Consider the following 230,686-nt stretch of genomic DNA (forward strand, 5'->3'; position numbering starts at 1 on the left):
GCGTTTTAACACAGGAAGAGCATGACAAGCTTACTCGTACCTTTGAGGTGTCGGCTTTCGATTGGACCCAGATTGCTCGTTATTCATTTACTATCGCTGTGACATGCGTAGTTTTGGCGACCTTGTCCTTTGTGTTTGATGAGTGGTTGATAGAACTGTTCAAGAGCATTTTCACCGCACCGGAACTTGCAAAGAGCCTGTTCTTTTTAGCGGGAGCTGTGGGCTTTTATATTTTCGGTATCCGTAGAAAGAAACTGTATCCAAGCAAAGTCTTAGCCAATGAAGCGCTGTTTGTTCTTGGGATGATCAGTACTGCGTTGTCGATTTTTTTCCTGGGTAAGGTGATAGAAACAGAGAACCTTGCGCCACTCATTTTACTTGCCGCTGTGATCTATGGCTTGATAGGACTTTGGTTGCCTTCGCAAACAGTCTGGATATTTGCCTTGATAACGCTGGGGGCTTGGTTTGGTTTTCACTCCTATCAGATTCAGAGCGACGGTTACTACTTCGGCATGAACTATCCACTGCGTTTTGCGTTATTTGGAGGCTTGTTGCTGGTGGCTAGTCTCTACGTCTTGCCAAAAATTCGCGCTGCGATGGAATTTGAGAGCGTGACTAAGTTTGTCGGTTTGCTCTATTTCTTCTTTTCGCTTTGGCTGCTGTCCATTTTTGGAAATCATGCCGATTTTAGTGTTTGGTTAGACATAGAGCAGATCTCGGTACTGTATTGGTCAGTTTTGTTGCTGGTGGTTTCGCTGATGGCACTTTACTTTGGCCTCAAATATCATGACGACATGACCAAGGGCGTTGCTTTGGTGTTCATCTTCCTCAATCTTTATAGTCGCTTTTTCGAGTACCTATGGGAAGGTATGCACAAGGCCTTGTTCTTCGCGATTCTAGCGGTGAGCTTTTGGTTATTGGGGACGAAAGCTGAGAAGATCTATCAGTTAAAGCTACCTAAGTCTTGATAAGCACAGAGTAGATGTCAGACAATATTAGTAATTGATATTGGTTATCATTAACTTTATCATCTGGGTGCTTTCTTGATTTAGGTAAATACTGCTTTTCCTTGGCTGTGTTACCTTCCATCACTATAAGTTTCTACCAGAGAAAGTAAGAGCCTCGAATTACGTAGGCTCTTTTTTTTACTTCAACTCACTACTGTTCCGAGTTAAACCCTAATGAATCTGACTCATAAAGATTACTTTAAGATTGCTTTTCCCTTTATTGTCTCGACTGTTACGCAACCTTTGCTTGGAGCGGTAGATACTGCTGTCATTGGCCAACTTGGTGTTGCGGAATTGATTGGTGGCGTGGCAATTGGCACCGTTATCATGAATACCTTGTATTGGTTGTTTGGCTTTTTCCGTGTCAGTACGACGGGGCAGAGTGCCATTGCTCTTGGCAAAAATAGTCACTCAGAACAGGCGAGTAGTCTATTTCGTCCGTTTATATTGGCCTTGTGTGTTGGACTCATTTTCATTGCGTTGCAGTCATTGATTTGGGTAGGAGCCGAGTGGATCATCTCTCCTGATGCCGCTGTCGGTGAAAACGCCAAGGCTTACTTCGATATTATGATTTACGGTGCGCCGTTTGTGCTGTTGAACTACACCATTATTGGTTGGTTGATGGGACAAGCCAAAGCCAAAGAAACCTTGTTTACCCAAGTGTTTGGTAACGTGTTAAACATCGTACTAGATATTGTGTTCGTCTTATATTTCGATATGGGCATTGCAGGTGTTGCGGCTGCTACACTGATTGCACAAATTACAACATTTGCTATCGGTGTTGGTTTTGTCTTGAGGTCATGTCAATTTTCACTGTTCGATCACCTAACCACAGCGAAAATGTCTAAGAAAGACTTAAAAGTGATCATGTCTTCGAATATGGACTTGCTGTTGCGTACTATCTGTATTTTGGTGTTCTTCAACATGATGGCACGGGTTGGGTCTCAACTTGGGCCTGATGTATTGGCGACGAATGCAATACTGATGCAAGTGACCTTCATCGTTAGCTATATGTTCGATGGTGTGGCCAATGCCTCTAGTGTTTTTGCGGGTAAAGCGGTAGGGCAGAAGAACCCTAAGTTGCTTGATAGTGTGATTAAGTTAAACACTCAATGGACCACAGCATTTATTGTCGTACTGTCTCTTTTAACTTTTGTGTTTAAAGAGCAAATCGTCATGTTATTTACCACGCTACCGGAGCTGAACACTCTGTATTTCGCAATGAGCCCTTGGCTACTGGTATTCCCACTAGTGGCGGGCTATGGGTTAACGTTCTATGGCATTTTCACTGGTACAGGCACGACCAAACCGGTGAGGAACTCTAGCTTTATCACTTTGCTTGTGTTTTTAGTGGTGCAGTTTTTAGCCGTACCATACTGGGGAAATCATGGTTTATGGTTTGCTTTTACGCTGTTTTATATTGGACGTTTTGTTTTCCTATACCCATCCATTCATCAAGTACGAGAAAAGTGTTTGTAGTCAATCATTTATAAATTGAGTGTATTTGTCTCGTATTATTGAAATTCCATAACAAATAAAGGGCAGGTGAACTTGTCCTTTTTTCTCAACCCTAGAAAAAGAGCCTGATTTACCCCTTACGAGATGTTTTCTTAACCAAACCTCCATGATAGTATTGTTATGTTATACCATTACAAGTCAAGCTGTCGTGAATACACAATCAATACTCGCCGTAAACGAACTTCAAATCTCAGATTCTAGCCACTCTTTTTTTCGCAATATCTCTTTTACTCTTGCCGAGGGTGAAGTGCTTGCGGTTATGGGGCCGTCTGGGATTGGTAAGTCAATGCTGTCTAAAGCGGTAGCGGGTTTTTTGCCAAAGGATGTCTCCGCTCATGGAGAGGTTTTCATTAATGGTAAAGAGGTTGGTTCTCAAGCAATGCTGCAAAGAGAAGCGGCACAAAGGCCTGCGATTATTTTTCAGGATGCCCTACAAGCGCTCAACCCATTGGCTTCGGTCGAGCAACAGTTGAGCTTGTCATTGACTGGCAACAAGGCTCGGCTCAATTCAACTAACAAAGAAACCGTGACTGCATTGCTTGAACAACTTGGCTTCAATGATGCTGAGACAGCGTTAAAGCAATACCCAAGCCAGCTTTCTGGTGGTCAAAGACAGCGTATCTGCATTGCTATAGCTTTGCTTGGACGAGCCAATCTACTGATTGCAGACGAGCCAACCAGTGCTCTTGATCCAATCACCGAATCAGAGATTCTCACCTTGTTTAGAAACAGTATCCAACAGAGAAACATTGGCGGGATGTTAATTACTCACGATTTATCGGCAGCTCTTGCTTGCGACAAGCTGTTGGTGATTGCGGAAGGCACCATGGTGACATACGGATCACCGAGAGAGGCGATTACCTCAAGCAATCACGAGTTCTGCCAGCAACTGGCTCAACTGCTTCCGTAGTTCTGAGTCGGAGTCTTCATATGCACAATCATACTCAACCCTTGTCGGCACAAGTTCGCTTTGAAAATGTGAATGTACACTATTACTCAAAGCCTGCTTGGCTTGGAGGGAAGCCGTTTAAGGCCCTTGATCAACTTAACCTCAGCATCGAGACACAAAACTTAGCGATTGTTGGGCCATCTGGGGCAGGTAAATCTACATTGATTGAGCTGCTTTTTAGTTTGCGTCGACCTACGTCGGGAGAGGTGTATATCTGTGGTCAACCACTCTCATCAAGTTCGGATAAACAGCGCAGAGCATTGTATCGGCACATCCAGCTCATCCCACAAGAGCCGCAATCGAGTTTGAATCCTTATTACACGGTAGAACAGATCTTATCAGAACCGCTTGTCAGCATGGGTCTCACCGATAATAAACAGCAGAAAATTGAAAATGCGTTGCGAGATGTTGGGTTAACCCCATCATTGTTAACTCGCCCCTCAAGGCAGCTTTCTGTTGGACAAGCCCAAAGGGTGGCGATTGCTCGCGCTTTGATTGTTGAACCTCGTGTACTCGTCGCCGATGAGCCAACCAGTAGCTTAGATCCAGTGAGTCGACAGCAGATCCTAGATTTATTTGTATCCATCCAGCAGCGCCGCCAAATGCGACTGATCTTGGTGACTCATGACTTGAATGCAGCCGAAGCGCTGTGTGACGAGATCTTAGTGCTCGATAAAGGCCAAGTCGCAGAATATGGCGATGCTAAACAAGTGATGAATCAACCCAAACATATGACAACTCAAGCTTTATTGAGAGCTCAGAAAACAAATTATGAATTCACAAAAACCATTGGAGAGGTTTCGTATGCACCTAAATACGCCTAAGTTAGCCGTTGCGTTAGCGTTAAGTACACTGCTAACAGGCTGTTTCGATTCTGAAGAAAAGAAACAAGACGCTCAAGTTTCAGCAGCTCCAGAATCATCAGAAATTCGTGTTGCAATGATGCAACCACCAAGAACGGGGCTTTCGCCTTTGTCTGACGATGCATTCAAGCTTTCTCGTTGGAGCACCGCTGAAACATTGGTTAACTTGAGCGACCAATCAGTGGCCGAGCCCATGCTGGCGACAGAGTGGGAGCAAGTCGATCCAATGACTTGGACTTTCACCGTACGTGAAGGCGTTAAGTTCCATGACGGTTCCGATCTCAACGCTGAGGTTGTCGTTAACTCACTTCAAAAAGCATTAGGTGCAGCACCGAAGCCACGCATCCTTGATGGTATTGAATGGCAAGTTGAAGCGATTGGTGACTTTAAAGTACAAATTAAAACAACGTTTAACGATCCTCTTTTACCAAGTCGCCTATCAAGCCCACAGCTTTCTATTCTATCGACTGCTGCGTACCAAGAAGATGGTCGAGTGAATTCGATCAAAGCGGGTACAGGCCCATTTATTCTGACTGAAATTAATGGGACGACGAGTGCAAAACTAACCCGCTTTGATGGCTACTGGGGTGAGAAAGCAAAAGTTGAAAACGTCTTAGCGGAATATGTTCCAAACGGTTTTGCTCGCGCTGCTGCTTTGCGTACGGGTGAAGCGGATGTTGTGGAAGCGGTGCCTGTTTCACAAATCGCTATGATGGATCAATCGCAACTGCATGAAGTTGCGATGCCACGTACTAACACTCTTTACTTGAACAACCAGTCTGAAGTGTTCAGCCAATTTGCTCTACGTAAAGCGGTTGGTCAAGCGGTGAATCGTGAGCAGATCATTGAAACGGTTTATGAAAACCATGCTGACCTTGCTAAAGGTTTATTAGGTCCAGCGCTGGCATGGGCTGCTCCTGTTCGTGATAAAAATCCTCGTATGGAAACAATGGAGATTCGTGAGGCTAACGGTGAGAAAATTACCATTGGTACCTTTACTGATCGTGCTGAATTACCAGAAGTGGCAGTACTCCTAAAGCAACAGTTAGAAGCGGCGGGCTTTGTGGTCGAACTGGACGTTCGTGAGTATGCTCAAATTGAAAATGATGCACTTGCCGGTAAGTTTGATGCCTTCATCTTATCTCGCGCAACCGTCTTAGATTCGGGTGACCCAGTTGCTTACATGCAGAGTGACTTCAGTTGTGATGGTTCATTCAATCTAGGTCAATTCTGTTCTGAAGAAGTGGATGCAGCACTAGATCATGCAGACCGCCAACCTCTTGGTGAACTGCGTCAACAAGCGATCATTGAAGCTGAAAACCTAATTCTTGGCCAATATGCGGCTATTCCTCTATTGCATGAACGCGTTATTCAAGGTGAAAGTGACAGAGTGAAAAACGCACAGCGCGACCCGCGTGAACGTCGATTGATCGACCAGTTTACTGAGGTTAACTAACTCAATGTCATTGGTTGCTAACATACGCCTCAATTGGGGCGTTTGTATGCCATGGCTATCGCGCTTGGCCTCGCTAAGCGTGGTAGTTGTTCTTGTTGGCTTGATGCCTGATATCGCTGGGATTGACCCCAGTCAGGCGATCCTGCGTGCGCGGGCGGGTGCTCAGCAGTTGATGACCCCAGAGGCACTTCAAGCCATTCGTGCAGATTTGCAACTCGATCGCTCAGCAATGGAGCGTTTATGGGACTGGTTAGCGTTGGCGGTTCAAGGCGACCTTGGTGTCTCTTGGGTAGATGGCTCTCCGGTGATGCAGAGCGTTCAATCGACGGCAAAAACGTCACTGTTTTTGATGGTTTGCGCACTGTCTATGACACTTGTGTTCTGCCTTATCAATGTTCTGTTTACCATCCATCGCTGGCAGCAAAATAAGCTTGATACTCAGCACAACAGCTTAAGTTCTATGTTGGTGTCACTTCCCGAGTATGTAATTGCGTCATTACTTATTTTGGTGTTCGCAATTTGGTTAGGGTGGTTTCCTCCTTATGGCTGGACAAGTACTCAAAATCTTTGGCTCCCAACACTGGCTCTAGCATTGCCCGCAAGCGGATTGTTTAGTCGTTTGTTGAACGACAGTCTGATCCGAGTTCTTGATGAACCTTGGGTGATCACTTGGCTTTCCGCCAACATCAGCAAATTTCAGATTTTGAGGTTTGCGTTGTGGCGAGCTCTGAGCAACCTTATCCCACAGTTAGCCATGATTGTGATTGGTTTGACAGGTGGAGCAGTAGCAGTAGAGCAAATTTTCTCAATACCTGGTATTGGTCGCTTGATTCTTGGCGCGGCAAAGTCGCAAGACCTTCCACTGCTTCAAGGTGGCTTATTGGTGTTGCTCGCGTTCTCGATTCTGGTGAGTAGCATCAGTATCATGATCCAGCGAGCTTTGCTCGGGCACAGTGCGACTAGCGGAAAACTGATCAGCAGCCATAGTACATTTCGCTTCACTCAGAGCCGAACTAAGAGAATTGCTAGCGTTATCATCTTCGCCTTGCTCATCGGCTGTGCTGGTTGGGCGTTACTCCGTGATCCCTACTTAATTCAATTCTCTCGTTTAGCTGCACCGAGTCTTGACGCTCCTTTTGGTGCAGATGCTGTCGGCCGTGATCTGTTGGCGAGAGTGGGAGGAGGGATGTTCTCTACCATGAAGATGGGAATATTGGCGACCTTGCTAAGTTTAGTGATTGGTTTGCTGCTTGGGTTTGTGACTCGATATAGCCAAGGGCTTATAGAGATCACTAAAGCTGTCCCTTATATCGTAGCGGGTCTGTTGGTCGCAGGCTTAACGGGAATGAACCCAAATAGTGCCTTGATTGCCATTGTGTTAGTGTCTTGGGCACCATTGGCTGCACATTGTTCAAGCTTAGTGTTAGAAGCAAAGGCTCAGCCCTATACGCATTTAGCCCCGGTTTGGGGAACCAGTCGTCTACGAGTATTGCGTTATTATTTGCTCCCTTATGTTTTGCCGCCATTGATTAGACATGCGCTGTTAAGACTTCCGGTGATTACGTTGAGCTTAACCTCTTTAAGCTTTATTGGTTTGGGAGCGAAGCCTCCAGAGCCAGAGTGGGGATTGTTGATTGCAGAGAACCTCCCATACATAGAGCGCTCTGCGGTTGGTGTTATTGCTCCGATTACTGGATTGGTGATGCTCTCAATAGCGATTAATTTACTGTTTGATGACTGATTACTCACCCTAAAGACAGAGTAATACTCAGAGAAAAAGCCTCTTTGTTCGATGTGACAAGAGGCTTTTTTATTTGTAAGAAGGGTGTGGTTACTTACTCTGCGTTGATCAATATTAGACCTTGGTACCCCCCGATTTGAACTTCGGTTACTGGCTCTCCCAGCTTCCCGTCCGCATCTACGGGTCTCATCTGTTGACCGAGTTGAATCGTAATTAAAGGTTCTGAGAAGTAACTCGGATTTCGACCGTGAAAATCGGTTCGGTAAAGTACTAACCCTTTTTCAAATTGACGTGCGAGCACCATCTCTTCTGGGCCGCCACTCACGACTTGATTCTCTGATTGGTAAGCGAAGTAAGTATGAGTAGGCATGAGATGAGCCATACCATTTGGTAAATCTTGATGTACTAACTTGCTCATCGAACTATCGCCGACAATGGTGTAATCGACTGCATAAGGTGTCGATGTCGATAGCATGAGAGGAATCGCATTGTGATTGCTTGGTATTTCTCCTGAAGGCGCACCTATATCCACCTTCAATAACGAAGTAGGTTGGTAAGCGATGTTTTTAGCAATGCCACTGGTGTAATAATTATTACTGGTGGTGTTATGACTTCCATACAGATAACTGCTATTCCACTGGTTAAAGTAGCTGCGGTCCGTGTGATGGTTGAGGTAGTAGATGGCCAGTGCTGAATATTGGTCCTGTAGCCAGTTTTCCTGAGTATTGCCAAAGTACTGGACTCGTCCGTATCGTGTAGTGGCTTGGAAAATAACGCTTTTACCAGAGTATGCTAATGCTGAGTTATCCCAAAATTTTGATATCCCTGCATAGCCACTAAAGCCCGTAGTAGGGAAGAGGTAGTGCTCACGGAGATACAAAGAGCCTGCATCGATGAGGTGAGACTGCCCATTTCGACCATACAGATTTGCAGTACCAATATTTAAACCAACAAGTGTTCCTGGTTGGTCGGTTGCTAATCGACTTAAGAATGAAGAAAAGTGCGTCTTATAAAGAGAGTCAGCTCGTTCTGAGCCGGCGATCGCTTGCAGCTCATCAATATATCCGCCGGAATGAACATAGAACTGATTACTGCCGAGTAACTTATTCGTGTCATCGTTGTAAGCGCCATTTAAGCCTTGTTCCGCCCAATTTTCTGCGTAGTAAGCTGACATAGCTTCTTGATAATCGTTGTTAGCTAAATTTGTTAAAGCCCAAGATGAAGATTGATTCCACATACGGCCAAAAGGAATTACACGGGATTCCCAACGAAAGCGTGCGGTGGCATTTTTGTTCGTACGGGCTCTGTATTCATCATTGGACAAATAGTTGTCGTTGTTGATATCGGCGGCGTGATCGAAGCCTCTGATTTTGCGCCACCTTTCGATGTTTCGTCCGTCTAGCGTGGTCTCAGGTGCTCCTGTTAGCTTAACGCTAGGAAATGAGTTTTTGAGTTTGACTTCGGCCAAACGTGGTCTGTGTTCAGGTTCATTCCATCGAATTCGCACTACATACAGTCGACCCCCATCTCTTAAATACTCAGAGCCAAAGTACTGTCCTCCGCCATAACTGGCACCACTACCGTCATGGGTAGTAGCCCGCTTCCAATCGTCCGGCATGTTCCAAATCACCGCTTGGTTCTTGGTCATGTTCAGAGTTTTATCTTTCTTGATCGACATGGTTTGCCACTGGCTAGCTTGGCCGCGTTGGTCGACACCGTTAGGGTACTCAACAGAGAAGCTACCGCCGGTCGCAAATTTAGAGAACTTCAGCGTTAAGCGATCAAAGGGTTCGGAGTGATAAATGTAGAGAGCACCGTTGTTTGCAGAGTGTTCAAAGATATCGGCATCCCACGGTGGTTGTTGGTATAGCCAAAATCCTGCATGTGATTGATCGACTGTGTATCCCACGATCATTGGCTTTCTATTGAGAATGGTGTTTTCACCGTGCGTTGATTCTACCTCAGCAATCACCGTGTCTTCAGAAAAATGGAGGAAGAAGTCTTCATAATTAAGGCCATTCGTCTCTGCATAGTTTCTAAGATCGTTTTCAACCCAACTCGAATTAACCTCAAGTTTTTGGTTGTACATGTAACCCAATGTATTGCTGCGCGCGTTGTCGGAGGGCGCACGATAAGAGCCGAAAACAAGATCACTATTGCTCAGCTCCCAATCAATCACGTCTTGGGCTGCTAATACAACACCGTCGTGATTGGTTGAAGACTCATGTTGCCCGGGGAGAATAACCGCGGTACCTGCAGAAGGAAATTCAGTCGAGATTGCATTTAAAGAAGTCGCCAACAGAGTCGCTATCAAAATAGTTTTAGTCATTCCCACAATCCAAAATCAGAAAATACAGCAAAAAGTGATATCTCAAATTGACACTCAAATTAAGAAAAAGTATTAGCGATGAGAAAATTATGATCAAGTAGAAAAGGGTTATATATAAAAGTGGTTTACTTAAACTTCTGAATTCATGGGCTATTAATTTCTAATTATGTGGGGAAATTCGATGAGAGAGGGTATTTAGAACTGAGTAATTAATTCTCATTTTGAGAAAATCAAAATTAATTTGGAATACTGCGCCCTATATATGACCTTGGTTTTATATTTAGTACAATGCTCACTTAGTTGCTTAATTTAGGTTGTAATAAAAACTTAACTTTTAAATGAGGATTATATTTCGTTCGTTTATTTTGAGTTTATAAATCGATTCTATACTGCCCGCCATTAACTAAGTGCGAGGACGTGTTTGACACGCAAAGTACTGGGGTAACGTTACCCGCCATTGACTACTAATAAATTTGTAATCAATGAGTACGCTTGCACTGGTGATCATTTAAACATCAAACATTCGAAGAGATAATTATGAAAACTTGGGTTTTAGCAGCGGCAGCAACACTACTATCAGGTACAACAATTGCGGCAGAGACATATATTCGTAACGGCAACGTTTATTCACACGAGGGTAAATGGAGTGCCGAGGCTGGTGTCGCAACAACGAGCGACCTATTTAAAGGGCAGAAACACAGCGTAGTTCCACTTTTGAACTTTGGTTACCACGGTGATGATTTCAATGTAGACCTTAATGAGATTAACTATCGATTTATTGGCAGCAATAGTGATTTTATCAATATGAATGCTTTTGTAGAAACCAGCGGTATGCACTACGAATCTGATGACGCTAAGATTCTTAAAGGTATGAATGACCGCGATGTCGGTTTAGATTTTGGTTTAAACATTGATTTGGATTTCGGTGACGATGTTGTTTCAGCGTTCTTCCAACATGACGTGACGGGTAAATCAAAAGGCTTCAAAACAGGCTTAAAATATACCGCTATCGTGGAGCTTGACCAGTGGGTGTTCGTGCCTTTCGCAAGCGTTGATTACAAAAGCGAAGACTTCGTAGACTACTATTTCGGTGTTACTCAAAGCGAGGTGGCAGCAAACCGTAAAGCTTATAAAGCGGATGGCGCCTTCTCTTACAATTTAGGTTACAAACTCGTCATGCCATTGACTGATAACTTAGAGTTAACTCAAACCTCAGCATTTACTCGTTTAGGCTCTGATATTGCAGACTCTCCACTTGTTGATAGTGCAAACCAATGGGTAGTGGGCGCATCAGTAGCGTATTACTTCTAAAACAGCGTTAGGAACGTAAAAGTTGGCTCCTATTCAGGGACGAATAGACTTTTCTACCTTTAAGAAAAATACTGACTGAGGGCAATATGATTCGGTTTAATTACAACAACAGAATCTTTGAGATCTGCTTTGAAAATTATGTGATCAGTAGTGCTTACCAAGAGTTACGCAATGAATTGGGGCATGTCTATGGCCACGAAGCGTTATGCCGCGTCAAAAAGAATGGTATTGAAGTCGCACCAAACACGTTTTTTGAGCATTTGGAGTCTCGATCATTTGTTGAAATGGTAGAGTTGAATATGCTGATAGTGAACATGCACCTAAAAGGGTTCAGGTATTCAAGTATTTATAACTCAAAGTCTAAGCTCTTTATTAATATGCTTCCTAATTTTTTTAAAATAATTTATCAAAGTGAAGAGCTTTTATATAGCTTAGTTATAGCGGTTCTTATTGAAGATATTCAATTGAATCAACTTGTTCTAGAAATAACGGAAAGCCCTTGTCCTATTGATAATTTAGTTGAATTTTATCTTGGTGTAGAAAAGTTGAGGAATAAAGGTGTACTTATCGCCATTGATGACTTTGGAACGGGTTACTCGGACTTTTCAAGGGTAGCTGCCATTAAACCGCATTATGTTAAAGTCAGTCGTGAGTTATTGCTTTACTCTCAGATATTTAGGAACAATGAACTCAAAAAGTTGGCCGCTTTATCTTTGACCGACAACATTACCTTGGTTTACGAAGGTATCGAGTATTTGGAGCAGTATGAGTTCGCCAAGAACAATGGAGCGAGCCTGTATCAAGGTTACTTGTTATCCAAACCTGTTCGTCACGCTATCTCTCATATACCGTGTTATGCCTGAATAGTGGGTTCACGTGCAGGTGTAGTGTGACTCTTGTCACGTATTTGCTTCTCTAAGTCCAAATTTGACTATATTCACAGTCAATGAGGTTTTTCGTGGTATTTGCCCTACTGATACCTTGTAAGTTGTTATAGAAGCGATGAAAAATGCGACTCATTTTCTATGAATAGGCTAAATATCAAACAAAGGTTTGATTATTTATTCTAGTTTAAAGAATGTCTATACGGTTAATGATGGAGCGTATATTAACTGAGCTAATTATTTTTATCAGATTCATTGTAATTTAATAAATTTATGCTAATTTCTCGCCCCAAATTATAATAATAGCCACCAACTTATATTGACCTAATGGTTAATATAACCTCCTACGTGGCATCTCTATTAGATAGTGAAACTGTCTATCAATTACTCTCGTCGAATTGGTTTTTCTGTACCTGTATTTGATTAACTAGAGGAAGAACTATGAACATATTGATTGTCGAAGATAATATCCAGCTTCTCAACGAGTTGGCGATGCAATTGATCCATAAAGACATGCGTGTTCATAGAGCAGAGACTGGGGGAGAGGGCGATTATTGCCTTAACAACTTCCAGGTCGATCTTGTGATTTTGGATCTTGGTTTACCTGACGGTGATGGTATTGAGTGGCTCGAAAAGTGGCGATCCAATGGGTTCACTGTACCTATATTGGTATTGACCGCACGTGATAACTGGGCTGATAAAGTGGCAGGACTTACGGCCGGTGCTGATGATTACCTAGCTAAACCTTTTGTATTTGAAGAACTGCTTGCTCGTGTTCAAGCATTATATCGCCGTTCATATGGCGTTGCTCAATCGACTGTGGATGTTGGTCTATTTTCCCTTGATATGGATGCTAAGCAGATATCTATTGGCCAATCGATCTTGGATTTAAGTGCTTACGAATATCGTTTGCTCAAGTGCCTTTTGCTTAACGAGGACAAGGTTGTCTCAAAAGAACGTCTGCGTGCTGAGGTCTATGGTGACGAGTTAATGGAAGATGGTAATGTCATTACGGTTTTATTAAGCCGCATTAGAAAAAAGATAGTTTCGATTACCGATGAAGACCCAATCACTACCTTACGAAACCAAGGTTATAAATTGTGCAACATAAGGTAAGTTCTATGTTGAAGAGTTTAAAGCTTAGATACATAGTTGCCAGTGGTTGGGCTCTGCTCACACTTTCTTATCTATATGGGCAAGCTAATTTAACGGTGTTCTATTCGAACTCAGATAAATTTGTGAACATGTGGCTCTCGTCCGGCGGTGAATATTTGTTGGATGATTTTGTTACTGATCAGCAAGGTCAACTTCAATTGACTCGCGAGGTTCCCAAACGTTTTCAAGGGCGAATTGAACAGCTGCTTGTATTTGATGAAAATCATAAGCTCGTTTTTGAAACGACCCCACAAGACTCACTTAGGGTTTATGTGCAAAAGAAGTGGCTAGTAAAAGACTGCTTTCAAGAGTTTTCAATTGAATCTGAAGACCTTAATTATTTTGTAGGCGTTAAGCATTACCAGGAAACAGATAAGCGACCGAAATTGATCTTCGTGACGATTAAAGAACATCATGCGATCGACCCTGATTTCTTTAATGAAGTGGATCAAAATTTTGCTTACATAAAGGTAATTTTTGCACTGCATATTATGTTGATTATTCCTTTGATGTGGTGGTTTTCCAACTGGAGCTTGAAGCCAATAGATCGGATTAACAAACAGCTTTTAGCACTTAAGCAAGACGAAATAGATAGACTAGACAACAGCACTGTAAAAGAGCTAAAGCCCTTAGTTGAAAGTCTGAACGGTTTGATTCATTACGAGCGTCAACAGAAAGAGAAACAAAGACAGCTTCTCTCAGATCTATCACATGGGTTGAAAACACCGTTGTCTGTATTGCAGGGTGTGGCGCGAAGTCACTCTCTAGGGATTCCGCTGCACGACAACAAGAAAATTGATTACGTGATTAACCAAGAAGTCAAAAACATGGTCGATCAAATCCAACATCGATTGAAGGTTGCGTCTAACGACCACAGCTCAGTGCTATCAGCACAAAGTCATCAGGTTTCAGGAATTGTTGATCAATTAGTGTTTGGCATGAAAAAAATTCATGCAACCAAGAACGTGACATTTAAGCTGTGTATCCCTGCAGATGTTGTTTTTGTTGGGCAGCGTAACGACTTGATGGAAGTCGTGGGTAACCTGCTTGATAACGCGTGCAAGTATGGAAATGGAGAAATTCACGTATCAGCGTACATCAAGAATTCTAAGTGTCTTTATGTGGTGGTTGAGGACAATGGAGAGGGTGTACCAGACGCGTTGAAAGAGAAGCTAGGCGATCGTGGAATGCGACTAGACAGCCGGGTCCAAGGCTACGGACTCGGAATCAATATCGCACAGGAACTTCTATCTAGTTATCACGGCCTATTGAAAATCGAAGACTCGTCCTTGGGCGGCGCCAAATTTACCGCTGTATTTGAAGTCCAAGAAGACTTGCAACTTAGATAGGTGTTTAGTGTTCCTTACACTATGACAAAGATAGGCAGTAGAGCGTTTAACCGTAAGGTTAAACGCTCTTTTGTTATTGATTCTTGTATTTATGTAGCAGATCCCAAGGGATGTGACACAGGTGGTGATTCTCTGGGTGGAGTGATAGGTGGTGTTGGTGGACGTCGTCGCTCGGGACAAAGTTTGTCAGAGGCAAGATCTCTAAAGCGATTCGGTTAGCATCCTCTCGAATCGAAATAAAATGCTTAGCTTGTTCAAGGTGTGTCGGATTTTCACTATAGATACCAGTTCGGTATTTCTCGCCGACATCATTTCCCTGCTTGTTGACGCTGTACGGATCGATAATCTCGAACAGATGTTGAATAAGAGCTTCAACGCTTAATTTGGTAGAATCAAACTCGACTTCTACACATTCTGCATAACCATCGTAATCGCCTTGAGTGGTCGGGCTGGAGCCATTAGCGCGACCTGCTTTGGTCTCTATAACTCCGGGTACGTACTTAATAAACTCTTGCACTCCCCACAAGCACCCACCCGCCAAATAGATTTTTTCCATCACTGATTACTCTTAATTACAACAGGGCAATAGTAAATGATTTGAGGTTGGAGACAAGCAGCTTGGTTTCCAACCATGTTAGTCAATTACTGCCACATTACCAAAATAGCCGCGATCGCGATAAAGAAGAGGGCGAGCATATCTTTATTTTTCACAGGTTCTTTAAGCCAAAATACCGAGATAAGCATGGTAAAGAACACTTCGATTTGCCCCAGTGTTTTAACGTATGGAACAGCTTGTAGCGACATTGCACTAAACCACCCCAGAGAGCCGATAAAGCTAGCAATACTGGTCATGATTACAAGCTTGGGTTTAGTGAACATCAGTTTCAACGTTTCGCGATCTTTAATGATCAGATAGGTCAGCAAGAGTATGGTCTGAGTCAGAATAACAATAAACAGTACCCAAGCTGCGCTGTGTGGGAAAGGTAGGTTTAGGCTCAAACTGGCTTCACGAATCCATAAGGAAGTAAGAGCAAAAGCAGTACTACAAGCCAAACCGATTGAGGCCGTCTTTAGAGATACACTGCGAACACCGTTGGCACAGCTAAGCAGAAATACAGCGACCATACCAAAAGCGACGCCAACCCAGCCGAGCAGTGTTAACGAAGTACCAAAAAATAGCATCCCCAACAGTGCAGAAACAGGGGCTTCACTTTTTGCTAGCCCAGCACCAATCGCAAAGTTACGCTGTTTAAACAGCACTACCATCAAGCCAGTGGCAACGATTTGCATCACTGAAGCACCCGCGAGAAAGAAGTAAGAATACCCAGTGAATGTTGGCATTGGAGCATCTTGGTATTGATACAAGCAGAACAAGTAAACTAGCGCGAGTGGACTTGCCCATAAAAAACGCGCGAGGGTTACTCCCGAGACATTTAAGGTTTTGCTTAAGCGGCTTTGAAAAGCGTTTCTCCATGCTTGGCTAGAAGCGGCAAGTACAGTGAAGAGTATCCATTCCATGGCTGGTTTCCTTGGGAAGGGAAAGAGAGCAGCGCATTACTTGTGCTGCTCGACATTGTTTCAGTTACAGATTTATAGGTAACGAGCTTTCAAGTGATCTTGGAAGAACTTCGCATTCAGTGTTTCACCCGTCGCGCCTTTAACCAACTCATCGGTGGTCAGCAGGCTGCCTTTGCTCCAAATACTATTTTCAAGCCAGTTGAAGATAGGCGAGAGGTCGCCAGACTGAATCGCTTGATCTACATCGACGGTTTGCTTCATCGCAGCCATGAATTGCGCTGCGTACATTGCGCCTAGTGTGTAGCTTGGGAAGTAACCAAATGCGCCGTCCGTCCAGTGAATATCCTGCATACAGCCATTGGTAAAGTTACCTTGAGTGCTTAGTCCAAGGTAAGCTTGCATCTTTTGGTTCCACAGCTCCGGCACATCAGTGTGCTTGATGTCGCCATTGATCAAGTCACGCTCAATCTCATAACGCAAGATAACGTGCGCAGGGTAGGTGAGCTCATCGGCATCAACACGAATGAAGTCTTTTTTCACTCGTGTGTAGATTTTCTTAAAGTTCTCTTGTTCGAACTCTGGGCCGTTGAATTGGCTGCCAGCCATACGAGCCAAATGAGCGATGAAAGCATCGCTTCGGCCAACTTGCATTTCGAAGAACAGAGATTGCGATTCATGGATACCCATAGAGCGCGCTTCACCAGCTGGCGTGCCTGCTAGTGCTTTTGGTAATCCTTGTTCGTAGCGTGCGTGACCAGTTTCATGAACGATCCCCATTAGCGATTGAACAAACTCAGACTCATCGTAACGCGTGGTAATGCGCACATCAGAAGGGACACCACCACAGAAAGGGTGGACACTTTCATCTAGGCGACCATGTTCAAAATCGAACTTAAGCAGCTTCATAACTTCAAGACCAAGGGCTTTTTGCCTATCTGTAGGGTAGTTACCTGCAGGAACGATCAATTGTTCATTAGATTGCTTGTCGATAACCTGATCGATTAAGCCTGGAAGCCAAGTTTTTACGTCACTGAATAGAGTGTCAAGAGAGGCAGAACTCGTCCCCGGTTCATAGATGTCTAGCATCGCATCGTATGGTGTTAGGCCTGCAGCGTCAGCTCGGATTTGAGCTTCTTCTCGTGAAAGCTCAACCACTTCACGCCAGTTTTTCTCGAAACCGACCCAGTCATTTTCGCCACGTTGCGTGCGCCAAGCATGCTCACATTTAGAACCCGCCAAAGATTTAGCCTGAACCAATTTCTCAGGGAGTAGGTTAGCCTGCTGCCACTGTCTTTTGATTTCACGTAGTGATGATTGTTGTTCTGTATTTAAATTTTCATTCTCAGCATCTGCAATCCAATCAGCGAGCTGTGGTTGAGTCATAAGCCCGTGAATGTGAACCGACAATTCGGCCATCGCTTCACTACGTGCTTGATTACCACCAGAAGGCATCATTGATGCGGCGTCCCAGCCACAGATTGCAGATAAATGTTGGAAGCGTGAACATTTTTGAGAATGTTCAACCAGTTTTTTGAATGCGCTCATCATAATTCCCTGAGAATAAAAGAAATAGTTTAGCAACCAACGAGATAGTGACCAATAGGTTTGTTCTATATAGCGACCTGGGTTGTAAATAATTTGTAAACCTGAAAGCTTGGCGTTTTATAAAATGGGTTGGTAGGAGTAATACAAAGCTTAACAAGCGGGGATAAATTGAGTTAATCTGCATCATATTGATAATGTTATGCCTCTGATTTATTCACTTTAGATATCAGCAGGAAAGCAAAGCGTTTATTTTGCAAGGATGCGTTTATGATACTGAACTTTGAAGCTTTTATAGTGGCGATTACCATTTTGACGCTCACGCCCGGATTAGATACAGCAGTGGTGATTCGCAACACCACCCGTTCAGGAATGAGAGATGGGGCGGTAACCAGTTTTGGTGTTTGCTTAGGTTTGTTTGTGCATGCGACGTTCTCGGCGATCGGTATCTCGGCGATTCTTCTTCAATCTGCAGAGCTGTTCCAAACTGTTAAGCTTATTGGTGCGGCATATCTGATTTGGTTAGGTGCTTCTAGTCTTTACGGCGTCTTTAAAGGTAATGCTGGTTTTGAAGTATCAGATGCCAAACATGAGAAATTGAGCGTCTCTCGCTCTCTTAGAGAAGGGTTTCTCTCTAATGTGTTGAACCCGAAAACGGCGGTTTTTTATTTAGCATTCTTACCTCAGTTTATTGACCCTCAAGGCTCTCCATTTATGCAGTCGATGTTGATGGCCGGAATTCACTTTATGATTGCAATGGTGTGGCAGTGTGGCATCGCGGGTGCTGTCGGTTCTGCAAAGCAGTTATTCAAGAGTCCTAAAGTGATTGGTTGGATGGAAGGCGTGACGGGCGCTGTATTGATTTCATTAGGTATCAAATTGATGCTGGAAGAACCGCCAACGCCGACAGCCTAATTACTGAATGTTCGAGATAAAAGAAAGCCGAAGTGTTTAACTTCGGCTTTTTTGTACGTTCGATATTACCAACCTGTTCGCTTACACCATTGACGGTTTACGCGTGCTCTTTGGTTCACCTTTCATTGTCATTTGGCTAAAGAACTGCTTTGTCTCTTCTATTACAACATGACGCAGAAGGATCAAACCAATCAGGTTTGGAATCGCCATTAAGCCATTCACGATGTCTGCTAGAAGCCAAATCACGTCTAGCTTTAGGAATGCTCCTGATGCCACCAATGCAATGAAGATAACCTTGTATGGAAGAACCGCTTGAGTACCAAACAAGAACACAACACAGCGCTCACCGTAGTAGTTCCAACCTAAAATCGTAGTAAAGGCAAAGAAGATAAGACCTATAGATACCAGCATTGGACCGAGCGTATCTGCATTTAAGCCAACAGCAAACGCATGGGTTGTCATTGCAGCACCTGAAAGGTCCGTTTGCCATGCACCCGTTAAGATAAGTGCCAAACCAGTCATCGTACAGATGATGATGGTGTCAAAGAAGGTGCCCGTCATCGAGATGAGCCCTTGTTTCACACATGAATTAGTCTTTGCAGCAGCAGCAGCCATTGGTGCACTACCTAGGCCAGATTCGTTAGAGAATACACCGCGCGCAATACCGGATTGAATAGCCAGCATGATGCTTGCGCCTAAGAAACCACCGGTTGCAGCCGTGTTAGTGAAGGCCGACGTGATCACTAGGCTAATTGCATCAAGCAGTTGGTCTGCATTTGTGACTAAAACACTCATACATGCGACGATGTACATAACCGCCATCGTAGGAACCACTTTACCCGCTACTTTCGCGATAGATTGGATACCACCAAGGGTTACTACAGCAACAAGCAGCGTTAACACAACAGCTGATAGCTCACGTGACGCACCAAAAGAGATTTCAGTTGCGTCTAGAATAGCGTTCACTTGAGGGAAGGTACCGATACCAAAGCAGGCTACACCAAGAGCGAAAACTGCGAATAGTACCGCTAGGATTCGAGAGCCAACCCCGTATTGCAGGTAGTACATTGGTCCGCCGACCATCTCGCCTTTACTATCGACTTTACGATATTTAACGGCAAGAAGGCACTCTGCATACTTTGTCGCCATGCCGAATAGGGCTGCTAGCCACATCCAGAAAAGGGCACCCGGTCCACCAAGTTTAATAGCAGTAGCAACACCAACGATGTTACCCGTACCAATAGTTGCGGAAAGGGCTGTACATAAAGCAGCAAAGCTAGAAACATCACCATGACCAGATTTATCTTTGGTGAACACCATCTTCAGAGCGGTTGGTAGGTGTCTAAACTGGAGTAAGCCTAAGCGAAAAGTAAAGTAGATACCTGTACCAACGAGCAAAGCAAGCAGCGGTGGACCCCAAACAAGTTGGTTGATGGTTTGTAATGTTTCTTGTAGATAGTTCATAGGTTCCCCTTAATAAATAAAAATTTAAGGAGAAGAGTGAAAGGGCAGTACAGATCAATGAGATCGCACCACTTAATACATTATTACTGTAGTTAGTGTTCTGAATTAAGGTTGTTGCTTTCCACTCCTCTGTCCTTTTGCCTGAGAGTTTCACTTAGCGAAAAACTTACTGAGAAGTTTTGGTCTCTAAGCTTGCTCCTTCGGCGACCGATCTAACGGTTCTCTCCAGAGGTTCCTCCAACGACAGTCCTCGCTTTTCTGATTTTCATCAGTATAAAGCACCTGAAAGATTTACTTCTTCGGCGGGTCAATCTAACTAAATGTTAATATTTAGTTAATAACCACTCTCCTGCAGTCTTCATCGGAACAATTACCTAATTAATTAGATAATCTGTAGGCGTATCCTAGATCAGAAAAAGTGTGATGTCAGCAGCAAAATATCTGTTTGCACAAATCTTGCTCAACTAAATGATCAAACAACGCTACCCTGACGTAACTTGCTTATTTAAATGGTATAAAATAGAGAAACAAGGAGGAGTTATGATTCGACTGATTGCGATTGTTTTTTTATTAGCGTTGGCATTTGTACTGTTTCGTTATAGAACCAACGAAAAAGTGCAGAAAAGCGTAGTGATTGTCATCGTAAGTAGCTTTTTGTTGTATACCGCGAGCTTGATGTTTTCGGAGTTGACGCGCTAACAAACAGGGATAGGGCTTGTAATAAAGCCAATGATTGAAATAAAACTATCACCTGTTGTTGCTAGACTTGCGGTGACGGCGTAACGTAAACGAATTGGGAGTACCTTTGTGAGCCAACATTCTGGGCAAAATGAACAAGATGAAGTGGTTGTCATTGAAGAACGCGATAAGCGAAGCCAGCTATACATAGGTATTGCGGCCGTGATGGGCTTGGCGCTAGGTGGCTTAATTGGCTCTTCAGTCACAGCTTCTAAGTGGGAATCTACCTATCAAGTTCTAGAAGCTCGTTACCAAGAATTGAACAGCAGCAAACAACAACTTGTCACGCAAGTGGAAGCCAAGGTCGCGAAAGTCGATTCTGAGATCGGCAATCAGGTTGAAGCTGCACTTCAAGAGCAAGCATTAGTTCACCAAAAAGAGTTGGATGAACTCTCAAAGCAGACGGCGGTATTAGAAAAGGCCAACTACTCGTTAGAACAACAACTTAACGAGCAAAGAGTCGCACTTGATCAATCTGAAAAGGATAATCAAAAGCTAAATCGCCAAGCGGATATGCAATCGACCATGTTTGAGCGTTCACGTGAGCTGTTTCGTAAGGAGCTGCAAATTACCCAATCATTGGAAAAGCTTGAAGCAGAGCGTGATAACCTTGAGCCTAATTTAAAGCCACTCAAGAAGCAGTGTGACACCTTCCTTGAAGGTACATCTTGGGATGCAAAATCAGATTCTTGTGACAAACTTGATGCAGCGAATTCTCGCTTAAGTGACATCAGACAGATGATAGAAGTTCATAGAATGGATCTTCAACAAATCAAAGATCTGACCGAAGAGATTGGGCTGTAAGCTTTTACGTTCTTTTTTAACTTCGCCCAAACGAAAAAAGTCCATATCATTGTTTGATATGGACTTTTTTATTATTGGTATCTTTCAATAAGAAGGCGTTTTAAAGCACTATCTTATTTACCGTATGTTTTGATCTCACCTGACTTAACTCGCGCCACAAATGAATGCAGTTCTTTTTTCACGACAGGCATTAGGAAGTAAAGACCAAGAATGTTGAAGATAGACATCGCGAAGATAGCAGCATCTGAGAAGTCGATTACCGCACCAAATTGAATTGTCGCACCAATGACAACGAACACACAGAACATTACTTTGAACACAAGCTCAGTTGCTTTGCCTTCACCGAATAGGTAAGTCCATGCTTTCAGACCGTAGTATGACCAAGAGATCATAGTAGAGAAAGCAAACATGATAACAGCAAGAGCAAGCGTGTATTTGAAGAAGCCAGCTGTTTCAGTAAATGAAGCTGCTGTCAGTGTTACACCTGTTAGACCTGAACCATCGAATGGACCTGTGTTTAGACCTGCAATAGTGATAACAAGAGCTGTCATTGTACAGATTACAACGGTATCAACGAACGGTTCTAGTAGTGATACAAGACCTTCTGTAATTGGTTCTTTCGTTTTAACTGCAGAGTGAGCAATCGCAGCAGAACCTACACCCGCTTCGTTCGAGAATGTCGCACGTTTCAAACCTTGGATTAGGGCACCGATGAAGCCACCTACAACACCTTCACCAGTAAATGCACCAGTAAAGATAGCACTGAAAGCAGGACCTACTTGATCAAGGTTAGAACCGATAACAATCAGAGCCATACCGATGTATAGCGCTGCCATCCAAGGTACAACACGCTCAGTTACAGAAGCAATTGAAGGCATACCACCAACGATTACAGAGAAAACCAAACCTGCTAGTACAAAACCAGTAATAATGCCGTATTCACTTGGGACATCGAATGCGTAAGTTAGCATTGCGTGAGCTTGGTTGGCTTGGAACATGTTACCGCCACCCAGAGAACCCAGAATACACATTAGAGCAAAGCCGATAGCCAGTGCTTTACCTAGTCCGCCCATGCCACGCTCGCTTAGACCTTGGCTTAGGTAGTACATTGGACCACCAGATACGACACCTGAAGGTAAGATGGTGCGGTATTTAACACCTAACGTACACTCACAGAATTTTGATGCCATACCAAGAAGGCCACATAAGATCATCCAGAATGTTGCACCTGGACCACCAATGGCAAGGGCAGCACCTACACCTGCAATGTTACCAAGGCCGACGGTTCCGGAAAGGGCAGTAGCTAACGCTTGAAAGTGAGAAACCTCGCCGTCTTCTTTGGAGTTAGGATCTGTGTATTTGCCTCGAATAATGTCGATGGCCATACCCACGCGCTTAAATTGAACGAAGCCAAAATAAACAGTAAAAATGAGTGCAGCGAGTAATAACCAACCAACAATGATTGGGAAGTTAGCTTCGCCAACTGGCACACTTTTGAATATTAATCCAACGAACCAACCAGTATAATCGTTGAAAAAACCATCAATACTTTGACTTAAATTACTGATTGTTTGATTAAATGACCCTTCTTCTGCAAATGCGGTGGAACTGAATAATAATATAAACCCTAAAAATAATGCTTTTATGTTTTTCATGGTTTTCCCTGTATTTTACTAAATTTTATTTTACTGCTGTTGAGCTTGCTTTATATTAACTTTTATTTTCAATAAGTTATCTACTCATTGGGTTAGCAACAAACGGCTTGTAACCAACTCAATACTCCGAACAAATATAATTACTGAACAAGTTTTATATGGATATAGCTTCTCTATGTGTGATTAAGGCTGTTCTATTTTTATAACTAACCTTGTTGATAATCCTATACATAAAAATAATAGCATTAAAGATATTTTTACAATTAATTTACATTTGTTTGGAGTTTGTCATCGTTTTGAGTAAGTCATTGTTTTGAAATTGCGATTATTAGCTCTTTAGAGTAGACATCAGTTTGCGTGTGGGCTCAAACGTATGGAATTGTGTTGATCTTGTTGCGTAGAGGAGTGTTTTGAGCTTCTTAAGGCTGTTACCAGCGCTGTAAAAGACTGACCGGATAGGGGAGCATGTGCTGACGACTTGATTCTATATTTCAGCTATAGAAAAGTTAAAACCATATAGGCCGCTACTTTATATTAAGTGAATAAAAAAGCCCTTTATTAAAAAGGGCCTTTTGGAAAGTACTTGACCCGTCCTAAATAAGGTTGACACTCCCCAAGTAGAAAATTGGAGAGTGTTATGAAATCAGTAACTAGACGAACTCAATGTGATTACTCCCTCGCTTTTAAATTGGATGTTGTTGACCAAGTCGAGCGAGGTGAACTGACTTATAAACAGGCACAAGACAAATACGGAATACAAGGTTGTTCTACAGTATTAGTGTGGCTCCGAAAGCACGGCCGACTCGATTGGTCTGGAGGCACACCTCGATTCCTGAAGAAAGGTTTACCTATGTCTGAATTCAATTCACCACCCACGCCAGAGCAACGTATCAAAGAGCTAGAAAAGCAACTTGAAGATACCAAACTGAGAGCCGACTTCTTTGAAGAAGTAGTAAAAGTTATGGAGCGAGACCATGGTGTCCGTGTTGTAAAAAAGCACAGAGGTGCGTCGTCCAAGAGCAAAACATAGCTCAGCTCACGGTGACTAGATTTTGCCAAATCATCAACATCTCTAGGCAAGCGTACTACAAACAATGCCTTATTGACGATCGTGGTAAACAGCGTGACAAAGCTCTTCTGAGCTTTGTCCGTGAAACTCGCATCAAACAAGCTCGAATAGGAACGAGAAAGCTTAAATACATGATGGAAAAAACTGGAATGAAAGTAGGTCGGGACTATCTATTTTCTCTGCTTAAACATCATCGGCTGCTTGTGAAGGTTAAACGTGCTTACCATCGAACAACGGATAGCCATCATAGGTTTTACTGTCACCCAAATAAAATAAAGGATGGCTTTAAGCCCGAAAGACCGGAGCAGTTGTGGGTTGCTGATATTACTTACCTTCCGACCTATGAAGGAAACAGTTACGTCAGTCTTATCACTGATGCCTATTCCAGAAAGATCGTCGGATACAGTGTGGATGACAACATGCAGACGAAGGCTGTAAAACAAGCTTTTATAAGAGCTTTGAGAGAACGTCGAAATCAGGACACCCTAATCCATCACTCAGATAGAGGCTCACAGTACTGTTCAAAGGAGTACCAAGACCTACACTCTAGGCACAAGGTCGTGTGTTCCATGACGGATGGATATGACTGCTATCAAAATGCGTTGGCAGAAAGAGTAAATGGTATTTTGAAAATGGAATACTTGTTGAAGAAACCTAAAGATGTTGCTCAGGCGAGAAAAATGGTCGCCGAGTCAGTAGAAATCTATAATCAAATGAGGCCACATACGGCCTTAAAATACAAAACGCCCGATGAAGTACATCGAGCGTTTTGACTAAAAAGTGTCAACCCATATCAGGACGGGTCAACTGTTAGTGTACGTTATTTTTATAACCAACTACTCATATTGCTAATGGTTATTATCTATAACCTGCAGTTAGTTTTTTAGATTTGTAATACAACCTAATCGTTAGCAGGGAAGCCCAAAGAGCGACTTGTGCCCACAATAAAGTCCATTGCGGGGCTATTTGTTGCCAAGTTGCCCCCATCTGATTTATCCCCAAAAAACCTTGAATCGCAGGTGTGCTTGGAAAGAGCTGTGAGAGGGAAACCAACCAAGGTGGCATCATCTCTATAGGCCATATAAAACCGGATGAGAAAATCAAAGGCATAGAACTGATCAAAACCACGACCGTGACCCATTCTCTTCTTGGTACAAATTCACCAATCAAAATACCCACTAAGCAGCTACCCACAAGGAATGGAAGCAATAGCGTGAGCAATTGACCATGAGTTGCCAGAGAATTGATACCGTAGAAATCAAAGCTCGCGCCAAAGTAGTACATAGCGAGCAAGTAATAGATACCTACGAGGACACAGCAGCGAGCAACAATCAACTTTAAGCTCGATACCCGTGACCAATATCCTGGCGTCGCTTGGCTGTTTTGGGTAGCACCAATTAAACCAGATGCCATCGCGAGTGTTTGCTGAAGTATCAACACGAATACCGCAGGTACAACATAGTCGATATAGCCCATACGGCTATTAAACGTTGGTTTCAGGTTTAGGCTAAAAGCGTTGTAGCCATTTACTGCGCTCTCTAAAGGCATCCCTTCCACAAGGAGATGACTTACTTTGACTTGTGCGGCAAGCGTGCCACCAGCTTTAGCCAAACCTTCAACAATAGTGCCGTATACAAGAAAGAATGAAGCGTCTCCTGCATAAGAGAGTGTCGGGCTCTTACCAAGCAACAGATCTTTATAAAAGTTCTCAGGAATCACCAAAAAGCCACCTATCTCTTGATTGAGCAGGGCTTGCTTTGCATCTGCAAGGCTAAAATCGCGGCGAGTAATGTCGATTTGAGGTGTAGCATCGACCATGCGTTCCAACTGATAACTGCTTTGGCTACGATCCAAATTCACAACCGATGCTTTCAATTGTTGAGGTGTCTGCTGCGCGTAAGGCAACGGATAAAGAAAAGAGTAGAAAATTACCCCGCCGAAGACGGTTAACAACACCACAGGGTTACGAACGACCGCTAACAATTCGTGCTTAATAAGTTTTATGAAGCTGATTGGTTTCATTGTACCGCTCCATTAACAGGTTGTGCGTTTAGGTGTTTGCGAATTAGCAACAGTGTGATGATCGCCGGAACCACATACCCAAGCGTCGGTAATAACTGCATTAGGGTTTGAGCGGTACTGATACCATAACTTGATAGGGCAGTTTGAGCTTCAATGTAATGGCTAATCGGCAATAGACTACGCCAAGCTTGTGCTGCCGCATTCATGTCTGTTACTGGAAAGGTAATGCCCATGAACGCAAAACTAGGGGCGGTAAAGGCCCCAGCGAAGCTCATGGCTCTTGCAGGATCTAAGGTAAGAAAGAAAAAAGCACTTCCCATGACCATACAACAAACAACAGTAACCGCCTGCGCAAATATAAGTGGGATAAAACTTCCGTGGTAAGGCCAATCTAACAACACGTAGAACCAACCCATAAAACCAAGACCAAACGCCAAAAAGAGCGCGACGTATGGCAGCAGCGTTGAGCACAGCTCTTTTGCAGGCGAGCACCCAAGCCATGCTTTAAGGCCACGCTCGCGGCAGTTGGCCGCCAAAACTAAGATAGTGCCAACGACAATCATGATCTGCCACAGGGCAGGGATGATAGCGGAAACTAAGAACTGTGAATAACTCGTGTTCTTATTGAACAGCGGGGTAATTTGACTCTGGACTGTCACTGCTTGGCCAAGCGCCGATTTCACGGTCGTATCCCCATGAGATAGTTGTTTGACTACCTCTACTTGAGCGTTAAACGTGCCTTGAGCTTGTAACAAAGCCGAGTTGACCAGTTTACCAATCAGAATAAATTGGCTGTTATAGAACACTGAAACTTGAGGGTTTAGTCCAAGGTAGATATCGCGCTCAAAGTGCTTTGGGATGACCACATAACCATATATATCACGAGTGATCATGGCCTGTTTCGCTTGATTGATATCACTGTATTTCTGCGTGACCGCTAAAGTTGGTGATGCATCAACTAGGCGCACAAACTGTTGCGATAATTGACTATGGTTTAAGTTCACTACTGCTACAGGCAGATCACGAGCAATGCCTTGAGAGAAAATCAACCAGATACTCGCAGCCAGCAATAATGGTATCCAAGTTAGACTCGACCATAGCCATTTGTCTTTGCGCACGATTTGCCACTGACGCGTTATTTCACTATCAGTGGTCTGCAGATCGTGAGGTTGAGGTGAATAGGACATAAGTGACCTTACAGCTCAACGACCAAGCTCATACCCATGCGTAACGTGTCTTTGTTATCGACAGGGCGGGCTTCGATTTCAAACGTTCTTAGGTCAAAACCTTGTGCAGCATCCGTTGAGCGCCATGTGGCAAAATCACCCATTACGGCAATATGGCTAACTTCGAAAGTGATTTTCTTATCAAGTGCTGGAAGGTAAGCGTCGAACTGAGAGCCTTTATCGAAGTACTTAAGGTGATCTTCTCGAACATTGAGTACAGCCCAGGCGTCTTGAGTGTCTATGACGGTAACGACTGGAAAGCCTTGAGGTGCGAGTTCACCACTACTCAATAGAACTTGAGCAACTTCACCATTAAACCAACTGTGGATTTTTGTATCCTTAGCGTAAGCCTCAACTTCGGCGACCGCACCCGCTGCCATTAGTGCTTTTTGAGCAGCTGCGATTTTGGTTTCGTCACGAGCACCTTCTTGCGCCAACTTATACATTTGCAGCGCTGCACTTTCTGTATATTTCGCAGCTTGCCACTGTGTCTTCGCCTCATCACGCTTCTGTTCTGCGACTACACCATCTTTATAGAGATTGTTGACTCGTTGATAAGTCTTCTCCATTAAATCAGCGGCTGCTTTGGCTTTTAACCATTGATCTTTCGCAGCTTGGATTTGTTGCTCACGTGCGCCTTTCTCGGCTTCTTGTGCAAGAGCGCCTGCTGCTTTTTCTCCCGCTTTTGCTTGCTCTAACTTGGCATCAATCTCTGGGCTAAGTAACGAGAAGACCAATTGACCTTTTTCAACGGTGTCGCCTTTACGAACGAATACTTGGTCTACGCGACCTGGTACTTTAGAAGAGATGCTGTATTGCTGAGCATCGATCTGACCTTGAATCTTAATCGGTTGTGGTAGATATGCTTGATAAAAGCTGTATCCAACCCATCCAATAATGCCAACACCGATGATTGAAGCGAGAAGTGGTTTAACAGATTTCATGAATCATCCTTTTGTATTGGCGTTGTTAGAATTTGGGTAAACGGCAGAGGTTGAATAGCTTGGGAATGCATTCATCTCACTGCTAAGTGCTAGTAGCTTGTTCAGAGAAACGAGATATTGGAAACGAGCGACCGACCGTTGAGTCTTGATGCTCGCAAGGTAGAGCTCAGCATCAACCACTTCTAGTGACGTAGAAAGTCCTTGATTGAAGGCTTTCTTTCGCAGAGATAAGTTTTCTTGCGCAAGAGATAAGCTCGAATTTAGGCCTTGTACCTCTTCAACGGACTGCTGTGCTTCAAGATAAGTCTTCTGAACTAACACTGTTAGGTCTTGCTTAGCTTGAGATTTTAAATATTGAACTTGAGAAACCGCACTGTGGGCAGCGGCTACTTTGTCAGAGCGACCTGACGTATCGACCAGTGGCACATTGACGCCAATGCCGACCAACCAGTCAGGTTTCATTTCACTGGCAAGAGAGTCATCTTCATAAAGGCTGTAGTCACCGTATAGGTAAACCTCAGGGTAGTACTTGCCTTTCTCTGCTTTAATCAGGCTGCTGGCTTGTTTCTCTTTGGCATCTAAAATGCTCAAACCTGGGTATGTCGTCAGTGTCTGGTCAACAAAGGTGTCCATGTTTGGAAGGTTATTATTGATAAACAGGGCTTCTGATGGCTCGACAGTCTCTGAAAGACCAAGGATCTGTGTTAAAGCGAGTTGAGCGATTTTAAGGTCGTTTTGAGCTTTGGTTCTTTCGACAGTGGCTTTGTCGAGAGAAGCGTCTGCTTGTAATCGTTCCACACGTGCAATCTGACCTTGCTCTTCAAGCTTAATCGCGAAATCTCGGTGTTGAGTTAAGCCAGCTTCTACAGCTAAACGGGTTTGAACGACATCTTGTGCGAGAATGACCGAGAAGTAGTATTTGGTCAGATCTTCGTAACGAGCTTGTTTCTCCATCAAGAACTGGCTTTGCGCTTCTTCACTTTGGCCTTCAGCCGCCGTCTGAGCAGCCGTAATTCGGCCACCTGTGAAGATAGGCCACACGGCACGAATAGAAGAACTAAAGATGTCTTGTTCTGTAATAGTAGATGTAACTCCACCAATCAGAGGTCGTAATATTGCAGATACCGTAGGGTTCACACCACTCAAACTATCCGCGAATTGTTCGCCATTGATCGTTACATCGCTATCAAGGTGGGTGTAATTGGCGCCTAAGGTGACGGACGGTAAGTTAAGGCTGCTTGTTGCGTTGTGAAGGTGCTGATAACGCTCTACATTTGCTTGTTGTGCCGCTAAAGAGTTGTTGTTTTGTTGCAGCAGGTCCCATGCATCAGGGAAGGAGAGAGGCGCTGCAAAACTGGCTGAACTTGCGCAGCTTATTAGCAAGGCAACCAGTGAAAACTTTGGTCTGAATTTTGGTGATGTCATCTTTATACTTACCAAATTAGAGTAATGACTCTAATGCTAACAGGCCGATCCACATTTGTCTTGAACTGATTGAGTTATTACATGTGGTTCAGGTCCGATGATGGATTAGAAATAGAAAGAGCACGTTAGGACGTGCTCTTTAATTTAGTATAGAAGTGATTGTTTTAAAATGAAGAATGTTCTAATCAAAGCCTGGGCAGTGATGGTCTGCACGCCAAACTAGATGACGCGAACCCTGCATTGTTTGAAGCAAATCTCTTCCGGACATTTGTGGGAACGCCAACAACACTTTTAGATCAAGTGGCTGAGTAGCATCTTTTTCATAAGCTCTGACGTGCGTAAATGTCGATTGTAAGTTTTTGAACAGCATGGCCTTAGTAAGGCAAATTCCAAAAGAATCGCGTTTCATTGCCTGGTTTCCTTTTCAACAATGTTATTACGTTATGTTTTTAATCCGTTTTGAAATCGACAGCGTCACTTTTGCCAATCATCATTTATTATTGGAGTGTCTGAAAACTAAAGACTACCTCTTTTGTTGTTGTGATTTTGGTGGAGAGTTGACCCTGACCAACTGGGTTTGTTCAACCACCTTGACGTAGGTGGGCTCATTTCCTACGTGCTCTTGTGACACATACGATAATCTTTAATTGTTACCAATGTGTTACTGGTTTCGTTGTGTCTGCTTTCAAGAGAAACGGCTTCTCTTTATTGATAGCTTTATGCTTAATTCCTTATGTGCAACTAGTATAATTGTATTTTTTATAACCAACCTAAAAAACAGCTAAAATCGGAGTGATCCAGGTCAATAATTAATCAGGTAATCGGGTGCAAGAACTAAGAATTTCTAAAAAACGATTTTGAGGTCTTACCTAAATCTGAAGTCAGTCGGTTTTAGACTAAAAACTCTGTTAATAACATGCGCTTTAGTCACAAATCTGAACCTTTGAAATCTCTCTTAATTAACTTGGTGTTAACATTACTAGATCGCATAGGGAGTAGGTGTCGATGAAGTGGAGCAGTATCAGCTTTAGAAAAAGATTGCTGATTATTATGACGGTGACAGGGTTAGTCGAGTTGTTGATTCTTAGCGCGGCTGGCTTTGCTTATATCAAACACTCCCAAGAAGAAGAGATGGGGCTAAAAGCGTTAGGTGTCGCAGAGTTTCTCTCGGAATCCCCACGTGTTATTGAACTACTTCAACATCATTCAACCAATCCCGAGCTTGAGCCTCAGTTAAATTCTGAGCATCAGCAACGCTTCCGAAACTTGACCCACTTGATTGGCGCAGCATTCATTGTGATCGGCAATGACAAGGGAATTCGTCTTGTTCACCCTGTCGATGAGCGGCTTGGTCTGCCGATGCGAGGTGGTGACAACCAGAAAGCGCTGGTTTTAGGTGAGTCTTATGTGTCGACAGCCAAAGGTTCGTTGGGGCTGTCTGTCCGTGGTAAGTCTGCGGTAAAAGATGCTAGTGGCGAGATCATCGGGGTGGTTTCAGTCGGGTATCTGCTCGATTCACTTCAAGATAGAATCGAACCTTATTTAGCTTTCTTGATCATTATGGCACTGCTGGTTGTTGCGGTTAATGCTCTGATTTCAAGCTATGTATCGAGACGCTTTCAAAGAGCGATATTAGGCTTTGAGCCTGAAGAAATTGGTCGTCTTTATGTCGAGCTTGATGTCACCATGAGTACGGTGAAAGAGGGCATTCTGAGCATCGATAACCATGGTGTTCTGCGTTCAATCAACAAAAGTGCCTGCGATATTTTGTCTATCGACAGAGAAGCGTCACTCAACAAACCGTTTTCTCAAGTAGTGCCAAACAGTGACCTTGAACAGTTATTGTCGAGTGGTCAGTCTGATCACGACATCGAGTTATACCTAAACAACAAGCGCATTATTGCCAACCGCAGTCCGATTGTTGTGGCGGGTGAAGTGGTTGGGGCAGTATCGAGTTTTAGATTGAGAGATGAGATTAATGATCTCACCGAGCAGCTCTCGCAAACCAAAGAGTATGCAGACTTACTGCGCTCACAAACTCACGAACATCGTAATAAGCTCAACACTATCAGCGGTATGTTGCAGATGGGAGAGTTAGAAGCGGTTCAACATTTAATTGGTCAGGAAACTGCGCACTATCAAAGCCTTATTGAGTTCTTGAGAGAAACCGTCAAAGAGCCTCTTGTGGCGGGGATGCTACTGGGTAAAACAGAACGTGCTCGCGAAATTGGCTTAGAGCTGGTGGTTGAAGAGGGCTCTCGATTAGAAGCGCTGCCAACTTGGCTAAACGCCGATGATGTGGTGACCATTTTGGGGAATTTAATTGATAATGCGTTTGATGCTACCAGAATGGCGATCACCCAAACGGAAACCTTTCCTCCAGCGAGGCGCGTCATTGAGGTCTCCGTCAGTGATTATGGTAATGAAGTCATCCTTGAAGTTGATGACAAAGGGTGCGGACTACCAGAGGGGTTAGCGATTGAAGATCTCACACAAAAAGGGGTCTCGAGCAAAGCCAAACAAAACCGGGGCGTGGGCTTGTATTTGGTCAAGCAGATCGCGGACCGTTATCAAGGCCAGCTTGATATGATTGAAAACAGAGATTTTGGTACACGAATGACCGTTTACCTACCAAAAGAAGAACAAATATCGTTTAAGGAAGAGCGTTAAATGAATGCAGTCACTAAAGTCATGGTAATAGAAGATGATATTGCGATTGCGGAGTTGCACCATCGTTACTTAGAGCAGATGGGCGGGTTCGATGTAGTAGGGATTGCGACGTCCCAATCCGAAGCCATAATGCAACTTGATATCTTAAAACCAGATCTGGTACTGCTTGATGTCTACTTACCAGATGGCTGTGGTTTGGATATTCTGAATCATGTTAGAGGCAATAACCAAGGCTGTGATGTCATCTTAATCACGGCGGCACGCGATGTTGATACGCTTCAACAGGCTATGCGCGGTGGTGTTGTCGACTACTTACTTAAGCCAGTGATGTTTCCACGTTTAGAGGCGTCACTTAAAAAGTACCGTTCACAACAACAAGAGCTAGAGAGCGTGTCGGATTTGAACCAAGGTCTGGTTGATAAAATGCTGCAAGCTTCTAACCAATCAGATGCTAAGCCGGTTGCGACCCTTCCTAAAGGGATCGACGGTGTAACTTTAGATAAAATCAGAGCCTTGTTTGAAAGTGCGGACACAAAAGACCTGACCGCAGATGAGGCAGGGGAACGCATTGGCGCAAGCCGCACAACCGCCCGTCGATATCTTGAATACTTGATCACCACCGGAGAATTAAACGCTGATCTAAACTACGGCTCAGTGGGGCGCCCGGAGCGTTGCTATAACAAAGCGACGCGATAATCTTAACTAAAGCGGCTCTCGTTTTCTTCCTCACTTCTAAAAACTCGGCAACGGTACACGCGCCGAGTATCATTTAAAATCGTTCAATTTATAAAACCAGTTTAATAATCGACTGCTAAAAGGTTATCAAACTGGTTTTTCGTGCTACTCCACAGACCAGATCCCATTTATTTTTCACTACAATGTTTTGGAATGCAGTTCCGTCGTCATTTAATCAATTTTGTTCTAACTAATGGCAAATTATTTGGATTAAATGAGTCATTATTTAATCGATTGCCCTCACAGTGGTTGATGTAAATCAAATAGTCATAGACAATACTGACCCGAATTGAGGTGATCTATATCACCCTCGTTTACCAAACGCATTCTCTAGTGTGATAGGCGCTCGCTATTGAACTAATAGCCAAGACCTATTATCTATTTTTGTATGTCGCTGATACCGTTGGCGAATACTGAAAACCTTGTTTTTATAGGAAAGATGATGGTAATACCTGAAAACAGCAGCATCGTTATTTTTGGTGCGTCGGGCGATCTCACGTATCGTAAGCTGATCCCCGCTTTATACCACTTGTATGCTAGCAATCAACTGCCGGAATCCTTTGCGATTCTTGGAGTGAGCCGTACTGAGTACAGCGATGAGTCTTACCGTGAAAAGCTGAAGAAATCTCTTCAGGAAATGGAAGAAACTGAGCCAGAGACGCTAAATGCGTTCATTAATCACTTACACTACCAAGCGATTAATACCTCTGACACAGAAGATTATGCTCGTTTAGCACAGCGTCTAGACAAGCTAGAACAAGATTATCAATTCGAAAATCACAACACTCTATTCTACTTGGCAACACCGCCAAGCTTGTATGGTGTGATTCCAGCAAACTTAGCGGCACATGGCCTGAACGATGAATCGAACGGCTGGCGTCGTCTTATCATCGAAAAGCCATTTGGCTATGATCTAGCGTCTGCTCAAGCGCTAGATGAAGAGATCCATCATCACTTCCAAGAACATCAGATCTACCGTATCGACCACTACTTAGGTAAAGAGACGGTACAAAACCTTCTAGTACTTCGTTTCTCTAACGCAATGTTCGAACCATTGTGGAACCGTAACTTTATTGATTACGTTGAAATCACAGGTGCTGAGTTCCTTGGCGTAGAAGAACGTGGTGGATACTACGATGGTTCAGGCGCTGTTCGAGACATGTTCCAAAACCACCTGCTACAAGTATTAGCAATGGTAGGTATGGAGCCGCCTGCACAAATCAACGCAGATTCAATTCGTGACGAAGTCGTTAAAGTCCTACAGTGTCTGAAGCCGCTTGAAGAAGAAGACCTACGTAAAGACTTGGTTCTTGGTCAATACACAGCGTCTGACGTTCGCGGTCAGCATTTGCTTGGTTACCGTGAAGAGCCGGGTGTAGCGGATGACTCTCGTACTGAGACTTACATTGGCCTAAAAGCGCACATCAATAACTGGCGCTGGAATGGGGTTCCTTTTTATGTACGTACTGGTAAACGACTACCGACGCGCGTAACGGAAATTGTGATTCACTTTAAGAACACGCCTCACCCAGTCTTTGGTCAAGATGCGCCAGAGAACAAGCTGATCATCCGTATTCAACCGGATGAAGGTATTCAGATGAGCTTTGGTTTGAAAGAGCCGGGCGCTGGCTTCAAGGCAAAAGAAGTGAAAATGAACTTCTCTTACTCAGACTTGCCTGAAACTCAGATGTTAACCGCTTACGAGCGTCTACTTCTTGATGCGCTAAACGGCGATGCGACGTTGTTTGCTCGTACCGATGCAGTAGAAGCATGTTGGAAGTACGTTCAACCTATCTTAGATTTCAAACAAGATCCTCAAGCTCTATTTGGTTATGCTTGTGGTACTTGGGGTCCGCAAGAAGCAGACGAGCTTCTTGAGAGAGACGGCCGCGCGTGGCGCTTCCCATGTAAAAACCTAACAGATACGGATTACTGCGAATTATGATCAACCATAAGATCTTTGAAACGCCAGAGCTAGTTGTTGAAAACCTAGCAAACGAAATGAAAGCGTACAGCGAGCAGGGTAAACCTGTTCATATTTCACTTTCAGGTGGTAGCACGCCGAAAATGCTTTTCAAACTATTGGCACAAGCGCCATACGCAGAAGGCATCCAATGGAATAACCTTCACTTCTGGTGGGGTGACGAACGTTGCGTGGCACCAGATGACGCTGAAAGCAACTATGGCGAAGCAAACGCACTTCTATTTTCTCAAGTGAACCTTCCTGCTGAGAACATCCACCGCATTCGTGGTGAAGATGAGCCTAAAGCCGAAGCAGAGCGCTTCGCAAAAGAGATGGCAGATGTGATTCCTTGTGAAAACGGCACGCCTGTTTTCGATTGGATTCTGCTAGGTGTTGGCGCAGATGGCCACACAGCCTCTCTTTTCCCGGGTGTCACTAATTACCAAGATGAGAACCTATCTGTTCTAGCTTCTCATCCTGAGTCGGGTCAAATCCGTGTTTCTAAAACTGCGAAAGTTTTGGAAGCTTCAAAACGAATCAGCTACCTAGTACTGGGTGCTGGCAAGGTTGATATCGTTAAAGAAATTCATACAACTCCTGCTTCAGAACTGCCTTACCCGGCAGCGAAAATCCAGTCTAAAACTGGCGAAACAGAGTGGTTCCTAGATTCAAATGCAGCAAGTGCTATCGCATAACCGCGAATAGCCGCAAGGAGATATAAATAATGAAAGGTGATATCGGTGTAATTGGCCTAGCAGTAATGGGTCAAAACCTTATCCTAAACATGAATGACAACGGCTTTAAAGTTGTTGCTCACAACCGTACTGCTGCGAAAGTAGACGAGTTCCTAGAAGGCCCAGCTAAAGGTACTAACATTGTTGGCGCTTACTCTCTAGAAGAGCTTGTTGAGAAGCTAGAAGCACCACGTAAAGTGATGCTAATGGTTCGTGCTGGTGCAGTTGTTGATACTTTCATCGACAACCTAATTCCACTTCTAGACGAAGGTGACATCATCATCGATGGTGGTAACACTAACTACCCAGATACTAACCGTCGCGTAGCTCACTGTCGTGAGAAGGGTATTCACTTCATCGGTACTGGTGTATCTGGTGGTGAAGAAGGCGCTCGTTTCGGTCCTTCAATCATGCCAGGCGGCGCGGCTGAAGCTTGGGAAGCGGTTAAGCCAATCTTCCAAGGCATCTCTGCAAAAACTGACGCTGGCGAGCCTTGTTGTGACTGGGTTGGTAACGACGGTGCTGGTCACTTCGTTAAGATGGTTCACAACGGCATCGAATACGGTGACATGCAGCTTATCACTGAAGCTTACCAGTTCATGAAAGATGGCCTAGGTATGTCTGCTGACGAGATGCAAGCAGTATTCGCTGACTGGAACAAGACTGAGCTAGACAGCTACCTAGTAGAGATCACTGCTGACATCCTTGGCTACAAAGATGAAGACGGTGAGCCACTAGTTGAGAAGATCCTAGACACTGCTGGTCAAAAAGGTACGGGTAAATGGACAGGTATCAACGCACTAGACCTAGGTATTCCTCTAACGCTTATCTCTGAGTCTGTATTCTCTCGTTGTCTATCTGCTCTTAAAGATCAACGTGTTGAAGCGGAGTCTCTATTCGGCAAGACAATCACTCCAGTTGAAGGTGATAAGCAAGAGTGGGTTGATGCACTACGTCAAGCGCTACTAGCTTCTAAGATCATCTCTTACGCTCAAGGCTTTATGCTAATGCGTGAAGCATCTAACGAGAACGGCTGGGATCTTAACTACGGTAACGTAGCACTAATGTGGCGTGGTGGTTGTATCATCCGTTCTGCATTCCTAGGCAACATCCGTGATGCGTACGAAGCAAACCCAGACATCGCGTTCCTAGGTTCTGATGAGTACTTCAAAAATATCCTACAAGGCAGCCTAGCGGCATGGCGTAAAGTAGCAGCGAAATCTCTAGAATCTGGTATCCCAATGCCATGTACGATTTCTGCGCTATCTTTCCTAGACGGTTACACAACTGCACGTCTTCCAGCGAACCTGCTTCAAGCTCAACGTGACTACTTTGGTGCTCACACTTACGAGCGTACTGACCGTCCACGTGGTGAGTTCTTCCACACTAACTGGACTGGTACAGGCGGCGATACTGCTTCAACAACTTACGACGTATAATCGTAATTCGTTGTTTTAGTTATAAAAAAAGGATGCTAATTAGCATCCTTTTTCTTTTCACTCATCTTCTCGATCATATAGGTTTGTCATTTAAGGCAGACACAAATACAGCACTAAGCTTGAAAGCTGGTGACCTCTTCTTTATCGGAAAATTGTTCCCTTACTGCCATACACGTATCCAAGTTTTGCTTAAGTGCATCAACACAGTTTGGGTCAAACATAATGCCAACGTTTTCTTCGATGTATTCCAAAACATCATCGAGCTCCCATTCCGACTTGTAAGCTCTCTTACTCAGCAAGGCATCGAACACATCTGCCAACGTGACGATGCGTGCTTCCAATGGAATCTGAGTTCCGCATAGTTTGTCGGGCAATCCAGTTCCATCGTAGCGCTCATGGTGATGTCGAATAATATTTTTCAGAAACTGTATTTCATCGGGCGAGATGGAGTGGTTATCTGAAATCGAGACTACATCGTCAATCATTGCCTCACCAAAAATTGTGTGTTGGTTCATTATCGCGCGGTCTTCATCGCTAAATCGTTTGGTACTAAAAAGCACGTGGTCGGGGATGCGATACTTGCCGATGTCGTGAAAAGGCGCATAAACACGAATTCGATGAATGAACTGATAGGTGATCTCTGGTTTTTGATCTGACATAGCGCGAGCCAAAATTTCACTGTAGCGTCCCATGCGAATCAAATGCTCTTTGGTTTCAGGATCTCTTGCATGGCCCATATTCAGAGCAATAGCGAGAGAAGTTTGAAAGTGTTTTTGATTCTCATGCAAGCGAGTAAACAGGCTCGCGATAAGCTGCGATAGGTAAGCAACGTCTGCTTGTATGCTTTTCTGATTAAAGAAGCCAATTGCGGTGGCATTGATAAAGATAAAGCCGAGGTTTTGGTCGCGATAATAGATAGGGGAGGTATAGCTACTCTGATGCCCAATATCGATTAAGCGACAAATCTGGCGTGTTGGATTCATCGTTGATAAGTCATTGATAACACGAACGGAAGGTAGCTCAGACATCTTTCTTAATGAAGATTCAGGTCTGATATTGTACTCAACGTAGTTGTGGCTTGCCTCTTGGCATAAAGCATCAGATACAAAGTAATTCGTGGCTTTGTTTTCACTGGTTAGAGCAATGGAGAGGCGCGATAGCGTGGGATAACAAGAACGCACAAGCTGGAATAGGTCATCCAATGTCGCGGTTATATCTTGATCTTTAGCTGCGATTTTACTGAGTTGGGAGTAGTCAAACATGAGCGGGGCTGACCTTTATTTATAGTTATATAATTGTTTTTCTTTGACTTATTGATTTCTCATATTTAAGAACACGAACATAGCAGTCCTGTTAACGAATTGTAATCATGTCATCCTATAAATTCTAATTGCATCACTAAAAATGTGGTTATTACATTTAAGAGTCATCCATTTTGTTAACTCGGTTGGCTTTTTTGTTATCTCGATCTAGATTTCTCATCCATTTGAGGTATTTACAGAGATATTGATTCCAGAATGGTGGGATTGTAACTATGGGACTTATCAACAGCTTAGAACCTCAATTTTCTAACGAGTAAGCGAATAAAGCTGCGGACTAAGATGAGACTTGTTAAATATTGGGTAGCGAAAATGACGCCATTTAATGTAGAGGTCGAGTAGTTGATGTTGAGAGTGGCTAGAACTCGTGCGATCAAGCTCAATTTATCAATATAGACAGATGATAACTAGGAGAGTGGCAGGCTTTGTGCCATCATTACTCTCATTAACAGGTGTGCAGGAAGCAGACCTAAGTAAACAACCGTTATTGATGATGGTGAACTAACGCAGAGTGCTTGCTCTGTTTAAGGTATGACGATGACAGATGAAGAAAGAATTGAGCTGCAGAAAAACAACCCGCTGCATGGCTTAAAGTTAGAAACCATGATCACTGAGTTGGTGGATCATTACGGTTGGGAAATCCTTGATGCAGCGATGCGTATGAACTGCTTCAATACTAAGCCGTCTGTAGCGAGCGCCGTGAAGTACTTAAAGAAAACACAGTGGGCACGTGAGAAGGTTGAAAACTTTTACTTGTATCGCTTTAAGCGTATGCCGAAAGCATCTGATCTCGAATATCAAATGCCACCACGTTCACGTACGTTCCGTCATGGGCTTGAGCCTAAAGAGCCGATGGAGCTGACGGTAGAATCTATTCTTGCTTCTCAAGCTAAGGCCGCGTCTTCTTTTAAAGCGCGTCGCTCGGGTGGTAAAGGACGTAACTTCCGCCGCTAAGCGCAGATGTAGATTTAACTAGATACAAAAAGGAGCATCACGCTCCTTTTTCTTTTGCTATCTACTTTTGAAGTAGGGCAAATCCATCGACAGCGGTGTTGACCTTCAAGTGTTTAGGCCTCGCGGTTTTTCTTTTGACTCTTAATGAAATCGCCTACGTAGATTGCAGCGCTGAAAACGAGAAACAGAGCAGAAACGGAAAACAGAGCGGGCATTTTTAGTATCCACGCAAAGGTTGCTGCTAAGAACGCAATGAAGCAGATCAGTCTGCTTGATGACATAACATGACCGAGTTTGATGTTCATAATGCCCCCTAATATGCTTGCTTCTTTTACGCAGTAAGTATCTCACCCTTGGGTAAAAATTAATCTAAATTAATATCAAACAAGATGATTATCAGGCTGCCTTCACAAATTTAGTGTGTGCTATTTGAGTGAGTGAAATTAGCGCTTCATTGCCCAAAGAGTTGTTATCGCTAATGGCTATATAGGGCGAGTTTTAATAACGATCAGTTGGCGTAGAAAAAGTAAGCGGTGATTAAAAAGCTTGCAACGATAACGCTATTTCGGACGTAGTTTTGTGGGATATTACGTGAAATCTGAGCCGAGTAGTAACCGCCAACCAATGTCCCTAACAAAACCGCTAGCCCTGAACTCCAATCAATTGAACCATCTACAATAAACAGCACGATTGCAGCCATTGAGGCGCTAGCAGAGACCAACAACTTAATACCATTCATAACATTGATGTTGGTATAGCCTGCCAACGCAAGGTAGCTCAGTGTCACGATACCGAGGCCTGCATTGAAATACCCACCGTAGATACATACCAAGAGGAGTAATAAGGCTGAGAAAAAAGCGCCAGCTTTGCCTGCGTGTTTGTGCTTCGATGCGGCTTTCTTAATGAAACTGTTGATTTGACCGCCAAAGGTAAAAAGCAATGCCGCGAACAGCAGCAGCCAAGGAACGGATTGAGTAAATAGTGCTTCAGGTGTGTGTAGAAGCAGGAAGGCGCCGATTGCACCCCCCAAGACACTCAAAACCAACGTTAGTTTGAGCTGCTTTGTGCCTGAAATAATTTCTTGTTTTAGGGCATAAGCACCGCTGATGTAACCTGCACAAGAGGCAAAGGTATTGGTTGCATTAGCGGCGACTGGTGGTACACCGACAAAAAGCAGGGCAGGGAATGTAACAAAGCTGCCTCCTCCGGCAATGGAGTTTAATATGCCGCCAAGTACACCTGCTAGAAAGAGTATCAGCCATTCCATGGCACAGTTCCTAATTGAGAGACGAATAACTAACTTACTTCATTTTGAATCTAAAACCAGCCCTATCAGAATGTTATGAACAAGTTTGTGATTTGTTGCAGCGGATGCTTTTCCAACAATAAGAAAGGGAGCCGATGGCTCCCTTGGTAATGTGTGGTTGGATTATGCCTCTACAGGCTTTCCTTTAAGGCTCTTGAACAGCTTCATGAATAGAGGGCTGAATAGAACTAACACCGCAAGGATGGTAAAGGTCATGGTAATCGGACGTTCCCAAAGGAAACTCAATTCGCCATCACTGATCATGAGTGCACGTCTTAAGTTCTCTTCCATCAAACCGCCTAGGATGAAGCCCAACAATAGCGGTGCTAATGGGAAGTCGGCCAATCTCAATCCTATTGCTGCCATTGCTACAAGCAACATGATAAAGACATCCATAGTGTTAAACGATACCAAGTAAACGCCAGTAATTGAGAAGAACAGAATCATAGGTAGCAATACGGTTCTTGGCACAGCAAGTAGCTTAGAGATATAAGGGATCAGCGGTAGGTTTAAAATCACTAGAACGATGTTACCGAAGTACATAGAGATAATAACTGACCAAAATACATCTGGGTGCTCAACGAACAAGCGAGGGCCTGGTTGAATACCGTAAGCAATCAGAGCACCAAGCATAATCGCCGTAGTACCTGAGCCTGGAATACCAAGTGTTAATAGAGGAACAAACGAACCACTAGAAGCTGCGTTGTTTGCAGACTCTGGCGCAACAAGACCACGGATACTGCCTTTACCGAACTCTTTCTGTTTCTCTTTTGGTGCCAGACTACGCTCCATGCCATAGCTTAGGAAGGCTGCGATAGTTGCACCAGCGCCCGGTAGTACGCCAGTAAAGAAACCAAGAATAGAAGAACGAATCGACACAGGAGCGACATCTTTGACCTCTTCTTTGGTCACTTTCATGCTGCCGATGTCTGACATCTTGCGGCTCTCTTCTTCGCTGGTGTCTTTTTGAGGTTTAAGTACACCCATCAGCGTTTCACCAAGCGCGAATGTCGCCATCGCGAGTAGCAGGAAGCTAAAGCCGTCCATTAAATCCGTTAAACCGAAAGTGAATCGTTCAACACCGACACCTTTATCGATACCTACCGTCGAAAGCATTAATCCTAGAATGGTCATCATCCATGCTTTGATTACTTGTCCTGGACCAGCAAAAGCGGCTACAGCAGAAAGGCCTAAGAGCATCAACGCAAAGTAGTCTGACGATTGGAAACTCAAAGATACACTTGCCAGCGCTGGTGCTGCGATAAGAAGCATGATTGCTGATAGCGTACCACCAGTAAATGAAGAGTACGCCGCCAGTGCAAGTGCTTTACCTGCTTGGCCTTTTTGTGCCATTGGGTAGCCATCAAACGCCGTTACCACGGTTGATGAACAACCCGGAGCATTGATGAGAATCGACGAAGTGGAGCCGCCAAATACCGCACCATAGTAAACACCAGCCATTAGGATTAGGCCTGAAGACGGCTCTAAACCGTAAGTGATTGGGATCATTAGCGCGATTGCGGAGATAGGACCTAAGCCCGGTAGCATGCCGATAAAGGTACCAACGAAACAGCCCACGATCACCATCATGATGTTCATCGGCATCACTGCGGTGGAGAGCCCTTGTAAAATTCCATCTAACATAATGCGGTTCCTACCAAAGTGTGTAGATAAGCCCAGGCTCTAGATAGATATCTAACCCCTGAGTTAATAGAAGATAAAAAACGATGACGAACGGAAATGATGCGCCAATTAAGATCGGCTTCCTGCGCTCGCCCAGTAGATAGAAGCCCGCTAATAAGAAGAAACCTGTCGCTAAAACAAAGCCTAAATAGGTCAGTCCAACACCATACAGTGCCATTAGAACCAAGAAACCGATTAGCAGCTTCCAGTTAAGCGGTGTTGTATCGCATGATTTTTTCGGTTGTTGTTTTCCGGCTACCAATAAGATCAATGCCAACCCGATACCTGCAAAGGTCAGTAGGGTGGGTAAGGTTCGCGCTGTGAAAGGTTCGTACTCGTCACCGGGAAACAGAGGAATAAGGGTGGTTTGATAGCCATAGCAAAGGCAAACCAATAGAAATACTAAGGCGCCGATGCGGTCGCGAGTCAGTAGGTTCTCTTTGGATAAGAACGTGTTCGAATGTTCCGACATATCCAACTCCATAAAAATAAAAAAGCCATGCATGAGCGGGTTAATGAAGAATGTCTAGGATCACTAACGGAATGTAGGAAGAGAGTAGTGCTCAACTGCCCACAAATTACAAAGGAGATTGAGTGAACTCATGCATGGCAAAACAGAGAATAAGGAAGGGGGAGCTGTCGATTCCCCCTGAATAGTTTGATTACTTAAGGAAGCCAAGCTCGCGCATTAGGTCGCCCATCTGCTTCTCTTGATCTTCTAGGAAGGAGTAGAAGTCTTTGTCTGCTTTGTAGTTGTCAATCCAACCGTTGCGGTCGCGAACCACTTGCCACTCATCTGTGGTGTACATTTTAGTAAGCGCTTGGTTCCACTCATCAATTTTCGCTTGGCTTGTACCTGGAGCCGCAAAGAAGCCACGCCAGTTAGCAAAGACAGTCTCATTACCGTACTCAGTTAGAGTTGGGATGTTTGGCGCTGCGTCTAGGCGTTTAGGCGCGGTCACAGCCAGTACTTTTACTTGACCAGATTTGGACATCTCCAGCACTTCACCAAGGCCAGTTGAAAGCAGTTGAGTCTCACCTGATAGCAGTGCAGCCATTGCTTTACCACCCGCATCGTAGGCAATATAACGAACCTTCTTAGCGTCAAAACCTTCGCCTTTGAACGCGGCTGCAACAACAAGGTGATCCATACTGCCACGTGCTGAACCACCAGCAATTTTCACTTTACGAGGGTTCGATTCGAACTCTTTAACCACATCTTCCCATGTGTCGTACTTAGAGTCTGCAGAAGTCACGATGGCACCGTAGTCCGCAATTGTTGCGGCTACTGGCGTCAGATCGCGGAAAGATTGAGGGAAAATCCCTGTCAGTGAACGTACAACAATTGGCGTTGAGTTGACCATCAACGTATCTTCTTGACGCTTAGCGGTTTCGATAAGGTGTGCAATAGCTTTACCGCCGCCACCGCCAGACAAGTTTTGGAAAGAGACATTTTCTACAATGTCAGATTTTACCAGTACGTCACCAGTACCACGTGCCGTCATATCCCAGCCGCCGCCTGCACCGCCAGGGATTAAGAAGTGGATTTTCTCTACGTCAGCCGCAAAAGTGTTAAATGAGAAGGTAGCGGCGATCACAGTCGCTGCGATAGAGGGTTTCATTGCCTTGAACATGTTTCACGTTCCTTATGTCGTGTTCTCTTAGTTAAGCGAGAAACTTATTGGTGTATTAGCTACTGGCTATTGAGTGAAGTTCAAATAGTCAGTCGATGTTCAAAGGTTAATGTTGTGTTAATGAATTGTCTTTAATGTGGTGATATTGAGGATAAAGAGCATTGAATTAATAAAGTTCATAAAGTTCACGGCTCGCAAATTGAATGATTAAGCCCCTTTTTTTCTTGAACATATGTATAAAATAAGCTGGTTGTGGCTATGGCTTTATAAGATAACCCTAAGATAAAAAAGAGAAATTACTTATCAAGTGAAAGGAGTGCTGTTTAAGTAAGCTTTCATGGAAAAAAGATGAGAGTTATCACGTACAAAATCCAAATATATAGAATATTGTATTGATATTGAGCGTAGTCATTAACATAATGTGATAACAAGGCTTAGATAAATTGGTGGAATTCTTCGATGATTCCCCGAGAACTCTTAAGGATATAAGAGAAATTGTTCAAGGACAGAAGAAAATGAAAGATGCAAAAATTTCGTTGCGGGTAACCGTGGGTGGAATGTTTTTACTTGCAACTATTTTAACGGCGACCGTCGCAGTCTCACTTCAATATTATTTTAGTAAGACAATGGCAACGGAACATACCTTGTCGAAATTGACGATGGTATCGCAAGAGTTAAGCGATTATGTTGAAGCAATCGACTCTGATGCGATTAATACAGCACAACTCTTATCTTCTGTTAATCGTTCTATCAGTAGTCAGATATCGAAGCAGGAAGCTCGAAATATTCTGTCTGAAGCGATCAAAGACAATCCTCTTTTTTACAGCATCTATATTGGTTCCTCTAACGACAACTTCTTCCAAATTATCAACCTCGACTCTTCACCTATTGTCCGCGACAAGATCGACGCTTCTGATACTGACCGATGGGTAGTGATTGAGATTGAAAATACCTCTGATGGGCGACTTCGCTACACAAGCTATTATGACGAGTTGTTCAACCTTCGCGATGTGGTGACCGAGTCGAGCAACTATTTTCCGACGACTCGTCCTTGGTATATCTCCGCTTCTAGCGATGTAGTAGGGAAGACGCAACCCTACTTGTTCCAGCACCTGCAAATCACCGGGCAGACTTATTCACTGGCATTTCAATCCAAGGACGATAAGAGCAGCCAGCATGTAATTGGCATCGACATCGTACTGTCTTCATTAGCGAATAAACTCTCTGCGACCGCACTTGGGTTAGAAGAAGACAGCCAAGTTGAATCTTTCTTGTATTCAACCTCAGGCAATATTATTGCGACTAACCGCCAGCGAGATCCAAGCTCATCGGCTTTTGAGATTAAGCCACTTGCTCTCACTGCTGGCCAGCAAGCTTTAATCAACGAAATCGGACCAATCAAAATATCTAACCAGAATGATTGGGGACCAATGGACTTCTCGGTGTCTGGGCAACCCAATGGTTATGCTATTGATATGCTCAAGTTAATTAGCCATCAAACGGGTATCGAATTCAAATACGTTAATGGGTTTTCTTGGCAAGAGTTGACTGACAAGTTTCGTGTTGGCGAGTTAGATGCAATACATTCGATATTAAAGAATGAATCAAATCGTGTTGATGGGCATTACAGCCAACCCTTGTATCAATTACCGTTTTCAGTGGTAACACGCGAACAACACGCAAGCGTTACTACTTATCAAGCTCTTACAGGTAAGAAAGTCGCGATTCTGGCTGGTTGGTCAATTACCGAGAAGCTCAAGCAGCAGTATCCCGATATCGAGCTGACCACTTTCCCGAGTCTTAAATCGGCATTTGATTGTCTAGAGAGCAAGACGTGTGATGCGGTTCTAGATGTTAAGCCAGTCTTGGATTTCGCTCTTGAACGCTTTTTTCATTCTGGGTTGCGTAACAGTGCGGAGCTGACGGATCTTCAAAGGGACTACGCCACTGATTTCTATCTGGTACTAAGGGATGAACACCAAGCTCTGATGCCAATCATCAATTTGGCATTACGTAGTATTACACCACAACAGAAAGCGGCGTTGGAAGCGAAGTGGTTTCATCATGAATCTATTAGTAGTGATACAACAGTGCCTTACACGGAGCTTTATGAATTGATACCTTCGGCAACATTAGAAGGTGAAATGAAGCCGATTCGGTTAAATGGAGAGCGTCGTCACCTTTACTTACGTAAGATCGAAACAGGGGAGCATTATTCTGAATATTTCGCAGTGGTGATACCGGAACAAGAAATCTATCAAACTGTACATAAACGTGTCGCGACCTCGATAGGCATCACGGTATTGCTCATGATGTTAACCTTGCCAGTAGCATGGATTTTTGGTGCGCCGATTGTTCGTCCAATACGCAAATTGCAAGAAGAGACGCTTAAGATAAAACAACGCAATTACGATGGCGTAGAGATGGTCGAAACTCGTATTAAAGAAATTTGGGATCTCTCTATCGCTGTAAAAGATATGTCCAAAGAGCTTAAGAATCATGAGCAAACCCAAGAGGAATTTGTTGAGGCGTTCATTAAGCTAATCGCACAAGCCATCGATGACAAATCACCATACACCGCTGGCCACTGTAATCGTGTGCCGGAGCTTGGAATGATGCTAGCTGAAGCCGTCGAAGCCTCGAATGAGCCGCTATATAAAGATTTCAAGTTTGCCAATAACGATGAAAGACGTGAGTTTAGAATCGCTGCTTGGTTACATGATTGCGGCAAGATCACCACGCCGGAGCATGTCGTAGATAAAGGCACGAAGTTAGAAGCCAACTATAATCGTATTCACGAAATTAGAATGCGCTTTGAAGTGTTGTGGAGAGATGCGGAGATTCAAGCATTAGAGAAGCAGTTGTCACAGCAGCAAACTAAGCAAGAGAGCGACAAAGAGCTAGCAGAACTTCACCAAACACTGATTGAGGACTATGAGTTCATTGCTACATCCAATGTGGGTGGGGAATTTATGAGTGACGATAAAATCGCTCGCATTCGCCAGATCGCGAATAAAGTCTGGTATCGCCATTTTGATGATCGCTTGGGGCTTTCTCCAGTCGAGGAATTGGCTCGAAAAGGAGAGACGAGTACGCTTCCTGCTAAGGAAAAACTGTTGTCCGACAAACCGGAACATATCATTCCGAGGGAGCGAACTACGGAATATGATCCTAAACTAGGTATTCGAATGGCGATTCCGGAACACCAATATAATCTTGGAGAAGTCTACAACTTGTCGATTGCTAGAGGCACATTGACGACAGAAGATCGCTTTAAGATTAATGAGCATATGATCAGCACCATCAAAATGCTGGAAAACTTACCTTTCCCGAAAGAGTTAAGTCGCGTTCCGCGTTATGCATCGACTCACCATGAAACGTTAAAAGGGACGGGGTATCCAAGACAGTTATCGGCAGAGGATCTCTCGATTCCAGAGCGTGTGCTTGTGATTTCGGACATCTTCGAGGCACTTACCGCTTCTGATCGCCCTTATCGTAAGGCCAAGCCTATCAGTGTTGCGGTCAATATCATGCACAAAATGGCGTTGGACGAGCATATTGACTTGGAGTTATTCCGACTGTTTTTGACGAGCGGTACACATCTTAAGTATGCGAAGGCGTATTTAAAGCCTGAACAAATAGACAGTGTAGATATCGAACAATATATGAATTGACGAGTAGAGGGGTTATGCGGCGCTAATTAAGACGTGACTGTTATTGTGAAAGAGCTCAATTAAAGGATTGTAATTGAGCTTATAGAAATATATCGTATGAAATTCTGCTGGTGCGGAGTTTTTTATAATAATCATTAACACGGATGTCAGACTATATGGATAAGGTCTACGGAACGGAGAAGAAGTTCTCTATTCGGTTTACGGTGAGTGGCATGTTTATCGTGGCCACAATCATCACTGCAATATTGGCGATCTCTTTGCAGTACTATTTCAACAATAAACTGGCAACTGAGAATACACTCACCAAGTATTCGATTATTGCCAATAACATCAGCGACTACGTAAAAAGTTCGGATGGCGAGAGTAGCTACACCACAGGGCTGTTGGCTTCAATTCTAAGAGCAACTGATGATCAGCTTGATCAAGAGACACTAAAGAAGATATTCGCTGATGTCCTGTCAAATAATGCACAGATCTACAGTGTTTACTTGGGGCAACCGGACGACAATTTTTTTCAACTGATTAACCTTGAGTCTTCTCCTATTGTTCGCGAGAAAATCAACGCAGCACCTCAGGACCGTTGGGTGTTGATTCGTATTTTTGACCAAGGTGAGCAGCGACTTAAACAGACTCATTTCCTCGACGAGAACTTCAATGTTCGTCATCAAATCTCAGAAAACAGTAACTACTTCCCAACTCAACGCCCTTGGTATGAAAGTGCCACTGAGCGAGTGAGTAAAACCGAGCCATATCTTTTTCAACACCTTAAGATCACAGGGCAAACCTTTTCTGTTGAGCTACCAAAGCATCAATTAGTATTAGGTGTCGATGTCCTTCTTTCATCTTTGTCGGATAAAATGAAAGGCATTTTGGCTAATTCAGGTGCCAGTACGGGTGTAGAAGCATTTGTATTTCGTCGTAATGGCGAGGTTACTGCGACGAATCTTGCGCCTGACTTTTCAGATGATATGCCTAAAGCAATGCCTCTAGAGCTTACTCAATCTCAACAAGAGCTTATCGAACAGACAAGGTCACTTAAAGTATCTAACCAAACGGCTTGGGGGCCGATGGATTATGCTATCTCGGGAGAGCCAAGAGGTTATGCGATCGATCTATTAAAAGAGTTATCACGGTCAACTGGGTTGAAGTTTGAGTTTATCAATGGCTTTACTTGGAACGAGTTGTTGCAGCAATACACAGATGGCTCACTCGATGTGCTTCACTCGTTGCAAAACAATAACCAAGGTTATGCGACTGGAGCCTTCAGCGACCCAATCTATCAACTGCCTTTTGCGATCGTGACGAGTAAACAGTTTGGCAAAATTGAATCGCTCAAGGAGCTTGATGGCAAGCGATTGGCGATTCTATCGGGTTGGTCAATTATTCCTGAATTTCGCTCTAAGTACCCACAAATAGAGTTGGTTGAGTTCTCAAACATCAATGACAGTGTGAATGCACTGAAAGCCGGAACGGTTGATGGATTCTTAGATAGCTCTGCGATTCTTAAATCCGCGATTCAGCAATACTTCTTGGTTGGTATGCAGCTCAATGAAAATATTGAGGAGCTGGTGGAGCATTTCCCCTCTAACTATCATATCTTGATGCAGAAAGGCGATCAGGATGTGGTTGAAATCATTAATCTTGCTATTGCGAATATCAGTGCAGAGCAGCGCGCTTACCTAGAAGATAAATGGCTTAATCCGAATAAGAAAACCGCCAAACAAGACATGCGCAGAGTTCCGTATTTGGAGTTGTATGAGTTTGCTCATACTGAAGCACTGCATGGGCAATTGGTAAAGCGCAATGTGTCGGGTATTGATAAGTACATTTACATCACGCCAACTCGAGAGCAGGGGGACGAATACTTTGCGGTGCTTGTTCCAGAAAGCGTGGTACTTGCGCAGGTAATGGATAAGGTTACAAAATCAGTTTTAATAACAGGTGTGTTTTTGTTGGGCTTGCTGCCATTAGCATGGCGTTTTGGTTCACCAATCGTAAACCCGATAACGACATTGATCGCGCAAACCGACTTAATCAAAGATCGTCAGTACGACGAAGTTAAGCCCTTAAATACTCGTATCGCAGAGATCTATGAGTTGTCGACAGCGATTGTGGACATGTCGAAAGAGATAAAACGTCATGAAGAGGCTCAAGAGGCGTTTGTCGAAGCCTTCATTAAGCTCATTGCACAGGCCATCGATGATAAATCTGCCTATACAGCAGGGCATTGTAACCGCGTACCCGAGTTGGGTTTGATGTTAGCTGAAGCCGCTGAAAAGTGTGAAACTGGCCAGTTTAAGTCGTTCAAGTTTAACAATGCTGATGAGAGACGAGAATTCAGAATTGCGGCTTGGCTGCATGATTGCGGCAAGATCACGACGCCGGAGCATATTGTCGACAAAGGCTCTAAGCTAGAAGCTAACTACAACCGTATTCATGAGATTCGAACCCGTTTTGAAGTGTTGTGGCGTGATGCGCAGATTGTTGCTTTGACTCAGCAGCTAGAAGGGGAACTTAGCCAAGAGCAGATTGAAGCACAACATAGAGCAACGCGTGCGCGATTGCAGGACGACTTTGCATTTATCGCAACCTCCAATGTTGGTGGTGAATTTATGAGTCAAGATAAGGTTGATCGTATCAAGCAGATTGCCGAGATCACATGGACTCGTCACTTTGATGACAATTTGGGCCTATCGCCAATTGAAGAGTTAAATAAGCAAAGCAATGTTCAACTTCCGGCTACCGAAAAACTGCTATCGGATAAACCAGAACATATCGTGAGGCGCGATCGCCCAATTGAATTTGATCCGAAACACGGTATTAAAATGGATGTTCCAGAGCATCTATATAACCAAGGCGAGGTTTATAATCTGAGTATTGCGCGTGGGACACTGACTGCCGAAGACCGTTTTAAGATTAATGAGCACATGATCAGCACTATCAAGATGCTTGAAAACCTTCCTTTCCCTAAAGAGCTGAGCCGTGTACCTCGCTATGCGTCTACGCACCATGAGACCTTAAAAGGAACAGGGTATCCACGCAAGCTCACTGCAGAGGACTTGTCGATTCCAGAACGTATCCTAGTGATCTCGGATATTTTTGAAGCACTAACGGCAGCAGACCGACCATATAAGAAAGCCAAACCGATTAGTGTGGCTGTCGACATCATGTATAAAATGGCACTCGACGACCACTTAGATATCGATTTATTCAGACTGTTCTTAACCAGTGGTACGCATATCCGTTATGCTCAAGAGTATCTAAAACCAGAGCAGATAGATGATGTTGATATTTCAAAATACATCGAGCCACAAGAGTTCTTGAAAGCGGTTTAGCTCGCTCTGTTTATATGACCATAGGCGTACCAAGTGTGCGCCTTTTTTATATCTCCGCCTTTTTATAACTCTTAGTCTTCTCTTTTGAATTCCTCTCGTTGTTGACAGATTGCTGACCAAATCTTAGGCAGTCCCACTATTGTCGACAGTGTGTGTTTTCTATTTTTCACTCCAAACTCCTTCATTCTTGCCTTTATTTTATTATTAATCAGTTGCTTACGTTTTGTTTTCTTGATTTTTGTTATTGAGTTAACTGATTTTGTAGAACTATACCTTAGTCTAAATTGTCGACAATGTGCTTGATTGTTGACAGGTTAGCAGGCTATCTTGTGATTAATGTTGAATGATTGTTAACAATGAGCGTGATTCTTATGACAATCATTAGAGATGAATATGCAGGATTAGGGTGACAATAAGATGGCGACGACAGCAGTAAATACCTTGCTTAACGATGACCCTAAGTTGAAAGGGGGCGACAAAGAGCATACCAAGTCGGCGAGTCTGACAGAGTATCTGATTGAAGCGATTGTTAGCGGTGAGTTAGAGCCGGGCGCAAAAATCTCTGAGCCAGAGCTGGCTAAGCGATTTGAGGTGAGCCGAGGTCCACTTCGTGAAGCAATGATGAGAGTTGAAGGGCTTGGGTTGATTGAGCGTATTCCTCATGTTGGTGCTCGCGTGATTACTCTTTGCGAAGAGAAGCTGATTGAGCTTTATTCTGTACGAGAAGCCCTTGAGGGAATGGCGGCACGATTGGCAGCTCGATACATCACAGCCGAAGAGTTGATGGGGTTAGAGGGGCTACTGCTTACTCACTCAAAACATATTGATCAGGTAGAGGGCGCTTCGTATTTCCACCAACATGGTGACTTTGACTTCCATTATCGAATCATTAAAGCGAGCCGCAACAGTAAGCTAGAGGCTCTTCTTTGTGACGAACTTTACCACTTGCTTCGCATGTACCGCTACCAATCACCTCGCGCTCAATCACGCCCTATTGAAGCACTCAATGAACACAAATTTATTTTGCAGGCAATTAGCCAGCGAGATGAAGAGTTAGCAGAAATGTTGATGAGACGACACATATCAGGCAGTCGCCGCCTTATCGAGCAGCGATTGCAAGTTAAACAGGACGCTCAATAAATTGAGTGGATCTGAAGTTCTTACTTAAAGCACATAAAGCGTGGTGACTGCTCCAGTTCGCAGTAACACCAACAGAAATCGAACACATCAGGGAGAGAAATCATGAACCTATCACCAGGAGCCAAGTTTCGTGAAGCGGTTGCAAATAACCATCCGCTGCAGATAGTCGGAACCATTAATCCTTATTGCGCCATGATGGCGAAAAATTTGGGGCATCAGGCTATCTATTTATCGGGTGGTGGTATTGCTAACGCGTCATACGGACTACCAGATTTAGGCATTACTACACTAAACGATGTGTTGGTGGATGTAGAGCGAATTACTAATGCCTGTGATTTGCCTCTATTGGTTGATATTGATACCGGTTTTGGTGGTGCATTTAATATCGCTCGAACTATCAAAGCGATGGAAAAAGCCGGAGCTGCAGCAGTTCACATGGAAGATCAAGTAGCGCAAAAACGATGCGGTCACCGTCCAAACAAAGCCATTGTCAGTCAAGCAGAGATGGTCGACCGAGTAAAAGCGGCGGCAGATGCAAGGGTAGACAATGATTTTGTGATTATGGCAAGAACAGACGCATTGGCCGTTGAAGGTATTGATAGTGCCATTGAACGTGCTATTGCATGTGTCGAAGCAGGCGCGGATATGATCTTCCCAGAGGCGATGAATCAGCTTGATCAATACGTGAAGTTCTCAACAGCGCTGCAATCTGCCACAGGCCGTCATATTCCTATCTTGGCCAATATTACCGAGTTTGGTCAGACGCCACTGTATAACTGCAATGAGTTAGCCGAGTCTCATGTTGACATGGTTCTTTACCCACTTAGTGCTTTCAGAGCGATGAATAAAGCTGCAGAAAATGTCTACAAGCACTTATTGGTCGAAGGTAACCAAGAGGCGCTGCTTGATTCAATGCAGACACGTAAAGAGCTCTACCAACACCTGAATTACCACGATTACGAGAATAAGCTCGACCAGCTTTTTGCCAGTGACGAGAGTTAATTTAGTAATTCGACGTACTCATAAATAAAGAATTTAAACAAACAGTAAGAATACTTAATCCAATAACGTGAAACGGTTAGCTCGACCTATAACAGCCAAGTGATTCTATATTTTGGACGAAGTATGCACTTAGGACTGAATCAAAAACGCACCAAAGAGTGCAGGCAGCTAACACAGAGAAGGAGTTCATCATGACCACTACATTGAGCAACAAAACAAGTGTCGAAGAGAAAGCGCCTGCTAAAGCACCGATCGGCGGTGCGGGTCTTCGAGGCCAAAGCGCAGGCGAGACTGCTTTGTGTACCGTGGGTAAATCCGGTACGGGACTGACCTATCGAGGTTACGACATCACAGACCTTGCCAACAATGCCCAGTTTGAAGAAGTTGCGTATCTGCTGCTTAGAGGTCACCTACCGAATGCAAAAGAACTGGATGATTACAAAACGAAACTCGTTGGCTTACGCGGTTTACCTGAGTCATTAAAAGCGGCACTTGAGCTAATTCCTGCGGATGCGCATCCAATGGATGTGATGCGTACCGGTTGTTCTATGCTTGGCAACATTGAGCAAGAGACAGACTTTACTCAGCAGCTTAGTGCGACAGAGCGAATGCTTGCACTATTTCCAGCCATTATCTGTTACTGGTACCGCTTTAGCCACGATGGCGTGAGAGTGGATACTGAAGATCACAGTGAAGCCTGTATCGGTGGTTACTTCCTAAAAATGCTGACCGACGAAGCACCGAGTGAGTTACATAAGCAGGTGATGCACTGTTCACTCATCCTATACGCTGAGCACGAGTTCAATGCTTCGACGTTTGCGGCGCGTGTTTGTGCTTCAACACTATCGGACATTCACTCTTGTATCACTGCTGCAATTGGTACGTTGCGTGGCCCTCTTCATGGTGGTGCGAACGAAGCCGCAATGGAGATGATCCAAGATTGGCAAACTGCAGACGAAGCCGAATCCAACATCATGCAGATGCTTGCTAACAAAGACAAAATTATGGGCTTTGGTCATGCTATCTACCGTGAAAGCGATCCTCGTAATGCACTCATTAAGCAGTGGTCTAAGGCGCTTTCAGAAGAAGTTGGTGACACTAAACTGTATGCCGTTTCAGAGCGCGTTGAGTCGGTAATGAAGCGTGAGAAAGGTTTGTTCTGTAACGCTGATTTCTTCCATGCATCGGCATATCACTTCATGGATATCCCAACCAAGCTGTTCACGCCTATCTTTGTGATGAGCCGTTTAACTGGCTGGGCTGCACACGTGTTCGAGCAGAGAGCTAACAACCGAATTATTCGTCCAAGTGCAGACTACACGGGCCCTGAGCACCAAGAGTGGTTGCCTATCCATTTGCGTTAACTGTGATGATATCCAGAGTGTCATGCTCTGGCTGTCATGGGTTGCGTCGCGATTCCAATAGACGCCACCCACTTCGAGTGAGCAGTGAAGTTACGCCCAATATGGAGGGGCGATTATGACCGAATATACCCAAGACCGTGAGCAGTATCGAAACCAGTTTCGAAAAGTGTTGCCGGGAACTAACTTAGAATTTTATGACGTACGTGAAGCGGTTGAGCAACTTGCTCCCGGTAGCTACGACACTTTACCTTACACCTCTAAAGTATTGGCTGAGCAGATTTTGAGACGTTGTGATATCGACTCACTGCAAGCTAGCTTAGAGCAGATCATTGAAAGAAAACGCGAGCGTGATTTCCCTTGGTATCCAGCCCGTGTTGTTTGTCACGACATCCTTGGCCAAACCGCACTGGTTGATTTGGCGGGTTTGAGAGATGCAATTGCTGATCAGGGTGGCGATCCGGCCAAAGTAAACCCTGTGGTTGAGACTCAATTGATTGTTGATCACTCATTGGCTGTTGAACATGCTGGTTTTGAAGATGATGCCTTCGATAAAAACCGGGCAATTGAAGAGCGCCGTAATGAAGACCGCTTCCACTTTATTGAGTGGTGTAAAACGGCCTTTAAGAATGTCAGTGTTATCCCTGCGGGCAACGGGATCATGCATCAAATCAACCTTGAGAAAATGTCTCCGGTTATCCAAAACAAACATGGCCTAGCATATCCAGATACTTGTGTCGGTACCGATAGCCATACACCACACGTTGATGCACTCGGTGTTATCGCGATTGGTGTGGGTGGGTTAGAAGCTGAAACCGTGATGCTTGGTCGACCATCGATGATGCGTCTGCCTGATATTGTTGGCGTTAACCTAACAGGCCAACGCCAAGAGGGCATTACCGCGACAGATATCGTGCTCGCAATTACAGAGTTCTTACGTAAAGAGCGTGTAGTATCGAGCTACTTGGAGTTCTTTGGCGCAGGAGCGAGAGCTTTATCGATTGGTGACCGCGCAACGATCTCTAATATGACGCCAGAATATGGCGCGACTGCAGGTATGTTTTATATCGATGAACAGACCATTCAGTACCTTAAGCTAACGGGGCGTGAACCAGAACAGGTCGATTTGGTTGAGCGCTATGCTAAGCAAGTTGGGCTTTGGGCTGATGATATGACTTCAGCCAAATATGAACGTGTTCTTGAGTTTGATTTGTCGCAGGTAGTACGAAACCTTGCTGGCCCGTCTAACCCTCACCGCCGACTGCCAACTTCTGAGTTACAGCAGCAAGGAATCAGCCATGAAGAGCTGACTGCGAGCGAAGATGACCAAATGCCAGATGGTGCGGTGATCATTGCCGCTATCACATCTTGTACTAATACCAGTAACCCAAGAAATGTAGTTGCCGCGGGCTTGGTGGCCAAAAAAGCCAATCAACTGGGGCTTGTTCGCAAACCGTGGGTAAAAACCTCGTTTGCTCCAGGTTCAAAAGTGGCCAAGCTTTATCTTGAGTCGGCAGGCTTATTGGATGAACTGGAAATGCTTGGATTCGGTATTGTCGGCTACGCCTGTACCACCTGTAATGGGATGAGTGGTGCACTGGATCCTAAGATTCAGCAAGAGATCGTAGACAGAGATCTATACACCACCGCAGTGCTATCGGGGAATCGAAATTTCGATGGCCGTATCCACCCTTATGCTAAGCAAGCATTCCTTGCGTCACCTCCGCTTGTCGTCGCTTATGCACTGGCTGGTACGATGCGTTTTGACATTGAAAAGCACAGTCTCGGCGATGATGCCTCAGGCAATCCAATTTACTTGAGCGACCTATGGCCAAGTGACGAAGAGATCGATGCAGTTGTGGCTCAGCACGTGAAGCCCCAGCAGTTCAATCAAATCTATATTCAAATGTTTAAGCCGGATGAAGAACAGTCTTCTAGCGAGCCACTCTATGATTGGCGTCCTAAGAGTACTTACATCCGTCGTCCTCCTTATTGGGAAGGGGCTCTGGCTGGAGAGCGTTCATTGAAAGGGATGAGACCTCTGGCGATTCTGGGTGACAACATCACCACGGATCACCTTTCCCCGTCTAATGCGATTCTTGCCAGCAGCGCAGCCGGTGAATACTTAGCCAAAATGGATGTGCCGGAAGAAGACTTTAACTCTTACGCAACTCACCGAGGCGATCACTTAACAGCGCAGCGTGCCACCTTTGCTAACCCTAAGCTCTTTAATGAGATGGTCCAAGAAAATGGTGAAGTGGTACAGGGCTCCCTCGCTCGCGTTGAACCTGAAGGTAAAGTGACGCGAATGTGGGAAGCGATTGAAACCTACATGGAGAGAAAGCAACCTCTGGTTGTGATTGCTGGTGCGGACTATGGTCAAGGTTCATCCCGTGATTGGGCGGCTAAAGGTGTTCGCTTAGCGGGGGTAGAAGCGATTGTTGCTGAGGGGTTTGAACGAATCCACCGAACCAACCTTGTCGGAATGGGCGTACTGCCATTGCAATTCAAAGCGGGAGAGAATCGAAATACTCTTAAGTTAGATGGCACTGAGCTGTTTGATGTGCATGGTGACATCACACCGGGGGCCGATCTTGCGTTGGTCATTACCCGCCAAGATGGTAGCCGAATGGATGTTGCCGTGACTTGTCGTCTGGATACCGAAGATGAAGTTCATGTCTATCAAGCTGGTGGCGTACTGCAACGCTTTGCCAAAGACTTTTTGGCGCAGTAGGGAGGCATTATGAGTATTCATCAATTAAAAATTGCGGCCACCTACATGCGAGGTGGTACCAGTAAAGGTGTCTTCTTTAATCTTGTTGACCTGCCAGAGCGCGCTCAAACTCCGGGTGAGTATCGAGACAAACTACTGATGCGTGTGATTGGTAGCCCAGATCCTTACGGCAAACAGACTGATGGTATGGGGGGCGCAACCTCCAGTACTAGTAAGGTTGTAATTGCCTCCAAGAGTGAGCAGCCTGGCCACGATGTAGATTATCTATTCGGTCAGGTCGCGATTGACAAACCGTTTGTTGATTGGAGTGGTAACTGTGGCAATTTGTCCGCGGCGATTGGTCCTTACGCCATCCATGCCGGTTTGATTGACCCTGAGCGAGTACCCATGAATGGTGTGGTTGAAGTTCGAGTATGGCAAGCCAACATCGAGAAGACGATCATTGTCCATGTGCCGATGATTAACGGCCAAGTTCAAGAGGTCGGTGATTTTGAGCTCGATGGCGTGACCTTTCCAGCGGCTGAAATTCAGGTTGATTTTATGGAACCAGCAGGTGAGGTGGGGAGCGTTCTTCCAACCGGGCAAGCTGTCGATCTGCTCGATGTGCCTGAATTAGGTTGTATTGAAGTGAGTTTGGTTAATGCAGGCATACCAACCATCTTTGTTGATGCATCCGTTCTTGGATATCAGGGAACAGAGCTGCAAGAAGACATTAACTCTGATGAGAAAGCTTTGGCACTGTTTGAATCTATTCGCGCACATGGCGCTGTTGCTATGGGCTTGATTGAAGACATCAGTGAGGCACAACTTCGTCAACATACTCCGAAGGTCGCGTTTGTAGCGCCACCTAAAACATATCAAGCATCCAGTGGCAAAACAGTCAAAGAGGATGAAATTGACGTCTTAGTTCGTGCGCTGTCGATGGGCAAACTGCATCACGCGATGATGGGAACGGCTGCGGTAGCTATTGCCTCGGCTGCGGCGATATCAGGAACATTGGTCAATCGCGCAGCAGGTGGTGGTGAACGAGACTTTACGACCTTTGGACATCCGTCTGGAACTTTAAAAGTCGGAGCCGGAGCTTCGCTAACACGGAAAGGTTGGGCGGTAGATAAAGCCATGATGAGTAGAAGTGCTCGGATCCTTATGGAAGGGCTGGTACGCGTGCCTTGTCCATTGTAAATGCTGTGCGAAGACCCGAATAAGCTACCCAATATAGGGAAATAGCACGTAAAGACAAAAGGTCAACAAGCCGAATATACGGCTGGCCGTTTTCTGACGAATTCAAGGAGGAGGCGTTATGTCTTCTACACTAGAGCGAAAAGAACAATCTATTGAAACTCCAAACCAAGGTGGGGTGCAAACAGGGGCGTACCAAGCCGCTTACGACTTTGCGAACCGCAACCCAGAGCAGTACTGGCAAAGCCAAGCTCAGTGCATTGACTGGTTTGAAACACCGACACGAATCTTAGAAAAAGATGACAATGGTATTGAGCGTTGGTTTGCTGATGGCGTGATGAATACCTGCTGGCTTGCACTTGATTATCATTGTGAGCAAGGAAGAGGTGATACTACCGCAATGGTTTATGACTCTCCTGTAACTGGTGTTAAGAAGCGCTATAGCTACGTTGAACTGCGTGACCAAGTGGCAAAAGTCGCTGGCTTGCTCGCAGCGCAAGGTGTCCAAAAAGGTGACCGCGTGGTCATCTACATGCCGATGATCCCTGAGGCAGCTATGGCGATGTTGGCTTGTGCGAGATTAGGGGCAATTCACTCGGTGGTATTTGGCGGCTTTGCACCACATGAACTTGCCGTGCGCATTGAGGACGCAGAACCTAAGATGTTGATCACGGCATCGTGTGGTATTGAGATCAACAAAGTCATCCCATACAAGCCGTTAGTTGACAGAGCCATCATGGATAGTCGCTGGAAACCACAAAATGTATTGGTACTTCAACGACCGGAATGTGAAGCTGAACTTCAAAATGAGCGTGATTTGGATTGGCAGCAAGAGATGGAGAAGTCACTGCCTCATGGTTGTGTACCTGTGCTTGCGACCGATCCTCTTTATATCTTGTATACCTCAGGCACAACGGGCAAACCGAAAGGGGTGGTTCGTGACAATGGCGGTCATGCCGTTGCTATGAAGTACTCAATGAGCACTATCTACAATATGCCGCAAGATGGGGTTTTCTGGGCGGCGTCGGATGTCGGTTGGGTAGTTGGTCACTCTTACATTGTCTATGCGCCTTTGATTCACGGCTGTACGACGATTCTGTTTGAAGGCAAGCCTGTTCGCACCCCAGATCCGGGCGCTTTTTGGCGAGTCTGCGAAGAGTACTCTGTTAATGTGTTGTTTTCGGCTCCTACCGCGTTTCGTGCGATCAAGAAAGAAGACCCAAAGGGCGAGTGTCTCAAGCAGTTTGATTTGTCAAAGCTCGATACGATCTTCATGGCGGGTGAGCGTTTGGACCCACCAACCCTTGAATGGGTAGAAAGCAAGACCGATAAACCTGTCGTCGATCACTGGTGGCAAACCGAAACGGGCTGGGCAATTGCCGGTAATCCAACCGGACTAGAGCAGATGCCAGTTAAGGCGGGTTCAGCCACTAAACCGGTTCCAGGCTATCAAGTTGAGATCCTCGATGAGTTAGGAGAAGCTGCTCAACCAAATCAGCAAGGGTTTGTTGCGATTAAGCGTCCTCTGCCACCGGGCTGTCTGCCTACAGTTTGGCGAAATCACGATCGCTTTGAGTCTGGCTATTTAAGTCAGTTCCCAGGCTATTACGTGTCGGGTGATGGCGGATATTTAGATGAGGACGGTTACCTGTTTATCATGGGACGCATTGATGATGTGATTAACGTCGCTGGGCATAGATTATCGACCGGTGAAATGGAAGAGATTGTTGGTGGTCACCCTGCCATTGCTGAGTGTGCAGTGGTCGGCATTCACGATGACTTGAAGGGGCAGCTGCCACTTGGGCTTGTGGTGCTCAAGGATGGCGTGAAAGTTGACGATATTGAATTGCAAGGTGAATTGGTCGGAAAGGTTCGTAATGAAATCGGTGCTGTAGCTTGTTTTAAACAAGCGCTGGTGGTTGAGCGCCTGCCTAAAACTCGTTCGGGCAAGATATTACGTAAAACGATACGACAAATCGCGGATGGAGAGCAGTATGTCGTGCCTTCGACCATTGATGATCCTACAAGTCTCAAAGAGATCGAAAGTCGTCTGTCTAAAGAAGTCTAATTAATACAATTAATCAAGAAGCCCAATAAGCCGCTTAGTCTGTACTAGGCGGCTTTCTTAGTTGTTAAATAAATATAATGATAAAAAAGCATATCGTTCAATAAGTGTAATTTAAGGCGATATACATACCGATATAAGTATCTGCGCTTGTATCGTCGCTGTGTGTCAGTAAACTAGGCTATAGTGTTATTTTGTGTAATAAAAGAAGACCCTAGCCATGAGCTTAACATTGAGAGCTGCGCAAAATTCAGACCTTGAGCAGCTGAACGAGATGATGTTTGAACTTCATCACTATCATCATCTTGCTAGCCCTGAGCACTTTAAAACGGCTGAGGAAATTGAGCAGGAGAAAAGCATCGCTCGATATCTCGATGACCCTCAATGCTTAGTCTATGTCGCGTTGAAAGGGCAGCTGATAGTCGGCTTTGTGACAGGGCACTTTTGTGAATTGGTGTCTACGGTCAGTAAACCGGTTCAGATGGGAAGCATTGATGAGTTGTTCGTTTTACCCGATTACCGTAATCAATCAATCGCTGAGAAGCTTTTCGGTAAATTAGAGAAGACATTTGATGATTATGGGGTGAAGCAGGTGTTTGTTGAAGTATGGGATTTCAATAGTAATGCCAAGCACTTCTATCAAAAAATGGGGTTCATACCGCACATTCAATGGTGGAGAAAGTCTTTAGTTAAAAGCTAGGCTGCGCTTAGTGAGTTACTCAATTACACTGCGGTGTTTTCGTTCGTATATTCTCTTTTGTAGGTAATTTCGTTGTTAAATCGTTTCTTCTTCATTTTATTGGTTTCTATATTTGGCGTTATCAATGTGTCGGCTCAAGAACAAATGCCCGATAACTTAGCCGGGGCGCTTTGTTTGGTTCGAGCTGATGATCAAATTGTTTTGGTCGACGAGATCATTACGGGTCAGCTGTCACTACCAGGTGGAACGATCGTATCTGGAGAACCTGCTTACATAGCTGCCCAACGAGAGACCTGGGAAGAAGCCGGCTTAGCGGTAACTGTTGGGGAGATACTTGGTTATACCGATGGTGCTGTGGTGTTTGATTGTATCTCTGATTCAGACATCATTAGCTACGATGTAAAAAACGAAGTAGGTGGATTTGAGCTGCCCATTTGGTTTGCCCCGCATTATGGTGTCGAAGTCAGTCGCGCTATGATTCTTGCTCCTGAAACGCTAGATGCTAAAGAATATCGCTACCCAGAGCAGTGGGGTGAGATTGTTGAGATGTTTAGTCGCGCTTCAGACCAACCGGTTACTTACGTTTCTGAGTTAGTAGCTGCTGCACCTCAAGTTCATCAAGGAGAGCTTGGTGTCATCGCGATGCTTCAAAATGCGATTAACTCACTGCCAAGTACCATAGGTCATACCATTTTAGTGACCGATCTTATTGCCCAGCCTTGGATATTCATCGTTCTTTTACCGTTGATCGCGTGGCATTTTGGGCGCAATTTCGCGTTGAAGTTTGGCTTCACAATTATCTCAGTTACTCTGCTTACTTTAATTGCTCATCAAGGGTTCGGTTTACCTCGTCCGCACGCTTACCTTCCAACACTTAAGCTGGTGGAAAGCAGCGGTTATAGCTTCCCAAGTATGTTGGCTGCGATTTGGGTGAGTCTAACGAGTTTGGTCGTTTGGAAATTGAAAAAGCTTGATGATCAAAAAGCTTGGTCGTGGATTGGATTTGGTTTGCTATGGATTACGCTATTTAAGGCTTACTCTGGAAGTGCGTTTTTCAGTGATGTATTAATGGGAGCGGTTTTAGGTGGTTTAACGACTTGGCATATTGTCAGATTAGATGCCAAACCGGATGTCAATATCAGTGAGCTGCTGAGCTCAAAATCGGTTTGGTGGGGGCTAGCGTTGATCTCCATCGTTTTAACTGTGATATGGCCACTCCCTACATTCACATTTTGGGTCGCGATTCTAATGACTATTGCTTGCATCGTAACCTTAACTCACGCTAGGCCGTTGGTGGGACAGTTCTCATTCAACATTGTGGTGGGTGTGATTGCATTGCTCTTGGCAACTAACGGATTGATTAGCTGGGCCGGAAGCTTTGTTTCGTTCAGCGGTATTGGATCCTTGATTGTCGAAACACTTCGTTTTCCGCTGTTGATTTTGTTGGGCGTGGTTGCTTTCCGTCTACCTTGGAAAAGAGTTTAGACTAGATAGTGCGTAATAAAAAAGGCTGTGAAGACAGCCTTTTGTGTTTTTGCTTTGAAGGACGAGAGCCTGTTGCCGTAAAGCGATTATTTATCAAAGATAAACTTATCGATAGCCTTAGCAACACCGTGGTCGTTATTACTGGCGGTGATGTAGTTGGCAATTTCCTTCGTCTCTGCCATCGCATTTTCCATCGCGATACCTAGACCGGCATACTCCAGCATATGATGGTCATTTTCAGCATCACCCATACAGATCACTTCGTCAGAACGAATACCTAAATGATTTGCAATGGCTTCAATACCGACGCCTTTGTTTGATTTAGGGTTTAAGAACTCTAGGAAGAAAGGCGCACTTTGAACAATCGTGAATTGGGTTTTTAAATGTTCTGGTAGCTTGCTGATGATCTCTGTGAGTTTGCTTGGCTCGGCAACAATCATAGTTTTGATGATCTGATGGTCGTCTTCAAGCTGCGCAAAATCAAACTCAGTAATATCGAGGCCGTTAATTCGAGCTTCAATACCTGTGTATTCGTTGTTTTCTGGTGTAATTAGACCATGTACTTTACTGAAGGCGTGAACATAGCCACCCAGTTCGTTAGCAATGTTGGCAATTTCTTTGGCAGCTTTACCATGGCTGATTTCGCTATGAATGACTTCTTTTGTTGATACGTTTTGCACCATTGAGCCGTTATAGAAAAGAACGAAATCGTCTTCGCCATTGATATCTAACTCATCGAGTTTGCTTTGCATCCCTTCTAGTGGGCGCCCTGACGCTAATACTACTTTTACGCCTGCAGCTCGAGCGCGCGCAATCGCATCTTTGTTCTCTGCAGAGATGACTTTATCACTGTTTAATAGTGTGCCATCCATATCCAGAGCAATCAGTTTGTACATGTGGATCCTTACTTACAAAAAATAAAAAACTAACAAAAATGAATGTTGGCAAGGATAAGGCAAGTCGAAACTCCAAGCTAGGGCTTTGATCAACGGATTTTGTAATACTCATTTGTTTGACCCAAGCCTTTAAGTGCTTTATCGTCTCCGCCTAATTTGTTTTACGAAATGATGTGAGCTGAGGGAAAGTTGTACAAGATTAATGAAATGTTTGAAACCATCCAAGGTGAAGGTGTCTTTACTGGTGTTCCAGCCGTATTCGTGCGCCTGCAAATTTGTCCAGTAGGCTGCTCTTGGTGCGACACTAAACAGACGTGGGAAGCACTTGCTGAAGACGAAACTTCTCTTGGCGATATTATGGTGAAAACAGAAGACTCACCGACTTGGTCTGCAGTTGATGCTCAAGGCATAGTCGACCAATATGTAAAGCAAGGCTTCAATGCGAAACATATTGTGATTACCGGTGGTGAGCCTTGTATTTACGATCTTGTGCCTTTAACAGAAGCGTTTGAAAAGATGGGTTGTCGCTGTCAAATTGAGACTAGCGGAACGTCAGAAGTTAAAGCAACGGCAAATACCTGGGTGACGGTGTCACCTAAAGTAGCAATGAAGGCGAAGCTAGAGATTTTAGATAGTGCTCTGCAGCGCGCTGATGAGATTAAGCATCCAGTCGGTACATCAAAAGATATCGACCAACTTGATCATTTACTAGAGCGTGCTGAGGTATCTTCAGAAACCGTAATTGCACTACAGCCAATCAGCCAAAAAGATCGCGCGACCCAATTATGTATTGATACTTGTATTGAAAGAAACTGGCGCCTATCTATTCAAACACACAAATATCTGAGTATTGCTTAACTCAGCCGCACTGTCGAAAAGGATTAAAAATGAAAAAAGCAGTTGTTGTATTCAGTGGTGGGCAAGATTCAACCACGTGTTTGGTTCAAGCTCTGAAAGAGTATGATGAAGTTCATGCGATTACTTTTGACTATGGTCAGCGTCACAGACTGGAAATTGAAGTTGCGCAAAATCTAGCAAAAGAGCTTGGGGTAAAAGCCCATAAGGTTATGGATGTAACCTTGCTGAATGAACTTGCGATTAGCTCACTGACGCGTGATGACATCCCTGTATCTCATGAGCTGCAAGAGAACGGCTTACCGAATTCTTTCGTTCCGGGTCGTAACATCCTGTTTCTGACACTGGCAGGAATTTATGCCTACCAAATCGGTGCTCAAGCGGTGATTACTGGTGTTTGCGAAACCGACTTTTCTGGCTACCCTGATTGTCGCAATGACTTTGTAAAGGCGATGAACTCTGCGCTTGTGCAAGGTATGGACAGAGAACTGGATATCAAGACTCCGCTTATGTGGTTGAACAAAGCAGAGACTTGGGCGCTTGCTGACCAATACTCTGCGCTTGAACTTGTTCGCAACAAAACGTTGACTTGTTATAACGGCGTGATTGGCGATGGTTGTGGCGATTGCCCAGCATGTGAACTTCGTAAAGTTGGTTTGAACGACTACCTAGGTAATCGTGAAGAAATCATGGCTGAGTTGGTTCGTAAACAATCGGCGAATTGCTAAAGCTGTTTGCTTCGATCGGGTCGTTATACGCATCAATGATGCAGTTTCTACCATTTGCTTTTGCTTGGTAGAGGGCTTGGTCAAGCACTGAGTAGAGAATGTCAAAGTCACTTAATGATTTCTGGGTCGCCAAATAGGCGAGGCTCGCAGTAATCGTAAGTGGCTTTTTTGATTCTGATAAAAATTCATTGGTAGAGATCGCGTAGTGAATTTCTTCAACACGTTCGCGTACGTCCTCGATATTTGTATCCCTTAATAGGATAAGAAACTCTTCACCACCTAGACGGCCTAATAACTCACCTTTGCTCAGATGCTTGACGATTTGGTGGCTGACATGAATCAAGGCTTTGTCCCCAGTAGGGTGACCATACTGGTCATTGATTGCCTTGAATTTATCCAAATCCAACAGAATCAACACGTGTTGTTTGTCTGCTTTTGTGGGAGCTTTTGTGTCTTTTACTCGTTTAATGGTTTCCGCTCGGCTGTAAGCCTTAGTCATTGAATCAATAGAGGCTTTTCGGCGTATTTTCTTATTAGAATAGAAAGTGAAGCTAGCGACGATAATCAGTAGTAGAACGATTATGTTATACATGAGCTTTTGCTGCTGCATCTTCTCAATTTCCAGCTTGTTAAGGTCATGTTGGTTGCGAAGTTGAGAGCTTTCTAGTTCTTGTTCATATTGATTGTGCGCGAGGCTCAGCGCTTCTAATGCTAAACGGTTATCTGTATTACGAGTGGCGATTTGAGACTGTGCATATTGCTCATAGTAGAAGAGTGCCTGTTGGTAATCTCCTTGAGCTCTGAAAAGTTGTGACAATTGTTGATACACGTCTGCCATATAGCTTTCTCGCTCCACTTGCTTTGCAATCACTAGGGCACGGTCCGCATAATCGAATGCTTCATTTAGTAGCTGTTGTTCTTCAAACATGTCACTGATAGCAAGGTAGGCTTGAATTCGCATCACGTTGTTATTTAGGTCGGTAGCATAGCCTAACGACTCAGTGAGATAAGCTCGTGCTAATGGGTATTGTTTGGTCGCGGTGTACGCTTTTCCTAAACCCAATGTTGTCATGGCGGTACCGAAGTTGTGGCCAGACGAGTGGAGCAATGTCTTTGCTTGTAGAAATTGTGAGATAGCCGAGTCGTAGCGAGACTGGGCCATATACAGTTTGGCAAGACTATGACGAACTTGTGCCTTCATCAGATCAGAGGCATCAATGCGCAATTGAAGTGCGAGTTTTAAATACTGCTCAGATTTATCAAACTGTTTCATCTCTTTGAAAAGATTGCCTAAATCATTGTAGACCCCAGAGATATCTTGTCCTTTCGGAAAAGACTCCACTAAAGTCATGTAGGTATTGAGTGCCGCTTGATAGTCACTTCTGAAATACTGGTTATTGGCGATGACACGGTAAGCAATAGATTTAGGTAAGACTGGGTCTGCAATATCGTTGATGTCAGCCTCAAGTATTGAGCAGTAGTAATTGGCCTTGTGATAACGCGACTGCTCGTTAAGTGAGCGGCACAGCTGATACTTTATTAACAGCTTTCCCGTTTCATCATTTTGGGCTTTCATTTGCTTAAGAAGTCGAGCGAAGCGCTGTTGAGATTCTTGATAGTGTCCCTGACCATCTAAGGATAATGCTTCTATGAATTGGCTTTCTAATTGTTGGTAATTCTCGTCACCTGAGCTCCCGCCATAAAAAGGCTGGTCGTGTTGAGTCATATAGGTGTATAGCAGGGCAGAGGTATAGAGTTTCTCTCCGTTAGGTATAGCGCTGGCGTAGCGTGCCTTAAGCAGGTTTAAAGCGCGAGAAGGGTCTGTACTGAGTGTAGAGAGATAAAGAGTGTTCCATTCTGAATTTGGAGTAGCGCCTAGATGAGGTTGAACATCAGAGCTTTCCGTATGCCCGTTTGACTTAACGGGTAAGCTTATGAATATGAAAAAGATGAAAGAAAGTAGGCGAATCACAAATACGTGTCTGAATCAGATAAAGAACGTCATTCTAAAATTAGTTTGATCTTGGTTCAAATTATCTGTGATAAGTGGCTAAAAATGTGTGAGTGAAATCTCGGCCACTATTTGGAAGAAGGAGGCAGGATAAAAAAATGGCCGCTATTGAGCGACCACTTCTTATGACTTAGATGTACATCATTGATTAGATGTATAGTTTCGCTAGGTCAGAAGGCTCTAGTTCTTTGCCTTCCAGAGAAGCATTCCAGTTAACGCCTACTAGTACACCATCTTCAGCTAGTGTTAGTAGCCAATCTTCAACGAAGATATCAAGTGGGATCTCTAGTACTTCGAAGTCTGCCCACTCTTCTACATTGTGCGTTTGAGCATCTTCTTTTGAAGACCAGAACGGCATTACTTCACTATTTTCAAATTCAGTAGAGTCACATGCTAGCCAACCTTCTTCGTTGCGAAGGCCCCATACAAGTTTAGTTTCTTTTGATTCAGAAACGAATAGATCAAGGTTTGCTTGAGTATCAGCTGTTAGTTTGCTCATGAAATAGTTCTCTATATTGATAACGTGGCAAGGTTACCATTAACGCCGCCTTAGGTACATGGCTTAAATGGGATAACCTATGCCTTTGATGGTTTATTTCAGAGTATTGGACCACTAAGTTACTTGGGTATGACGGTTACTTTTCTATCTTAGTAAAGATATGCCATTCTTCTTTAATATGGCCCTTAAATCCGGCAACAGACGCAACCACTTTACGGTTGAGAGCATGACTAATCGTATCTTGATTGATTCCGCCAGACGCTGAATCGCCGTAACCCACAATATTAATTCTTGATGGAGCAATGCCATTGCTGATCAAGGCTCGACGCACGTTAGCGGCGCGTTCTTTTGAAAGCATCAAGTTATGCTCTGCGTTGCCTGTTTTACTCGCATAACCTTGCAGCTGAATCGTAGTCGTCTCATAGCGCTTCAAAAATGCTGCCATTTGACGGATCTGGTTCAAGAATGCTGGGTTTATCTCTGTCGAATTATTCGCAAATAAGATGTGGAGTTGTTTTTGTTCTGAGGATTCGAAGTATGAACCACAGCCATCATTATCAATTTCAGCTCCAGTAGGCGTTCCAGGACAAAGGTCACGAGCATTAATAACGCCGTCGTTGTCATCATCCTGTAAGTCATAGATTTGGTCTGACTTTGGTGTTGGTATGTAGGTATATTCGTCATCGAACTGCTGAGCGATGGCTGACGAAGACATCACCATCAATAAAGCAGAGAAAATGCTAGATTTCTTCATTGCTTAGTATTCCACTTCTTCATGCCACTCTTCAGGCGTTTGTACTCGGAGTGCTGCTAGCAGGTTACCGGCGGCGTTCATGACTCTGTATTTTGCGTACTGCTCATCATATTTCGCATCGAGGTAGTCTTTTCGTGCTTCGAACAGTTCATTTTCGGTATTGAGCAAATCAAGGAGTGTACGCTTGCCTATACGGTATTGTTTTTCATAAGAGATGACAGTGTCGGATGCTGAATCTACATGGTCAGATAAGAACTCTTTTTGCTGAACCGTTAAGTCAAGTGCGCTCCAAGAAAGTCTTAAGCTCTCTTCAACGTTTCGGTAACTTCTTTCTCTAAGATCTTTCGCTTTATTAAGCTGGTAAGCCGCACTTTCTGCTCTGTCTTGATCTGCACCACCATTGTATAGGTTGTATTTCAGGCGGAGCATTGCTGAAAATTCGTCGCTACTGCCTTCTGTACCACCTGCATCATCGCGCCAAGTTTGAGCAGCTTCTACCGATAGTGTTGGGTAATTAGTACTCTTTGATTGTTGATACTGAAATTTAGCGGAGTCAACATCCGCACGAGCAATTTTAATGACTGGGTGAGTTTGGAATGCCAGTTCAAGTGCACTGTCAATAGTGTATGGAATCGCAGCAGAATCAGCTCTTGGGAAAGTTAATCCAAGAGGCTTTTGCCCAGTGAGTCGTTTGAATTGCGTATGCGTGTCAAACAGATTGTTTTGAGCAGCGAGTAAATTACCGTGCGCTTTTGCGATACGAGCTTCCACTTGAGACATATCCGCAGTCGAACCAATGCCAGACTCTACACGCTTTCTGATATCTCGATAGATCTCTTTGTGGGTCGCTAGATTGCTTTCTGAAAGAGAAAGAACTTCATACGCCTTTACTGCATCGAGATAAATCTTCGTGACTTCCAACGCTGTATCTTGCGCTGTTGCAAGTAGTTGATAGCGCACTGATTCTGCATCTGCTGCAGTACGATCAATATCATTAAGTGTATTGGAGCCATCCCAAATCAACTGTGTCAGCGTAAGGGTTGCCTCTTTGCGGGTAAAGTCAGTGGTGTTGGAGTTTGATGCAAGATCGGTATGCTCATATCCAATACCAGCGTCTAGGTCGATACTTGGTCGGTAAGCGCCTCCAGAAGCATCGTTGAGATAACGCTTACTGATGTACTCATTGTAAGCACTTTTGATCTCAGGATTGTTCTCAAGAGTAAATGCAACCGCCTGCTCTAGAGTTTGACCATATGAAGGTAAACTTAAGAGGACAGCAAGCCCACATGTTGCAGTTTTAATCTTATTCACTGACATCTCCGTATTGTTCATACCATAAACAAATAATGCTGAATTTTGTGGCTCAATAGAGCGCCAAAAAAATAACGATCTAGTGGTGTGTTTTGGCAAAAACCAGAAGGTTTGGATTTAGTTTTAGCATCAATATGGATGCTTCAAAGTTAAACAAATCTTACCAGTTGCCATCTTCTTTAATATCATAAAACACAATAACTTATATCGATGTTTAGAGCATTCAGACTACCATTTGATGTGATCTTTGTCATTAGTCTGTATCTGTTTTTGTTAAATGGATGAGTAGTAGCTATGAATTGATGGGGTATAGGTGTTATATTTTATCTAATTAGCATTTTTTATGTGTCGCATTTTTGACACACCACTTCAAAAGTGGCTTTAGGGGTAAATATGGATATGACAATTTTAAGCCTAGTAGGCGCACTAGGTGCTGGACAACGTATTGTTATAGGCCTAGACGGCAAAGTTCGTGTGTTGGAAGCTGGTGAAGCTTTGCAACCAGGTGATTTGATTTTAGAAAGTCAAAATCAATCATCCCAACCCAACTTATCTGTTAAACGTTTTGAGGACGACGTTGAAGTCGAACTTGATTCTGATATCGAAAATATTTTTGCTGCGTTAGAAGAAGGCGCGGACCCAACGCAGCTCGGTGATGAATTCGCAACTGCAGCCGGCGTAACTGGTTCGAGCTTAACAAACAGCGGCACCATTGAACGTGATGGCGAAGAAACTATCCCTGAAACGGAATTTGTCACTTCTGGATTTGAGTCTCTAGGCCTGTCAGAAACTCAAAGTCTTACCTTGCTAGACTCATTCCGTGCTTTTGCTTCTGAAAACAGTGCGCCAGATATCGTTAGTTTTAACGGATCTTCAGTTAGCGATACGCTTACCGTTTCTACGAACGAAGACACCGCACTTAGCGGTCAGTTTGAAGCAACAGATGCTGACGGTGACGCGGTCACTTTCTCTATGGGGCAGGCTCCACAAAATGGACAGCTTGTTATCGATGAAGATGGAAGTTGGACATACACGCCTAATGCTGATTATAACGGAAGCGATAGTTTCACCGTTATTGTCTCTGATGGACAAGGTGGCACAGACACCACCACGATCAACGTTGACGTTACCCCTGTCAACGATACCCCAACTCTTGTCGATGAGAACGGCGACCCTTTAGGCGAAAGTGTATCTGTAACAACGGATGAAGATACTGCGGTTAGCGGCTCACTTTCTGCATCAGATGACGACAATGATTCTTTAAGCTTCTCAAAAGGCAGCGATCCGTCTAACGGTTCTGTGACCGTGGATGAGAACGGTAACTGGACCTACACACCAAACGACAACTACAACGGTAGTGACAGCTTCACGGTGATCGTTTCTGACGGCCAAGGTGGTACAGATACGCTGACGGTGAATGTTGGTGTGACTCCAGTTAACGATACGCCAACTCTTGTCGATAGCAACGGCGACCCATTAGGTGACAGTGTTGCAGTAACAACAGACGAAGATACGCCAGTCAGCGGCTCACTTTCTGCATCAGACGGTGACAATGATTCTCTAAGCTTTTCAAAAGGTAGCGATCCATCTAACGGTTCTGTAACTGTCGATGAACAAGGCAACTGGACTTACACACCGAACGATAACTACAACGGTAGCGACAGCTTCACGGTAATCGTGTCTGACGGCCAAGGTGGCACAGATACACTGACGGTGAATGTAGGTGTGACTCCAATGGTAGATACGGTGACGGCGCACCTAACGGCATCAGAGACGGTAGCGGAAGGTGGTGAAATCACCTACACGGTGACGTTGCGAGATGCAGACAACAATCCGGTAGACGCGAAAGAAGCGGTGACAGTGACGGTGACGTTGCCAGATGGCACGACGACCGATGTGGTTATCGGTGCGGACTCAAGCAGCAACAGCGTGGAGTTCACGGTCGAGAATGACATCTACGACATCGACAGCGTGAGCGGCAGCATTACGGACATCAGTGGTGGTGCGAGCTTCGAGAAACTGGAGTACAACGGCGATGCACAAAGCACGGGCGTGACGGACACCGACAGCATCGATACGGTGACGGTTGACCTGTCAGCGGATGTGTCGAGCATCGCGGAAGGTGTGGATGGCGATAACCAGCCGAATCAAATCACGTACACGGCGACGTTAAGTGGTGGTGAGGCGAAGAACGACATCAAGGTAACGCTGGCGAACGGTGAAGAGATCACCATCAAAGCGGGCGAGACCAGCGGCAGCGTGAGCGTTGCTGTTCAGGGCGACGATGTGTACCGAGATGGTGAGACCATCGAAAACAGCATCAAAGAGGTGAGTGAAGAAGCCGGCAACCCACAACTGGAGTCGCTGGTGAAGGCGGACAACACCGACGTGAGCGTGACGGTAGAAGACACGATCGATACGGTGACGGCGCACCTAACGGCATCAGAGACGGTAGCGGAAGGTGGTGAAATCACCTACACGGTGACGTTGCGAGATGCAGACAACAATCCGGTAGACGCGAAAGAAGCGGTGACAGTGACGGTGACGTTGCCAGATGGCACGACGACCGATGTGGTTATCGGTGCGGACTCAAGCAGCAACAGCGTGGAGTTCACGGTCGAGAATGACATCTACGACATCGACAGCGTGAGCGGCAGCATTACGGACATCAGTGGTGGTGCGAGCTTCGAGAAACTGGAGTACAACGGCGATGCACAAAGCACGGGCGTGACGGACACCGACAGCATCGATACGGTGACGGTTGACCTGTCAGCGGATGTGTCGAGCATCGCGGAAGGTGTGGATGGCGATAACCAGCCGAATCAAATCACGTACACGGCGACGTTAAGTGGTGGTGAGGCGAAGAACGACATCAAGGTAACGCTGGCGAACGGTGAAGAGATCACCATCAAAGCGGGCGAGACCAGCGGCAGCGTGAGCGTTGCTGTTCAGGGCGACGATGTGTACCGAGATGGTGAGACCATCGAAAACAGCATCAAAGAGGTGAGTGAAGAAGCCGGCAACCCACAACTGGAGTCGCTGGTGAAGGCGGACAACACCGACGTGAGCGTGACGGTAGAAGACACGATCGATACGGTGACGGCGCACCTAACGGCATCAGAGACGGTAGCGGAAGGTGGTGAAATCACCTACACGGTGACGTTGCGAGATGCAGACAACAATCCGGTAGACGCGAAAGAAGCGGTGACAGTGACGGTGACGTTGCCAGATGGCACGACGACCGATGTGGTTATCGGTGCGGACTCAAGCAGCAACAGCGTGGAGTTCACGGTCGAGAATGACATCTACGACATCGACAGCGTGAGCGGCAGCATTACGGACATCAGTGGTGGTGCGAGCTTCGAGAAACTGGAGTACAACGGCGATGCACAAAGCACGGGCGTGACGGACACCGACAGCATCGATACGGTGACGGTTGACCTGTCAGCGGATGTGTCGAGCATCGCGGAAGGTGTGGATGGCGATAACCAGCCGAATCAAATCACGTACACGGCGACGTTAAGTGGTGGTGAGGCGAAGAACGACATCAAGGTAACGCTGGCGAACGGTGAAGAGATCACCATCAAAGCGGGCGAGACCAGCGGCAGCGTGAGCGTTGCTGTTCAGGGCGACGATGTGTACCGAGATGGTGAGACCATCGAAAACAGCATCAAAGAGGTGAGTGAAGAAGCCGGCAACCCACAACTGGAGTCGCTGGTGAAGGCGGACAACACCGACGTGAGCGTGACGGTAGAAGACACGATCGATACGGTGACGGCGCACCTAACGGCATCAGAGACGGTAGCGGAAGGTGGTGAAATCACCTACACGGTGACGTTGCGAGATGCAGACAACAATCCGGTAGACGCGAAAGAAGCGGTGACAGTGACGGTGACGTTGCCAGATGGCACGACGACCGATGTGGTTATCGGTGCGGACTCAAGCAGCAACAGCGTGGAGTTCACGGTCGAGAATGACATCTACGACATCGACAGCGTGAGCGGCAGCATTACGGACATCAGTGGTGGTGCGAGCTTCGAGAAACTGGAGTACAACGGCGATGCACAAAGCACGGGCGTGACGGACACCGACAGCATCGATACGGTGACGGTTGACCTGTCAGCGGATGTGTCGAGCATCGCGGAAGGTGTGGATGGCGATAACCAGCCGAATCAAATCACGTACACGGCGACGTTAAGTGGTGGTGAGGCGAAGAACGACATCAAGGTAACGCTGGCGAACGGTGAAGAGATCACCATCAAAGCGGGCGAGACCAGCGGCAGCGTGAGCGTTGCTGTTCAGGGCGACGATGTGTACCGAGATGGTGAGACCATCGAAAACAGCATCAAAGAGGTGAGTGAAGAAGCCGGCAACCCACAACTGGAGTCGCTGGTGAAGGCGGACAACACCGACGTGAGCGTGACGGTAGAAGACACGATCGATACGGTGACGGCGCACCTAACGGCATCAGAGACGGTAGCGGAAGGTGGTGAAATCACCTACACGGTGACGTTGCGAGATGCAGACAACAATCCGGTAGACGCGAAAGAAGCGGTGACAGTGACGGTGACGTTGCCAGATGGCACGACGACCGATGTGGTTATCGGTGCGGACTCAAGCAGCAACAGCGTGGAGTTCACGGTCGAGAATGACATCTACGACATCGACAGCGTGAGCGGCAGCATTACGGACATCAGTGGTGGTGCGAGCTTCGAGAAACTGGAGTACAACGGCGATGCACAAAGCACGGGCGTGACGGACACCGACAGCATCGATACGGTGACGGTTGACCTGTCAGCGGATGTGTCGAGCATCGCGGAAGGTGTGGATGGCGATAACCAGCCGAATCAAATCACGTACACGGCGACGTTAAGTGGTGGTGAGGCGAAGAACGACATCAAGGTAACGCTGGCGAACGGTGAAGAGATCACCATCAAAGCGGGCGAGACCAGCGGCAGCGTGAGCGTTGCTGTTCAGGGCGACGATGTGTACCGAGATGGTGAGACCATCGAAAACAGCATCAAAGAGGTGAGTGAAGAAGCCGGCAACCCACAACTGGAGTCGCTGGTGAAGGCGGACAACACCGACGTGAGCGTGACGGTAGAAGACACGATCGATACGGTGACGGCGCACCTAACGGCATCAGAGACGGTAGCGGAAGGTGGTGAAATCACCTACACGGTGACGTTGCGAGATGCAGACAACAATCCGGTAGACGCGAAAGAAGCGGTGACAGTGACGGTGACGTTGCCAGATGGCACGACGACCGATGTGGTTATCGGTGCGGACTCAAGCAGCAACAGCGTGGAGTTCACGGTCGAGAATGACATCTACGACATCGACAGCGTGAGCGGCAGCATTACGGACATCAGTGGTGGTGCGAGCTTCGAGAAACTGGAGTACAACGGCGATGCACAAAGCACGGGCGTGACGGACACCGACAGCATCGATACGGTGACGGTTGACCTGTCAGCGGATGTGTCGAGCATCGCGGAAGGTGTGGATGGCGATAACCAGCCGAATCAAATCACGTACACGGCGACGTTAAGTGGTGGTGAGGCGAAGAACGACATCAAGGTAACGCTGGCGAACGGTGAAGAGATCACCATCAAAGCGGGCGAGACCAGCGGCAGCGTGAGCGTTGCTGTTCAGGGCGACGATGTGTACCGAGATGGTGAGACCATCGAAAACAGCATCAAAGAGGTGAGTGAAGAAGCCGGCAACCCACAACTGGAGTCGCTGGTGAAGGCGGACAACACCGACGTGAGCGTGACGGTAGAAGACACGATCGATACGGTGACGGCGCACCTAACGGCATCAGAGACGGTAGCGGAAGGTGGTGAAATCACCTACACGGTGACGTTGCGAGATGCAGACAACAATCCGGTAGACGCGAAAGAAGCGGTGACAGTGACGGTGACGTTGCCAGATGGCACGACGACCGATGTGGTTATCGGTGCGGACTCAAGCAGCAACAGCGTGGAGTTCACGGTCGAGAATGACATCTACGACATCGACAGCGTGAGCGGCAGCATTACGGACATCAGTGGTGGTGCGAGCTTCGAGAAACTGGAGTACAACGGCGATGCACAAAGCACGGGCGTGACGGACACCGACAGCATCGATACGGTGACGGTTGACCTGTCAGCGGATGTGTCGAGCATCGCGGAAGGTGTGGATGGCGATAACCAGCCGAATCAAATCACGTACACGGCGACGTTAAGTGGTGGTGAGGCGAAGAACGACATCAAGGTAACGCTGGCGAACGGTGAAGAGATCACCATCAAAGCGGGCGAGACCAGCGGCAGCGTGAGCGTTGCTGTTCAGGGCGACGATGTGTACCGAGATGGTGAGACCATCGAAAACAGCATCAAAGAGGTGAGTGAAGAAGCCGGCAACCCACAACTGGAGTCGCTGGTGAAGGCGGACAACACCGACGTGAGCGTGACGGTAGAAGACACGATCGATACGGTGACGGCGCACCTAACGGCATCAGAGACGGTAGCGGAAGGTGGTGAAATCACCTACACGGTGACGTTGCGAGATGCAGACAACAATCCGGTAGACGCGAAAGAAGCGGTGACAGTGACGGTGACGTTGCCAGATGGCACGACGACCGATGTGGTTATCGGTGCGGACTCAAGCAGCAACAGCGTGGAGTTCACGGTCGAGAATGACATCTACGACATCGACAGCGTGAGCGGCAGCATTACGGACATCAGTGGTGGTGCGAGCTTCGAGAAACTGGAGTACAACGGCGATGCACAAAGCACGGGCGTGACGGACACCGACAGCATCGATACGGTGACGGTTGACCTGTCAGCGGATGTGTCGAGCATCGCGGAAGGTGTGGATGGCGATAACCAGCCGAATCAAATCACGTACACGGCGACGTTAAGTGGTGGTGAGGCGAAGAACGACATCAAGGTAACGCTGGCGAACGGTGAAGAGATCACCATCAAAGCGGGCGAGACCAGCGGCAGCGTGAGCGTTGCTGTTCAGGGCGACGATGTGTACCGAGATGGTGAGACCATCGAAAACAGCATCAAAGAGGTGAGTGAAGAAGCCGGCAACCCACAACTGGAGTCGCTGGTGAAGGCGGACAACACCGACGTGAGCGTGACGGTAGAAGACACGATCGATACGGTGACGGCGCACCTAACGGCATCAGAGACGGTAGCGGAAGGTGGTGAAATCACCTACACGGTGACGTTGCGAGATGCAGACAACAATCCGGTAGACGCGAAAGAAGCGGTGACAGTGACGGTGACGTTGCCAGATGGCACGACGACCGATGTGGTTATCGGTGCGGACTCAAGCAGCAACAGCGTGGAGTTCACGGTCGAGAATGACATCTACGACATCGACAGCGTGAGCGGCAGCATTACGGACATCAGTGGTGGTGCGAGCTTCGAGAAACTGGAGTACAACGGCGATGCACAAAGCACGGGCGTGACGGACACCGACAGCATCGATACGGTGACGGTTGACCTGTCAGCGGATGTGTCGAGCATCGCGGAAGGTGTGGATGGCGATAACCAGCCGAATCAAATCACGTACACGGCGACGTTAAGTGGTGGTGAGGCGAAGAACGACATCAAGGTAACGCTGGCGAACGGTGAAGAGATCACCATCAAAGCGGGCGAGACCAGCGGCAGCGTGAGCGTTGCTGTTCAGGGCGACGATGTGTACCGAGATGGTGAGACCATCGAAAACAGCATCAAAGAGGTGAGTGAAGAAGCCGGCAACCCACAACTGGAGTCGCTGGTGAAGGCGGACAACACCGACGTGAGCGTGACGGTAGAAGACACGATCGATACGGTGACGGCGCACCTAACGGCATCAGAGACGGTAGCGGAAGGTGGTGAAATCACCTACACGGTGACGTTGCGAGATGCAGACAACAATCCGGTAGACGCGAAAGAAGCGGTGACAGTGACGGTGACGTTGCCAGATGGCACGACGACCGATGTGGTTATCGGTGCGGACTCAAGCAGCAACAGCGTGGAGTTCACGGTCGAGAATGACATCTACGACATCGACAGCGTGAGCGGCAGCATTACGGACATCAGTGGTGGTGCGAGCTTCGAGAAACTGGAGTACAACGGCGATGCACAAAGCACGGGCGTGACGGACACCGACAGCATCGATACGGTGACGGTTGACCTGTCAGCGGATGTGTCGAGCATCGCGGAAGGTGTGGATGGCGATAACCAGCCGAATCAAATCACGTACACGGCGACGTTAAGTGGTGGTGAGGCGAAGAACGACATCAAGGTAACGCTGGCGAACGGTGAAGAGATCACCATCAAAGCGGGCGAGACCAGCGGCAGCGTGAGCGTTGCTGTTCAGGGCGACGATGTGTACCGAGATGGTGAGACCATCGAAAACAGCATCAAAGAGGTGAGTGAAGAAGCCGGCAACCCACAACTGGAGTCGCTGGTGAAGGCGGACAACACCGACGTGAGCGTGACGGTAGAAGACACGATCGATACGGTGACGGCGCACCTAACGGCATCAGAGACGGTAGCGGAAGGTGGTGAAATCACCTACACGGTGACGTTGCGAGATGCAGACAACAATCCGGTAGACGCGAAAGAAGCGGTGACAGTGACGGTGACGTTGCCAGATGGCACGACGACCGATGTGGTTATCGGTGCGGACTCAAGCAGCAACAGCGTGGAGTTCACGGTCGAGAATGACATCTACGACATCGACAGCGTGAGCGGCAGCATTACGGACATCAGTGGTGGTGCGAGCTTCGAGAAACTGGAGTACAACGGCGATGCACAAAGCACGGGCGTGACGGACACCGACAGCATCGATACGGTGACGGTTGACCTGTCAGCGGATGTGTCGAGCATCGCGGAAGGTGTGGATGGCGATAACCAGCCGAATCAAATCACGTACACGGCGACGTTAAGTGGTGGTGAGGCGAAGAACGACATCAAGGTAACGCTGGCGAACGGTGAAGAGATCACCATCAAAGCGGGCGAGACCAGCGGCAGCGTGAGCGTTGCTGTTCAGGGCGACGATGTGTACCGAGATGGTGAGACCATCGAAAACAGCATCAAAGAGGTGAGTGAAGAAGCCGGCAACCCACAACTGGAGTCGCTGGTGAAGGCGGACAACACCGACGTGAGCGTGACGGTAGAAGACACGATCGATACGGTGACGGCGCACCTAACGGCATCAGAGACGGTAGCGGAAGGTGGTGAAATCACCTACACGGTGACGTTGCGAGATGCAGACAACAATCCGGTAGACGCGAAAGAAGCGGTGACAGTGACGGTGACGTTGCCAGATGGCACGACGACCGATGTGGTTATCGGTGCGGACTCAAGCAGCAACAGCGTGGAGTTCACGGTCGAGAATGACATCTACGACATCGACAGCGTGAGCGGCAGCATTACGGACATCAGTGGTGGTGCGAGCTTCGAGAAACTGGAGTACAACGGCGATGCACAAAGCACGGGCGTGACGGACACCGACAGCATCGATACGGTGACGGTTGACCTGTCAGCGGATGTGTCGAGCATCGCGGAAGGTGTGGATGGCGATAACCAGCCGAATCAAATCACGTACACGGCGACGTTAAGTGGTGGTGAGGCGAAGAACGACATCAAGGTAACGCTGGCGAACGGTGAAGAGATCACCATCAAAGCGGGCGAGACCAGCGGCAGCGTGAGCGTTGCTGTTCAGGGCGACGATGTGTACCGAGATGGTGAGACCATCGAAAACAGCATCAAAGAGGTGAGTGAAGAAGCCGGCAACCCACAACTGGAGTCGCTGGTGAAGGCGGACAACACCGACGTGAGCGTGACGGTAGAAGACACGATCGATACGGTGACGGCGCACCTAACGGCATCAGAGACGGTAGCGGAAGGTGGTGAAATCACCTACACGGTGACGTTGCGAGATGCAGACAACAATCCGGTAGACGCGAAAGAAGCGGTGACAGTGACGGTGACGTTGCCAGATGGCACGACGACCGATGTGGTTATCGGTGCGGACTCAAGCAGCAACAGCGTGGAGTTCACGGTCGAGAATGACATCTACGACATCGACAGCGTGAGCGGCAGCATTACGGACATCAGTGGTGGTGCGAGCTTCGAGAAACTGGAGTACAACGGCGATGCACAAAGCACGGGCGTGACGGACACCGACAGCATCGATACGGTGACGGTTGACCTGTCAGCGGATGTGTCGAGCATCGCGGAAGGTGTGGATGGCGATAACCAGCCGAATCAAATCACGTACACGGCGACGTTAAGTGGTGGTGAGGCGAAGAACGACATCAAGGTAACGCTGGCGAACGGTGAAGAGATCACCATCAAAGCGGGCGAGACCAGCGGCAGCGTGAGCGTTGCTGTTCAGGGCGACGATGTGTACCGAGATGGTGAGACCATCGAAAACAGCATCAAAGAGGTGAGTGAAGAAGCCGGCAACCCACAACTGGAGTCGCTGGTGAAGGCGGACAACACCGACGTGAGCGTGACGGTAGAAGACACGATCGATACGGTGACGGCGCACCTAACGGCATCAGAGACGGTAGCGGAAGGTGGTGAAATCACCTACACGGTGACGTTGCGAGATGCAGACAACAATCCGGTAGACGCGAAAGAAGCGGTGACAGTGACGGTGACGTTGCCAGATGGCACGACGACCGATGTGGTTATCGGTGCGGACTCAAGCAGCAACAGCGTGGAGTTCACGGTCGAGAATGACATCTACGACATCGACAGCGTGAGCGGCAGCATTACGGACATCAGTGGTGGTGCGAGCTTCGAGAAACTGGAGTACAACGGCGATGCACAAAGCACGGGCGTGACGGACACCGACAGCATCGATACGGTGACGGTTGACCTGTCAGCGGATGTGTCGAGCATCGCGGAAGGTGTGGATGGCGATAACCAGCCGAATCAAATCACGTACACGGCGACGTTAAGTGGTGGTGAGGCGAAGAACGACATCAAGGTAACGCTGGCGAACGGTGAAGAGATCACCATCAAAGCGGGCGAGACCAGCGGCAGCGTGAGCGTTGCTGTTCAGGGCGACGATGTGTACCGAGATGGTGAGACCATCGAAAACAGCATCAAAGAGGTGAGTGAAGAAGCCGGCAACCCACAACTGGAGTCGCTGGTGAAGGCGGACAACACCGACGTGAGCGTGACGGTAGAAGACACGATCGATACGGTGACGGCGCACCTAACGGCATCAGAGACGGTAGCGGAAGGTGGTGAAATCACCTACACGGTGACGTTGCGAGATGCAGACAACAATCCGGTAGACGCGAAAGAAGCGGTGACAGTGACGGTGACGTTGCCAGATGGCACGACGACCGATGTGGTTATCGGTGCGGACTCAAGCAGCAACAGCGTGGAGTTCACGGTCGAGAATGACATCTACGACATCGACAGCGTGAGCGGCAGCATTACGGACATCAGTGGTGGTGCGAGCTTCGAGAAACTGGAGTACAACGGCGATGCACAAAGCACGGGCGTGACGGACACCGACAGCATCGATACGGTGACGGTTGACCTGTCAGCGGATGTGTCGAGCATCGCGGAAGGTGTGGATGGCGATAACCAGCCGAATCAAATCACGTACACGGCGACGTTAAGTGGTGGTGAGGCGAAGAACGACATCAAGGTAACGCTGGCGAACGGTGAAGAGATCACCATCAAAGCGGGCGAGACCAGCGGCAGCGTGAGCGTTGCTGTTCAGGGCGACGATGTGTACCGAGATGGTGAGACCATCGAAAACAGCATCAAAGAGGTGAGTGAAGAAGCCGGCAACCCACAACTGGAGTCGCTGGTGAAGGCGGACAACACCGACGTGAGCGTGACGGTAGAAGACACGATCGATACGGTGACGGCGCACCTAACGGCATCAGAGACGGTAGCGGAAGGTGGTGAAATCACCTACACGGTGACGTTGCGAGATGCAGACAACAATCCGGTAGACGCGAAAGAAGCGGTGACAGTGACGGTGACGTTGCCAGATGGCACGACGACCGATGTGGTTATCGGTGCGGACTCAAGCAGCAACAGCGTGGAGTTCACGGTCGAGAATGACATCTACGACATCGACAGCGTGAGCGGCAGCATTACGGACATCAGTGGTGGTGCGAGCTTCGAGAAACTGGAGTACAACGGCGATGCACAAAGCACGGGCGTGACGGACACCGACAGCATCGATACGGTGACGGTTGACCTGTCAGCGGATGTGTCGAGCATCGCGGAAGGTGTGGATGGCGATAACCAGCCGAATCAAATCACGTACACGGCGACGTTAAGTGGTGGTGAGGCGAAGAACGACATCAAGGTAACGCTGGCGAACGGTGAAGAGATCACCATCAAAGCGGGCGAGACCAGCGGCAGCGTGAGCGTTGCTGTTCAGGGCGACGATGTGTACCGAGATGGTGAGACCATCGAAAACAGCATCAAAGAGGTGAGTGAAGAAGCCGGCAACCCACAACTGGAGTCGCTGGTGAAGGCGGACAACACCGACGTGAGCGTGACGGTAGAAGACACGATCGATACGGTGACGGCGCACCTAACGGCATCAGAGACGGTAGCGGAAGGTGGTGAAATCACCTACACGGTGACGTTGCGAGATGCAGACAACAATCCGGTAGACGCGAAAGAAGCGGTGACAGTGACGGTGACGTTGCCAGATGGCACGACGACCGATGTGGTTATCGGTGCGGACTCAAGCAGCAACAGCGTGGAGTTCACGGTCGAGAATGACATCTACGACATCGACAGCGTGAGCGGCAGCATTACGGACATCAGTGGTGGTGCGAGCTTCGAGAAACTGGAGTACAACGGCGATGCACAAAGCACGGGCGTGACGGACACCGACAGCATCGATACGGTGACGGTTGACCTGTCAGCGGATGTGTCGAGCATCGCGGAAGGTGTGGATGGCGATAACCAGCCGAATCAAATCACGTACACGGCGACGTTAAGTGGTGGTGAGGCGAAGAACGACATCAAGGTAACGCTGGCGAACGGTGAAGAGATCACCATCAAAGCGGGCGAGACCAGCGGCAGCGTGAGCGTTGCTGTTCAGGGCGACGATGTGTACCGAGATGGTGAGACCATCGAAAACAGCATCAAAGAGGTGAGTGAAGAAGCCGGCAACCCACAACTGGAGTCGCTGGTGAAGGCGGACAACACCGACGTGAGCGTGACGGTAGAAGACACGATCGATACGGTGACGGCGCACCTAACGGCATCAGAGACGGTAGCGGAAGGTGGTGAAATCACCTACACGGTGACGTTGCGAGATGCAGACAACAATCCGGTAGACGCGAAAGAAGCGGTGACAGTGACGGTGACGTTGCCAGATGGCACGACGACCGATGTGGTTATCGGTGCGGACTCAAGCAGCAACAGCGTGGAGTTCACGGTCGAGAATGACATCTACGACATCGACAGCGTGAGCGGCAGCATTACGGACATCAGTGGTGGTGCGAGCTTCGAGAAACTGGAGTACAACGGCGATGCACAAAGCACGGGCGTGACGGACACCGACAGCATCGATACGGTGACGGTTGACCTGTCAGCGGATGTGTCGAGCATCGCGGAAGGTGTGGATGGCGATAACCAGCCGAATCAAATCACGTACACGGCGACGTTAAGTGGTGGTGAGGCGAAGAACGACATCAAGGTAACGCTGGCGAACGGTGAAGAGATCACCATCAAAGCGGGCGAGACCAGCGGCAGCGTGAGCGTTGCTGTTCAGGGCGACGATGTGTACCGAGATGGTGAGACCATCGAAAACAGCATCAAAGAGGTGAGTGAAGAAGCCGGCAACCCACAACTGGAGTCGCTGGTGAAGGCGGACAACACCGACGTGAGCGTGACGGTAGAAGACACGATCGATACGGTGACGGCGCACCTAACGGCATCAGAGACGGTAGCGGAAGGTGGTGAAATCACCTACACGGTGACGTTGCGAGATGCAGACAACAATCCGGTAGACGCGAAAGAAGCGGTGACAGTGACGGTGACGTTGCCAGATGGCACGACGACCGATGTGGTTATCGGTGCGGACTCAAGCAGCAACAGCGTGGAGTTCACGGTCGAGAATGACATCTACGACATCGACAGCGTGAGCGGCAGCATTACGGACATCAGTGGTGGTGCGAGCTTCGAGAAACTGGAGTACAACGGCGATGCACAAAGCACGGGCGTGACGGACACCGACAGCATCGATACGGTGACGGTTGACCTGTCAGCGGATGTGTCGAGCATCGCGGAAGGTGTGGATGGCGATAACCAGCCGAATCAAATCACGTACACGGCGACGTTAAGTGGTGGTGAGGCGAAGAACGACATCAAGGTAACGCTGGCGAACGGTGAAGAGATCACCATCAAAGCGGGCGAGACCAGCGGCAGCGTGAGCGTTGCTGTTCAGGGCGACGATGTGTACCGAGATGGTGAGACCATCGAAAACAGCATCAAAGAGGTGAGTGAAGAAGCCGGCAACCCACAACTGGAGTCGCTGGTGAAGGCGGACAACACCGACGTGAGCGTGACGGTAGAAGACACGATCGATACGGTGACGGCGCACCTAACGGCATCAGAGACGGTAGCGGAAGGTGGTGAAATCACCTACACGGTGACGTTGCGAGATGCAGACAACAATCCGGTAGACGCGAAAGAAGCGGTGACAGTGACGGTGACGTTGCCAGATGGCACGACGACCGATGTGGTTATCGGTGCGGACTCAAGCAGCAACAGCGTGGAGTTCACGGTCGAGAATGACATCTACGACATCGACAGCGTGAGCGGCAGCATTACGGACATCAGTGGTGGTGCGAGCTTCGAGAAACTGGAGTACAACGGCGATGCACAAAGCACGGGCGTGACGGACACCGACAGCATCGATACGGTGACGGTTGACCTGTCAGCGGATGTGTCGAGCATCGCGGAAGGTGTGGATGGCGATAACCAGCCGAATCAAATCACGTACACGGCGACGTTAAGTGGTGGTGAGGCGAAGAACGACATCAAGGTAACGCTGGCGAACGGTGAAGAGATCACCATCAAAGCGGGCGAGACCAGCGGCAGCGTGAGCGTTGCTGTTCAGGGCGACGATGTGTACCGAGATGGTGAGACCATCGAAAACAGCATCAAAGAGGTGAGTGAAGAAGCCGGCAACCCACAACTGGAGTCGCTGGTGAAGGCGGACAACACCGACGTGAGCGTGACGGTAGAAGACACGATCGATACGGTGACGGCGCACCTAACGGCATCAGAGACGGTAGCGGAAGGTGGTGAAATCACCTACACGGTGACGTTGCGAGATGCAGACAACAATCCGGTAGACGCGAAAGAAGCGGTGACAGTGACGGTGACGTTGCCAGATGGCACGACGACCGATGTGGTTATCGGTGCGGACTCAAGCAGCAACAGCGTGGAGTTCACGGTCGAGAATGACATCTACGACATCGACAGCGTGAGCGGCAGCATTACGGACATCAGTGGTGGTGCGAGCTTCGAGAAACTGGAGTACAACGGCGATGCACAAAGCACGGGCGTGACGGACACCGACAGCATCGATACGGTGACGGTTGACCTGTCAGCGGATGTGTCGAGCATCGCGGAAGGTGTGGATGGCGATAACCAGCCGAATCAAATCACGTACACGGCGACGTTAAGTGGTGGTGAGGCGAAGAACGACATCAAGGTAACGCTGGCGAACGGTGAAGAGATCACCATCAAAGCGGGCGAGACCAGCGGCAGCGTGAGCGTTGCTGTTCAGGGCGACGATGTGTACCGAGATGGTGAGACCATCGAAAACAGCATCAAAGAGGTGAGTGAAGAAGCCGGCAACCCACAACTGGAGTCGCTGGTGAAGGCGGACAACACCGACGTGAGCGTGACGGTAGAAGACACGATCGATACGGTGACGGCGCACCTAACGGCATCAGAGACGGTAGCGGAAGGTGGTGAAATCACCTACACGGTGACGTTGCGAGATGCAGACAACAATCCGGTAGACGCGAAAGAAGCGGTGACAGTGACGGTGACGTTGCCAGATGGCACGACGACCGATGTGGTTATCGGTGCGGACTCAAGCAGCAACAGCGTGGAGTTCACGGTCGAGAATGACATCTACGACATCGACAGCGTGAGCGGCAGCATTACGGACATCAGTGGTGGTGCGAGCTTCGAGAAACTGGAGTACAACGGCGATGCACAAAGCACGGGCGTGACGGACACCGACAGCATCGATACGGTGACGGTTGACCTGTCAGCGGATGTGTCGAGCATCGCGGAAGGTGTGGATGGCGATAACCAGCCGAATCAAATCACGTACACGGCGACGTTAAGTGGTGGTGAGGCGAAGAACGACATCAAGGTAACGCTGGCGAACGGTGAAGAGATCACCATCAAAGCGGGCGAGACCAGCGGCAGCGTGAGCGTTGCTGTTCAGGGCGACGATGTGTACCGAGATGGTGAGACCATCGAAAACAGCATCAAAGAGGTGAGTGAAGAAGCCGGCAACCCACAACTGGAGTCGCTGGTGAAGGCGGACAACACCGACGTGAGCGTGACGGTAGAAGACACGATCGATACGGTGACGGCGCACCTAACGGCATCAGAGACGGTAGCGGAAGGTGGTGAAATCACCTACACGGTGACGTTGCGAGATGCAGACAACAATCCGGTAGACGCGAAAGAAGCGGTGACAGTGACGGTGACGTTGCCAGATGGCACGACGACCGATGTGGTTATCGGTGCGGACTCAAGCAGCAACAGCGTGGAGTTCACGGTCGAGAATGACATCTACGACATCGACAGCGTGAGCGGCAGCATTACGGACATCAGTGGTGGTGCGAGCTTCGAGAAACTGGAGTACAACGGCGATGCACAAAGCACGGGCGTGACGGACACCGACAGCATCGATACGGTGACGGTTGACCTGTCAGCGGATGTGTCGAGCATCGCGGAAGGTGTGGATGGCGATAACCAGCCGAATCAAATCACGTACACGGCGACGTTAAGTGGTGGTGAGGCGAAGAACGACATCAAGGTAACGCTGGCGAACGGTGAAGAGATCACCATCAAAGCGGGCGAGACCAGCGGCAGCGTGAGCGTTGCTGTTCAGGGCGACGATGTGTACCGAGATGGTGAGACCATCGAAAACAGCATCAAAGAGGTGAGTGAAGAAGCCGGCAACCCACAACTGGAGTCGCTGGTGAAGGCGGACAACACCGACGTGAGCGTGACGGTAGAAGACACGATCGATACGGTGACGGCGCACCTAACGGCATCAGAGACGGTAGCGGAAGGTGGTGAAATCACCTACACGGTGACGTTGCGAGATGCAGACAACAATCCGGTAGACGCGAAAGAAGCGGTGACAGTGACGGTGACGTTGCCAGATGGCACGACGACCGATGTGGTTATCGGTGCGGACTCAAGCAGCAACAGCGTGGAGTTCACGGTCGAGAATGACATCTACGACATCGACAGCGTGAGCGGCAGCATTACGGACATCAGTGGTGGTGCGAGCTTCGAGAAACTGGAGTACAACGGCGATGCACAAAGCACGGGCGTGACGGACACCGACAGCATCGATACGGTGACGGTTGACCTGTCAGCGGATGTGTCGAGCATCGCGGAAGGTGTGGATGGCGATAACCAGCCGAATCAAATCACGTACACGGCGACGTTAAGTGGTGGTGAGGCGAAGAACGACATCAAGGTAACGCTGGCGAACGGTGAAGAGATCACCATCAAAGCGGGCGAGACCAGCGGCAGCGTGAGCGTTGCTGTTCAGGGCGACGATGTGTACCGAGATGGTGAGACCATCGAAAACAGCATCAAAGAGGTGAGTGAAGAAGCCGGCAACCCACAACTGGAGTCGCTGGTGAAGGCGGACAACACCGACGTGAGCGTGACGGTAGAAGACACGATCGATACGGTGACGGCGCACCTAACGGCATCAGAGACGGTAGCGGAAGGTGGTGAAATCACCTACACGGTGACGTTGCGAGATGCAGACAACAATCCGGTAGACGCGAAAGAAGCGGTGACAGTGACGGTGACGTTGCCAGATGGCACGACGACCGATGTGGTTATCGGTGCGGACTCAAGCAGCAACAGCGTGGAGTTCACGGTCGAGAATGACATCTACGACATCGACAGCGTGAGCGGCAGCATTACGGACATCAGTGGTGGTGCGAGCTTCGAGAAACTGGAGTACAACGGCGATGCACAAAGCACGGGCGTGACGGACACCGACAGCATCGATACGGTGACGGTTGACCTGTCAGCGGATGTGTCGAGCATCGCGGAAGGTGTGGATGGCGATAACCAGCCGAATCAAATCACGTACACGGCGACGTTAAGTGGTGGTGAGGCGAAGAACGACATCAAGGTAACGCTGGCGAACGGTGAAGAGATCACCATCAAAGCGGGCGAGACCAGCGGCAGCGTGAGCGTTGCTGTTCAGGGCGACGATGTGTACCGAGATGGTGAGACCATCGAAAACAGCATCAAAGAGGTGAGTGAAGAAGCCGGCAACCCACAACTGGAGTCGCTGGTGAAGGCGGACAACACCGACGTGAGCGTGACGGTAGAAGACACGATCGATACGGTGACGGCGCACCTAACGGCATCAGAGACGGTAGCGGAAGGTGGTGAAATCACCTACACGGTGACGTTGCGAGATGCAGACAACAATCCGGTAGACGCGAAAGAAGCGGTGACAGTGACGGTGACGTTGCCAGATGGCACGACGACCGATGTGGTTATCGGTGCGGACTCAAGCAGCAACAGCGTGGAGTTCACGGTCGAGAATGACATCTACGACATCGACAGCGTGAGCGGCAGCATTACGGACATCAGTGGTGGTGCGAGCTTCGAGAAACTGGAGTACAACGGCGATGCACAAAGCACGGGCGTGACGGACACCGACAGCATCGATACGGTGACGGTTGACCTGTCAGCGGATGTGTCGAGCATCGCGGAAGGTGTGGATGGCGATAACCAGCCGAATCAAATCACGTACACGGCGACGTTAAGTGGTGGTGAGGCGAAGAACGACATCAAGGTAACGCTGGCGAACGGTGAAGAGATCACCATCAAAGCGGGCGAGACCAGCGGCAGCGTGAGCGTTGCTGTTCAGGGCGACGATGTGTACCGAGATGGTGAGACCATCGAAAACAGCATCAAAGAGGTGAGTGAAGAAGCCGGCAACCCACAACTGGAGTCGCTGGTGAAGGCGGACAACACCGACGTGAGCGTGACGGTAGAAGACACGATCGATACGGTGACGGCGCACCTAACGGCATCAGAGACGGTAGCGGAAGGTGGTGAAATCACCTACACGGTGACGTTGCGAGATGCAGACAACAATCCGGTAGACGCGAAAGAAGCGGTGACAGTGACGGTGACGTTGCCAGATGGCACGACGACCGATGTGGTTATCGGTGCGGACTCAAGCAGCAACAGCGTGGAGTTCACGGTCGAGAATGACATCTACGACATCGACAGCGTGAGCGGCAGCATTACGGACATCAGTGGTGGTGCGAGCTTCGAGAAACTGGAGTACAACGGCGATGCACAAAGCACGGGCGTGACGGACACCGACAGCATCGATACGGTGACGGTTGACCTGTCAGCGGATGTGTCGAGCATCGCGGAAGGTGTGGATGGCGATAACCAGCCGAATCAAATCACGTACACGGCGACGTTAAGTGGTGGTGAGGCGAAGAACGACATCAAGGTAACGCTGGCGAACGGTGAAGAGATCACCATCAAAGCGGGCGAGACCAGCGGCAGCGTGAGCGTTGCTGTTCAGGGCGACGATGTGTACCGAGATGGTGAGACCATCGAAAACAGCATCAAAGAGGTGAGTGAAGAAGCCGGCAACCCACAACTGGAGTCGCTGGTGAAGGCGGACAACACCGACGTGAGCGTGACGGTAGAAGACACGATCGATACGGTGACGGCGCACCTAACGGCATCAGAGACGGTAGCGGAAGGTGGTGAAATCACCTACACGGTGACGTTGCGAGATGCAGACAACAATCCGGTAGACGCGAAAGAAGCGGTGACAGTGACGGTGACGTTGCCAGATGGCACGACGACCGATGTGGTTATCGGTGCGGACTCAAGCAGCAACAGCGTGGAGTTCACGGTCGAGAATGACATCTACGACATCGACAGCGTGAGCGGCAGCATTACGGACATCAGTGGTGGTGCGAGCTTCGAGAAACTGGAGTACAACGGCGATGCACAAAGCACGGGCGTGACGGACACCGACAGCATCGATACGGTGACGGTTGACCTGTCAGCGGATGTGTCGAGCATCGCGGAAGGTGTGGATGGCGATAACCAGCCGAATCAAATCACGTACACGGCGACGTTAAGTGGTGGTGAGGCGAAGAACGACATCAAGGTAACGCTGGCGAACGGTGAAGAGATCACCATCAAAGCGGGCGAGACCAGCGGCAGCGTGAGCGTTGCTGTTCAGGGCGACGATGTGTACCGAGATGGTGAGACCATCGAAAACAGCATCAAAGAGGTGAGTGAAGAAGCCGGCAACCCACAACTGGAGTCGCTGGTGAAGGCGGACAACACCGACGTGAGCGTGACGGTAGAAGACACGATCGATACGGTGACGGCGCACCTAACGGCATCAGAGACGGTAGCGGAAGGTGGTGAAATCACCTACACGGTGACGTTGCGAGATGCAGACAACAATCCGGTAGACGCGAAAGAAGCGGTGACAGTGACGGTGACGTTGCCAGATGGCACGACGACCGATGTGGTTATCGGTGCGGACTCAAGCAGCAACAGCGTGGAGTTCACGGTCGAGAATGACATCTACGACATCGACAGCGTGAGCGGCAGCATTACGGACATCAGTGGTGGTGCGAGCTTCGAGAAACTGGAGTACAACGGCGATGCACAAAGCACGGGCGTGACGGACACCGACAGCATCGATACGGTGACGGTTGACCTGTCAGCGGATGTGTCGAGCATCGCGGAAGGTGTGGATGGCGATAACCAGCCGAATCAAATCACGTACACGGCGACGTTAAGTGGTGGTGAGGCGAAGAACGACATCAAGGTAACGCTGGCGAACGGTGAAGAGATCACCATCAAAGCGGGCGAGACCAGCGGCAGCGTGAGCGTTGCTGTTCAGGGCGACGATGTGTACCGAGATGGTGAGACCATCGAAAACAGCATCAAAGAGGTGAGTGAAGAAGCCGGCAACCCACAACTGGAGTCGCTGGTGAAGGCGGACAACACCGACGTGAGCGTGACGGTAGAAGACACGATCGATACGGTGACGGCGCACCTAACGGCATCAGAGACGGTAGCGGAAGGTGGTGAAATCACCTACACGGTGACGTTGCGAGATGCAGACAACAATCCGGTAGACGCGAAAGAAGCGGTGACAGTGACGGTGACGTTGCCAGATGGCACGACGACCGATGTGGTTATCGGTGCGGACTCAAGCAGCAACAGCGTGGAGTTCACGGTCGAGAATGACATCTACGACATCGACAGCGTGAGCGGCAGCATTACGGACATCAGTGGTGGTGCGAGCTTCGAGAAACTGGAGTACAACGGCGATGCACAAAGCACGGGCGTGACGGACACCGACAGCATCGATACGGTGACGGTTGACCTGTCAGCGGATGTGTCGAGCATCGCGGAAGGTGTGGATGGCGATAACCAGCCGAATCAAATCACGTACACGGCGACGTTAAGTGGTGGTGAGGCGAAGAACGACATCAAGGTAACGCTGGCGAACGGTGAAGAGATCACCATCAAAGCGGGCGAGACCAGCGGCAGCGTGAGCGTTGCTGTTCAGGGCGACGATGTGTACCGAGATGGTGAGACCATCGAAAACAGCATCAAAGAGGTGAGTGAAGAAGCCGGCAACCCACAACTGGAGTCGCTGGTGAAGGCGGACAACACCGACGTGAGCGTGACGGTAGAAGACACGATCGATACGGTGACGGCGCACCTAACGGCATCAGAGACGGTAGCGGAAGGTGGTGAAATCACCTACACGGTGACGTTGCGAGATGCAGACAACAATCCGGTAGACGCGAAAGAAGCGGTGACAGTGACGGTGACGTTGCCAGATGGCACGACGACCGATGTGGTTATCGGTGCGGACTCAAGCAGCAACAGCGTGGAGTTCACGGTCGAGAATGACATCTACGACATCGACAGCGTGAGCGGCAGCATTACGGACATCAGTGGTGGTGCGAGCTTCGAGAAACTGGAGTACAACGGCGATGCACAAAGCACGGGCGTGACGGACACCGACAGCATCGATACGGTGACGGTTGACCTGTCAGCGGATGTGTCGAGCATCGCGGAAGGTGTGGATGGCGATAACCAGCCGAATCAAATCACGTACACGGCGACGTTAAGTGGTGGTGAGGCGAAGAACGACATCAAGGTAACGCTGGCGAACGGTGAAGAGATCACCATCAAAGCGGGCGAGACCAGCGGCAGCGTGAGCGTTGCTGTTCAGGGCGACGATGTGTACCGAGATGGTGAGACCATCGAAAACAGCATCAAAGAGGTGAGTGAAGAAGCCGGCAACCCACAACTGGAGTCGCTGGTGAAGGCGGACAACACCGACGTGAGCGTGACGGTAGAAGACACGATCGATACGGTGACGGCGCACCTAACGGCATCAGAGACGGTAGCGGAAGGTGGTGAAATCACCTACACGGTGACGTTGCGAGATGCAGACAACAATCCGGTAGACGCGAAAGAAGCGGTGACAGTGACGGTGACGTTGCCAGATGGCACGACGACCGATGTGGTTATCGGTGCGGACTCAAGCAGCAACAGCGTGGAGTTCACGGTCGAGAATGACATCTACGACATCGACAGCGTGAGCGGCAGCATTACGGACATCAGTGGTGGTGCGAGCTTCGAGAAACTGGAGTACAACGGCGATGCACAAAGCACGGGCGTGACGGACACCGACAGCATCGATACGGTGACGGTTGACCTGTCAGCGGATGTGTCGAGCATCGCGGAAGGTGTGGATGGCGATAACCAGCCGAATCAAATCACGTACACGGCGACGTTAAGTGGTGGTGAGGCGAAGAACGACATCAAGGTAACGCTGGCGAACGGTGAAGAGATCACCATCAAAGCGGGCGAGACCAGCGGCAGCGTGAGCGTTGCTGTTCAGGGCGACGATGTGTACCGAGATGGTGAGACCATCGAAAACAGCATCAAAGAGGTGAGTGAAGAAGCCGGCAACCCACAACTGGAGTCGCTGGTGAAGGCGGACAACACCGACGTGAGCGTGACGGTAGAAGACACGATCGATACGGTGACGGCGCACCTAACGGCATCAGAGACGGTAGCGGAAGGTGGTGAAATCACCTACACGGTGACGTTGCGAGATGCAGACAACAATCCGGTAGACGCGAAAGAAGCGGTGACAGTGACGGTGACGTTGCCAGATGGCACGACGACCGATGTGGTTATCGGTGCGGACTCAAGCAGCAACAGCGTGGAGTTCACGGTCGAGAATGACATCTACGACATCGACAGCGTGAGCGGCAGCATTACGGACATCAGTGGTGGTGCGAGCTTCGAGAAACTGGAGTACAACGGCGATGCACAAAGCACGGGCGTGACGGACACCGACAGCATCGATACGGTGACGGTTGACCTGTCAGCGGATGTGTCGAGCATCGCGGAAGGTGTGGATGGCGATAACCAGCCGAATCAAATCACGTACACGGCGACGTTAAGTGGTGGTGAGGCGAAGAACGACATCAAGGTAACGCTGGCGAACGGTGAAGAGATCACCATCAAAGCGGGCGAGACCAGCGGCAGCGTGAGCGTTGCTGTTCAGGGCGACGATGTGTACCGAGATGGTGAGACCATCGAAAACAGCATCAAAGAGGTGAGTGAAGAAGCCGGCAACCCACAACTGGAGTCGCTGGTGAAGGCGGACAACACCGACGTGAGCGTGACGGTAGAAGACACGATCGATACGGTGACGGCGCACCTAACGGCATCAGAGACGGTAGCGGAAGGTGGTGAAATCACCTACACGGTGACGTTGCGAGATGCAGACAACAATCCGGTAGACGCGAAAGAAGCGGTGACAGTGACGGTGACGTTGCCAGATGGCACGACGACCGATGTGGTTATCGGTGCGGACTCAAGCAGCAACAGCGTGGAGTTCACGGTCGAGAATGACATCTACGACATCGACAGCGTGAGCGGCAGCATTACGGACATCAGTGGTGGTGCGAGCTTCGAGAAACTGGAGTACAACGGCGATGCACAAAGCACGGGCGTGACGGACACCGACAGCATCGATACGGTGACGGTTGACCTGTCAGCGGATGTGTCGAGCATCGCGGAAGGTGTGGATGGCGATAACCAGCCGAATCAAATCACGTACACGGCGACGTTAAGTGGTGGTGAGGCGAAGAACGACATCAAGGTAACGCTGGCGAACGGTGAAGAGATCACCATCAAAGCGGGCGAGACCAGCGGCAGCGTGAGCGTTGCTGTTCAGGGCGACGATGTGTACCGAGATGGTGAGACCATCGAAAACAGCATCAAAGAGGTGAGTGAAGAAGCCGGCAACCCACAACTGGAGTCGCTGGTGAAGGCGGACAACACCGACGTGAGCGTGACGGTAGAAGACACGATCGATACGGTGACGGCGCACCTAACGGCATCAGAGACGGTAGCGGAAGGTGGTGAAATCACCTACACGGTGACGTTGCGAGATGCAGACAACAATCCGGTAGACGCGAAAGAAGCGGTGACAGTGACGGTGACGTTGCCAGATGGCACGACGACCGATGTGGTTATCGGTGCGGACTCAAGCAGCAACAGCGTGGAGTTCACGGTCGAGAATGACATCTACGACATCGACAGCGTGAGCGGCAGCATTACGGACATCAGTGGTGGTGCGAGCTTCGAGAAACTGGAGTACAACGGCGATGCACAAAGCACGGGCGTGACGGACACCGACAGCATCGATACGGTGACGGTTGACCTGTCAGCGGATGTGTCGAGCATCGCGGAAGGTGTGGATGGCGATAACCAGCCGAATCAAATCACGTACACGGCGACGTTAAGTGGTGGTGAGGCGAAGAACGACATCAAGGTAACGCTGGCGAACGGTGAAGAGATCACCATCAAAGCGGGCGAGACCAGCGGCAGCGTGAGCGTTGCTGTTCAGGGCGACGATGTGTACCGAGATGGTGAGACCATCGAAAACAGCATCAAAGAGGTGAGTGAAGAAGCCGGCAACCCACAACTGGAGTCGCTGGTGAAGGCGGACAACACCGACGTGAGCGTGACGGTAGAAGACACGATCGATACGGTGACGGCGCACCTAACGGCATCAGAGACGGTAGCGGAAGGTGGTGAAATCACCTACACGGTGACGTTGCGAGATGCAGACAACAATCCGGTAGACGCGAAAGAAGCGGTGACAGTGACGGTGACGTTGCCAGATGGCACGACGACCGATGTGGTTATCGGTGCGGACTCAAGCAGCAACAGCGTGGAGTTCACGGTCGAGAATGACATCTACGACATCGACAGCGTGAGCGGCAGCATTACGGACATCAGTGGTGGTGCGAGCTTCGAGAAACTGGAGTACAACGGCGATGCACAAAGCACGGGCGTGACGGACACCGACAGCATCGATACGGTGACGGTTGACCTGTCAGCGGATGTGTCGAGCATCGCGGAAGGTGTGGATGGCGATAACCAGCCGAATCAAATCACGTACACGGCGACGTTAAGTGGTGGTGAGGCGAAGAACGACATCAAGGTAACGCTGGCGAACGGTGAAGAGATCACCATCAAAGCGGGCGAGACCAGCGGCAGCGTGAGCGTTGCTGTTCAGGGCGACGATGTGTACCGAGATGGTGAGACCATCGAAAACAGCATCAAAGAGGTGAGTGAAGAAGCCGGCAACCCACAACTGGAGTCGCTGGTGAAGGCGGACAACACCGACGTGAGCGTGACGGTAGAAGACACGATCGATACGGTGACGGCGCACCTAACGGCATCAGAGACGGTAGCGGAAGGTGGTGAAATCACCTACACGGTGACGTTGCGAGATGCAGACAACAATCCGGTAGACGCGAAAGAAGCGGTGACAGTGACGGTGACGTTGCCAGATGGCACGACGACCGATGTGGTTATCGGTGCGGACTCAAGCAGCAACAGCGTGGAGTTCACGGTCGAGAATGACATCTACGACATCGACAGCGTGAGCGGCAGCATTACGGACATCAGTGGTGGTGCGAGCTTCGAGAAACTGGAGTACAACGGCGATGCACAAAGCACGGGCGTGACGGACACCGACAGCATCGATACGGTGACGGTTGACCTGTCAGCGGATGTGTCGAGCATCGCGGAAGGTGTGGATGGCGATAACCAGCCGAATCAAATCACGTACACGGCGACGTTAAGTGGTGGTGAGGCGAAGAACGACATCAAGGTAACGCTGGCGAACGGTGAAGAGATCACCATCAAAGCGGGCGAGACCAGCGGCAGCGTGAGCGTTGCTGTTCAGGGCGACGATGTGTACCGAGATGGTGAGACCATCGAAAACAGCATCAAAGAGGTGAGTGAAGAAGCCGGCAACCCACAACTGGAGTCGCTGGTGAAGGCGGACAACACCGACGTGAGCGTGACGGTAGAAGACACGATCGATACGGTGACGGCGCACCTAACGGCATCAGAGACGGTAGCGGAAGGTGGTGAAATCACCTACACGGTGACGTTGCGAGATGCAGACAACAATCCGGTAGACGCGAAAGAAGCGGTGACAGTGACGGTGACGTTGCCAGATGGCACGACGACCGATGTGGTTATCGGTGCGGACTCAAGCAGCAACAGCGTGGAGTTCACGGTCGAGAATGACATCTACGACATCGACAGCGTGAGCGGCAGCATTACGGACATCAGTGGTGGTGCGAGCTTCGAGAAACTGGAGTACAACGGCGATGCACAAAGCACGGGCGTGACGGACACCGACAGCATCGATACGGTGACGGTTGACCTGTCAGCGGATGTGTCGAGCATCGCGGAAGGTGTGGATGGCGATAACCAGCCGAATCAAATCACGTACACGGCGACGTTAAGTGGTGGTGAGGCGAAGAACGACATCAAGGTAACGCTGGCGAACGGTGAAGAGATCACCATCAAAGCGGGCGAGACCAGCGGCAGCGTGAGCGTTGCTGTTCAGGGCGACGATGTGTACCGAGATGGTGAGACCATCGAAAACAGCATCAAAGAGGTGAGTGAAGAAGCCGGCAACCCACAACTGGAGTCGCTGGTGAAGGCGGACAACACCGACGTGAGCGTGACGGTAGAAGACACGATCGATACGGTGACGGCGCACCTAACGGCATCAGAGACGGTAGCGGAAGGTGGTGAAATCACCTACACGGTGACGTTGCGAGATGCAGACAACAATCCGGTAGACGCGAAAGAAGCGGTGACAGTGACGGTGACGTTGCCAGATGGCACGACGACCGATGTGGTTATCGGTGCGGACTCAAGCAGCAACAGCGTGGAGTTCACGGTCGAGAATGACATCTACGACATCGACAGCGTGAGCGGCAGCATTACGGACATCAGTGGTGGTGCGAGCTTCGAGAAACTGGAGTACAACGGCGATGCACAAAGCACGGGCGTGACGGACACCGACAGCATCGATACGGTGACGGTTGACCTGTCAGCGGATGTGTCGAGCATCGCGGAAGGTGTGGATGGCGATAACCAGCCGAATCAAATCACGTACACGGCGACGTTAAGTGGTGGTGAGGCGAAGAACGACATCAAGGTAACGCTGGCGAACGGTGAAGAGATCACCATCAAAGCGGGCGAGACCAGCGGCAGCGTGAGCGTTGCTGTTCAGGGCGACGATGTGTACCGAGATGGTGAGACCATCGAAAACAGCATCAAAGAGGTGAGTGAAGAAGCCGGCAACCCACAACTGGAGTCGCTGGTGAAGGCGGACAACACCGACGTGAGCGTGACGGTAGAAGACACGATCGATACGGTGACGGCGCACCTAACGGCATCAGAGACGGTAGCGGAAGGTGGTGAAATCACCTACACGGTGACGTTGCGAGATGCAGACAACAATCCGGTAGACGCGAAAGAAGCGGTGACAGTGACGGTGACGTTGCCAGATGGCACGACGACCGATGTGGTTATCGGTGCGGACTCAAGCAGCAACAGCGTGGAGTTCACGGTCGAGAATGACATCTACGACATCGACAGCGTGAGCGGCAGCATTACGGACATCAGTGGTGGTGCGAGCTTCGAGAAACTGGAGTACAACGGCGATGCACAAAGCACGGGCGTGACGGACACCGACAGCATCGATACGGTGACGGTTGACCTGTCAGCGGATGTGTCGAGCATCGCGGAAGGTGTGGATGGCGATAACCAGCCGAATCAAATCACGTACACGGCGACGTTAAGTGGTGGTGAGGCGAAGAACGACATCAAGGTAACGCTGGCGAACGGTGAAGAGATCACCATCAAAGCGGGCGAGACCAGCGGCAGCGTGAGCGTTGCTGTTCAGGGCGACGATGTGTACCGAGATGGTGAGACCATCGAAAACAGCATCAAAGAGGTGAGTGAAGAAGCCGGCAACCCACAACTGGAGTCGCTGGTGAAGGCGGACAACACCGACGTGAGCGTGACGGTAGAAGACACGATCGATACGGTGACGGCGCACCTAACGGCATCAGAGACGGTAGCGGAAGGTGGTGAAATCACCTACACGGTGACGTTGCGAGATGCAGACAACAATCCGGTAGACGCGAAAGAAGCGGTGACAGTGACGGTGACGTTGCCAGATGGCACGACGACCGATGTGGTTATCGGTGCGGACTCAAGCAGCAACAGCGTGGAGTTCACGGTCGAGAATGACATCTACGACATCGACAGCGTGAGCGGCAGCATTACGGACATCAGTGGTGGTGCGAGCTTCGAGAAACTGGAGTACAACGGCGATGCACAAAGCACGGGCGTGACGGACACCGACAGCATCGATACGGTGACGGTTGACCTGTCAGCGGATGTGTCGAGCATCGCGGAAGGTGTGGATGGCGATAACCAGCCGAATCAAATCACGTACACGGCGACGTTAAGTGGTGGTGAGGCGAAGAACGACATCAAGGTAACGCTGGCGAACGGTGAAGAGATCACCATCAAAGCGGGCGAGACCAGCGGCAGCGTGAGCGTTGCTGTTCAGGGCGACGATGTGTACCGAGATGGTGAGACCATCGAAAACAGCATCAAAGAGGTGAGTGAAGAAGCCGGCAACCCACAACTGGAGTCGCTGGTGAAGGCGGACAACACCGACGTGAGCGTGACGGTAGAAGACACGATCGATACGGTGACGGCGCACCTAACGGCATCAGAGACGGTAGCGGAAGGTGGTGAAATCACCTACACGGTGACGTTGCGAGATGCAGACAACAATCCGGTAGACGCGAAAGAAGCGGTGACAGTGACGGTGACGTTGCCAGATGGCACGACGACCGATGTGGTTATCGGTGCGGACTCAAGCAGCAACAGCGTGGAGTTCACGGTCGAGAATGACATCTACGACATCGACAGCGTGAGCGGCAGCATTACGGACATCAGTGGTGGTGCGAGCTTCGAGAAACTGGAGTACAACGGCGATGCACAAAGCACGGGCGTGACGGACACCGACAGCATCGATACGGTGACGGTTGACCTGTCAGCGGATGTGTCGAGCATCGCGGAAGGTGTGGATGGCGATAACCAGCCGAATCAAATCACGTACACGGCGACGTTAAGTGGTGGTGAGGCGAAGAACGACATCAAGGTAACGCTGGCGAACGGTGAAGAGATCACCATCAAAGCGGGCGAGACCAGCGGCAGCGTGAGCGTTGCTGTTCAGGGCGACGATGTGTACCGAGATGGTGAGACCATCGAAAACAGCATCAAAGAGGTGAGTGAAGAAGCCGGCAACCCACAACTGGAGTCGCTGGTGAAGGCGGACAACACCGACGTGAGCGTGACGGTAGAAGACACGATCGATACGGTGACGGCGCACCTAACGGCATCAGAGACGGTAGCGGAAGGTGGTGAAATCACCTACACGGTGACGTTGCGAGATGCAGACAACAATCCGGTAGACGCGAAAGAAGCGGTGACAGTGACGGTGACGTTGCCAGATGGCACGACGACCGATGTGGTTATCGGTGCGGACTCAAGCAGCAACAGCGTGGAGTTCACGGTCGAGAATGACATCTACGACATCGACAGCGTGAGCGGCAGCATTACGGACATCAGTGGTGGTGCGAGCTTCGAGAAACTGGAGTACAACGGCGATGCACAAAGCACGGGCGTGACGGACACCGACAGCATCGATACGGTGACGGTTGACCTGTCAGCGGATGTGTCGAGCATCGCGGAAGGTGTGGATGGCGATAACCAGCCGAATCAAATCACGTACACGGCGACGTTAAGTGGTGGTGAGGCGAAGAACGACATCAAGGTAACGCTGGCGAACGGTGAAGAGATCACCATCAAAGCGGGCGAGACCAGCGGCAGCGTGAGCGTTGCTGTTCAGGGCGACGATGTGTACCGAGATGGTGAGACCATCGAAAACAGCATCAAAGAGGTGAGTGAAGAAGCCGGCAACCCACAACTGGAGTCGCTGGTGAAGGCGGACAACACCGACGTGAGCGTGACGGTAGAAGACACGATCGATACGGTGACGGCGCACCTAACGGCATCAGAGACGGTAGCGGAAGGTGGTGAAATCACCTACACGGTGACGTTGCGAGATGCAGACAACAATCCGGTAGACGCGAAAGAAGCGGTGACAGTGACGGTGACGTTGCCAGATGGCACGACGACCGATGTGGTTATCGGTGCGGACTCAAGCAGCAACAGCGTGGAGTTCACGGTCGAGAATGACATCTACGACATCGACAGCGTGAGCGGCAGCATTACGGACATCAGTGGTGGTGCGAGCTTCGAGAAACTGGAGTACAACGGCGATGCACAAAGCACGGGCGTGACGGACACCGACAGCATCGATACGGTGACGGTTGACCTGTCAGCGGATGTGTCGAGCATCGCGGAAGGTGTGGATGGCGATAACCAGCCGAATCAAATCACGTACACGGCGACGTTAAGTGGTGGTGAGGCGAAGAACGACATCAAGGTAACGCTGGCGAACGGTGAAGAGATCACCATCAAAGCGGGCGAGACCAGCGGCAGCGTGAGCGTTGCTGTTCAGGGCGACGATGTGTACCGAGATGGTGAGACCATCGAAAACAGCATCAAAGAGGTGAGTGAAGAAGCCGGCAACCCACAACTGGAGTCGCTGGTGAAGGCGGACAACACCGACGTGAGCGTGACGGTAGAAGACACGATCGATACGGTGACGTTAACCTTGAATGACGTGACCGTGAATGAAGGCATTGGTCAGGCGAGCATTTCCGCGACACTAAACCACACGCCAGAAACCGAAATTGTGGTTACGCTGGACAATGGTGCGACGATTACGTTTGGCACCGATTACGTGGCGGGCGATGAAGTGACGTCAACACCGTTCTCTGTAACAGGTGATTCAGTTCTTAATGTCCACACCTTTACAGGTGGTAATTTTGAAGTGCTTGATGTAAGCGATAAAGCGCAGGTTATGTTTAACGACAAACCAACCGCCATCGACTTTTCAGTAACCCTAGACAACCAAGATGAAGCGTTCTTCACGTTTGATGGTGGTCAATCTGGTTCAGAAGATAACGTATCAGATCAAGAGGATGATATCGCTGGTACACCTGTCCAAATAGTTATGTTAGAAGAACCATTATTTGGAACTATTTACGATGTTTCATCTGGTACAGAAGTACCAGTTAGTTCTGATACACCTATTAGTAGCGATGCTCAATTAAAGTACGTTGAAGACATTAACGCTGTAGACAATCTAGACTTTGTCGCTTCTGACTTCTCGTCTGAGGTTAGTGCCGGTGCTAGTTCAGTTGACTTCTTGGATGGAAATGTGTCCATTTCAGCGGGTACTTATACAGGCAACGCTCCCACCCCTGGAAATGTTGGTTCTACGGCAACATATTTGTCTTATGTAAGTGGTTCGAATAAAGATGGCTTTGGAGTAAGCAATTCACCTAGTTCAAACAGCGAATTAGATGTTACTAATAAAGAATTTATTTCGATTGATTATAGCTCAAGCGGTGCCGTTATTACCGAAGCCAACATTGAATTTGGCAGTGTATATAGTCACTACAATAAAGGGGATGATGCTGAAGGCGAGATTAATATCGTGGCATTGGATGCCGAAGGCAATGTGGTTGCACAATTTAATTACGACGCCGACGAAGACAACGGTGACTTCCCACTTGTAATCGACAGTAACGGCGTAGCATCTGTTAATGTAAACGTCCCTGATGGCTTTACTGAGTTAAGAGTTTATACCACTCAAGACGGTTCAGACACGCCAACTACCAATTCGAACATTACACTAAAAGGCGTTGATGTAGTAAGTGCCGAGCTTTCTGAAGAGATTGATTATCAATCGGTCGACTCCAGCGGTTTGGTGAGTGACGAAATAGCGCAGTTAACTATTGTGCTAAATGATACTGATCTGGCGCCTGTCGCGCAGAACGATACTGTTTCTGTGTTCGGTGGTTTATCTGGTTACTATTACAGTTCTAATGACAGCGTTAATGGTAACATTGACTCTGTTCAAGACGCTCTTGATGTTATTGCTAGTAAAGATGCTGACCTAACATTTGATGCTAAAGACATTAACTACACACTAGACGAAAATAACAGCGGTTTAAGCTCTCAAAGTCAGTTTGAAGATTTCTTGAATAGTGACGCTGGCTCTGTTGAAGGCACTGTTGGCGCCCATACTGACGGCGTAGTTCAAATGAGTGGTTCAGTTTATCTCGCAGCCGGCGATTATGCGTTTAAAGTTACCGCTGATGATGGCTACACGATATTAATCGATGGGGTGGCCGTTGCGACTGTTGATCAGAATCAGTCATCAACTACGACTCTGCATGATGCATTTACGATTGGCAGTGATGGTTACCATTCCATCGAAATCGTGTATTGGGATCAAGGTGGCGCTGCTAACCTAGATATCAATTTGGGCACGGTTGATAGCAATGGAAACTACAACAATGGAGAGCATGACTTAAATGACTTCCCATTGATTGGCGACGTGCTGTCAGTGCGAGAGGGAGAATCTTTAACTATGGATTCGTCACTTCTTCTTGCTAACGACTACGATCCAAACACAGGTGATACATTCACTATCGTTGCGGATGGATTTAGCTCAACTGATGGAACAGTTTCATTCGATCAAAATAGTGGAGAAATTTCATTCACACCAAATAGTAGTGTATCGGGCACTGCCTCATTCACTTATACCATTGTAGATAGCACTGGTCTCACTAATACGGCAACGGTCACTACAATGGTTACACCAATCAGTAATGGATTGGTGGTATCTGCGGACTTAACCAGTGTGGGTGGGAATATTGCGGACTCAATCGTCTCAAGTATTGAATCTAACCTGGCCACGAAGCCTATAGATACAAGCGCCGACAATAGCGACAATCATCTTCAAAGTTCCAAAGGTGTAGCTTGGGTCGAAGCACTTGATGGGAATGACACAGTTATTTACGGTAGCGGCGACCACATGCAGGTAAGAGGTGGAGAGGGCGATGACGTCATTATCGGAAATGATGGTACATCTACTGTCGTAAATGAAGACCTACAAGGCGGCGATGGTAGCGACATTTTAGTTGGTGGTATTGGTTCATCATCAAGTATTAATTTGTTGGGTGATGATACTGGAGAAGCTGGTAATGATGTTCTTATTTCTCGCAGCCCAACAACGAACACAGCATACTATGGTGGTTCAGGTATTGATGTAGCATACCTTGTAGGTCAGAGTACCGACTATACCTTTAGTACAGTAGGATCTCCTGACTTCCGCTTAACTCATACTGGAACGGGTAATGCAAAACATGACTTTTATAGCATCGAATCGTTGTATTTCTCTGACGGAAAGTTTGAAGTCCAAAATGGCAATTTAGTTAAAGTCGCTGAGGTTTATGAGCTAAATATCGATATCGATTTATACGATAATGACGGAAGTGAAGTTGTCAGCGAAGTGTCAGTTAGCAATGTACCTGATGGGGCAGTTCTTTCTATTGGTACCGATAATGGCGATGGTACTTGGAGTATTCCGGTTAATTCTCTAGACGCTGATGGGAAAGTAACGATCCAAGTTGAAAGTCTAGTTGGGTCCATGCCTAACCTTGTTGTTACAGCAGGCGCGCAGGAAATCGACAGCAATGGCGAACCGTTAGATTTGCCAAAATATGCACAGGATGAAACAGGTAACATTCATAAACCTGAAACTAACCCTAATGGTGATAACACTATAACGGGGGGCAAAGGTGAGGATGTATTATTAGGAGATTCAGGCGGATTTGTAACTAATGTTACCCCTGGTGTTAATTACAACATTGCTTTGGTTGTTGACGTCTCAGGAAGTATGGGATGGAACACGACAGATGGTGACGGAAATACAATAACACGCATTGCTATGCTTCAAGATGCTCTGAAGCTATTAGCCGCAGATCTTGCGTCTCACGATGGGACGATCAATTTGAAATTAATCGGGTTTGAGTACGATGTAGTCGTTGAATTTTCAGTCAATGATTTACAACCTAATAGTCAAGGGTATCTGGACTTAATTGACACCATAGATAACGAGTTAGACCCAGATGATGGTGGTACTGGTTACGATGATGCTTTAGCTTCTGCAAATGCGTGGTTTGATACTCAGACGGTCGATAGTAATACCGAAAATTTGACGTTTTTCTTAACAGATGGCCAACCAGCGAGTAGCACTATTGAAGAAGCGCTTACTGAGTTTGCTGAGCTGAGTACTAAGTCGAGCGTTATGGCTATAGGAATTGGTAACGATATTAACGACTCAATCTTGAAGTTCTTTGACAATACTTCTTCTACTGGCCTCGCTGCAGTACCAGGTTTCGGGACTGAAACTAAGCTAATCGATGTTTCTAATCATGGCTTTACAAATGTTAGTGATGATTACTATTCCTCTAGTGTATCTATCAGTGGTAATAAAGTTGTCCTATCTGACTACGATTGGTATTCAGATAGCGCGGTCGAATCAATTCGAACTCAAGAGTTTACCGTGGCCAAAGACAGTAGCTCTGTAAAGTTTGACGTTTACTTAAGTAAAAGTAATTTCACTTGGTACCTATACAATAGTAACGGCACGCTAGTTGATAGTTCGACGCTGAGCAAGCATAACGGTAACACCTCTGTTCTAATCGATGGCATCGCTTCTGGTGACTACTACATGGTCTTCTCTCATGACGCATCACAGCAAAAAAAGAATACTTCCGCAGAGATTGAAGACATTTTTGTTGTAGAGCCGTTACTTGCCCCCGCAGGAGAAGTACAACTGGTCGATACTCCTAGCGAGCTACAGGCTGTGCTTCAAGGAGGCGAAATGATTAAAGATATCGCCGAATTGGGATCGGATACAGTAACAGGTGGGCAAGGTGCGGATATTTTATTCGGTGATAGTATCAACACCGATAACCTCCCGTGGAATACTGCAGGTAACCCTGCTAAGCCTTCTGACTTAGATGATGGTGCGGGTTTGCCTGCGTTAGAGCAGTTCCTTGAGCTAAAAAATGGTACCACACCAAGTGAGTTGGAGGTCTATGAGTACATTAAATCTAATCACGAATTGTTTAATGTCGATAGTGATACACGCGGAGGTGATGACACGTTAGATGGCGGAGAAGGTGATGACATTCTATATGGCCAAGGCGGTGACGATACATTGATTGGAGGCTTGGGTGATGACATCCTAACCGGTGGTGAAGGAGAGGATATCTTTAGTTGGGTCGACATGGATGATGGCTCGTCAGACACCATTACTGATTTCAGTGTTGCTGATGGAGATAAGCTTGATTTATCTGAGTTGCTGGCAGATCTTGAGACGGACGATATAAATGCTCTGCTGAATAACATCGAAGGCTCGATCACTGATAACGGCAATGGTGGCTCAGCACTAACCATTGATAAAGGTGGAGAGTCGATGACGATTGAGTTTAATAATGTCACTTCTTCAGAGTTAACGGATTATCTGTTTAATCAGGATGGTTTGAAGTACACAGATAGTTAACCTCAATTAAAGTTAACTAGATAACAAAAGGGTCACCAAACGGTGACCCTTTTTAATGCGTAATCTTTAATTAGATCAGACGTTGTTTAAAGAACCTTACACGCAAAACCTTTCAGGTAGAAGCCTTCTGGATAAGCGGTATCTGTTAGGTGGTCTGCAGCTTGTTCAAAGCGCTCGACAAACTTAACCGTGCGACCAGCATCAATTGCAGCATCAGCGATGATTTTCTGGAATAGGTCTGTGCCCATGAGTCCAGAGCACGAGTAAGTAAGCAGCGTGCCACCAGGTTTCAGGATTTGCATCGCTAACATGTTTACGTCTTTGTAGCCGTTTGCACCTGAAGTTAGGTTGTTTTTGCTCGAAACGAACTTTGGCGGATCCATGATCACAACATCGAACTTCGTGCCTTGGTCACGGTATTCGCGCAGAAGCTTAAATACATCAGCATTCAAGAACACCGCGCGTTTTTTTGAAATATCGAATTCGTTTAATTCAGCATTGTGTTTAGCCGTGTCTAAAGCAAGCTGTGAAACGTCAGCGTTGATAACGCGCTTTGCGTCACCTTTAAGCGCGTATAGACCAAAACCACCGGTATAAGAGAAGCAGTTCAAGACTTCTTTGTCTTTTACGTACTTCATTGATTCTTTGCGGCTGTCACGTTGGTCTAGATAGAAACCAGTTTTGTGGCCCTCAACGATATTAACGCTGATTTTTACGCCATTCTCTTCGATTACAACAGACTTAGGTGGTTCTTCACCATGAAGAACGCCGACAGTTTGTTCAAGGCCTTCTTTTTTACGTACCGCAACATCCGAACGCTCGTATACATTGCAGTCAGGGAAGCACTCCACGAGAGCCGCCACAAGTTCAGATTTGTGATATTCCGCACCAGCACTGAGTAGTTGGCATACTAGAAAGTTCCGATATTTATCGATAGTGATGCCCGGCAAACCATCAGATTCAGCTGCGATTAGTCGATAGCCAGTAAGACCGTCACGAACAATGATGTCTTCGCGAAGCATTTGTGCGTCTTTGATACGTTTAACAAAAAATGCTTTATCGATGTCTTCTTTTTCAAACGTCCAAACACGAGCTCGAATTTGAGAAGCAGGAGAGTAGGCTGCTTTTGCTAGCCATTGACCGTTGCTTGCGAAAACGTCGACTGTTTCACCAAGTTGCGGCTCACCTGTTACTTTGTCGATACCACGAGAGAATACCCATGGGTGTTTGCGGCGTAGCGACTTATCACGGCCTTTTGCTAGTTGAATCGATGGAGTCATAGTTTACTCTGATTGTTTGAATTCGAAGGTGGTGTATTGTCAGGGAAGAGACTAGCAAAATCAAACGACAAAGACGTCAGATACAAAAAAGGGCCGCAACTGCGGCCCTAATCGTCAAGATTGGTACTTTTAGGCTTTAAGACCAGTAAGTAATCCTTCCATTGAATCACTTTGTTGACGGAGTTGGTCAACGTTAGCGTTACTCTTGCTGATCATCTCGCAGATGTTGTTTGATTGGTTACGAATCTCTTCAACACTTTGTGCAATGTTGTCTGCAACGACACCTTGTTCTTCAGCAGCCGTAGCAATTTGAGTGCTGCTGTCTGAAATAGATTGGTTTTTCTCTGCCAATGATCCAATTTCAACGTTCACTTCAGACATCAGTGTTTGTCCTTCGTTCGCGTTGTTTACCGTCACTTCCATTAGTTTAGTCAGAGACTGGCTGTTACGTTGTAGCGCTTCAATCATACTTTGGATTTCAACCGTCGCTTGCTGTGTACGGCCAGCAAGGGCACGAACTTCGTCTGCAACGACAGCAAAGCCACGGCCTTGCTCACCAGCACGAGCTGCTTCAATCGCAGCATTTAATGCAAGCAGGTTAGTCTGCTCTGAAATAGCATTGATGGTCGTTACTACTTCGTCGATTTGCGCAGCATTGGCGTCTAGCTCTTCAACCGCTTGCGAAGCAGATTGAATCTCTTGAGACAGATTAGAGATAGAGGCAAGTGTGTTTGATACTTTGTGTTGACCGCTTTCAGCAACCCCATGCGCATCCATTGTTTGAGTGCTGGATTCATGCGCTAAGTTTGCAACCTCGCGAATGGTTGACGCCATCTCTTCAGTCGCGCTTGCTAAGCTATTTAGATGCTCTTGTTGAACGCCTGAAATATCTGAACTTTGTTGAGTAGATTGGTTAAGATCAGAGCTAATTTGCTGCATTAAAGCAACAGACTCTTGAATCGAAAGCACCATCTTTTGCTCACGCTCTGCTACCTTATCAATAGTGATGGCAATTTCACTGAATTCGTCACGAACTAGGAAGTAGTTCATACGTCCCGTTAGATCGCCGTCTGCAAGCGTGTTAAGAGCTTTGTTCATTGAGAACATCGCACCGCCGATAAAGGTCATGATGTAATAGACACAGAGACCGATGAGAGTCAGGGTAATACCGATAATGGTGATTTGAGTCGTTGACAGTGCAGACCATAGGTTTTGGTCGTGCGTTGCAACTAAGCTAAATGCACCATTCATTACTGATACAGCACCTTCGCCGAAGCCTAAAGAGATAGTATCAGACTGACTGATAAGTTGTGCTACCTGGTCACGAGACAGTTGGCCTGCTTCAATAAGACCTTTCATTAGCATCAGTTCATCTTGGTAAAGGTGGACCAAAAGCGCGTCTGCAGCACTATCTAGAACGAGAGTTAAGATAACGAGAGCTAATACAGGGAGTAGAAAAAGAAGGTAGAACTTTTCTTGAATCTTTAGGTGGATGAGATATTTGTCAATCCAACGGAAAGGGATTTCTTTCATATTAATGGTGCTCAAATAATTCCACCCAACTAGGGCGGATGAATAGATTTATCAACTATATCACCCAAGTAAATTATGAGGCAATGTTATGGATCGTTCCCATCGTATATTTCTGGTAACAGGTCATGTTCAATGTGTTGGTTTCAGATACTCAACACGCATAAGAGCATTGGACTTAGGGCTAACAGGCTATGCAAAGAACCTAAATAATGGTGATGTTGAGGTGCTTGCAATCGGCAATAACACTAAAATTGAGGAGCTGCACACATGGCTTCATAAAGGACCAGATACTGCTAACGTAGATCGTGTAGAGGAGCAGGATGCTGCTGGTATAAAGATTGATGATACCAACAGCAAATACTTTCAAGTTCTTTGAAACGTGAAGTTGTTATTCAGTGAGTGATGATTGAAGCGCTTTATAAGCATTTTGCAGGTTTAGGAAGGCCAGCTAGCTTAGTTGCTTGCTTGGCTGGACCCTTTTTAAACAGCTTAAACAGGTACTTACTGTTGCCTTTTTCAGGGCCATGAGCTTTCTCCATTGCTTTTACAAGCATGCGGACAGCGGGAGATGTATTGAACTCTTCATAGAAATCACGGACGAAATGAACGACTTCTAGGTGAGCTTCGGTGAGTTCAATTCCTTCATCATCGGCCAGAATCTCGATCATTCCTTCTTCCCATTGCGTGTGGTCTAAAAGATAGCCTTGAGCGTCAGTTTCGATTTGTTTTCCGTTATATTCAAACATGTTTAATCCAGAGTCATATCAATCAGCGGCGTAGGATACATTACTCAGCAATATTTCCCAACAAATAATAGCCAATAGAAAACAAAAAGCCCAAGACGAATCTTGGGCTTTGCGGGATTAATAAGTTGACGATGTTATTAGTCGTCGTTACCCATAATACCTAGAATGCTCAGTAGGCTGATGAAGATGTTGTAGATAGATACATACAGCGTCACTGTCGCTGAAATGTAGTTAGTTTCACCGCCACGGATGATACCTTGAGTTGTCATCAAGATAGCCATTGTAGAGAACACAATAAATAGGCTGCTAAGCGCTAGATGTAGAACTGTTGATTGGATGAAAATGCTCGCAATCATACCAACAACTAGCACTACGAATAGTGAAAGCATTAGGCCACCCATCATCGATAGGTCGCGCTTAGTAGTTAGTGCATAAGCTGATGCTGCCATAAATGATAGTGCAGTACCGCCCAGAGCAGTCAGTACCACGTCGCCCATGCCCGCACCGATGTACGCGTTAAGAAGAGGGCCAATGGTGTAACCTAGGAAACCTGTAAACAGGAATGTGAATACTAGACCCATGCTGTTATCACGGTTCTTCTCTGTTAGGAAAAGTAGACCGTAGAAACCAACCAGCATAATAATTAGACCTGGACGAGGCAGGTTCAGTGCCATCGAAATACCTGCTACAACAGCAGACCAAAGTAGTGTCATTGAAAGTAACGCGTAGGTGTTACGCAGTACTTTATTTGTTTGCAGAGCGCTCTCTTGAGAAGCTGTGCGAGAAAACATAGGGCTGTTCATAATCTTCCTCGTAAGGTGATATCAATAGTTATTAGTACATTTATGGGGCTGAAAGTTCGAAAAATCAAGCCTTTCATTAAATTTGTCTACTTAAAATGATAATCAAAATAGAGAGTTAAGTGTTTTTCAAGGTGTAACACAATGTAACTGTGCGACGGTATCATATCCTCTAAAATAGAAAGGGCAGCAAAAATAGCTGCCCTGTTAGGTAGATACCGATTCTAGTGGTGAAGAATCTGGCTCAAGAAGTTTTGAGTTCGATCAGATTGTGGATTCTCAAAGAAGTCGACAGGATTGTTTTCTTCGATGATCTCTCCGGCATCCATAAATATCACTCGGTCGGCAACTTCTTTCGCAAAACCCATTTCGTGCGTTACACACAGCATGGTCATGCCTTCTTCAGCAAGCTCAACCATAACATCTAGAACCTCACGAACCATCTCAGGATCGAGTGCGGAAGTCGGTTCATCAAATAACATAACTTGTGGGTTCATACACAGAGAGCGTGCAATCGCGACACGTTGCTGTTGACCACCAGAGAGCTGGCCTGGGAACTTGTCTGCTTGATCTGGGATCTTAACACGCTCAAGGTATTTCATCGCGATCGCTTCTGCTTCTTCTTTAGGCATCTTCTTCACCCAAATTGGAGCAAGGGTACAGTTCTCCAAAACCGTTAGGTGAGGGAAGAGGTTAAAGTGTTGGAAACACATACCAACTTCTCTACGCACCGCTTCGATATTCTTTAAGTCTTCGGTTAGTTCATTACCAGAAACAAAAATATGGCCTTTTTGATGCTCCTCTAAACGGTTGATGCATCGAATCATGGTCGATTTACCAGAACCCGAAGGGCCACAGATTACGATTTTCTCACCTTTCTTAACTTCTAGATTGATGTTCTTAAGAACGTGGAACTCACCGTACCACTTATTCATGTCTTTCAATTCAATCATCAATTCTTGAGATTCGTTGTTTTGTTGTTGCGTCATAATACGTCCTTGATCTCTTTAACTATCGTTTGTGACCGGTGTGAAGTCTGTTTTCTAGCCATATCGAGTATCTCGACATACCAAAACAGAACACCCAGAACACTAACGCGACAAATACATAACTTTCTGTTGCAAAGCCTAGCCACTCAGGGTCGGTGTTAGCGGCTTGACCGATACCCAATACATCGAACATACCGATGATAAGAACCAGACTGGTATCTTTAAACAGGCCGATAAAGGTGTTTACGATCGATGGGATCGTAATCTTTAGCGCTTGAGGAAGAATGATAAGCCCCATTTTCTTCCAGTAGGTTAGGCCAAGTGCATCTGCTGCTTCATATTGACCCTTAGGAATTGCCTGTAAGCCACCACGGATAACCTCCGCCATGTAAGCTGCACTGAATAGCACCACACCGACAAGAGCACGAAGTAGTTTGTCTGTTTCTGAACCAGCTGATAGGAACAGTGGAAGCATTACAGATGCCATGAACAGAACAGTAATAAGAGGCACACCACGCCAGATTTCGATATACACAGTACAGATACTACGAATAATCGGCATTTCTGAGCGTCGTCCAAGCGCGAGCGCAACACCAATAGGCAGTGAAACCACGATACCCACGAGTGCGATGATTAACGTAACCAGCAATCCGCCCCATTTGTGTGTCTCTACAACCTCTAACCCGAACACACCACCATAAAGTAGAGCTGCGATTAGGAATGGATAGATGTTAACGAAGAATAGCCAAATCCATGTACGCTTTGGTGTTCCTTCGTAGGCTAGTAAACCAACGAAGACAGCAAGCGTGAAGTAGAATAGGCGAGGACGCCACAGCTCTGCTTCAGGGTAGAAGCCGTACATGAACTGTTCCCAACGTACACTGATGAATACCCAACATGCGCCATCGCTTGTACAAGCGTCACGTGTTGTGCCTACCCAGTCTGCGTTTAAGATGGCCCAGTCAAAGACAGTCCAAATTAATGAGAATGCGAAGTAACCGAGAATTACGGTAACAACACTATTCACAGGACCGTTAAATAGGTTTTTTCTAAGCCAACCTACGACACCCACCGTGTTTGCTGGAGGTGGTAGATCAGGCTGAAATTGATGTGTGCTCATTTTATCTCTCCACCAATGCTACTTTACGGTTATAGATATTCATTAACGCAGAGGTTAATAAGCTCAATGTGAGGTAAACGGCCATCGTCATCGCGATAATCTCAATCGCTTGACCGGTTTGGTTAAGAGTTGTACCTGCGAATACTGAAACCAAATCAGGATAACCAATCGCCATTGCTAGAGATGAGTTTTTAGTTAGGTTCAAGTATTGGCTTGTTAGCGGTGGGATGATAATTCTCAATGCTTGAGGAATGATCACCAGCTTCAAAGTACGAGAACGTGGCAAACCTAAAGACATGGCTGCTTCAGTTTGACCGTGACTTACAGCATTAATACCAGAACGAACGATCTCCGCGATGAATGACGCAGTATAGATACTTAGCGCAAGCATAAGAGCGGCAAGTTCTGGGATGATGCTGATACCACCTTTGAAGTTAAAGCCTTTAAGCGCTGGATATTCAGCTGAAATTGGCATACCCATAATGAAGTAAACAATGACAGGCAGGACAACAATTAAACCCAGAGCAATACGTCCCATTGGAGTCTGTTGGCCAGTAAGGCGTTGTTTGTTGTTTGCCCAAATGTTGATGATGATAGTCGCTACAATACCCGCAATGAAAGCGGCGATAACGATACTACTGCCGGCTTCAAAAACAGGCGCAGGGAAGTAAAGACCACGAACATTCAGGAAGATAGCTTCACCAAGGCTTAAGCTTTGACGAGCGGACGGTAGCGCTTGAAGAACAGCGAAATACCAGAAGAAAATTTGTAGTAGAAGCGGGACATTACGGAAAATTTCGATATAAACCGCTGCGAATCGGCTAACTAGCCAGTTCGATGAAAGACGCGCAATACCCATGGTAAAACCAAGAACCGTCGCTAGGATGATACCTAGAACAGAAACGAGTGCGGTATTAAGTAGGCCAACAATGAATGTTCGACCGTAAGAAAAGGTTTCGTCATATTCGACGAGTGTTAAACCGATACCAAAGCCAGCTTCTTGGCTAAGGAAATCGAAACCGGTAGCGATGCCGCGAGCATCCAAGTTCGTTAACGCATTGTTGACAATGGTATAGAAGAAAGCGGCGAGTGCACCAAGAGCGATGATCTGAAAAATGACCGATCGGAAAGTTGGGTTATAAAGAAGGTTGGCGCTTTTAGCTTGGGGCTTTTCCTGGGAAGGAATAGAAGTGTTATTAGGTTTCATACTGCAATAACCTCAAATCCATTTAACAGTTAGGGCGGAAATCCGCCCTAATTTCGTGTTACTCAGTTGTAAATTCAGCGACTCTAGGTCAATCAACTATATAAAGGATTGGCTAGAAGCCGCTGTGTAAAGTAATCACGTAGTGGCTATTAACGGATTGGTGGAGCGTACATGAAGCCGCCCGCATTCCATAGCGCGTTTACACCACGAGAGATCTGAAGTGGAGAACCTGTACCTACAGTACGTTCGAAGCTCTCACCGTAGTTACCCACTTGCTTGATAACTTGGTAACCCCAGTCATCACGGATACCTAGGCCTTTACCTTTTGGTCCGTCAACACCAAGGATACGCTTGATGTTTGGATCTTTAGACTTAAGCATTTCGTCTGCATTCTTAGATGTAATGCCGTACTCTTCTGCGTTAACCATTGCAGACAGTGTCCACTTAGCAACGTTGAACCATTTGTCATCGTCTTGACGAACTACAGGGCCTAGTGGCTCTTTAGAAATGATTTCTGGAAGTACTTCAGCAGACTTAGGATCTGCAAGATTTAGACGAAGTGCGTAAAGGCCAGACTGGTCTGTTGTAAGAACGTCACAACGACCTGCGTCGAAACCTTTAGATGTTTGCGCAGCCGTATCAAATACCACTGGCTTATAAGACATACCGTTGTTACGGAAGTAGTCAGCAAGGTTAAGCTCTGTTGTTGTACCAGACTGAACACATACAGATGCGCCGTCTAGTTCTTTAGCACTCGTTAGGCCAAGATCTTTCTTAACCATAAAGCCTTGACCATCGTAGTAGTTAACGCCTACGAAGTTCAGACCAAGTGCCGTATCACGGTGCAGCGTCCATGTCGTGTTACGTGACAGAACATCGATCTCACCCGATTGTAGAGCCGTAAAACGCTCTTTAGCCGTTAGAGGTACGTATTTAACTTTGGTTTTATCACCGAGTACAGCCGCTGCAAGAGCTTGACAATACTCAACATCAATTCCTTCCCATTCACCTTTTGAGTTAGGGTTAGAGAACCCTGGAAGACCTGTACTTACACCACAAGTAAGAAAGCCTTGAGATGTGACTTTGTCCAGAGTGCTTTCTGCCGCTGATGCAGATGTTGCCATCATTGCAGTTGATGCAGCTACTACTGAAGCAAGAAGTGTTAGTTTATTTGTCATTTGTATCCTTCCTTGTTAAACCAGGTGACACCTGATACACGTGCTCGATTTGTGTTGTGCTTGCTGTGTTGCTTGTTTTTGTTACCTTTAAGCGCGGTTACTCAAATCATGGTTTGCATTTTGCAAATAACATTGTGTGCGATTTGAACAACTGTTTATAAGGTTAGGAAAGGATTTGCAGTTTCTCAAATGTATAATTTAAAAAGATTTTTGAGTGAAATCACAAATCCGGACACATTTAGAATGACCAAATGTTACGTGAATGTAAATAGTGCAAGGGCTCACACTGTTGGTGCAACGAGATTTAGGTTTCTAAATTCTTAATAGTCTAGCTGATTATCTTGTTTATGTGATTTTCTGTCGAAATTTTAACCTTAAGAAAATCTTAAATTTGGTGAAATATTATTTTAATTATGCAAATGCACCTAGGATTATGCCCCAAATTTGGTAGCATGCATGAATAGTTATTAAAGAGGTCTCAAGGAAGAAAATGCGTTACTTTCCAATGTTTTTAGACATCGAAAACAAACCGATTCTGGTTGTTGGTGGTGGCGAAGTTGCTTGTCGAAAAGTCGATAGTTTGCTTCGAGCTGGCGGCGATGTAACCCTTATATCGCCGAAGGTTGAACCTTATTTAAAGCAGTTAATAGATGAAAATAAACTGCACTGGGTACAAAACTTCTACTCGTCACAAATGTTGTCGAGTCGATATTTACAAGTGTGGGCTACAACGGACAATCCTGAGCTTAATCATCAAGTGCATAGTGATGCAAAAAAAATGGGTATTTTGGTAAACGTGGTCGACGATCAACCATACTGTGACTTTATTACCCCTTCAATGATTAACCGAGGAAGAATTCAAATCGCTATTTCGAGTGGCGGTGCTTCTCCGGTCTTAGTTCGCAATATTCGTGAAAAATTTGAGAGTTTATTACCACAGAATTTGGGTCTACTTGCTGACTTTGGCGCGTCAAAGCGCAACTCGATCAAAGATACGTTTCCTACAGTTGATGAACGTCGTAAGTTTTGGGAGCGTTTTCTGTCTTCACCTCGTATAGAACGCATCACGGAACGTGATGAACTAGAGAAGTTCTACCAAGAGTCACTAAAAGAAGAGGTCGATTCACTAGGGCAAGTGACTTGGATTGAGTTTGAGTCAGACGTTGAGCTTCTTTCAATCAAAGCGCTGCGCCTTATGCAGGAAGCAGAACTTGTTCTATATCCTGTTGACTGCCCATTTGAGTTTATCGACTTGTGTCGTCGTGACGCGGAACGCGAGCAATTTAAAGACAGTGGCGAGTTATCTACGAAGCTGATGAAGGCACGCAGTGAAAACTTGCGAGTGTGTGTTTTTGTACCGCCAAGCAGCGTCGAGTTTAATTTACTGATCGGTACTGACGTTAAGCTGGCTTCAGGTCGCAGTCTTTAAACTGATGACGAGCTGTAGCAACTGAAACTACAGGCACTTAAAAATACAAAAGCCTCAATGCTAGTAAACATTGAGGCTTTTTTATACGGCTAAACAAATATTAGTCGCGGAAGTTATCAAACTGGAATGGTTGACCGAGTTCACCGTTTCGAACAAGTGCCATTACTGCTTGAAGATCGTCGCGCTTTTTACCTGTTACACGAACTTTTTCGCCTTGGATAGCAGCTTGAACTTTGATCTTGTTGTCTTTAATTAGCTTAACGATTTTTTTAGCAACTGGAGTCTCGATACCTTGCTTAAAGATAACGGTTTGGTGCCAGTATTTACCTGATTGGTCAGCTTTTTGAGATTCCATCGCTGATACATCAACGCCACGTTTCGTTAGGTTGCCACGAAGGATGTCACGAAGCTGTTTTAGTTGAAAATCGTGCTCTGCAGACAGCTTTACTGTTTCATCTTTGAATTCAAAGCTTGCTTCAACACCACGGAAGTCGAAACGGGTCGCTAGTTCGCGGTTTGCGTTGTCCACCGCGTGACGCAGTTCAACAGTTTCGATCTCAGAGATAATATCAAATGAAGGCATGGTTAGTTCCTTAAGCTAAGTTTCTATCTTTAATTGCAGTTGCAAGCAGTTCAAGCATGCTCGCAGTATCGTCCCAGCTTAGGCATGGGTCGGTGATTGACTTACCATACTCTAAGTTGTTGATGTCTTTCATCGACTGATTGCCTTCTTCAATGAAGCTCTCAGCCATGATACCTGCTATTTGATTCTTACCAGACTTGATTTGCTCACAAATGTCTTTAGCAACATCAAGTTGTTTACGGTGTTGTTTCTGACAGTTAGCGTGACTAAAGTCGACAACAAGACGTTGTGGTAGGTCAAACTCAGCCAGTTGTTGGCATGCTTGATCAACAGATTCAGCGTCGAAGTTAGGACCTTTGTCACCACCACGTAGAATAACGTGACCGTATGGGTTACCTGAAGTACGGTAAACAGTCATACGACCATTTTTATCTGGTGAATAGAAGTAGTGAGAAGCTTGTGAAGCACGGATCGCGTCGATAGCAATCTTAATGTTGCCGTTAGTTGCGTTCTTGAAACCAACAGGGCAAGAAAGAGCTGAAGCCATCTCACGGTGAATCTGTGACTCAGTAGTACGAGCACCAATCGCGCCCCAAGTGATCAGGTCTGCGATGTATTGGCCAGTGATCATATCCAAAAACTCAGTCGCTGTAGCGAGGCCAAGCTTATTGATATCTAGCAAAAGCTTACGCGCTTTATTTAGACCAGCTTCTAGTGCATAAGAACCATCCAGGTTTGGATCGGTAATCAGACCTTTCCAGCCAACAACAGTACGTGGCTTTTCAAAGTAGGTTCTCATTACGACGAATAGCTCGTCTTTGTATTGCTCTTGAATTTTGCTTAAGCGTTCAGCGTAATCTAACGCTGCGTCAGTGTCGTGCACAGAACAAGGGCCAACGATGACGAGCAGACGATCGTCGCGTCCAGTGAGAATGTCTTCGATTTGGCGGCGAGAGTTTGCAATGCGCTCAGCAACGTCGTCAGTGATTGGGTGTGCGTTGCCTAATTCGGCAGGAGTTGGCATTGGCCCAAGTGCTTGGGTTCTCAACTCATCAGTTTTTAATGGCATGTGATAGCTTTTTATTCTATTGCGAAGCAGTAAAGATAACGGAATTAACCGGAGGAATAAACTCCCTTAGGTCAAAGTTATCTCGGATATTGGTAATATTCTTAGATTTATCAGTTTGCTTGGAGGTATTGTGTAGGGCAGACATACACTGAAACAAAGCGAATCAGAGAGTAAGAAACGTTAGGTCTCTTTTTTGTAACATTTTTTTGACATTCAAACGCGTGTTGGGTTAACTGGTCTGACAACTAAAAAGCAAGGACGCAGTAATGTTATCCCCACTTCAGAAAGCTAACTTTTATCTCAATATGTTTGGTTTTTTCAAAGTGCCTTTAATTTGGCTATGTAGACCAAAACTGTTGGCGTTAGATGACTCTCATGTAGAAGTAAAAATCCCTTTAAAGAGAAGAACCAAAAATCATCTCAATAGTATGTATTTTGGCGTCCTTGCTGTAGGGGCTGATGTCGCCGGTGGCTTTCTAGCAATGAGTAAGTCTCAGCAGCAAGGAGAGAAGATCTCATTGGCTTTTAAGGAAGTGAGTGGTCAGTTTTTAAAAAGGCCAGAAGGTGACGTGCATTTTACATGTCGTGATGGTGGTCTGATTAACGATATGTTGGCCGAGACAATGAAAACCGGAGAAAGAGTCAATCAGCCCGTAACGATTATTGCTACTTGCCCATCACTGCATGGCGATGAGCCGATGGCAGAGTTTATTTTAACGCTCTCGATTAAAAAGGTCAGCCGTTAAGCTGACCTTTATGCTTCACACTTAGGTATAACTTTCTCCAAGTGACTTGGTCACATAGAGGTGACTGCTAGACTTGGGTGATCTCTTCAATATCGACGATCTTTGATCGGTTCATAACGATTTTCCAACGATAATAGGTTGGTTCGCTATCATGATTGTTCTCTTTGATGATTAGGTTCAGTAGGTGACGTTTTTCGACCGATTCACGACTGACCTGTCCGTCATTCAAGCGATAAACCTTGTTTGAACCTTTATCCATTAAACGCGTTAGTGCCCTTAAGCTGATTGAGAGTGTCTCACGCGTCTCTTCGTAACCACTCATAAAAGTTGATGTCGACATCTCTGTATGGGAACGATAGTGGAGGATCTGCTCCTCACGTTGCACAACACGTTTTTTGCGGATTGCTTGAATACGGTCTGCGAGTTTTGAAAAGTTCGTGTAATCCAGCCATTCAAGTTTGTGTCCAACGACTTTCTTCGTTGTCGGATCAAGGTAGCGGCGTTTCCATTTTGGTTTCCCTTTGCGAATCCAACGCCAAAGTATGTCACGCAAGTCATCTTTGAAGATCTCACGTAATGCATAAATGAATGACATAGCAACAATAAACGAGGCGGTAATTTCTCCGAGGAAATCTCGAGCTAGAATAACCGTGGTGGTTACAAATACCATCACTAAGCCAGTAGCAATGCCTTTAACGGCACGCTTGACGTTGTTGCCCATCGAAACGGCTTTTTCTTGAAGTACAATCGGGTGTTCGATAAGACGGCGTAATAAACGCATTTTGTTACTCAATCGAGTCACATCTTCACGAACTTTAGCCGAATTGTATCGATTGAGTTTTCGGTGTGCGGTCTCTTTTTCACACAGAGCGATCAAGCGTTCTTTAATCGTTGAGTATTCACTGCCTCTAGGCATATGAGAGATCAGCGATAAGAACTTTTGTTCAGTATACCAAGAGAGGTAGTTATCGATGTTGGCGTAGTAGCGCTTTAAGTTTTCTTCATATGGAATGCTTCGACGAAGCTTTTTAAGGATATCAAGAGCAAGCTCGATCACCTCATCTACTTCATCTGACGTGACCGTGTCACTATCATTCTTGTTCAGGCTAGACACCGCCTTATCTAGAGCAATCACATACTGATAGGCGAACAAACTTAGACTAACACGGTATTGAGTCGTTGAGAGGCGCCCACGTTTTGCGAGACGACTGTGAACAAGAGGCAATAGTGTTTTATCACTGTAGTAAGCGCGTTTCTGCGTAATAGAGCTATAGAAAAATGCGCTCTCAGAGAGGACTTCTGGTGTCAGTCCGAGTTCACCGGGAACAAAGAGATACACGTCCATGTCGAGTTTTTTGGTCTTGGCCATTGCATGGTTTATTTTTAGTGTAATCGCGTCTTGTTTATCAACGGTGATCAACGAAAGTTCCTCTAGTGTAAAAATATGAATGAAACTAGCGAAAGCATAACAGAGATCACGTATAATCTCTGCCAAATTTAATGTAGAGACAATTTTGATGATTAATATTGGTCAAATAAACAACTTAGAAGTAGTAAAACAAGCAGATTTCGGTGTATTCCTTGACGCAAGCGATTATGGAACCGTGTTGCTACCAAAGAAGTTTACTCCTGAAGGCGTTGAAATTGGTCAAAAATTAGATGTGCTGCTTTACATCGATTCAGATAATCAGATTGCAGCAACTACAGAAACTCCAATTGCACAAGTGGGCGAGTGGGGTTTGATGCAAGTAGAAGGCGTGAACAGTACGGGTGCTTTCGTTAACTGGGGTATCAAAGGTAAAGACCTGTTGGTACCATTTAGTGAACAGCGTGGTCGCCTGCATGAAGGTCAATCTATTCTTGTTTACGTGTATATTGATAAAGCGTCTAGCCGTATTGTAGGCACAACGAAATTTAACAAGCTACTAGATAACACACCGGCAAACTACAAGCGTAACCAGCAAGTTGATTTGATCATTGCTGAGCGCAGCCAACTGGGTTACAAAGCAATCGTAAACGGCGAACACTGGGGGATGATTTTCCCATCAGATGTAATTGGCAAACTTTTCATCGGTAAAACACTGAAAGGATACATCAAGAACATCCGCGAAGAAGACGGCAAAATCGACCTGTCTTTGCAGAAAGTGGGTGTGGCTAAGATGGACGATTTGAGTGTTAAGATTCTCGATCTCTTAGAGAAAAAAGGCGGTTTCTTACCGCTGAATGATAAGTCTTCACCAGATGCTATCTTCTCTGCTTTCCGTACCAGTAAGGGTACATTCAAGAAAACGATCGGCGGCTTATACAAAGCGGGTAAAATCTCGATTGATAAAGAAGGCATTACTTTAGTTAAGTAACGCACTTTGTTTAGATAGGACTTATTTAAGTTCGTGTTTGTGAAGGAGCTCTTTATGGGCTCCTTTTTGTTTGTCACAAAACAAAAAAAAGCCCAAACGTTCCTGTCCGGGCTTAGGGGAAAGGGCTCCGAGGAGCCGACGCTTACAGCGCTATTTATCTGTCTGATAGGTCAAGTTTAGTCGATTTTTACCAAATGGCGATTTATTCCCTTTAAAAGCAGATATATTTATTAATAGTTTTAATAACAGTAGCATTTGACGATATGCATCAGAGTTACTGTTGAATCATCGTACCTCGCTCTGATAGAAACGAAAAAGCCCGATATCACATCAAAATAAGAGTGAAATATCGGGCTTTTATGGTTTTATGCTTAGGAGTTAGAACAAGTTTTTATCTCGAACTAATTCTCGTGGGAGGCCGTTTTTAATTCGGTTGCCGACCCATTTCCCAAGGCCAATTATTGCGCCTTCAAACTTAACAAGAACTTCACCTTTACCTGATAAACTTTCAGGGCGAACGTCACGTCCCATGAACCACTCACGAGCATCTTCAATGGTAAGCTCAACGACATTCGATTCGTTTCCTTTAGCCAAGGATGTTGCGACTTGATGCTGCCAGCGATAGCCTTTCTTATGTGTCTCGGCGATCTTGATGCCCATGCGCGAGAATCGTAGCTCACCAATCATAGGCTCAAGTGCAGCCGGGAATAACCACACATCCTTGTCGCGTAGCCAAACCTGAGCGTCTGTTGGTAGTGAGATATCCAAAGCAGTATTGAGGTGATCCTCAACTTCTTGTTGTATTTTTTTCGACGCTTTTTCAAATGGGAATTTACCCATGCGTTTTTTCACCTGAGGTGGCGTCACAGAAGCCACTTTGCGTATACGAGCCACGAAGAAACCTTCTGAATCGTATACTTGTGGGAAGATATGTAGGAATCCTTCTTCAGTTAGGGTCGCTTTGGCATCCTCGAATAAACCTTCAAGAGACTCGAACTCCACGGCATCACCAAAGGTTTCTTTTAAGTGGTGACAAACTTGTTGGTTCTCTTCTGTACTCAGAGTACATGTTGAATAAACCAGAACCCCATCGGTTTTAAGTGCATGGAAAGCACTCTCAATCAAATCTTTTTGTGTGTTCGCGATATCGACTACTGAGTCGTAGGTCCAGTTTTTCATCGCGTCTGCATCTTTGCGTACAGTACCTTCTCCAGAGCATGGCGCGTCGAGCAAAACTGCATCAAAGGTCTCTGGTAACCAGCCACCAAATACACGGCCATCAAAGTTACTCAACGCCGCGTTGCGAACACCACAGCGTTCGATGTTAGCATGAAGGACTTTTACACGACTTGCTGCGTATTCGTTGGCAACCAGAACGCCTTCGTTATTCATTAAAGCAGCGATCTGTGTTGTTTTAGAGCCTGGCGCCGCCGCGGTATCCAGAACAGCACTATATTCTTCATTTCCAAAGAACAGTGCTGAAGGTGGCATCATAGAGCTGGCTTCTTGAATGTAGAAAAGACCAGACATATGCTCAGATGTATTTCCAAGTGGAACTACACTCTCATCTGCTGTGATCCAAAATCCAGTATCACACCATGGCACCGCTTCTAGTTCCCAGCCTTTGTCTTTTGCACGCGCTAAGAAGTCTTCAACACTGATCTTAAGTGTGTTGACTCGAATGCTTTTGCGTAGTGGTTTTTGGCATGACTCGATAAATGAAGCCATGTCCAGATGACTCGGCATAAAGGTTTCGATGTGAGTAAGAAACTCTTTGGGGATATAGACGTTAGCGTGCAAGGGTTTATCTCGGCTGTGACTTGAATGCGACAAGTTTAAAGCAAAAAGGGTGAGTGCTAAACCACAATTGACCCAGATAATAAAAATGCAGCCAATTGGCTGCATTTACGTTTAATTATTGTTCGCCTCGAACCGTTTTGGTGACTAAGGCTTAGGAATAGCGGTGCGCCACATTTTCCAGTCATCTTCCGCTTGCGGGTAAAGGTAGAAAGATTGATCTTCTGCTGCTTGTGGTTGGAGTTTATCTGTTGGAGGTGTAGCAAACGTGATGCCACCGCGCAGTAAGCTTTCAACCGTACCTGCTTTGATATTAGCGCCAGACAGGCCAATAGAAACATCGACACCGGATACGTTCCAGAACACGCTATTGGCGCGAACTAAGTAGGCATATTCAGAGTCAATTCGAATCGTTGAGATAATACGATCAGCAAATTCCCCCAAGCGAACATCAATCACAGAGCCAATCTCTAATTCGCGGAATAGAATAGGGGTGCCTTTGGTCACAGAGCCACGAGATTCGCTCTGAAGTACAAACACTTTTCCTTGAGACGCAATCGGTGCATCGTCTAAGACAAACTGATTAGTGTGCTTGCCTGAGCCTGGCTCAACGCTAATATGCTTAGACAATAGTGCTGAAACGTTCTTTATTCCGCTTAGTCCTATTTCAGGGCTCGCCAACCAGAAATGACTATTCTGAACTGCGACTTTATCTACGTACTCCGGAAGAATTCGAGCGGTGATCTCAATACCCTTGCGGTTGAAGTTAGGAACGACGAGAGTCACTTCACCAACGGTCACACCTTGGTATTTAATCGGTGTTCCTTTTGCCACCTCGATATCACCACCAGCGACTAACTGAATCGCACGGCCAAACTTACGAGCTGTCTTAGCATTTTCATAGAGCTTCCAAGAAGAACCAATCTTATTATCGATGCCAGGCAAAGAGTCAAAGGCAATACCCCCTTGAATCAGAGTTTTCATCGGGGCTGCTGTGATATTCACACCGGCTAAAGAGGCATCGACTTCAACACCTGAACGATTCCAAAAGACCGTTTGATCTGTAATTAAATGCGTGTAGCGATTCTCAACCTTGGCTTTGATCTTCACGCCACCGTCAGATAGTTGGAAGTCGGAAACGGTGCCCACCTCAAGGTTTCTATAAAGAATTGGACTGCCTTTCGAGATAGGCGGCAGTTCATTGGCAAACAGAGTGATCGACTTTGAACCACTATGATTAAGCTTTGCCAATTCAGCCAATGATTTGCTTTGGAACAGTTGATAGTTGGGTTGTACTTTCGCTTGGCCTTCACTTACAAAACTGATTGAGCCAGTCAACAGTTGTTTGGCTGGTGGCACTGTGACACTCAAGCCGGATTCCGTGAGCTCTGCAGTGGCGCTGCCCGTCACGAAGAAACGGTTATTGCTCTTGATAAGATGCGCGTATTGGTTGTCGATAAGCGCATCCATGTAAACTTCGTGCCTATCACTTCCAGTACCGACTCCGTCAACAAGACCCACTTCAATGATCGAGCCAACTGCAATGCCTTTGTAGAGCAAGTTCGTCCCAACATCTAGACCAAATGAGTTGTTTGATGTCAGGCGAATTGCAACGGATTTTTCTTGTTGTTGATTGTATTCGTGTTTACGAATCGCGGTAAATTGACGCGCTTTGTCACCTTCGCCCGGTACTAGTGTAAGGAAGTTCCCCGTGACTAAGTTGCCAATGTTCTCTACGCCCGTTAAAGATAGCTTGGCTTCTTCTAAGATGAATTTACTGCCTGAGTTTAAGAAATCGCTGAACGCAGGTTGAATTGCCGCAGAGGCAACCACATTTTCACGACCTTTACTCAATGAAAGATCGGTAACCTGGCCAATTTCAATACCACGGTACATAATTGGTGCACCCGTTGCGCTGATGTTGTTGTCATCAGGCACGGCAATCTTGACTGAGATACCACGTCCAGCCGTCTTTAGATCTGGGTAGAGCTTGAACTTGGTATTCATTTCGACAGGCTGACCTTCTCCTGGTGAATCAACCGCAATTGAACCTCCAAGTAGGGCGCTGAGACTTTCTAAACGTACGTCAACGCCAGAAAAGCCAATACTTGCACCTAAGCCACTAACATTCCAGAAGCGGCTTTGGTCGGTGATGATGTGGCTGTATTCATCTTTAATTGCTGCTTGAATCGTTACCGACTTACCGCTTTCATTAAGTTGATAGTTGTAAACCTCACCAATTGGGATCTTGCGGTAAACGATTTGAGAGCCAACCGACACACCACCGAGGTCTTTCGCGGTCAACATGATGTTTAAGCCTTGAGAAGCGAGCAGATCTGAAGGTGAAGACTCTAAAGCGGTGAATACTGTTTCTGGCTCTTGCTCGGTTTCACTTGGATGAATCGCAATGTAATTACCAGACACCAAGGCATCCAGCCCTGATATTCCAGATAGGCTGGCGGTTGGTTTTACTAACCAAAATCGCGTGCCTTTACTAAGGAGTTTTTTCGCCTCTGGGTAGATGTCTGCGTCAACGTAGATGCTCTCAAGATCTTCAGAGAGTGTAATATCTCGTACCATACCGACTTCGAGGCCTTGGTATCGAATGGTAGTTCTACCCGCGATTAAACCTGCCGCATCTGAGAAGTAGATCTGTACACGCTGCCCTGCATCGTGAATTGACTTCATTACCAACCAGCCGGCGAGAGCGACAGTCAGTATCGGAAGAATCCACAGAGGTGAAATACCTTTGTTTTTCCTGATATCAGGTGAGTACGACGTTTGTGATTGGTTATTGTTGTTCATTCACTGACCCATCATTAGAGGTGTGGTTATCCCAAATAAGCCTAGGATCTAAGCTTTCAGCGGCGAGCATGGTAAGTACCACTACAACGCCAAAAGCCACAGCACCATATCCTGGTGTAAAATTAAGAATTTGACCGCGGTCGACTAATGTCATCATGATTGAGATAACAAATAGATCCATTACAGACCATTTGCCAATCCACTTTACGATGAAATAGATCGTCATACGCTGACGGCGGTAGAGCGTCCTTTTCACTTGAATACATATAAGAATGTAGGCAAGCCCTAAAATCTTAGCGACAGGCACGACGATACTGGCGATAAAAATGATCGCGGCAATGCCGTACATTTCGCTGTTTACCAATGAGGCAACACCAGAGATTATTGTATCTTCGAGGCGTTGACCGTTGGTTATAAGTATTGAAATAGGGATGACGTTGGCAGGTATGATTGCAACAGATGCAGCAATCAGGAGACACCATGTCTTTTGAATCGAATAGGGTTTGCGATGATAAAGCTGGTGATGACAACGCACACAATTTTCTCCCTCTGGTTGAGAGAGGTGACAATTATGACAATGGACACTTTTAGAAGTATCAAAATTAAATGTAGTCTCTGCTTTCCATGCTTCCCAATATCGGCGAACACTAATTCGGCTCACTAGAAGAACACTAAACAGCTGTAGAAGCAGTAGGCCGATAAGCCCCGGGCCGACAAAAATATCGGAATAGTCTTGGAGCTTAAAACAAGAGACCGCAACACTGACCAAGAATACATCTAGCATCATCCAATGTTTGAGAGTTTGGACGATGGCTAGTGAATAACGAAATGGCGTAAACCACTTCATGTCTAAAGCAAGGTGAGCGAGTAATACTGAGCTACATACAAGAAATGGCGCAATTGAACTACAAAATAGAATTAATAGCCCAAGGAGCGGGAAACCTTCCGCCATCAACGTAAATACCCCAGAAGGGAGCGTAGCGGGAATCATCACACCAATCAGACGAATACTAATGTAATCGAAAAAGTGCGATGGAATGAACAACAGTAGACAGGTGACAGCTATCGCTAGATTGCCTGATAAGCTCGGAGAACCACCTCGATAAAGCTGAGTGCCGCAACGAGGGCAGTATGCTGATTTGCCACTAGGAACATCGGTTTTGTCTACCGGTAACTCGCACCCTTGGCAAAGGCGCACATTTTGTGGTTCGTTCTGATGACGTTCGGATAATGGAACAGTTTGAGTTGGTGTTTTAGAAGTGGAGGCCATAATACCTCCATTCATTAATTTGGTTGCTGTGGGTTAAAAACGAGTGATGGTGTGTTGGGCAAGCTGTGAACTTGCCCTTATCTGTTGGTGAACAAATACTAGGCGTGAGATTGCACACTCCCATAGAGTGTTTGATACAGTCCTTGTTGTTCAACCAATTCACCATGTGTACCCGTTTGTGTTACCTGCCCATCTTCTAATACATAGATGAGATCAGCTTGTTTTACCGCTGAAAGTCGGTGCGCAACAATCAATGTTGTGCGATCTTTCAAAAATTCACTTAACGCTTTATGCAGAGCGGCTTCGGTTGCAGTATCGAGCGCAGACGTCGCTTCGTCGAGAATAACAAACTTAGGATTACTCAACACCATTCGAGCAATTGCCAAGCGCTGTCTTTGGCCACCGGATAGGCGAACCCCATTCTTGCCGATTTGTGTATCTAGCCCATCATTTAATTGCGCAATAACGTCTTGCATCTGAGCGATATCTAGCGCACGCCATAACGACATTTCATCGTAATCTGCTCCAAGGGTCAGATTATGCCTTAATGTATCGTTGAAGAGTATAGGCTGTTGTAAAACAACGGCTATTTGATTTCGAATTACATCAAAGCTGATGTCATCCGTCGTCTCGCCATTGTATTTTATATGGCCTGAATCTGCGCGATAAACCCCAATCAGCAATTGGATGAGTGTAGATTTACCACCACCACTGGCACCTACCAGTGCGACTTTCTTACCCGCTGGAATTGAGAGAGAAAGCTTGTTTAAAACAGTGTTTTCTAAAGTGTAAGAGAATGTAACATTTTCAATGTCAACAGACACTTCTTTATTTTCAGAAAATGGGTTCACTTTGCTGACCGGGCGGTGCTCTTCTTCAAGTGTCAACAAGTCATTAATACGCTTCAGTGCGGCCTTAGCGCTGTACCAAGAGAACTGAATACCAAGTAGTTCTTGTACAGGGCCTAACATAAACCATAGGTAACCAAATACCGCAAAGATTTGGCCGATGGTCAGATCGCTAAACAAGACCATCAACATCGCGACAGCTCTAAACAGTTCAAAGCCGAGCAAAAACAGAAGGAACGATAATCGACCTGCTGCTTCCGATTGCCAAGCGTATTTGTCGGCATCAATTCGAACTTGATTAGCTTGCTGCTTTAGTTCGTCGAGGAAAATACGTTCTTTATTGGCCGCTCTTAATTGATAAATGCCATCGAGAGTTTCGACCAAACGGTTCTGGAAGCGCTCAAATGACTGGTTTTCATGTTTCTTAAGGTGTTTGACCTTACTACCAAGCTTTCGCGAGAAATAGATAACAACAGGGTTAACCAATAAAATGAACAGGCCTAAGCGCCATTCCAACCACAGCAAGACAATGGATGTGCCTAGGACTGTGAGAAAACTAATAAGGAATTTAGACAGTGTTGAACCAATAAATTTATCGATGGTCTCTATGTCAGTGATTAAGTGAGCATTGATGCCACCGCTGCCTTTGGTTTCGTATTGTCTGATACTGATGCGACCAAGCTTGTCGATCATCTTACTGCGCATCTGATAAGTGATCGTTTTGGATACAAGAGTAAATTGTCGACCTTGCAGAATGTTCAGTCCTTGGCTAACTGTGCGCATCACAATGACCAATAGGAGTGTCAGTGCAATGTAACCGGTAGGCGTTTGCATTGAAGCTGGCAATAGATGATTCATCATATCTAGGCCAGATGCAGGCTTGTCGAGTAACACTTCATCAACCATTAAAGGCATTAAGAGTGGGATAGGGACGCTGATAAGCGTGGCGATAATGGCAATAATGTTGGCAAACACCAGTTTGGACTTGTGTTTTTTTACTTGAGTTATAAGCCAAGCGCGGCTAATAGTGTCATCTGAATTGGTCATTTTAATGAGAATAAGTCCTATTTGGGTTGGTGGCCGCATTCTACTGCGTTCTCTTAATAATGGAAGTCTCAATTTAATTGGAAGTTAATATGAAAATAGAACATTACCATCGCTTAACCAAACAAGCCGTCGCTTTAATCGAATCAGAAACCGATATGATCGCAAATTTGTCAAATATCAGTGCATTACTGGCGATGGAACTTGACGATCTTAACTGGGCTGGCTTTTACTTAATGAAAGGCGATGAGTTGGTTCTTGGCCCATTTCAAGGTAAGCCTGCGTGTGTTCGTATTCCAATTGGCCGCGGAGTATGTGGAACGGCGGTAGCAACAAACTCTGTACAACGTATATACGACGTACATGAGTTCGAAGGTCACATTGCTTGTGATGCCGTTAGTAACTCAGAGATCGTAATCCCATTCTCTATTAATGGTGAAATTGCTGGTGTACTTGATATCGATAGCCCAAATGTTGGTCGATTTAGTGAAATTGACGAGGAAGGACTGACATTTTTCATGGCAGAAGTGGAAAAGCTGCTTAATTCGCATACGAACAAGGCATAAATTATTCTCTTACTGTGGTTTTTCCCAAGCATCTCTCTATAATACGTAAAAATATTTTCTTAATGCTCGCGGAAAAACCGCAAAAACCAGGAACCCTCATGGAAAACACTGAAAAGTTAAAAAACAGCAAAGAAGTTATCGCATATATTGCTGAATGTTTCCCTAAATGCTTTACTTTAGAAGGTGAAGCTAAACCACTTAAAATTGGTATTTTTCAAGATCTTGCTGAACGTCTAAATGAAGACGAGAAAGTAAGCAAGACTCAGCTACGTGCAGCGTTAAGACAGTACACTTCATCATGGCGTTACCTGCACGGCGTAAAAGCTGGTGCAGAGCGTGTTGACCTAGATGGCAACGCATGTGGTGTTCTAGAAGAAGAGCACGTAGAGCACGCTAAAGCGACTCTTGCAGAAAGCAAAGCGAAAGTACAAGCTCGTCGTAAAGAGCAAGCGCAAAAAGCTCGCGAAGAGAACAAAGCAAAACCAAAGGCGAAGAAAGCTCAACAGCCTCGTCGTCAAGCACCAAAAGCTCCAAAAGTAGAAAAGCCTGTTGAAACACGCGCTCTAAATGCTGACGAATTCGTTACTGGCAAAGAAGTGAATGTGAACATGGGTAAAGGAAACATGGCTGCGACCATTGTTGAAATCAATAAGGAAGATGTACGTGTTCAGTTAGCAAACGGCCTACAAATGGTTGTTAAAGCGGAGCACTTGCGCGCTTAAAGGAGATACTCCTACGCATGAAATGCCGTTCAAAATTGACACTGATTGCTGCTAGCTTTTGGCTAGCAGCTTCAGCTCAGGCTCTCGAAGCCAAACTCGATCAGGATGATTTACCTCTACTCGCTCCTGAAGTCCAACATGAAACCGCGAGTAAACGTGTCACTTCTCGTTTCACACGTTCTCACTATAAACACTTCAATCTCAACGACGATTTCTCTCAAGCTATTTTTAATCGTTACCTAGAGATGCTCGATTACAACCGCAATATCTTCACTCAGGCGGATATCGACTCTTTTACTTCTAAAGCTATTCAGCTTGATGATCAACTAAAAGCCGGTAATAACCAGATTGCTTTTGATGTTTACAATCTATCAATGCAAAAGCGTTTTGAGCGTTTTCAATATGCGCTGTCTTTGCTTGATGAAGAGATCAAGTTTGATGTAGATGAAAGCATTGAACTCGACCGCAGTGAAGCAGCTTGGCCTAAAGATACCGCAGAAGTGAATGAACTTTGGCGCAAACGTGTTAAATACGATGCGTTAAATCTTAAGCTGACTGGAAAAGAGTGGCCTGAAATTCAAGAAGTTTTGGAAAAGCGTTACAACAATGCGATGAAGCGAATTACTCAATCGCATAACGAAGATGCTTTCCAGATCTACATGAATGCATTCGCTCGTGAAGTTGATCCGCATACTAGCTACTTATCACCACGTAATGCAGAGCAGTTCCAATCTGAAATGAATCTTTCATTGGAAGGAATTGGAGCAGTATTGCAAATGACGGATGACTACACGGTGATTCGTTCATTAGTGGCTGGTGGTCCTGCATCTAACAGCAAGCAGTTAGGTGAGGGTGACCGTATAGTTGGTGTCGGGCAAGATGGCGAAGAGATCGTTGATGTTATTGGCTGGCGACTTGATGACGTTGTTCAATTAATCAAAGGCCCAAAAGGGACTAAGGTTAAGCTTCAGATCTTGCCTGACGGTAAAGATGCAAAAAGTCACGTTGTCACAATTGTACGCGATAAGATTCGTCTCGAAGACAGAGCCGTTAAGTCTGAAGTGATTGAGAAAGACGGTAAGAAGATTGGTGTTCTTGAAGTACCGAGCTTCTATGTTGGCCTTTCAAAAGATACTGATAAGCTGATTACTGAGCTTAAGAAACAAGATGTTGACGGCATCATTGTTGATCTTCGTAACAACGGTGGTGGTGCACTGACTGAGGCAACGGCACTTTCTGGTCTGTTTATTAAAGAAGGTCCGGTAGTTCAAGTTCGTGACAGCTATGGTCGTGTCAAAGTGAACAGCGATACTGATGGCGAAATCAGCTATCAAGGTCCGTTGACGGTTTTGATCAACCGATACAGTGCTTCAGCTTCGGAAATCTTTGCGGCGGCAATGCAAGATTACGGACGCGCGATCATCTTAGGTGAGAACTCATTTGGTAAAGGCACGGTACAACAGCACCGTTCACTGAATCATATCTACGATTTATTCGATAAAGAGCTAGGTTATGTTCAGTACACCATTCAGAAGTTCTATCGAATCAATGGCGGTAGTACACAAAATAAAGGTGTAGTTCCAGATATTGCTTATCCAACGCCAGTCGATCCTGCAGAAACAGGTGAGAGTGTAGAGGACAATGCGCTGCCTTGGGATAGTATCGACAAAGCAAAATACTCTGTGTTACAGCGTAACGATGAGCAAATTGCAAAGTTGACAACACAACACCAAGCTCGTATTGCTAAAGATATGGAGTTCGGATTTATCGCTCAAGATATTGAAAAATATAAAGCGGATAAAGACGACAATACGCTTTCTCTAAACGAGAAAATGCGACAAGAAGAGACTGACACAGCAGAAGCACTTCGTTTAGAACGTATCAACCTGCGTCAAAAAGCTAACGGTGAAGAAGCCTTTAAGACACTGGATGATGTGCCTAAAGACTACGAAGCCCCTGACGCTTACTTGGATGAGTCAGTTGCGATCATGCTCGATATGATCAATAAGTAATTCTTGTTGAGCGAAAAAAGCGAGCCTTGTGCTCGCTTTTTTATTATCTATGGTTGCCACAAACATGCATCTATTCCTTTTGGGATGACAAAAATGTTACTTCGTAAGTAAAATTTAGTGATTTGGATCATATTTTTCGCTTTATATGAATAACGTGCCTAAGCTTAAAGAAACATAAGGGGGCGCGTATGAAATGGATACTTCTGACACTATCTTGTCTATCATTTATCGCTACAGCCGGAGAAGGTGCTGCACCGACACCTACTGAGCCAACTCAACCAGCTAAGAGTGACAGTAATCTGTCGCACTTCGATCTTCCACTTTTGCTGGGTGATTGGTACCTACTTAACCCAAACCCTGAAGACGGTACTGAAGACTTCAGAGCAATTAAACTTACCCTTGATTCCAATTACACATTCAGTATCGATATTCAAAAAAAAGACTTTAGCGTTGATCATTGGGAAGGGATGTATAACGCCAATGGCGACACGATTATTCTTGGCCTAAACACGGCAGAACCACAGGTTTACTCATACAGCAGTAATCACAATATGCTGAATCTCAACGGTGTTTTGTTTACTAAAGCTCTACCCAATGCGCTGGCAGGGATTTGGTCGAGCGCTGAATTATCAGGTAGTGATTTGAGAGCGAGTAATATTCAGAAGATGGATTTAGTTCTACAACCAGATTTCGTTTTCATGTTCAGAGTCTCTGATGAAACAGGTGATGAGATCGTGCAGCGCGGTGTTTATTACACAGAAGGCGACCAATTAGTTCTGCTTTATGAAGATGGTGAGCACGGTACACGCTATACCCTCAATAGTGACGTTTTAACACTCGAAGGTGAAGAGAGTGATATGTACGCTGTGCTCAACAGAATTCGTTAACGCTCTGTTTCTAAAGAAATTGTTAAAATGTGGAGTTATTTCCGTTTGATGGAAAATAGTAATGCAGCCCCCTTTACCAGTGTTAAATAACAAATCTGGTTAAAAAACTAGCAAATATAAGAGGCATTTATACCAAATGCCTCTTTTTGTTCATCTAGCCCTTGAGTTCTGACCAAACTGCCTTTAGATATATACAGTTATTTCAAATTTACGCATAACGATCAAAAGGAACAAGTCATGGCACATACCCCTCAAGCCAAGTATCGTAAAGATTATCAATCACCTTCTCATAGTATCTCTGAGATAGACCTAACATTTGACCTATATGACACGGCTTCTATCGTGACAGCTGCTTCTAAGGTAAAGCAAGAAAAGGAAAGCTCGACTCTGGTACTGGATGGTGAAGGCTTGAAGTTGGTATCAGTATCGGTCAATGGTGCAGAGTGGACTCATTACGAGCAAACAGAAACACAACTATCACTGACACAACTTCCGAAAGAGTTCGAATTAACGATCGTGACGGAAGTGAATCCTGAAGGTAATAGTGCACTAGAGGGCTTATATAAGTCGGGCGGCGCATTCTGTACTCAGTGTGAAGCGGAAGGTTTCCGTCGTATTACTTATTACATGGACCGTCCTGACGTATTGGCTAAGTTCACAACGACGGTGATTGCTGATAAAGCTGAGAATCCATTCCTATTAAGTAATGGTAACCGTATCGACGAAGGCGAAGCAGAGAATGGTCGTCATTGGGTTAAGTGGGAAGACCCACATCCAAAACCAGCATACCTGTTCGCACTGGTTGCCGGCGACTTTGATGTACTGCGTGACAAATACATCACTCAATCTGGTCGCAACGTTGATTTAGAAATTTTTGTTGATAAAGGTAATCTAGATCGTGCAAATCACGCGATGGTGTCGTTAGTTAACTCTATGAAATGGGATGAAGAGCGTTTCGACTTAGAATACGACCTAGATATCTACATGATCGTAGCGGTTGATTTCTTCAATATGGGCGCGATGGAGAACAAAGGCCTTAACGTATTTAACTCTAAGTTTGTTTTGGCTAATGACCAGACAGCAACGGATACCGATTACCTAGGTATCGAAGCGGTAATTGGCCATGAGTACTTCCATAACTGGACTGGTAACCGCGTTACTTGTCGTGACTGGTTCCAATTAAGCCTGAAAGAAGGTCTAACCGTATTCCGCGACCAAGAGTTCTCGTCTGATCTAGGTTCAAGAGCAGTCAATCGTATCAACAACGTTCGTATTATTCGTGGCCCTCAGTTTGCAGAAGATGCGAGCCCAATGTCTCACCCAATTCGTCCTGAGAAAGTGATTGAAATGAATAACTTCTACACTTTGACGGTTTACGAAAAGGGTAGCGAAGTGATTCGCATGATTCATACTCTGCTGGGTGAAGAAGGTTTCCAAAAAGGCATGAAGCTTTATTTTGAGCGTCATGATGGCACAGCAGCGACTTGTGAAGATTTTGTGGCGGCTATGGAAGATGCATCTGGTGTTGATCTGACTCAGTTCCGCTTATGGTACAGCCAATCGGGTACGCCGACTTTATCTGTAGAAAGTCACTATGATGCAGAAGCCAAACAATATACGCTGACGACACGTCAACGCACTGAACCAACACATGAGCAATCTGAAAAACAAGCGCTACATATTCCTTTCGACATCGAACTCTACACATCAAACGGTGATGTGATTGAGTTACAATGTAACGGTGAGCAAGTCGGTAATGTGTTAGATGTAAAAGAGGCGGAGCAAACCTTCGTTTTCGATAACGTTCAAGAGCAACCAATTCCATCACTACTGCGTGAGTTCTCTGCACCTGTGAAACTGGAGTATGATTATTCAGATGAAGAACTTATCTTCTTGATGGTTCATGCTCGCAATGAATTCTCTCGTTGGGATGCAGGTCAGATGCTACTAGCGAAGTACATCCGTAACAATGTAGCTAATGTACAACAAGGTAAAGAGTTCGAACTTGCTTCATCGGTGATTGATGCGTTCCGTGGTGTATTACTAAGCGAAACACTAGAGCCAGCATTTATTGCAGAGATGCTTTCTCTACCTAGCCACAATGAAGTGTCAGGTTGGTATGAGCGCGTTGATATCGATGCAATCGCGTCTGTACTTAAATCAATGAAAGTGACACTGGCTGCTGAACTGCAAGATGAATTAGCAGCGGTATACCATAGTCATGCGTTGAAACAGTACACCATCGATCATGACTCAATCGGTAAGCGTACGTTGCGTAAAGTCTGCTTGAGCTATCTAGCTCATACAGAGCTTGGTAACGATCTTGCTGTTGAGATGTACGAATCTGCAAACAATATGACCGATTCGATGGCAGCAATGGGTGCAGCAAACAGTGCTCAACTTGCATGTCGTGAAACGTTAATGGCTGATTACAGTGATAAGTGGAAACACGATGGTCTAGTAATGGATAAGTGGTTTGCACTTCAAGGCACCAACCCAAGTAGTGATGCTCTAGAAGTGATCAAGGCGTCGATGTCTCATCAAGCATTTAGTTTGAAGAACCCGAACCGCACACGTAACTTGGTTGGCTCATTCCTGAACATGAACCCAGTTCAGTTCCATGATAAGTCAGGTAAAGGCTATGAGTTTGCAGGTGAGATCCTGCGTGAGCTAAACAGCACCAACCCGCAAGTGGCCTCTCGACTGATTGACCCACTACTTAAGTTTCGTAAGTACGACGAAGAGCGCCAAGCGTTGATCAAAGCGGAACTAGAGACGTTGAAATCAATGGACAACCTTGCAAAAGACCTGTTTGAGAAAGTGACGAAAGCGCTTGAGGCGTAATCAAAGTTATTATTCTCTTTCTAACTTTAGCGAGATTATCTTCTAACTATACAGCGATAAGCGATATAGTCAGATAATGTTTAAATTTAAGCCAGTAATGCTAGTGTATTGCTGGCTTTTTCATCAAAAGTGCCGATTTTTCGGGATACTGTTTATTTATACAGGCATCATATGAACAGCTACCATTTCAGACTTAATATTACTTACCAGCAGTTTTTGGCGAATTATTCCGGCGCCGCAAGTAACGTACATGTTGTTACAACGACAGGTTTAAGGCTTCAATTGCCTGCAACTCGATTCAGACCATTTCTTACACAAATAGGGGTGAAAGGGCTGTTTAGACTAACAACTGACCAAAATAATAAGTTTATTAAGTTAGAAGCTCTGTAAGCCTCGCCATAACTAGAGAGTTAAAAGGAATCTTAATCACATAATCAAACATTTCACCTCCTACCAGCCCGAAAATTATTAACTATTTTTCAATAATGCTTTTACAATAAATGGATGCATTACCTTTGCTTAACTCGCTTGTGAAACCAGAGGTTTAGGGCCCTGTTTTTTAGTGAGCTGAGTGATCCCCCTAATAATAAAATACAATTCTAATTGTGGAGTGTGACTATGACCGCACGTGAAACTGTGGTTCCAGTTTTGCTTGAAAAAGTGTACAAACTGATTCAAGACAAACTAGACCTTGCTCATCGACCTCTAGTAACTCAACTTGCTCAACACATGTTTAGTAATGTTTCTCACGACGACCTAATCCAGAGAAACGAATCCGATTTATATGGTGCTGTAGTTAGCTTATGGCATCACATCAATGAGAAGAAAGCCGACGATATTTCTGTGCGAGTATTCAATCCGACGGTAAGCCGTCAGGGTTGGCAATCAACGCATACGATTGTTGAAATAGTGGTGCCAGATAGCCCATTTCTTGTCGACTCAGTAAAAATGGCACTAACACGCCTTGATCTCTCTTCTCACTTAATGCTCCACAACCCAACTCAAATTCTTCGTTCAGACAAAGGCGATGTTGTCGGTGTTAGCGCTAACGAAGGTGTTTTCCAGTCACTATTCCACATTGAGGTGGACCGTTTAAGCAGTAAAGCTGAGATGACTCAACTTAAAGAAGAGTTACTGGCGATCTTCCGCGATACTGGTCTAGTTGTTAACGACTGGATGAAAATGGTTGAGCGACTACAAACCGTCACAGACCAAGTTGAAGCGCAAAAAGATTCTATTCCAGTTGACGAAAAACGTTTCGAAGAGACGGTTGCGTTTTTGCGTTGGCTAGGTGAGCACAACTTCACTTTCATGGGATACAAAGAGTACGACCTAGTATCTGTTGATGGTGATACAGTTTTAAAACCAACGGAAGAGCAAGGCCTTGGTTTATTCGCGAACTCAAATCGTGTTCGTGATGTGAAACTGTCTGAATTCTCTGATTCGGCAAGACTAGAAGCGAAGAAGCCTTACGTTCTTATTTTAACGAAAGGTAATACAGCGTCACGCATCCACCGTCCGGCGTATACCGATTACATCGGCATTAAGAAGTTTGATGAGAATGGTAAAGTGATCGGTGAGCACCGTTTCACAGGTCTATACACATCTGCAGTTTATAACCACACAGTAGAAACGATCCCACTCGTGCGAGAGAAGGTAGAGCGTATTCTGGAAGCAAGTGGTTACCGTGAAGGTTCATACTCTTACAAGGCTCTGCACAATATTCTTGAAAACTACCCACGCGACGAACTTCTTCAGGCTCGTGAAGAAGAGCTGTTAGAAGTAGGTACGGGTGTCGTTCAGATGCAAGATCGCGATCTGCTGCGTCTGTTTGTTCGTAAAGACCCGTTTGGCCGTTTCTTCAGCTGTATGGTGTATGTGACTAAAGACAGATACAACACTGAATTGCGTCGTCAAACTCAACGTATTCTTAAGCAGTACTTTGGCTGTGAGCAAGAAGTAGAGTTCACGACTTATTTCTCTGAAAGCCCACTGGCTAGAACGCATTACATTGTTCGTGTTGATAATAACAACATGGACGTTGACGTTAAGACAATCGAGCAGAATTTAATGGAAGTATCATCGACTTGGGATGACCGCCTATCGGAGTCAATCATTGCAAACTTTGGTGAGAGCAAAGGACTTCCTCTGTCGAAAGAGTACATGCGTGCATTCCCACGTTCATACAAAGAAGACATGATGCCAGGTTCTGCGGTTGCAGACATTGAGCGTTTGGAAGCTCTTACTGAAGAAAACAAGCTGGGCATGTTGTTCTACCGCCCACAAGAAGAGGCTGCGGATTCGAAAGCAGTTCGACTAAAGCTTTTCTACCACAGTGATGAGCCAATTCACCTTTCAGACGTTATGCCTATGTTGGAAAACCTAGGTCTTCGCGTAATTGGTGAATCTCCTTATGAAGTTCGTAAGACTAACGGTGTTACTTACTGGATCCTTGATTTCTCAATGCTACATAAGAGCGAAGAGACCATTGATCTTCGTGAAGCGCGTGATCTTTTCCAACAAGCGTTCGCTGCCATTTGGGCGGGTGAGCTAGAAAGTGATGGCTTTAACCGTCTAGTACTGGGTGCAGGTCTATCAGGTCGTGAAATCTCAATCCTGCGTGCATATGCTCGTTACATGCGTCAGGTTGGCTTCCCATTCAGTCAGCAGTACATTGAAGAAACACTGTCGCATTACCCTGAACTGGCAAAAGGTCTGGTTAAGCTGTTCGCTAAGCGTTTTGATCCTAAACACAAGGGCAGCGCGAAAGGTCAACAAGATCTTATTAACACAATCACTGAGCAGTTAGATCATGTAGAGAGCTTGGATGACGATCGTATCATTCGTCGCTACATGGAAATGATCAGTGCAACGCTTCGTACTAACTACTACCAAGTAGACGAGAACAAGCAAGCAAAACCATGGCTAGCACTTAAGATGAAGCCAAGCGAGATCCCTGATATCCCGGCACCAGTACCGGCGTTTGAGATCTTCGTTTACGCACCAGACATTGAAGGTGTTCACCTACGTGGTGGCAAGGTGGCTCGTGGTGGTCTTCGTTGGTCAGATCGTCAAGAAGATTTCCGTACAGAGATTCTTGGCTTAGTTAAAGCACAACAAGTTAAGAACACCGTAATCGTTCCAGTTGGCGCGAAAGGTGGTTTCGTATGTAAACGTCAGCACACGATGACTGGCCGCGATGAGATCTTTGCTGAAGGTCAACGCTGTTACAAACGTTTCATTCGTGCACTACTGGATGTATCCGATAACATCATTGAAGGTGAAGTTATCCCACCTAAGAATGTTGTTCGTCATGATGAAGATGATCCGTACTTGGTTGTTGCAGCGGATAAAGGTACTGCGACATTCTCAGATCTCGCAAACTCAGTATCTGCTGAATATAACTTCTGGCTAGGCGATGCATTTGCTTCTGGTGGTTCTAATGGTTATGACCACAAAGCGATGGGTATCACTGCGAAAGGTGGTTGGGAATCGGTTAAGCGTCACTTCCGTGAAATGGGCATCGACTGTCAAACCACAGACTTCACAGCAATTGGTGTGGGTGATATGGCGGGTGACGTATTTGGTAACGGTATGCTGCTATCTAAGCACATTCGTCTACAAGCTGCGTTTAACCACATGCACATCTTCATCGACCCGAATCCAGAATCTGCTAGCAGCTGGGAAGAGCGCAATCGCCTGTTCAATCTGCCTCGTTCTAGCTGGGAAGATTACAATAAAGATTTGATTTCTAAGGGTGGTGGTATTTTCTCGCGCCGTTCTAAGTCAATCACTCTTACACCTGAAATCCAAAAGATGCTTGGCACCAAGAAAGCATCGCTAGCGCCAAATGATTTGATCAAGATGATCCTATCTATGAAGGTCGATCTACTTTGGAACGGTGGTATCGGTACTTATGTGAAGTCTTCAAATGAGACTCACACTGATGTTGGTGACCGCGCAAACGATGTATTACGTATCGATGGTCGTGACCTACAAGCAAAAGTTGTTGGTGAAGGTGGTAACTTAGGTATGACACAACTGGGTCGTATCGAATATGGTCTAGCTGGTGGCCGTGTAAATACTGACTTTGTTGATAACGTTGGTGGTGTTGACTGTTCGGATAACGAAGTAAACATTAAGATCTTCCTGAACGGCCTAGTATCAAACGGCGATCTAACGGTTAAGCAACGTAACCAAGTACTTGAGTCGATGGAAGACGAAGTCGGCGAGATTGTACTTGATGATGCATACTGCCAAGCTGAATCTATCTCTGTAACCGAGCACCAAGGTGTAAGCCTAGTGAAAGAGCAGATTCGCTTTATTCACACTATGGAGAAAGCGGGTTACCTCGATCGTGGTCTAGAGTACATCCCAGATGATGAGACACTACTTGAGCGTGAGAAGCAGGGCAATGCACTAACGCGTCCAGAGCTATCAGTTCTGATTGCGTATGCGAAGATGGTACTGAAAGAAGATCTTGTTTGTGATGAGATTGCGAACGATGAGTTCCATGCTCAGCAACTGATCCAGTACTTCCCAACAGAGTTACGCCGTAACTATGTGCAGCACATGGATAACCATCCTCTACGTGCTGAGATCATTGCAACAGCACTAGCTAACCAAATGGTTAACGAAATGGGTTGTAACTTCGTGACTCGTTTACAAGAAGAGACGGGCGCAGACATTGTTGACATCGCGAATGCTTACACTGCATCACGCGAGATCTACGGCTTTGGTGATGTACTTAAGCGTATTCGTGCGCTAGATAACGTTGCGTCGTCTGATGCTCAATACGATCTTATCTTCAATGTTCGTCGAGCGATGCGTCGTATTAGCCGCTGGTTATTAAGAAATCGCCCAGGCAAACAGTCTGTGACAGCATTGATTGAGCTGTACCGCGAAGATGTAAATGCAATTACGAAGGTTCTGGATGAAACGCTAGTGGCTGCAGAGGTAGAAGAGCACAACTCTGTTGCTAAGGTTTGGATTGAACAAGGTGTTGAAGAAGAACTAGCGAACTCGGTAGCGCGTCTGTCTAGCCTGTACTCAGCACTGGATATATCCACAGTGGCACGCGAAACGGGTAAAACGGTTGAGCAAGCTTCGAAGTTGTACTTTAACCTTGGTGATCGTTTGTCGCTGCACTGGTTCTTGAAACAGATCAACAGCCAAGCAGTAGATAACAACTGGCAAGCACTGGCTCGTGCGGCATTCCGTGAAGATCTGGATTGGCAGCAGCGTCAACTAACTGGTCAGGTTCTAACTTGTGGCTGTGCATCAGACTTGGATGTTATCAAAGCCCTAGACGACTGGATGGAAAGCAACGCTGTGTCACTGCATCGCTGGGAAAGCATTCTGAATGAGTTTAAAGTTGGCTCAGTTCATGAATTTGCTAAGTTCTCAGTAGCACTACGTGAACTTATGCTTCTTAATCTAAATTGTATGTCGAAAGACCAATAAGATTTAAGTAGCGTTAATATCGATACGAAATGGCAGCAGAGTGTGGCTGCCATTTTTTGTGTCGAAATAGGTCAATCTTGTTAATTAGTTTATGTTCCAAGCAGATAGACGATAACGTTTGCTTAATTCATGATACACTTTGTTAAGAATTCGAATTATCTTACCCTTACTTGTAGTAATAGATTGAATTGTTGGGTAAATAAGTAAATAATATCGCCCCGTTTACACGGGGCTTTTTTCTATCGGAGGCACAATGCTTTACCGTCTAGCCAGAACTGGCTTTTTCCAACTTGATGCCGAAAAGGCACATGATCTTGCAATTCAAAACTTCAAGCGTTTCACTGGCACTCCTGTCGATCTGCTTTACCGTCAACAGCTACCGCATCGACCTGTAGAGGTGATGGGGCTAACGTTCAAAAACCCAGTTGGTCTTGCAGCTGGTTTAGATAAGAACGGTGAGTGTATTGATGCATTCGGCGCAATGGGCTTTGGCTTTGTTGAAGTAGGTACTGTTACTCCTCGCCCTCAAGCGGGTAATGACAAACCTCGTCTTTTCCGTCTTGTAGAAGCGGAAGGTATTATCAACCGTATGGGTTTCAATAACCTGGGTGTAGATAACCTAGTCGAGAACGTTAAGAGAGCTAACTACGATGGCATTCTTGGTATCAACATTGGTAAGAACAAAGATACACCGATTGAGAAGGGCGCTGAAGATTATCTAATCTGTATGGAAAAGGTTTATCAGTACGCTGGCTACATTGCTGTAAACATCTCCTCACCAAACACACCGGGACTTCGCTCTCTTCAATATGGTGAAGCGCTGGATGAACTTCTAGCTGAGCTAAAAACTAAGCAATCAGAACTAGAGCAAAAACACGGTAAGTATGTCCCACTTGCACTTAAGATCGCACCGGATCTGAGTGATGATGAAATTAGCCAGATTTGCGAATCGTTGATCAAAAATAAGATCGACGGCGTGATCGCGACCAACACAACACTGGATCGCTCAATCGTTGAAGGCATGAAGCATGCTGATGAAGCGGGTGGCTTGAGCGGTCGTCCTGTTCAGTCTCGCAGCACTGAAGTTGTACGCAAACTTCATGAAGAACTAGGTGATAAGCTTCCTATCATTGGGGTAGGTGGCGTTGATTCATATGTTGCAGCAAAAGAGAAAATGATGGCGGGCGCTAAGCTTGTTCAAGTTTACTCTGGCTTTATCTACAAAGGTCCGAGCCTTGTGAGTGATATTGTTAAGAATTTATAATCGTAATAATGCTCATAAAAACAAAACTTGATACGTATCACTAAAAGATACACTGTAACTCGCTGAGTTTTAGAGAAAAGAGGAATTTCATTTCCTCTTTTTTTTTGCCTATTGCTCAGTAAAATTACTGCATTGAAGGGTAATTTTGCGTTTTACCTAATGGAATGCTTCAACAGTGTGAGACGAAATGATGCTTAAACCTAGTGATACATGGAGTTGGTACTACGATGAACAGCAATGTTCATTAATGCTAAACCTCGGAGAGGATATGATTTTCAAGACTAACCTCGTCCGCAATAAGCTGGTGGATTGTGCATTCAAAGAGAATGAATTCACGGTTGACGACGCTTCTTCTTATCAGACCTTCAAAGAACAGATCTCCGGATTAGACCTATCTGAACCTCGTCAAGCAGAGCTTGCGCTTTACTGCGTTGCTGCCAAGCGCTTTCATAAACCCGTTCAGCCGAAAAGTTGGTTTTTTGAATCACAGATTCAAGGCCATGAATGCCCAGAAGAGGGTGATATCGTTCGAATGAACAATCAGTACAGTTTGGGTTACTTTATTGTGCTAGAGGTTGGAGAGAACGCGAGTTTGTGCGCCTCGGTAGACCTTGACGAGTTCAACTTGACCTCATCAAAAGCGCTTCAATTTGGTGATTCCATCAAAGTGATGCACGATAGAATGGTAGACGCCAACGCTATATTGCATCATCACCGTCATATAGCGATGGTAGGTTAGTCAAAAATAACGCTCTCACACTCAAGAAAATCGACCTCAGGGTCGATTTTTTTATACCCAAAATTCACAGTTCCCATCAAACCACTCATAGATAATTTGTCTATGAGCTGCTTTTTTACACAACCAAAGCCTATTTTTTCAACTTAATTTCAACCTGCCTCTGGGGGACTTTCCGTAAATAGGGGCGTAAAATTCCCTGTTTAAGTCATTTTGTAACTCAATTTCACTGAGTTATTGTGCTTGGTATATACCAATTTGCAGTGGAATAAAAATTCAAAACCTTATGGTGGATTGAATATTCGCTGCATAAACTTTTCTTTTGGGTTGTTTTTTGAACGTTCGGCACAGATTGGTCTTGCGAGTTAGCGAGTGCTTAGCTTTACGAGCAATTGCTGAGCAATTAGGAGGAAGAATCAATGAAAAGATGTGTTTAGAGTGACGCTTATTGACTCAAATAAGGTATAATCGAGCTCATTTTTATCAATAAAAGAACACTATGAATCAATATCTAGCGGTTACCTCAAACGGCCTTGAGAATTTATTAGTTGAAGAACTAACCCAACTAGGGATTACAAACGCAAAACCTGTGCAGGCAGGTGTTAAATTCAAAGCGACGAATGAGCAGATTTATCGTTGTTGTTTGTGGAGTCGCTTGGCTTCAAGATTTGTACGTGTACTTTCTGAGTTCACCTGTCAAGACGACATGGACCTGTACCTTTCTACGACTGCGGTAAACTGGGTAAATCAATTCCATAGCTCTAAGCGTTTTGTGGTGGATTTCAACGGTACAAACCGCGAGATTCGCAATAGCCAATATGGTGCGATGAAGGTTAAAGATGCGGTTGTTGATTGCTTTGAAAAGAAATCTCTACCTCGTCCGAATATCAGCAAAGAAAATCCAGATATCCGCATTCACGTTCGTCTGCATCGTGATAAAGCGATCTTGGGTGTTGATATGGTTGGTAGCGGTCTTCACCAACGTGGCTATCGTCCAGAATCTGGTCGCGCACCTTTACGTGAAACACTAGCTGCAGCGATCCTGCTACGTAGTGGTTGGGATGCGACAAAACCATTCTTAGATCCAATGTGTGGTTCGGGTACGTTAGTCATTGAAGCGGCAATGATGGCGGCAAACATGGCACCAGGCGTTAAACGTCAGAAGTGGGGCTTTCAAGCTCTTGAAGACTTTGATGCTGAGCTATGGGCGGAAATTAAATCAGAAGCGAATGTTCAAGCTCGCCGAGGTCTAAAAAAGGTAGAGTGTAAGTTCTACGGTTACGATAATGATGCCCGTGTACTGAAAACAGCTCGTGATAATGCGCGCCGCGCTGGCGTTGAAGATTTGATTGAGTTTGAGCTAGGTGATGCAGCACTAGTGAAGCGTCCTGCAGAGTTTGATAACGGCGTTATTGTATCAAACCCGCCATATGGTGAACGTCTTGGTACAGAACCAGGCTTAATCGCACTTTACACAGCATTCGGCGCTCAACTGAAATCAGAGTTTGGTGGTTGTAACGCATCAATCTTCTCTAGCTCAGATGAGCTACTAAGTTGCCTTCGCATGCGTGCTGATAAGCAGTTCAAATTGAACAATGGTGCGTTACCGTGTCACCAAAAGAACTACTCAATCTCTGATCGTCCAATGTCAGAGCGTCCGTCTGACCAGCAAGAGCAGCAAATCGCACCAGACTTTGCCAACCGTCTGAAGAAGAACATCGGCAAAATCGGCAAGTGGGCGAAGAAAGAGCAGCTTGACTGTTACCGTATCTACGATGCCGACCTTCCAGAATACAATGTTGCAATCGATGTTTACCCTGGTCATCTTGTGATTCAAGAGTATGCAGCGCCTAAGAACGTTCCTGAAGAGAAAGCAAAGCGTCGTCTGACTGATATCATTCGTGCGGCGATTCAAGTAACAGGTGTTGAAGCAAACAATGTTGTGCTTAAAGTCCGTCAAAAACAGAAGGGCTCTTCTCAATACCAGAAGCTTTCTCAAGACTCTTCAAATTTAGAAGTGAACGAATATGGCGTGAAGCTGATTGTAAATCTTCACGATTACCTAGATACAGGCCTGTTCTTGGATCACAAATTAACGCGTCGTCGTATTGGTGAAATGGCGGCAGGAAAAGATTTCTTGAACCTGTTTGCTTACACAGGCTCTGCAACCGTACATGCCGCTGTTGGTGGCGCACGAACTACTAAGACTGTCGATATGTCGAACACCTACTTAGAGTGGGCGAAAGAGAACATGGAGCTTAACGGCCGAGTAGGTCGTCAACACCAATTCGTTCAAGCTGATTGTCTTCAATGGTTAGCGAAAGAGAATGGTAACTACGACCTTATCTTTATCGATCCACCAACGTTCTCTAACTCGAAGCGCATGGAACAGACGTTCGACGTACAGCGTGACCATCTTCAGTTGATGGAGAATCTAAAACGCATTCTTCGTGAAGAAGGAACGATCGTATTCTCGAATAACAAACGACACTTTAAAATGGACCTAGAAGGCTTAGAAGCGTTAGGTCTTAAAGCACAGAATATTTCTGGCAAAACACTGCCTTTAGATTTTGCACGTAATAAGCACATCCATAACTGTTGGGTTATTACTCATAAGTAATGAGTTGTGCGTAAATAAGGATAGATAAGTGCTGACACTCTACAGTACTGAAGGGTGCCATCTATGTGAGATGGCATTTGAACTTACGGAACAGTTAAACATTAGCCAGCACGTTCAAGTGGTTGATATTGCATTTGATGATGAGTTATTTTCCCGTTACGGGGTCACGATTCCCGTTCTCAAATACGAAAGCCCAGACGGCAATATTAATACAGAACTGAACTGGCCTTTTGGCTTGTTAGAATTAAACGATTGGTTAAGAAAGAATGGCATTACTTACAATTCATAATGGTCAGCTAGCATTTGGCGATCACCCATTATTAGATCGTGCAGACTTTGCTCTGCAGGAGAACGAGCGTGTATGTTTGGTCGGCCGTAATGGCGCAGGTAAATCAACCTTAATGAAGGTTCTTGCCGGTGAGATCATTATGGATGACGGCAAGATGCAAGTGACACAAGATGTCGTTGTATCGCGTTTAGAACAAGATCCTCCACGTAATGAAGAGGGTACTGTTTATGAGTATGTGTCTGGTGGCCTTGCGGAAATAGGCGAAAAGTTAAAGATCTATCATGATCTACTGGATCTTATCGCTGAAGATCCAAGTGAGAAGAACATTAACCGTTTAGCTCGAGTTCAAGAAGAGCTGGATCATGTGAATGCATGGCGTTTTGATGACCGAGTAAACAACGTTCTTGGTGCTCTTAAACTTTCTCCAAACACTAAGTTAACCGATTTGTCAGGTGGTTGGCAGCGTAAAGCGGCGTTGGCTCGTGCGCTTGTATGTGACCCTGATGTACTACTTCTTGATGAGCCGACTAACCACCTAGACGTAACAACGATTGAGTGGCTAGAAGGTTTCTTAAAAGACTTCCGTGGTTCAATCATCTTTATCTCTCACGACCGTGCATTCATCAAGTCAATGGCGACGCGTATCGTTGATCTTGATCGCGGCCAGTTAAGTTCGTTCCCTGGTGATTACGACAACTACCTTGTGGAGAAAGAAGAAGCGCTTCGCGTTGAAGAGATGCAAAACGCGGAGTTCGATAAAAAGCTTGCTCAAGAAGAGGTATGGATCCGTCAGGGTATCAAAGCTCGTCGTACTCGTAACGAAGGTCGTGTACGTGCCCTCAAAAAGCTTCGTGAAGAACGTCAAAACCGCCGTGAAGTGCAGGGTAAAGCTGTTATTCAAATCGATGATGCGCAGCGCTCAGGCAAGATTGTATTTGAAGCAGAGAACCTCAACTTTGGCTTTGAAGGCAAAGACATTGTTAAAGACTTTAGTTTCAATATCATGCGCGGTGACCGCATCGCTCTTATTGGACCAAATGGCTGTGGTAAGAGTACAGTGCTGAAGCTGCTATTGGATCAACTTAAGCCGGACTCAGGTCGCTTACATTGCGGTACTAAACTTGAAGTAGCTTACTTTGACCAATACCGTGAGATTCTAGATCCAGAGAAGTCGGTGATTGATAACTTAGCTGATGGTAAGCAAGAAGTTATGGTTGGTGGGCGTGAGCGTCACGCATTGAGCTATCTTCAAGACTTCCTGTTCTCGCCTAAGCGTGCGCGTACGCCGGTTAAAGCTTTGTCTGGTGGTGAGAAAAACCGATTGCTACTTGCTCGCATTTTCCTCAAATCGAACAACTTATTGATTCTCGATGAGCCAACTAACGATTTAGATATCGAAACTTTGGAACTTTTAGAAGATTTGCTTGCCAACTATCAGGGGACGCTTCTTTTAGTAAGCCACGATCGTCAGTTTGTGGATAACACGGTCATGACGAGCTGGATCTTCGAAGGTAACGGCGTTATTGAAGAATTTGTAGGTGGTTATCACGATGCTCAGCAACAACGATCTCAAGTTCTTCAGTCACGTCAGGTTGAAAAGCCATCAAAGAAAGCAAAAGTAGTTGAGGAAACTCCCAAAACTGCGCCAGCTAAGGCTAAACCGAAGAAGTTATCGTATAAGCTACAGCGAGAGCTTGAAGCGTTACCTATGCGTTTAGAGGAATTGGAAGCCCAAATTGAAACTCTTCAGGAAGAAGTGAATGAACCGAACTTCTTTTCAAATCCTGTAGAGCAGACACAACCAGTTTTAGATAAGCTATCTGCTGCAGAGCAGGAGCTAGAAGTTGCTTTTGAGCGTTGGGAAGAGCTCGAGGCACTACAACAGGAAAGTTAAGAAGTAATAATGAGTAGTACGAATTTTAAGTTAACGACAATTGCGGCCCTTGTATTGGCTGCAACGAACGCTAACGCTGCGCTTTATCAGGTAATTGAAGTTAAGCCGACAACAATTTCCGGGATGACAGAAACGTTTGGAGTTGCAATCCAACCAGCTATCTTACCAGATACTTCGGCCGACGATACTTCAACACTAGGATGTTTTGGTGGCACTAGCATCGAAGGTAAAGCATGTGCTGATTATGTCTTGGCTGGTGAAACTCGTAACTCTGTAGAAGCTGTTAGCTATCGAGAAGAAGTTCCTTTTGCAATGGATGCTGTGTTTCAGTATATCCAAGAAAGAGATGATTTCAGAAATTATTGTTATCGTGAGCTAAGGTACGCTACGTGTGATAGCTGGGGTGATAATCGTTGGGCGACGTGGAGTAAAGAGAAAAACAATTTATCGTACTTAAATGCCCAGGCTTTTATTGAAGATGGCACAGAATATACTACCACAAATACTGTAATTACAGGTCTTTCTGAAGACGGAATCACCGCTTTGGGCATTACTTCTGACGGTTCCAGTATCCGAAATAATGCTTTGTTTACGACAGGATCTGCCCCTGCGGACAATAGTTCTGAAACACGCGCTTGGGGCGAGCATCGCCATAACGGAACGACTTATAACTTTGGTAGTGTTTCAACTAATCAAACCAATGATGAAGGTGCAGTGTTTAGCTCAAAGGCTGCGATTTGGGATGGGACCACGACCACAGAGATTGACTGGATTCGCGGAGGAAGTGCGCAACAAGGGCAGTATCTGGCTCAGGGTAGTATGCGAGGTTTGACTGTTGCGCAGAACCCAAACCAAACAGCCGATGTTTTATACGGTGTCGGTTATAACACTGAAGATGGTAGTGGTGACCTACAAGATATGAGCGCAAGTGTTTTTGTTAGTGACAGTTTAGATCTAACGACTGCCGCATTCAGTACAAAAGTTATATCAGGGGCACAAGTTAAATCTGGGTCTTCAAATGATGATGCGATCTTCACAAATTCTGTAGCCACCGATATTAATAGAAATTTGTTTGCAATTGGTTTTGCTAAACGTAATGGTTATGTTCCTGAAAGTGGTACTGCAGATAACAAGATATTTGTTGTAGAAGATGCATCAAATCCAGTAGCGAAGTTTATTACTGGCGGTATTTTCTTTACTGGTGCTGGTAGCGAAGCTAAGGCTGTCAATAACTTTAACGAGTTCGTTGGCCAAGTCGACGCAGAAACCACTCGTGAAGTCGATGGGAGTGAACGTCGCCATCGTGGCTTCATTTACCCTTATAACCTACCGACTTCAATTGATGAGCGACGTGTTGATATCTTTAAAGGCCAAGCTTGGTGGTTAGATGACCTGACAAATGATGGTAATGTATCTGGCGATAACAACAAGTTCCGTATTATTGATGCTACTGATATCAATGATGCGGGTGTCATATCGGCCACCGCCATCAAATGTACTGTTAATGGTGTGGAACAACCTTATGATACAACTTCACACAACTCTTACTGTGGTAAGGCTGCGTCAGGTGCGATTGAGGAAATCGTAGCGGTTAAGCTAGTGCCAATCTCTGGTGCAACTAACGATGATATTAAAACCCGTGGTACAGACTCTCAAAATGTTGAACGTCAAGGCGCTGCCCTCGGTGTTTTCGCTTTGACACTGCTTGGTTTCCTCGGGTTCCGCAGAAAATTTAAATAATTTTAGCTCTTGAGCCCAAGTTCACAATTCTGAACTTGGGCTTTTTTTCGTCTTGAGAAAAGTAGGATCTTGGTTAATTCTTAAGATTGGAGTCACAAAAACTCCACGATGTTGTAATCATTATATGTTTAGAAATGGACACCCGTATGAGGACTGCACTATGAAGAGACAAAAGCGTGATCGCCTAGAACGAGCACAATCCCAAGGCTACAAGGCTGGGTTAAATGGAAGGTCGCAAGAAGCTTGCCCATATAGCCAAATGGATTCTCGGTCGTATTGGTTAGGTGGTTGGCGTGATGCCAAAGATGACAAACAAGCGGGTCTCTATAAGTAATAGGACAAACGTCAAGGATTTCAAAGGCTCCGATTTCGGGGCCTTGTTATTTTATAGAACTAGAAGCTGGTGGAGGGGATTGATTACTTTGTTACAACATACAATTAGTCATCTAGAGCACTATAACTAAATATCTTACCACCAAAGAAAAGCTGCAATAAGCAGCTTTATCTTTAGAATTCTTTTAGAAAGAAGACGTATCTTGGAAAAGGCCAACTTTAAGGTCTTTTGCTACGTAGATTTCTTTGCCATCTACAAGAACGCGACCATCAGCTAAGCCCATTACTAGCTTGCGGTTTACAACGCGTTTCATGTGGATCTCGTACGTTACTTTTTTCGCTGTTGGTAGAATTTGACCAGTAAATTTCACTTCACCAACACCTAGAGCACGGCCTTTACCTTCGCCGCCAACCCAGCCTAGGAAGAAACCAACAAGTTGCCACATAGCGTCTAGACCTAGACAACCAGGCATTACAGGGTCACCTGGGAAGTGACAATCAAAAAACCACAGGTCTGGAGTAATATCTAACTCAGCAAGGATTAGACCTTTACCAAAATCACCCTCAGTTTCTGACATCTTAGTGATGCGATCCATCATCAACATGTTTGGTGCTGGAAGTTGAGGGCCTTGTGGCCATAGTTCGCCTTGGCTTGATGCTAGAAGCTCTTCGCGAGTGTAAGAATCACGTTTGTTTTGCATTATCAATTTACTCCAATTTTTGATAGGTGCATATTAGTGAACAGGTGTACGCTAAACAAGTCCGATCAGTACTAGACAAACCAGTTTTTGATGCGTTCCACAATTCCTGGCGGATGTTCATGTCTTTCAAAGTTTTCAATACGTTCCGCGATTTTGCTGAGAACGCTTTCTTGCTCTTCGTCTCTAAATGGTTTGTTCATAATAAGAGGAATGGCTTCATCTACATTCGATACAGACCAGATATGAAATTGCCCATTTTTAATGCTTTCGACTACATCTGGCTGAAGCGCCAAATGCTTTAAATTTGTATGAGGTAGGATTACGCCTTGTTCACCTGTGAGACCCTGATGTTTGCATACATGGTAAAAACCTTCGATCTTTTCATTCAGTCCACCGACAGCTTGTACTCGGCCGAATTGATCAACGGCACCTGTTACAGCAATCTGCTGATTGATCGGATATTCAGAAAGGGCACTTACTAATGAACATAGCTCCGCCAACGATGCACTATCGCCATCTACTTCACAATAAGACTGTTCGAATACAACCGAAGCTGAATATGGTAGAGGATCTTCGAGGTTCAATGACGCACTCACAAAAGCTTGCATGATCATCATGCCTTTGGCGTGCAAATTACCGCCAAGTTCAGCTTTTCTCTCTACATCGGAGATATCACCATCGCCAAAGTGAATCACACAGGAAATGCGAGCAGGTTCACCGTAGGAGATAGGATGTCCAGGGACATCAATAACGGTTAAACCATTAACTTGACCAACTTGTTCACCTCGAGTTTCGATGATCACTTGTCCATCGAGGATGTCATCTAAAGCACGCTCAGGAAGGTACGACTCACGTTGATATTTGTGTGATAGCGCTTGTTCAATATGAACGCTATCAATATCGGTGTTATTTGACTCTATCGCTGCTTCGCTAAGTAATGTGTTGTGCCAGATAGGGCATAGAGGCGTGTAAGTTTGGTCTTCAGCTTCTCTTGCACCTGCGCAAAGTAAGGCTGTAACGGCTTCTACATTAAGCTCTGGTAACTGATAGCGTTGTTGTAGCCACTTAAGGTAGCCTAAATATTCGACCAGACTCTTTTGGTCTAATTTTAGGTCTTGTTCAATCTCACTAAATAGACAAAAGCCATTACGGATATCGCTGTCCAAATAATCAAGATCACCCATTTGGCCACGGTCACCAACAATAATGAGCTTAATGTTATATGTGCGAGGTGATTGCGGCGCACATAGGTGGTCCGGGTTACTTCTGATTGGCTCAATCTCATCACCGAGTAAAGCGGATTTGAGTAATAGCCAACTTCCCGGGTTCGCAAGGATGAGATTTGCCGAGACAATGAGAAATCCGTTGTCTGCTTTAGAAAGCAAGCCTTGTGTGGTCGCTATCACTTGTCCATCTTTTGATTCAACTTGGTCAAATAGCGCCGCTGCATTTAATGACTCAGTTTTGACTACAGGGTGACTATCTTCAGAAATAGAGTGGTTGAGCGATTCAATGATGAGCTGGCGATAGATAGCATTATCAGGCGCATTGACAAGTAACACACGAGATAGACTAGACAAGCGTACAAAGCGAGTTAAGGCATCACGGAATCTATGCTGAATCTGCATAAATGAAAAAGGCGATAGGTTAGGGTATTGCCCTAACTGATGTGCGTATTCATCATATTGTGGCGTAACATGTCGCCAGTCTACTTGAGTCATTGAATTTACTAAATATGGTAAAGAGACAAGGAGTATATAGAAAAACGACAATGCCTAATAGAAGTATCTGTTTAAACGCAAGAAACCAAGCAATATAAGTATGATCTTGGTCTATTCTTTTAATTGTTCAATTGTCTATTTAGGTAATTTGGGTTACGCTGTCACTAGGATTAACGTTTGGGATTTGACATGAAATATCAGCAGCTTGAGAATTTGGAATGTGGTTGGAAATGGAACTATCTGGTAAAAAAATGGAAGGAAGGTGAATCCATTACCCGCCATATTGATTCAAGTGAAGCAGATGTTGCTGTACAGAATCTGCTGAAGCTAGAACACCAACCGACAGGCGTTCTTGAGTGGATAGAAGATCACATGTCTTTAGAGCTCGACAACAAGCTAAAGCAGGCTATTCGCGCGAAACGTAAGCGTCATTTCAATGCTGAACAAGTTCATACCAAGAAAAAATCGATTGATTTAGATTATCGCGTTTGGGAAAAACTATCACAAAGAGCAAACGAGCTAGGCTGTACTCTGTCTGATGCAATTGAATACTTAGTCAGTGAAGCATCAAGAAGTGAACAAGCAAGTAAAACGGTAACCAGCCTCAAAGAAGATTTGAGCGCGTTATTATCTGACGATAAATAGTGATTTAAGGCGGCTGTTATGATGTATGTGATTCTTATCGGGGCAGTACTCGTATTCTGGCTTGTCGCAATTGATAGGCCTGTACTCAAAGTGACGTTTGCAAAGGGGCAGATTGCTCAATTCAAGGGGCATATGCCATCAAGTTTCAAACATAATTTACAAGAGATTGGCCGTAACCAGAGCTTTGATGGAGAGCTTAAGGTATATGCAAAGCGCTCAGGTTATAACTTAAAGTTTTCAAAGCAGGTACCTAAAAGCACCCAACAACGCATTCGTAACGTTTTTCCTCACAATGGCTTTAAATCGAAAGGCTCTAAGAGAGCTTGAGCCCCTATCAATGCTAAGTTGTTAGCATATTGTCATTCTAAATCCATCCAAATGGTTTAGCGCTTATCTGCATAATACCTTCATCTTAAGGAGGAGGTATTATGAAAAAACTATTGATTCTACTAGTTATCTCTCAAGCTTCTATAGCTGATGATGCGCTAGTAAACCCAGTAGCAAAAAAGATAAAGTCACAAGTCATCAAAACACTTAACGCTAAAGGGAGCAGTGATCTTAATGGATTTTGTGACTTGATGTTGGAAATGAGGCATAGCAAAGCACTCACAAAGGTTCACCGAGTTAAAACCCATGGAGATGCCAAGCTATGTAAGCTAGCAAAAAAGGCAGTACCGAAGAAGCAATATCGTTACCAAAGTTACGAAAAGTTCATTCGAATACAGATCACTTTTTAACATAGGGAATAAGATTTAATGCACTATAACTAAATTTATTGAGTAACAGTTAACTATCCCGTGAAAAATAATGCGACTTCATTTAATATACAGAACTAATAATTTAGATAGGCTGTTATAACAGCCAGGTAATAAAATGTGGTCAAGGGATTTGTAGGTTGTTGTTAGCAAATAAAAATTTCACACCTGAAGTAGTAGAACTCTCAAGAAAGATATCATCGAATGTTGCAGAACGCTTTAACAAGTGGCTCGTAAGTCCTAATTACAAACTCAATCAGGATCTCGTTGACTCATTACTTAGCTTAGAAAATCGCTATTGTGATGATGTGATTTTTAAAGAATCTGAGCGTATAACCAATAACCAGCGCATCTTGTTAATGTGTGAGCAGGATAGGGTTGCCGCTAAGCGTGAAAAGATCGCAGCTAAACAAAATACACTGCGCTATGTTCTAGAAGATGTATGTGAAACAGCCTCAGTGCTTCTAGAAAAAAAACTTGAAAGCACTCTCATAAGCTCACTTTTCTCCCAGCTTCCGGATTTCAACGCCTTTGCTAGTGTTGCTTATTCCCCTTCATTGAATTTCAACAAACTTCACCGTTTAGCAGAAGAGAACCGAAGCCTGTCGTCTAGCTTAACTGACTTTGTTTCCAATAGGCAGTTTTGTGAGAAATATGGTCGTAAGCCTAAAGTCATCTTGGATCCTAAAGTCGCTGTAGGTCAGATTGGCATTGATAATAGCCGTTTGCTTTATCCTATTTTAATGAGCCAGCCGCTACTTAAATGGTCTGATGAGAATACTAAGCATATAGCGCCTAAACTATGGCAACACTTAATGGTGACGGCGAACGCAACACGTATACGTCTACAAGATACGTCTGTGCGAGATCCCGATGTAGGAATTCTATTGGGTACGCTGCGTATTTTGCCTATGTTCCTAGTGTGCAATCATTTCTCTCAAACATTCGAAGACGCACTCGTGCAAACGATGCTGAGTTATCGTGGAGCCAGTGACAAACACAATGAATACTATGCTTGTGCTGAAGTCCTACCAAATACTGGTTTCTTAGAGAAAGTATTCTCCAGTATGGAAATGACACTCCTTAATAAGTTAATTGAACATATCGATTGGAGTCCAAATACAACCTACATTAAACAAGCGCTAGTGGAGGAGGTTGATGGTGTGAATGTTTCTGAGAGGAGTGTTTATGGTGCAGCGCTTGCTCAGGCCCATGCGTTTTCAATTTTTGAAGCCTTAAATCATAGTGAATTATTTAATCTAAAACACCGTCCTTACTGGTTTTCACAAGTTCAAATGTCAGGCTTGGCTATTGCTCAAATGAAATCACGAGTTCCTGGTCAGTTAACCAATAGCATCTAGTGACCGCGTCACTTTTTTGTTTTGTGCCGATGATATCTTATTGTTATTGTCGGTACAGACATTCATCTTATAGCCTAAAATCTTCCTATCTCTTACTTTCCAAAATCACTGAAGGGGTTGTACTGAACTCCTGTCCGGCTATCCAATACAGAGCATTTAGAATGATAGAGCTTCATCTTTGGCCGATGTATGACAATAGTTAGCCGTAGTGACGCTGTAACTCAAAGCTTTTGCATCTACACTAAAATAAAGTGTACCAGATGAGTCATTATCAAATGAAAGTGTCGTCATGAGAATTGGTATTCATTCGTACGTTGGCTTTTTGCTTGGTTACCATAGCGCCATCCTGGTCGTTGTTGAACATTAGAAACAAAGCACGGTATTGGAACTAAGCACCTAAGAAGTAACAACAAGGTCTAAGACAAAGATCGTCCGCTAGAAACTTGTGACATTTTCAAGTAATGAATTATCAAAGGATGCAGAGGTGTGCGTGAAATCTAGGTAGTTACAGGAGTAAGCATGTTCAAGATTTCAACACAGAGTCACATTCAACAGATTCGATTGAGATTTAAAAGAGACGCTTGTCATTTAATATGTGACTCAGTGGGTACGGAAATTCTCGTAGCGTTAATTCAATCGTTATTGTGATTTTCAGTTAGTTTTGAAGCATAGAAAAAACATGAGGCTTTCAGAACGTACATAAAGAACCTGAGGATTGTAGAAACTGTCGGCGAACTTGGGAAAGTTGCCAATTGGTTTGGTTTAACAGTTGTCTGATATGTCTAATAGAGATATTTAAAAAGTCAGCAGTTTAGGTCCTCAAAGCCAAACATTGTTTTAAGCTTAGGAGGACATTTTAAAGTTGCTCAAACCGGACATTACTATATTGCTCTTACAAAATCAGTGCGTATTATCTATCTTATGTTAAATTCCCTACTAGCAGTAAATTGTAGATGTCTAATTTACTTACATAATAAATTCAACTAGTTAAAACGATTTCCAATTTCTTGACAAAGCAAAATCTCCATACCTACTCTTGTACATAAGAGTCAAATCTACGAATGGGAATTTGTATATGTATAAGGTTGAAAATTGCAATGGTAAGTTTTATTGCTTACTGGATATGGTGACCACTATGCCACCTTTGCTTGCATTTCGCTGGACCGAACAAGAACTCATGGAGAAATCACTAGCGACACAAAAAAGCTATCTCACATCTTTAAAGCTGTTTTATGACTTCTGGTTAGCCAAATATAGCATTACCCTTGACTATGCTTTGCATCTGAAAAACTACCAAGACTTTGATGTTATAACGCACGAACTAATGGCCTTCTGGGATTATCTACTTGCGGATAAACAAATTGCTAATGTGATCAAAATACCATCATCGAACAACAGCCAGAAATCGCTGGCTAAGAAAAAACGAACGGCAGCTAAACATTGCCAGGTGATCTGCAATTTTATTCAGTTCTTGTCGGGGGTTTATTTGACTACGGCCTACTTTGATGAAGATCCTCATCAGCTGCGTCGTTTGCGCACCGAAATCAAACTGCGTTTGAAAGATTCAAAACGTAAATTCGCGAAATGGAAGAAATCCAATAAAGAAGCCCCAGCTTACAGCACCCTCCGCAGCATGACCAGCGAGCAATTTGAAGATTTTTTCCGTATTCTAACGCCAGATGTGATGAAGCCAGTTCCAGTTACATTACCAGACGGCAGTATTCAAACTACCTTCACCCTTATTAAGGAAAACCCACTAAATCCCATTGCCAGTTACGATGTGCAGATGCGTAATTACCTGCTGACAACTTTGCTCGTTCGCTATGGTTTGCGTATTGGAGAGTCATTGCTACTGCGCAAACAATCCTTCCTTCCATTAAGGAGTGACTCTAGTAAAGTGATCATGCGAGTTCGTAATTTGGAAGAGGATGATTTAAACGATGCCACCATGAACGATGTGCGTCACAACAAGCCACAAATTAAGACAGTCGATAGCGTTCGTGATGTGGAAATCACAGCCGACGACTACAATAAAATTCAAATCTATTTCGAATTCATCCGTCCTAATGAATGTGAGCACGATTTCATCTTCGCTTCCTCTTTGAAACCCTACAAACCGATATCCTACACCACCATTCAGACTCAATTTAAACTAGTCGCTGAATCGTTTAAGACACATTTCCCAGAACATTTCAACCCACAATATGCTGACTTCATCAGTGAAACTATCACCCCTCATTGGCTTCGTCATACTTGGGCCTATGCAATGTTGTCGGCCATTTATGAGAAGGAAAAGCGTCGGTATATTGACTACGGAGTTGTCAATATTAAGGGGATTATGGAGGATGCGCAGGATCAATTGAGAGTTATGGGAGGATGGGCTAAGAAGTCCATTATGCCAGCCAAATACGCTAAGCGATTCATTCAAGAGAATGCCAATCAAACGCTCATGGAGGTTTATCGCAATCACTTTAATGTAAACCGTGACACTGATTTTAATAAGGATCAATGGGATGCTGCATTCAGTTAAGAAAGAAGATCACAGAGGTATTAGCTCTGTATTCACACCGGAACAGGTTGAGTTTATAAATAGCATGGAACTACCGAGTGTGATGGCGATTACCCAAGCCTCTAAGTTCGACACTCCATATGTTCAGACGAAAAATGACTGTTGGGAATATGTCCGCATGGGGCGTACCCATCTTGAAAAATTTGACTTAGACGATCTCAGCAACAAGCTGTTGAAATGGCTATCTTCAATACATACGGAATGTCACACCGCACCTCTTGGGTATATTCGGTTCAACGCATTAAAAAAGCTTCTTAAAGAGTCAAAGAACGTCTCATTTACCCAATTTAGACAACGACTTGATGTACTCTCAAAGACTACCAACTCAATGGACTACTATCTACTCAAGTCGGCCACTCAAACATTGATACGTCATCGGTTCCCTGGTTTCGATATTGATGATGAGGAAATTTTGAATTGTATAGCGTCCCCAAATGTTACTGACCCCTTTCTTCGCTATCAAGAAGTTGAAGATACCATGCCCACCCACTTGAAGAACCTTATAGCCAATCGTTTGGTGGAATTTGGGACAGAGGAAGGGCTCAGATCATTGGCTGACAAGGACTTAAAGAACCTCTGCGTATTGGGCTTATCGTTTGCTATAGGCCCACGACCACAACAGTTTTCCATGCTAATCGGTAGCTCAGTAAAGCTGGTCACAGTCAATCATATAACTGCACTAAAGCTCTACGAAGTGGCCGTCCCTTTAGCAAAACAGCCAACAGTGCCCGTTGACGTACCAAAAGTGAATTTGAGTCAGGAAATAGGATGTTTAATAGATGAATATAAACATCGCTTTAACATTGGGGATGACGATGCACTATTTCCTTATACTGGGGACGTCAATAAGACATTATCGCGGGAAATCCATAAAGCGTTAAATGATGCGTTGCTCTTCATTCAGCCGAATGATGTAAAAGAAAAAATTCTCTCAAAAAAAATGCATCGTCTTATTTATACCGCCTATGACTTTCGCCACAACATTGGTCATTCGATGGCAATGGCTGGTGCCAGTGCTGAGGAAATCGCCATGGTGCTCGGTCAAACAACTACAGTTGCGGCGCAATATTACATCATGTCTACCCCTGAACTGGCACTGCAGAAGCATAAGGCTCTCGGTCAAAACCCAGTCTGGAAAGACATGATGGGGCTGTTGCTCACCGGTTATATTACCAATGAGTCTGAATGGTCTGGCAAAAAGGTCTCAGGTATGCTTAAGGGGAAATTATTTCACCGTATCGGTGGCTGTAACCGCACACAAGATAAGTGCCATCTTGCGTTGGTCCGCTCTTGTTATGCCTGCTTTTATTTTCGGCCGTTTAAAAGCTTGAACAAGCATGAAGCCGTCCTTGAAGTCATCACGCATGAACTATTTGAATTGGTCAAAACGTCGCAAGACGCAGGCCAGCATAACAACCCACTGATTGACGCTGCCACACAATCCAAGAATGAAATAGAAATGGTCATTAACCGCCTCAAGGAGGGCTTACGATGAAAGATAATTACGAAGCCTTAGAACAATTTATCACGGTTCAAAAGACCTTTTTCAAGACGGCTTTATTGCCTGATGTGAATATCGGCATCACTGACCCAGACAACTATTATTCGTGGGAAACGAATACTTGGACGTATGGACCTTCGTCATGCGGCTTTCTCGCAAAGGCACATAGAGTTCTTACTTTCTTTGAAGTGAAGACCGCCCGTGCTGGCGGAATGTTCAAACCCAATGAAAAAGAAATTAAAAGGTTTGAAATCAATAATATTTTTTCAGACTTCATTAAAGCCTATTGCGTCTCCCTCAATCATAATCGTAACCCATCCGGGCAGTCTGTATTGGCACAGCAGTTGATTTTAAAAAGGGTTTACGTCCGTATGGTGATGGCAGGCGTTGAACCTCACCCAATCAATATTACATCCGATTTTCTGCAAGATGCGGTAGACATGCTAGCGCAATCACGCACTGGCAACAATGCGCTTATTAATGCCGCCAAAGACTACGATGATGCCAATGTAATTGCCCAAAAAATTAACTACTTAGGGTTTACGTTGACGCCCATCGAAATCAAAAAGAAACAAAGAGGCATTGCGACACGCACAACCAAGGCCGGTAAGAAAGCCAAAAAGGTAAAGTATGGAGAAGACCTCGATCAAGATGAGCATGAAAAGAACCTCTCCATCCAGACCTTCTTAAATGTGGTGGCTCTGCGAGGCATGGTCCAGCACGATGGCGAGCGGATCATGCTGAACCTTGTGTTACTACTGTTGGTCACCGGATTTCGCCATATGGAAGCAGCTACCATACGTTACAACAGCTATAAAATAGTGGAAATTGAAGACCAGGTCACTAAAGCGCTGATGGAGCAACGTGGTTTGCCAACGTTCTATGTCGGAATCGTCTATTTGGGTGAAAAAGGTGCCGGCCATCGGACTCACTGGCTTGAACCATTCGCCGTGGAGGTTGTTGAGGAACTTTGGGTCGACACCATTGTGTTAACCGAGAAACTTCGTGCCCAAATTGAGTATGTTCGAAACAAGGGCTTTGAGTCCTACCTGCCGAAAGCGTGGCATACAAGAAGTACCAACGTGGTCGAAATGAATGAGCGACTAGTCAACCTCGATGCCATTGTAGATGAGGTTTATGAATCCACTGCAAATTCTGCTATCAATAGCCGTGGCCGCTCCGCATTAAGGGATAACGCTAAGAAGAAAATTAGTAACTCAGGGAGCGGTATTGAACCTCATTCTGTCGTTGAACTTGATGCTATCCGAAAAGAATTTCGTTATACACAGGCGGATATAGAATGCTTTATTCGACATTTCATCGAAAGTACTCCAGAACTATCAAATGACTTTATTTTTCGTCAAACAGACTCAAAAAATAAAGTCATTAATGAGATCCCTTATGAGTCCTTGCTGTTCATTATTCCCAATGGCAGTGCTGCGACTAAGCGTAGCGGTGCAATGAAAGTAGTTCCTCAGATCATCACCGGACCTATTCTGCGTCCTTTCCTCGGTTATCCTAAAGAAAATAACCGTGGAAGGAGCATCTTTGCCAAATACAATCTCACTGATGAAAATGGTGAGTTCACCATGATGTACAGTCACACCCCGCGCCATGGTTTGAATACCTTCATTGCCATTGCAGGAATAGCTGACCACCTTCAAGCGATGTTTATGGGCCGTAAAGATTTCACACAAAATGAACATTATCAGCACCTTGCTATTACCGAGCGAGCGATCTCAACGAAACTGGTAACGGCAGGAAACACAGACTCGTATTTTAAACAAGAAACAGCATTAGAGCGCATTAAAAAGCAAGGCAAGATCGGTTTGAACCCCAAATTGACCTCAGCAAATGCACTAGCTCAAGCCATAAATACTCATACGACTGCGCAAGATAAAGCTGCGTTCGTCATTGATGTGGTAAGTAATTCAAACAGTACTGCTTTTAGTGAGTTTGATGAAATGTTTGGCATGTTGAGCGAGAAGGAAAAGGAAGAAGCAGCAGCGCGTCATACTGACTTGAATCCCATGGATGTTGGTAGTTGCCGTCGCAAACTAACAACATTCCAATGTCCATATAACATAAAGTGCCAAGACGGAAGCCCATGTCCATATTTCACACTTACCGGATGTGAAGGTGAGCTTCAGAAAGTGGAACAATTGGCAGCGAGCCTTGAGTCTGAAATTGCGATCATCAATGAAATGGAAATGGCTGGCCATATGGAGGTAGCCGAGGCTGATGAAATCCTAGCAACTCTCAATCTTCGCAAGGAGCACATCCAGTACCATCTCGGTCAATCCCAGGCGTTTGAAGACGAGAAAGTTCAAATCAACTTGTTGGAATTGGACAACATGCAGAAACCTCAAATGCTGTCCAGCCTGTTCGCGCTTGAGCAACGTAAGCTGGAAAAAACAAAGAGATAGAGTCGTAACTGTTAAAACTAGTTTAATCGAAAAGCATAAGAATAAAGCACATTTGGCCTTTGCATTAATACTCGAAGTGTCATCAATGCTATGCGAAGCCATTCAGGAGGTATAAATGATCGATAAAATTAAAGGTAAAGAACTAAATACGGTTATTGAAAAGGAGTTAATTCGAATGTGTGATGAGGGCTTCGAGCAATCTCCAATCACACAAGCAAATCTATTTAGACGGTTAAACGCCAAAGGATTAATCAGTACACGTTCAACACTCACAAGTCGAAAGAGTCTCATTGAATCTTTTGCTAAACAGCAGAAAGAGGCAGTGGCTGGCACATTAGGTAAAACCTTGAAAGACACAGCATCAATGACACGAGCAGATTTAGAGAGAGCTAATGCAAGTCTAATAGAGCAAGTAAAAACTGCACGCAAGATGCTACAGGGTAATACTGAATGCATTATTGACATAGCAAAAACAATTCGGCTACAAAACCAAGTGCGTAATATTGAGCGTTGCTTATCCCCATACCTCATTCGTGAATTACACCAGAGCCAGAAGCAAGACAAAAAATGAGAATAAGAGTGACAATTGGCGGTGCCCAAAAGTCGTGTGTCGTTGTTCCGTGACATAAAGAGGTTAGTGCAAATAGATTGGTTATCGATTTTGGAGTGCCCTATCCTCCGAAACATATAAAGTAGTGAACATTTTTGATTAAACGTAATTTGCAGTATCAGAAATTTAGTTTGGTACGCCGACGGTAAGTTTACACTCGAACAAATAATACAAGACTTCGTAGGGTGTTTAAACTTGTATACCAGTAATGTTTTGACTAGATAATAAGTAATTGATTTAACTTAACTAATTTACCATAAAGTACATAATCACCATTATTTAAACTACCGTTTAAATAATGGTGATTATAGGTCAAAAATTTACTGTGCTAGTGCATTTTCAGTTGCTTCAACCAAGCTTTTGAAAAATCTAATACATTTTTCTGCTTCTGGTTTACTAATAAGATGAGTGGTTTGCTTATCCAAAACAGAACGATGAACAGCATCACCACGCTTTTTTATCCATTCATTTAATTTACTTCGAGTTCTCTCTGGTTCTTCATAACCTGGCCATGACCATGACGTCGTCACATCTATGCCGAGAAAACGCTCAAAGAGATCTTTAGTTTTCTTACTATTAGGTGTATGAAAAAATTTTAGCTCTTTTTCTAACGAGTTGCCGATAAAGTTACCTATCTGAGACCCTTGAAGTACCCTGGTTTGAATTTCGACCTCTTCACTAATCTTATCTTCTACATAAGTTTCCCACGCAGTTAAGGACATTATTAGCGCGGCGCGTTTAAGCTCTTCAGGGTCACGTCCTAAATCTGGGATACTCTTCATATGTTCATAGGCCTCTAAAATCCTTTCAGCGTCTTGAATAGATACATCGAACACATTTTTTGCTCGGCACATAAAAATCCTCTTACTTTTATTAACGCCTTAATTCCACCCACTCTGAGATGTAATGCATTGGGTCACAAATTTTGCTCATTGATGTATAGTGAGAATTACCGATTTGTATACCGTGTACCTGTAGCCCATGCTTCTCTCTTCGGTTGCTAATTTTCCGACTTAACCCCGAAGTCACTGGGAACTCACCATCACTCACTAACAAAACATCGGCTTTATGCCATTCTTCTGAATCACACTTTTCCAGCGCTTTGTTGAGTGGCCCTTCAGCATCTGTACCACCTCCAAAAGACATCGTGAGGAAGTTAAGTAGGTCATTAACCCCCGAAGCATCTAACGTCAAATCAAGCTCACTAACCTCCTTCTTACTTCCAAAGAGATAAACGTAGCAACGCCGTTGCTCTTTGTAGGCCGCTTTCAAGCATTCCAAAACGGTCGCTTTGGCAATGTTTTCTGGTAATCCCTTCATTGAGCCTGAAGTATCCAAGCAAATCACCATCGGACCTCGTTTTTTATTGCTTTTATTACCCTGTTTTTCACTAATGGACTCTTGTTCTATTAGCTCTTCTGTTTCCAAAAACTCAGTCCCTTCCACTGAGTAAGAAAGTAAAGCATGCTCTGCACGCTTAGCATGCCAGAGTTTTTTAAGCACAAGGTTAGTTAACAGCGAGGCTTCTTGAGGCAACATTCTAGAAATCGAATCTGAACGAGTAATGCCTTTAGTTTCCATTGGAACAAGAGGTGTCGTCACATACTTCTCATGACGATCAGCGACACTCATTTTAATTACGATTTTTTCAAGTACTGCCCCTTCGGCTTGATCTTCTCGCCCTAAGTCCCGAATCAAGCTTTGTAACTTGGGAAGCTTTTTAACAAGCTTGTTCAACCTAACAATATCTAGCCAACCATGGCTTTGAAAAACGCCTTTTGATAAATCAAACCCTAGACCGGTGATCAACCCAAGCTCAGTAAATACCTCTTCTAATTGTGACCATACCGCTAGCCTCTCTTGCCATACAACAGGCAAGATACCAACCCTATCCTGTTCAGAGATCAGCTTCTGCCAGATCTCCTCCGAGGCAGTTTCGGCAATTAGCGCCCGCTGTGCGTTAGTCATAGACAGAGGTTTGACTTGTTTACGCTTACTCTTTTTTTTCTCTAAAGCTTGCTTGATTTGATTTAACGCTTCATCTTCTAGCTTCTTAATAAGGTCATTTATCAGAGGAGATGCCTTAGATTGAAGCTCGTCTATTGTCGTAAGAATGTCAGATAGCAGAGCATCTGTGACCTCTTCATTCTGAACGCAGTAACGATTTAATCCAGTGTCTTCTAGCACTTTACAAATCGCATCAGTCAGTGTCTGGGGGGCTAATGGAGTTAAACACGTCGGATTCCCTCCCATAAGAAGTTCATTTCTGGAATTAACTAAAGACTCACACCGCTCTAATAACTCACCATCAGTATTTGTAATAACAGCCGGAAGAAACTTCTCCGGCACATTATCGAGGCATGTAAATTGACTATCCATGTTAAATAGCGGAAAGCCAATCTGGTACGATTCTCTAATCACACAGCTCTCCTTCCACAGGATCATCAGAAGAAACTAGCTCTGCAATTTCAATACTTGGGTCTTCTTCCAAAGGCAAACAACTAAACCCATCAACAAGTTTATTAGCTCTATTTAACAGCTTTTCAGCCTGCTTCAATGACTCATTTAGTGCGTCGACAATTTCTGGTAATAAACTGCAATCTAACCAAAGGTGACTATCGAAGTATTGTGCAACTGTCTGCAATTCTTGCTTAACAGTATCAATGTGCTGCTCGATGTTATTCACTATTTCTTGAACGCTTAATACTCTACTTTCGATATGAGCATTGGAAAATCGAGTACTACCAATCAATGGATTGTTCTCCACTTTTTCCCTCCAAGGTTCGAACCGACCATAATTGCTGTTCGTAGTTTTACTTCCGTCATAGTCTTGATATAGCAATCTACCGTTTTTATCCGTCGCTTGACGTTCACTAGACTTTTTAGTCGTTTCATTACCATTACAATCGATATAGAGTAGTTTTCCTTGAGTATCTTTTTTATGCGGGCAGCTTTCTTCTGTTAACCTACTTTCCCATACACTCAAAACTTGTAATAGGCGTGATGGTGGCGTTTTTCCATCAACAGTCACCAATCGCTTGTAGAGCTCTTGTAGGCCTTCAAATTGCTTTGGTTGCTCCCATAAGCAATGCGGCAAAATCCAAGTATCATAAATACTGGTTTCGTTAAATCCAGAAGTGAAAGCCGACACTTTTATTAATTTCACTAGCTTACGCCAACGGCGGTCAGATACCTTTATATCTTGCGATTTCAGGTAGTTTTTGAACTCTTTACAGGCCTCAATCGTAGCGGCAGTTAACTCCACTTTTTCAGCTAGCTTCTGTACCTCATCTAGGTCATCAAGCTTTAAGCGAACATTCAGTTCAGGATCAAACTTTTTTAACGTCCCGTTCAGAAGTTGTTCAAATGACTCATCAGACACAGGCGACACATAAGAACGCAGAATGAATCTATCGTATAAAGCGCTGAGCTCTTCGCCTTCCGGTAACTCGTTACTTGCTGCTACAACAGAGATTAAAGGAACATTGACTCTTCGGTTGCCGTTATCAAACTGGCGTTCGTTCAGCAAAGTTAGAAGACTGTTTAAGATTGCACTGTTTGCTTTAAAGATTTCATCGATAAACGCCACAGATGCTTCAGGCAGGTACCCACTAGTAAGCCGGTTATAACGATCGTCTTCCAACGCTTTGATCGAAAGCGGCCCAAACAGCTCTTCTGGAACAGAAAAACGCGTCACTAATCGTTCAAAGTAATTAGCCTCAACAAAGACACTTTTCAGTCGCTTTGCCAATTCACTTTTAGCCGTTCCTGGAGGCCCAACGAGTAAGACATGCTCACCGGAGAGTGCAGCTAGCATCATTAGTCGAACTTGATGCTCTCTTTCCAATAATCCATCACTCATCTGAGCCAATAGGGTTTGGAGCTTGTCTTTTCTATTCATAGTTGTTGCACATACTGTCGTTGTCACAATAAATTCCTTCTCTTTATGTCGTTAGCGTAAATTTGGGAACGGATTTATTCCGAGCACCACACGCGTAAGTCAGCTAATGTTGTTTTCTTTATAAAAAGTTCTGTTGTTCCAAGCAGTTTGAGCATCTCTTCTGTAATTTGTTCTTTACTCACTCCCGGTTGTACCACTGCGACTTGAAACTCGATAGGTGTAGTGCGTGAGCGATTCTTGATGCTTTCCAACTGAGCCATAGTCCCTTTTAGAAAACGGCTTTGACCTCGCCCTTTCCAAGCTCCTTCACGCTTCTGAATATGTTTATATAAATATGGAAGACCAACATGTTTCCAACGTACAGAACGTTGAGCCTGCCCGCAGACTTCATAAAGATCACTTAGTCGTCTTCCAGGCTCACTACCATGAGAGTATTTACAGTGGTACAGGCTTAGAATTATCTTGTCTGGCAGAGATTTAATTGCCACTAAATCAGCAGCTTCTCCATGGTCATCATCATTGATTACGATGTCGTACTCTGAGTCGATAAGCTGCCAAGTTCGATGCTGTACTGTATTAGTATTTAAGTTCGCACCCATTGACTCTTTCGTTATGTCTACAGCCCATTCGATAGGATTCAAAGCGTCAGGAGAATAACAACCGATATTGTCCCTCACCTCAACCCAGTAACAGTTATAAGAAAATGAACCATCAGCGTAGTAGACGAATATTGGGTCGTGATACATCTCTTCGATGAGCGTTCTAGGTTCAGAGTTTCCTACTTGAATGGAGATAGGCTCACCGTCTAACAATTGATAGTCATAACCTTTAGACAGCTCTTGAGCTATCAGAAGTTTGTATTTTGATGTGGCTTGAGAGGACTCAAAAACCAGAATAGGTTCTTTGGTTTGTTCATCCCATGTCACTTTTAAGTCGACTTCATACAAGTAGAATGAAGATGAACCAAAATAGATTTTGACGCCTTCTTCATTACGAATTTGAAGTTGTTCCCCCCACTGAATCGATATCGGCATATAAGGATGAGGCTTGTCTATTTTCTGCGGTCTTAAGAAGTCACGTGTAATGTTTGTATCATCATTACCACCTTCTACTACTTTATCCCATGCTGCTTTTGCCCAGAGTAACCAATCGGCGATTGAACCTGCTTTGGGAGACCAAACTTTACCTTTACGCTCAGAACACCCCCACAATACTTTGTTGCCATCCTCGTAACCCATGGCCGCAATATTACTTAGAGTTGACGCAGATTTTTCAACTGCGCTTAACCCCTCAGTAACGTTTGGTCCAAAGAATTGCGTAAAGCTGATCGCTCCGTTTTGAGCAGAACCAAGATTATTCACCAGTGGATATTCAATGTTATTGAGAACATTAAAGATCTGTTTTCCTGACATAACATAAGTCGACTCACCACATAATTTTTCAGCCAGTACTTCTACTTTAAACCCCTTATAGTCATTTGAATAAATGAGTAAAGCGTTACGTTCATTATCCCAATGAGCTATCAGTATTTTGTAGTTGATGTCTTTCACGTCTTTAAAATGCCCCCACTTCACCGACGTGCTAGCTACAGCTAACAACACCAATATATTTTCTTCGGTTGAAACTGAGTGCCACATTTCATCATGGCTGAATTTAATATCCGTGAACTTTTCAGGATTCCAACTATCACAATCTGTCTTGAATAACATCGCAGAGCAAGATGGTCGCAAGTTCCAAAGCGAAAGCTGTTCATGCAAGTCCCCTTGCCCTCTAAGAGAGTCAACAACCTCCTGTAATCGTACCTCTCGGTCTATTTGATTCTCTGACAAGCGTCTTAACACTTCATCCCAATCAGCACCAAGTGCGTACAATTTCTGCAACGCACCTTCAACGCCAGGATCTGCTATATTCACAACCACGCTTGCAGAACCGAGCGTTTCTTTGTGGGATACACGAGTAAATCGCCCAATAAACTGTAACGTTATAGCCAAACTTTTGTGATGGTCGTGAATAGCGGCAATCTTTAAGTTAGGTAAATCGTAGCCTTCACCTAACATATCAACGCAAACCACAACTTTTGCCTCTCTTGAGCGCAAGCAGGCTAGCCGCTGATTTTGTACCGTTTTAGAAAGGTCAGAATGAACCAATACTGGTTTAAGTTCTGGTGCCAATTTCTGATATAGAGCAAAAACTTCTTTCGCTCTTTCTTTAGTCTTCACCCTAGCCATCATTAAATGGTCGAGCCCTGAATCCATATCATGCTGAAGCAACTTGATTGCTTTATCTGCGATAGCGAGATCCATGGAATCTTGGAAGTATTCTTCTACTGGTTCGAGCTGTACGTTAGTAAAATAGCCTGCTTTTTGAGCTTCACCCATTGTGTAGTTGTAGATGATTTTGGCACCCAAGCTTTGAGTATCATTACGAAAAGGCGTAGCGGTAAACTGAATAACTCTTTTTCCAACAAATTGCTCTTTTATTCCATTCCACGTATTAGCTGAAATATGATGAGCTTCGTCAACAAACAGATGGCTACAAGCGTTGCAGATTGTTTCGAGTACTCCTGAATTGTTCAGTATCTGAGGTGTTGCAACTAGCACACTAGCACTGTCGAGCAGCTTCTGCGCCTCTTCTACAGTCTTAATGCCCTTTTTGATCTTCACGACAGCAGGATGGAGTATTTCCTCGGGTACAACATCAAGCTCAGCTAAGCAACCAAGAGTTTTAAACTTGTCGCCGATTTGATCTCGTAACGAATTTGAAGGAACTAACACTAAGACTTTATCGCAACGGTGGTAGATCGTCGCCGCCAACATAGTCTCTGTTTTACCTGTTCCAGTAGGTAGAACGACTGTACTAGGCTCTATATTCGTTGACTTTGAAAACTCAGCAGAGATTGCGTGAAGAGCTCCGATTTGAGGCGTACGTAATCCCAAAGTACCCGACTCATTGTCTTCCGCCTTGAACATGAACTGATTTTGCCAAGATTGGGAAATTTGCGAAGGTTTCAAATCGTTCAATTTCGTCAACGGGTGCTTTAGCCACCCAAGATCAGATTCAACACCCAGCGCTTTAAAACTCGAAGGTTTTAATGTGTATAAAACTGGGTAATTTTCAAGGTGCGAAGTACAAACGCGCTTACTTTTTACAATATAGAACTGGACGAAATCACCTCCAATAGGCGACTTACAGACAACAATACCTGCATTATCTGTAGCAGCTATCGATACAGCGAGCTCAAACGAGCGACGTCCGAACCTCTCGACTCTATTTCCAGATACTTGGATATCCGGAAAAGAAAATGATGGAATTGTTAAAGTAGTAGAATTAGCGTCTGTCATATTCGATGGCACCTCGATTCGTAAATGTTGATACAACAATGCAATCAACAAGCATGCCAAACGCTAACATTATGATTTAATTGAATCTTTGCAAACTATCACAGTTTTATATGGTAATAATATTTACCATATGTAAACAAATTAACAGCCAAATAATCCTGCCACATGTATCGCATCAAGTTGCAAACTCCAATTGCTAATCAAGGATGAGAAGACCACACACCTCTAACAAGTTCAAAATCTTCATATTGAAGAGAGGCGTTATAAGAGCTAGCTTTTGCTTGTAGCAAATCAATTGGCATCGGTGTAATCTCAGTCAACTCTTGAGTCTGATCTACATCGCCCGGCTCTGAGAACCCTCTGTCGTAAATCAGCCCCCCTTTCGCTGTAAATAAACCTCGAGAGTGCAAGAACCCCGAGCCTTTATCATCAGCGCAATACCAGTACAGCTTAATGTTTTCAGGCATAGCTTCCTTAAACTCAATGAGAGCTTGTTCTGTACGTCCCCAATCAGGTTTTCCGTCTTCTTCCGAAAAGACGTGTAACTCTACTTCACCTTTCTTACATAGCTTCATCAATTCCAAAAGTGTCTTGCGGCTACCAGCTTTAGTTGCGCAAATATATGGATCGTAGATTGTTACCCTTTCTGCGCCAAAGAGAAGACCAGAAGCTGCACTTGCTAAAGACTCAGCCTCACGTGTGTAAAGAGATATATACGCAAAATCTGCATCCTCCAAATCTATAAGTGATGAAACAAATACAGGGCGATCGTCGAAGGAGTCTTCAATCAACCGATGGAATAACTTAGCATCGTGGCTATTTCTAGCAGCCTCAACCCAACCTTCTCCGTCAAACGCCCTTCCAAATGAAACTAACTTGCTTGATTGCAAAGCTCTGAGCTTTTCAGTCGCTCTGTCTAGTTTGGTTCCATCAAGTTCAGCATTTAGCTGTTGAGAGACTTCTTTGAACCAGGCTTTGGGAAAACGTGATAATACAGCTCCTTTTTCGTAGCCCAGTCTTGCTTCCAGTATCACAAGATCCATCAAAGAATTAATTTGACTTGGCGCGACCGCAAATTCCAAATGCAACATCAGAATAGCTCCTCTCTTCTTTCTTCAAAGAAGCCATTTGGCCACGGTGCATCAAACTCACCCTCGTCAGTTGTTTTGATTGGAATTAAACGAGTTTTACCTTCAGACTGCTCACAGAAAACTATCTGTACATCACTTTTCTTACAACCAAATGGTTCGTATTCGATCTCTTCATCTGCGGTTTGACGGCGGCGCTTTAACAACCTCAATAGCAAATGTTCGCTGTGAGTCTCAACCAAGAACATACGGTCAGTATTTTTCTTAGTTGCCTCTAGCATCATATCCCCCAAAGCTAACTGCCATTTCGGGTGAATATGCAGTTCAGGTTGCTCGCACGATACGATAAGATCTTGTTCAATTGAGGTCGCAACTACAAATGGGAATACTTGCGATACGCCAACACCAACGCTTGACGGCAATAAAGGGATGTCAGTCTGAGAGTCTTTAAGGATGATTGACTTTTCACTCAAACTAGCTTCACCGTAAGCTGGAGACTCAAAGCAGTAATTAGTGCCAAAGAACTGGCTACTAATGAACTTTTCATTAGTTTTGGTTTTAACCCTTTCACTCGAAAAGGCGAAAGTCTCCCAGCCAGCTGTGCCGTCATACCAACGCTGAGGATTCGTATTCTTGTTCAAGACGGTTGCTCGCGCTGGCACAATACGTAGCGGCCCAATGTGAAGCAAGTCTTCAAGTTTTTTCACTAATAGTTTTAGTGGTGCAAACGCTGCTTGAGAGAGTGAAGCTTCAGCAAACAACTGGGCAGCTAACGGATGACTTTCGAAAACATCAGACCACTCGAACGGAGGTTCTGATAGGTCAAGCCTCTTATAGATGTCAGGCAACGCATTTTGACCGTTTATTGAAACATCTTCCCACTGGCCAGAATCAAAGAGATTCTCGACTTTAAATGATTCATCTACTTCCCAATGCGGCAATGGTTGATAGTGAGTAATTTGGCAATCTGGTCGACCGGCTTGAGCGGTTATTTTGAAATACTCAATACCATGGCTTTTACATACATATCGGCTGATGTACGCACGTTTTTTGGTATGATCCCATTTAATGTCTAACTCAAAGGATATAACGTCTGCGTCTGAATCGGGTGTGAAACCCAAGTTAGACTCTAATAGCCAGCGCTCAGAATCAGATAAATAATCATCCCAAATGTCCGCTGCACCATCTCTAAAATCTAGAGTTGCGCCAAGGGTGATAACGCCATTTAAATCCTTGCCATGAACAGTGTTTTGAAAACCGCCAAAGTAAAGTGACTCCCCTGAGATTGAGCTGTACTGCGCATCAAAATTACGTTTGGCGACTACTTCATACAGATACAGCAGTGCATGTAATACTGTGCTTTTACCTGTACTGTTCGCGCCAAAGAACAAGGTGATGGGCGCGAGTGGAATGGTCGCTTTGTTTTTGATGCCTTTAAATCCACCAATGGTAAGTGATGTTATTTTCATTTTTTACCTAACCTCTGATCAAAAAAGAGGCATCCGAAGATACCTCTGAAATTTATAGTTGGCCTGAGAAGGCTTTTTGGGAAAGAGAATTGAACAAGTGACTTTTCTCACCAACATACTCATCGCGGAAGCTTTTTTGACATAATTCCACAATAGAGTAAAACTCTTCTACCTTTGACAAGTCCGGAACAATTACATCTAAGTTTCTTAAGTCCTCCAGACTAATACCACTTTGTGCAACTCCTCTGACGTTATCTATTAATTTCCTTTGAATCGGTGATGACAGAAGCAGGCATTTGAAAAATAGACGTAAATATCTATCGATTAGTGGTATCACCGCAACTTCCCTAGATACATTCCAGCCTTTAGCGCTTTTCGGTACTTTTGCTACCCGGCCTACCGTCCCTCTGATACTTATTACTAACTCATTACCGCTAAGTATTGTTCTAGTATACTTTTCTGAAATATTTGGAGCACAACGTACGATTTTGTTGGGGATAAATTCATTTGTTGTAAAATCCGAAATTCTTACCACTGGAACACCGCCATCACACTCAGCTCCACGCTGAACAATGCCGTAAGAAATAGAGCGAGATTTATCAACCAAATCAATTAGCTTCTCAACCTCCCACCCCTTTGGATTCGTAACCGGATCACCAAACATATCCAAAAACACGCTGCGTAAGAACTCGTCGGCAAGGTCAATGGCTTGCTTGCGTTTCTGGCGAATAGCATCAGCTTTATCCAAAATGGCAGCGATGCGTTTTTGTTCTTCTAGTGGTGGCAGTGGGACCTCTATTTCCTCTATTCGAAAAAGCGCTAGCTTTGGTTGACTCGTCGCTTTTTTCTTTGATTGAATTTGGTCTTGCCCTTGCGTCGACAAAAACCGGATAAGGAAATCTTGATCAAGTAATTGATCATCTTTAATTACCAATTTAGCAGCATTTTCTGTTAAATTTGCTCCATCAAGTGATGGCGGTATTTTCCCAACAATTCCTATACTTCCTGCGATTGAAATATATACATCGTTTTTACTAATCGTATACCTCTGGATTTTATTATGAGTTTCCTCACTAATATATTCCAACCCTTCGATATTCACAGAGCCATTTATAAAATCAGTAACTCGTATATAAGGATGCTTAGTTTCTGACTGGTGATAAGACTCTCCTTTCGGTAACCGCTTTCCGCCCTTTACATCAACTAGATTCCCCAGTGTGACAATCGGCCAACTCATAGCATCGACTCCAGCTCACTTAGGTCTGCCAAAATTTCATTTTCTAGTGCTTTAAGTTTACCTAGAATCACTTTGGGTTCTTCGTAGCTTTCTTGCTCGTACACCACTTCTTTGTAGCGGTTGATGGATAGATCATATTTGTTCGACTTAATGTCATCTTTCGCTACCAAGAACGCTTTTTGGGTTTTGTCTGCCCATTGTTCGGTTGACTGCCCTTCGGCTACCGCCGCTTGATACGCTTTGTATTGCTTCACCAAGTCTGGCAGGTCGTTGTCTTTGATTGGGGTGCGCTTATCATCGAGCGATTTACCATCAGCTTGAACGTCGTAGAACCAGACGTTTTCGGTGCTGCCACCTTTGGTGAAAATCAGAATCGCCGTAGAAACGCCAGCATATGGCTTAAACACGCCGCTTGGTAGTGAGATAACCGCTTCTAACTGGTTGTCTTCTACTAGGTGTTTACGCAGGGTTTGGTGCGCTTTAGAGCTACCAAATAACACACCATCAGGAACGATGGTTGCAGTACGGCCGCCGACTTTCAGCATACGTTGGATCAGTGCGACAAACAGCAATTCGGTCTTTTTGGTTTTAACCACTTTTAGAATCGCAGGATCGACGTCTTCCTCATCTAAGCTGCCCTTAAACGGCGGATTCGCTAAAATGATATCAAAACCGTTTTTCGCCTCATCAGGATAACGCTCTATGAAGCTTTGGCTTAGGGTGTCTTGGTAATGAATGTCCGGCTGTTTAACACCGTGCATCACCAAGTTCATTGCTGCAACGCGCAGCATGGTAGAGTCAAAGTCAAAGCCGTGGAACATGTCGTAATCAATATGAGCACGGTTTTCTAGCAAATCACCTGCGTATAAGTGATTAAACACAGGGTTGCCATGCACATCTAAAACAGGCTTTCCTTCAGTGTCAAAGGCTTGCTCTTTCTCTACACCTTCAGGTGACGAATACTTTTCTAGTAGGTATTCGTAGGTAGAAGATAAGAAGCCACCCGTACCACATGCTGGGTCACACACTCGGTGCGTTTCTTCTACATCGAGCATTTCAATCATGGCGCGAATAATATGACGTGGTGTGCGAAACTGACCATTGATGCCTGCGGTAGTCAATTTCGACAGCAAGTACTCATATAAGTCACCTTTTACATCTTTGTTTTCCAGTGGCAATTCACTCACCAATTCAACCGCTTTAACCAATAGCGATTGTTTTTGGATCATTAGCTGTGCATCTTTCATAAACTCAGCAAACAGGGTGTCATCAGATGTAAGCTCTTTGAAATACGGAAAGAGTTCATCTTTTACTAATGGGTATAGCTTTTCTGCGCCAAGATGACGGCAGTTTTCCCAACGGATATGCTGTTTACCGTCTTGAAAACGGCGATTAAATGGCTTGCCTGTTCGGGCGCTTCGCTTTTCGTCGTTACGCTCGTTCATGTCTAGCATGCGGGCGTACATTAAATAGGTAATTTGCTCGACTACGGTTAACGGGTTAGTGATCCCACCCGTCCAAAATTCTTCCCATAGCTTGTCAATTTGGCTCTTTAATGCGCCTGATGTAATCATTATCTATTCTCTATATTTTTTTATGGCAATTGTCGCTGCAGCTTTATTGATTAGCCCCATCTAGTAATGAATGAACAGCGTCAATCGTAATTAGTTGTAGTGTACTTAGCCGGTTGCTACCGCCAAAGGTTTAATTCACCATTTTCTCAACACTTGCTTGTTTCTCACCCAAGTGGACACTAAAGCGACGAACAAACTGTTCCACCACATCCGCTTGAGCAGGGATTGGGAATACGCCATCTAAGCCAGCATCATCAATCTGATTGAATGGTGCGTCGTACAACTGTTCAATATCAACGCTTCCGTAGCGGCAAAGGTGATTTTTGAGCATAACGATAAAGCGTTGCTGCTTTGAATTCAGATGCGCACCCAATCGCTTAACAAGAACTGTGAACTCACCTTCGATGGATGTTGCATCCAACCCTATAATTGTGCGCATAATTTGATCGAGCCCAGCGGTGGATTCTGGGAAGAACGCTTTTAAGTAACAAAGCTGCGGGCCCTGCTCCCTCTCTATGAAAAAGTCGTCTAACCATGCTAGTTCAGCTTCATTGACTCTTTCTCCTTTTCTAAGGCTTACAAGAGTTGGGTGGTAAGAAAAGTTCTCTTGGATTGCATGAAGCAAATCAGATTTAAATTGTTCAAAATTGATTTTAGTCGACTTTGTTTCGACACTGTAACATGCATGTTCTTCTCGTATTTCCACGACCTTAGTGTTAACAACTTTTTTCACTCCCGCTTGCGCTAAAAGCTCTTTATCTTCTTTATTCATGCTTTACCTACAACTTCTACAGATATCGCTTTTCGTGGCGAGGAACTGTCTATATCTAAACCGATAAAAATAGCACCTGATAGAACAAATGCTATTAACGCGATGTTGAACCTTTTTGTGAAACTAACCATGAGTTGTTGTCGCTTTAAGTTCACTTGATGGTTTGACTCGGACGCAGCTACAACAGATTCAATGATTAAAGACCGCCAAAGTACGTCAACTTTATCTGGCATGGTCTCTCCATAGGCATCAATTAAGACTTGTCTTTGGTCTTCATACTGCATCGCATTTGCTAAATATGTATATTCATTTCCCCAAAACACTCTGTACGCACAGATCGCGGCTGAAAGCATACCAACAAACGACAGAAGCAGAGATAGCGAGAATAAAGCAAGAACATACATGTTCAAGTTGATTTCCATCGTCTTCAGCATGTAAAGCAGAATTGAAGATACGGTAAGTAACACAGCAAAGCGCAATTGAGCTTGCTGCGTTATTTTTTCTTTTTTGTCTAACTCAAGGCGATATAGCTCTTGATAGAAATCAAGAGCAAGTTCATTTTTCATCTAACTATGCCCACTTTTTCTTGAGTGCTTCCTAAATCTACACTAAAACGACGAACAAACTGTTCCACCACATCCGCTTGAGCGGGGATTGGGAATACGCCATCTAAGCCAGCATCATCAATTTGATTGAATGGCGCGTCGTACAACTGTTCAATATCAACGCTACCATAGCGACAAAGGTGATTCTTAAGCATCCCGATAAAGCGTTGTTGTCTAGAGTTAAGGTGCGTATGTACTTGCTGAACAAACGCCGTAAACTCCCCTTCAATTGCCTTTGCATCCATCCCAACAATGGTACGTAAAATCTGGTCCAACCCTGCAGTTGATTCAGGAAAGAACTCTTTCAGAACCGAAAGATCGACACTTGGATTTTGTGTATGTACAAGCGCATTGAGGGTCTCTAAATCCGCTTCTGTTACTGATTGTCCAGCGCGTATTTTCTGTAGCACTTCATTGGATTCAAACAATGGTGACAGCGTTTTTTCGACCTCTTGTTTATAGATTTGATAATCCACCGTCACAATATCGGTTTTTACCTCTTCTGTGTGATATTCAGCCGCATCTTCTTTCACATCCAATACCGGAGTTGGCTTAGGTGGCGTTGTCACGCCTTTATCACGCAGATGAATTACCGTTCGTAGCTCGCTTCGACAAGCTTCTAATTCCTGGTGGTCAGCATCATTCCAGAAGTTCGGCTGCTGCACTTGCTTAATCGTACTAGCCTTACTACGCACTTCGTTAAGGTGCATAGAAAGTGTGGTGACCTTGTCCATAATCGGCATCGCAACAATATCGACCTTGGAAGGTTGTTTGAGTTTAATAAGCTCAAGCTCTAAGAACTGGAGATCGAGGCGCAGAGCTTCGCTCTCACCAGTAATCGGCTTCCATTGCATTAGCGGTGCCATTGTAGAGCGCAGTAGCTCTTTGGTATCCGGAGCCATTTGGTGTAAGGCTTTCTCATCACTTAGTTGCGCTTTAATTTGCCAGTTTTCACGCACTTCGATGGTCTTGTCGTTAAGTGAATCGATATCAGCTTTGATCTGTGGGATCACCGCATCGAAGATATCCATTTCTGCACGTTTGAGTGCCTCATCAGCCAAGTTTAGCCGAGCTTCAAATACCTTTTGCGCAAGAGATTTACCTTTTGCACCATCATCTTCATCTGGGTTCATTTTGAAGTATTCAAAGTTGTTCCAGTGATCGAAGATCAAGAAATGCTTTTTATGTTCGCCTGGGCCAAACAAGTTCTCACACAAACGAGTACCACGACCTACCATTTGCCAAAACTTCACTTTCGATTTGATAGGTTTAGCAAACACAAGGTTGATACATTCCGGAACATCAATACCGGTATCGAGCATATCGACAGATACCGCAATGGTAATTTCTTCTTTATTGCCTTCAGCACTTTTGAAGTTGTCGATCAGTTCATCTGCACGTTCGTATTTTGAGTGAATTACTCGGCAGAAGTTGCCACCCAGATCAGGGTACATTTCGGCAAACAGATCGGCGATAAGTTCTGCGTGTTTGATGCTACGAGCAAAGATGATCGATTTACCTGGCAATTGATTGTCGGCATCTTTAAGACCACGTTCCATCAGATTACGGATAATTTGGCGGTTGGTATCTTTGTTGAAGATCGCTTTATCAACCAGCTTTGAATCAAAATTAAGCGCATTCGGGTCGATGCCTTGATCTTCAAGCTCTGCTATCTGCTCATCAGTTAGCTCATTGCCTTTTATACCATCACGCAAGAACTTGGTGGTATGAGAAACGACTTTAAAAGGCACGAGGTTCTCTTCTTCAATCGCTTGCTCTAATGGGTAGTTGGCCGTTGGCATTTTGTAGTCACAGCCAAACAGCTGACTGGTCGAACGGGAGATCATCTCAACTGGCGTTGCCGTCAAGCCCACTTGCAGCGCATCAAAATACTTAAATAGCTCGCCAAACTTGTTATAGATGGAACGGTGCGATTCGTCGGCAATAATAAGGTCGAAGTGACCAACATCGAACTCTTCGAAGGTTTGCATCATGCCTGGGTAAGTTGCGATCACGATACGCGCTTTACTCGCAAGTTCTTTTTTGCTTTTACCTTTTACGAATAACGGCTCTTTAGTGTACTCATTAAATGCATTTGCCGCTTGCTTACGTAGCTCTTTACGGTCACATAAGAACAACACTCGCTTTGCCCAACCTGCATCAAGTAGACGCTTGGCTAGCGCAATGGAAACACGCGTTTTCCCCGTACCTGTGGCTTGCACAATCAGCGCTTTACGGTGCTTATCACTAAATCGTTCACAGACACGAGTAATCGACTCCATTTGATAGAGTCGACCTGCGACTTCGGTATCAATTGGAGTGCTGTTAAGATCTTTTTTCAGCGCACGCTGCTGAATAAGGTATTGCAGGCTGTCTTTAGAGTAATAACCAAAAAGTTTGCGAGGTACGTAGCCCTGAGCGTCATCCCACAACCAGATATCATAACCATTGGTGTAGAAAATAACTGGACGTTGACCCGTTTGTTTTTCTAACGCATCAGCATAGATTTTGGCTTGCTCTTGTCCCGCTCGCGCATCCACTCGGGTTTTCTTCGCTTCAATAACCGCTAGCGGCTTGCCGTTGTCATCCCACAGTACGTAATCACAACGGCCTTTGCCTGATTGAGTTGGTTGACCTTCGACTTCGTACTCTTTTGAAACTTGCTCGGTACTCACCTCTGCCAGTGCAACATCCCAGCCTTCACTGCGCAGCTCTGAGTCAATCAGGCGTTTGCGTGTTTCCGCTTCATTGAGATCAAAGCTGTTCTTCAACTTGAGGGTGTTGCGCTTTAGCTTCTCAGCTTTGGTTTGATCAACTTCCAACTTGAGCTTACTAGCAGCCTGCTGGGCCAACAACTGGGCTTCTTTCGCCTCTTCAAGCTCTTTCAACGCCTGTGTAAGCTGCTCACTGTTCTGGGCGAGCTTTTGTTGTAGCTGTTTGTTTTTTCGCTTGAAATCTGCTTTAGACTCACCCTCTAGCGGGGCATTGTCAGGTTGAGAATATCGTGGACATTCTTCTTGGGAACCATCCCCATAGGCAATGAAAAGCCAACAACCAATCAGGTAGGATTCTTTGAGTAACCAGAGTGCGTCATGCTGATTGACATATCCGTCATGGGCAGCTTTGTTTCCGCCTTTGCGCACAGCATGAAATTTATCGAGAATATCTTTATGGATGATGGCAGTAAACGAAGCACTCGTTAGCTTGTCGTGAACCGATGCATTTGGCAATACAGGTATACGTAGCTCTCGATATAGGTAACCTACAATCTTTTCGACATAGCAACGAAGTTTTACCATCGAGCTTTGAGGATCTGTCACTGCATAAGCTTCGGCAAATGCACCCAATTCAGCCAATTCTGGCCAGTCTTTTCTTAGATGTTCAAAGTTCACTGACGTTTTCACTCTTATTGTACTCCTGACCTCAATGAGCAATGGGTGTGCCAACCCTGTTTTAGCCAACTTGCTTATTCTTCGATGCCTAATTTTGTCATCCAACCGCTTAACGTTTGATGGCTCTTTAGACCTAGTACTTCAGCTGCTTTGGATTTATTGTTGCGACTATACTCTAAAGCGGATTCAACCGCATCTTTCTTAATAGTATCAATGTATTGCTGTATATCCCCAGGTACAAAAAACTCCCCCCGAGATGATTGCCTTCTGCCTGCACTTAATACTGATGATTGAAGGTCTTCGGCAGAAATGGTAGGTGATTCGGACCATAACACAGCGCGATTCAGTGTATTCCAAAGCTCCCTGATATTTCCGGGCCATGGATAGGATTTTGCAAAATTTATTGCATCAGTGGAAATTTTCTTACTTTCGAACAGAGGGTGTTTGTCAGCCTGTTGATTGATATCGATCATTAGTGTTGATATTAGTTCAGGAATGTCTTCCGATCTCGCTCTAAGCGGTGGCATTTCAATAACCCCGACGGCGAGTCGGTAGAATAAGTCTTCCCGAAAGGCTCCTTGCGATGTCATACTAAACAAGTCTTGGTGTGTTGCTGCGATAATGCGAACATCAACAACTTTTGATTTAACGTCACCGACTCGAGTAATCTCTTTTTGTTGCAAAGCTCTAAGTAATTTAACTTGGACATTGAGTGGCAGCTCGCCTACTTCATCTAGGAACAAGGTGCCGCCATTTGCCTGTTCAAATAACCCTGAATGATCTTTATCCGCTCCAGTAAACGCCCCTTTGACGTGACCAAATAGAATTGAGTCCACCAAATTCTCTGGTAATGCACCACAGTTAACGGCTCTGAATGGTTTATCAGAGCGAGAGCTTGCGTTGTGAATTGCCGTTGCCATAACTTCTTTGCCAGATCCACTTTCACCCAGTACGAGTGCGGGTAAATCAGATAATGCGAGTCTGTGAGCCTTTTTCACTAGAAGCTGCATGATTTTCGACTTTGTTGTTATAGCTTCAAAAGCTGAGCTTAAATGAGGGATATCTGATGTTATAGACTGTATCGCGTTAGTGGAAGATTTGGTGTATTCCGTCGCGAAATCGACAGGTATATCAACTTCAATCAACTCACCTTTAGGCGATGTTTGTAGTAACTGGCATTTCACAATGCTTTTACCGAGCAAGACAGAAACAACCGTCATCGCTGGCGTTCCAGATGTGAGGTTCAAGTAAATATTTTCTGAGCCAGCAGAAGTCTTACTCAGCTGTTTTTGCATTACTTTGGTTATAGAGAAGTAATCTATCGGCGACGCTAATCGAACACGCTGAATGGTCACTGAAGTTTTGGAACGCCCCACGCAAGCCAGCTTTCTCTCCAACCATTCTTTGTAATCGTACCATTCGTCTTCCCATGTACTGGCAAGGATAGTGATACTGTCTAGTGTTTTTCCTTTCAAAGCAATCGTTGCAATTGAAGCTGGTTTATCCAGCTTCATTTGATCAAGATCTGTTCTACCAAGCCAACTTATTAGAGTTGCCATTTTGACGTCCGTAACTATTTTTACTTATGGGAGAGGAGTTTACCGCATTAAGCGTTGAGTTGATATTCAATTGGTATAACTACCTTGAATCTATTACGTTGAACCCATCCGCATTCTTATAATTAGCGAGTAATGGGTTCTACATAAAAGCTTCGATAACTTTTTGCTTAAATTCCCCTAAGCGTAAGTCGTCATATCTGTCATGGTGCAAGTGAAGAAAGTCTTGGGTTACATCTAATTTTGACCAGCTCAATTGTTCCGAAGCTTCTCTGGTTTCAATCACACTAGCATTCGATAAACTACTAGGGGTAAATCTCTGCTGCTCTTCGATCTCCTCAACTAATCTAGTAGCACTAACGATTCGAACTGAATCTGGGATATCCTGTTCAACTCTTTCCGCAAATGTGATTAAGCTTTCTTCGGCAAAGGTATATAACCAAGCTTCTTGATTACGAGAGTCATTTACTCGAAGTATCCGCCCCAGCACTTGTCTAAAATAAAGTTCAGTTTTTACTGAGCTCATGTGGCAACAAACCTGTAACCTAGGAATATCGGTTCCTTCGCTAATCATTCCTACGCTGACTATCCACTGAATATCTGAATGTCGAAAAGAGTCAATCTCGAGCAACGGATTATTGTTTTGATAGGTTACAACGCTAGCTGATTGTCGGAAATCATCAACAAGCCGCTTCTGTATAGCTTTAGCGTGTTTTATGCTAGAAGCTACTACTAGTCCTCCAGCATTTACGGACTCCCTCCTGATCTCGGCTAACTTGCGGCAGCCACTTCTTAAGATATAATTGATAGCGTCTTCATTGTTCAAAATACTCTGATAGGATACATCTGAGTTTTTAAGACAATCTAAAATAGAAGCAAAACTTTGCCTGTTGAGGCTGAGGTTTTCGTTGTCGATCAAGACAACTTTGGGTTTACGGCAAACAGCATCGACAACAGCCTTTTTTAATCCATATTGATAGTCACAAATAACCGTCCCATCGGGACTAGAATACTCAGCCATTACAATTGGCAGCCTGTCTGAACGCCATGGTGTTCCCGACAGCGCTAGCGTGAATAGAGCTACTTTTTGTATCTTCAACACAATTTCAAGTCCCCAAGAATTTGCACGACCTTTTTCTTCAAATGAACAATGATGAATCTCGTCAAATACGACTAAAACCCTATGTCTTCTAACCGTCTCTAAAAACTTTTCATCAAAGAATCGAATAGATTGGTAAGTATAGGCTCCTCCGAGAGAGCCTAAGCCACCATTAAACGAACACCCTAATTCTCGCGAAAATGTAATTCGCATTCCTTCTGAAACCGTCAGAGAAGGAGAGAAACAGAGAACTAAATCGATTACATTTTCTTGTAAAAGCCTTTTGGCCACTTCCGCAGCCATTATGGTCTTTCCAGCGCCTGGAGTTGCTTGACAAAAAAAGTGTTTTTGTCCGTCCAAAACAAATTTTTTTATTGCTTTGTTTACACATTCAGTTTGCCATGCCCTCAACATTATTGAGCCCTACCTTGTACGACTTGAATCCACTTTGCTAGAGCATTGATTCTTCCCATTTGTTTAGCCGAGTGCTCTCTGGCGCGTTCGAACAATGGCAACAGTTCTTGCTTATACTTTGGAAACCTATTAAATAATGACTGATATTCCTCTATTTCAGCTAAAGTTATAGCTAGGTCTCCTTCATACTGTTTCTTTTCTCGGATCAATATTTTTATACAGGGAGGGCTGACGTTCTCATTTCGCACCTTTTTTTTCGCCAAATTTCTAGTTTTAGGTTCGACTGAAAGCCCCCTAAAAGAACTGGTTACGTTGTAGCGTTTTTGTCTGTGATTTCCAGTTACGGAAAGCCAACCTTTGTTTACAAAAGCAAGAATTTGCCTGTAGATGTATTTTCTGGCATCTCCTTTACTTAGAGTGCTTCCCTTTTCACTTAGTAAAGCGTCCCTAGCATCTATAACAGAGAAGTTGTTCATCTCCTTTTCGATCAATAGATTAAACATGCAGGAATTAATTTTAGTCAGATTTTTCATTGGTTATGCACAGCGTTAAAACTTAGGATTGCTAAGTATACAAAAATCAGTAAAACTTAGACAATCTAAGTTATCTAAAGGTCTACAAGAAATGTCTAAGTGCATAAAGACAACCCAATCCCAACGAGGCTCAAAGCTGCGCGTAAAAAAGCTCGAATCACCCAAAAAGATTTGGGGGTTAAGATAGGTATGGAACCCAGTTCAGCAAGCGGAAGAATGAACCACTACGAAAAAGGCAGGCATGTTCCTGACATTGGGACGCTGGAACGAATGGCGAGAGTACTAGGTGTTCCACTCAACTATTTTTTCTGTAGAGATGAATTAAGTGCGGAGCTAGCGTGTGCCATAGATAAGTTAAGTGATGAAGAGAAAGCCATTTTGTTGGAGAATATGAAGATCCACAAATAGACAAGCAATTACTATTTCCGTTCACAGTTGGCGATCCGTATATCACCAATTACTCAAACGTACCGCACTTCTTCAAGGATGTGATGATTTATGGCAACCTAAAGTAATGTATCGTTTGCATAAAGCAAGTAAGAGTTTTTAAATTCTAAAATGTTGACTAAAAGTGGCTATTTTTAAAGAGAACATCCCATGGTAACTAATGATAATAGAAGAAGTGTAGCCAAGCGTTTGTACATGTACACAATCGATAAAAACTACACATTTTTGGATAAACCTCAAGTGTACATGTACAAAAAACAATAGTCATACATACAACAATAGCTTAAGGTTCTGTTATTTCTAAGAATTTATGTAGATATAAAGACGTGTACAACACCTGGTTCATAGGTAAGTTAAATAAGGTTTGGTGGAAACAGGTATTGTGTTCATTTCTGGCACCCCACTGACACTTTTTGGCCGGTAAAAGCGTTTCAATTTAACCGAAAGTCTATTTACCATAAAATACCTAATAATCATATTCATAATCTTCGATTCAGAATACGTTTATTAGGACTCTACTAATAAGCGATCGATCGCTTCTGTGATCTCTTTGGTTCTTACTGGTTTGGTAACGAAGTCATTCATACCTACATCTAAGCACGAACATTTGTCTTCATTTGATGTATGAGCTGTTAGTGCGACTATTGGTATGTCTATGTTGTTTTGCCTCATAACTTTGGTGGTTGTTAGGCCATCCATCACCGGCATTGAAACATCCATAAGAATAATGTCTATGGGTGCTTTGTCAGATTGAATAAAGTTAATGGCTTCTTTCCCGTTACTTGTGATGAAAACTTTGTGTCCTTGTCGCGACAGAATCAATTGAATAACCATCTGGTTCGTTGGATTGTCTTCTACGATTAACACAGAATATTGAGCCCTAAGCGGTTGGCTTGCCGCGTTGCACACTTCTTTCAACTGAGCATCTTTGTTTAACCGACTTAATACAGGCAATTGAACCTTAAAGCATGAGCCTTTGTTCAACTCACTCGTTACTTCGATTCTTCCATCCATTAGTTCCACCAAGCGCTTGGTGATGGCTAAACCTAGACCTGTTCCACCAAATCTACGTGTAATGGTGCTGTCCGCTTGAACAAACGGGCTGAATAACGATGCCAATTGTTGAGGATTCATGCCAATACCAGTGTCTTCTACGGATATATGGAAAGCACTTTGCTGGTAATGAATACCGATATTAACTTCTCCTCGCTCAGTAAACTTAATGGCATTGCCGACTAAGTTAAATAGGATTTGAGCAAGTCTCGTTTGGTCGATGTAATGTAGCTCGTGCTCGGGCATTTCACAGGTTAGATTTAGCGTTAACCCTTTAGCGTCAGCTATCTTAGTTTGTTCTGATAAAACAAAAGTTACAGTGTCTCTTACATTATTCCATTGAGGCGCTAAAGAAAAACAGCCGGATTCAATTTTAGAGAAGTCTAGTACGTCGCTTATAATGGCCAGCAAGAGTTCAGAGGATGTTCCCATGCTTTGAATGATCGAGCGTTGTTCATTGGTTAAGTCTGAGCACTTTAATGTCTCTATTAATCCGATAATGGCATTAAGTGGTGTGCGCAGCTCGTGACTCATCATTGCTAAGAATTCGGATTTGGCTTTGTTTGCACGCTCTTCTTCTTTACGCGCAGAGATGAGTTCAGCTGTACGCTCTCTAACCGTTGCTTCTAACTTCTCTTTGTTTTCGATGTCGAACACTGCGCGTTCAATTAGTGGTCGGAAACGGTTCAGTGTGGCTTTCGTTTCAACACTAAAGTGTTTTGTATTGGAATGGATAAAAACGATCACAGATTGAGTTAAGCCTGTGTCGATACCGGTCATTAATACGGAATTGATTTGGTCAAGTAATATTGAATTAAGTGAACTAAACTCTGGCAGACTGCGTGGCTCAAATAAAATTGTGCATTCACCGTTTATAACGCGCGATAACTTTCCTGAGTCTTGCCACTGAATATTTTCATAAGCACGGTTGTTCGCTAGGAGCGTTTTAAAACTATCTTGGTTGTTTACACGTGAAATTACGATGAAATCGTCAAATTTTATATACTTCTTAAGAACTAGTTCTAGGCTGGAAAATATATCAGAAATAGAGTTAGCCTTGCTAATTTCAGAGATAGTCGACAATATCACCCTATTCTCTTCAGCTAAACTACGCTCGCGTGATTTGGCCCTTTCTAACTGTACCAACGCCTCTTGTAGCGCTTCCTGGTTGTCCGTACCCATTATTTCTTTAACCTATAAAAAGTGGCCGACGACACCATTAAATTACCGTGCGCATTTTCACCACCACAAAGACGTCCTTGTTCGCCAAACGTGAATGGACATATGTATGGAAGCCCATTAAGTGCTTGATTTATTTGTGTGCAGACTTCGTCCATATCCTGTTTTAAGCTCAACATAGGCCCTGCGCAAAAGATGTTGATCGCACCCAGTTTCTCTTCATGATCCATGTCGTTAAAATAAGATGAATGTATGATATTGGCGGCTCTGCTGATGATCTGTTTTCTAGAGCCCTGCATTAAGTTGATCACATCACCTTCATTAATATCGGTAAATAGTTCAATGCCTTTGCACTCTGTTTGTCTAATTGAATGTGACAATTTGAAATAAGGTGTCTTATACGAAGAGCCGACCTTTCGGCCCAAAGGATAAACGGATGACTGCTCGAAAATAAAACCGTCATCAGAGTTCCCTAAGTGGTAATTGGTCCACTCATTATAGACGTCCACAGCGGGTCTATTATCAATTTCCTGAAGTATACGATCTCGAGCTTTAGTCACTGTGCCAGAAAATTGAGTTGGCGTATGCCCTGCATTTAGTGAGCTATATACAGATTGAGATGAGAAAAAGACAGTGAGAGAAACCCCGTTAATAGAAACGAGATCTTCGGTAAAGATACTCCAATTACCAGAAACTTTATTGTCAGCGGCACTACCACCAATGATTGGCACTTCGGTGCCGAATTTCGCATCGATCGCATTCATGACTGTTTCTTCATTCCCTGGAGTTGAATGAAGAAGAATAAGGTCTGGTACTTCCCCTACGCGATCAGCCTTTCTCAAAGCCATATCTATTGCATGATGGGTACTAGAGGTAACATCACTTTCAAAGCTCTGTATCCCTGTGCCGTAGGCGTTTATCCCCGAGTCATAGATGGCTAACACACCAATCACGGGGCCAGAATGAAAACCCGTCTCTGTCATTATCCCATGACAAGTCGTGCAACCATGAACTGGTGTATCTGGCAGTTGTTGTTTAAGCAACTCTTGAACTGAGAACGTTGAATATTCTTCAGTGCAGTAGCAGATAAGGCAGGCAATCTCATGAGTTCGCTCTAAACCAGCGAGGAGCTCATGAACAGCGACGACGTTGTCATGTGAGTAGGAAACTTTAGAGAGAAACTTCATAAACGCTTGATTAATTTATTAATCGGTCAGTTATACCATTTTGAAGCATGAGTTTTTACTGATTTAGTACAAGTTTATCCCACCTCCGACCTCATAATGCTTATTTTGAGAGGGTCACCGAAACTCGATGGCCTTGTTGCGGGGTTGTGACTGTTATTTGTGATGTCGGTTCATCGGTTGTAAGTAACCAAGAAGATGGACTTTTTACAACTAGAGTTCCTTTTCCATCATAGTTAATAGCAATTTTGTTACTTTCAGATGTTTCGATTAAATAGCCATGATTATCACTTGAAACACTAACATTATATTTATCAATAGTAATTTCACACGGGGCTGAAAGAATACAGTCAACCGTTTCGTTATTTTCGTATGTTACTGTTCTCCAAGTAAATGCAGCTACTAAAATAGACAACATGACGATAATTTGTACAAGCCTGCCTTTTGTGAGCTTTTGTGCTGCCATTTTATCCTTTACTCCTTGTTACAAAGTTCAAAGTTTTTAAATAAAAATACATTTCCTGACCAACCGTAAGGTTACTACTCTGTCATTGATTTGTTAATTCAAGTATAGTGTCGCGTTGAAAATGCCACTTTTTTTTAAAATCAGCAAGCGGAAATAAAGTTCTGAATAGTCTGAGTTTCTTTTTCTGATTTGGGTGGCATTACGACGTGAGTCGTGTTGGAAGTAAAGTGTAGTAAATAAGAAATTGGAAGCATGCAAATGAGCCAAGAAAAGCAGCTTGAACAAAACTACAACTATACGGTCGTCCGTCAGTTCACCTTAGTAACTATTCTTTGGGGTATTGTCGGTATGGGCGTTGGTGTTTTGATTGCCGCTCAATTAGTTTGGCCACAGCTAAACTTTGATACGCCGTGGCTGACGTACAGTCGTTTACGTCCCCTGCATACTAATGCGGTTATTTTTGCGTTCGGTACAAGTGCCCTGTTTGCAACATCATATTATGTTGTACAACGCACCTGTCAGACGCGTCTCTTTGGTGGTCCACTCGTAGCCTTCACCTTCTGGGGTTGGCAAGCGATTATTCTGTCCGCTGCAATTACTTTACCGTTAGGTCTAACCTCTGGTAAAGAATATGCAGAACTTGAATGGCCAATCGATATCGCTATCACGCTTGTGTGGGTAGCTTATGCAATCGTGTTCTTTGGAACAATGATTAAGCGTAAGACGTCACACATCTACGTAGCAAACTGGTTCTTCGGAGCCTTCATTATCACGGTTGCCGTGTTGCACATCGTTAACAGCCTAGCTGTTCCTGTATCTGCGTTTAAATCGTACTCGATTTACTCAGGTGCTATCGATGCAATGGTACAATGGTGGTACGGTCACAACGCGGTAGGCTTCCTGTTAACAGCTGGTTTCCTAGGTATGATGTACTACTTCGTACCTAAGCAAGCTGAACGCCCTGTTTATTCTTACCGTCTATCGATTGTTCACTTCTGGGCTCTAGTGTCTCTGTATATCTGGGCTGGTCCTCACCACCTGCACTACACAGCACTACCTGACTGGACTCAATCTCTAGGTATGGTTATGTCTCTTGTTCTATTCGCTCCTTCTTGGGGTGGTATGATCAACGGTATCATGACTCTATCTGGTGCGTGGCATAAGCTACGTTACGACCCTATCCTACGTTTCCTAATCGTTTCTCTATCATTCTACGGCATGTCGACTTTCGAAGGCCCGATGATGGCTATTAAAACGGTTAACGCACTATCTCACTACACTGACTGGACTATCGGTCACGTACACTCTGGTGCATTAGGTTGGGTTGCAATGGTTTCTATCGGTTCTGTTTACCACTTAGTTCCAAAACTATTTGGTCAAGAGCGTATGTACTCTGTATCTCTAATCAACGTTCACTTCTGGTTGGCAACAATCGGTACTGTTTTCTACATCGTAGCAATGTGGATCTCAGGTGTAATGCAAGGTCTGATGTGGCGTGCAGTTAACTCTGACGGTACGTTGACTTACAGCTTTGTTGAGTCTGTAGAAGCATCTTACCCATTCTACTTTGTACGTTTCCTAGGTGGTTTCATCTTCCTAACTGGTATGTTCTTAATGGCATACAACACGTACAAAACTGTTACAGCACCAAAAGCTAGCTTAAAAGCTATCGCGCAACCGGCTTAAGGAGATTTAAGAATGAGCTCAAATTCAAATAATCGCCATGAGTTGGTAGAAAAAAACGTTGGCTTGCTAGCAATCCTGATCGTTATCGCAATCAGCTTCGGTGCTCTTGTAGAGATCACTCCTCTTATCTTCCAAAAGCAGACAACTGAACCTGTAGATAATCTACGTGTTTACTCTGCTCTTGAGATGGAAGGTCGTGATATCTACATTCGTGAAGGTTGTAACGTATGTCACAGCCAAATGATTCGTCCATTCCGTTCTGAGACTGAGCGTTACGGCCACTACTCTGTAGCGGGCGAAAGCGTTTGGGAACACCCATTCCTATGGGGCTCTAAGCGTACTGGCCCGGATCTAGCGCGTGTTGGTGATCGTTACTCTGATGAGTGGCACCGTGTTCACCTAATTGACCCTCGTGAACTTGTTCCAGAGTCAAACATGCCTGGTTTCCCATGGCTAGAAGACAATGTACTTGATGGTAAATTGACTCAGCAGAAGCTTGAACTCTTCCGCAATCAATTTGGCGTTCCTTACACAGACGAACAGATTGCTAACGCGAAGCAAGATGTTGAAGGCAAAACAGAGATGGATGCAATCATTGCTTACCTTCAATCTCTTGGCCACGCAATGAAATAAGGAATGACTATGGACATTATTACATTTCAAAGCGTTTGGACTGTGACCGTTTTTGCTTGTTTTATCGGCATCGTTTGGTGGGCATTTGGCAAGAATCGTAAATCTCGTTTCGAAGACGATGCAAACCTAGTTTTTGCGGATGAAGCTGAAACGAGTTCAAAAGAACAAGGAGTGACTAAGTAATGAGTACATTCTGGAGTATCTGGGTTTCCGTAATTACTATCGGTACACTCATTGGTTGTGCGGTTTTACTTCGCTCATGCTTCTCGAACAAAACGGGTATTGAAGAAGGTGATGACATGGGTCATGAATACGATGGTATTCGTGAGCTAAACAACCCTCTTCCGAAGTGGTGGACTTACCTATTTATCGGCACACTTGTGTTCGCGGTAATCTACTTCATCCTTTATCCAGGTCTAGGTAACTTTAAAGGTGTTCTAGGTTGGACAAGTTCTGACCAGACCGTTACTTCGGTAGCACAGTCTCGTGCTTCTGTAGTTGACGCGCAACAGAACAAGCGACTAGACCAGTATGCGAAAGAGCTAGACGACGCTAACAACTACTTTGGCGAAGCGTTTAACCAACTTGCATACGATGATAACGGTCTTCGTTCGATCCCTGATATCGCATCAGACTCTGAAGCAATTAAAGTAGGTCAACGTCTGTTCCTACAAAATTGTTCTCAGTGTCACGGTTCGGATGCACGTGGTCAGAAAGGTTTCCCTAACCTAACTGACGATGCTTGGCTATACGGCGGTGAGCCGGAAGCGATCCTAACGACAGTACTACACGGTCGTGTTGGTCAAATGCCAGGTTGGAAAGACGCTCTTGGCGAAGAAGGCGTGAAAGAAGTAGTTAGCTACACTCTTAGCCTTTCTGGTCGTAGCGTTAACGCTCGTGAAGCTGAAGCTGGTAAAGCTCGTTTCGTAGTGTGTGCAGCGTGTCACGGTACAGATGGTAAAGGTAACCCTGCTGTAGGTGCACCTGACCTGACTGACCGCGATTGGTTGTTCGGCGATTCTCGTGCAGATGTAACAGAAACTGTAATGTACGGCCGTTCTGGTGTAATGCCAGCATGGAAGGACATTCTAGGTGAAGAAAAAGTTCAACTAGTTTCTGCTTACGTGTGGAGCTTAAGCAACTCAGATAATAAGTAACATTTCAATAACAGCCCCTTTCTTAGGGGCTGTCTTTCCTTTATTTTATAAACACTTCTTTTTATTCTTTTTCGAGATCTTTTTTATGGTAAAGCCTTGGTATAAACAGTTTTGGCCGTGGTTCTTAATCGCGTTGCCTGCGACAGTTGTGGTCTGGACGATCTTAACGGTTATTGTATTTACACAGAACTCTGTCGACTTGGTCACTGAGGATTACTATAAAAAAGGGAAAGGCATTAATGTCGATATCTCTAAGGTTAACGTAGCAAAAGAACTAGGCTTGTCAGCAGACATTTCTGAGCGTGGTGAGTCAATCATCATTTCTTTAGATAAAGGCAAACTTGAGCACTTCCCTGCGATCAGTGCCATGTTTGTTCACCGCACCCTGCCTGACCGCGACTTCACACAACTGCTTACAGCGAACGCACAGGGCGATTACGTGCTTAACACTGACCATGAGATTGAAGGCCCTTGGTTCATTGAATTGACGCCACACAACGAAGAATGGTTGGTGCAAGGCCGTATCACCTTCCCTCTAGAAAACAAAATCAAACTAGAGAACTAAAGTATGAGTGAATCCTGTTATCACTGCGGTGAAGATGTACCAGCGGAAACGGATTTTAAAGTAGAAATATTAGGCTCTATACGTCCAATGTGTTGCCCGGGCTGCGAAACCGTAGCCCAAACCATCGTTGATAGTGGCTTGGTCTCCTACTACCAATATCGTACCGCTCCGGCTGAAAAAGCTGACCTTGTTCCTGAACAGTTACTTGCCCTCAGTCATTACGACAATGAAGATGTGCAACTTGAGTTTGTTCGCAATTCTGAAAACACCTCAGAGGTGACATTGTCACTAGAGGGTGTCTCTTGTGCGGCTTGTGCTTGGTTGATTGAGAAGCAAGTCTCTTCTCAAGACGGTGTTTATGGTATTCGTGTTAACACGACAACCAACCGTGCCCTTCTTAGCTGGGACAATACAAAAACTAAACTGAGTGAGCTGCTTTCTGCGATTCATACGCTTGGTTATAAAGCGGCGCCTTTTGAGGCAGACAAGCAAGAAGCGGCTTACCATCGTTCGATGAAGAACTATTTGTATCGTTTAGGTGTTGCTGGTCTGGCAACGATGCAAGTAATGATGCTTGCAGTCGCCCTGTATCTTGAAGTTTTCGGTAATCTTGAGCCTGAGTTTAAGCACTATTTTCGTTGGGTGAGTTTAATCTTCGCAACACCGGTTTTACTGTATTCAGCATTACCTTTCTATATTAATGCTTGGCGAAGTATCAAAGGCCGTACGTTAGGTATGGATGTACCCGTGTCTATCGCCCTGTTGTTCGCCTACGTGGCTAGCTTAGTAGCAACTGTAACAGAGCAAGGCGAAGTCTTCTTCGAATCTATCTCGATGTTTACGTTCTTCCTCTTGTTAGGGCGATTCCTTGAGATGCGCGCCCGTCGCAAAGCAGCTGCCGCAAGTGGCAACCTGCTTAAGTTAGTTCCAGCAATGGCAACCACTCTCGATGGCGATCAAATTCCAGTTAAGACGCTTAAGGTTGGCGACAAAATCCGAGTTCTACCCGGTGAACACATTCCTGCAGATGGTGTCGTGTTATCTGGGCGAGTTCATATTGATGAATCCATGCTCACGGGTGAATCGATCCACGTCGTAAAAAACCAAGGGGGCTCTGTTTTTGCAGGTACCTTAAATGGTGACGAGTCTTTTGAACTTGAAGTAAAGAGCTCAAAAGCGGATTCGGTTATCTCCAACATTGTCCGTTTACAAGATGAAGCTCAGCTTTCTAAGCCTCGTATTGCAGAGATTGCGGATATCGTAGCGCGCTACTTCGTCGCTGTGATTTTGATTATCTCTTTTGGTACTTGGTTGTACTGGCATCAAACTAAACCAGAAGACGCATTCTGGATCATGTTGTCAGTACTGGTTGCGACTTGTCCTTGTGCATTATCTCTTGCAACACCAACAGCAATCACCTGTTCAACTTCCCGTATGGGTAATTTCGGTATCCTGCTTCGCAAGGGTCACGTGTTTGAGACGCTCTGTAAGGTAAATCACCTCATCATTGATAAAACAGGAACCCTTACCGAAGGTGACATTCGTATTAGTCAAACTGCAACGCATTCAGATATAGACGAAGATACCTGTCTACAGATAGCCGCAAGCCTTGAGCAACATGCTAACCACCCTATCGCTAAAGCGTTTAAAGCGTTTGAATCTGATGATGTAAGAGTCGACTCAGTGAACAATGTGATTGGTTCCGGTATTACTGGTGAGTGGAATGGTCATAAAGTGGCTATCGGAAGTAGCGAGTTTATTCTTGGCGAGGCTCAGAACGATCAGAGTAACGGTATTTACCTCTCTCTTGATGATAAACACATTGCAACCTTTGTTTATGAAGATCCAATTCGTAAAGAGAGCATCGAGTTCATTCAAAAGTTCAAAGAAGCGGGCATCAAAACCACTCTTTTGACTGGTGACTCATTAGTCAATGCTAAACCTGTCGCGGAAGAGATCGGTATTACAGATATTGTTGCCAACGCTAAACCTGAAGATAAGCTTGCCTACCTCAACTCTCGTGATGACAAAGATATTACGATGATGGTTGGTGATGGTATTAACGATGCACCTATTCTTGCGGGCGCTCATTTATCTGTAGCGATGGGCGGCGGTACAGATGTCGCTAAAGCTTCTGCTGATATGGTTTTGTTAGGTGATAAGCTTGATAGGCTACTTCAGTCACGTAAGTTGGCATTGAAAACTCGTAAAATCATTCGTGAAAACTTAGCGTGGTCACTGGGATACAACCTACTTATACTGCCGCTTGCGGTTGCTGGCCTGGTCGCACCCTACATCGCTGTGGTTGGCATGTCAGCGAGTTCTATCATTGTAGTGTCTAACTCACTGAGACTTCTAAAAGAGCAAGGTAAATAATGGAAAGCTTATACATACTCATTCCTATCGCTATCGTCTTAGTGTGCATTGCTGTCGGCATATTTTTGTGGGCAGTGAAAAGCGAACAATTTGAAGACTTAGAACGCCAAGGTCACAACATTTTGTTCGATGAAGACGCAAACGATCCTGCTTCAAAGAAACAACCAAGTAGCAAGAAATGACACCCGATTGGATTGGTGCCTTTGTGGTTGGATTGATCGGCGCAGGCCACTGCATGGGAATGTGCGGTGGCATCGCGTCGATTCTTTCTATTGGCGCTCAAAAGCCTTCCCCTATTACTCCTATTCTTTATAACTTTGGGCGTTTACTCAGTTATATGATGATTGGTGGGTTAATTGGTGGTGCGGTCTCTTCATTAGGACAGCTTAGTGATTTTAACGCTGCGTTAGCTTGGCTACGGCTTGTTGCTGCGGTATTCATGATTGTACTGGCGTTATACATCGGTAAATGGTGGTTTGGTCTATTGGCTTTTGAAAAAGTTGGACAACGCTTATGGCGCTACGTTTCTCCAATAGGTCAATCGCTTCTTCCTCTCAAGCACCCGAGCCATGCTCTGCCATTTGGCTTTGTTTGGGGATGGCTTCCTTGTGGTCTCGTTTACTCTATGTTGACGTGGGCCGCGGTCTCAGGAAGCTGGATTAACGGTGCTGGAATCATGCTCGCGTTTGGTCTCGGGACCTTGCCTGCAATGCTCACCGTTGGTTTTGGTGCTGGTTTTCTAAAAAAGTTGCAACAAGCTGACTTGTTTAGACAATGCGGTGCAATTTTGATCCTTTTGTACGGTCTATTTACTGCCTACCAAGCCATTCAGCTCATTATTTATACCGTATAGGTGTGCTTTAAATGCGGTTTTTTTGCTATCCTTTACTCTGAATGGATGCTAAAATATTGACGTATATCAAATAGTGAAAGATTGTTATGATTTCTGAAAAGCCTGTGACGAAACGTGTTCAGTCTGGTGGCTGTGCAATCCATTGTCAGGATTGTAGTATTAGCCAGCTGTGTATCCCATTTACTTTGAATGAATCTGAACTGGATCAACTAGACCAGATCATTGAGCGAAAAAAGCCTATTCAAAAGGGCCAAGAGCTATTTAAAGCGGGTGATGAGCTTAAGTCTCTTTACGCGATACGCTCTGGCACTATCAAAAGCTATACAATTACTGAGCAAGGTGATGAGCAGATTACTGCATTCCACTTGGCTGGTGATTTAGTTGGCTTTGATGCAATTACTGGCGACCTACACCCTAGCTTTGCACAAGCTCTAGAGACTTCAATGGTATGTGAAATCCCATACGAAATTCTAGATGACTTATCAGGTAAGATGCCGAAGCTTCGTCAGCAAATCATGCGTCTGATGAGTAACGAGATTAAAGGTGATCAAGAAATGATTCTGCTTCTTTCTAAAAAGAATGCAGAAGAGCGTCTTGCTGCATTCCTTTACAACTTGTCTACTCGATTCTCTCAACGTGGTTTCAGCCCAAGAGAGTTCCGCTTAACAATGACTCGTGGCGATATCGGTAACTATCTAGGTCTTACTGTTGAAACAATCAGCCGCCTACTTGGTCGTTTCCAAAAAGCAGACATCCTGAGCGTTAAAGGTAAGTACATTACTATCGAAGATCACGATGCGCTGATGGAATTAGCTGGCGTTTCTAAAGAATAGTTCTAAATATCAATGATGTAGTTCAATAATGAGCTACATCATGTTTCTCTTCAAAAACCTCCTATATTTCTCTTAATCTCTTCATAACTACGCTACATTGTTTATATGTTCAGTCTGAAAAGTAGGCTTAGTTATGAGTATCTATAACAAAATTTTAGTGGTCGCCGACATCAATCACGATGAGCAACCTGCCCTCGTTCGCGCTATTCAACTTGCCAAAAAAAGCACTTCAAAAAGCCACGTTACTTTCTTTCTTTCCATTTATGATTTCTCGTATGACATGACTTCAATGCTCTCTGTCGACGAGCGTGATGCCATGCGTAAAGGTGTGATTCACCAACGTGAGATTTGGATGAACAAAGTGGCTGAGCCATACATTGATGACACCATCGAATTCAATGTTAAGGTTGTATGGCATAACCGCCCGTATGAAGCCATTATTGCTGAGGTGTTTAGTGGTGAACATGACATCTTAATTAAAGGTACTCGTAAGCATGATACGCTAGAGTCTGTAATCTTCACGCCTACAGATTGGCACCTGTTGCGTAAATGCCCAAGCCCAGTTTTATTGGTGAAAAACGAATATTGGCCAGAAGATGCTAAGATCTATGCGTCTGTTCACGTTGGTTCTGAGACGGAATCTCATCTAGAACTTAATGATGCGATGGTTGATAGATTGTTGGAAATTACAGGCCGATTAGATGCTCAACCATACTTGGTTAACGCCTACCCTGTTACGCCAGCAAATATCACGATTGAGCTTCCGGAATTTGACCCGACATCTTATACCGATGCTGTCCGTGGGCATCATCTAACGGCAATGAAAGCACTACGCCAGAAACATGGTATGTGTGAGGAGCAGACGATTGTTGAACAAGGCTTACCTGAAGATATTATTCCTAAGGTGGCTGCAGAGAATAACGCTGCTATGGTGATTCTAGGCACAACAGGTCGTACTGGTTTATCTGCTGTGTTTATTGGCAATACGGCGGAGCATGTGATTGATAAAATTAACTGTGATGTCTTGGCTCTGAAACCTGCTGGGTTTATTAGTCCGCTCGACCCAAATACATCTAACTAGATTTTCTCCTGTATTAAAAAAGCGCCTCTAGTCTCACTAGAGGCGCTTTTGTTTGTATCTGTTCTTTTCTAGCTTTAATGCTAAATATTCGTCACGTCGATGAACATTGATTCATCGATGTTAGATGAAGAAATCTCGGCTTCGCTAAATTCATACTCTTCACGCTCGCCGCTACGGTCTAGTGGTAGATTCACAAAATCGAACAACTCGCGGTCAGCCAGTTGGCTTGGGCTCACGTTTTGAATTGACTTAAAGATCTTCTCTACGCGACCTGGTGTTTTCTTATCCCAATCAATCAGCATCGCTTTAATAGATTGACGTTGTAGATTCTCTTGTGAACCACATAGGTTACAAGGAATGATCGGGAACTCTTTGTGCTCTGCGTACTTAATAAGGTCGGTTTCACGACAGTAAGTCAGCGGACGGATAACCACGTTACGACCATCATCAGAACGTAGCTTAGGTGGCATCGCTTTTAGGCGCGCACCGTGGAACATGTTTAGGAACATGGTTTCTACGATGTCGTCTAGGTGATGACCCAGTGCAATCTTAGTTGCGCCAATTTTCTCTGCAAACGAGTAAAGCGTGCCGCGACGCAAACGCGAGCATAGACCACAAGTCGTTTTACCTTCTGGGATCTTCTCTTTTACTACCGAGTAAGTATCTTTGTCGACAATGTAGTAAGGGATGTTCAGCGTTTCAAAGTATTCAGGAAGAATATGTTCAGGGAAACCTGGTTGTTTTTGGTCTAAGTTTACCGCCACAACATCGAACTTGATTGGTGCTGCTTCGCGTAAACGTAGCAGGATATCTAGCATAGCGAATGAGTCTTTACCGCCACTAATACACGCCATTACTACGTCATTTTCTTCAATCATGTTGTAGTCGATGATGGCATTTCCAACATTTCTTCTTAGGCGCTTTTGAAGCTTGTTGAATTCGTGGATTTCTTTTCTGTTATCGTTTTGGTTCATTGCTATTCTCATACTGCCGGAAACACCGACTGTCGATTGCTAGGTGGTATGTTTTAGGGCGTGGATTATACGGATTTTTATTTCAGGTTGAAATAGTCAACGCGAGATAACCTCACCTCTTATTGACAATACTGTTCTATATCAATTGGATTCAAACAAAAACAGCAAGCGATGTGCTTGCTGTTTTCGATTAGATGTTAGGAGCCGTTTTATTTATCAGTTGGAATATACGGCAGCACTCTCAGCGTTGGTTCTGGTAGTGTAAAGCTGCTCGCTCCATCAAGATCTGCAATGGCAAAGCGAGCACGACCCTGTTCAATCGCTATTGTTTTGCCATTTGAAAGGCTGATTTCACTGTTGAGTTGATTTGGGAACTCCAATGTCACGCCCTCAATATCGGGTGTAAACCAACTAGAGAACATACCGCTAAGATCTTCTAACATGGTTTGCATTTGCGGCAGTAGTGCCTCGATGTCGCTAACCTGTACTTCGCCTTGTAGTGGTTCTTTGGTCATAACTACGAGTGAATACGCGCACTCTTTTTCCGTTGTATGAACGAAGATTAAAGGATTAGCAGAGCGCAAGTTCTTGTCGATAGGAAGAAGCAGTTCATTCACTGGTGATACTTTCAGATCTTCGTAATGTTCTTCTTTTTCCATCCACGACTTACTGATGTGACAAGTGGTATTGGTTGCTTGATCAACGAAAAAAACAGCGACTTTAACGTCTTCATGCCCTTCTTTAAGGTTGTTTTTGAGTTGAGTATAGAGCTTTGAATAGGTGAACATGTACTCTTGGGCCGCAGCAGGAAGAGATAGCCCAAGGCTCAATGAGGCAAGAATAGCAAGCGTCGTCTTTTTCATGGTACTTCTTATAATTGTTGAGCTTAAAAACAAAAAGAGCAGCGTTAACCCGCTGCTCTCTATTAGTTTGATAGGTTATTTGACCCAGTATACCTTGTTGTGACGTATCATGGCTTGTAAATCAGTCACATAGTCGGTGCCACGTTCAGAATATTTTAATAAGCCTTGTGTTAACTCGGTTGCTGCACCAAAAGTTAGAAGGTCTTCGCCCTGCTCATCAAGTTGCGCGCGTATAGCACGTAGGTCTTGATAGGCTTTATTGCGATTCAGATTCATAAAGTAACGGTGAACAGACTCTTGGCTTGACGAGAACTTAGCAACTTCATGGGTGCTTCCCTCGTTACGTTGTAATGGTACAAGCCCGCATCCTTTGCTGTAACACCAATGTCCAAAGTAGTTGTTTGCTGCAGTGGCGAAGCGCGATGTACCCCAAGCAGACTCATTAGCCGCTTGTGTGAGGACCAGAGCTTCAGGTAGCACATTGACGCGGCTCAGCATCTCGTTTAACCAAGCGTCATCAATACCCGCGGTTGGTAACGGTAAACTATAAAGTTTCGCTAACCTGTTTGCGTACGCCTTATCTTCCGAGTCTGCATTTGTCACGTTCTTATCAGCTAGGCTTTTTAAGAAGGCTCTTTCTTTTGAAATACGACGGTTTTCTAGGTTGATACTTGGACGTAAGTAATCGAAGAAGGCTTTTTTCTTTGCGTTGGTATCTTCAATTGCCGCGAAGTTAGGCTTCCCTGATGGCAGATCAAGCTCAAGGATAGTATGCGTCGCTTTTGCTTCTGTTTTCTCTAAAGATGCTTTTCGACGTTCCTCTTCTTCATTATAGAGGTAAGGACCAACCAGAGAGACCGAGCCTACCAGTGCTAAAGCAGTAACCTTTAGTGCAAGAGCACGGCTTTTTCGTCCTGAATCTGAATTATGCATCGAAAACCTGTGAGTCGTTGTTATTGTCGTCATCGTTCTTAGGCTTGTCCGATGCAATAAGCTTCAGCTTAATACCGAACATTTCGCGATACAGAATACCTTTCACATGGAAGAAGAACGGTAAAACGAAAATCAAGCCAATGCCGTAAAGCATCGCTGCAGCAATAAACATCAGCATTACCATCAGGTAAATAGCAGCAACTGTGAATATCTTTTTGTTTACTGCGCGCAGTGACAGTAACAAAGATTGCATCGGCGGCACTTTCTTATCACAGATAAGCAGGATTGAGTGCGTAAATGCCAACGAGAAGTAAATCGACAAGAAAGGTAGAATCATACCTGCGATGCCTTGTAGCATTAGGCTAAATAGCGTTGCTAAGATCACGGGTACTGTAAATTGAAGCCCTTTACCAATATGACGCAACTTAGTATTTAATCCGGCCGCGTGGCTCATTGCCATTAAGCTGATACCTGCGTAAACCGGTGCGCTGATTACTTCATAGCTAAAGTTAGCAATAAAAATCGATTCAACGATCTGAGGCGTAAATGCTTCAGGATCAATCACGGCATCAAGGATAATGCTTGGGTCACCAAGCTGTAACTTCAGAGCGATATAAAAGATAGCAAGTTGGACAAACATTAAAGCAATAATGGCTGGCGAGAAGTTTAAGAAGTGGCTAATCGTATGCTTCCACGCTTCTTGGAAAACAGCTGTCGCTTTCAGTTCGTAATCTCCAGAAAGTGCTCTGTCGATACTGCCGCCTAAATTAAAGTCTTTTTCGATGTCATTATTCATAGTGATACCTAGGTGCGCTAGCGAATTCGAAGCCACCTAACTTATTGATAAAAAATTGGCTTCATTATACTCATATGTAGAGTGCAAACTAAAACTTGATTCTGTAACAAGGCTTGCTTTTATGCGTTAATGGTTAATAATTAAACACTTATTTATGCAGAAATGCCTCAAATATCAGTATGGTAAAGGATGTTTACTTTTACCTGCGAAATTTTTTATCAACCAATGATAAAAAATGCTTTGAATTCACGATTTTGGTGATTATGATGCGCGCCTTAAAAGTGTGTAGCAACAGGTCTTGAAAAGGACCAAGGTGGAGAAAAACAGACGTTGAACGCTAAACAATCAGTAGGAAAACCAGTAGTACAACTCACTGGTATTAGTAAAAGTTTCGATGGTAAGGAAGTCATCGGCAATCTTGATCTAAATGTCAATCACGGTGAGTTTCTCACCATCTTAGGTCCATCGGGTTGTGGTAAAACCACAGTACTAAGAATGATTGCGGGCTTTGAAACGGCAGATAATGGTCAAATACTATTAGCTGACCAGAATGTTACCCAAGTCCCTGCTGAACAAAGGCACGTAAACACTGTTTTCCAGAGCTACGCCCTATTCCCACATATGACAGTCTTCGACAATGTGGCATTTGGTCTATGTATGCAGAAAGTTCCTAGCGCAGAGATTGAACCTCGTGTGATGGACGCCTTGAAAATGGTACGCCTAGAACAGATGGCACAGCGAAAACCACACCAACTCTCTGGTGGTCAGCAACAACGTATCGCCATAGCGCGTGCCGTTGTTAACAAGCCTAAAGTTCTACTGCTGGATGAATCTCTGTCTGCTCTGGATTACAAACTTCGTAAACAGATGCAAATTGAGCTTAAGCAGCTTCAGCGTCAACTTGGGATTACGTTCATTTTTGTAACGCATGATCAAGAAGAAGCGCTATCGATGTCAGACCGTATTATTGTTATGCGAGACGGTGTTATCGAACAAGATGGTACACCACGTGAAATTTACGAAGAGCCTAAGAACCTATTCGTTGCGCGTTTCATTGGTGAAATCAACGTGTTTGAAGCAACAGCGATATCTCGTCTTGATGACAAACGCATCGTGGCAAAGATTGAAGGTGAAGATTCGGTTATCTACCACGATAAAGCAATCTCGGAAGGACAGAATCTGCAAGTTCTACTAAGACCAGAAGATCTTCGAATCGAAGAGATCAAGGAGTCAGAACAGCGCGGTATTGTTGGCCATATTATTGAGCGTACCTACAAAGGCATGACCCTAGATTCAGTCGTTGAACTAGAATCTGGTATGCGCGTTATGGTAAGCGAATTCTTCAACGAAGATGACCCAGATGTTGATCACTCATTGGGCCAAAAAGTTGCTGTAACTTGGGTTGAGAGCTGGGAAGTGGTACTAGAAGATGAGCAAGAAGTTTAATTTACAAAACGCCATTATCGCTTTGATCACTGGTTGGCTTGTTATTTTCGTGATGATTCCAAACATCATGATCATCGGTACAAGCTTTCTAACTAGAGATGAAGCGAATCTTATCGAGATGACTTTTACACTCGATAACTACGCGCGTTTAGCTGATCCACTGTACTTCAAAGTGTTGGCGCATTCGTTCTACATGGCGATTGTGGCTACTCTACTTTGTTTAGTGATTGGCTACCCGTTTGCTTACATCGTGGCAAAAATGCCGGCTAAGTGGCGCCCATTCATGCTGTTCTTAGTGATAGTTCCTTTTTGGACCAACTCACTGATTCGTACTTACGGTTTGAAGATCGTATTGGGTACTCAAGGCGTGTTGAACAAAAGCTTAATGGCGCTCGAAATCATCGACAAACCGATGCGTATTATGTACACCGAAACGGCTGTGATGATCGGTCTGGTATACATCTTATTGCCATTTATGATTTTGCCACTCTACTCTGCGATTGAGAAGTTGGACGATACCTATATCGAAGCAGCAAAAGACTTGGGTGCGAATAAGTTGCAGACGCTACTTAAAGTCATCTTGCCATTGACAATGCCAGGTATTATTGGCGGCTGCTTGCTTGTTCTATTACCAGCGCTAGGTATGTTCTATATTTCCGATCTTCTGGGCGGAGCGAAGAACCTATTGATTGGTAACGTGATTAAGAGCCAAGTATTGAATGCTCGAGATTGGCCTTTTGGTGCAGCAACCAGTATTGCACTAACCGCTGCTATGGCTGTGATGCTTTATGCCTACTATCGTGCAGGCAAGCTATTGAATAAAAAGGTGGAGCTAGACTAATGGGTCGCACAGTTAAGTTCAGCTTTATGACATTGGTATATGGTTTCCTATATCTGCCAATCATCGTATTAATTGCTAACTCCTTTAATGCGAACAAGTTTGGTATGAAATGGGGCGGTTTTACGACTAAGTGGTACGACGCGCTGATAAACAACGATAGCCTTATGCAGGCAGCGTGGCACTCTCTAAATGTTGCTGTGTTTTCTGCAACGGCAGCTACAATTGTAGGTAGTTTAACGGCGGTTGCCTTGTTCCGATACCAGTTCAAAGGCAAAGGCGTCGTAAACACAATGTTGTTCGTTGTAATGATGTCACCAGACATTGTTATGGCGATCTCATTGCTGGCTCTGTTCTTGGTGATGGGCGTTCAGTTAGGGTTCTTTACCCTACTCGCTGCTCACATCACGTTCTGCCTACCGTTCGTTGTGGTGACAGTTTACAGCCGCTTGAACGGATTTGATGTCAAAATGCTTGAAGCAGCAAAAGACTTAGGTGCGAGCGAATGGACGATTTTGAAACAGATCATCCTACCGCTAGCGAAACCTGCGGTTGCTGCGGGCTGGTTATTGAGCTTTACCTTGTCTTTAGACGACGTAATCATAAGCTCTTTTGTAACGGGTCCAACTTATGAAATCTTACCATTGAAGATTTACTCAATGGTTAAAGTGGGAATTTCACCCGAGGTTAACGCCCTTGCAACGGTCATGCTTGTGGTCTCATTGATACTAGTGGTTGCGTCTCAATTACTAGCGAGAGAGAAAATCAAGTAAACCTCAAGTGTTATTCATAAACAGAATGGTGATGTCATCATTCTGTTTCTCTATCTACTGCCTTTGGGCAACGTTTAGTTTGGAGCTAACGTCAATGAAAAAATGGGCTACTTTATTAGCTGGTAGTGCATGTGCGCTTTCTATGTTTTCTGCATCTGTTACTGCAGAAGAGAACAAAGAACTAGTGTTTATGAACTGGGGTCCTTACATCAATAGTGAGATCCTAGAACAGTTCACGAACGAAACAGGTATCAAGGTTATCTACTCTACTTACGAGTCGAATGAAACTTTATACGCAAAGCTAAAAACACATAACAAAGGCTACGACCTTGTTGTGCCATCAACCTACTTCGTGTCTAAAATGCGCGATGAAGGCATGTTGCAAAAAATTGATAAGTCTAAGCTAAGTAACTTTACTAACCTAGACACTAACTACCTAGATAAGCCATACGATCCAAACAACGACTACTCTATTCCTCACGTTGTTGCGATCACTGGTCTTGCTGTAAATACAGATATGTATGACCCAGAAGATTTTCAAAGCTGGGCTGATCTGTGGAAGCCAGAGCTTGAAGGTCAGTTGATGATGATGGATGACACGCGTGAAGTGTTCCATATCGCTCTTCGTAAACTCGGTTATTCAGGCAACACAACAGATGAAAAGCAGATCGATGAAGCTTACGCTGAGCTGCAAAAGCTGATGCCAAACGTACTTGTGTTTAACTCTGATAACCCAGGTGCGCCATACATGTCTGGTGAAGTTGGTTTAGGTATGCTTTGGAACGGCTCTGCAGCAGCAGCGCAAAATGAAGGTTTACCAATTAAGCTAGTATTCCCGAAAGAAGGTGGTATTGGTTGGGTAGACAACTTTGCTATCAGCTCTGGTGCAGTGAACGTAGAAGCGGCTCACAAGATGATTGACTTCCTACTACGTCCTGAAATCGCAGAACAAATCTCTCGCGATACTGGTTACCTAACAGCAGTAAAAGCTTCGAATGAGAAGTTCAAAGATAGCCCTGCACTGTTCCCTTCTCAAGAAGATCTGGATCGTGTTGAATGGCAGGCTGCTGTCGGTGACAAAACAGTAAAATACGAAGATTACTTCATGAAGTTGAAAGCAGGCCAGTAAGGTCTATAATAATTTCAATGCAATAGGCAGCTTAGGCTGCCTATTTTCGTATTAGACTGCTATAATCCGACGCGATTTTTATAAATCGATTCACATTGGGTCCGCAACCCAGATTCAAATCAAACAAATGAACGGAACAGTAATGAAAAAAACACTGTATACCGGCGCATTGTGTGCTGCTACCTTACTTTCAACTCCTTCTTTCGCAGCTGACCAAGAACTGTACTTCTACAACTGGTCTGAATATATCCCTAACGAAGTGTTAGAAGATTTCACTGAAGAGACTGGAATTAAAGTTATCTACTCTACCTATGAGTCTAACGAAAGCATGTACGCTAAGTTAAAAACTCAAGGTTCAGGTTACGACCTAGTTGTACCTTCTACGTACTTCGTATCTAAGATGCGTAAAGAAGGCATGCTTCAAGAGCTAGACAAATCTAAGCTAACTCACTTTGCTGATTTGGATCCAAACTACCTAGATAAGCCATTTGACCCAAGCAACAGCTACTCTATTCCATATATCTGGGGTGCAACGGGTATTGGCATTAATTCAGACATGCTAGACAAGTCTTCTGTTAAATCATGGGATGACCTATGGGATACACAGTGGGAAGGTCAGCTGATGATGATGGACGACTCTCGTGAAGTATTCCACATCGCTTTAACTAAACTGGGTTACTCTCCAAACACCACTAACCCAGACGAAATAAAAGCAGCTTACGAAGAGCTGAAAAAACTGATGCCAAACGTATTAGTATTCAACTCAGATTTCCCTGCAAACCCTTACCTTGCTGGCGAAGTATCATTAGGTATGCTTTGGAACGGTTCTGCTTACATGGCACGTCAAGAAGGTGCAACCATTGACATCATCTGGCCAGAGAAAGGCGCAATCTTCTGGATGGACAGCCTTGCGATTCCATCGGGTGCGAAAAACGTAGATGCGGCACACAAGATGATCGACTTCCTACTTCGCCCTGAAAACGCAGCGAAAATCGCACTAGAGATCGGTTACCCAACGCCAGTGAAAACGGCATACCCTCTCCTACCAAAAGAGTTTGCTGAAGACCAGAACGTTTTCCCACCACAATCTGTAATGGACAACGGTGTATGGCAAGACGAAGTGGGTGAAGCGAGCGTGATTTATGACGAGTACTTCCAAAAACTAAAAGTTAACAACTAATTTAACTTTAAATGATATTGAAAGCGGCTTTAGCCGCTTTCTTTTTATCTAAACTTTATATAGTATGAAATAAACAACATAAAGTGCGGTTAAATATGAAAGCAAACCCTATATTGGTGATCGTTACTCTTATGCTTTTAGGCTCATTCATCATGCTTGGCTTGAGCTCAGTGACGGACATAGATTCAAATTACGACTTATTCTTTGAAACGAATACTCTCATTATCGTTATCTATGTTTATGCGGTTGCTCGCAAAGCTATCGGTCCTCATAAGATCTTACACTTCGGCGCCCTGCTCCTTATTTTCAACTTATTCTATGACGTTACCACCGAGCTTGAGCGTCTAGACGAATGGGCTGACCGCCATGAGCTTCTCGATACTATTTTAGAAGACGGTTTATTGCAGATTGCATTCTTGTTGATTGCGATTGGAATAACGCAACTGACCTCATCCATTAAGGCTCAAGGCGATATTGATGAATTAACGGGTCTCTTCAACCGCAAAAAACTGGATACTGTCACGCTTGAAGAGTTCGATGTTATCTATCTTGATCTTGACGGTTTAAAGCGAGTTAATGATCTTAAGGGCCATAACGTCGGTGATCTCATGATCGTGCGTTTTTCCCAAGTGCTGCGTCAGGCCGCTGTGCAAGAAGAGCTATTATTTCGAATTGGTGGTGATGAGTTTGTTGTGGTTACGCTCAAAGGGCGTGGTGCAGAGTTTATTGAACAGGTTGCGAACCTGCTTCACGGCGAGAATATTCATTTCTCATACGGCGTGACTCCGGCAACACGTGAGACTTTTCAGCAAGCTTTAGTGGTATCAGATAAAGCCATGTACACCATGAAGAAAGCGAAACACAGTCATTAGAATGATAAGTTATTCGGTGAAATGTGTTTCTGAAACGATGCGATGAACGATCTGTTTTTGCACGGTAACTCGCACTTCGTGTGAACTATTACTTGAGTCTCTGTTGGTTATGCTAGTCTTTTTTTGTTGTAGTTCAGAAGGATAAGAGACGTGAAGCCGATACATGATATTGATGACTATGAAATTGAAACTGATCCAGAGATTCTTGCTGAGCTAGAAGAAAAACGTCAACTTGTAGACCTGATTCAAAATTACGGGATGACCAGTGAGGAAGCTATCGCTTTCTATGCCAAAAAGCACTAACGCAATATTGGTTATTCATATTGGCTATCCATTAGCATGAGCCATACTCAAAAAAACAAGGCATCACATTTTACTGTGATGCCTTGTTTTCGTTTGTCGTAATAAGTTAATCACGCTTTCAAGCTCTTAAACTGCTCGGCTCTTCGTATAGGAGTTCTGATACTAACTTAGGGACTTCAATACTTGCCTTACCGTAACGCTTTTCAACAAATTCACTCTCTACGGCACTCGGTTCTAGATTGATTTCTATCGTATGAGCACCGTGCATTTTGGCATCGTGGACGAAGCCAGCAGCTGGGTAAACCACGCCAGAGGTACCAATCGAAATAAACAAGTCAGCTTCTTCTAGCGCAGAATAGATGTCACCCATGCGCAGAGGCATTTCTCCAAACCAGACAATGTGAGGTCTCATTTGTGCTGGGATTTGACAGCAGTGGCATAACTCGCCAGTAAGGATGTCTTCTTTATGTTCGATAACCTGATTGGACTCACTGCAACGCGCTTTAAGAAGCTCGCCGTGCATGTGTATTACATTCTCGCTGCCGCCTCTCTCGTGAAGGTTATCGATATTTTGTGTAATGATAGTGACCTTCCCTTCTAAACGCTTCTCAAGCTCTCCTAGCGCTTTGTGTGCTGCATTAGGTTCAATGTCGGGGCTCTGCAGCCCTTTGCGGCGTTTGTTGTAAAATGCCTGAACTAAATCAGGATCTCGTTGAAAGCCTTCGGGAGTCGCCACATCTTCGATCTTGTGGTTTTCCCATAATCCGTCTTGTGCACGAAAAGTTTGTATTCCTGATTCTGCCGAGATCCCAGCTCCAGTGAGAATCACGATATTTCTGTATGGGAAATTCATATTACGTCCTTATCAATATGTCACTTTGTAACAGCTTAGCATTGTTCAAATTCCAACAATAGTTTTGGGGATTAGACCATGGTCTTATGTGCATGTATTCATTGGTCATTTGTGAACTAGCTTGAGTTTTAAATAAGAAAAACTGTGATGAGAGAAACAATGTGTCGATTTTGATGATGTAGAGCAATTAAAAAAGCGACCGAGGCCGCTTTTAGATTGGGGTTAGAATGACCAGAAGATAATTCGTATTGAAACTTAATCTTCACTCACAGATGAGATCTTATGAATAGAAAGATCTGCACCGTTGAATTCGTCTTCTTCGCTCAAACGAAGGCCCGTTACTTTGTTAAGGATGCCATAGACGATAAATGCACCGCCAACTGCAACCGCGATGCCTGCGATAGTACCTAAAACCTGTACCACAAAGCTCACACCACCTAGTCCCCAGAATGCTTGTTGGCCAAAGATGCCAGCAGCGATACCGCCCCACGCGCCACAAACGCCATGCAGAGGCCACACACCCAGAACATCGTCGATCTTGGTTTTGTTTTGCATGTAGGTAAATAAGTAAACGAACAGCGCACCTGCTACACCACCTGTTACGAGTGCACCGAGTGGATGCATCAAATCAGAACCTGCACAAACAGCGACTAATCCAGCTAAAGGGCCATTGTGAATGAAGCCAGGGTCATTTTTGCCAGCAAACAGTGCTGCGAGAATACCGCCAACCATCGCCATCAGCGAGTTCATTGCGACTAAGCCACTAATGCCATTGATCGCCTGCGCTGACATTACATTAAAGCCAAACCAACCAACACAAAGAATCCATGCGCCAAGTGCTAAGAAAGGAATGTTTGATGGTGCGAAGTTGGTGTGTTTGCCTGCACGAATACGCCCTTTACGCATACCCAAAAAATAAACTGCGACTAATGCAATCCAACCACCTACACCGTGGACCACGATTGAGCCGGCGAAGTCATGGAAGCCATAACCAAACTGCGCCTCAAACCAATCTTGTAGGCCAAAATTCCCATTCCAAATAATCCCTTCGAAAAATGGATATACCAGCCCAACTGTAAACAGGGTTGCTAATAGTACTGGGTAGAAACGCGCACGCTCTGCGATACCACCAGATACAATTGCTGGAATCGCTGCAGCAAACGTCATTAAGAAAAAGAACTTCACTAACTCATAGCCATTAGCTTGAGCTAAGGTATCGGCATCAGCAAAAAAGTGTGCACCATAAGCAACCCAATAACCGATAAAGAAATACGCGATGGCTGAAACGCCAAAATCCGCAAGGATCTTTACCAAGGCGTTGACTTGGTTTTTCTTTCTTACAGTACCCACTTCCAGGAAGGCAAAACCTGCGTGCATCAAAAAGACCATGATGGCACCCAGTAGTAAAAACAGTGTGTCCGAACTTTGCGTCAAGTTCTGTACTGCGCTATGAACTTGCTCGACTGACTGGCTCATTAAAGCTAACTCCTTTTGCTTTATCATTTGCACTTATTATGTGCGAGTTAAATGATGTAATTATTTAAAGACTCAATAGCTACGCAAGATGTGTTCCATTCCTTTCGAACCAAATATTCGCAGTCTGCACTCCTTTTTAACTTGCTGATTATCCTTGGCTTTATTGTTTGGTGGCACAAGTTTGGTGAGCTACAGTGCGCGAGCTTTGATTTTTATTTGCACCAACATAGTGAATTGCACCATAAAAGAGCGTGCAACATCGGGCTCGAGATTTAGACGGTTAAGAGGTAAAGATAGAGAGATTAAAAAACCCAGCGCTGGGCTGGGTTTTAATTAGGAGAACTCTGGGAGTGCTATTACAAGTTTGGTCCTGTCGACGCTTTTTGTGGTAGACCCTGCTTCAGACGCGTCATTCCTTGGTACATACGAATGAACCAAACGACGATAGCAACAGCACCAAACAACATACCTACGTAAGGGATGTAATATGCGATTTCATCGATGAAATGGCTCTTATACCAGTAGTCGTTTACACCGACCAAAACGCCATTTGATGTCGCAACTGTAACAATCAATACCACAAAGTAAGTCAGATTGAGGAAGAAAGTGCGAATCAGGCCGTAGTAATGAGAGTCAACGACTTCACCATCTTCCCCTTTGTCTAAGCGATAGCCAGCGTAAACAATCGCGATCACACCAGAAATCAGACAGGTAAATGGCGTAAAGCAACTTAATATGTAAGCAACCCATATACCCTTATGAGGTTTGTTCATTCGGTTTTACCTCTTTATTTTCTGTGTGAGAGACAGTTTCTGTGTTCACGACAGAAGCGCCACCTTGTGCTGCCTCCTGCTTCTCTTTTGCCATCACTTCTTCATACCAAAGGTCGTGGTGCTCTTTAGCCCAAGTTTCATCCACCTCGCCTGTTACCATACCTTCTAGCGCACCTTCCATACCGAATAGGCCGATATAGATATGGAACACAAAGCCACAGATAAGGATCAATGCCGCCAACATATGAACTAAGTTAGAAAGCTCCATATCACGACGTGTTTGACCAAAGATTGGGAAGTCGAGAACTAATCCACTGATCGCGACGACGGTACCGACGACGATAAGTAGCCAGAATAACGCTTTTTCACCAGCGTTTGAAAACTCTGCCGATGGATGTGAGCCCTTATGCTTACCAACCATGCCGCCAAGTTTCATGAACCACTTAAGGTCAACCATCTTGAAGATAGACTTACGCCACCACTTCACTAGTACGCACATCAGCAATACATAGAAGATTGGACCGATGTAGTTGTGGTATTGCTTAGCGAGCATAATGATAAAGCCCCATAGATCCGTTGGGATATAAGGCTTTAAGAAGTGCTTACCGTAAACCAGCATCAAGCCACTAAAGGCGAGAGTCAGGAAGGTAAACGCCATACTCCAGTGGAGCGCTCTGTCTAAGCGAGACCAACGTTTTATCTTACGTCCTGTTCTTGGTGCGCTTAACATCAGCGGACCAATAACAACATACATCAGAGTAACAAAGGCAATACTACCGAAGATAGCAACTGCGCCTGCCGGAGACATCCACTTCTCTTTTAAGATGTACCACGTTTGCCCGGGCGTACTGATCAGCATACCGTGCTCAGCAGATTGAGACGTTGTGTATCCAGTCTCACCTTCACGCACTTGTCGCCAAAAGTCTGCACCCGCCAGTTGGGTCATCTCACGCTCTGCGGTATTCGCTTTCGTCTCAGCAGCGTGACTCATTGGAGCCAGCATTGTCAGTGCTGCCAATAGCGGCAGCACGACAAGTGAGAGACGTTTTAACAATGAAAGCATACGTCTCTCCCTACTTAGCTCTTAGTCGCATCGTAAGATAGGTCGTTACCATTGGTCCAACCTGCGCCTTTTGCACCGCGCTCTACAACACGCTGACGGAATACATCAGAGACTTTCTCTGCATCACCCGCTAGTAGCGCTTTAGTTGAACATAGTGATGCACACATTGGCAGCTTACCTTCAGCAATACGGTTCGCACCGTACTTCTGACGCTCTTCAACAGAGCCTGCTTCAGTTTCAGGACCGCCTGCACAGAATGTACATTTGTCCATCTTACCGCGCTCACCAAATGCTTCCTGTTTAGGGAACTGCGGTGCACCAAACGGACAAGCAAACAGACAGTAGCCACAACCGATACACAGATCTTTGTTATGTAGCACGATGCCATCTTCAGTGTGCTCGAAACAGTCTGCAGGACAAACCGCCATACATGGCGCGTCAGTACAGTGCATACAAGCAACTGAGATAGAGTTTTCACCCGGTTCACCATCGTTCAGTGTTACAACGCGGCGACGTTGAATACCCCACTCTAGAGCATCATCGTTTTCGTTTTTACATGCGGTGACACAGCCGTTACATTCGATACAACGCTTAGTGTCACAAAGAAATTTCATTCTAGCCATTATTGGACTCCTTAAGCCTTGCGAATGTTACAAAGGGTTACTTTCGTTTCCTGCATTAACGTTACAGGGTCATAACCATAAGTGGTTGCTGTGTTTGCAGCTTCACCAATAACATACGGGTCAGTGCCTTCAGGATACTTAGAACGTAGGTCTTCACCTTGGAACTTACCGCCGAAGTGGAATGGGATAAACGCCAGACCAGGTTTCACACGACGCGTTACAAGAGCTTTAACCTTAATGCGGCCTTTCTCTGCACCTTCAACCCAAACATCATCGCCATCTTTAAAGCCGATGTCGTTTGCGTCTTTCGGGTTAACTTCAACGAACATCTCTTGTTGCAGTTCAGCAAGCCAAGGGTTAGAACGTGTTTCTTCACCACCACCTTCGTATTCAACCAGACGGCCAGAAGTTAAGATAATTGGGTACTCGCCAGATTTATCTTCTTCTTGAATCGATTTGTACAAAGTTGGTACACGGAAGATCGCTTCTTTGTCATCCCACGTTGGGTAGTCAGCAACAAGGTCGCGACGTGGTGTGTAAAGCGGCTCACGGTGAAGTGGTACGCGGTCTGGGAATGTCCAAACAATCGCACGCGCCTTCGCATTACCAAATGGGATACAACCGTGTTTAATCGCAACGCGTTGGATACCGCCAGATAGGTCGGTTTTCCAGTTTTTGCCTTCCGCAGCTGCTTTCTCTTCGGCTGTGAGATCGTCCCACCAACCTAGTTGTTTCAGAAGCTTGTCAGAGAACTCTGGGTAACCATCTTTGATTTCGCTGCCTTTTGAGTAGCTGTCTTCTGCCAATAGGCTTTGACCTTCGAACTCAACACCGAAACGAGTACGGAAGTTACCGCCGCCCTCTGCCACAGGCTTAGACGTATCGTAAAGAATATGAGTACCAGGGTGTTTCATCTCTGGTGTACCCCAACATGGCCAAGGCATACCATAGGTTTCACCGTGGATTGGGCCACCTTCTGCTTCCAGTGTTGTTTTGTGGAATGTGTGCCAGTTCTGTTGGTGCTCTTTAATACGCTCTGGGCTTTGACCTGTGTAGCCGATTGTCCACATACCTTTGTTGAACTCGCGTGTTAAGTCTTCAATCAATGGCTGATTATTTTCAACACGGATGTTCTTAAACAACTGGTCTGCATAACCTAGTTTCTTAGAAAGTAGGTACATGATTTCGTGGTCTGGCTTAGAGTCGAACAGAGGATCAACGACTTTGTCACGCCATTGTAGTGAGCGGTTAGACGCCGTTACACTGCCGTAAGTTTCGAATTGCGTTGTCGCTGGAAGTAGGTAAACGCCATCAGTGCGATCGTTCATTACTGCTGCAACCGTTGGGTATGGGTCAACAATAACCATCATATCCAGCTTTTGCATCGCCTTCTTCATTTCAGGACCACGAGTCTGAGAGTTCACCGCATGACCCCAATAGAACATCGCACGAATGTTTTCGCGTTGACGGATCTTGTCTTTGTCTTCAAGTACACCGTCAACCCAACGAGATACAGGGATACCTGCACTGTTCATTGGTTTTTGACCGCCGTATGCGTTGTCATCGAAACGACCTTTTACCCAGTCGAAGTCTAGATCCCAAACTTTTGACCAGTGGCGCCAAGAACCTTCAGACAGGCCGTAATAACCTGGAAGTGTATCTGATAATACGCCAAGGTCAGTTGCGCCCTGTACGTTATCGTGGCCACGGAAGATGTTTGCACCGCCGCCTGATTTACCGATGTTACCAAGTGCAAGTTCAAGCACACAGTATGCACGAGTGTTGTTGTTACCTGTGGTGTGTTGAGTACCACCCATACACCAAACGATACAACCTGGACGGTTTTCAGAAAGCAGCTTCGCTGTGTGGTAAACGTCAGCTTCTGATACGCCAGTTACGCGCTCAACTTCAGCTGGTGTCCATTTAGCAACTTCAGCACGGATCTCATCCATACCGAATACACGTTGGCGAATGAACTCTTTGTCTTCCCATTTGTTTGCAAAGACATGCCATAGTACGCCCCAAATAAAGGCAACGTCAGAACCTGGGCGAAGTGATACGTAGTGATCAGATTTTGCTGCTGTACGAGTACGTCGAGGATCCGCAACGACGATCTTACAGTTGTTCTTCTCTTTTGCGATCAGAATGTGCTGCATTGCAACTGGGTGAGCTTCAGCCGGGTTCGAACCAATGAATAGCATCGACTTACAGTTGTGCATGTCATTGAACGAGTTCGTCATTGCACCGTAGCCCCACGTGTTTGCTACACCGGCTACTGTAGTTGAGTGACAAATACGCGCTTGGTGGTCGACGTTGTTGGTGCCCCAAAGCGACGCCATCTTACGGAATGCGTAAGCTTGCTCGTTGCTGTGTTTCGCACTACCTAAGAAGTAGACAGAGTCAGGACCAGACTCTTTACGAAGCTCAAGCGCTTTGTTACCGATCTCTTCAATCGCTTGATCCCAAGAAAGCTTCTTCCACTTACCGCCTTCCAATTTCATTGGGTATTTCAGACGACGTTCACCGTGGCCGTGTTCGCGCAGTGCTGCACCTTTCGCACAGTGTCCACCAGCGTTGAATGGGTGATCGAATGCAGGTTCTTGACCTGTCCACACGCCGTTTTGAACTTCAGCGTAGATACCACAACCCACTGAACAGTGAGAACAGATCGTACGTTTGATCTCAGTTTTTGCATCTGGATCAACAGACTTTGCCTGTGCTTTCTTCATCATGCCTGGAGCAAATAGGCTTGCACCTACAACAGCGCCACCAGCAGCCAGTGAAGTGTTCTTCATGAATGCACGACGAGATACGCCGAGCTGATTGGTTTCCTTGCTCACACTATCGGAGCGTTTGACTAGTTTCATCCTCTATCCCCTATAGTGTGTCGTAGTAGTCGCGAATATGTTGCGTTTCACGATAGCCAGTCTTCTTCACGTCTTTTTTGGAAAGTTCAGGCGTTTCAGCTGCTGATACCACTGTTGAAGTTCCAGCGACAACAGCACCTGCTACGGCTGCAGTTGTTAAGCCTTTGAGTAAGTCCCTACGGCTTGTATTTACTTCTTTATTATCTTTCATCATTGCTTCCTTACCTTACGGTAGATCTTTATGGAGGCTTAATGCCCCTCTATCGATATGATCGAGTACTGCTCGATTACTCGTAATCAGTGACGTTTTTCACATCAATTTTTGATTTGTGCTTACTGCTCTTGGTATTCACACTAAAACGCACTTGCTCTAGTGATAGAAATGCTTGGCATAGCTGAGCGGCTGGCTTGTAAAAGTTGGCATGTTCTGCACTTTCCGTTTGACGAGTGAAAGATTCGAACCAAGGCGCAATATGTTTATTGAACACAACTTGCTGAAGCTCTTCTTCTTCACCAGTTAGCATCGCCATCACTTCACAAAGCGCCGAGATATGGTCTTCAGGTTCTTTAACGTTTTCATCACGTTCAATACCAAGAAGTTCAAGATCATGGCGAATCTCTGCTAATGGTTTTTCCATCATTGCGCCAGTCATGTGCCATGAACCAAAAGGCATGACTTCACCACGACCGATTCCAATGAACAGATCTTGATATTCGTCTTCCAGTGCTTCACGCTCAGATTCAATGGCGGATTTTTGAAGTGCAATCCACGCTTTTTGCATCGCACTTTCTGACTCTTCAATTTCTAGTGACTTTAAAAAGTCGATCATCTCTTCCGTTGGAGCACTACGAAATAGTGCAGACAGAACTAGGTAGATATCTGTTCTTAATGTTTGTTCTTGTTCTGAATGAGTATCCAAAGCCAACTCCTAGTATTTCAATTGTTTCAATGGATCTTGTGCCATTGAATCGAACATATCGATGACACGGCAGTCTTCACACATAGCAATACGATTGATCGCAGCTTCGTCTGAAAAATGAGAGTGACCGCGTAACTTGTTTTGCAACATATCAATCATAGATTGCGGAGCAAACGGCTTGTGACAACGGATACACTCCGCTGCTTTCTCTTCATGAATCACAACAGCCTTCTGACGCTCCTCTTTCACCCAATTCATACGAGGTGTGAGAGTCAGAACATTTTCAGGGCAGGCTTTTTCACAAAGGCCACATTGAACACAATCTTGCTCAATGAATTTAAGAGATGGAGACGTGCCATCGGTGTGAAGTGCACGAGTTGGGCATACCGCCACACAACTCATACATAAAGTACAATCTTTGCTTTCGCACGAAACGTTGCCATACGGTGCGTTTGATGGAAGCTCAACGATATTTTCTACAGGAATTCGTGATGTGCTTAGTGCGTCTAGAGCAGTAAACAGGCGTTGGCGCTTATTGCCTTGCAGGTCACCGAGTGCCAAATCAAACGAATCGGTACACAATGTCGGTGCACCTTCACGAAGAGATTCAAGATAAAGGATATCTATAGTCTCTTTTGCAACGCCAATTTGATCCAATAGCTCTTGCGCAATACCCACTTCGTTATTTAAAACTCGAATAATGGTTTGAGGCATAAAACGCGATGCTGCAAATAGAACCTGTGTTGCGCCATTGACTAGAGCAGCAAACCACGTATCAATTCCAATAGAAGGCAGTTCTTCAACGACAACCGGAATAACATTGTCTGGAAGTGCTTTAAGTGCCATCACGTTGTAAGTTTCATGACGCGAGCTACAAATCAGAACGATAGGGTCTAAGCCCCCTGCTTTCTCATAATTGGCTAACGTGCGTTCAATGAATTTTTGCGTGTCATCTGGATTAGGAAGTGCGTAGCTGATCGCTTCAGTTGGACAGCTAGTTGCACAAGTTCCGACGCCTTGACAAAGGTATGGATTAATCTCGATGCGATGACCCGTTTTGTCTGTACCTTCACTAGATAGTGCACCAGCAGGACAAGCATCAACACAACGCTCACAGCCTTTAACGCCACGAGAACTATGTGCACATAGGTCGGTATCTAGACGGAAGAATTTCGGCTTATCGAACGTCCCCATCAACGTTGGGATTTCTTCTAGAGCTTCGGCCAGTTTTGGATAACCGCGTCCAACTGGGTAATAACCCGGAACTGGAACTTCTTCAGTCATACAGCTGTCTAGGCAAAGGTCTAAAACAACATCAAAGCAATCATGATTGATAGCAACTTTCGCTAAGTTACTCGTCGTTCCACGGTTTTCAATTACGACTTCAAATGTGCCTAAGAAACCGGATACCTGTACGGAATTAGCAAAATAGAGCTCACTGTTTGAACCCTTTTCTCCGTCAGTCGATAACAAAGTAAGACTGGTTAGTTGAGGTAGCTGCGCCGCTGCGCTCTCAATGATCGCAGTTGGTCCAATGATTAAGGTATTACCACCACTTTCATAACTGACTGTTGGTGGAATAAGGTTGGTTAACTCTACGGTATTTTCAAAAGCATAGAGTCGCGCTTTACCATTATTTGATGTTGCTTGTTTTAATAGTTCTTTAAGCATTGCTCAGTTCCATATAGCGTCATGGATAATCTGCTCAACTTTGATTGTAGTCAGCCTCGAATAGAATGCTGATTAATTGCTCAATTAATGACGAGTCGACATTCATCATCGTTACTTAAACAATCTACAAACCCGTTGATAATGCTTGTACATAGCAATGTATATGCCAACTTTATTTTTAATTAATTTCAATGGGTTAGTTGTTTTATCTCTATTTTTTTAGGACAAAAAAACCGACTGGGACAATTTGTCTCAGTCGGTTCATTGAGTGTTTAGTCAAAATGTACCTATTGTTTGTGTGGTATATTTTGTCCCAATTTCATACGTAGCTGTGCCAATAAGATAGGTAACTGTGTTTTCATACAGTGCTTGTGATATTTAGGACCTTTCTGGTCTATCAGAGTCTGTGAGGCTATCCTGATCTTCTTGTTCAGGCTCCTCTAGCGCTTCTTCTGACACTGCTTTTGTTTCATCTTCTTCTAATTCATCACTAGAGGATGCTAACTCCTCTTGAGTTTGCGTGACTTCCGATTCGCTATCTTCGACGGTCTCTTTTACCCAATCCCTTAGTGTGTCCGCGACCCCTTCCCCAAGAGACTTAAGGTTACTGTAGTCGTCGTCATAGTCATCTAAGCCATCACGAACGTTGAACTCTTCTGATAAAAACAGCTTTCTTAGCGCAGCCTTTTTAACACTTTCTGATGCCTCAGAGACAAGCAGCTGAGCAACAGAAGGTGACTCACCATCACCTTCAGAGCTGTCTACTGAACTTTCTAGACTTTCACCTGAAACATCAGCGGACACTTGTTCAGAAGTAATCGATGATTCTTGTTCGCTAACTTGTGGTAATTCAGAGGCTTGGGTGTTATCCGTTGTGCTGTCTGACTCAGGTGATTCAATGTCAGTCGCCTTATCTCCATCTAGCTTACGCTGTGACCAGCGACTAAAGAAACTAGTTGCCATTAGCGCGCCCTGCTCCCTTGCGCTTCTTACGACGCGTTTCCAAAAGCTCCCCGTGACGACCAATAAAGGCTTCCATCCAAGCTTGAACGGCTAGAGGCATGTCAAATGAAAGTACTTGATTGTCTCCATCCATATACTGACCTGCGACCATTTGAGAGGCAGTCAGCAATTGAATAACAGGTACTCCTGAATCGACATTATCCATAACTAAGAAAAGCTTCGGCTGCTGAGAGCTTAGGTTAAAGCGATAATCTGTACGTTCATCTTTATGGAGCTGTAGTAGGCACACATCTTTCGTGTCGCTGTTAGGAGATAAGTCAAAGCCTGCGAGTTCCCATTGAGTGGTCGTCCACATGCCTGTTTTTATCTCTTTCTCTACACGATGAACGCCTATTGACCAAGACGTTTCGGTTTTCTCATATTGTTGTTCTAATTCTTTGGTATCCGACATATCTCATCCAGTTGTTATTGGACGCCGCTATCAATAGGACATTTTGTTCTATTAACGACGTCAGAGAATCTTTGATCTACTTGAACTAAGCAATAACCACGCCATTGCGTAATCAAATAAGCATGAGCTTGTGCTTAGATTAGACCGATGTGACATATTTTGCGCTAAGTAAAGGTAATTAACGGAATAATTTGAGATAAAGAGCGCCTTGGAATAAGAATTGCTTTAAGCATAGATGCAAAGAAGCCGTGACCCTTTTCGGACTTCAAAATAACGCCTAACCCGTCAACGTCAAAACGCGTGATGAGCGTATACACAACTAGGAAATTAAAGTGGTTAAACCAAACATTATTAAAACCAGTGAAAACCCTCTACAAACCATTGAAGTGGAAGTGTTCGACGAGTATGGCGAAAAGCTGACTAAACAGATTGCTTGCGAACGTCCGCTCACTGTTATGCTTAATTGGAAAGAGATCGTGACTCTTATGACGTTAGGATCTCGCCCTGAATCATTGGTCTTAGGGTATTTGAAAAACCAGAGCTTCCTTTCTGACCCTGAAGCTATCGAATCGATCATCATTGATTGGGAAACCAGCTCAGCGGCGGTCGTGACCAAAGAAGATACCAGCCAATTAGAAAGTGCACTTAAGAAGAAAACTGTTACTTCAGGCTGTGGTCAGGGCACCATGTACGGCAATGTAATGAAGCAGCTTGAAAATTACCAAGTGCCTCAGACTAAACTAAAGCAGTCAGAGATCTATACTGCCCTAGAAGCATTAACTCACTATAACGATACCTATAAAAAAGCCGGTGCGGTACATGGTTGCGCTGTGTGTAAAGACGATCAGGTGCTCTCTTTCGTGGAAGATGTTGGTCGTCACAATGCGGTAGATACGCTTGCAGGTGAAATGTGGCTCAATCAAGAAGATGGCTCAGATAAGATCTTCTACACTACCGGTCGTTTGACTTCTGAGATGGTGATTAAGGTTGCTCAAATGGGGATCCCTGTGTTGCTGTCTCGTTCAGGTGTGACACAAATGGGTCTCGATTTAGCACAGAAGTTTGGTATCACGACCATTGCGCGTGCAAAAGGCCTACGCTTTCAGGTATTTACGGGCGCCGATAAAATTATCTTTGATGTAAAAGGCAATCAAGCATCAGAGTAACCTCTTGTTGTTAAGAATTATTGCTAACAGCTATTGTTAAAGTTCGATTGTTAACGCTACAAAACAATCGTGCAGCCTCCTACTAGGCCCTAGATGACGTATTGCTCGCAACCAAGCACCTGGTAGCTATCTTACACTACCAAATCGTTATTTAGGGTCATTTCATATTAGTATTCCTTAATATTCTTGCGTTACTCCTCCAATAAGCTATTAGTTACATATCTATCTTTTATTAATATATAACTCAAATGAATAACTGATAGGTACACAACGTCATCGGCTAAAAGGAGTTGCCTATGGATAGGTCAACTGAAAAACAGCGTCCTGCGCTGTCATTGTCTATACGAAGTAAATTTATTCTTATCAATATCACGCTATTTGTCTCTGTTTTTGTTTATGCCGTATATGAACAGATGAGTCTTGACCGGCTTGAGTCGTTAGAGCGTGCCGCTAATGAAAACCTACGGAGTTCAGTAGACCTCCTCATGCTAAGAAGGCACGAGAAAGATTTTCTGGCAAGGAAAGAACAGAAATATGCTGAGCGCTTTGATAGTACTGCATTGACGTTGAATCAACGTTTATCCGATTTAAATCAGACGCTTATTTCTTACGAATTAGACCTTTCCAACAACTTTACCCAGATCACCCAAGCCGTTGAAAGCTACGAAAATCAATTTCGCCAGATTGTTCAACAAGTGAATGCGATTGAAAATCCTAACCCTTCCGTTGGTTTGATAGCGATGCTGGACAAAAGACGAACTGAACTAAAACATGCGGTAGAAAAAGAGGCCAATTTGTCATTGGAACTCGCGCTGCTTGAATTGGTCGAGAAAGATTTCCACTACCTTGCACATACCAATGATCAAACCAGCCTCGCTTTTGATGGTGCATTGGATACGTTTACTCCTTACGCGCAGAATACGGATACGACCAAACAAGCGTATTTGAACTATCGTGATTCAGTAGAAAAGCTACTCGTGGCAAATACGCGTTTGGGGCTTACCGCCGATTTAGGACTCAAAGGTGAACTTCGCCGAACTGTTCATCAAGCCGAGCAAGCGATCAATAACGTTCAGCTTGAAATCAATCGTTCAATTAGCCAAGCGAGTTCTGATACGAAGAATACGCTGCATCTGTTTGGCTTCGCAATCGTAATACTACTTTCAGTATTGTTGGCCTTCATAGGTAAGAGTGTTCTAACTCGTATTAAAGCGATTAACGACTTGATGGAGTCAATTGCAAATGGGGATGGTGACTTAACAGTGCGTATGAATGCCAAAGGTACCGATGAGCTTGCACAGCTCTCCCACTCCTTTGATGCCTTCATTAGTAAGCTACACGCTAACATTAAAGATCTCTCAGGCGTAATGACCGTTCTCACCGACAGCTCATGCAGCTCTGAGCAAGCGGCACAAAAAAGTATGAACAATGCTGAAAAGCAAAAGCAACAATCGGAATCCGTTGCTACGGCGGTCAATGAGCTTGTTATGACCAGTAACGAGGTGGCAGCGAATATTGAAAACGCCGCATTAAGTGCTGAGAAAATCAAAGGTAATGCGCATCATGCACTGCAAGAGACACACGCAACCAATGACAGTATTCAAGTGCTGGTTACTAATATCGAAGAGTCACAATCTTTAATTGATCATCTGGAAGAACAGAGCCGTGAGATCAACCAAGTTGTGACGACGATTCAAGGCATCGCCGAACAAACTAACCTACTTGCCCTTAATGCGGCGATTGAGGCGGCACGAGCAGGTGAACACGGTCGTGGCTTTGCCGTCGTCGCCTCGGAAGTTCGCGAGCTTTCATTAATGACGAACAGTTCGACTCATCAAATTGAAACCACTATTCAAGGTTTAACCAATGGTATCGATAAAACCGTAACTAAGATGTCAGAGAGCTTAAACCAAACCGAGCACGTAAAGCGTCAAACTAAGGGTGTGGTTACTGCAATTGAAGGTATTCATCTTCAGGTTGGCGAGATGTTCGATTTGAACAGCCAGATTGCCACAGCGTCTGAGGAGCAGTCTGTTGTCTCAGCTGAGATAGATCGTAACATCACAGATATTGCACAGTTATCGGTTGATACTTACGACGTGGTTTCAGGTTCGGTGCGCTGTAGTGAGCAGGTGTCTAATGTGAGTGTGAAACTGGATAATATCGTTGCTCAGTTTAAGTACTAGCCTCACTTGATTACAGTGCCTATGTTTCGGCGCTTAGATATTGCTACTAACTTCAGTAGCGAGACTAATAGTGACTCTACATAAAACAAAAACGCCTTTATATCTCTATAAAGGCGTTTTCTTATTTAGGATTTAAAGACCTAGTCGCTTATTAGCTACGAGCTTTTAAGAACTCAGCGTAAGTACCGCGGAAATCGTTAATCTTGCCATCTTTGATTTCAAGGATACGAGTCGCTAGAGAGTCTACGAACACACGGTCGTGAGATACGAAGAACAGTGTGCCTTTGTAGTTCTCAAGAGCTAAGTTAAGTGCTTCGATAGATTCCATATCCATGTGGTTAGTCGGTTCATCCATAAGTAGGATGTTTGGCTTGTGCATCATGATCTTGCCAAGAAGCATACGACCTTGCTCACCACCAGAGATAACCTTAACGGACTTCTTGATGTCGTCTTGGCCAAACAGCATACGACCTAGGAAGCTGCGTACTACTTGCTCATCTTCGCCTTCTTGACGCCATTGGCTCATCCAGTCGAATAGGTTCATGTCCTCTTCAAAGTCATGTGCGTGGTCTTGAGCGTAGTAGCCGATGTTCGCGTTTTCAGACCACTTGTACTCACCTGTGCGAGCCTCAAGTACACCTGCTAGTGTATTAAGCAGTGTTGTTTTACCTACACCGTTTTCGCCGATGATTGCAACACGCTCACCCACTTCGAAAATCGCATCGAACTTGTTGTATAGGTCTTCTTCAAAACCTTGAGATAGGTTTTCTACCACAAGTGCGTTACGGAAAAGCTCTTTAGACTGTTCAAAACGAATGAATGGGTTTTGACGGCTAGATGCTTTTACTTCGTCTAGTTGAATCTTGTCGATTTGCTTAGCACGTGACGTTGCTTGCTTCGCTTTAGATGCGTTAGCAGAGAAACGAGATACGAACGTTTGAAGTTCAGCAATTTGTGCTTTCTTCTTCGCGTTATCAGACAGTAGACGCTCACGAGCTTGTGTCGCTGCCGTCATGTACTCATCGTAGTTACCTGGGTAAACACGTAGCTCACCGTAATCAAGGTCAGCCATGTGTGTACATACAGAGTTTAGGAAGTGACGGTCGTGCGAAATGATGATCATTGTACAGTTACGTTGGTTTAGCGTATCTTCCAACCACTTGATGGTATCCATGTCCAAGTTGTTCGTTGGTTCGTCAAGAAGCATGATATGCGGGTCCGCGAACAGAACTTGTGCTAGAAGAACACGAAGTTTCCAGCCTGGCGCGACTTCGCTCATTAGACCAAAATGAAGAGACTCTTCGATACCTACAGCAAGAAGAAGCTCACCAGCTTTCGCTTCCGCCATATAACCGTCCATTTCAGCGAACTGAACTTCAAGATCGGCTACTTTCATGCCGTCTTCTTCGCTCATTTCTGCCAAAGCGTAAATGCGGTCACGCTCTTTCTTAATTTCCCATAGCTCTTTGTGACCCATAATAACCGTATCGATTACTGTGAATTCTTCATAAGCGAATTGGTCTTGGTTTAGCTTAGCAACGCGCTCGTTTGGATCGTAGCTTACGTTACCTGCGCTTGGCTCTAGTTCACCAGAAAGAATCTTCATGAACGTCGACTTACCACAGCCATTCGCGCCGATTAGACCGTAACGGTTACCTTCGCCGAACTTAACTGAAATATTTTCGAAAAGTGGCTTCGCGCCGAATTGTTGGGTGATATTTGCTGTGGAGATCAATGCCTTTACCTTTTTGATGTGAAAAACGCCGCAACGTTACTCGTTCAGGGCTTCAACTGCAAGCGTTGTTTGCCTTATTCAGCATATTAGCCCTAGGAATCGGAGTAATTGACACTCAACATTCCACACAGACCAATGGCTTGTTAAAAAGTAGAAGGGATTTTCGAAAAAACCACCTTTGAGTGAACAATATTTCATCGAAATGCCGCTCTCATCGATAGTGATAGCAATTTAAGAGGATCATTGGCGGTAAACGAACTACACTAATTCAATCTAATCAGGAAGTTAAAGTGAAGTTTATGCGCCAATTATCACTAATATGCGTTCGGCATATTTGGTTACTATGGATGGCAATGGTTCCATTTAGTAGTGCTGCCGAATGGCAATACGAACAGGAAGTCGCGCCTAGCGTTAGTGAAACAGCTACCAGTATCAGTAGCGAGATTCAAACCCTACCCGAGCCTCTGTTTATGTCCGCTCAAGAGCAACGCAAGGTATCGCAGTTGCTTAGAGTTGTGCTCATTGAGCAGCAAAAGCAGAGTGATCAGTTTGCACAGCATCTTTCCCAATTCATCGATAATCTCAAATCCGATGAAGCCTCAGACATCAAGTCGCAAACGAGTGACGATATTTGGTTCAAAGTTGAATCCGATTATTTAACACTAAGCAGTATCAATCGCAGTAAGCAAAAGTTATTGGAGCTGGCTGATAGCACAACTCGCGACAAGCTGACTGGGTTTGGGCCTCAAGGTGTTAGGCAGTTGAAGCAAGAGTGGCAGTTGACACTGCTCAATGCCGAGTATCTGTTTTATTTTCAATTACGCAGCTTTCGCGCACTAATAGAAGATATCTTTGTTTCACCTGTCCCTGTTGTTTGGGCCGGCATTAAAGTGTTTTTCATCTACAGCGTATTAATGTGGTGGCTAGCTAACAGCGCGAGGATTATTGAGCTGTATAAAAACACAGTGCTAGAGAAAACCAGCACACCACCACTTTGGGTTCGTATCATTTGGTACTTTAGCCGAGCGCACAAAGCATTAGCGTGGTTAGTGGCGATTACCCTATCTCTGCAAGTTTTGTCGACCATTCCTAGCCTCCAGCATCTCGTCTTTTTGGAGATATTTACTTGGTGGATACTTGGAGGCTCCATTGCAATCAGCTTTATTTTGGAGTTCGCTTATCGTAATAGCCGTACTTCAAGCAAGAAGATCGTTGAATTGCGCCTATCAACAATTCGCCGCTATGTATGGAGTGCAATCATCGCGGGTGTGATCCTGCAAATCTCTACTATGACGCTTGGAAAAGGCACCATCTATAACTGGATATACAGTGCACTCTTCTTCTGGTTCGTGCTGATCACAATCTCTGTATTGCGATTATGGCGTGAAACCGTGTTTGAATTGGTGGAGGGTATTGCTGAACGCCCGTGGTGGGTTAATTGGGCGATCAGCAAAAAACGTATTTGGGTTATTAGTATCGTTGCGACAGCCATAGCTGCTGCTTGGGTAATGATTCATATCGCGAAGCATCGTTTAATCGCGAAGCTATCTCATTTTACTTTCTTTAGCCAAGCGCTCGCCTATCTGTTTCGGATCGAAGTGGCGAAACAGAAAAGCAACACTGCAGATGGACAATCTCTGGTTCGAGTCAAAGGCGACGCAGCATTCAATTACGTTCTACCCGGTAATCATGACAGCGAACTGATTGAATATGCTGATGCGGAGATCAAACAGCTCTCTAAATACCTGCTGACTGACTCGCCTGCTTTATGTGTGGTATCCGGTGAGCGCGGGGTTGGTACAACAACTCTGTTGAAGCAGATGCTTTATAAAGTGAAAAATGCCGAACCTATTTATCTCAACTGCCCTCACTCTGGTTACCAAGAGTTGCTAGCACATTTTGCGGTGAGTATTGGCCTGGACGAAGACGCGACAGAAATACAGATATTAAGTCAGCTTCGTGGTAGCCAGACGACCTACCTGATAGCTGTAGATAATGGGCAACGGTTAGTGAAACCAATGGTGGGTGGGCTGTCGGCACTCATTCGTTTAACCAATCTGATTCGACGTTCTAAAAAGAACCATCGCGCCATCATTTCAATTGAGAAAGCGAGTTGGCGCTTTGTCGACCGAGCTAGAGGTGAAAGGTTGTTGTTTGATTGGGTTGCTTTTCTGCCCAAATGGAACGAGCAGCAAATCGCTTCATTGCTCGATACGCGCATTAACCAATCTGAGGATTACACAGTGAGTTTTGATGGATTGGTTGTGCCAAAGCAATGGGATCAACAAGAGATCACTGAAGAGGAACGAGCAAAACAAGGCTTCTACCGAATTCTATGGCACTACTCAGATGGAAACCCAACGGTTGCTTTAAGGTTCTTCCGTTTTTCTCTTAACCGAAACAAAGAAACCGACCAAGTCATGGTTAGGCTATTCCATGCGCCTGAATCTGAAGAGTTGGAGAAGATGCCAAAACCTATGCTAGCGGTATTGCGCTCCATTATTCAGCTTGAGATAGCAACGCCTGAGGAATTAGCGGAATGCACGCAGTTAACCATTTCTGAAGTAACGGGCACGCTACGTTACTTCCAGAGCCGCGGCTATATCGAATGGACCGAAGACAAAGCCAAAGTCTCAGACCACTGGTTTAGGCACATTACCAATGTATTAGACCGACAGCATTTATTGGTGAAGTAACATGAATAGAATTTCTAAAACACTTTGTATTGTACTGCTTGCCCTTCTACTGCCTTTGCGAACCGTATTGGCTGCAGAAGAAGTAGTTAACGTAGAGAGCATTCAACAATTCGCCAGCCTCATTCGTTGGAGTGGTGTTTTCTTCTCTGCGTTAGTCGTCGCAGCGACTTGGTTGCTGATTAAGTTTATGAATTCGATGGTTGAGAGCATTGGTGGTCAGTTTGTTCAGTATCGAATGATGCTGCAAAAAATCCAATCGTTCCTCCAGTTTTTCATTTATATGACCGCTGGTCTGGTGGTCTTTATGATGAGCTTTCGCATTAATGATCACATCTTAGCTTTGATTGGCGGCACGTTGGCTGTATCAGTTGGTTTTGCATTGAAAGACCTTGCAGCTTCATTCATCGCGGGATTGACGGTGATGATCGACAGGCCGTTCCAAGTAGGTGACCGTGTCACCTTTGAAGGGAATTACGGTGATATTATTACGATAGGCTTACGCTCCGTCCGGATGAGAACCCTCAACGATGACATCATCACCATTCCCAATAATAAGTTCCTCAATGAGGTTACGACGAGTGGTAACTACGGCGCGTTAGATATGCAGGTCGTTATTCCCTTCTATGTAGGAATGGACGAAGACATTACCCTCGCCCGTGATTTGATTCAGGAAGCGGCATCATCAAGTCGCTACATCCACTTACCTAAGCCTGTAACCGTGCTAGTGAAGCAGACGATTACCGATAACTACTTAGCGATCCAGTTAACTTGTAAGGCCTACGTTGTTGATACTGCTTATGAGAAGCTGTTCGAGACCGATATTACCCTCAGAGTGATGAAAGAGTTCAAGAAGCATGGGATCAAACCGCCTAAGATTGCTTTGGCCTCTGATTAAGCACGTTTAAGCCTAAAAGTAAAAAGTAAAAAGTAAAAAGCCCTCGCTACGATTGTAGCGAGGGCTTTTGTTTGAGTATTTTTAAAGAGGCTAACGCATCTGGCTAAACTTTGAAATATTTAAGTTGTTCTGTTAAATGCTCTGCTGTATTCGCCATCTGTTGACTGTCTTCTGCAAGCGACTGAGAAGCTTGTAGAACCTCATTTGCGGCTAAATGAATGCTAGAGACATTTTGGTTCATCTCTGTCGCCACTGAACTTTGCTGCTCTGAAGCTGCAGCAATTTGTGCCACCATGTCGTTGGCATTTTGCAGTTCGGCAACGATCTCATCAAGTTGAGCACGAGTATCGTCTGACGCTTTCACGCTATGGTCGACCTCTTCATTACTCTGTTTCATCGCTACAAAGGTTTGTTCAGCTTGATGAGTGAGCTTTTCAATGGTGTGCTGCACTTCATTCGTAGAATTTTGAGTTCGACTTGCAAGGTTACGTACTTCATCCGCAACGACAGCAAAGCCACGACCTTGTTCACCCGCGCGCGCGGCTTCAATCGCAGCATTTAACGCTAACAGGTTAGTTTGCTCAGAAACGTCACGAATAACACCAACCACTTGGCTAATTTCGGTTACGCCCGCTTGCAGATCTTGAACCAAGCTATTCGCATTCGAGATGTTCTCAGAAACATGAGAGATGCTTGTTGCGGTAACCTTCATATTCTCATCGTTACGATAAGCATGGTCGACGACCTTATTGGTGCTTACGGCTGTATTTTCAGCATTAACAGCAACGTCAGAAATCGTTGCACTCATCTCTGTCATCGCCGTAGACAACAACTCAAGCTGTGCGTGTTGAGAGTTAACACTTGTTGCTGCTTCTTCACTCGCTTGAGCAATATGGCTCGCCATTGAACTAGACTGTCCTGCTGATTCGTTGGCAGTTTTAAGCGTGCTTTGTAGTTTCTCTAACATCTTATCGATCTGGTTAGACATTTCGCCCAGTTCATCTTTGCGTGTCATGTTCATGCGCACACGCAAATCACCATCAGCGATCGCATGAGTGTTGTTAATCAACTTAGCAAGTGGAATCAGAATATTGTTTGAAATGGCGTAACCCATAGCAAACAGCATCCCTGATAAAACAAGGGCTACAAATGCCTCTTTAATTGCTAGCGCCCAGAATGCTTCTTGGATGTCTGCAACTAAGATCCCTGAACCTACGATCCAGTTCCATTCAGGAAACAGTTCCACATAGGAGATTTTGTCTTTTAACTCACCTTGCGGGCTCTTCCATTGGTAATCGAGAAAGCCTTTACCCTGTGGAGAGCGCGATATAGAAACCATTTCACGCCAATGGAACTTGCCTGCTCCATCTTTGAAGTTATGGGTGTTTTCACCATTTAGCTCTGGCTTTAATGGGTGCATCACCACTTGTGATTGTTGATTAAGAATCCAGAAGTAGTTATTGCTGTCATAACGCAGATTCTGAATCGCAGCGAGTGCTTGTTGTTGTGCTTGTTCTTCACCGAGTACAGTGCGTTGGGCGTAATAGTGTTTTGCCAATGATACGGCGGACTCTACTTGTGCGCTGAGCTTACTTTCACGTTCGGCCATGGAAGTGGCGCGTTGCTGGAGCAAGTTATACGTACATGCCATGATCAGTGAGATTACTGAAAAAATGACGATAGAGGCGAGTTTGGATTTGATAGAAAGGTTGCTTAATTTCATAGCGAGCTGACTTTATATTTTTGTTATTAGTTGCGAGCAAATTAACAAAATCAGTTCGATTAGCGATGATGCATGTCATGAAGAATGAATATTCACATGATTACATATGCAAAAAGTGACACTTGTCACTTCTAGTTGATTGAATTTTATAAAAATATCAATAATTGGTAAGCGTTATTGAACTAGTCTCTTAATTCCGAGAGTTGTTTAATGCTGTGAAAATCAGTGTTTGTGGAATTTTGATTTACAGTTCGATTAAACCAAATGGCATTAAGTCCAGCATCGATAGCAGGCACAATATCTTTCTCAAGTGTATCGCCGACCATTGTCACCCTTGATGAAGGAACATTAAGACGAGCAAGAATGGCAGGAAAGAACTCAGGGCTCATTTTATCGACCCCTAGATTTGATTTACAGAAATAGCCAGAAATGAATTTGTCTAAGCCTACTCGACTAAAGGCTCGTTGAATGTCCTGCTCTGAGGAGTCTGCCGCATTAGTCGCGACATAAACTCGATGATGTTTGGAAAGGTATTCGAGAGTTTCTAGCGCACCATCAATGGGTTCAACGACAGGCCAGTCGCACATTTTTCCAGATTGATCGGGGAAATTGACCATTAAGGTGTCTCCCCAATCAAAGAGATATGTCTTTGTCATTCTGCCTCCATGCATGACGTTATGTTCATCGCTGCTGTTAGTTCATCGAGTGAAGCCCGATAACGTTACCTTCAGTATCCATGACTAAGCTAATAAAGCCATATTCTCCAATCGCCATCTTGCTCATTTGCAGAGTACCGCCACTCATAAGCGCGCGTTTTTCTTCGATGGCACAGTCTTCACAGGAAAAGTAAACTATGGTGCTATTTCCACCAGCAGCCATATCGTTCATCTTGACTAAGGCGCCGGTTGCTCCGTAGCTTCCCATATCATCAGAGAACACCCACATATCAAGAGGAATGCCTCCAGGGCTATCAAGCTTTGATAATGTTACTTGAAATACTTCTTGGTAAAACTGCTTTGCTCGATCCATGTCATTGACGTAGATCTCAAACCACCCTACTGGATTACCCAACATAAGCCCACCCTCATTTGTTTAACACAAATTGAGCATAGTTCACTGCAAACCATACATCGTAGCTAATATCAGCATTATCAGTACAGACGCAGTGAACCTTGGCCTAAGTAAAGTTAAAAGTTTAGTTGACGTTAGATACCAATAACTGTGGCACAGCTTTCTTTGGTAAA

The 230,686-nt window shown here is 45.2% G+C and carries 157 protein-coding genes and 1 riboswitch (2 of these 158 cut by a window edge); of the genes, 81 read left to right on the forward strand and 76 right to left on the reverse strand.

Going from position 1 to position 230,686, the window contains the following annotated elements; genetic code table 11:
* The 6 genes from OCV50_RS06160 to OCV50_RS06185 all read left to right on the forward strand — a co-directional run.
* Positions 1-968 carry the 3' portion of a hypothetical protein gene (locus OCV50_RS06160; RefSeq protein ID WP_261903980.1) on the forward strand. The gene continues 64 nt to the left of window position 1, outside the view, so the window shows 968 of its 1,032 coding nt (coding positions 65-1,032); its start codon lies off the left edge, out of view; it ends in the stop codon at positions 966-968.
* Between the two features lie 213 nt (positions 969-1,181).
* Complete coding sequence (locus OCV50_RS06165) at positions 1,182-2,486, forward strand: MATE family efflux transporter (RefSeq protein WP_261903981.1); 1,305 nt, start codon at positions 1,182-1,184, stop codon at positions 2,484-2,486.
* Between the two features lie 187 nt (positions 2,487-2,673).
* Complete coding sequence (locus tag OCV50_RS06170; protein WP_261903982.1) at positions 2,674-3,435, forward strand: ATP-binding cassette domain-containing protein; 762 nt, start codon at positions 2,674-2,676, stop codon at positions 3,433-3,435.
* Between the two features lie 2 nt (positions 3,436-3,437).
* Positions 3,438-4,298 (forward strand): ABC transporter ATP-binding protein, encoded by an 861-nt coding sequence (locus OCV50_RS06175; protein WP_390905145.1) that lies wholly within the window; start codon positions 3,438-3,440, stop codon positions 4,296-4,298.
* On the forward strand, positions 4,279-5,793 hold the full coding sequence (locus OCV50_RS06180) for an ABC transporter substrate-binding protein (RefSeq protein WP_261903984.1): 1,515 nt from the start codon (positions 4,279-4,281) through the stop codon (positions 5,791-5,793). The genes OCV50_RS06175 and OCV50_RS06180 overlap by 20 nt, the downstream gene beginning before the upstream one ends.
* A gap of 4 nt (positions 5,794-5,797) precedes the next feature.
* Positions 5,798-7,534, forward strand: coding sequence for an ABC transporter permease subunit (locus OCV50_RS06185; protein ID WP_261903985.1), 1,737 nt, complete (start codon positions 5,798-5,800; stop codon positions 7,532-7,534).
* Between the two features lie 94 nt (positions 7,535-7,628).
* Here the strand turns inward: OCV50_RS06185 and OCV50_RS06190 are convergent, their stop codons facing one another.
* The gene (locus OCV50_RS06190; protein ID WP_261903986.1) at positions 7,629-9,863 is read right to left on the reverse strand and encodes a hypothetical protein; all 2,235 of its coding nucleotides are present in this window, start codon (positions 9,861-9,863) and stop codon (positions 7,629-7,631) included.
* 537 nt (positions 9,864-10,400) lie between these two features.
* On the opposite strand from OCV50_RS06190, the gene OCV50_RS06195 reads away from it, so the two are divergent.
* From OCV50_RS06195 to OCV50_RS06210, 4 genes are all read left to right on the forward strand, one after another.
* A complete protein-coding gene (locus tag OCV50_RS06195) occupies positions 10,401-11,174 on the forward strand; it encodes a MipA/OmpV family protein (RefSeq protein ID WP_261903987.1) in 774 nt (257 codons plus the stop codon).
* A 140-nt stretch (positions 11,175-11,314) separates the two neighbouring features.
* Positions 11,315-12,037: an EAL domain-containing protein gene (locus OCV50_RS06200; protein ID WP_261903988.1), complete on the forward strand. Its 723-nt coding sequence runs from the start codon at positions 11,315-11,317 to the stop codon at positions 12,035-12,037.
* Positions 12,038-12,499: 462 nt separating this feature from the next.
* Positions 12,500-13,174: a response regulator gene (locus tag OCV50_RS06205; RefSeq protein ID WP_261903989.1), complete on the forward strand. Its 675-nt coding sequence runs from the start codon at positions 12,500-12,502 to the stop codon at positions 13,172-13,174.
* A gap of 5 nt (positions 13,175-13,179) precedes the next feature.
* Positions 13,180-14,562, forward strand: coding sequence for an ATP-binding protein (locus tag OCV50_RS06210; RefSeq protein ID WP_261903990.1), 1,383 nt, complete (start codon positions 13,180-13,182; stop codon positions 14,560-14,562).
* A 73-nt stretch (positions 14,563-14,635) separates the two neighbouring features.
* Here the strand turns inward: OCV50_RS06210 and OCV50_RS06215 are convergent, their stop codons facing one another.
* From OCV50_RS06215 to OCV50_RS06225, 3 genes are all read right to left on the reverse strand, one after another.
* Entirely contained in the window at positions 14,636-15,118 is a 483-nt protein-coding gene (locus tag OCV50_RS06215; RefSeq protein ID WP_261903991.1) for a peptide-methionine (S)-S-oxide reductase, read from the reverse strand.
* 86 nt (positions 15,119-15,204) lie between these two features.
* The gene (locus OCV50_RS06220) at positions 15,205-16,080 is read right to left on the reverse strand and encodes a DMT family transporter (protein WP_261903992.1); all 876 of its coding nucleotides are present in this window, start codon (positions 16,078-16,080) and stop codon (positions 15,205-15,207) included.
* A 72-nt stretch (positions 16,081-16,152) separates the two neighbouring features.
* Positions 16,153-17,625, reverse strand: a complete 1,473-nt coding sequence (locus tag OCV50_RS06225; protein WP_261903993.1) for a carboxypeptidase M32 — start codon at positions 17,623-17,625, stop codon at positions 16,153-16,155.
* 267 nt (positions 17,626-17,892) lie between these two features.
* On the opposite strand from OCV50_RS06225, the gene OCV50_RS06230 reads away from it, so the two are divergent.
* Positions 17,893-18,537 (forward strand): LysE family translocator, encoded by a 645-nt coding sequence (locus OCV50_RS06230; RefSeq protein WP_239840771.1) that lies wholly within the window; start codon positions 17,893-17,895, stop codon positions 18,535-18,537.
* Between the two features lie 81 nt (positions 18,538-18,618).
* Here the strand turns inward: OCV50_RS06230 and OCV50_RS06235 are convergent, their stop codons facing one another.
* Positions 18,619-20,001, reverse strand: a complete 1,383-nt coding sequence (locus tag OCV50_RS06235; RefSeq protein ID WP_261903994.1) for an alanine/glycine:cation symporter family protein — start codon at positions 19,999-20,001, stop codon at positions 18,619-18,621.
* 119 nt (positions 20,002-20,120) lie between these two features.
* Positions 20,121-20,240, reverse strand: a riboswitch (glycine riboswitch).
* A 301-nt stretch (positions 20,241-20,541) separates the two neighbouring features.
* On the opposite strand from OCV50_RS06235, the gene OCV50_RS06240 reads away from it, so the two are divergent.
* Both OCV50_RS06240 and OCV50_RS06245 read left to right on the forward strand, forming a co-directional pair.
* Positions 20,542-20,700 carry a hypothetical protein gene (locus tag OCV50_RS06240; protein ID WP_261903995.1) on the forward strand — a complete coding sequence of 53 codons (159 nt, stop codon included), beginning with the start codon at positions 20,542-20,544 and terminating at the stop codon, positions 20,698-20,700.
* Between the two features lie 108 nt (positions 20,701-20,808).
* Positions 20,809-21,543, forward strand: a complete 735-nt coding sequence (locus OCV50_RS06245; protein ID WP_261903996.1) for a chromosome partitioning protein ParA — start codon at positions 20,809-20,811, stop codon at positions 21,541-21,543.
* Between the two features lie 113 nt (positions 21,544-21,656).
* Here the strand turns inward: OCV50_RS06245 and OCV50_RS06250 are convergent, their stop codons facing one another.
* Positions 21,657-23,198, reverse strand: a complete 1,542-nt coding sequence (locus OCV50_RS06250) for an alanine/glycine:cation symporter family protein (protein WP_261903997.1) — start codon at positions 23,196-23,198, stop codon at positions 21,657-21,659.
* Between the two features lie 637 nt (positions 23,199-23,835).
* Here OCV50_RS06250 and OCV50_RS06255 point away from each other — a divergent pair.
* Positions 23,836-25,040 (forward strand): IS3 family transposase gene (locus OCV50_RS06255; protein WP_261902741.1). Its coding sequence is split into 2 segments (ribosomal slippage): positions 23,836-24,205 and positions 24,205-25,040, totalling 1,206 coding nucleotides; the frame shifts between segments, so codons are not numbered across the junction.
* A gap of 85 nt (positions 25,041-25,125) precedes the next feature.
* Here the strand turns inward: OCV50_RS06255 and OCV50_RS06260 are convergent.
* The 5 genes from OCV50_RS06260 to OCV50_RS06280 all read right to left on the reverse strand — a co-directional run bounded on the left by OCV50_RS06260 (position 25,126) and on the right by OCV50_RS06280 (position 30,293).
* Positions 25,126-26,280 (reverse strand): ABC transporter permease, encoded by a 1,155-nt coding sequence (locus tag OCV50_RS06260; protein ID WP_261904128.1) that lies wholly within the window; start codon positions 26,278-26,280, stop codon positions 25,126-25,128.
* Positions 26,281-26,285: 5 nt separating this feature from the next.
* On the reverse strand, positions 26,286-27,476 hold the full coding sequence (locus tag OCV50_RS06265; RefSeq protein ID WP_261903998.1) for an ABC transporter permease: 1,191 nt from the start codon (positions 27,474-27,476) through the stop codon (positions 26,286-26,288).
* Positions 27,477-27,484: 8 nt separating this feature from the next.
* Positions 27,485-28,459, reverse strand: a complete 975-nt coding sequence (locus OCV50_RS06270; protein WP_261903999.1) for an HlyD family secretion protein — start codon at positions 28,457-28,459, stop codon at positions 27,485-27,487.
* Between the two features lie 3 nt (positions 28,460-28,462).
* Entirely contained in the window at positions 28,463-29,884 is a 1,422-nt protein-coding gene (locus OCV50_RS06275; RefSeq protein WP_261904000.1) for a TolC family protein, read from the reverse strand.
* Positions 29,885-30,065: 181 nt separating this feature from the next.
* Entirely contained in the window at positions 30,066-30,293 is a 228-nt protein-coding gene (locus OCV50_RS06280; RefSeq protein WP_261904001.1) for a hypothetical protein, read from the reverse strand.
* A 596-nt stretch (positions 30,294-30,889) separates the two neighbouring features.
* Between OCV50_RS06280 and OCV50_RS06285 the strand changes: the two genes are divergently transcribed.
* The 5 genes from OCV50_RS06285 (at position 30,890) to gnd (ending at position 37,425) form a co-directional block, all read left to right on the forward strand.
* Complete coding sequence (locus OCV50_RS06285; RefSeq protein WP_261904002.1) at positions 30,890-32,554, forward strand: ATP-binding protein; 1,665 nt, start codon at positions 30,890-30,892, stop codon at positions 32,552-32,554.
* Complete coding sequence (locus OCV50_RS06290) at positions 32,555-33,250, forward strand: response regulator (protein ID WP_239840781.1); 696 nt, start codon at positions 32,555-32,557, stop codon at positions 33,248-33,250. It abuts the gene before it with no gap.
* A gap of 481 nt (positions 33,251-33,731) precedes the next feature.
* Positions 33,732-35,234, forward strand: coding sequence for a glucose-6-phosphate dehydrogenase (zwf, locus tag OCV50_RS06295; RefSeq protein ID WP_172974265.1), 1,503 nt, complete (start codon positions 33,732-33,734; stop codon positions 35,232-35,234).
* Complete coding sequence (gene pgl / locus OCV50_RS06300) at positions 35,231-35,947, forward strand: 6-phosphogluconolactonase (RefSeq protein WP_261904003.1); 717 nt, start codon at positions 35,231-35,233, stop codon at positions 35,945-35,947. Before zwf ends, pgl begins: the two co-directional genes overlap by 4 nt.
* A 29-nt stretch (positions 35,948-35,976) precedes the next feature.
* Positions 35,977-37,425: a decarboxylating NADP(+)-dependent phosphogluconate dehydrogenase gene (gene gnd / locus OCV50_RS06305; RefSeq protein ID WP_004742688.1), complete on the forward strand. Its 1,449-nt coding sequence runs from the start codon at positions 35,977-35,979 to the stop codon at positions 37,423-37,425.
* A 113-nt stretch (positions 37,426-37,538) separates the two neighbouring features.
* Here gnd and OCV50_RS06310 read toward each other — a convergent pair whose 3' ends face one another.
* The gene (locus tag OCV50_RS06310; protein WP_239840783.1) at positions 37,539-38,687 is read right to left on the reverse strand and encodes an HD-GYP domain-containing protein; all 1,149 of its coding nucleotides are present in this window, start codon (positions 38,685-38,687) and stop codon (positions 37,539-37,541) included.
* 594 nt (positions 38,688-39,281) lie between these two features.
* On the opposite strand from OCV50_RS06310, the gene OCV50_RS06315 reads away from it, so the two are divergent.
* Positions 39,282-39,698, forward strand: coding sequence for a VF530 family protein (locus OCV50_RS06315; protein ID WP_032549168.1), 417 nt, complete (start codon positions 39,282-39,284; stop codon positions 39,696-39,698).
* A 113-nt stretch (positions 39,699-39,811) separates the two neighbouring features.
* Here the strand turns inward: OCV50_RS06315 and OCV50_RS06320 are convergent, their stop codons facing one another.
* The 5 genes from OCV50_RS06320 to OCV50_RS06340 form a co-directional block, all read right to left on the reverse strand.
* Entirely contained in the window at positions 39,812-40,003 is a 192-nt protein-coding gene (locus OCV50_RS06320) for a hypothetical protein (RefSeq protein ID WP_239840784.1), read from the reverse strand.
* Between the two features lie 203 nt (positions 40,004-40,206).
* Positions 40,207-40,965, reverse strand: coding sequence for a sulfite exporter TauE/SafE family protein (locus OCV50_RS06325; protein WP_261904004.1), 759 nt, complete (start codon positions 40,963-40,965; stop codon positions 40,207-40,209).
* A gap of 162 nt (positions 40,966-41,127) precedes the next feature.
* The gene (locus OCV50_RS06330) at positions 41,128-42,648 is read right to left on the reverse strand and encodes a tripartite tricarboxylate transporter permease (RefSeq protein ID WP_261904005.1); all 1,521 of its coding nucleotides are present in this window, start codon (positions 42,646-42,648) and stop codon (positions 41,128-41,130) included.
* Between the two features lie 10 nt (positions 42,649-42,658).
* Entirely contained in the window at positions 42,659-43,171 is a 513-nt protein-coding gene (locus OCV50_RS06335; protein WP_261904006.1) for a tripartite tricarboxylate transporter TctB family protein, read from the reverse strand.
* 178 nt (positions 43,172-43,349) lie between these two features.
* Positions 43,350-44,321 (reverse strand): tripartite tricarboxylate transporter substrate binding protein, encoded by a 972-nt coding sequence (locus tag OCV50_RS06340; protein WP_261904007.1) that lies wholly within the window; start codon positions 44,319-44,321, stop codon positions 43,350-43,352.
* Between the two features lie 515 nt (positions 44,322-44,836).
* On the opposite strand from OCV50_RS06340, the gene OCV50_RS06345 reads away from it, so the two are divergent.
* The 10 genes from OCV50_RS06345 to OCV50_RS06390 all read left to right on the forward strand — a co-directional run bounded on the left by OCV50_RS06345 (position 44,837) and on the right by OCV50_RS06390 (position 62,996).
* Entirely contained in the window at positions 44,837-47,995 is a 3,159-nt protein-coding gene (locus OCV50_RS06345; RefSeq protein ID WP_261904008.1) for an HD domain-containing phosphohydrolase, read from the forward strand.
* A gap of 155 nt (positions 47,996-48,150) precedes the next feature.
* The gene (locus OCV50_RS06350; RefSeq protein ID WP_261904009.1) at positions 48,151-51,330 is read left to right on the forward strand and encodes an HD domain-containing phosphohydrolase; all 3,180 of its coding nucleotides are present in this window, start codon (positions 48,151-48,153) and stop codon (positions 51,328-51,330) included.
* Between the two features lie 417 nt (positions 51,331-51,747).
* Positions 51,748-52,470 (forward strand): GntR family transcriptional regulator, encoded by a 723-nt coding sequence (locus OCV50_RS06355; RefSeq protein WP_261904010.1) that lies wholly within the window; start codon positions 51,748-51,750, stop codon positions 52,468-52,470.
* Between the two features lie 102 nt (positions 52,471-52,572).
* On the forward strand, positions 52,573-53,472 hold the full coding sequence (gene prpB, locus OCV50_RS06360; RefSeq protein WP_261904011.1) for a methylisocitrate lyase: 900 nt from the start codon (positions 52,573-52,575) through the stop codon (positions 53,470-53,472).
* Between the two features lie 191 nt (positions 53,473-53,663).
* Entirely contained in the window at positions 53,664-54,836 is a 1,173-nt protein-coding gene (gene prpC / locus OCV50_RS06365; RefSeq protein ID WP_261904012.1) for a bifunctional 2-methylcitrate synthase/citrate synthase, read from the forward strand.
* Positions 54,837-54,951: 115 nt separating this feature from the next.
* The gene (gene acnD, locus OCV50_RS06370; protein WP_261904013.1) at positions 54,952-57,567 is read left to right on the forward strand and encodes a Fe/S-dependent 2-methylisocitrate dehydratase AcnD; all 2,616 of its coding nucleotides are present in this window, start codon (positions 54,952-54,954) and stop codon (positions 57,565-57,567) included.
* Between the two features lie 9 nt (positions 57,568-57,576).
* The gene (gene prpF, locus OCV50_RS06375) at positions 57,577-58,749 is read left to right on the forward strand and encodes a 2-methylaconitate cis-trans isomerase PrpF (RefSeq protein WP_261904014.1); all 1,173 of its coding nucleotides are present in this window, start codon (positions 57,577-57,579) and stop codon (positions 58,747-58,749) included.
* A gap of 118 nt (positions 58,750-58,867) precedes the next feature.
* The gene (locus OCV50_RS06380) at positions 58,868-60,814 is read left to right on the forward strand and encodes a propionyl-CoA synthetase (protein ID WP_261904015.1); all 1,947 of its coding nucleotides are present in this window, start codon (positions 58,868-58,870) and stop codon (positions 60,812-60,814) included.
* 217 nt (positions 60,815-61,031) lie between these two features.
* Positions 61,032-61,511 (forward strand): GNAT family N-acetyltransferase, encoded by a 480-nt coding sequence (locus OCV50_RS06385; RefSeq protein ID WP_261904016.1) that lies wholly within the window; start codon positions 61,032-61,034, stop codon positions 61,509-61,511.
* Between the two features lie 144 nt (positions 61,512-61,655).
* The gene (locus OCV50_RS06390) at positions 61,656-62,996 is read left to right on the forward strand and encodes a bifunctional NUDIX hydrolase/phosphatase PAP2 family protein (RefSeq protein WP_261904129.1); all 1,341 of its coding nucleotides are present in this window, start codon (positions 61,656-61,658) and stop codon (positions 62,994-62,996) included.
* An 86-nt stretch (positions 62,997-63,082) separates the two neighbouring features.
* Here OCV50_RS06390 and OCV50_RS06395 read toward each other — a convergent pair whose 3' ends face one another.
* The gene (locus OCV50_RS06395; protein ID WP_261904017.1) at positions 63,083-63,892 is read right to left on the reverse strand and encodes a Cof-type HAD-IIB family hydrolase; all 810 of its coding nucleotides are present in this window, start codon (positions 63,890-63,892) and stop codon (positions 63,083-63,085) included.
* A 189-nt stretch (positions 63,893-64,081) separates the two neighbouring features.
* Here OCV50_RS06395 and queE point away from each other — a divergent pair, with 189 nt between their 5' ends.
* Entirely contained in the window at positions 64,082-64,750 is a 669-nt protein-coding gene (queE, locus tag OCV50_RS06400) for a 7-carboxy-7-deazaguanine synthase QueE (protein ID WP_315974634.1), read from the forward strand.
* 29 nt (positions 64,751-64,779) lie between these two features.
* Complete coding sequence (queC, locus tag OCV50_RS06405; RefSeq protein ID WP_261904018.1) at positions 64,780-65,475, forward strand: 7-cyano-7-deazaguanine synthase QueC; 696 nt, start codon at positions 64,780-64,782, stop codon at positions 65,473-65,475.
* Here queC and OCV50_RS06410 read toward each other — a convergent pair.
* From OCV50_RS06410 to OCV50_RS06425, 4 genes are all read right to left on the reverse strand, one after another.
* Positions 65,435-67,447: a tetratricopeptide repeat-containing diguanylate cyclase gene (locus OCV50_RS06410; RefSeq protein WP_390905133.1), complete on the reverse strand. Its 2,013-nt coding sequence runs from the start codon at positions 67,445-67,447 to the stop codon at positions 65,435-65,437. The genes queC and OCV50_RS06410 overlap by 41 nt on opposite strands.
* 187 nt (positions 67,448-67,634) lie before the next feature.
* Positions 67,635-67,985, reverse strand: coding sequence for a DUF2750 domain-containing protein (locus OCV50_RS06415; RefSeq protein WP_032549144.1), 351 nt, complete (start codon positions 67,983-67,985; stop codon positions 67,635-67,637).
* A 136-nt stretch (positions 67,986-68,121) separates the two neighbouring features.
* Positions 68,122-68,739 (reverse strand): OmpA family protein, encoded by a 618-nt coding sequence (locus OCV50_RS06420; RefSeq protein ID WP_239840801.1) that lies wholly within the window; start codon positions 68,737-68,739, stop codon positions 68,122-68,124.
* A 3-nt stretch (positions 68,740-68,742) separates the two neighbouring features.
* Positions 68,743-70,056 (reverse strand): TolC family outer membrane protein, encoded by a 1,314-nt coding sequence (locus OCV50_RS06425; protein ID WP_261904131.1) that lies wholly within the window; start codon positions 70,054-70,056, stop codon positions 68,743-68,745.
* A gap of 387 nt (positions 70,057-70,443) precedes the next feature.
* Here OCV50_RS06425 and OCV50_RS06430 point away from each other — a divergent pair, with 387 nt between their 5' ends.
* Complete coding sequence (locus tag OCV50_RS06430) at positions 70,444-106,320, forward strand: immunoglobulin-like domain-containing protein (protein WP_261904019.1); 35,877 nt, start codon at positions 70,444-70,446, stop codon at positions 106,318-106,320.
* Between the two features lie 86 nt (positions 106,321-106,406).
* Here the strand turns inward: OCV50_RS06430 and OCV50_RS06435 are convergent, their stop codons facing one another.
* Positions 106,407-107,600, reverse strand: a complete 1,194-nt coding sequence (locus OCV50_RS06435) for a class I SAM-dependent methyltransferase (RefSeq protein ID WP_261904020.1) — start codon at positions 107,598-107,600, stop codon at positions 106,407-106,409.
* 129 nt (positions 107,601-107,729) lie between these two features.
* Entirely contained in the window at positions 107,730-109,133 is a 1,404-nt protein-coding gene (locus tag OCV50_RS06440) for a methyl-accepting chemotaxis protein (protein ID WP_261904132.1), read from the reverse strand.
* Between the two features lie 88 nt (positions 109,134-109,221).
* Between OCV50_RS06440 and yccX the strand changes: the two genes are divergently transcribed.
* On the forward strand, positions 109,222-109,509 hold the full coding sequence (yccX, locus tag OCV50_RS06445) for an acylphosphatase (protein ID WP_261904021.1): 288 nt from the start codon (positions 109,222-109,224) through the stop codon (positions 109,507-109,509).
* A 40-nt stretch (positions 109,510-109,549) separates the two neighbouring features.
* Here yccX and OCV50_RS06450 read toward each other — a convergent pair whose 3' ends face one another.
* The 6 genes from OCV50_RS06450 to OCV50_RS06475 all read right to left on the reverse strand — a co-directional run bounded on the left by OCV50_RS06450 (position 109,550) and on the right by OCV50_RS06475 (position 115,173).
* Complete coding sequence (locus OCV50_RS06450; RefSeq protein ID WP_032549139.1) at positions 109,550-109,879, reverse strand: TusE/DsrC/DsvC family sulfur relay protein; 330 nt, start codon at positions 109,877-109,879, stop codon at positions 109,550-109,552.
* Positions 109,880-110,016: 137 nt separating this feature from the next.
* A complete protein-coding gene (locus tag OCV50_RS06455) occupies positions 110,017-110,682 on the reverse strand; it encodes a Bax inhibitor-1/YccA family protein (protein ID WP_261904022.1) in 666 nt (221 codons plus the stop codon).
* 221 nt (positions 110,683-110,903) lie between these two features.
* Positions 110,904-111,668 (reverse strand): amino acid ABC transporter ATP-binding protein, encoded by a 765-nt coding sequence (locus OCV50_RS06460; RefSeq protein ID WP_239840807.1) that lies wholly within the window; start codon positions 111,666-111,668, stop codon positions 110,904-110,906.
* 22 nt (positions 111,669-111,690) lie between these two features.
* Positions 111,691-112,788 carry an amino acid ABC transporter permease gene (locus OCV50_RS06465; protein WP_239840808.1) on the reverse strand — a complete coding sequence of 366 codons (1,098 nt, stop codon included), beginning with the start codon at positions 112,786-112,788 and terminating at the stop codon, positions 111,691-111,693.
* Position 112,789: 1 nt separating this feature from the next.
* On the reverse strand, positions 112,790-113,995 hold the full coding sequence (locus OCV50_RS06470; RefSeq protein ID WP_239840809.1) for an amino acid ABC transporter permease: 1,206 nt from the start codon (positions 113,993-113,995) through the stop codon (positions 112,790-112,792).
* A gap of 149 nt (positions 113,996-114,144) precedes the next feature.
* Positions 114,145-115,173, reverse strand: a complete 1,029-nt coding sequence (locus OCV50_RS06475) for an amino acid ABC transporter substrate-binding protein (protein WP_150872329.1) — start codon at positions 115,171-115,173, stop codon at positions 114,145-114,147.
* 490 nt (positions 115,174-115,663) lie between these two features.
* On the opposite strand from OCV50_RS06475, the gene OCV50_RS06480 reads away from it, so the two are divergent.
* On the forward strand, positions 115,664-116,602 hold the full coding sequence (locus OCV50_RS06480) for a precorrin-2 dehydrogenase/sirohydrochlorin ferrochelatase family protein (RefSeq protein ID WP_261904023.1): 939 nt from the start codon (positions 115,664-115,666) through the stop codon (positions 116,600-116,602).
* Positions 116,603-116,702: 100 nt separating this feature from the next.
* Here the strand turns inward: OCV50_RS06480 and OCV50_RS06485 are convergent, their stop codons facing one another.
* Both OCV50_RS06485 and OCV50_RS06490 read right to left on the reverse strand, forming a co-directional pair.
* Positions 116,703-117,185: a YajQ family cyclic di-GMP-binding protein gene (locus OCV50_RS06485; RefSeq protein ID WP_150872333.1), complete on the reverse strand. Its 483-nt coding sequence runs from the start codon at positions 117,183-117,185 to the stop codon at positions 116,703-116,705.
* A gap of 10 nt (positions 117,186-117,195) precedes the next feature.
* Positions 117,196-118,254, reverse strand: a complete 1,059-nt coding sequence (locus OCV50_RS06490; RefSeq protein ID WP_261904024.1) for a 3-deoxy-7-phosphoheptulonate synthase — start codon at positions 118,252-118,254, stop codon at positions 117,196-117,198.
* A 266-nt stretch (positions 118,255-118,520) separates the two neighbouring features.
* On the opposite strand from OCV50_RS06490, the gene OCV50_RS06495 reads away from it, so the two are divergent.
* Positions 118,521-119,000, forward strand: coding sequence for a PaaI family thioesterase (locus OCV50_RS06495; RefSeq protein ID WP_239840812.1), 480 nt, complete (start codon positions 118,521-118,523; stop codon positions 118,998-119,000).
* A 67-nt stretch (positions 119,001-119,067) separates the two neighbouring features.
* On the opposite strand, the gene OCV50_RS06500 is transcribed toward OCV50_RS06495, so the two are convergent.
* Complete coding sequence (locus tag OCV50_RS06500) at positions 119,068-120,420, reverse strand: hypothetical protein (protein ID WP_261904025.1); 1,353 nt, start codon at positions 120,418-120,420, stop codon at positions 119,068-119,070.
* 97 nt (positions 120,421-120,517) lie between these two features.
* Here OCV50_RS06500 and OCV50_RS06505 point away from each other — a divergent pair, with 97 nt between their 5' ends.
* Complete coding sequence (locus OCV50_RS06505) at positions 120,518-121,357, forward strand: CvfB family protein (RefSeq protein WP_275665633.1); 840 nt, start codon at positions 120,518-120,520, stop codon at positions 121,355-121,357.
* 378 nt (positions 121,358-121,735) lie between these two features.
* Here OCV50_RS06505 and rsmF read toward each other — a convergent pair whose 3' ends face one another.
* From rsmF to OCV50_RS06525, 4 genes are all read right to left on the reverse strand, one after another.
* Complete coding sequence (gene rsmF, locus OCV50_RS06510) at positions 121,736-123,157, reverse strand: 16S rRNA (cytosine(1407)-C(5))-methyltransferase RsmF (RefSeq protein WP_261904026.1); 1,422 nt, start codon at positions 123,155-123,157, stop codon at positions 121,736-121,738.
* Between the two features lie 144 nt (positions 123,158-123,301).
* Positions 123,302-125,959: an MlaD family protein gene (locus OCV50_RS06515; RefSeq protein ID WP_261904027.1), complete on the reverse strand. Its 2,658-nt coding sequence runs from the start codon at positions 125,957-125,959 to the stop codon at positions 123,302-123,304.
* A complete protein-coding gene (locus OCV50_RS06520) occupies positions 125,946-127,229 on the reverse strand; it encodes a paraquat-inducible protein A (RefSeq protein ID WP_261904028.1) in 1,284 nt (427 codons plus the stop codon). Before OCV50_RS06520 ends, OCV50_RS06515 begins: the two co-directional genes overlap by 14 nt.
* Positions 127,230-127,327: 98 nt before the next feature.
* Entirely contained in the window at positions 127,328-129,124 is a 1,797-nt protein-coding gene (locus OCV50_RS06525; RefSeq protein WP_261904029.1) for an ABC transporter ATP-binding protein, read from the reverse strand.
* A gap of 89 nt (positions 129,125-129,213) precedes the next feature.
* Here OCV50_RS06525 and OCV50_RS06530 point away from each other — a divergent pair, with 89 nt between their 5' ends.
* From OCV50_RS06530 to rmf, 14 genes are all read left to right on the forward strand, one after another.
* On the forward strand, positions 129,214-129,687 hold the full coding sequence (locus OCV50_RS06530) for a GAF domain-containing protein (RefSeq protein WP_261904030.1): 474 nt from the start codon (positions 129,214-129,216) through the stop codon (positions 129,685-129,687).
* Positions 129,688-129,785: 98 nt separating this feature from the next.
* Complete coding sequence (proQ, locus tag OCV50_RS06535; protein ID WP_239840819.1) at positions 129,786-130,409, forward strand: RNA chaperone ProQ; 624 nt, start codon at positions 129,786-129,788, stop codon at positions 130,407-130,409.
* A gap of 17 nt (positions 130,410-130,426) precedes the next feature.
* Entirely contained in the window at positions 130,427-132,421 is a 1,995-nt protein-coding gene (gene prc / locus OCV50_RS06540) for a carboxy terminal-processing peptidase (protein WP_261904031.1), read from the forward strand.
* A 188-nt stretch (positions 132,422-132,609) separates the two neighbouring features.
* A complete protein-coding gene (locus OCV50_RS06545) occupies positions 132,610-133,308 on the forward strand; it encodes a hypothetical protein (protein WP_239840821.1) in 699 nt (232 codons plus the stop codon).
* Between the two features lie 237 nt (positions 133,309-133,545).
* Complete coding sequence (gene pepN / locus OCV50_RS06550; RefSeq protein ID WP_261904032.1) at positions 133,546-136,152, forward strand: aminopeptidase N; 2,607 nt, start codon at positions 133,546-133,548, stop codon at positions 136,150-136,152.
* A 171-nt stretch (positions 136,153-136,323) separates the two neighbouring features.
* Entirely contained in the window at positions 136,324-136,542 is a 219-nt protein-coding gene (locus OCV50_RS06555; protein WP_261904033.1) for a DUF2835 domain-containing protein, read from the forward strand.
* Positions 136,543-136,770: 228 nt separating this feature from the next.
* Positions 136,771-141,615, forward strand: a complete 4,845-nt coding sequence (locus OCV50_RS06560; protein ID WP_261904034.1) for an NAD-glutamate dehydrogenase — start codon at positions 136,771-136,773, stop codon at positions 141,613-141,615.
* Positions 141,616-141,868: 253 nt separating this feature from the next.
* Entirely contained in the window at positions 141,869-142,879 is a 1,011-nt protein-coding gene (gene pyrD, locus OCV50_RS06565) for a quinone-dependent dihydroorotate dehydrogenase (protein WP_239840825.1), read from the forward strand.
* A 187-nt stretch (positions 142,880-143,066) separates the two neighbouring features.
* The gene (locus OCV50_RS06570) at positions 143,067-143,618 is read left to right on the forward strand and encodes a cell division protein ZapC (protein WP_239840826.1); all 552 of its coding nucleotides are present in this window, start codon (positions 143,067-143,069) and stop codon (positions 143,616-143,618) included.
* Positions 143,619-144,114: 496 nt separating this feature from the next.
* Positions 144,115-146,235, forward strand: coding sequence for a bifunctional 23S rRNA (guanine(2069)-N(7))-methyltransferase RlmK/23S rRNA (guanine(2445)-N(2))-methyltransferase RlmL (gene rlmKL / locus OCV50_RS06575; protein ID WP_261904035.1), 2,121 nt, complete (start codon positions 144,115-144,117; stop codon positions 146,233-146,235).
* A gap of 70 nt (positions 146,236-146,305) precedes the next feature.
* Complete coding sequence (locus tag OCV50_RS06580; protein ID WP_261904133.1) at positions 146,306-146,524, forward strand: glutaredoxin family protein; 219 nt, start codon at positions 146,306-146,308, stop codon at positions 146,522-146,524.
* Positions 146,502-148,418, forward strand: coding sequence for an ABC transporter ATP-binding protein (locus OCV50_RS06585; RefSeq protein ID WP_261904036.1), 1,917 nt, complete (start codon positions 146,502-146,504; stop codon positions 148,416-148,418). Before OCV50_RS06580 ends, OCV50_RS06585 begins: the two co-directional genes overlap by 23 nt.
* Before the next feature lie 9 nt (positions 148,419-148,427).
* Positions 148,428-150,158 carry a DUF3466 family protein gene (locus OCV50_RS06590; protein ID WP_261904037.1) on the forward strand — a complete coding sequence of 577 codons (1,731 nt, stop codon included), beginning with the start codon at positions 148,428-148,430 and terminating at the stop codon, positions 150,156-150,158.
* A gap of 160 nt (positions 150,159-150,318) precedes the next feature.
* Positions 150,319-150,492: a ribosome modulation factor gene (gene rmf / locus OCV50_RS06595; RefSeq protein ID WP_084181794.1), complete on the forward strand. Its 174-nt coding sequence runs from the start codon at positions 150,319-150,321 to the stop codon at positions 150,490-150,492.
* A 184-nt stretch (positions 150,493-150,676) separates the two neighbouring features.
* Here rmf and fabA read toward each other — a convergent pair whose 3' ends face one another.
* Both fabA and OCV50_RS06605 read right to left on the reverse strand, forming a co-directional pair.
* Positions 150,677-151,192, reverse strand: a complete 516-nt coding sequence (gene fabA, locus OCV50_RS06600; RefSeq protein WP_032549106.1) for a bifunctional 3-hydroxydecanoyl-ACP dehydratase/trans-2-decenoyl-ACP isomerase — start codon at positions 151,190-151,192, stop codon at positions 150,677-150,679.
* Positions 151,193-151,263: 71 nt separating this feature from the next.
* Positions 151,264-152,913 carry a Lon protease family protein gene (locus OCV50_RS06605; protein ID WP_261904038.1) on the reverse strand — a complete coding sequence of 550 codons (1,650 nt, stop codon included), beginning with the start codon at positions 152,911-152,913 and terminating at the stop codon, positions 151,264-151,266.
* Between the two features lie 189 nt (positions 152,914-153,102).
* On the opposite strand from OCV50_RS06605, the gene matP reads away from it, so the two are divergent.
* From matP to OCV50_RS06645, 8 genes are all read left to right on the forward strand, one after another.
* Positions 153,103-153,558, forward strand: a complete 456-nt coding sequence (matP, locus tag OCV50_RS06610; protein WP_239840831.1) for a macrodomain Ter protein MatP — start codon at positions 153,103-153,105, stop codon at positions 153,556-153,558.
* A gap of 18 nt (positions 153,559-153,576) precedes the next feature.
* Positions 153,577-153,885: a DUF3634 family protein gene (locus OCV50_RS06615; RefSeq protein ID WP_261904039.1), complete on the forward strand. Its 309-nt coding sequence runs from the start codon at positions 153,577-153,579 to the stop codon at positions 153,883-153,885.
* A gap of 101 nt (positions 153,886-153,986) precedes the next feature.
* On the forward strand, positions 153,987-154,295 hold the full coding sequence (locus OCV50_RS06620) for a hypothetical protein (protein ID WP_261904040.1): 309 nt from the start codon (positions 153,987-153,989) through the stop codon (positions 154,293-154,295).
* A 158-nt stretch (positions 154,296-154,453) separates the two neighbouring features.
* A complete protein-coding gene (locus OCV50_RS06625) occupies positions 154,454-155,674 on the forward strand; it encodes a hypothetical protein (protein ID WP_261904041.1) in 1,221 nt (406 codons plus the stop codon).
* A 1,075-nt stretch (positions 155,675-156,749) separates the two neighbouring features.
* Positions 156,750-158,204 (forward strand): site-specific integrase, encoded by a 1,455-nt coding sequence (locus OCV50_RS06630; protein WP_261904042.1) that lies wholly within the window; start codon positions 156,750-156,752, stop codon positions 158,202-158,204.
* A complete protein-coding gene (locus OCV50_RS06635; protein WP_261904043.1) occupies positions 158,188-159,738 on the forward strand; it encodes a hypothetical protein in 1,551 nt (516 codons plus the stop codon). Before OCV50_RS06630 ends, OCV50_RS06635 begins: the two co-directional genes overlap by 17 nt.
* Entirely contained in the window at positions 159,735-162,170 is a 2,436-nt protein-coding gene (locus tag OCV50_RS06640; protein WP_261904044.1) for a hypothetical protein, read from the forward strand. The genes OCV50_RS06635 and OCV50_RS06640 overlap by 4 nt, the downstream gene beginning before the upstream one ends.
* A gap of 115 nt (positions 162,171-162,285) precedes the next feature.
* On the forward strand, positions 162,286-162,741 hold the full coding sequence (locus OCV50_RS06645; protein ID WP_261904045.1) for a hypothetical protein: 456 nt from the start codon (positions 162,286-162,288) through the stop codon (positions 162,739-162,741).
* A gap of 359 nt (positions 162,742-163,100) precedes the next feature.
* On the opposite strand, the gene OCV50_RS06650 is transcribed toward OCV50_RS06645, so the two are convergent.
* The 14 genes from OCV50_RS06650 to OCV50_RS06715 form a co-directional block, all read right to left on the reverse strand.
* Entirely contained in the window at positions 163,101-163,634 is a 534-nt protein-coding gene (locus tag OCV50_RS06650; protein WP_261904046.1) for a HEPN domain-containing protein, read from the reverse strand.
* 19 nt (positions 163,635-163,653) lie between these two features.
* Positions 163,654-165,201, reverse strand: a complete 1,548-nt coding sequence (locus OCV50_RS06655) for a VWA domain-containing protein (RefSeq protein WP_261904047.1) — start codon at positions 165,199-165,201, stop codon at positions 163,654-163,656.
* Complete coding sequence (locus tag OCV50_RS06660) at positions 165,194-166,708, reverse strand: AAA family ATPase (protein ID WP_261904048.1); 1,515 nt, start codon at positions 166,706-166,708, stop codon at positions 165,194-165,196. The genes OCV50_RS06655 and OCV50_RS06660 overlap by 8 nt, the downstream gene beginning before the upstream one ends.
* Before the next feature lie 47 nt (positions 166,709-166,755).
* On the reverse strand, positions 166,756-170,022 hold the full coding sequence (locus OCV50_RS06665; RefSeq protein ID WP_261904049.1) for a DEAD/DEAH box helicase: 3,267 nt from the start codon (positions 170,020-170,022) through the stop codon (positions 166,756-166,758).
* 200 nt (positions 170,023-170,222) lie between these two features.
* Positions 170,223-171,113 (reverse strand): hypothetical protein, encoded by an 891-nt coding sequence (locus OCV50_RS06670; RefSeq protein ID WP_261904050.1) that lies wholly within the window; start codon positions 171,111-171,113, stop codon positions 170,223-170,225.
* Positions 171,113-172,579: an AAA family ATPase gene (locus OCV50_RS06675; RefSeq protein ID WP_261904051.1), complete on the reverse strand. Its 1,467-nt coding sequence runs from the start codon at positions 172,577-172,579 to the stop codon at positions 171,113-171,115. The genes OCV50_RS06670 and OCV50_RS06675 overlap by 1 nt, the downstream gene beginning before the upstream one ends.
* A 52-nt stretch (positions 172,580-172,631) precedes the next feature.
* Positions 172,632-173,816 (reverse strand): restriction endonuclease subunit S, encoded by a 1,185-nt coding sequence (locus tag OCV50_RS06680; RefSeq protein ID WP_261904052.1) that lies wholly within the window; start codon positions 173,814-173,816, stop codon positions 172,632-172,634.
* Entirely contained in the window at positions 173,813-175,390 is a 1,578-nt protein-coding gene (locus OCV50_RS06685; protein WP_261904053.1) for a class I SAM-dependent DNA methyltransferase, read from the reverse strand. The genes OCV50_RS06680 and OCV50_RS06685 overlap by 4 nt, the downstream gene beginning before the upstream one ends.
* A gap of 130 nt (positions 175,391-175,520) precedes the next feature.
* Positions 175,521-176,162, reverse strand: a complete 642-nt coding sequence (locus OCV50_RS06690; protein WP_261904054.1) for a type I restriction-modification enzyme R subunit C-terminal domain-containing protein — start codon at positions 176,160-176,162, stop codon at positions 175,521-175,523.
* Complete coding sequence (locus tag OCV50_RS06695) at positions 176,159-176,728, reverse strand: hypothetical protein (protein ID WP_261904055.1); 570 nt, start codon at positions 176,726-176,728, stop codon at positions 176,159-176,161. Before OCV50_RS06695 ends, OCV50_RS06690 begins: the two co-directional genes overlap by 4 nt.
* Complete coding sequence (locus OCV50_RS06700; RefSeq protein WP_261904056.1) at positions 176,725-180,171, reverse strand: DEAD/DEAH box helicase family protein; 3,447 nt, start codon at positions 180,169-180,171, stop codon at positions 176,725-176,727. The genes OCV50_RS06695 and OCV50_RS06700 overlap by 4 nt, the downstream gene beginning before the upstream one ends.
* Positions 180,172-180,233: 62 nt before the next feature.
* The gene (locus tag OCV50_RS06705) at positions 180,234-181,673 is read right to left on the reverse strand and encodes a sigma 54-interacting transcriptional regulator (protein ID WP_261904057.1); all 1,440 of its coding nucleotides are present in this window, start codon (positions 181,671-181,673) and stop codon (positions 180,234-180,236) included.
* Between the two features lie 184 nt (positions 181,674-181,857).
* The gene (locus OCV50_RS06710) at positions 181,858-183,228 is read right to left on the reverse strand and encodes a DEAD/DEAH box helicase (RefSeq protein ID WP_261904058.1); all 1,371 of its coding nucleotides are present in this window, start codon (positions 183,226-183,228) and stop codon (positions 181,858-181,860) included.
* Positions 183,228-183,761: a hypothetical protein gene (locus OCV50_RS06715; protein WP_261904059.1), complete on the reverse strand. Its 534-nt coding sequence runs from the start codon at positions 183,759-183,761 to the stop codon at positions 183,228-183,230. Before OCV50_RS06715 ends, OCV50_RS06710 begins: the two co-directional genes overlap by 1 nt.
* Positions 183,762-183,860: 99 nt before the next feature.
* On the opposite strand from OCV50_RS06715, the gene OCV50_RS06720 reads away from it, so the two are divergent.
* On the forward strand, positions 183,861-184,169 hold the full coding sequence (locus OCV50_RS06720; protein WP_261904060.1) for a helix-turn-helix domain-containing protein: 309 nt from the start codon (positions 183,861-183,863) through the stop codon (positions 184,167-184,169).
* 546 nt (positions 184,170-184,715) lie between these two features.
* On the opposite strand, the gene OCV50_RS06725 is transcribed toward OCV50_RS06720, so the two are convergent.
* The 3 genes from OCV50_RS06725 to OCV50_RS06735 form a co-directional block, all read right to left on the reverse strand.
* Positions 184,716-186,443 (reverse strand): ATP-binding protein, encoded by a 1,728-nt coding sequence (locus OCV50_RS06725; protein WP_261904061.1) that lies wholly within the window; start codon positions 186,441-186,443, stop codon positions 184,716-184,718.
* Positions 186,443-187,627: an FIST signal transduction protein gene (locus OCV50_RS06730; RefSeq protein ID WP_261904062.1), complete on the reverse strand. Its 1,185-nt coding sequence runs from the start codon at positions 187,625-187,627 to the stop codon at positions 186,443-186,445. The genes OCV50_RS06725 and OCV50_RS06730 overlap by 1 nt, the downstream gene beginning before the upstream one ends.
* A gap of 100 nt (positions 187,628-187,727) precedes the next feature.
* Positions 187,728-188,090: a hypothetical protein gene (locus OCV50_RS06735; protein WP_239840837.1), complete on the reverse strand. Its 363-nt coding sequence runs from the start codon at positions 188,088-188,090 to the stop codon at positions 187,728-187,730.
* 258 nt (positions 188,091-188,348) lie between these two features.
* On the opposite strand from OCV50_RS06735, the gene ccoN reads away from it, so the two are divergent.
* The 10 genes from ccoN to uspE all read left to right on the forward strand — a co-directional run bounded on the left by ccoN (position 188,349) and on the right by uspE (position 197,274).
* Positions 188,349-189,776, forward strand: a complete 1,428-nt coding sequence (ccoN, locus tag OCV50_RS06740) for a cytochrome-c oxidase, cbb3-type subunit I (RefSeq protein ID WP_239840838.1) — start codon at positions 188,349-188,351, stop codon at positions 189,774-189,776.
* A 12-nt stretch (positions 189,777-189,788) separates the two neighbouring features.
* Positions 189,789-190,409 (forward strand): cytochrome-c oxidase, cbb3-type subunit II, encoded by a 621-nt coding sequence (ccoO, locus tag OCV50_RS06745; protein WP_032549072.1) that lies wholly within the window; start codon positions 189,789-189,791, stop codon positions 190,407-190,409.
* Positions 190,410-190,418: 9 nt separating this feature from the next.
* Positions 190,419-190,592, forward strand: a complete 174-nt coding sequence (locus OCV50_RS06750; protein WP_032549071.1) for a CcoQ/FixQ family Cbb3-type cytochrome c oxidase assembly chaperone — start codon at positions 190,419-190,421, stop codon at positions 190,590-190,592.
* A complete protein-coding gene (ccoP, locus tag OCV50_RS06755) occupies positions 190,592-191,566 on the forward strand; it encodes a cytochrome-c oxidase, cbb3-type subunit III (protein WP_032549070.1) in 975 nt (324 codons plus the stop codon). The genes OCV50_RS06750 and ccoP overlap by 1 nt, the downstream gene beginning before the upstream one ends.
* Before the next feature lie 85 nt (positions 191,567-191,651).
* Positions 191,652-192,131 (forward strand): FixH family protein, encoded by a 480-nt coding sequence (locus OCV50_RS06760; protein ID WP_261904063.1) that lies wholly within the window; start codon positions 191,652-191,654, stop codon positions 192,129-192,131.
* Between the two features lie 3 nt (positions 192,132-192,134).
* Positions 192,135-194,507, forward strand: coding sequence for a heavy metal translocating P-type ATPase (locus OCV50_RS06765; RefSeq protein WP_261904064.1), 2,373 nt, complete (start codon positions 192,135-192,137; stop codon positions 194,505-194,507).
* Positions 194,507-194,689 (forward strand): cbb3-type cytochrome oxidase assembly protein CcoS, encoded by a 183-nt coding sequence (ccoS, locus tag OCV50_RS06770; protein WP_390905136.1) that lies wholly within the window; start codon positions 194,507-194,509, stop codon positions 194,687-194,689. The genes OCV50_RS06765 and ccoS overlap by 1 nt, the downstream gene beginning before the upstream one ends.
* On the forward strand, positions 194,686-195,360 hold the full coding sequence (locus OCV50_RS06775; RefSeq protein WP_261904065.1) for a sulfite exporter TauE/SafE family protein: 675 nt from the start codon (positions 194,686-194,688) through the stop codon (positions 195,358-195,360). The genes ccoS and OCV50_RS06775 overlap by 4 nt, the downstream gene beginning before the upstream one ends.
* 86 nt (positions 195,361-195,446) lie before the next feature.
* Positions 195,447-196,193, forward strand: coding sequence for an FNR family transcription factor (locus OCV50_RS06780; RefSeq protein WP_017632474.1), 747 nt, complete (start codon positions 195,447-195,449; stop codon positions 196,191-196,193).
* Between the two features lie 133 nt (positions 196,194-196,326).
* Complete coding sequence (gene uspE / locus OCV50_RS06785; protein WP_261904066.1) at positions 196,327-197,274, forward strand: universal stress protein UspE; 948 nt, start codon at positions 196,327-196,329, stop codon at positions 197,272-197,274.
* Positions 197,275-197,354: 80 nt separating this feature from the next.
* Here the strand turns inward: uspE and ttcA are convergent, their stop codons facing one another.
* From ttcA to OCV50_RS06805, 4 genes are all read right to left on the reverse strand, one after another.
* Entirely contained in the window at positions 197,355-198,248 is an 894-nt protein-coding gene (gene ttcA, locus OCV50_RS06790) for a tRNA 2-thiocytidine(32) synthetase TtcA (protein WP_239840844.1), read from the reverse strand.
* A gap of 209 nt (positions 198,249-198,457) precedes the next feature.
* On the reverse strand, positions 198,458-199,111 hold the full coding sequence (locus OCV50_RS06795) for a DUF2987 domain-containing protein (protein ID WP_261904067.1): 654 nt from the start codon (positions 199,109-199,111) through the stop codon (positions 198,458-198,460).
* 75 nt (positions 199,112-199,186) lie between these two features.
* Entirely contained in the window at positions 199,187-200,044 is an 858-nt protein-coding gene (locus OCV50_RS06800; protein WP_261904068.1) for a glucosaminidase domain-containing protein, read from the reverse strand.
* Complete coding sequence (locus OCV50_RS06805) at positions 200,037-200,840, reverse strand: DUF2189 domain-containing protein (protein WP_239840847.1); 804 nt, start codon at positions 200,838-200,840, stop codon at positions 200,037-200,039. Before OCV50_RS06805 ends, OCV50_RS06800 begins: the two co-directional genes overlap by 8 nt.
* Positions 200,841-201,170: 330 nt before the next feature.
* Here OCV50_RS06805 and potA point away from each other — a divergent pair, with 330 nt between their 5' ends.
* The 7 genes from potA (at position 201,171) to OCV50_RS06840 (ending at position 207,381) form a co-directional block, all read left to right on the forward strand.
* On the forward strand, positions 201,171-202,286 hold the full coding sequence (potA, locus tag OCV50_RS06810) for a spermidine/putrescine ABC transporter ATP-binding protein PotA (protein WP_261904069.1): 1,116 nt from the start codon (positions 201,171-201,173) through the stop codon (positions 202,284-202,286).
* The gene (potB, locus tag OCV50_RS06815) at positions 202,270-203,127 is read left to right on the forward strand and encodes a spermidine/putrescine ABC transporter permease PotB (protein ID WP_239840849.1); all 858 of its coding nucleotides are present in this window, start codon (positions 202,270-202,272) and stop codon (positions 203,125-203,127) included. The genes potA and potB overlap by 17 nt, the downstream gene beginning before the upstream one ends.
* The gene (gene potC / locus OCV50_RS06820) at positions 203,127-203,897 is read left to right on the forward strand and encodes a spermidine/putrescine ABC transporter permease PotC (RefSeq protein WP_032549054.1); all 771 of its coding nucleotides are present in this window, start codon (positions 203,127-203,129) and stop codon (positions 203,895-203,897) included. The genes potB and potC overlap by 1 nt, the downstream gene beginning before the upstream one ends.
* A gap of 94 nt (positions 203,898-203,991) precedes the next feature.
* Complete coding sequence (locus OCV50_RS06825; protein ID WP_239840850.1) at positions 203,992-205,026, forward strand: extracellular solute-binding protein; 1,035 nt, start codon at positions 203,992-203,994, stop codon at positions 205,024-205,026.
* Positions 205,027-205,168: 142 nt separating this feature from the next.
* Positions 205,169-206,206 carry an extracellular solute-binding protein gene (locus OCV50_RS06830; protein ID WP_261904070.1) on the forward strand — a complete coding sequence of 346 codons (1,038 nt, stop codon included), beginning with the start codon at positions 205,169-205,171 and terminating at the stop codon, positions 206,204-206,206.
* A gap of 95 nt (positions 206,207-206,301) precedes the next feature.
* A complete protein-coding gene (locus OCV50_RS06835) occupies positions 206,302-207,078 on the forward strand; it encodes a GGDEF domain-containing protein (RefSeq protein WP_261904071.1) in 777 nt (258 codons plus the stop codon).
* A gap of 150 nt (positions 207,079-207,228) precedes the next feature.
* Positions 207,229-207,381 (forward strand): hypothetical protein, encoded by a 153-nt coding sequence (locus OCV50_RS06840; RefSeq protein ID WP_261904072.1) that lies wholly within the window; start codon positions 207,229-207,231, stop codon positions 207,379-207,381.
* 118 nt (positions 207,382-207,499) lie between these two features.
* Here OCV50_RS06840 and cobB read toward each other — a convergent pair whose 3' ends face one another.
* The 11 genes from cobB to OCV50_RS06895 form a co-directional block, all read right to left on the reverse strand.
* Positions 207,500-208,234: a Sir2 family NAD+-dependent deacetylase gene (cobB, locus tag OCV50_RS06845; RefSeq protein ID WP_261904073.1), complete on the reverse strand. Its 735-nt coding sequence runs from the start codon at positions 208,232-208,234 to the stop codon at positions 207,500-207,502.
* Positions 208,235-208,489: 255 nt separating this feature from the next.
* A complete protein-coding gene (locus OCV50_RS06850; protein WP_261904074.1) occupies positions 208,490-209,710 on the reverse strand; it encodes an ammonium transporter in 1,221 nt (406 codons plus the stop codon).
* 356 nt (positions 209,711-210,066) lie between these two features.
* A complete protein-coding gene (locus OCV50_RS06855) occupies positions 210,067-210,483 on the reverse strand; it encodes a hypothetical protein (RefSeq protein WP_239840855.1) in 417 nt (138 codons plus the stop codon).
* The gene (locus tag OCV50_RS06860; protein ID WP_239840856.1) at positions 210,467-211,546 is read right to left on the reverse strand and encodes a formate dehydrogenase subunit gamma; all 1,080 of its coding nucleotides are present in this window, start codon (positions 211,544-211,546) and stop codon (positions 210,467-210,469) included. The genes OCV50_RS06855 and OCV50_RS06860 overlap by 17 nt, the downstream gene beginning before the upstream one ends.
* Positions 211,547-211,560: 14 nt before the next feature.
* Positions 211,561-212,169, reverse strand: a complete 609-nt coding sequence (gene fdh3B, locus OCV50_RS06865; protein ID WP_032549044.1) for a formate dehydrogenase FDH3 subunit beta — start codon at positions 212,167-212,169, stop codon at positions 211,561-211,563.
* A gap of 11 nt (positions 212,170-212,180) precedes the next feature.
* Positions 212,181-215,036 (reverse strand): formate dehydrogenase subunit alpha, encoded by a 2,856-nt coding sequence (locus OCV50_RS06870; RefSeq protein WP_239840857.1) that lies wholly within the window; start codon positions 215,034-215,036, stop codon positions 212,181-212,183.
* 10 nt (positions 215,037-215,046) lie between these two features.
* Positions 215,047-215,247 carry a twin-arginine translocation signal domain-containing protein gene (locus OCV50_RS06875; RefSeq protein ID WP_239840858.1) on the reverse strand — a complete coding sequence of 67 codons (201 nt, stop codon included), beginning with the start codon at positions 215,245-215,247 and terminating at the stop codon, positions 215,047-215,049.
* A gap of 76 nt (positions 215,248-215,323) precedes the next feature.
* The gene (locus tag OCV50_RS06880; RefSeq protein WP_261904075.1) at positions 215,324-215,956 is read right to left on the reverse strand and encodes a TorD/DmsD family molecular chaperone; all 633 of its coding nucleotides are present in this window, start codon (positions 215,954-215,956) and stop codon (positions 215,324-215,326) included.
* Positions 215,957-215,965: 9 nt separating this feature from the next.
* Positions 215,966-217,627 carry a 4Fe-4S dicluster domain-containing protein gene (locus OCV50_RS06885; protein WP_261904076.1) on the reverse strand — a complete coding sequence of 554 codons (1,662 nt, stop codon included), beginning with the start codon at positions 217,625-217,627 and terminating at the stop codon, positions 215,966-215,968.
* Positions 217,628-218,005: 378 nt separating this feature from the next.
* Positions 218,006-218,590, reverse strand: a complete 585-nt coding sequence (locus OCV50_RS06890) for a DUF3306 domain-containing protein (RefSeq protein WP_261904077.1) — start codon at positions 218,588-218,590, stop codon at positions 218,006-218,008.
* On the reverse strand, positions 218,580-219,041 hold the full coding sequence (locus OCV50_RS06895) for a DUF3305 domain-containing protein (protein WP_261904078.1): 462 nt from the start codon (positions 219,039-219,041) through the stop codon (positions 218,580-218,582). Before OCV50_RS06895 ends, OCV50_RS06890 begins: the two co-directional genes overlap by 11 nt.
* A gap of 332 nt (positions 219,042-219,373) precedes the next feature.
* On the opposite strand from OCV50_RS06895, the gene fdhD reads away from it, so the two are divergent.
* Together fdhD and OCV50_RS06905 are read left to right on the forward strand one after the other, a co-directional pair.
* The gene (gene fdhD, locus OCV50_RS06900) at positions 219,374-220,207 is read left to right on the forward strand and encodes a formate dehydrogenase accessory sulfurtransferase FdhD (RefSeq protein ID WP_239840863.1); all 834 of its coding nucleotides are present in this window, start codon (positions 219,374-219,376) and stop codon (positions 220,205-220,207) included.
* Positions 220,208-220,503: 296 nt separating this feature from the next.
* Positions 220,504-222,393, forward strand: a complete 1,890-nt coding sequence (locus OCV50_RS06905) for a methyl-accepting chemotaxis protein (RefSeq protein WP_261904079.1) — start codon at positions 220,504-220,506, stop codon at positions 222,391-222,393.
* Between the two features lie 151 nt (positions 222,394-222,544).
* On the opposite strand, the gene OCV50_RS06910 is transcribed toward OCV50_RS06905, so the two are convergent.
* Positions 222,545-224,128, reverse strand: a complete 1,584-nt coding sequence (locus tag OCV50_RS06910) for an ABC-F family ATPase (RefSeq protein WP_261904080.1) — start codon at positions 224,126-224,128, stop codon at positions 222,545-222,547.
* Positions 224,129-224,475: 347 nt separating this feature from the next.
* Between OCV50_RS06910 and OCV50_RS06915 the strand changes: the two genes are divergently transcribed.
* Together OCV50_RS06915 and OCV50_RS06920 are read left to right on the forward strand one after the other, a co-directional pair.
* Positions 224,476-226,824 carry an ATP-binding protein gene (locus tag OCV50_RS06915; RefSeq protein WP_390905138.1) on the forward strand — a complete coding sequence of 783 codons (2,349 nt, stop codon included), beginning with the start codon at positions 224,476-224,478 and terminating at the stop codon, positions 226,822-226,824.
* A gap of 1 nt (position 226,825) precedes the next feature.
* Positions 226,826-227,719: a mechanosensitive ion channel family protein gene (locus tag OCV50_RS06920; RefSeq protein WP_275665634.1), complete on the forward strand. Its 894-nt coding sequence runs from the start codon at positions 226,826-226,828 to the stop codon at positions 227,717-227,719.
* Positions 227,720-227,822: 103 nt separating this feature from the next.
* On the opposite strand, the gene OCV50_RS06925 is transcribed toward OCV50_RS06920, so the two are convergent.
* From OCV50_RS06925 to OCV50_RS06940, 4 genes are all read right to left on the reverse strand, one after another.
* On the reverse strand, positions 227,823-229,442 hold the full coding sequence (locus OCV50_RS06925) for a methyl-accepting chemotaxis protein (protein WP_261904082.1): 1,620 nt from the start codon (positions 229,440-229,442) through the stop codon (positions 227,823-227,825).
* Between the two features lie 182 nt (positions 229,443-229,624).
* Complete coding sequence (locus OCV50_RS06930) at positions 229,625-230,098, reverse strand: HAD family hydrolase (protein WP_261904083.1); 474 nt, start codon at positions 230,096-230,098, stop codon at positions 229,625-229,627.
* 37 nt (positions 230,099-230,135) lie between these two features.
* Entirely contained in the window at positions 230,136-230,516 is a 381-nt protein-coding gene (locus tag OCV50_RS06935; RefSeq protein ID WP_261904084.1) for a VOC family protein, read from the reverse strand.
* Positions 230,517-230,637: 121 nt separating this feature from the next.
* Positions 230,638-230,686: the final stretch of a sensor histidine kinase gene (locus tag OCV50_RS06940; protein WP_261904085.1), read on the reverse strand. 1,982 nt of this gene lie beyond the right edge of the window; the window shows 49 of its 2,031 coding nt (coding positions 1,983-2,031); its start codon lies beyond the right edge, outside the window — the gene reads right to left on this strand; its stop codon occupies positions 230,638-230,640.

This window comes from Vibrio fortis, from assembly GCF_024347475.1.
Taxonomy (GTDB): domain Bacteria; phylum Pseudomonadota; class Gammaproteobacteria; order Enterobacterales; family Vibrionaceae; genus Vibrio; species Vibrio fortis.

Coding starts and splice junctions, on each gene's coding strand:
- OCV50_RS06165 (WP_261903981.1), top strand. CDS start 1,182: ATGAATCTGACTCATAAAGATTACTTTAAGATTGCTTTTCCCTTTATT.
- OCV50_RS06180 (WP_261903984.1), top strand. CDS start 4,279: ATGCACCTAAATACGCCTAAGTTAGCCGTTGCGTTAGCGTTAAGTACA.
- OCV50_RS06185 (WP_261903985.1), top strand. CDS start 5,798: ATGTCATTGGTTGCTAACATACGCCTCAATTGGGGCGTTTGTATGCCA.
- OCV50_RS06190 (WP_261903986.1), bottom strand. CDS start 9,863: ATGACTAAAACTATTTTGATAGCGACTCTGTTGGCGACTTCTTTAAAT.
- OCV50_RS06195 (WP_261903987.1), top strand. CDS start 10,401: ATGAAAACTTGGGTTTTAGCAGCGGCAGCAACACTACTATCAGGTACA.
- OCV50_RS06205 (WP_261903989.1), top strand. CDS start 12,500: ATGAACATATTGATTGTCGAAGATAATATCCAGCTTCTCAACGAGTTG.
- OCV50_RS06210 (WP_261903990.1), top strand. CDS start 13,180: ATGTTGAAGAGTTTAAAGCTTAGATACATAGTTGCCAGTGGTTGGGCT.
- OCV50_RS06215 (WP_261903991.1), bottom strand. CDS start 15,118: ATGGAAAAAATCTATTTGGCGGGTGGGTGCTTGTGGGGAGTGCAAGAG.
- OCV50_RS06220 (WP_261903992.1), bottom strand. CDS start 16,080: ATGGAATGGATACTCTTCACTGTACTTGCCGCTTCTAGCCAAGCATGG.
- OCV50_RS06225 (WP_261903993.1), bottom strand. CDS start 17,625: ATGAGCGCATTCAAAAAACTGGTTGAACATTCTCAAAAATGTTCACGC.
- OCV50_RS06230 (WP_239840771.1), top strand. CDS start 17,893: ATGATACTGAACTTTGAAGCTTTTATAGTGGCGATTACCATTTTGACG.
- OCV50_RS06235 (WP_261903994.1), bottom strand. CDS start 20,001: ATGAACTATCTACAAGAAACATTACAAACCATCAACCAACTTGTTTGG.
- OCV50_RS06240 (WP_261903995.1), top strand. CDS start 20,542: ATGATTCGACTGATTGCGATTGTTTTTTTATTAGCGTTGGCATTTGTA.
- OCV50_RS06250 (WP_261903997.1), bottom strand. CDS start 23,198: ATGAAAAACATAAAAGCATTATTTTTAGGGTTTATATTATTATTCAGT.
- OCV50_RS06265 (WP_261903998.1), bottom strand. CDS start 27,476: ATGTCCTATTCACCTCAACCTCACGATCTGCAGACCACTGATAGTGAA.
- OCV50_RS06270 (WP_261903999.1), bottom strand. CDS start 28,459: ATGAAATCTGTTAAACCACTTCTCGCTTCAATCATCGGTGTTGGCATT.
- OCV50_RS06275 (WP_261904000.1), bottom strand. CDS start 29,884: ATGACATCACCAAAATTCAGACCAAAGTTTTCACTGGTTGCCTTGCTA.
- OCV50_RS06280 (WP_261904001.1), bottom strand. CDS start 30,293: ATGAAACGCGATTCTTTTGGAATTTGCCTTACTAAGGCCATGCTGTTC.
- OCV50_RS06285 (WP_261904002.1), top strand. CDS start 30,890: ATGAAGTGGAGCAGTATCAGCTTTAGAAAAAGATTGCTGATTATTATG.
- OCV50_RS06290 (WP_239840781.1), top strand. CDS start 32,555: ATGAATGCAGTCACTAAAGTCATGGTAATAGAAGATGATATTGCGATT.
- zwf (WP_172974265.1), top strand. CDS start 33,732: ATGGTAATACCTGAAAACAGCAGCATCGTTATTTTTGGTGCGTCGGGC.
- pgl (WP_261904003.1), top strand. CDS start 35,231: ATGATCAACCATAAGATCTTTGAAACGCCAGAGCTAGTTGTTGAAAAC.
- gnd (WP_004742688.1), top strand. CDS start 35,977: ATGAAAGGTGATATCGGTGTAATTGGCCTAGCAGTAATGGGTCAAAAC.
- OCV50_RS06310 (WP_239840783.1), bottom strand. CDS start 38,687: ATGTTTGACTACTCCCAACTCAGTAAAATCGCAGCTAAAGATCAAGAT.
- OCV50_RS06315 (WP_032549168.1), top strand. CDS start 39,282: ATGACAGATGAAGAAAGAATTGAGCTGCAGAAAAACAACCCGCTGCAT.
- OCV50_RS06320 (WP_239840784.1), bottom strand. CDS start 40,003: ATGAACATCAAACTCGGTCATGTTATGTCATCAAGCAGACTGATCTGC.
- OCV50_RS06325 (WP_261904004.1), bottom strand. CDS start 40,965: ATGGAATGGCTGATACTCTTTCTAGCAGGTGTACTTGGCGGCATATTA.
- OCV50_RS06330 (WP_261904005.1), bottom strand. CDS start 42,648: ATGTTAGATGGAATTTTACAAGGGCTCTCCACCGCAGTGATGCCGATG.
- OCV50_RS06335 (WP_261904006.1), bottom strand. CDS start 43,171: ATGGAGTTGGATATGTCGGAACATTCGAACACGTTCTTATCCAAAGAG.
- OCV50_RS06340 (WP_261904007.1), bottom strand. CDS start 44,321: ATGTTCAAGGCAATGAAACCCTCTATCGCAGCGACTGTGATCGCCGCT.
- OCV50_RS06345 (WP_261904008.1), top strand. CDS start 44,837: ATGAAAGATGCAAAAATTTCGTTGCGGGTAACCGTGGGTGGAATGTTT.
- OCV50_RS06350 (WP_261904009.1), top strand. CDS start 48,151: ATGGATAAGGTCTACGGAACGGAGAAGAAGTTCTCTATTCGGTTTACG.
- OCV50_RS06355 (WP_261904010.1), top strand. CDS start 51,748: ATGGCGACGACAGCAGTAAATACCTTGCTTAACGATGACCCTAAGTTG.
- prpB (WP_261904011.1), top strand. CDS start 52,573: ATGAACCTATCACCAGGAGCCAAGTTTCGTGAAGCGGTTGCAAATAAC.
- prpC (WP_261904012.1), top strand. CDS start 53,664: ATGACCACTACATTGAGCAACAAAACAAGTGTCGAAGAGAAAGCGCCT.
- acnD (WP_261904013.1), top strand. CDS start 54,952: ATGACCGAATATACCCAAGACCGTGAGCAGTATCGAAACCAGTTTCGA.
- prpF (WP_261904014.1), top strand. CDS start 57,577: ATGAGTATTCATCAATTAAAAATTGCGGCCACCTACATGCGAGGTGGT.
- OCV50_RS06380 (WP_261904015.1), top strand. CDS start 58,868: ATGTCTTCTACACTAGAGCGAAAAGAACAATCTATTGAAACTCCAAAC.
- OCV50_RS06385 (WP_261904016.1), top strand. CDS start 61,032: ATGAGCTTAACATTGAGAGCTGCGCAAAATTCAGACCTTGAGCAGCTG.
- OCV50_RS06390 (WP_261904129.1), top strand. CDS start 61,656: ATGCCCGATAACTTAGCCGGGGCGCTTTGTTTGGTTCGAGCTGATGAT.
- OCV50_RS06395 (WP_261904017.1), bottom strand. CDS start 63,892: ATGTACAAACTGATTGCTCTGGATATGGATGGCACACTATTAAACAGT.
- queC (WP_261904018.1), top strand. CDS start 64,780: ATGAAAAAAGCAGTTGTTGTATTCAGTGGTGGGCAAGATTCAACCACG.
- OCV50_RS06415 (WP_032549144.1), bottom strand. CDS start 67,985: ATGAGCAAACTAACAGCTGATACTCAAGCAAACCTTGATCTATTCGTT.
- OCV50_RS06420 (WP_239840801.1), bottom strand. CDS start 68,739: ATGAAGAAATCTAGCATTTTCTCTGCTTTATTGATGGTGATGTCTTCG.
- OCV50_RS06425 (WP_261904131.1), bottom strand. CDS start 70,056: ATGTCAGTGAATAAGATTAAAACTGCAACATGTGGGCTTGCTGTCCTC.
- OCV50_RS06430 (WP_261904019.1), top strand. CDS start 70,444: ATGGATATGACAATTTTAAGCCTAGTAGGCGCACTAGGTGCTGGACAA.
- OCV50_RS06435 (WP_261904020.1), bottom strand. CDS start 107,600: ATGACTCCATCGATTCAACTAGCAAAAGGCCGTGATAAGTCGCTACGC.
- OCV50_RS06440 (WP_261904132.1), bottom strand. CDS start 109,133: ATGAAAGAAATCCCTTTCCGTTGGATTGACAAATATCTCATCCACCTA.
- yccX (WP_261904021.1), top strand. CDS start 109,222: ATGGATCGTTCCCATCGTATATTTCTGGTAACAGGTCATGTTCAATGT.
- OCV50_RS06450 (WP_032549139.1), bottom strand. CDS start 109,879: ATGTTTGAATATAACGGAAAACAAATCGAAACTGACGCTCAAGGCTAT.
- OCV50_RS06455 (WP_261904022.1), bottom strand. CDS start 110,682: ATGAACAGCCCTATGTTTTCTCGCACAGCTTCTCAAGAGAGCGCTCTG.
- OCV50_RS06460 (WP_239840807.1), bottom strand. CDS start 111,668: ATGACGCAACAACAAAACAACGAATCTCAAGAATTGATGATTGAATTG.
- OCV50_RS06465 (WP_239840808.1), bottom strand. CDS start 112,788: ATGAGCACACATCAATTTCAGCCTGATCTACCACCTCCAGCAAACACG.
- OCV50_RS06470 (WP_239840809.1), bottom strand. CDS start 113,995: ATGAAACCTAATAACACTTCTATTCCTTCCCAGGAAAAGCCCCAAGCT.
- OCV50_RS06475 (WP_150872329.1), bottom strand. CDS start 115,173: ATGACAAATAAACTAACACTTCTTGCTTCAGTAGTAGCTGCATCAACT.
- OCV50_RS06480 (WP_261904023.1), top strand. CDS start 115,664: ATGCGTTACTTTCCAATGTTTTTAGACATCGAAAACAAACCGATTCTG.
- OCV50_RS06485 (WP_150872333.1), bottom strand. CDS start 117,185: ATGCCTTCATTTGATATTATCTCTGAGATCGAAACTGTTGAACTGCGT.
- OCV50_RS06490 (WP_261904024.1), bottom strand. CDS start 118,254: ATGCCATTAAAAACTGATGAGTTGAGAACCCAAGCACTTGGGCCAATG.
- OCV50_RS06495 (WP_239840812.1), top strand. CDS start 118,521: ATGTTATCCCCACTTCAGAAAGCTAACTTTTATCTCAATATGTTTGGT.
- OCV50_RS06505 (WP_275665633.1), top strand. CDS start 120,518: ATGATTAATATTGGTCAAATAAACAACTTAGAAGTAGTAAAACAAGCA.
- OCV50_RS06515 (WP_261904027.1), bottom strand. CDS start 125,959: ATGAACAACAATAACCAATCACAAACGTCGTACTCACCTGATATCAGG.
- OCV50_RS06520 (WP_261904028.1), bottom strand. CDS start 127,229: ATGGCCTCCACTTCTAAAACACCAACTCAAACTGTTCCATTATCCGAA.
- OCV50_RS06525 (WP_261904029.1), bottom strand. CDS start 129,124: ATGACCAATTCAGATGACACTATTAGCCGCGCTTGGCTTATAACTCAA.
- OCV50_RS06530 (WP_261904030.1), top strand. CDS start 129,214: ATGAAAATAGAACATTACCATCGCTTAACCAAACAAGCCGTCGCTTTA.
- proQ (WP_239840819.1), top strand. CDS start 129,786: ATGGAAAACACTGAAAAGTTAAAAAACAGCAAAGAAGTTATCGCATAT.
- prc (WP_261904031.1), top strand. CDS start 130,427: ATGAAATGCCGTTCAAAATTGACACTGATTGCTGCTAGCTTTTGGCTA.
- OCV50_RS06545 (WP_239840821.1), top strand. CDS start 132,610: ATGAAATGGATACTTCTGACACTATCTTGTCTATCATTTATCGCTACA.
- pepN (WP_261904032.1), top strand. CDS start 133,546: ATGGCACATACCCCTCAAGCCAAGTATCGTAAAGATTATCAATCACCT.
- OCV50_RS06555 (WP_261904033.1), top strand. CDS start 136,324: ATGAACAGCTACCATTTCAGACTTAATATTACTTACCAGCAGTTTTTG.
- OCV50_RS06560 (WP_261904034.1), top strand. CDS start 136,771: ATGACCGCACGTGAAACTGTGGTTCCAGTTTTGCTTGAAAAAGTGTAC.
- pyrD (WP_239840825.1), top strand. CDS start 141,869: ATGCTTTACCGTCTAGCCAGAACTGGCTTTTTCCAACTTGATGCCGAA.
- OCV50_RS06570 (WP_239840826.1), top strand. CDS start 143,067: ATGATGCTTAAACCTAGTGATACATGGAGTTGGTACTACGATGAACAG.
- rlmKL (WP_261904035.1), top strand. CDS start 144,115: ATGAATCAATATCTAGCGGTTACCTCAAACGGCCTTGAGAATTTATTA.
- OCV50_RS06580 (WP_261904133.1), top strand. CDS start 146,306: ATGGCATTTGAACTTACGGAACAGTTAAACATTAGCCAGCACGTTCAA.
- OCV50_RS06585 (WP_261904036.1), top strand. CDS start 146,502: ATGGCATTACTTACAATTCATAATGGTCAGCTAGCATTTGGCGATCAC.
- OCV50_RS06590 (WP_261904037.1), top strand. CDS start 148,428: ATGAGTAGTACGAATTTTAAGTTAACGACAATTGCGGCCCTTGTATTG.
- rmf (WP_084181794.1), top strand. CDS start 150,319: ATGAAGAGACAAAAGCGTGATCGCCTAGAACGAGCACAATCCCAAGGC.
- fabA (WP_032549106.1), bottom strand. CDS start 151,192: ATGCAAAACAAACGTGATTCTTACACTCGCGAAGAGCTTCTAGCATCA.
- OCV50_RS06605 (WP_261904038.1), bottom strand. CDS start 152,913: ATGACTCAAGTAGACTGGCGACATGTTACGCCACAATATGATGAATAC.
- matP (WP_239840831.1), top strand. CDS start 153,103: ATGAAATATCAGCAGCTTGAGAATTTGGAATGTGGTTGGAAATGGAAC.
- OCV50_RS06615 (WP_261904039.1), top strand. CDS start 153,577: ATGATGTATGTGATTCTTATCGGGGCAGTACTCGTATTCTGGCTTGTC.
- OCV50_RS06620 (WP_261904040.1), top strand. CDS start 153,987: ATGAAAAAACTATTGATTCTACTAGTTATCTCTCAAGCTTCTATAGCT.
- OCV50_RS06630 (WP_261904042.1), top strand. CDS start 156,750: ATGTATAAGGTTGAAAATTGCAATGGTAAGTTTTATTGCTTACTGGAT.
- OCV50_RS06635 (WP_261904043.1), top strand. CDS start 158,188: ATGCTGCATTCAGTTAAGAAAGAAGATCACAGAGGTATTAGCTCTGTA.
- OCV50_RS06640 (WP_261904044.1), top strand. CDS start 159,735: ATGAAAGATAATTACGAAGCCTTAGAACAATTTATCACGGTTCAAAAG.
- OCV50_RS06645 (WP_261904045.1), top strand. CDS start 162,286: ATGATCGATAAAATTAAAGGTAAAGAACTAAATACGGTTATTGAAAAG.
- OCV50_RS06650 (WP_261904046.1), bottom strand. CDS start 163,634: ATGTGCCGAGCAAAAAATGTGTTCGATGTATCTATTCAAGACGCTGAA.
- OCV50_RS06665 (WP_261904049.1), bottom strand. CDS start 170,022: ATGACAGACGCTAATTCTACTACTTTAACAATTCCATCATTTTCTTTT.
- OCV50_RS06670 (WP_261904050.1), bottom strand. CDS start 171,113: ATGTTGCATTTGGAATTTGCGGTCGCGCCAAGTCAAATTAATTCTTTG.
- OCV50_RS06675 (WP_261904051.1), bottom strand. CDS start 172,579: ATGAAAATAACATCACTTACCATTGGTGGATTTAAAGGCATCAAAAAC.
- OCV50_RS06680 (WP_261904052.1), bottom strand. CDS start 173,816: ATGAGTTGGCCGATTGTCACACTGGGGAATCTAGTTGATGTAAAGGGC.
- OCV50_RS06685 (WP_261904053.1), bottom strand. CDS start 175,390: ATGATTACATCAGGCGCATTAAAGAGCCAAATTGACAAGCTATGGGAA.
- OCV50_RS06690 (WP_261904054.1), bottom strand. CDS start 176,162: ATGAATAAAGAAGATAAAGAGCTTTTAGCGCAAGCGGGAGTGAAAAAA.
- OCV50_RS06695 (WP_261904055.1), bottom strand. CDS start 176,728: ATGAAAAATGAACTTGCTCTTGATTTCTATCAAGAGCTATATCGCCTT.
- OCV50_RS06705 (WP_261904057.1), bottom strand. CDS start 181,673: ATGAAGCTGGATAAACCAGCTTCAATTGCAACGATTGCTTTGAAAGGA.
- OCV50_RS06710 (WP_261904058.1), bottom strand. CDS start 183,228: ATGTTGAGGGCATGGCAAACTGAATGTGTAAACAAAGCAATAAAAAAA.
- OCV50_RS06715 (WP_261904059.1), bottom strand. CDS start 183,761: ATGAAAAATCTGACTAAAATTAATTCCTGCATGTTTAATCTATTGATC.
- OCV50_RS06725 (WP_261904061.1), bottom strand. CDS start 186,443: ATGGGTACGGACAACCAGGAAGCGCTACAAGAGGCGTTGGTACAGTTA.
- OCV50_RS06730 (WP_261904062.1), bottom strand. CDS start 187,627: ATGAAGTTTCTCTCTAAAGTTTCCTACTCACATGACAACGTCGTCGCT.
- OCV50_RS06735 (WP_239840837.1), bottom strand. CDS start 188,090: ATGGCAGCACAAAAGCTCACAAAAGGCAGGCTTGTACAAATTATCGTC.
- ccoN (WP_239840838.1), top strand. CDS start 188,349: ATGAGCCAAGAAAAGCAGCTTGAACAAAACTACAACTATACGGTCGTC.
- ccoO (WP_032549072.1), top strand. CDS start 189,789: ATGAGCTCAAATTCAAATAATCGCCATGAGTTGGTAGAAAAAAACGTT.
- OCV50_RS06750 (WP_032549071.1), top strand. CDS start 190,419: ATGGACATTATTACATTTCAAAGCGTTTGGACTGTGACCGTTTTTGCT.
- ccoP (WP_032549070.1), top strand. CDS start 190,592: ATGAGTACATTCTGGAGTATCTGGGTTTCCGTAATTACTATCGGTACA.
- OCV50_RS06760 (WP_261904063.1), top strand. CDS start 191,652: ATGGTAAAGCCTTGGTATAAACAGTTTTGGCCGTGGTTCTTAATCGCG.
- OCV50_RS06765 (WP_261904064.1), top strand. CDS start 192,135: ATGAGTGAATCCTGTTATCACTGCGGTGAAGATGTACCAGCGGAAACG.
- ccoS (WP_390905136.1), top strand. CDS start 194,507: ATGGAAAGCTTATACATACTCATTCCTATCGCTATCGTCTTAGTGTGC.
- OCV50_RS06775 (WP_261904065.1), top strand. CDS start 194,686: ATGACACCCGATTGGATTGGTGCCTTTGTGGTTGGATTGATCGGCGCA.
- OCV50_RS06780 (WP_017632474.1), top strand. CDS start 195,447: ATGATTTCTGAAAAGCCTGTGACGAAACGTGTTCAGTCTGGTGGCTGT.
- uspE (WP_261904066.1), top strand. CDS start 196,327: ATGAGTATCTATAACAAAATTTTAGTGGTCGCCGACATCAATCACGAT.
- ttcA (WP_239840844.1), bottom strand. CDS start 198,248: ATGAACCAAAACGATAACAGAAAAGAAATCCACGAATTCAACAAGCTT.
- OCV50_RS06795 (WP_261904067.1), bottom strand. CDS start 199,111: ATGAAAAAGACGACGCTTGCTATTCTTGCCTCATTGAGCCTTGGGCTA.
- OCV50_RS06800 (WP_261904068.1), bottom strand. CDS start 200,044: ATGCATAATTCAGATTCAGGACGAAAAAGCCGTGCTCTTGCACTAAAG.
- OCV50_RS06805 (WP_239840847.1), bottom strand. CDS start 200,840: ATGAATAATGACATCGAAAAAGACTTTAATTTAGGCGGCAGTATCGAC.
- potB (WP_239840849.1), top strand. CDS start 202,270: ATGAGCAAGAAGTTTAATTTACAAAACGCCATTATCGCTTTGATCACT.
- potC (WP_032549054.1), top strand. CDS start 203,127: ATGGGTCGCACAGTTAAGTTCAGCTTTATGACATTGGTATATGGTTTC.
- OCV50_RS06825 (WP_239840850.1), top strand. CDS start 203,992: ATGAAAAAATGGGCTACTTTATTAGCTGGTAGTGCATGTGCGCTTTCT.
- OCV50_RS06830 (WP_261904070.1), top strand. CDS start 205,169: ATGAAAAAAACACTGTATACCGGCGCATTGTGTGCTGCTACCTTACTT.
- OCV50_RS06835 (WP_261904071.1), top strand. CDS start 206,302: ATGAAAGCAAACCCTATATTGGTGATCGTTACTCTTATGCTTTTAGGC.
- cobB (WP_261904073.1), bottom strand. CDS start 208,234: ATGAATTTCCCATACAGAAATATCGTGATTCTCACTGGAGCTGGGATC.
- OCV50_RS06850 (WP_261904074.1), bottom strand. CDS start 209,710: ATGAGCCAGTCAGTCGAGCAAGTTCATAGCGCAGTACAGAACTTGACG.
- OCV50_RS06855 (WP_239840855.1), bottom strand. CDS start 210,483: ATGAACAAACCTCATAAGGGTATATGGGTTGCTTACATATTAAGTTGC.
- OCV50_RS06860 (WP_239840856.1), bottom strand. CDS start 211,546: ATGCTTTCATTGTTAAAACGTCTCTCACTTGTCGTGCTGCCGCTATTG.
- fdh3B (WP_032549044.1), bottom strand. CDS start 212,169: ATGGCTAGAATGAAATTTCTTTGTGACACTAAGCGTTGTATCGAATGT.
- OCV50_RS06870 (WP_239840857.1), bottom strand. CDS start 215,036: ATGAAACTAGTCAAACGCTCCGATAGTGTGAGCAAGGAAACCAATCAG.
- OCV50_RS06875 (WP_239840858.1), bottom strand. CDS start 215,247: ATGAAAGATAATAAAGAAGTAAATACAAGCCGTAGGGACTTACTCAAA.
- OCV50_RS06885 (WP_261904076.1), bottom strand. CDS start 217,627: ATGCTTAAAGAACTATTAAAACAAGCAACATCAAATAATGGTAAAGCG.
- OCV50_RS06890 (WP_261904077.1), bottom strand. CDS start 218,590: ATGGCAACTAGTTTCTTTAGTCGCTGGTCACAGCGTAAGCTAGATGGA.
- OCV50_RS06895 (WP_261904078.1), bottom strand. CDS start 219,041: ATGTCGGATACCAAAGAATTAGAACAACAATATGAGAAAACCGAAACG.
- OCV50_RS06905 (WP_261904079.1), top strand. CDS start 220,504: ATGGATAGGTCAACTGAAAAACAGCGTCCTGCGCTGTCATTGTCTATA.
- OCV50_RS06915 (WP_390905138.1), top strand. CDS start 224,476: ATGGCAATGGTTCCATTTAGTAGTGCTGCCGAATGGCAATACGAACAG.
- OCV50_RS06920 (WP_275665634.1), top strand. CDS start 226,826: ATGAATAGAATTTCTAAAACACTTTGTATTGTACTGCTTGCCCTTCTA.
- OCV50_RS06925 (WP_261904082.1), bottom strand. CDS start 229,442: ATGAAATTAAGCAACCTTTCTATCAAATCCAAACTCGCCTCTATCGTC.
- OCV50_RS06930 (WP_261904083.1), bottom strand. CDS start 230,098: ATGACAAAGACATATCTCTTTGATTGGGGAGACACCTTAATGGTCAAT.
- OCV50_RS06935 (WP_261904084.1), bottom strand. CDS start 230,516: ATGTTGGGTAATCCAGTAGGGTGGTTTGAGATCTACGTCAATGACATG.